Annotated in this window: 205 protein-coding genes and 2 pseudogenes (1 of these 207 running past the window's edge); 104 read left to right on the top strand and 103 right to left on the bottom strand. The window is 69.8% G+C overall.

Going from position 1 to position 219,400, the window contains the following annotated elements; all coding sequences use genetic code 11:
- From ABZX61_RS04455 to ABZX61_RS04440, 4 genes are all read right to left on the bottom strand, one after another.
- Nucleotides 1-2,772, bottom strand: a 2,772-nt coding sequence (locus tag ABZX61_RS04455; protein ID WP_355191467.1) for a LamG-like jellyroll fold domain-containing protein, incomplete at its 3' end; no start/stop codon positions are given.
- A gap of 235 nt (nucleotides 2,773-3,007) precedes the next feature.
- Nucleotides 3,008-3,712: an alpha/beta fold hydrolase gene (locus ABZX61_RS04450; protein ID WP_350730048.1), complete on the bottom strand. Its 705-nt coding sequence runs from the start codon at nucleotides 3,710-3,712 to the stop codon at nucleotides 3,008-3,010.
- Nucleotides 3,713-3,726: 14 nt separating this feature from the next.
- Nucleotides 3,727-4,017: an ATP/GTP-binding protein gene (locus tag ABZX61_RS04445; RefSeq protein WP_319720101.1), complete on the bottom strand. Its 291-nt coding sequence runs from the start codon at nucleotides 4,015-4,017 to the stop codon at nucleotides 3,727-3,729.
- Nucleotides 4,014-5,459, bottom strand: coding sequence for a 3-hydroxybutyryl-CoA dehydrogenase (locus tag ABZX61_RS04440; protein ID WP_355191426.1), 1,446 nt, complete (start codon nucleotides 5,457-5,459; stop codon nucleotides 4,014-4,016). The genes ABZX61_RS04445 and ABZX61_RS04440 overlap by 4 nt, the downstream gene beginning before the upstream one ends.
- 36 nt (nucleotides 5,460-5,495) lie before the next feature.
- Here ABZX61_RS04440 and nucS point away from each other — a divergent pair, with 36 nt between their 5' ends.
- A complete protein-coding gene (gene nucS, locus ABZX61_RS04435) occupies nucleotides 5,496-6,158 on the top strand; it encodes an endonuclease NucS (protein ID WP_350730045.1) in 663 nt (220 codons plus the stop codon).
- Between the two features lie 224 nt (nucleotides 6,159-6,382).
- On the opposite strand, the pseudogene ABZX61_RS04430 reads toward nucS, so the two are convergent.
- Nucleotides 6,383-6,532, bottom strand: a pseudogene (locus ABZX61_RS04430) (glycosyl transferase); the annotation flags it as partial.
- Between the two features lie 165 nt (nucleotides 6,533-6,697).
- Here ABZX61_RS04430 and ABZX61_RS04425 point away from each other — a divergent pair.
- Nucleotides 6,698-8,170, top strand: coding sequence for an aldehyde dehydrogenase family protein (locus ABZX61_RS04425; RefSeq protein ID WP_355191424.1), 1,473 nt, complete (start codon nucleotides 6,698-6,700; stop codon nucleotides 8,168-8,170).
- A gap of 144 nt (nucleotides 8,171-8,314) precedes the next feature.
- Entirely contained in the window at nucleotides 8,315-8,857 is a 543-nt protein-coding gene (locus tag ABZX61_RS04420; protein ID WP_350730041.1) for a TetR/AcrR family transcriptional regulator, read from the top strand.
- Between the two features lie 104 nt (nucleotides 8,858-8,961).
- On the opposite strand, the gene ABZX61_RS04415 is transcribed toward ABZX61_RS04420, so the two are convergent.
- From ABZX61_RS04415 to ABZX61_RS04400, 4 genes are all read right to left on the bottom strand, one after another.
- Nucleotides 8,962-9,279, bottom strand: a complete 318-nt coding sequence (locus ABZX61_RS04415) for an STAS domain-containing protein (RefSeq protein WP_350730039.1) — start codon at nucleotides 9,277-9,279, stop codon at nucleotides 8,962-8,964.
- A 76-nt stretch (nucleotides 9,280-9,355) separates the two neighbouring features.
- Nucleotides 9,356-10,522 (bottom strand): histidine kinase, encoded by a 1,167-nt coding sequence (locus ABZX61_RS04410; protein ID WP_355191423.1) that lies wholly within the window; start codon nucleotides 10,520-10,522, stop codon nucleotides 9,356-9,358.
- Nucleotides 10,523-11,632: an ABC transporter permease gene (locus ABZX61_RS04405; protein ID WP_350730036.1), complete on the bottom strand. Its 1,110-nt coding sequence runs from the start codon at nucleotides 11,630-11,632 to the stop codon at nucleotides 10,523-10,525.
- On the bottom strand, nucleotides 11,629-12,525 hold the full coding sequence (locus tag ABZX61_RS04400) for an ATP-binding cassette domain-containing protein (protein WP_350730034.1): 897 nt from the start codon (nucleotides 12,523-12,525) through the stop codon (nucleotides 11,629-11,631). Before ABZX61_RS04400 ends, ABZX61_RS04405 begins: the two co-directional genes overlap by 4 nt.
- Before the next feature lie 127 nt (nucleotides 12,526-12,652).
- On the opposite strand from ABZX61_RS04400, the gene ABZX61_RS04395 reads away from it, so the two are divergent.
- On the top strand, nucleotides 12,653-13,243 hold the full coding sequence (locus tag ABZX61_RS04395) for a cob(I)yrinic acid a,c-diamide adenosyltransferase (protein WP_350730032.1): 591 nt from the start codon (nucleotides 12,653-12,655) through the stop codon (nucleotides 13,241-13,243).
- Between the two features lie 25 nt (nucleotides 13,244-13,268).
- Here the strand turns inward: ABZX61_RS04395 and ABZX61_RS04390 are convergent, their stop codons facing one another.
- The 24 genes from ABZX61_RS04390 to thrC form a co-directional block, all read right to left on the bottom strand.
- Nucleotides 13,269-13,646: a DUF2550 domain-containing protein gene (locus ABZX61_RS04390; protein ID WP_355191422.1), complete on the bottom strand. Its 378-nt coding sequence runs from the start codon at nucleotides 13,644-13,646 to the stop codon at nucleotides 13,269-13,271.
- A gap of 23 nt (nucleotides 13,647-13,669) precedes the next feature.
- On the bottom strand, nucleotides 13,670-14,071 hold the full coding sequence (locus tag ABZX61_RS04385; protein WP_350730028.1) for a F0F1 ATP synthase subunit epsilon: 402 nt from the start codon (nucleotides 14,069-14,071) through the stop codon (nucleotides 13,670-13,672).
- Between the two features lie 101 nt (nucleotides 14,072-14,172).
- The gene (gene atpD / locus ABZX61_RS04380) at nucleotides 14,173-15,621 is read right to left on the bottom strand and encodes a F0F1 ATP synthase subunit beta (RefSeq protein WP_355191421.1); all 1,449 of its coding nucleotides are present in this window, start codon (nucleotides 15,619-15,621) and stop codon (nucleotides 14,173-14,175) included.
- Between the two features lies 1 nt (nucleotide 15,622).
- Complete coding sequence (locus ABZX61_RS04375; RefSeq protein WP_350730025.1) at nucleotides 15,623-16,525, bottom strand: F0F1 ATP synthase subunit gamma; 903 nt, start codon at nucleotides 16,523-16,525, stop codon at nucleotides 15,623-15,625.
- 3 nt (nucleotides 16,526-16,528) lie between these two features.
- The gene (atpA, locus tag ABZX61_RS04370) at nucleotides 16,529-18,178 is read right to left on the bottom strand and encodes a F0F1 ATP synthase subunit alpha (RefSeq protein WP_355191420.1); all 1,650 of its coding nucleotides are present in this window, start codon (nucleotides 18,176-18,178) and stop codon (nucleotides 16,529-16,531) included.
- A gap of 23 nt (nucleotides 18,179-18,201) precedes the next feature.
- A complete protein-coding gene (locus tag ABZX61_RS04365; RefSeq protein WP_355191418.1) occupies nucleotides 18,202-19,011 on the bottom strand; it encodes a F0F1 ATP synthase subunit delta in 810 nt (269 codons plus the stop codon).
- A complete protein-coding gene (locus tag ABZX61_RS04360; RefSeq protein ID WP_355191416.1) occupies nucleotides 19,011-19,559 on the bottom strand; it encodes a F0F1 ATP synthase subunit B in 549 nt (182 codons plus the stop codon). The genes ABZX61_RS04365 and ABZX61_RS04360 overlap by 1 nt, the downstream gene beginning before the upstream one ends.
- Before the next feature lie 34 nt (nucleotides 19,560-19,593).
- Entirely contained in the window at nucleotides 19,594-19,824 is a 231-nt protein-coding gene (gene atpE / locus ABZX61_RS04355) for an ATP synthase F0 subunit C (RefSeq protein ID WP_344876161.1), read from the bottom strand.
- A gap of 71 nt (nucleotides 19,825-19,895) precedes the next feature.
- Complete coding sequence (atpB, locus tag ABZX61_RS04350; RefSeq protein WP_350730018.1) at nucleotides 19,896-20,696, bottom strand: F0F1 ATP synthase subunit A; 801 nt, start codon at nucleotides 20,694-20,696, stop codon at nucleotides 19,896-19,898.
- Nucleotides 20,697-20,769: 73 nt separating this feature from the next.
- Nucleotides 20,770-20,985 (bottom strand): AtpZ/AtpI family protein, encoded by a 216-nt coding sequence (locus ABZX61_RS04345; RefSeq protein ID WP_350730017.1) that lies wholly within the window; start codon nucleotides 20,983-20,985, stop codon nucleotides 20,770-20,772.
- A 67-nt stretch (nucleotides 20,986-21,052) separates the two neighbouring features.
- Nucleotides 21,053-21,475, bottom strand: a complete 423-nt coding sequence (locus ABZX61_RS04340) for a hypothetical protein (protein ID WP_355191415.1) — start codon at nucleotides 21,473-21,475, stop codon at nucleotides 21,053-21,055.
- Between the two features lie 130 nt (nucleotides 21,476-21,605).
- Nucleotides 21,606-22,886 carry an MraY family glycosyltransferase gene (locus ABZX61_RS04335; protein WP_350730014.1) on the bottom strand — a complete coding sequence of 427 codons (1,281 nt, stop codon included), beginning with the start codon at nucleotides 22,884-22,886 and terminating at the stop codon, nucleotides 21,606-21,608.
- A 57-nt stretch (nucleotides 22,887-22,943) separates the two neighbouring features.
- Nucleotides 22,944-24,209 (bottom strand): serine hydroxymethyltransferase, encoded by a 1,266-nt coding sequence (glyA, locus tag ABZX61_RS04330; RefSeq protein ID WP_355191413.1) that lies wholly within the window; start codon nucleotides 24,207-24,209, stop codon nucleotides 22,944-22,946.
- A 473-nt stretch (nucleotides 24,210-24,682) separates the two neighbouring features.
- Complete coding sequence (locus ABZX61_RS04325) at nucleotides 24,683-25,057, bottom strand: hypothetical protein (protein ID WP_350730010.1); 375 nt, start codon at nucleotides 25,055-25,057, stop codon at nucleotides 24,683-24,685.
- The gene (locus tag ABZX61_RS04320; RefSeq protein ID WP_355191411.1) at nucleotides 25,057-27,072 is read right to left on the bottom strand and encodes a hypothetical protein; all 2,016 of its coding nucleotides are present in this window, start codon (nucleotides 27,070-27,072) and stop codon (nucleotides 25,057-25,059) included. The genes ABZX61_RS04325 and ABZX61_RS04320 overlap by 1 nt, the downstream gene beginning before the upstream one ends.
- A gap of 90 nt (nucleotides 27,073-27,162) precedes the next feature.
- Entirely contained in the window at nucleotides 27,163-27,810 is a 648-nt protein-coding gene (locus tag ABZX61_RS04315; protein WP_355191410.1) for an L-threonylcarbamoyladenylate synthase, read from the bottom strand.
- Between the two features lie 28 nt (nucleotides 27,811-27,838).
- On the bottom strand, nucleotides 27,839-28,693 hold the full coding sequence (gene prmC / locus ABZX61_RS04310) for a peptide chain release factor N(5)-glutamine methyltransferase (RefSeq protein WP_185071361.1): 855 nt from the start codon (nucleotides 28,691-28,693) through the stop codon (nucleotides 27,839-27,841).
- Entirely contained in the window at nucleotides 28,690-29,742 is a 1,053-nt protein-coding gene (gene prfA, locus ABZX61_RS04305; protein WP_350730007.1) for a peptide chain release factor 1, read from the bottom strand. The genes prmC and prfA overlap by 4 nt, the downstream gene beginning before the upstream one ends.
- An 80-nt stretch (nucleotides 29,743-29,822) precedes the next feature.
- The gene (gene rpmE / locus ABZX61_RS04300; RefSeq protein ID WP_106248153.1) at nucleotides 29,823-30,041 is read right to left on the bottom strand and encodes a 50S ribosomal protein L31; all 219 of its coding nucleotides are present in this window, start codon (nucleotides 30,039-30,041) and stop codon (nucleotides 29,823-29,825) included.
- A 122-nt stretch (nucleotides 30,042-30,163) separates the two neighbouring features.
- On the bottom strand, nucleotides 30,164-30,799 hold the full coding sequence (locus ABZX61_RS04295; RefSeq protein ID WP_185071359.1) for a response regulator transcription factor: 636 nt from the start codon (nucleotides 30,797-30,799) through the stop codon (nucleotides 30,164-30,166).
- Between the two features lie 10 nt (nucleotides 30,800-30,809).
- Entirely contained in the window at nucleotides 30,810-32,075 is a 1,266-nt protein-coding gene (locus ABZX61_RS04290; RefSeq protein WP_355191405.1) for a sensor domain-containing protein, read from the bottom strand.
- A 141-nt stretch (nucleotides 32,076-32,216) separates the two neighbouring features.
- Nucleotides 32,217-34,316 (bottom strand): transcription termination factor Rho, encoded by a 2,100-nt coding sequence (rho, locus tag ABZX61_RS04285; RefSeq protein WP_355191403.1) that lies wholly within the window; start codon nucleotides 34,314-34,316, stop codon nucleotides 32,217-32,219.
- Between the two features lie 457 nt (nucleotides 34,317-34,773).
- The gene (gene thrB, locus ABZX61_RS04280; RefSeq protein WP_355191401.1) at nucleotides 34,774-35,700 is read right to left on the bottom strand and encodes a homoserine kinase; all 927 of its coding nucleotides are present in this window, start codon (nucleotides 35,698-35,700) and stop codon (nucleotides 34,774-34,776) included.
- A gap of 12 nt (nucleotides 35,701-35,712) precedes the next feature.
- The gene (gene thrC / locus ABZX61_RS04275) at nucleotides 35,713-36,771 is read right to left on the bottom strand and encodes a threonine synthase (RefSeq protein ID WP_350730001.1); all 1,059 of its coding nucleotides are present in this window, start codon (nucleotides 36,769-36,771) and stop codon (nucleotides 35,713-35,715) included.
- A 158-nt stretch (nucleotides 36,772-36,929) separates the two neighbouring features.
- On the opposite strand from thrC, the gene ABZX61_RS04270 reads away from it, so the two are divergent.
- Nucleotides 36,930-38,426 carry a glycosyltransferase gene (locus tag ABZX61_RS04270; RefSeq protein ID WP_350729999.1) on the top strand — a complete coding sequence of 499 codons (1,497 nt, stop codon included), beginning with the start codon at nucleotides 36,930-36,932 and terminating at the stop codon, nucleotides 38,424-38,426.
- A 28-nt stretch (nucleotides 38,427-38,454) separates the two neighbouring features.
- On the opposite strand, the gene ABZX61_RS04265 is transcribed toward ABZX61_RS04270, so the two are convergent.
- Complete coding sequence (locus ABZX61_RS04265) at nucleotides 38,455-40,101, bottom strand: glycosyltransferase (RefSeq protein ID WP_355191398.1); 1,647 nt, start codon at nucleotides 40,099-40,101, stop codon at nucleotides 38,455-38,457.
- Nucleotides 40,098-41,183 (bottom strand): glycosyltransferase, encoded by a 1,086-nt coding sequence (locus tag ABZX61_RS04260; protein WP_355191396.1) that lies wholly within the window; start codon nucleotides 41,181-41,183, stop codon nucleotides 40,098-40,100. Before ABZX61_RS04260 ends, ABZX61_RS04265 begins: the two co-directional genes overlap by 4 nt.
- 223 nt (nucleotides 41,184-41,406) lie before the next feature.
- Here ABZX61_RS04260 and ABZX61_RS04255 point away from each other — a divergent pair, with 223 nt between their 5' ends.
- From ABZX61_RS04255 to ABZX61_RS04240, 4 genes are read left to right on the top strand one after another with little or no spacing between them, the layout of a single operon-like run.
- Nucleotides 41,407-41,844 (top strand): hypothetical protein, encoded by a 438-nt coding sequence (locus ABZX61_RS04255; protein ID WP_350729995.1) that lies wholly within the window; start codon nucleotides 41,407-41,409, stop codon nucleotides 41,842-41,844.
- Nucleotides 41,841-43,340, top strand: a complete 1,500-nt coding sequence (locus tag ABZX61_RS04250) for a glycosyltransferase family 2 protein (RefSeq protein WP_355191394.1) — start codon at nucleotides 41,841-41,843, stop codon at nucleotides 43,338-43,340. The genes ABZX61_RS04255 and ABZX61_RS04250 overlap by 4 nt, the downstream gene beginning before the upstream one ends.
- A complete protein-coding gene (locus ABZX61_RS04245; RefSeq protein ID WP_355191392.1) occupies nucleotides 43,337-45,352 on the top strand; it encodes a glycosyltransferase in 2,016 nt (671 codons plus the stop codon). Before ABZX61_RS04250 ends, ABZX61_RS04245 begins: the two co-directional genes overlap by 4 nt.
- Nucleotides 45,349-47,040, top strand: coding sequence for a glycosyltransferase (locus ABZX61_RS04240; RefSeq protein ID WP_355191390.1), 1,692 nt, complete (start codon nucleotides 45,349-45,351; stop codon nucleotides 47,038-47,040). The genes ABZX61_RS04245 and ABZX61_RS04240 overlap by 4 nt, the downstream gene beginning before the upstream one ends.
- On the opposite strand, the gene ABZX61_RS04235 is transcribed toward ABZX61_RS04240, so the two are convergent.
- The 4 genes from ABZX61_RS04235 to ABZX61_RS04220 all read right to left on the bottom strand — a co-directional run bounded on the left by ABZX61_RS04235 (nucleotide 47,037) and on the right by ABZX61_RS04220 (nucleotide 52,300).
- Nucleotides 47,037-48,326 carry a homoserine dehydrogenase gene (locus ABZX61_RS04235; protein ID WP_350729991.1) on the bottom strand — a complete coding sequence of 430 codons (1,290 nt, stop codon included), beginning with the start codon at nucleotides 48,324-48,326 and terminating at the stop codon, nucleotides 47,037-47,039. The two genes, ABZX61_RS04240 and ABZX61_RS04235, sit on opposite strands and share 4 nt — an antisense overlap.
- On the bottom strand, nucleotides 48,323-49,705 hold the full coding sequence (gene lysA, locus ABZX61_RS04230; protein WP_350729989.1) for a diaminopimelate decarboxylase: 1,383 nt from the start codon (nucleotides 49,703-49,705) through the stop codon (nucleotides 48,323-48,325). The genes ABZX61_RS04235 and lysA overlap by 4 nt, the downstream gene beginning before the upstream one ends.
- A gap of 124 nt (nucleotides 49,706-49,829) precedes the next feature.
- The gene (locus ABZX61_RS04225; RefSeq protein ID WP_355191388.1) at nucleotides 49,830-50,465 is read right to left on the bottom strand and encodes an anticodon-binding protein; all 636 of its coding nucleotides are present in this window, start codon (nucleotides 50,463-50,465) and stop codon (nucleotides 49,830-49,832) included.
- Between the two features lie 23 nt (nucleotides 50,466-50,488).
- Nucleotides 50,489-52,300, bottom strand: coding sequence for a hypothetical protein (locus tag ABZX61_RS04220; protein WP_355191386.1), 1,812 nt, complete (start codon nucleotides 52,298-52,300; stop codon nucleotides 50,489-50,491).
- Nucleotides 52,301-52,405: 105 nt separating this feature from the next.
- On the opposite strand from ABZX61_RS04220, the gene ABZX61_RS04215 reads away from it, so the two are divergent.
- Nucleotides 52,406-54,040 carry an asparagine synthase-related protein gene (locus ABZX61_RS04215; RefSeq protein ID WP_355191384.1) on the top strand — a complete coding sequence of 545 codons (1,635 nt, stop codon included), beginning with the start codon at nucleotides 52,406-52,408 and terminating at the stop codon, nucleotides 54,038-54,040.
- A gap of 263 nt (nucleotides 54,041-54,303) precedes the next feature.
- Nucleotides 54,304-56,019 (top strand): maltose alpha-D-glucosyltransferase, encoded by a 1,716-nt coding sequence (treS, locus tag ABZX61_RS04210; RefSeq protein WP_355191382.1) that lies wholly within the window; start codon nucleotides 54,304-54,306, stop codon nucleotides 56,017-56,019.
- On the opposite strand, the gene ABZX61_RS04205 is transcribed toward treS, so the two are convergent.
- Genes ABZX61_RS04205 through ABZX61_RS04195 form a run of 3 tightly spaced genes read right to left on the bottom strand, consistent with a single transcriptional unit; the run spans nucleotide 56,006 to nucleotide 59,501 of the window.
- A complete protein-coding gene (locus tag ABZX61_RS04205; protein ID WP_355191380.1) occupies nucleotides 56,006-58,273 on the bottom strand; it encodes an FtsX-like permease family protein in 2,268 nt (755 codons plus the stop codon). The genes treS and ABZX61_RS04205 overlap by 14 nt on opposite strands.
- The gene (locus tag ABZX61_RS04200; RefSeq protein ID WP_350729980.1) at nucleotides 58,270-58,998 is read right to left on the bottom strand and encodes an ABC transporter ATP-binding protein; all 729 of its coding nucleotides are present in this window, start codon (nucleotides 58,996-58,998) and stop codon (nucleotides 58,270-58,272) included. Before ABZX61_RS04200 ends, ABZX61_RS04205 begins: the two co-directional genes overlap by 4 nt.
- Entirely contained in the window at nucleotides 58,995-59,501 is a 507-nt protein-coding gene (locus ABZX61_RS04195) for a PadR family transcriptional regulator (protein WP_350729978.1), read from the bottom strand. Before ABZX61_RS04195 ends, ABZX61_RS04200 begins: the two co-directional genes overlap by 4 nt.
- Before the next feature lie 130 nt (nucleotides 59,502-59,631).
- Here ABZX61_RS04195 and ABZX61_RS04190 point away from each other — a divergent pair, with 130 nt between their 5' ends.
- The 10 genes from ABZX61_RS04190 (at nucleotide 59,632) to ABZX61_RS04145 (ending at nucleotide 69,948) form a co-directional block, all read left to right on the top strand.
- Complete coding sequence (locus ABZX61_RS04190) at nucleotides 59,632-60,879, top strand: ABC transporter substrate-binding protein (protein WP_355191377.1); 1,248 nt, start codon at nucleotides 59,632-59,634, stop codon at nucleotides 60,877-60,879.
- Between the two features lie 7 nt (nucleotides 60,880-60,886).
- Complete coding sequence (locus ABZX61_RS04185) at nucleotides 60,887-62,221, top strand: ABC transporter substrate-binding protein (RefSeq protein WP_350729974.1); 1,335 nt, start codon at nucleotides 60,887-60,889, stop codon at nucleotides 62,219-62,221.
- Nucleotides 62,222-62,233: 12 nt separating this feature from the next.
- Nucleotides 62,234-63,610, top strand: a complete 1,377-nt coding sequence (locus tag ABZX61_RS04180; protein WP_350729972.1) for an ABC transporter permease subunit — start codon at nucleotides 62,234-62,236, stop codon at nucleotides 63,608-63,610.
- Nucleotides 63,607-64,506: a carbohydrate ABC transporter permease gene (locus ABZX61_RS04175; RefSeq protein ID WP_350729971.1), complete on the top strand. Its 900-nt coding sequence runs from the start codon at nucleotides 63,607-63,609 to the stop codon at nucleotides 64,504-64,506. Before ABZX61_RS04180 ends, ABZX61_RS04175 begins: the two co-directional genes overlap by 4 nt.
- A gap of 106 nt (nucleotides 64,507-64,612) precedes the next feature.
- Nucleotides 64,613-65,290, top strand: a complete 678-nt coding sequence (locus tag ABZX61_RS04170) for a uracil-DNA glycosylase (RefSeq protein ID WP_350729969.1) — start codon at nucleotides 64,613-64,615, stop codon at nucleotides 65,288-65,290.
- Nucleotides 65,291-65,300: 10 nt separating this feature from the next.
- Nucleotides 65,301-65,624: a hypothetical protein gene (locus ABZX61_RS04165; protein ID WP_350729967.1), complete on the top strand. Its 324-nt coding sequence runs from the start codon at nucleotides 65,301-65,303 to the stop codon at nucleotides 65,622-65,624.
- Between the two features lie 152 nt (nucleotides 65,625-65,776).
- Complete coding sequence (locus tag ABZX61_RS04160) at nucleotides 65,777-66,070, top strand: MTH1187 family thiamine-binding protein (protein ID WP_192790536.1); 294 nt, start codon at nucleotides 65,777-65,779, stop codon at nucleotides 66,068-66,070.
- Between the two features lie 43 nt (nucleotides 66,071-66,113).
- Nucleotides 66,114-66,608, top strand: coding sequence for a SigE family RNA polymerase sigma factor (locus ABZX61_RS04155; RefSeq protein ID WP_350729965.1), 495 nt, complete (start codon nucleotides 66,114-66,116; stop codon nucleotides 66,606-66,608).
- Nucleotides 66,605-67,699, top strand: coding sequence for a hypothetical protein (locus ABZX61_RS04150; RefSeq protein WP_355191373.1), 1,095 nt, complete (start codon nucleotides 66,605-66,607; stop codon nucleotides 67,697-67,699). Before ABZX61_RS04155 ends, ABZX61_RS04150 begins: the two co-directional genes overlap by 4 nt.
- 653 nt (nucleotides 67,700-68,352) lie before the next feature.
- Nucleotides 68,353-69,948, top strand: a complete 1,596-nt coding sequence (locus ABZX61_RS04145) for an FAD-dependent monooxygenase (RefSeq protein ID WP_355191371.1) — start codon at nucleotides 68,353-68,355, stop codon at nucleotides 69,946-69,948.
- 376 nt (nucleotides 69,949-70,324) lie between these two features.
- Here ABZX61_RS04145 and ABZX61_RS04140 read toward each other — a convergent pair whose 3' ends face one another.
- The gene (locus tag ABZX61_RS04140; RefSeq protein ID WP_355191369.1) at nucleotides 70,325-70,957 is read right to left on the bottom strand and encodes a hypothetical protein; all 633 of its coding nucleotides are present in this window, start codon (nucleotides 70,955-70,957) and stop codon (nucleotides 70,325-70,327) included.
- Nucleotides 70,958-71,100: 143 nt separating this feature from the next.
- A complete protein-coding gene (locus tag ABZX61_RS04135) occupies nucleotides 71,101-72,246 on the bottom strand; it encodes a hypothetical protein (RefSeq protein WP_355191367.1) in 1,146 nt (381 codons plus the stop codon).
- Nucleotides 72,247-72,795: 549 nt separating this feature from the next.
- Between ABZX61_RS04135 and ABZX61_RS04130 the strand changes: the two genes are divergently transcribed.
- Entirely contained in the window at nucleotides 72,796-74,115 is a 1,320-nt protein-coding gene (locus ABZX61_RS04130) for a serine hydrolase (protein ID WP_355191365.1), read from the top strand.
- A gap of 311 nt (nucleotides 74,116-74,426) precedes the next feature.
- Here the strand turns inward: ABZX61_RS04130 and treZ are convergent, their stop codons facing one another.
- Genes treZ through glgX form a run of 3 tightly spaced genes read right to left on the bottom strand, consistent with a single transcriptional unit; the run spans nucleotide 74,427 to nucleotide 80,350 of the window.
- Nucleotides 74,427-76,145 carry a malto-oligosyltrehalose trehalohydrolase gene (treZ, locus tag ABZX61_RS04125; protein WP_355191363.1) on the bottom strand — a complete coding sequence of 573 codons (1,719 nt, stop codon included), beginning with the start codon at nucleotides 76,143-76,145 and terminating at the stop codon, nucleotides 74,427-74,429.
- Nucleotides 76,135-78,264: a malto-oligosyltrehalose synthase gene (gene treY / locus ABZX61_RS04120; RefSeq protein WP_355191361.1), complete on the bottom strand. Its 2,130-nt coding sequence runs from the start codon at nucleotides 78,262-78,264 to the stop codon at nucleotides 76,135-76,137. The genes treZ and treY overlap by 11 nt, the downstream gene beginning before the upstream one ends.
- Nucleotides 78,257-80,350: a glycogen debranching protein GlgX gene (glgX, locus tag ABZX61_RS04115; RefSeq protein ID WP_350729949.1), complete on the bottom strand. Its 2,094-nt coding sequence runs from the start codon at nucleotides 80,348-80,350 to the stop codon at nucleotides 78,257-78,259. The genes treY and glgX overlap by 8 nt, the downstream gene beginning before the upstream one ends.
- Nucleotides 80,351-80,543: 193 nt before the next feature.
- Here glgX and mscL point away from each other — a divergent pair, with 193 nt between their 5' ends.
- Both mscL and ABZX61_RS04105 read left to right on the top strand, forming a co-directional pair.
- On the top strand, nucleotides 80,544-80,963 hold the full coding sequence (mscL, locus tag ABZX61_RS04110; RefSeq protein ID WP_355191359.1) for a large conductance mechanosensitive channel protein MscL: 420 nt from the start codon (nucleotides 80,544-80,546) through the stop codon (nucleotides 80,961-80,963).
- Between the two features lie 75 nt (nucleotides 80,964-81,038).
- Nucleotides 81,039-81,614 (top strand): hypothetical protein, encoded by a 576-nt coding sequence (locus tag ABZX61_RS04105; RefSeq protein ID WP_355191357.1) that lies wholly within the window; start codon nucleotides 81,039-81,041, stop codon nucleotides 81,612-81,614.
- On the opposite strand, the gene ABZX61_RS04100 is transcribed toward ABZX61_RS04105, so the two are convergent.
- A complete protein-coding gene (locus ABZX61_RS04100) occupies nucleotides 81,611-82,522 on the bottom strand; it encodes a threonine/serine dehydratase (protein WP_355191355.1) in 912 nt (303 codons plus the stop codon). The two genes, ABZX61_RS04105 and ABZX61_RS04100, sit on opposite strands and share 4 nt — an antisense overlap.
- 44 nt (nucleotides 82,523-82,566) lie before the next feature.
- On the opposite strand from ABZX61_RS04100, the gene pip reads away from it, so the two are divergent.
- Complete coding sequence (gene pip, locus ABZX61_RS04095) at nucleotides 82,567-83,538, top strand: prolyl aminopeptidase (RefSeq protein WP_355191353.1); 972 nt, start codon at nucleotides 82,567-82,569, stop codon at nucleotides 83,536-83,538.
- Here the strand turns inward: pip and ABZX61_RS04090 are convergent.
- Together ABZX61_RS04090 and ABZX61_RS04085 are read right to left on the bottom strand one after the other, a co-directional pair.
- Nucleotides 83,492-84,040 (bottom strand): phosphatase PAP2 family protein, encoded by a 549-nt coding sequence (locus ABZX61_RS04090; RefSeq protein WP_350729939.1) that lies wholly within the window; start codon nucleotides 84,038-84,040, stop codon nucleotides 83,492-83,494. The genes pip and ABZX61_RS04090 overlap by 47 nt on opposite strands.
- A gap of 92 nt (nucleotides 84,041-84,132) precedes the next feature.
- Nucleotides 84,133-84,435, bottom strand: coding sequence for a hypothetical protein (locus tag ABZX61_RS04085; RefSeq protein ID WP_355191351.1), 303 nt, complete (start codon nucleotides 84,433-84,435; stop codon nucleotides 84,133-84,135).
- A gap of 78 nt (nucleotides 84,436-84,513) precedes the next feature.
- On the opposite strand from ABZX61_RS04085, the gene ABZX61_RS04080 reads away from it, so the two are divergent.
- Entirely contained in the window at nucleotides 84,514-85,308 is a 795-nt protein-coding gene (locus tag ABZX61_RS04080) for a universal stress protein (protein WP_355191349.1), read from the top strand.
- A gap of 93 nt (nucleotides 85,309-85,401) precedes the next feature.
- On the opposite strand, the gene ABZX61_RS04075 is transcribed toward ABZX61_RS04080, so the two are convergent.
- Genes ABZX61_RS04075 through ABZX61_RS04065 form a run of 3 tightly spaced genes read right to left on the bottom strand, consistent with a single transcriptional unit; the run spans nucleotide 85,402 to nucleotide 87,704 of the window.
- Complete coding sequence (locus ABZX61_RS04075) at nucleotides 85,402-86,517, bottom strand: glycosyltransferase (protein WP_350729933.1); 1,116 nt, start codon at nucleotides 86,515-86,517, stop codon at nucleotides 85,402-85,404.
- Nucleotides 86,514-87,485 carry a glucosyl-3-phosphoglycerate synthase gene (locus ABZX61_RS04070; RefSeq protein WP_350729931.1) on the bottom strand — a complete coding sequence of 324 codons (972 nt, stop codon included), beginning with the start codon at nucleotides 87,483-87,485 and terminating at the stop codon, nucleotides 86,514-86,516. Before ABZX61_RS04070 ends, ABZX61_RS04075 begins: the two co-directional genes overlap by 4 nt.
- A 42-nt stretch (nucleotides 87,486-87,527) precedes the next feature.
- Nucleotides 87,528-87,704, bottom strand: a complete 177-nt coding sequence (locus ABZX61_RS04065; protein WP_355191473.1) for a hypothetical protein — start codon at nucleotides 87,702-87,704, stop codon at nucleotides 87,528-87,530.
- Between ABZX61_RS04065 and ABZX61_RS04060 the strand changes: the two genes are divergently transcribed.
- Together ABZX61_RS04060 and ABZX61_RS04055 are read left to right on the top strand one after the other, a co-directional pair.
- The gene (locus tag ABZX61_RS04060; RefSeq protein WP_355191466.1) at nucleotides 87,651-88,535 is read left to right on the top strand and encodes a Gfo/Idh/MocA family oxidoreductase; all 885 of its coding nucleotides are present in this window, start codon (nucleotides 87,651-87,653) and stop codon (nucleotides 88,533-88,535) included. The genes ABZX61_RS04065 and ABZX61_RS04060 overlap by 54 nt on opposite strands.
- A gap of 76 nt (nucleotides 88,536-88,611) precedes the next feature.
- Nucleotides 88,612-89,643: a zinc-binding alcohol dehydrogenase gene (locus ABZX61_RS04055; RefSeq protein ID WP_355191346.1), complete on the top strand. Its 1,032-nt coding sequence runs from the start codon at nucleotides 88,612-88,614 to the stop codon at nucleotides 89,641-89,643.
- A gap of 1,184 nt (nucleotides 89,644-90,827) precedes the next feature.
- On the opposite strand, the gene ABZX61_RS04050 is transcribed toward ABZX61_RS04055, so the two are convergent.
- A complete protein-coding gene (locus tag ABZX61_RS04050) occupies nucleotides 90,828-91,613 on the bottom strand; it encodes a sugar phosphate isomerase/epimerase family protein (RefSeq protein ID WP_350729927.1) in 786 nt (261 codons plus the stop codon).
- 2 nt (nucleotides 91,614-91,615) lie between these two features.
- Complete coding sequence (locus tag ABZX61_RS04045) at nucleotides 91,616-92,644, bottom strand: zinc-binding alcohol dehydrogenase (RefSeq protein ID WP_350729925.1); 1,029 nt, start codon at nucleotides 92,642-92,644, stop codon at nucleotides 91,616-91,618.
- A 377-nt stretch (nucleotides 92,645-93,021) separates the two neighbouring features.
- Here ABZX61_RS04045 and ABZX61_RS04040 point away from each other — a divergent pair, with 377 nt between their 5' ends.
- Genes ABZX61_RS04040 through ABZX61_RS04025 form a run of 4 tightly spaced genes read left to right on the top strand, consistent with a single transcriptional unit; the run spans nucleotide 93,022 to nucleotide 97,290 of the window.
- Complete coding sequence (locus tag ABZX61_RS04040) at nucleotides 93,022-94,389, top strand: extracellular solute-binding protein (RefSeq protein ID WP_355191344.1); 1,368 nt, start codon at nucleotides 93,022-93,024, stop codon at nucleotides 94,387-94,389.
- A complete protein-coding gene (locus tag ABZX61_RS04035) occupies nucleotides 94,386-95,294 on the top strand; it encodes a sugar ABC transporter permease (protein ID WP_355191342.1) in 909 nt (302 codons plus the stop codon). Before ABZX61_RS04040 ends, ABZX61_RS04035 begins: the two co-directional genes overlap by 4 nt.
- Complete coding sequence (locus tag ABZX61_RS04030) at nucleotides 95,281-96,126, top strand: carbohydrate ABC transporter permease (RefSeq protein WP_355191340.1); 846 nt, start codon at nucleotides 95,281-95,283, stop codon at nucleotides 96,124-96,126. Before ABZX61_RS04035 ends, ABZX61_RS04030 begins: the two co-directional genes overlap by 14 nt.
- Before the next feature lie 3 nt (nucleotides 96,127-96,129).
- Nucleotides 96,130-97,290, top strand: a complete 1,161-nt coding sequence (locus tag ABZX61_RS04025; protein WP_355191338.1) for an ROK family transcriptional regulator — start codon at nucleotides 96,130-96,132, stop codon at nucleotides 97,288-97,290.
- 10 nt (nucleotides 97,291-97,300) lie between these two features.
- On the opposite strand, the gene ABZX61_RS04020 is transcribed toward ABZX61_RS04025, so the two are convergent.
- Nucleotides 97,301-98,047 carry a helical backbone metal receptor gene (locus tag ABZX61_RS04020; RefSeq protein WP_355191336.1) on the bottom strand — a complete coding sequence of 249 codons (747 nt, stop codon included), beginning with the start codon at nucleotides 98,045-98,047 and terminating at the stop codon, nucleotides 97,301-97,303.
- A 100-nt stretch (nucleotides 98,048-98,147) separates the two neighbouring features.
- On the opposite strand from ABZX61_RS04020, the gene ABZX61_RS04015 reads away from it, so the two are divergent.
- Nucleotides 98,148-98,951 carry an SAM-dependent methyltransferase gene (locus ABZX61_RS04015; protein WP_355191334.1) on the top strand — a complete coding sequence of 268 codons (804 nt, stop codon included), beginning with the start codon at nucleotides 98,148-98,150 and terminating at the stop codon, nucleotides 98,949-98,951.
- Between the two features lie 34 nt (nucleotides 98,952-98,985).
- Here ABZX61_RS04015 and tpx read toward each other — a convergent pair whose 3' ends face one another.
- Together tpx and icmF are read right to left on the bottom strand one after the other, a co-directional pair.
- Entirely contained in the window at nucleotides 98,986-99,486 is a 501-nt protein-coding gene (gene tpx / locus ABZX61_RS04010) for a thiol peroxidase (protein WP_350729912.1), read from the bottom strand.
- Nucleotides 99,487-99,569: 83 nt separating this feature from the next.
- Nucleotides 99,570-102,761, bottom strand: a complete 3,192-nt coding sequence (gene icmF, locus ABZX61_RS04005) for a fused isobutyryl-CoA mutase/GTPase IcmF (RefSeq protein WP_355191332.1) — start codon at nucleotides 102,759-102,761, stop codon at nucleotides 99,570-99,572.
- A gap of 125 nt (nucleotides 102,762-102,886) precedes the next feature.
- Here icmF and ABZX61_RS04000 point away from each other — a divergent pair, with 125 nt between their 5' ends.
- A complete protein-coding gene (locus ABZX61_RS04000; protein WP_355191330.1) occupies nucleotides 102,887-103,936 on the top strand; it encodes a glucose 1-dehydrogenase in 1,050 nt (349 codons plus the stop codon).
- A gap of 23 nt (nucleotides 103,937-103,959) precedes the next feature.
- Here ABZX61_RS04000 and ABZX61_RS03995 read toward each other — a convergent pair whose 3' ends face one another.
- Both ABZX61_RS03995 and ABZX61_RS03990 read right to left on the bottom strand, forming a co-directional pair.
- Complete coding sequence (locus ABZX61_RS03995) at nucleotides 103,960-104,832, bottom strand: CHAP domain-containing protein (protein WP_355191328.1); 873 nt, start codon at nucleotides 104,830-104,832, stop codon at nucleotides 103,960-103,962.
- Nucleotides 104,833-105,013: 181 nt separating this feature from the next.
- A complete protein-coding gene (locus tag ABZX61_RS03990; RefSeq protein ID WP_350729907.1) occupies nucleotides 105,014-105,784 on the bottom strand; it encodes a protein phosphatase 2C domain-containing protein in 771 nt (256 codons plus the stop codon).
- A 76-nt stretch (nucleotides 105,785-105,860) separates the two neighbouring features.
- Here ABZX61_RS03990 and ABZX61_RS03985 point away from each other — a divergent pair, with 76 nt between their 5' ends.
- From ABZX61_RS03985 to ABZX61_RS03950, 8 genes are all read left to right on the top strand, one after another.
- The gene (locus tag ABZX61_RS03985; RefSeq protein ID WP_355191326.1) at nucleotides 105,861-107,690 is read left to right on the top strand and encodes an N-6 DNA methylase; all 1,830 of its coding nucleotides are present in this window, start codon (nucleotides 105,861-105,863) and stop codon (nucleotides 107,688-107,690) included.
- A 62-nt stretch (nucleotides 107,691-107,752) separates the two neighbouring features.
- On the top strand, nucleotides 107,753-108,643 hold the full coding sequence (locus ABZX61_RS03980; protein WP_355191324.1) for a serine/threonine-protein kinase: 891 nt from the start codon (nucleotides 107,753-107,755) through the stop codon (nucleotides 108,641-108,643).
- Nucleotides 108,644-108,766: 123 nt separating this feature from the next.
- Nucleotides 108,767-110,065 carry an extracellular solute-binding protein gene (locus tag ABZX61_RS03975; protein WP_350729903.1) on the top strand — a complete coding sequence of 433 codons (1,299 nt, stop codon included), beginning with the start codon at nucleotides 108,767-108,769 and terminating at the stop codon, nucleotides 110,063-110,065.
- Nucleotides 110,062-111,024, top strand: a complete 963-nt coding sequence (locus ABZX61_RS03970) for a sugar ABC transporter permease (RefSeq protein ID WP_350729901.1) — start codon at nucleotides 110,062-110,064, stop codon at nucleotides 111,022-111,024. Before ABZX61_RS03975 ends, ABZX61_RS03970 begins: the two co-directional genes overlap by 4 nt.
- Entirely contained in the window at nucleotides 111,021-111,824 is an 804-nt protein-coding gene (locus tag ABZX61_RS03965) for a carbohydrate ABC transporter permease (RefSeq protein ID WP_350729899.1), read from the top strand. The genes ABZX61_RS03970 and ABZX61_RS03965 overlap by 4 nt, the downstream gene beginning before the upstream one ends.
- On the top strand, nucleotides 111,821-113,191 hold the full coding sequence (locus ABZX61_RS03960; protein ID WP_350729897.1) for a GH1 family beta-glucosidase: 1,371 nt from the start codon (nucleotides 111,821-111,823) through the stop codon (nucleotides 113,189-113,191). The genes ABZX61_RS03965 and ABZX61_RS03960 overlap by 4 nt, the downstream gene beginning before the upstream one ends.
- Nucleotides 113,192-113,223: 32 nt before the next feature.
- Nucleotides 113,224-114,219: a LacI family DNA-binding transcriptional regulator gene (locus ABZX61_RS03955; RefSeq protein WP_350729896.1), complete on the top strand. Its 996-nt coding sequence runs from the start codon at nucleotides 113,224-113,226 to the stop codon at nucleotides 114,217-114,219.
- On the top strand, nucleotides 114,220-115,077 hold the full coding sequence (locus ABZX61_RS03950) for a phosphotransferase (protein ID WP_355191321.1): 858 nt from the start codon (nucleotides 114,220-114,222) through the stop codon (nucleotides 115,075-115,077).
- Between the two features lie 11 nt (nucleotides 115,078-115,088).
- Here the strand turns inward: ABZX61_RS03950 and ABZX61_RS03945 are convergent, their stop codons facing one another.
- Nucleotides 115,089-115,847 carry an SDR family oxidoreductase gene (locus ABZX61_RS03945; protein ID WP_355191319.1) on the bottom strand — a complete coding sequence of 253 codons (759 nt, stop codon included), beginning with the start codon at nucleotides 115,845-115,847 and terminating at the stop codon, nucleotides 115,089-115,091.
- Between the two features lie 62 nt (nucleotides 115,848-115,909).
- Between ABZX61_RS03945 and ABZX61_RS03940 the strand changes: the two genes are divergently transcribed.
- Both ABZX61_RS03940 and ABZX61_RS03935 read left to right on the top strand, forming a co-directional pair.
- Nucleotides 115,910-116,782, top strand: coding sequence for a LysR family transcriptional regulator (locus tag ABZX61_RS03940; RefSeq protein ID WP_355191317.1), 873 nt, complete (start codon nucleotides 115,910-115,912; stop codon nucleotides 116,780-116,782).
- An 81-nt stretch (nucleotides 116,783-116,863) separates the two neighbouring features.
- Nucleotides 116,864-118,303 (top strand): nitrilase-related carbon-nitrogen hydrolase, encoded by a 1,440-nt coding sequence (locus tag ABZX61_RS03935; RefSeq protein ID WP_355191315.1) that lies wholly within the window; start codon nucleotides 116,864-116,866, stop codon nucleotides 118,301-118,303.
- Here ABZX61_RS03935 and ABZX61_RS03930 read toward each other — a convergent pair.
- The 5 genes from ABZX61_RS03930 to ABZX61_RS03910 all read right to left on the bottom strand — a co-directional run bounded on the left by ABZX61_RS03930 (nucleotide 118,214) and on the right by ABZX61_RS03910 (nucleotide 124,125).
- Nucleotides 118,214-119,728, bottom strand: coding sequence for an alpha-amylase family glycosyl hydrolase (locus ABZX61_RS03930; protein WP_355191314.1), 1,515 nt, complete (start codon nucleotides 119,726-119,728; stop codon nucleotides 118,214-118,216). The two genes, ABZX61_RS03935 and ABZX61_RS03930, sit on opposite strands and share 90 nt — an antisense overlap.
- Nucleotides 119,729-119,732: 4 nt before the next feature.
- Nucleotides 119,733-120,686 (bottom strand): carbohydrate ABC transporter permease, encoded by a 954-nt coding sequence (locus ABZX61_RS03925; protein WP_350729885.1) that lies wholly within the window; start codon nucleotides 120,684-120,686, stop codon nucleotides 119,733-119,735.
- Entirely contained in the window at nucleotides 120,683-121,549 is an 867-nt protein-coding gene (locus ABZX61_RS03920; protein ID WP_355191312.1) for a sugar ABC transporter permease, read from the bottom strand. Before ABZX61_RS03920 ends, ABZX61_RS03925 begins: the two co-directional genes overlap by 4 nt.
- Nucleotides 121,550-121,554: 5 nt before the next feature.
- Complete coding sequence (locus tag ABZX61_RS03915; RefSeq protein WP_355191310.1) at nucleotides 121,555-122,913, bottom strand: extracellular solute-binding protein; 1,359 nt, start codon at nucleotides 122,911-122,913, stop codon at nucleotides 121,555-121,557.
- A 216-nt stretch (nucleotides 122,914-123,129) separates the two neighbouring features.
- Nucleotides 123,130-124,125: a LacI family DNA-binding transcriptional regulator gene (locus ABZX61_RS03910; protein WP_355191308.1), complete on the bottom strand. Its 996-nt coding sequence runs from the start codon at nucleotides 124,123-124,125 to the stop codon at nucleotides 123,130-123,132.
- Nucleotides 124,126-124,363: 238 nt separating this feature from the next.
- Between ABZX61_RS03910 and ABZX61_RS03905 the strand changes: the two genes are divergently transcribed.
- Nucleotides 124,364-127,645 carry a discoidin domain-containing protein gene (locus tag ABZX61_RS03905; protein ID WP_355191306.1) on the top strand — a complete coding sequence of 1,094 codons (3,282 nt, stop codon included), beginning with the start codon at nucleotides 124,364-124,366 and terminating at the stop codon, nucleotides 127,643-127,645.
- On the opposite strand, the gene ABZX61_RS03900 is transcribed toward ABZX61_RS03905, so the two are convergent.
- Entirely contained in the window at nucleotides 127,642-128,514 is an 873-nt protein-coding gene (locus ABZX61_RS03900) for a sugar kinase (RefSeq protein ID WP_350729877.1), read from the bottom strand. The two genes, ABZX61_RS03905 and ABZX61_RS03900, sit on opposite strands and share 4 nt — an antisense overlap.
- Before the next feature lie 176 nt (nucleotides 128,515-128,690).
- Here ABZX61_RS03900 and ABZX61_RS03895 point away from each other — a divergent pair, with 176 nt between their 5' ends.
- The 4 genes from ABZX61_RS03895 (at nucleotide 128,691) to ABZX61_RS03880 (ending at nucleotide 131,242) form a co-directional block, all read left to right on the top strand.
- Nucleotides 128,691-129,425 carry a hypothetical protein gene (locus ABZX61_RS03895; RefSeq protein WP_355191304.1) on the top strand — a complete coding sequence of 245 codons (735 nt, stop codon included), beginning with the start codon at nucleotides 128,691-128,693 and terminating at the stop codon, nucleotides 129,423-129,425.
- A gap of 137 nt (nucleotides 129,426-129,562) precedes the next feature.
- Entirely contained in the window at nucleotides 129,563-130,267 is a 705-nt protein-coding gene (locus ABZX61_RS03890; RefSeq protein ID WP_355191303.1) for a DUF4344 domain-containing metallopeptidase, read from the top strand.
- Nucleotides 130,268-130,284: 17 nt separating this feature from the next.
- A complete protein-coding gene (locus ABZX61_RS03885) occupies nucleotides 130,285-130,989 on the top strand; it encodes a maleylpyruvate isomerase family mycothiol-dependent enzyme (RefSeq protein ID WP_355191301.1) in 705 nt (234 codons plus the stop codon).
- A 22-nt stretch (nucleotides 130,990-131,011) separates the two neighbouring features.
- Nucleotides 131,012-131,242, top strand: coding sequence for a DUF6343 family protein (locus tag ABZX61_RS03880; RefSeq protein ID WP_350729871.1), 231 nt, complete (start codon nucleotides 131,012-131,014; stop codon nucleotides 131,240-131,242).
- A 33-nt stretch (nucleotides 131,243-131,275) separates the two neighbouring features.
- On the opposite strand, the gene ABZX61_RS03875 is transcribed toward ABZX61_RS03880, so the two are convergent.
- The 3 genes from ABZX61_RS03875 to ABZX61_RS03865 all read right to left on the bottom strand — a co-directional run bounded on the left by ABZX61_RS03875 (nucleotide 131,276) and on the right by ABZX61_RS03865 (nucleotide 132,691).
- Nucleotides 131,276-131,512, bottom strand: a complete 237-nt coding sequence (locus tag ABZX61_RS03875) for a DUF3040 domain-containing protein (protein WP_355191299.1) — start codon at nucleotides 131,510-131,512, stop codon at nucleotides 131,276-131,278.
- A 113-nt stretch (nucleotides 131,513-131,625) separates the two neighbouring features.
- Entirely contained in the window at nucleotides 131,626-131,877 is a 252-nt protein-coding gene (locus ABZX61_RS03870; RefSeq protein WP_350729869.1) for a type B 50S ribosomal protein L31, read from the bottom strand.
- Nucleotides 131,878-131,905: 28 nt separating this feature from the next.
- The gene (locus ABZX61_RS03865) at nucleotides 131,906-132,691 is read right to left on the bottom strand and encodes an SDR family oxidoreductase (RefSeq protein ID WP_355191297.1); all 786 of its coding nucleotides are present in this window, start codon (nucleotides 132,689-132,691) and stop codon (nucleotides 131,906-131,908) included.
- 98 nt (nucleotides 132,692-132,789) lie between these two features.
- On the opposite strand from ABZX61_RS03865, the gene ABZX61_RS03860 reads away from it, so the two are divergent.
- On the top strand, nucleotides 132,790-133,986 hold the full coding sequence (locus ABZX61_RS03860; RefSeq protein WP_355191295.1) for an MFS transporter: 1,197 nt from the start codon (nucleotides 132,790-132,792) through the stop codon (nucleotides 133,984-133,986).
- Nucleotides 133,987-134,476: 490 nt separating this feature from the next.
- Entirely contained in the window at nucleotides 134,477-136,288 is a 1,812-nt protein-coding gene (gene recQ, locus ABZX61_RS03855) for a DNA helicase RecQ (protein ID WP_355191293.1), read from the top strand.
- A 295-nt stretch (nucleotides 136,289-136,583) separates the two neighbouring features.
- On the opposite strand, the gene ABZX61_RS03850 is transcribed toward recQ, so the two are convergent.
- On the bottom strand, nucleotides 136,584-136,892 hold the full coding sequence (locus ABZX61_RS03850) for a hypothetical protein (protein WP_350730364.1): 309 nt from the start codon (nucleotides 136,890-136,892) through the stop codon (nucleotides 136,584-136,586).
- 633 nt (nucleotides 136,893-137,525) lie between these two features.
- Nucleotides 137,526-137,738: pseudogene (locus ABZX61_RS03845) on the bottom strand (maleylpyruvate isomerase N-terminal domain-containing protein); the annotation flags it as partial.
- A 307-nt stretch (nucleotides 137,739-138,045) separates the two neighbouring features.
- On the opposite strand from ABZX61_RS03845, the gene ABZX61_RS03840 reads away from it, so the two are divergent.
- Nucleotides 138,046-138,465, top strand: coding sequence for a CocE/NonD family hydrolase (locus ABZX61_RS03840; protein WP_355191464.1), 420 nt, complete (start codon nucleotides 138,046-138,048; stop codon nucleotides 138,463-138,465).
- Between the two features lie 211 nt (nucleotides 138,466-138,676).
- Here the strand turns inward: ABZX61_RS03840 and ABZX61_RS03835 are convergent, their stop codons facing one another.
- A complete protein-coding gene (locus ABZX61_RS03835) occupies nucleotides 138,677-139,144 on the bottom strand; it encodes a nuclear transport factor 2 family protein (protein WP_355191291.1) in 468 nt (155 codons plus the stop codon).
- Nucleotides 139,145-139,280: 136 nt separating this feature from the next.
- Between ABZX61_RS03835 and ABZX61_RS03830 the strand changes: the two genes are divergently transcribed.
- The 3 genes from ABZX61_RS03830 (at nucleotide 139,281) to ABZX61_RS03820 (ending at nucleotide 142,096) form a co-directional block, all read left to right on the top strand.
- Nucleotides 139,281-140,351 (top strand): helix-turn-helix domain-containing protein, encoded by a 1,071-nt coding sequence (locus ABZX61_RS03830; protein ID WP_355191289.1) that lies wholly within the window; start codon nucleotides 139,281-139,283, stop codon nucleotides 140,349-140,351.
- Nucleotides 140,352-140,629: 278 nt separating this feature from the next.
- Entirely contained in the window at nucleotides 140,630-141,415 is a 786-nt protein-coding gene (thyX, locus tag ABZX61_RS03825; protein WP_355191287.1) for an FAD-dependent thymidylate synthase, read from the top strand.
- Between the two features lie 381 nt (nucleotides 141,416-141,796).
- Nucleotides 141,797-142,096, top strand: a complete 300-nt coding sequence (locus ABZX61_RS03820; RefSeq protein WP_350729856.1) for a hypothetical protein — start codon at nucleotides 141,797-141,799, stop codon at nucleotides 142,094-142,096.
- Here the strand turns inward: ABZX61_RS03820 and ABZX61_RS03815 are convergent.
- A complete protein-coding gene (locus tag ABZX61_RS03815; protein WP_355191285.1) occupies nucleotides 142,089-142,913 on the bottom strand; it encodes a lysophospholipase in 825 nt (274 codons plus the stop codon). The genes ABZX61_RS03820 and ABZX61_RS03815 overlap by 8 nt on opposite strands.
- Nucleotides 142,914-143,095: 182 nt before the next feature.
- Here ABZX61_RS03815 and ABZX61_RS03810 point away from each other — a divergent pair, with 182 nt between their 5' ends.
- Genes ABZX61_RS03810 through ABZX61_RS03795 form a run of 4 tightly spaced genes read left to right on the top strand, consistent with a single transcriptional unit; the run spans nucleotide 143,096 to nucleotide 145,174 of the window.
- A complete protein-coding gene (locus ABZX61_RS03810; RefSeq protein WP_355191283.1) occupies nucleotides 143,096-143,584 on the top strand; it encodes a methylated-DNA--[protein]-cysteine S-methyltransferase in 489 nt (162 codons plus the stop codon).
- Nucleotides 143,581-144,294, top strand: a complete 714-nt coding sequence (locus ABZX61_RS03805) for a 2OG-Fe(II) oxygenase (protein WP_350729853.1) — start codon at nucleotides 143,581-143,583, stop codon at nucleotides 144,292-144,294. The genes ABZX61_RS03810 and ABZX61_RS03805 overlap by 4 nt, the downstream gene beginning before the upstream one ends.
- The gene (locus tag ABZX61_RS03800; RefSeq protein ID WP_355191281.1) at nucleotides 144,291-144,548 is read left to right on the top strand and encodes an Ada metal-binding domain-containing protein; all 258 of its coding nucleotides are present in this window, start codon (nucleotides 144,291-144,293) and stop codon (nucleotides 144,546-144,548) included. Before ABZX61_RS03805 ends, ABZX61_RS03800 begins: the two co-directional genes overlap by 4 nt.
- On the top strand, nucleotides 144,548-145,174 hold the full coding sequence (locus ABZX61_RS03795; RefSeq protein ID WP_355191462.1) for an alpha-ketoglutarate-dependent dioxygenase AlkB: 627 nt from the start codon (nucleotides 144,548-144,550) through the stop codon (nucleotides 145,172-145,174). Before ABZX61_RS03800 ends, ABZX61_RS03795 begins: the two co-directional genes overlap by 1 nt.
- On the opposite strand, the gene ABZX61_RS03790 is transcribed toward ABZX61_RS03795, so the two are convergent.
- The 4 genes from ABZX61_RS03790 to ABZX61_RS03775 all read right to left on the bottom strand — a co-directional run bounded on the left by ABZX61_RS03790 (nucleotide 145,158) and on the right by ABZX61_RS03775 (nucleotide 148,843).
- Complete coding sequence (locus ABZX61_RS03790) at nucleotides 145,158-145,835, bottom strand: helix-turn-helix domain-containing protein (RefSeq protein WP_350729849.1); 678 nt, start codon at nucleotides 145,833-145,835, stop codon at nucleotides 145,158-145,160. The two genes, ABZX61_RS03795 and ABZX61_RS03790, sit on opposite strands and share 17 nt — an antisense overlap.
- Before the next feature lie 81 nt (nucleotides 145,836-145,916).
- On the bottom strand, nucleotides 145,917-147,512 hold the full coding sequence (locus ABZX61_RS03785; RefSeq protein ID WP_355191280.1) for a protein kinase: 1,596 nt from the start codon (nucleotides 147,510-147,512) through the stop codon (nucleotides 145,917-145,919).
- A gap of 48 nt (nucleotides 147,513-147,560) precedes the next feature.
- A complete protein-coding gene (locus ABZX61_RS03780; protein ID WP_355191278.1) occupies nucleotides 147,561-148,364 on the bottom strand; it encodes an alpha/beta hydrolase in 804 nt (267 codons plus the stop codon).
- Between the two features lie 32 nt (nucleotides 148,365-148,396).
- Nucleotides 148,397-148,843: a helix-turn-helix domain-containing protein gene (locus ABZX61_RS03775; RefSeq protein WP_355191276.1), complete on the bottom strand. Its 447-nt coding sequence runs from the start codon at nucleotides 148,841-148,843 to the stop codon at nucleotides 148,397-148,399.
- Nucleotides 148,844-148,884: 41 nt separating this feature from the next.
- On the opposite strand from ABZX61_RS03775, the gene ABZX61_RS03770 reads away from it, so the two are divergent.
- Together ABZX61_RS03770 and ABZX61_RS03765 are read left to right on the top strand one after the other, a co-directional pair.
- On the top strand, nucleotides 148,885-149,247 hold the full coding sequence (locus ABZX61_RS03770; RefSeq protein WP_350729842.1) for a nucleotide pyrophosphohydrolase: 363 nt from the start codon (nucleotides 148,885-148,887) through the stop codon (nucleotides 149,245-149,247).
- 329 nt (nucleotides 149,248-149,576) lie between these two features.
- Nucleotides 149,577-150,617 carry a hypothetical protein gene (locus ABZX61_RS03765; RefSeq protein ID WP_355191274.1) on the top strand — a complete coding sequence of 347 codons (1,041 nt, stop codon included), beginning with the start codon at nucleotides 149,577-149,579 and terminating at the stop codon, nucleotides 150,615-150,617.
- A 50-nt stretch (nucleotides 150,618-150,667) separates the two neighbouring features.
- On the opposite strand, the gene ABZX61_RS03760 is transcribed toward ABZX61_RS03765, so the two are convergent.
- Entirely contained in the window at nucleotides 150,668-151,261 is a 594-nt protein-coding gene (locus ABZX61_RS03760) for a TetR/AcrR family transcriptional regulator (protein WP_355191272.1), read from the bottom strand.
- Nucleotides 151,262-151,311: 50 nt separating this feature from the next.
- On the opposite strand from ABZX61_RS03760, the gene ABZX61_RS03755 reads away from it, so the two are divergent.
- Nucleotides 151,312-151,758 (top strand): hypothetical protein, encoded by a 447-nt coding sequence (locus ABZX61_RS03755; RefSeq protein WP_355191270.1) that lies wholly within the window; start codon nucleotides 151,312-151,314, stop codon nucleotides 151,756-151,758.
- A 16-nt stretch (nucleotides 151,759-151,774) separates the two neighbouring features.
- Here ABZX61_RS03755 and ABZX61_RS03750 read toward each other — a convergent pair whose 3' ends face one another.
- Complete coding sequence (locus ABZX61_RS03750; RefSeq protein ID WP_355191268.1) at nucleotides 151,775-153,271, bottom strand: MFS transporter; 1,497 nt, start codon at nucleotides 153,269-153,271, stop codon at nucleotides 151,775-151,777.
- An 89-nt stretch (nucleotides 153,272-153,360) separates the two neighbouring features.
- Here ABZX61_RS03750 and ABZX61_RS03745 point away from each other — a divergent pair, with 89 nt between their 5' ends.
- Complete coding sequence (locus ABZX61_RS03745) at nucleotides 153,361-156,516, top strand: BTAD domain-containing putative transcriptional regulator (protein WP_355191266.1); 3,156 nt, start codon at nucleotides 153,361-153,363, stop codon at nucleotides 156,514-156,516.
- A 3-nt stretch (nucleotides 156,517-156,519) separates the two neighbouring features.
- Here ABZX61_RS03745 and ABZX61_RS03740 read toward each other — a convergent pair whose 3' ends face one another.
- The gene (locus ABZX61_RS03740) at nucleotides 156,520-156,963 is read right to left on the bottom strand and encodes an SRPBCC domain-containing protein (protein ID WP_355191264.1); all 444 of its coding nucleotides are present in this window, start codon (nucleotides 156,961-156,963) and stop codon (nucleotides 156,520-156,522) included.
- Between the two features lie 97 nt (nucleotides 156,964-157,060).
- On the opposite strand from ABZX61_RS03740, the gene ABZX61_RS03735 reads away from it, so the two are divergent.
- Together ABZX61_RS03735 and ABZX61_RS03730 are read left to right on the top strand one after the other, a co-directional pair.
- Entirely contained in the window at nucleotides 157,061-158,275 is a 1,215-nt protein-coding gene (locus tag ABZX61_RS03735; protein ID WP_355191262.1) for an amidohydrolase family protein, read from the top strand.
- Between the two features lie 11 nt (nucleotides 158,276-158,286).
- On the top strand, nucleotides 158,287-159,315 hold the full coding sequence (locus tag ABZX61_RS03730) for an alpha/beta hydrolase-fold protein (RefSeq protein WP_355191260.1): 1,029 nt from the start codon (nucleotides 158,287-158,289) through the stop codon (nucleotides 159,313-159,315).
- Here ABZX61_RS03730 and ABZX61_RS03725 read toward each other — a convergent pair.
- Nucleotides 159,312-159,854 carry a TetR/AcrR family transcriptional regulator C-terminal domain-containing protein gene (locus ABZX61_RS03725; protein WP_355191258.1) on the bottom strand — a complete coding sequence of 181 codons (543 nt, stop codon included), beginning with the start codon at nucleotides 159,852-159,854 and terminating at the stop codon, nucleotides 159,312-159,314. The genes ABZX61_RS03730 and ABZX61_RS03725 overlap by 4 nt on opposite strands.
- A gap of 80 nt (nucleotides 159,855-159,934) precedes the next feature.
- Here ABZX61_RS03725 and ABZX61_RS03720 point away from each other — a divergent pair, with 80 nt between their 5' ends.
- The 3 genes from ABZX61_RS03720 to ABZX61_RS03710 are packed head-to-tail and all read left to right on the top strand — an operon-like array spanning nucleotide 159,935 to nucleotide 162,612.
- Nucleotides 159,935-161,089, top strand: a complete 1,155-nt coding sequence (locus tag ABZX61_RS03720) for an FAD-dependent monooxygenase (protein ID WP_355191256.1) — start codon at nucleotides 159,935-159,937, stop codon at nucleotides 161,087-161,089.
- A gap of 41 nt (nucleotides 161,090-161,130) precedes the next feature.
- The gene (locus tag ABZX61_RS03715) at nucleotides 161,131-161,757 is read left to right on the top strand and encodes a TetR family transcriptional regulator (RefSeq protein WP_350729820.1); all 627 of its coding nucleotides are present in this window, start codon (nucleotides 161,131-161,133) and stop codon (nucleotides 161,755-161,757) included.
- Nucleotides 161,758-161,772: 15 nt separating this feature from the next.
- A complete protein-coding gene (locus ABZX61_RS03710; protein WP_355191254.1) occupies nucleotides 161,773-162,612 on the top strand; it encodes an NAD(P)H-binding protein in 840 nt (279 codons plus the stop codon).
- A 21-nt stretch (nucleotides 162,613-162,633) separates the two neighbouring features.
- On the opposite strand, the gene ABZX61_RS03705 is transcribed toward ABZX61_RS03710, so the two are convergent.
- From ABZX61_RS03705 to ABZX61_RS03695, 3 genes are all read right to left on the bottom strand, one after another.
- On the bottom strand, nucleotides 162,634-163,602 hold the full coding sequence (locus tag ABZX61_RS03705; RefSeq protein WP_355191252.1) for a hypothetical protein: 969 nt from the start codon (nucleotides 163,600-163,602) through the stop codon (nucleotides 162,634-162,636).
- 190 nt (nucleotides 163,603-163,792) lie between these two features.
- Nucleotides 163,793-164,524: an alpha/beta hydrolase gene (locus tag ABZX61_RS03700; protein WP_355191250.1), complete on the bottom strand. Its 732-nt coding sequence runs from the start codon at nucleotides 164,522-164,524 to the stop codon at nucleotides 163,793-163,795.
- A gap of 525 nt (nucleotides 164,525-165,049) precedes the next feature.
- Entirely contained in the window at nucleotides 165,050-165,892 is an 843-nt protein-coding gene (locus ABZX61_RS03695; protein ID WP_355191248.1) for an SDR family NAD(P)-dependent oxidoreductase, read from the bottom strand.
- A 90-nt stretch (nucleotides 165,893-165,982) separates the two neighbouring features.
- Between ABZX61_RS03695 and ABZX61_RS03690 the strand changes: the two genes are divergently transcribed.
- On the top strand, nucleotides 165,983-166,561 hold the full coding sequence (locus ABZX61_RS03690; RefSeq protein WP_350728649.1) for a TetR family transcriptional regulator: 579 nt from the start codon (nucleotides 165,983-165,985) through the stop codon (nucleotides 166,559-166,561).
- A gap of 223 nt (nucleotides 166,562-166,784) precedes the next feature.
- Here ABZX61_RS03690 and ABZX61_RS03685 read toward each other — a convergent pair whose 3' ends face one another.
- Entirely contained in the window at nucleotides 166,785-167,183 is a 399-nt protein-coding gene (locus tag ABZX61_RS03685) for a VOC family protein (RefSeq protein ID WP_350728648.1), read from the bottom strand.
- A 92-nt stretch (nucleotides 167,184-167,275) separates the two neighbouring features.
- On the opposite strand from ABZX61_RS03685, the gene ABZX61_RS03680 reads away from it, so the two are divergent.
- Nucleotides 167,276-168,271, top strand: coding sequence for a YafY family protein (locus tag ABZX61_RS03680; RefSeq protein WP_355191246.1), 996 nt, complete (start codon nucleotides 167,276-167,278; stop codon nucleotides 168,269-168,271).
- Between the two features lie 341 nt (nucleotides 168,272-168,612).
- Here the strand turns inward: ABZX61_RS03680 and ABZX61_RS03675 are convergent, their stop codons facing one another.
- Nucleotides 168,613-169,623, bottom strand: a complete 1,011-nt coding sequence (locus ABZX61_RS03675) for a LacI family DNA-binding transcriptional regulator (protein WP_355191243.1) — start codon at nucleotides 169,621-169,623, stop codon at nucleotides 168,613-168,615.
- A 222-nt stretch (nucleotides 169,624-169,845) separates the two neighbouring features.
- Here ABZX61_RS03675 and ABZX61_RS03670 point away from each other — a divergent pair, with 222 nt between their 5' ends.
- The 8 genes from ABZX61_RS03670 (at nucleotide 169,846) to ABZX61_RS03635 (ending at nucleotide 178,920) form a co-directional block, all read left to right on the top strand.
- Nucleotides 169,846-171,132: an extracellular solute-binding protein gene (locus tag ABZX61_RS03670; RefSeq protein WP_355191241.1), complete on the top strand. Its 1,287-nt coding sequence runs from the start codon at nucleotides 169,846-169,848 to the stop codon at nucleotides 171,130-171,132.
- A complete protein-coding gene (locus tag ABZX61_RS03665; protein WP_350728644.1) occupies nucleotides 171,129-172,088 on the top strand; it encodes a sugar ABC transporter permease in 960 nt (319 codons plus the stop codon). The genes ABZX61_RS03670 and ABZX61_RS03665 overlap by 4 nt, the downstream gene beginning before the upstream one ends.
- Nucleotides 172,085-172,927 carry a carbohydrate ABC transporter permease gene (locus tag ABZX61_RS03660; protein WP_350728643.1) on the top strand — a complete coding sequence of 281 codons (843 nt, stop codon included), beginning with the start codon at nucleotides 172,085-172,087 and terminating at the stop codon, nucleotides 172,925-172,927. The genes ABZX61_RS03665 and ABZX61_RS03660 overlap by 4 nt, the downstream gene beginning before the upstream one ends.
- Before the next feature lie 137 nt (nucleotides 172,928-173,064).
- Complete coding sequence (gene efeU, locus ABZX61_RS03655; RefSeq protein ID WP_350728642.1) at nucleotides 173,065-173,898, top strand: iron uptake transporter permease EfeU; 834 nt, start codon at nucleotides 173,065-173,067, stop codon at nucleotides 173,896-173,898.
- 11 nt (nucleotides 173,899-173,909) lie between these two features.
- Nucleotides 173,910-175,055, top strand: coding sequence for an iron uptake system protein EfeO (gene efeO / locus ABZX61_RS03650; protein WP_355191238.1), 1,146 nt, complete (start codon nucleotides 173,910-173,912; stop codon nucleotides 175,053-175,055).
- Nucleotides 175,056-175,070: 15 nt separating this feature from the next.
- Nucleotides 175,071-176,324, top strand: coding sequence for an iron uptake transporter deferrochelatase/peroxidase subunit (gene efeB / locus ABZX61_RS03645; protein WP_355191236.1), 1,254 nt, complete (start codon nucleotides 175,071-175,073; stop codon nucleotides 176,322-176,324).
- Between the two features lie 524 nt (nucleotides 176,325-176,848).
- On the top strand, nucleotides 176,849-178,120 hold the full coding sequence (locus ABZX61_RS03640; protein ID WP_355191234.1) for an ATP-binding protein: 1,272 nt from the start codon (nucleotides 176,849-176,851) through the stop codon (nucleotides 178,118-178,120).
- A gap of 305 nt (nucleotides 178,121-178,425) precedes the next feature.
- Entirely contained in the window at nucleotides 178,426-178,920 is a 495-nt protein-coding gene (locus ABZX61_RS03635) for a hypothetical protein (RefSeq protein WP_355191233.1), read from the top strand.
- 997 nt (nucleotides 178,921-179,917) lie between these two features.
- Here the strand turns inward: ABZX61_RS03635 and ABZX61_RS03630 are convergent.
- A complete protein-coding gene (locus ABZX61_RS03630) occupies nucleotides 179,918-180,292 on the bottom strand; it encodes a helix-turn-helix domain-containing protein (RefSeq protein WP_355191231.1) in 375 nt (124 codons plus the stop codon).
- On the opposite strand from ABZX61_RS03630, the gene ABZX61_RS03625 reads away from it, so the two are divergent.
- Nucleotides 180,291-180,710 carry a hypothetical protein gene (locus tag ABZX61_RS03625; RefSeq protein ID WP_355191229.1) on the top strand — a complete coding sequence of 140 codons (420 nt, stop codon included), beginning with the start codon at nucleotides 180,291-180,293 and terminating at the stop codon, nucleotides 180,708-180,710. The genes ABZX61_RS03630 and ABZX61_RS03625 overlap by 2 nt on opposite strands.
- An 84-nt stretch (nucleotides 180,711-180,794) precedes the next feature.
- Complete coding sequence (locus ABZX61_RS03620) at nucleotides 180,795-181,283, top strand: DUF5946 family protein (RefSeq protein WP_355191227.1); 489 nt, start codon at nucleotides 180,795-180,797, stop codon at nucleotides 181,281-181,283.
- A 41-nt stretch (nucleotides 181,284-181,324) separates the two neighbouring features.
- Here the strand turns inward: ABZX61_RS03620 and ABZX61_RS03615 are convergent, their stop codons facing one another.
- Together ABZX61_RS03615 and ABZX61_RS03610 are read right to left on the bottom strand one after the other, a co-directional pair.
- On the bottom strand, nucleotides 181,325-181,705 hold the full coding sequence (locus ABZX61_RS03615) for a hypothetical protein (protein ID WP_355191225.1): 381 nt from the start codon (nucleotides 181,703-181,705) through the stop codon (nucleotides 181,325-181,327).
- Nucleotides 181,706-182,029: 324 nt separating this feature from the next.
- On the bottom strand, nucleotides 182,030-182,935 hold the full coding sequence (locus ABZX61_RS03610; protein ID WP_355191223.1) for a hypothetical protein: 906 nt from the start codon (nucleotides 182,933-182,935) through the stop codon (nucleotides 182,030-182,032).
- Nucleotides 182,936-183,047: 112 nt separating this feature from the next.
- On the opposite strand from ABZX61_RS03610, the gene ABZX61_RS03605 reads away from it, so the two are divergent.
- The 6 genes from ABZX61_RS03605 to ABZX61_RS03580 are packed head-to-tail and all read left to right on the top strand — an operon-like array spanning nucleotide 183,048 to nucleotide 188,891.
- The gene (locus ABZX61_RS03605) at nucleotides 183,048-184,010 is read left to right on the top strand and encodes an STM4015 family protein (RefSeq protein ID WP_355191221.1); all 963 of its coding nucleotides are present in this window, start codon (nucleotides 183,048-183,050) and stop codon (nucleotides 184,008-184,010) included.
- Entirely contained in the window at nucleotides 184,010-184,954 is a 945-nt protein-coding gene (locus tag ABZX61_RS03600; protein WP_355191219.1) for an STM4015 family protein, read from the top strand. The genes ABZX61_RS03605 and ABZX61_RS03600 overlap by 1 nt, the downstream gene beginning before the upstream one ends.
- Nucleotides 184,955-184,959: 5 nt before the next feature.
- A complete protein-coding gene (locus tag ABZX61_RS03595; RefSeq protein WP_355191217.1) occupies nucleotides 184,960-186,000 on the top strand; it encodes an STM4014 family protein in 1,041 nt (346 codons plus the stop codon).
- A gap of 23 nt (nucleotides 186,001-186,023) precedes the next feature.
- On the top strand, nucleotides 186,024-186,815 hold the full coding sequence (locus tag ABZX61_RS03590) for an STM4013/SEN3800 family hydrolase (RefSeq protein ID WP_355191460.1): 792 nt from the start codon (nucleotides 186,024-186,026) through the stop codon (nucleotides 186,813-186,815).
- Nucleotides 186,802-188,067 (top strand): STM4012 family radical SAM protein, encoded by a 1,266-nt coding sequence (locus ABZX61_RS03585; RefSeq protein WP_355191215.1) that lies wholly within the window; start codon nucleotides 186,802-186,804, stop codon nucleotides 188,065-188,067. Before ABZX61_RS03590 ends, ABZX61_RS03585 begins: the two co-directional genes overlap by 14 nt.
- On the top strand, nucleotides 188,061-188,891 hold the full coding sequence (locus tag ABZX61_RS03580; protein ID WP_355191213.1) for an STM4011 family radical SAM protein: 831 nt from the start codon (nucleotides 188,061-188,063) through the stop codon (nucleotides 188,889-188,891). Before ABZX61_RS03585 ends, ABZX61_RS03580 begins: the two co-directional genes overlap by 7 nt.
- Before the next feature lie 2 nt (nucleotides 188,892-188,893).
- On the opposite strand, the gene ABZX61_RS03575 is transcribed toward ABZX61_RS03580, so the two are convergent.
- Together ABZX61_RS03575 and ABZX61_RS03570 are read right to left on the bottom strand one after the other, a co-directional pair.
- Nucleotides 188,894-190,159, bottom strand: a complete 1,266-nt coding sequence (locus tag ABZX61_RS03575; RefSeq protein ID WP_355191211.1) for a DUF6745 domain-containing protein — start codon at nucleotides 190,157-190,159, stop codon at nucleotides 188,894-188,896.
- Nucleotides 190,159-190,455 carry a hypothetical protein gene (locus ABZX61_RS03570; protein WP_350728630.1) on the bottom strand — a complete coding sequence of 99 codons (297 nt, stop codon included), beginning with the start codon at nucleotides 190,453-190,455 and terminating at the stop codon, nucleotides 190,159-190,161. The genes ABZX61_RS03575 and ABZX61_RS03570 overlap by 1 nt, the downstream gene beginning before the upstream one ends.
- A gap of 445 nt (nucleotides 190,456-190,900) precedes the next feature.
- Between ABZX61_RS03570 and ABZX61_RS03565 the strand changes: the two genes are divergently transcribed.
- Entirely contained in the window at nucleotides 190,901-191,779 is an 879-nt protein-coding gene (locus ABZX61_RS03565; protein WP_355191209.1) for a hypothetical protein, read from the top strand.
- A gap of 311 nt (nucleotides 191,780-192,090) precedes the next feature.
- On the opposite strand, the gene ABZX61_RS03560 is transcribed toward ABZX61_RS03565, so the two are convergent.
- Entirely contained in the window at nucleotides 192,091-192,693 is a 603-nt protein-coding gene (locus tag ABZX61_RS03560) for a CGNR zinc finger domain-containing protein (protein WP_355191207.1), read from the bottom strand.
- Nucleotides 192,694-192,721: 28 nt separating this feature from the next.
- On the opposite strand from ABZX61_RS03560, the gene ABZX61_RS03555 reads away from it, so the two are divergent.
- Nucleotides 192,722-193,603 (top strand): arginase family protein, encoded by an 882-nt coding sequence (locus tag ABZX61_RS03555; protein WP_355191206.1) that lies wholly within the window; start codon nucleotides 192,722-192,724, stop codon nucleotides 193,601-193,603.
- 95 nt (nucleotides 193,604-193,698) lie between these two features.
- On the opposite strand, the gene ABZX61_RS03550 is transcribed toward ABZX61_RS03555, so the two are convergent.
- Nucleotides 193,699-195,255, bottom strand: a complete 1,557-nt coding sequence (locus ABZX61_RS03550; RefSeq protein ID WP_355191204.1) for a DUF4434 domain-containing protein — start codon at nucleotides 195,253-195,255, stop codon at nucleotides 193,699-193,701.
- A 96-nt stretch (nucleotides 195,256-195,351) separates the two neighbouring features.
- On the opposite strand from ABZX61_RS03550, the gene ABZX61_RS03545 reads away from it, so the two are divergent.
- A complete protein-coding gene (locus ABZX61_RS03545) occupies nucleotides 195,352-196,134 on the top strand; it encodes an SDR family oxidoreductase (RefSeq protein WP_355191458.1) in 783 nt (260 codons plus the stop codon).
- Between the two features lie 39 nt (nucleotides 196,135-196,173).
- Here the strand turns inward: ABZX61_RS03545 and ABZX61_RS03540 are convergent, their stop codons facing one another.
- On the bottom strand, nucleotides 196,174-196,590 hold the full coding sequence (locus ABZX61_RS03540) for a VOC family protein (protein WP_355191202.1): 417 nt from the start codon (nucleotides 196,588-196,590) through the stop codon (nucleotides 196,174-196,176).
- Nucleotides 196,591-196,634: 44 nt separating this feature from the next.
- Between ABZX61_RS03540 and ABZX61_RS03535 the strand changes: the two genes are divergently transcribed.
- From ABZX61_RS03535 to ABZX61_RS03505, 7 genes are all read left to right on the top strand, one after another.
- Complete coding sequence (locus tag ABZX61_RS03535; protein WP_355191200.1) at nucleotides 196,635-197,081, top strand: MarR family winged helix-turn-helix transcriptional regulator; 447 nt, start codon at nucleotides 196,635-196,637, stop codon at nucleotides 197,079-197,081.
- Between the two features lie 109 nt (nucleotides 197,082-197,190).
- Nucleotides 197,191-198,345 carry an ABC transporter ATP-binding protein gene (locus ABZX61_RS03530; RefSeq protein WP_355191198.1) on the top strand — a complete coding sequence of 385 codons (1,155 nt, stop codon included), beginning with the start codon at nucleotides 197,191-197,193 and terminating at the stop codon, nucleotides 198,343-198,345.
- The gene (locus tag ABZX61_RS03525; protein WP_355191196.1) at nucleotides 198,338-199,432 is read left to right on the top strand and encodes an ABC transporter ATP-binding protein; all 1,095 of its coding nucleotides are present in this window, start codon (nucleotides 198,338-198,340) and stop codon (nucleotides 199,430-199,432) included. The genes ABZX61_RS03530 and ABZX61_RS03525 overlap by 8 nt, the downstream gene beginning before the upstream one ends.
- A complete protein-coding gene (locus ABZX61_RS03520; RefSeq protein WP_355191194.1) occupies nucleotides 199,429-200,325 on the top strand; it encodes a sugar ABC transporter permease in 897 nt (298 codons plus the stop codon). Before ABZX61_RS03525 ends, ABZX61_RS03520 begins: the two co-directional genes overlap by 4 nt.
- 4 nt (nucleotides 200,326-200,329) lie before the next feature.
- Nucleotides 200,330-201,151 (top strand): carbohydrate ABC transporter permease, encoded by an 822-nt coding sequence (locus tag ABZX61_RS03515; RefSeq protein WP_192790434.1) that lies wholly within the window; start codon nucleotides 200,330-200,332, stop codon nucleotides 201,149-201,151.
- 2 nt (nucleotides 201,152-201,153) lie between these two features.
- Nucleotides 201,154-201,429 carry a DUF2160 family membrane protein gene (locus ABZX61_RS03510; RefSeq protein WP_350728620.1) on the top strand — a complete coding sequence of 92 codons (276 nt, stop codon included), beginning with the start codon at nucleotides 201,154-201,156 and terminating at the stop codon, nucleotides 201,427-201,429.
- 18 nt (nucleotides 201,430-201,447) lie between these two features.
- The gene (locus ABZX61_RS03505) at nucleotides 201,448-203,217 is read left to right on the top strand and encodes an ABC transporter substrate-binding protein (RefSeq protein WP_355191192.1); all 1,770 of its coding nucleotides are present in this window, start codon (nucleotides 201,448-201,450) and stop codon (nucleotides 203,215-203,217) included.
- Between the two features lie 116 nt (nucleotides 203,218-203,333).
- Here ABZX61_RS03505 and ABZX61_RS03500 read toward each other — a convergent pair whose 3' ends face one another.
- From ABZX61_RS03500 to ABZX61_RS03475, 6 genes are all read right to left on the bottom strand, one after another.
- Entirely contained in the window at nucleotides 203,334-204,371 is a 1,038-nt protein-coding gene (locus ABZX61_RS03500; protein WP_355191190.1) for a dienelactone hydrolase family protein, read from the bottom strand.
- A complete protein-coding gene (locus tag ABZX61_RS03495) occupies nucleotides 204,361-205,641 on the bottom strand; it encodes a Gfo/Idh/MocA family oxidoreductase (RefSeq protein WP_355191188.1) in 1,281 nt (426 codons plus the stop codon). The genes ABZX61_RS03500 and ABZX61_RS03495 overlap by 11 nt, the downstream gene beginning before the upstream one ends.
- Before the next feature lie 9 nt (nucleotides 205,642-205,650).
- On the bottom strand, nucleotides 205,651-206,934 hold the full coding sequence (locus ABZX61_RS03490; RefSeq protein ID WP_355191186.1) for an extracellular solute-binding protein: 1,284 nt from the start codon (nucleotides 206,932-206,934) through the stop codon (nucleotides 205,651-205,653).
- A gap of 46 nt (nucleotides 206,935-206,980) precedes the next feature.
- Nucleotides 206,981-207,847: a carbohydrate ABC transporter permease gene (locus ABZX61_RS03485; RefSeq protein WP_355191184.1), complete on the bottom strand. Its 867-nt coding sequence runs from the start codon at nucleotides 207,845-207,847 to the stop codon at nucleotides 206,981-206,983.
- A complete protein-coding gene (locus ABZX61_RS03480; RefSeq protein ID WP_355191182.1) occupies nucleotides 207,831-208,796 on the bottom strand; it encodes a sugar ABC transporter permease in 966 nt (321 codons plus the stop codon). The genes ABZX61_RS03485 and ABZX61_RS03480 overlap by 17 nt, the downstream gene beginning before the upstream one ends.
- 214 nt (nucleotides 208,797-209,010) lie before the next feature.
- Nucleotides 209,011-209,964 (bottom strand): LacI family DNA-binding transcriptional regulator, encoded by a 954-nt coding sequence (locus tag ABZX61_RS03475; RefSeq protein WP_355191180.1) that lies wholly within the window; start codon nucleotides 209,962-209,964, stop codon nucleotides 209,011-209,013.
- 179 nt (nucleotides 209,965-210,143) lie between these two features.
- On the opposite strand from ABZX61_RS03475, the gene ABZX61_RS03470 reads away from it, so the two are divergent.
- Genes ABZX61_RS03470 through ABZX61_RS03445 form a run of 6 tightly spaced genes read left to right on the top strand, consistent with a single transcriptional unit; the run spans nucleotide 210,144 to nucleotide 217,178 of the window.
- Nucleotides 210,144-211,034, top strand: a complete 891-nt coding sequence (locus ABZX61_RS03470) for an NAD(P)-dependent oxidoreductase (RefSeq protein ID WP_355191178.1) — start codon at nucleotides 210,144-210,146, stop codon at nucleotides 211,032-211,034.
- Entirely contained in the window at nucleotides 211,031-211,903 is an 873-nt protein-coding gene (locus tag ABZX61_RS03465; protein WP_355191176.1) for a 5-dehydro-4-deoxyglucarate dehydratase, read from the top strand. The genes ABZX61_RS03470 and ABZX61_RS03465 overlap by 4 nt, the downstream gene beginning before the upstream one ends.
- Nucleotides 211,900-212,955 (top strand): mandelate racemase/muconate lactonizing enzyme family protein, encoded by a 1,056-nt coding sequence (locus tag ABZX61_RS03460; RefSeq protein WP_355191174.1) that lies wholly within the window; start codon nucleotides 211,900-211,902, stop codon nucleotides 212,953-212,955. The genes ABZX61_RS03465 and ABZX61_RS03460 overlap by 4 nt, the downstream gene beginning before the upstream one ends.
- Nucleotides 212,952-214,886, top strand: coding sequence for a DUF6807 family protein (locus tag ABZX61_RS03455; RefSeq protein WP_355191172.1), 1,935 nt, complete (start codon nucleotides 212,952-212,954; stop codon nucleotides 214,884-214,886). Before ABZX61_RS03460 ends, ABZX61_RS03455 begins: the two co-directional genes overlap by 4 nt.
- Before the next feature lie 56 nt (nucleotides 214,887-214,942).
- The gene (locus ABZX61_RS03450; RefSeq protein WP_355191170.1) at nucleotides 214,943-215,941 is read left to right on the top strand and encodes an acyltransferase family protein; all 999 of its coding nucleotides are present in this window, start codon (nucleotides 214,943-214,945) and stop codon (nucleotides 215,939-215,941) included.
- Nucleotides 215,942-215,954: 13 nt separating this feature from the next.
- Entirely contained in the window at nucleotides 215,955-217,178 is a 1,224-nt protein-coding gene (locus ABZX61_RS03445) for an acyl-CoA dehydrogenase family protein (RefSeq protein WP_355191168.1), read from the top strand.
- Nucleotides 217,179-217,229: 51 nt separating this feature from the next.
- Here ABZX61_RS03445 and ABZX61_RS03440 read toward each other — a convergent pair whose 3' ends face one another.
- A complete protein-coding gene (locus tag ABZX61_RS03440) occupies nucleotides 217,230-217,820 on the bottom strand; it encodes a DUF6879 family protein (RefSeq protein ID WP_355191166.1) in 591 nt (196 codons plus the stop codon).
- Between the two features lie 74 nt (nucleotides 217,821-217,894).
- Between ABZX61_RS03440 and ABZX61_RS03435 the strand changes: the two genes are divergently transcribed.
- Nucleotides 217,895-218,443, top strand: coding sequence for a kinase (locus tag ABZX61_RS03435; protein WP_355191164.1), 549 nt, complete (start codon nucleotides 217,895-217,897; stop codon nucleotides 218,441-218,443).
- Between the two features lie 18 nt (nucleotides 218,444-218,461).
- Here ABZX61_RS03435 and ABZX61_RS03430 read toward each other — a convergent pair whose 3' ends face one another.
- Nucleotides 218,462-219,283 (bottom strand): helix-turn-helix domain-containing protein, encoded by an 822-nt coding sequence (locus tag ABZX61_RS03430; protein WP_355191162.1) that lies wholly within the window; start codon nucleotides 219,281-219,283, stop codon nucleotides 218,462-218,464.
- Here ABZX61_RS03430 and ABZX61_RS03425 point away from each other — a divergent pair.
- Nucleotides 219,282-219,400 carry the 5' portion of a TIGR03086 family metal-binding protein gene (locus tag ABZX61_RS03425; protein ID WP_350728603.1) on the top strand. It continues 424 nt past the right edge of the window, so only the first 119 of its 543 coding nucleotides appear in the window; the start codon lies at nucleotides 219,282-219,284; its stop codon lies beyond the right edge, outside the window. The genes ABZX61_RS03430 and ABZX61_RS03425 overlap by 2 nt on opposite strands.

Raw genomic sequence — 219,400 nt, 5'->3', positions numbered from 1 at the left:
CACGGTGAAGCTGGATCTGGTGCCGACGGCGGGGCCGGTGGTCTGGGCGTAGCCGTTGACGCCGTCGAGCGCGAGCGCGCCCTCCAGCCAGCCGGACGTCCACGTCGCGCCCCCGGCCAGCGTCGCGGCCGTGGAGCGGCCGGAGGACTCCGCGGCGGAGGTGCCCGACTCCTCGTCCAGCATCCAGTGGCCGACCAGCGTGGCAGCGCTGTTGACCAGGTCGGCGACCTCGTCGGCGAACATGGCCCGGCCGTACACGCGGACCTCGTCCACGTCGCCCGGCCAGGACTCCGCCGCGGCGCCGTTGACCTTGCCGCGGCCGATGGTGAGCGGCCCCGTGGCGTTCCACGGCTGGGTGAAGGCAACCTCGGACTCCAGCTTGCCGTTGACGTAGAGCGAGATCTGGCCCGCGGCGGAGTCGTAGACGCCGGTCAGGTGGGTCCACTCGTTCAGCCTGGGTGCGGCGGCCGACAGAGCCTTGACCGTCGCGGCGCCGTCGGCGTCGGAGCCCGCGCGGACCAGCGCCCAGCGGTCGTCGGTCTTCGAGTACTGGAGCGCGAAGCCGCCGGTCCTGGAGCCTTCCTGGGTGACGACCGTGGCGGTGGCTGCGTTGCCGGTCAGACGGGCCCAGGCGGTGACGGTGAAGTTGCGGCCGGTGTCGGTGATCGGGCCGGAGGTCTGCGCGTACGCGTTGGCCAGCTTCAGCCCCATGCCCGTCTTACCGGTCGTCCACGTGGCCCCGTACAGCGTCGCGGGGTGGGCGTTCGCGGCGTCGGCGGCCACGGTGCCCTGGCCTTCGTCCAGTTTCCAGTGGCCGCTGGGCGCGCGGCCGGAGTTGACGTTGAAGACGTAGGTGCGGATCGGGCCGAGCTGGCCCGCGCGGTCCTTGCTGCGTACCGACAGGACGTTGGGGCCGTCGTGGCGCGGGGTGAGCGCGATCGTGGCCGTGCCGTCGGCAGCGGGCGCGACCTCGGACTTCGGCGTGGTGTCGAGCCCGTAGACGTAGGCGGCCACGTCGGTGACGCCGTTGGGATCGAACGTGAAGGTGCCGGTCAGGCCGACGCCGTCGTTCCAGCCTTCCTCGGTGTACTGGGGCGAGGTCACGACCGGCTCCCTGCCGGGCGCGGTGGCGTCCACGGTGGCCTCGCACCAGGGGCTCCAGGCGCTGTTGGCCTTGCCGTCCTCGGCCCGGACGCGCCAGCGGATCAGCGCGCCGTCCGCGTACAGGCTGACCGGGATCGTCGCGTAGTAGGCGGAGCCGGACGAGCCCGTCGCGGTGACGTACTCGCCGGTCTTCGTCCCGGCGGCGTTGTACCACTCGAAGCGGCCCTTGACCGAGTTGTCGGTGTCCTTGAGCTTGGCCCACAGCTTGGGAGTGGCCGTGCTGATGACCGGCCGCCCGTCACCGGAGACGCAGGGGCCGCCCGGGTCCGACCAGGCGTCGGCGGCCACCGGGTCGGTCGGGATCGAGTTGTACTCGATGACGGCGACCGGGTTGTTCTTGAACTTCTTCCAGGCGTACAGGTCGGTCTCGCTGGTGGCATAGAGACCGATGGTCATGGTGTTCCACTTCTTGGCGGCGGCGTCGGCGGCCCACGACGTGACGTCGAACTCCACACCGCCAGGCGCGCAGGACCCCGTGCCATAGCCCTTGGCCACGTTCACCGTGGAGAGCAACCTGGTCTTCGCCGGCGGGTTCTTCCAGGTGGTGCTCTTGCTGATCGCGCCGGTCCCCCAGGCCTCCACCTTGCGGGCGCTGCAGGAGTACGACCACGTCTCATACGTGCGCAGCGTCGCCTTGATGATCTGCTTGCCGTGGATGGTCGCGCCGGTGGCCATCTGGAAGAACGAGCGGTTCGTCTGGGTGGAGCTGATGTGGCCGACGCGGGCGACGTCGCTGGAGTTGAGATAGTTGGAGGTGGGCCAGTTGCTCCAGACCGCCGTCCACGAGCCTCGCGAGGCCGAGAAGTACGGGTCCAGGTAGACGGGGAACTTGGTCTTCGGATCCGCCAGCATCTTCCTGTCCGGCTTCAGCCGCAGCTGCCTGCCCGCCAGCTCCACGCCCATCGCGGACTCGCGGGCCTCGGGGGAACGGCCTTCCCTGAGCGCCTTCAGGCCGGCAATGCCCTCGGAGTCCCACATCTTCGGCGTGGGCGCAATGAAGATCGTCCCTCCGCTCTCGTCGACGGCCTCCAGGTTGCCCGCCTCGTCCGTTTTCACCGACAGACCGTCTACGGAGAGGGGGTAGGACAGGTCGGTGAGGCCCGCCGCGGCGGCCCGGGACTTGACCACCAGGATGTGGGAGAAGCCGTCCACGTCCGCGGTGACCTGGAGGTCCACGCCGGGCATGACCTCGGGGTAGGTGGCGGTGTCGCCGTTCAGCGTGGGCGTGGGCAGGGTGCCCTGCCAGCCCAGCTCCAGGGACTTGGCGCCGCGCGCCATGCGGGCGAGCGGCCCGGTGCCGCCGCCGGAGAACGTCAGGTCGGCCGCCGTGGCGACCGTCTCGACCGCGCCGTCCGGGCGCAGGCGGAGCGTGGTGTCCACCGGGACCCAGCCGCCGGACTTGCGCACGCGCACCGGGCGGACGTACTGCTCCAGGGTGAACGTGCCGTCGGGCTTGGCCCAGACCTGGCGGGTCTCGCTGCGCTGTGTTTCCACCTCGACGGGCTTGCCGGTGCTGCGGGCGAGGGTGAGCGCGGAGTCTTCGGGTGGTTGGACGGTCTGCGGTGGTTCCACTGTCTTCGCCGCGACGGCGGGCACCGGATCAGGCACCGCCAAGATCGAGAAGGCTAACGCCGCCGCAACCAACCCACGAACTGCCCGCATACGTCCTCACCCATGGTGAGCAGGGGTTACGCGCGAGAAGGCATACCCGCCCGGCGTCTCCACGATCTTCGGTTGACGATCGGATTTTCACTCTGACAACACGAGAGGTCTAGAGTTTTGCTCATTCTGCTCAAATTTCCTTCATAAACCTGATTTGTCCGGAAATTTCCGTCATGGCACATCAGACGTCCGTGGGCAGCGGCGACGCGGCCGGGTTGACCCGCTTGACGATCTCGTTCAGCACGATGCGGACGTACGGCTCCCCCACCCACAGGTGCTTGGCCCCGTCCACCCCGATGACCTCGGCCTGCGGCACTCTCGCGAACCTCGCGCGGGCCTCCTCGGGCCGCAGATAGTCGTCGAACTCGGGCACCAGCACCGTCAGCGGCCGGCCGAACCGCGCCCAGGCGTCCAGGTCGTGGTCGGTGGCCCGGTGCAGCGGGGGCGAGAGCAGGATCGCGCCCTCCACCAGCGGGTCGTGCGCCCACTTCAGCGTCAGCTCCGTGCCGAAGGACCAGCCGACCACCCACACCTGGGGCAGGTCGTGGTACTCGGCGTACTCCAGCGCCGCCGCCACGTCGAACCGCTCGCCCTCTCCCCCGTCGAATGTCCCCTCCGAGGTGCCGCGCTCGGAGGACGTTCCCCGGGTGTTGAAGCGCAGCACGGCCAGGTCGGCGAGGGCGGGCAGCCGGTTGGCGGCCTTCTTGTAGACGTGGCTGTCCATGAACCCGCCGTGGGTGGGCAGCGGGTGCAGCGTCACCAGCGTCGCGACGGGGGGACGGTCGAGGGGCAGTGCCAGCTCGCCGACCAGGGTCAGGCCGTCGCCCGTCTCCAGCTCGATCGGCTCGCGCCGGGCGGGCAGCACGGTGGCCGCGCGAATCTCCACTTCGGGGGTTCCCTTCAATAACGGGTGCGGCCGGGGCCGCGGTCGAGTCTCTTGCGCCAGCAGGCGGTGTGCCAGTGACGGCGCTCCTCGTCGCCTCCCGGCCAGTTGGGCCAGGCGACGAGGTGCGACTGGCCGCTGCGGATCTCCTGGTCGCAGCCCGGACATCGGTAGTCCTTGGTCGAGGAGGCGCCGGTGAGCATGCGTACCTTCCACTCGCCGTCGGGCCATTCCTCCACTTTGTCCAGCCCGGTCGGGAAGCCGAAGGGACGGGAGGACTCCCTGCGGCGGGCGCGGCGTGGGCTCATGGACGCGGGAATCGGCTGACGCCGGCGGTGACGAGCTGGTCGAGCAGAGGGGCGGGCGCGAAGGCGGGCTCGCGGTATTCGGCGTAGAGGGCTCTCAGCCCGTCGCGGACCTTCGCCAGGCCCAGCGACTCCAGCATCTCGAACGGCCCGGCAGGATAGCCGCAGCCCAGGCGCATGGCCGCGTCGATGTCGTCGATCGAGGCGTACCCGGAGTCGTGCATCCGCACGGCGTCGTTGAGGTAGGGGAACAGCAGGGCGTCGACCACGAACCCCGCCCGGTCCTTGCACGGCACGGGCGTCAGCCCGGCGATCTTCACCAGATCCCTGGCGGCGCTCGCGGCCTCCTCCGAGGTCAGCACCGTGGAGGCGAGCTCGGCCACCTGGTCTCCGGCGAGGTGCACGCCGACCATCCTGGCGGGGTCGGGGAGGCGTACGGCGTGCTCGATCACGGGACGGTCGGCCAGGCGCAGCACGACATCGGGGTCCTCCGACTCCTTGAACCCGGCCGCTCGCAGCCGCTCCGCCAGCCCGTCGCCGCCGGCCCCGGCCACGCCGAACGTGCCCAGCCTCGACTTCGCCGGCTCCTCCTGCGGCGGGTCGCCGTAGAAGCCCCGGCCCGACTTGCGGCCCAGCAGCCCGGCCGTGACCAGCTCGCGCAGCAGCGGCGCGGGCGCGTGCCGCCGGTCGCGCGTCTCGTCGAACAGCACCTCCATCACCCCGTACGCGGTGTCGAGGCCGATCAGGTCGAGCAGCGTGAACGGCCCCATCGGCAGCCCCACACCCAGCTTCATCGCGGCGTCGATGTCGTCGCGCCCGGCCACGCCCAGCTCCATGAGCACCGCGGCCTGGTTGAGGTAGGGCAGGAGCAGCCGGTTGACCACGAACCCGGCCCGGTCGCCCACCGGCACGGCCGTCTTGCCCAGCCTGCCCGCCAGCGCCGCGACGTCCGCCACGAGGCCGGGCGCGGTCACCACCGTCCCCACGACCTCGACCAGCTTCATCACCGGCGCCGGGTTGAAGAAGTGCATCCCCACGACCTGCCCCGGGCGGCCGGTCGCGGCGGCGATGGCGGTGACGGACAGCGAGGAGGAGTTGGTGGCCAGGACGGTCCCGGGCTCGCAGATCCGGTCGAGGTCCTTGAACAGCGCGATCTTGTAGTCGAGGATCTCGGGGATCGCCTCCACCACCAGATCGACGTCCCGCAGGTCCTCGCGCGAGGTGGTCAGCGTGATGCGGCCGAGGATCTCGTCGCGCTGCCCGGGGGCCAGCTTGCCCTTGTCGACGGCCCTGCCGGTGGAGCGCTCGAGATGCCCGCGACCCCTGGCCAGCGCCTCGGCGTCGGCCTCGACCCCGATCACGCGCAGGCCGGCTCGCGCGAACACCTCGGCGATCCCGGCTCCCATCGTGCCGAGCCCGACCACTCCCACCCGTTCGAACGCCATGCGTCCAGTTTTCCAGAGCCGCTAAGGTGGGGCGTCATGCGGCTGGTCATCGCGCGATGCAGCGTGGATTACATCGGACGGCTCACGGCGCACCTCCCCATGGCGCCCCGACTCGTGTTGATCAAGGCGGACGGGAGCGTGAGCATTCACGCCGACGACCGCGCCTTCAAGCCGCTCAACTGGATGAACCCGCCGTGCAAGCTCAAGGAGGACGACGGCACCTGGACCGTCACCCACGGCAAGACCGGCGAGAAGCTGGTCCTGACGATGGAGGAGATCCTCCACGACTCCAGCCACGAGCTGGGCGTCGATCCCGGGCTGATCAAGGACGGCGTGGAGGCTCACCTCCAGGAGCTGCTCGCCGAGCACATCACGACGCTGGGGGACGGCTACTCGCTGATCCGGCGCGAGTACATGACGGCGATCGGGCCGGTGGACATCCTGTGCCGGGACGCCCTGGGGGCGACCGTGGCGGTGGAGATCAAGCGGCGGGGGGAGATCGACGGCGTCGAGCAGCTCACGCGCTATCTGGAGCTGCTCAACCGCGACCCGCTGCTGGCGCCCGTGCGCGGCGTCTTCGCGGCACAGGAGATCAAGCCGCAGGCGCGCGTGCTCGCCACCGACCGCGGCATCGACTGCGTCACCCTCGACTACGACGGGCTGCGCGGCATCGAGCCGGAAAATCCGACTCTGTTCTAACGCCGAACTCATCCCCTGACAAGCTGTCGGACGCCGCCGTTTTAACGGCGGCGTCTGTGACCCGTTGAGTGCCGAGGGCTATGAAATCCAGCCAATGTCGGCCGACGCTGTCACGGTCGTGGTGAGCCGCCGTGGCTGACCGCGCCGGCCTGGACCGTGCCGCTGCGGCCCGACTGCGGCGAGGCCGCGCGCGAGCCCTGGGACCTGCGCGTGGAGCCGGTCGCCGGTGAACCGGCCGACGGCCAGATGAGACCGGCTCGGGTAGTGGTGTCCACGAGCTCGGGCCGGCTCGCCACGCGCACGTCGTGGCCGGCCGTGCGCAAGGCCCATACCAACGGCTGCAGATGCGTCTTCTCCGAATAGGTCGTGAGCAGAACCTGAAATAAAGGGCTTTGGAATAGCGCCACATATTCACACGAATGAGGCCTGGCCCGCCAATTCCCCGGCGCATGTCCCGCCGCGGCGAGACAGCACTCTGCGCGATCGCCCCACTGCGGAGGCCCCTAGTAAGCGATGGCTTACCGGACTATCGTGACGTCATGACGACGCTCACGTTCGACTCGCTCAACCCGGCGACCGGTGAGGTCGTCGGCACCCATCCCCGGCAGGGCCCCGACGCCGTACACGCGGCCGTGGGCCGCGCGGCCGAGGCGGCGGCCTGGTGGGCCGGGCTCGGCCACGCCGCGCGCAGGCAGCGGCTGCTCGACTACAAGGCCGTCCTCACCCGGCACCTGAGAGAGCTGAGCGGGCTCGTGCACGAGGAGACGGGCAAGCCGGTGGGCGACGCGACGCTGGAGATCGTGCTGGCGATCACCCACCTCGACTGGGCCGCCCGCAACGCCCGCAAGGTGTTGGGCCGCCGCCGGGTGAGCACCGGCATGATCGGCCTCAACCTGGCCGCCACGCTCGAATACCTCCCTCTCGGCGTGGTCGGGGTGATCGGCCCGTGGAACTACCCGGTCTTCACCCCCATGGGCTCCATCGCCTACGCCCTCGCCGCCGGCAACGCCGTGGTGTTCAAGCCCAGCGAGCTCACCCCGGGCATCGGCGTGCGGCTGGCCGAGCTGTTCGCCGAGTCGGTGCCCGAGCATCCCGTGTTCCAGGCCGTGACCGGGCTGGGCGAGACCGGGGCCGCGCTGGCCGCCGATCCGAGGGTCGGGAAGGTGGCGTTCACCGGCTCGACCGCCACCGCCAAGCGGGTCATGGCGGCCTGCGCCGAGAACCTGACACCCATCGTGGCCGAGTGCGGCGGCAAGGACGCGTTCATCGTGGACGCCGACGCCGACCTCGCCAGGGCCGCCGACGCCTGCCTGTGGGGCGCGATGTCCAACGCCGGCCAGACCTGCGTGGGCGTCGAACGCGTCTACGTCGTCGACGCCGTCTATGAAAGTTTCATGCGCGAGCTGTCCGGCCGGGTGACAAAGGTGAGGGCCGGCGAGGACTACGGCCCGATCACGATGCCGGGCCAGGTGGACATCATCCGGCGCCACATCGACGACGCCACCAAGTCCGGAAAAATCGTGACCGGTAGCTCCGACTCTGTCCGCGCTCCCTACGTGGAGCCCGTGATCGTCGAGGACGTGCCGGAGGACTCCCCCGCGGTGCGCGAGGAGACGTTCGGCCCGACGATCACCGTCCGCCGCACCCGCGACGCCCAGGAGGCCCTGGAGCTGGCCAACGCCTCCGCGTACGGCCTGGGCGGGACGGTCTTCTCCGGGAACACGCGCAGGGCGATGGAGCTCGCCCGCAGGATGCGTACCGGGATGACCGCCATCAATTCGGTCATCTCATTCGCCGGAGTGCCTGCGCTGCCCTTCGGCGGAGTGGGAGACTCGGGGTTCGGACGGATCCACGGAGCCGACGGTCTACGCGAGTTCGCCAGGCCCAAAGCGATCTCCCGCCAGCGCTTCGCGATGCCGGGGATGAACCTGACCTCGTTCACCCGAGGGCCCTCCGAGCTTGAGCGGCTGATCAGGCTCGTGACCTTCTTGCATGGGCGACGCAAAAGATAACATTCTTACCCTTTCCCAAAACGGATCATCCGTCCATAATTGTGTGCTCTGGGGGCCACGATCATGTTGGACGGGTGGAATGTGAACCGGTCTTACCGGGGAATGTCGGCTGAGCAAAGGCTGGCAGACAGACGGGAGCGGCTGATGACGGCCGCCTACACGCTATACGCGAAGCCGGGGTTCACGGCGACGACCATCGAAAGGCTGTGCTCGGAGGCGCGGATCTCCAACCGCGCCTTCTACGAATGTTTCGGTGGGCGCGAGGAACTCCTCCAAGCGCTGCACGAGCGCTGCGTGGAAGAAAGCCTGGCCGTGGTGGCCAAAGCGGTCCAGGAGGCGCCGAAGACACTTGACGATCGAGTCAAAGCGGGGATTCGCGCCTATATCGAGTTCACCACCGCGGACTGGCGGCGAGCGCGCATCATGCATGTTGAGGTTCGCCGATCAGGAGATGTCCTGACACTGTCCCGTCAACGCGCGGTGGACGCGTTCGCGCGGCTGGTCGAGGAGGCGTCGGCCGATTTCCCCCAGGCTGCGGGGCTGAATCGGCGGCTGGTGGCACTCGGAGTAATTGGAGCGCTACAAGAGTTACTCATCGAGTGGCTGCACTCGGACGAGCAGCCGCCGATCGACGAACTCGCCGACGTGGCCGTGCACATCTTCATCCGCAGCCTCGGCACACCGTGACCATTCGCCGGCCATTCATAATGGACGGCCCGGAATCACCATTTTGCGGCACACAATAAAAGAGCGGGCAACGGCTGATCGTTGCCCGCTCTCGATATGTCACATCAGGCCACCGCGGCCGCGGGAACCTCCATGTGCAGCACCCGATTCAGCCGGGTCACCGCGAGTATCCGCATGATCCGCGGGGGCACCCCCCGAAGAACGAGGCGGCGCTGCACGCTGAGCGCGCGCCGATGCGAGCCCACCAGCACTCCGAGGCCGGTCGCGTCGATCATCTCCAGCCGGGAGAGATCCAGGATCAGGTCGCCTTCACCGGAATCGAGAGCCTCGTGCAGGCGCTCCCGCACACCGGCCGACGTGCCGGCGTCGAGTCTGGCGCCGATCCGCACCACCTGGGCACTCGGATTGCCCCGGACGCGCATGCCACCTCCTCAATCAACACGGTGTAGTCACCTCCGGACGCGGAGCGTTCAGAGAGGTGAACCCGTGTTCTCTCCCCTACCCACCCAGCGGAAGTGACACGACTGCGTTCAGGATGAACTCTCCGCCTTCCGTCGGATGGGCGTTCAGCTTCCCGCCCACGGCGGCCAGGCGCTCCCCCATGCCCGTCAGCCCGCTCCCGAGGTCGGCGGCCCGCCGCCGCTGCACCCCGTCGTTGCGGACGCTCAGCTCCGCCTCCTGCGCCGTGAAGCGGATCGAGATGTCGCAGAACGTCGCGGTGCTGTGCTTGAGCACGTTGGTCACCGCCTCGCGGACCGCGTACGCGAACACCGGCGCCACTCCGTCGGGCAACTCCCGGTAGGGCAGGTGCACCTCGCAGCGGACCCCGGCCGCTTCGAGCACGCTTTTCACGCTGTTCAGCTCGGCGGCCAGGTCAAGCTCGCGGTAGCCGCGCACGGCCTGCCGCAGCTCCCTGAGCGCCTTCCTGGTCAGCGCGTTCACCTCGGTCATCTCGGCCTTGGCCCCGTCGGCGTCCACTTCCGACAGCCGTACGGCCAGCTCGGTCTTGACGGCGATGGCGGACAGCTGGTGGCCGACCAGGTCGTGCAGGTCCCTGGCGAAGCGCAGCCGCTCCTCGGCCAGCGCCAGCCGCGTGTGCGCCTCGCGGCCCTCATGAGCCTGTACGGCGAGCGACCAGATCCACATCCACATCCGGTTGGACGGCGGCATGATCGCGCACCAGACGGCATACATGATCACGTAGAAGACCAGCGCTTGACCGACGCTCAGGCCCGTGCCCATGATGGCCGCCCCCAGTGCCACGGCCGAAACGCCGATCCCGACGCCCACCGCCCACGTGCCGACGGCCAGCAGGTAGACCGTGCGCCTGGGGACCTGGAGCGTGGCCAGGCCCAGCCAGCAGACGAGCACGAAGCCCCAGCCGAACGGCTCGCCCCCGCCCAGCGCCGCCGCGACCACCGCGAAGCCCCCCGCCAGCCCCACCTCGCGGGTGGGGTAGCGGCGGTCCAGCGCCGCGCTGATGATGCGCGGGCAGAACCAGGTGAAACAGATCAGGGCGATCACGGCGGGCACGGCACGCCACCACTGGAGTCTCCCCTCCCCGAAGGCGACCACCGAGGTCAGGATGACCAGCAGCCACACCGCGACGAAGTTCGAGAGGAGCACTTTCCAGGTGAGGCGCCGCGCCCGCTTGATCGCGTCCATCTAGCCCGCGCGCAGCACGTCGGCGAGCTTGAGCCGGGCCCCCGTCCGGAGCACGGCGCGCTCGTAGATCTTGGCGCCGAAGCCCAGGACCGCGAGCACGGCCAGCGCCATGGCCCCCATCGACAGCGCGACCTGCCACATCGGCACCTCGGTCGCCGCCATCCGCACCGGCATGATCATGGCGGAGAACGGCGGTATGTACGACAGGACCGTGGCCAGCGTGCCCGTCGGGTCGTTGGTGGCGTAGAAGGCCACGAAGTACGTGACCATGATGAGCATAGTCAGCGGCGTCATCACGCTGCTCACCTCCTCCTGGCGCGAGACCAGCGAAGCGAGGGCGGCCGCCAGCGTGGCGAAGAAGGCGTACCCGAGCACGAACCACACCAGCACGCCCACCACCAGCCCCGGGAGCCCGGGCGGGAAGTCGGAGGCGATCCCGGAGGCCGCGGACGCGGCCAGGCCGACGGCCAGGATCGTGACCAGGTTGATCAGGCCGAGCACGCCCAGGCCGATGATCTTGCCGCCGAGCAGCTGCCACGGCCGGATCGTGGAGAGCAGGATCTCCACGATCCTGCTGCCCTTCTCCTCCACCACGCCCATGGCCACCATCATGACCTGACCCATGAGCAGCATGAAGAGCACGAGGACGAGAACCACGGCGATCCCGGCGCGGGCGGACTCGTAGCGGGTGTCGGCGCCCACGGACTCCATCTTCAGCGGCGGGATCGACATGCCCGCGGCGCCCAGCTTCACCTCGCGGTTGACGCTCTGCAGGAGCACGCCGAGCTGGCTGTCGATCTCGCCGTCCGTGAGCACCCGGGTGCCGTCGACCAGCACCGCGTCCACGTCCCCGTCGAGCACGGCCTTCTTGGCGGCGGCCTCGTCGGGGAAGCTGCGCCACTCGATCTGCGCGTCCGGCGCGGCGGCCTTCAGCGGGAGCTGCTGGGAGTTGACGGTGCCGAGCGTGTACTCGTCCGGCCCGCCGAGGATCTTGGGTGCGAAGGTCACCGCCGCCACCAGCACGGCCGTGATGAGCAGGCCGATCGCGAACGCCTTGGTCCGCACCTGCGTGGTGATCTCCCGCCGGGCGACCAGCATCAGTCCGTTCACGCCACGGCCTCCTTGAAGATCTCGGTGAGGGTCGGCTGCTCGACCCCGAAGTGCTCGACGTGCCCCGCCTTCATCGCGCGGCGCAGGATCTCCTGGTCGTCGCCGTCCGTGGTGTGCAGGACGTGCCTGTCGCCGTTCACGGTGACCGTGCCCGGCAGGCCGTCTGCCCAGCCGGGGGACGGGTCGCGGACGACCACGCGCAGCGTGTCGCCCTCGGCCGCCCGCAGGTCGGACACCGTGCCGGTGGCCACCATGCGGCCGGCCGAGACGATGCCCACCGAGTCGCACAGCCGCTCGACCAGCTCCAGCTGGTGGCTGGAGAAGATCACCGGCACGCCGCCCCGGCAGCGCTCCTGCAGCGCCGTGGCCAGCGCGTCCACCGCGATCGGGTCCAGCCCCGAGAACGGTTCGTCCAGCACCAGCACCTCGGGGTCGTGCACCAGCGCCACCGCGAGCTGCACGCGCTGCTGGTTGCCCAGCGAGAGCGCCTGCACCGCGTCGCCCCTGCGCTCGGTGAGCCCGAGCCGCTCCAGCAGGTCGTCGGTGGCCTGCTTCGCGGCCGGCGCGCTCAGACCGTGCAGACGGCCGAAATACTCGATCTGCTCGGCGACCCGCATCTTCTGGTACAGCCCCCGCTCCTCCGGCATGTAGCCGAAGCGCCGCCGGTCGTCGTAGCCGAGCGGTCTGCCCTGCCAGCTCACCGAGCCCGCGTCGGCCTGAAGCACGCCCATCACGATGCGCATGGTCGTCGTCTTGCCGGCGCCGTTCGCGCCCACGAAGCCGAACATCTCGCCAGGCCGTACGGTGAAGCTGATGCCGTCCAGTGCGACCTTCCCGCCGGGGGACTCGGGGCCGCCCGCGAAGCGCTTGCGCAGCTCGCTGATCTCGAGCATCAGGTCATCTCCTTCGTCATGGGTAAATCGTGGCTTTGAAGGCGTTCGCCCTGCTAGTCGCGTAAATCACCGGCCCGACATGGATCCCGCGTCCCTTCCGGATGACATTTGTCATTAATCTGAAGCCATGACGCGCGCCGACAAGGACAAACCTGTCGTTCTCTCCCGGATCTACACCCGTGCCGGCGACGACGGCACCACCTCGCTGAGCGACATGAGCCGGGCGTCCAAGACCGATCCGCGGCTGGCCGCCTACGCAGACGTGGAGGAGGCCAACGCCCACCTGGGGCTCGCGCTCTCGTTCCGCACGCTGCCCGCGGACCTCGTCGAGGTGCTCGCCCGCGTCCAGAACGAGCTGTTCGACGTGGGGGCGGACCTGGCCACGCCGGTGGTGGAGAATCCGGAGTTCCCGCCGCTGCGGGTGGAGCAGTCGTACATCGACTGGCTGGAAGAGCAGTGCGACCGGTTCAACGCCGACCTCAAGCCCCTGCGCAGCTTCGTGCTGCCCGGCGGCGACCCCGCGACGGCCGCGCTCCACGTGGCCAGGGTCACCGTCCGCAGGGCCGAGCGGTCGACGTGGGCGGCCCTGCAGGCGCACGACGACACGAACGCGCTGACCGCGAAATACCTCAACCGCCTGTCGGACCTGCTCTTCATCGCCTGCCGGGTCGCCCACGCGGGCGAGGAGATCCTCTGGAAGCCCGGCGGCACCCGCTGAGACGCGTGGCCTGCCCTCGATCGGGCTAGGCGACGTCCAGGTAGGCGCTGGGCGGCGCGGACTCCAGCCACGCGAGGAAGCCCGTCATCGCGTCGGCGCTCATCGCGAGCGAGATCCCGCGGGTGGTGCCGCCGCAGTCGACCGCGAAAAGCCCTCCGTCGATCTCGCGACGGGCGGAAACGACGAGGCCGCGCCTCGCGATAGCGTGGCGCGGCCTCAGTCGCACACCCAGGAGCGGGATCCAGTGGAGCTCCCCGTCGGCGTAGCGGGCTACCCCGCTCTGCCAGCCCCGGTCACCCTCCCGCAGGCGACAGGGCACACTTCCCCTGGAACGGGCCAGCGTGACCCCGCGCAGGACGATGAGGGCGGCAAACAATACGAGAATCAGAACCGTCGTAGCCATGCCGCCCCCAAAAGCCTGATCTGTTAAACCTCTTCGCCTGCCGCGCGGAGCCGGGCCCTGGCACGCTTGGCCTCGATCGCCGCGTCGGCGTCTTCCTGGTCGGCCTCGATCGAGGCCTGAGCCCGATCGAGAGCGTCACGCGCAGCCGCGACGTCGACCTCGGAACCGAGCTCGGCCACCTCGGCGAGCACCGACACCTCGTCGTCGGCCACGGAGATGAAACCGCCGTGCACAGCCGCCACGAGGTCGCCTTCGCCCTCCCGCTTCACGCGAAGCACGCCGCCCTCGACGAGGACGCCGAGCACAGGTGCGTGTTGCGGCATAATACCGATCTCGCCGTCCACGGTCTTGGCAATCACCATGTCGGCCTCGCCCGACCAGATCTCACGCTCGGGTGAGACAACCCCTACGCGTAGCTTCGCCACTTGTGTAGGTTCCTTTCCGATCTGGTGGTGGTGCCCCGTTCCTACCCCAAAGCACCACCGTGGGTGCAGCGGGCCGCCGAAGACGACCCGCTGCAGGGCGATTAACTACGCTCGAGTTCCTTGGCCTTGGCCACGGCCTGCTCGATGCCACCGACCATGAAGAACGCCTGCTCGGGCAGGTGGTCGTACTCACCCGCGCACAGGCCCTTGAAGGAGGCGATGGTCTCGTCCAGCGGAACGGTCTCGCCCGGCTGGCCGGTGAAGGCCTCGGCCGCGTACATCGGGTGCGACAGGAAGCGCTCGATGCGGCGGGCCCGCTGGACGGTGACCTTGTCCTCCTCGGACAGCTCGTCGATACCGAGGATCGCGATGATGTCCTGGAGCTCGCGGTACTTCTGCAGGATCCGCTTGGTCTCCTGGGCCACCCGGTAGTGCTCCTCGCCCACGATCTGCGGGTCGAGGATCCGGGAGGTGGAGTCGAGCGGGTCCACCGCGGGGTAGATGCCCTTCTCCGAGATCGGCCGCGAGAGAACGGTCTGCGCGTCGAGGTGCGCGAACGCGTTGTGCGGGGCCGGGTCGGTGATGTCGTCCGCGGGCACGTAGATCGCCTGCATGGAGGTGATCGAGTGACCGCGCGTCGAGGTGATGCGCTCCTGGAGCACACCCATCTCGTCGGCCAGCGTGGGCTGGTAACCCACGGCGGACGGCATACGGCCGAGGAGCGTGGAGACCTCGGAACCGGCCTGCGTGAAGCGGAAGATGTTGTCGATGAAGAGCAGCACGTCCTGCTTCTGCACGTCGCGGAAGTACTCCGCCATGGTCAGCGCCGACAGGGCGACCCGCAGACGGGTGCCCGGCGGCTCGTCCATCTGACCGAAGACGAGCGCGGTGTCCTTGAGGACGTCCGCCTCCTCCATCTCCAGCCAGAGGTCGTTGCCCTCACGGGTGCGCTCGCCGACACCGGCGAAGCACGAGGTGCCACCGAAGTTACGGGCGACGCGGCGGATCATCTCCTGGATCAGAACGGTCTTGCCCACGCCGGCGCCGCCGAACAGACCGATCTTCCCACCCTGCACGTACGGGGTGAGCAGGTCGATGACCTTGATGCCCGTGACGAGCAGCTCGGTACGGGACTCGAGCTGGTCGAACGGCGGCGACGGACGGTGGATGCCCCACCGCTCCTCGATCTTGAGCGACGCGGTCGGCACGTCGAGCGTCTCGCCCAGCGCGTTCCACACGTGGCCCTTGACGACGTCGCCGACCGGCACCGAGATCGGGGCGCCGGTGTCCTGCACCGCCTGGCCGCGGACCAGGCCGTCGGTCGGCTGCATCGAGATGGTCCGGACCAGGTTGTCACCCAGGTGCTGGGCGACCTCCAGGGTCAGGGTCTTGGTGTCCTCGCCGAGGGTCACCTCGACCTTGAGCGCGTTATAGATCTCCGGCATCGCCTCGACGGGGAACTCCACGTCGACGACGGCGCCGGTGACACGTGCCACGCGGCCTGTGCCGGCCGCCGCGGCCTCTACAGTTTCAACAGCCTCTGCAGTCATTTCACTCTTTCCCCGCTGCGGCGTCAGCGAGCGCGTTGGCGCCACCGACGATCTCGCTGATTTCCTGGGTGATCTCGGCCTGGCGAGCCTGGTTCATCTGCTGGGTGAGCACCCGCATCAGCTCGTTGGCGTTGTCTGTCGCGGACTTCATCGCGCGCCGCCGCGCGGCCTCCTCGGAGGCCGCGGACTGCAGCAACGCCGTGAAGATGCGCGACTCCACGTAACGTGGCAGGAGCGACTCCAGCACGTCGGCAGCGGTCGGCTCGAACTCGAAGTACGGCGGGATCGCGGTCGTCTCCGTCGCCTCGGTCTCCTCGACCTCCAGCGGCAGAACACGCTTGACCACGACGTTCTGGGTCAGCATCGAGACGAACTCGGTCGAGACGATGTGGATCTCGTCGATCCCGTTCTCGTCCTTGAACGAGTCGATCAGCGTCTGCGCGATCCCCTTGGCGTCGGTGTAGGACGGGTTCCTGGAGAAGCCGACCCACTGCCCGCCCATGTCGCGGCCGCGGAAGGAGTGCCAGGTGACACCCTTGCGCCCGGTGACGAACGGGACCACGGTCAGGCCGCGGGTCTCCAGCAGCCCGCGCAGGGCCTCGGCCTCGCGCAGCACGTTGGCGTTGAAGCCGCCGCAGAAACCGCTGTCGCTGGTGACGATGAGGACGCCCGCCTTGGTGGGGTTCTCCTTCGCCACGGTCAGCGGATGGTCGACGCTGGCCGCGTTGCTGACGACGCCGGTGACGGCGCGAGTGATCTCACGCTCGTACGGCAGCGCCGCCTGCATCCGCAGCTGCGCCTTCACGATCCGCGAGGAGGCGATGAGCTCCTGGGCGCGCGTGATCTTCGCGGTCGACTTGACCGAGCTGATCCGCCGCCGCAGCAGCCTTAGCTGGGCACCCATGTCCTACTTCTTCTCCGCCGGACGGACGACCTTCTTGATCTTCTCCTGGCCGACCTCTTCGGCGCCCAGGGGCGCCACCGGCTCGTCCTTGACCAGCAGCTCACCCGAAGAGGTGGTGAAGCTCTTCTTGAAGTCCGTGACAGCGTCCTTCAGAGCGGTCACCGTGTCGTCGGACAGGTCCCTGGTCTCACGGATGGTGTCGAAGATGCCCTTGTGCGAGGCCTGGATGAAGTCCAGGAACTCCGACTCGAAGCGACGGACGTCCTCGATCGGCACGTCGTCCAGCTCGCCCGTGGTGCCCGCCCAGATCGAGGCCACCTCGCGCTCCAGCGAGAACGGGCTGTACTGGGGCTGCTTGAGCAGCTCGACCAGCCGCTGACCGCGCTCCAGCTGAGCCTTGGACGCGGCGTCCAGGTCGGAGGCGAAGGCCGCGAAGGCCTCCAGGTCACGGTACTGCGACAGCGACAGACGCAGCGTACCCGCGACCTTGCGCATGGCCTTGGCCTGCGCGGAGCCGCCGACTCGGGAGACCGAGACGCCGACGTTGATGGCGGGCCGCACACCGGCGTTGAACAGGTCGGTCTCGAGGAAGACCTGGCCGTCGGTGATGGAGATGACGTTGGTCGGGATGAACGCCGAGACGTCGTTGCCCTTGGTCTCGATGACCGGCAGGCCGGTCATGGAGCCGGCACCCATGTCGTCGGAGAGCTTGGCGCAGCGCTCCAGCAGACGGGAGTGGAGGTAGAAGACGTCGCCGGGGAATGCCTCACGGCCCGGCGGGCGGCGCAGCAGCAGGGAGACGGCGCGGTACGCGTCCGCCTGCTTGGTCAGGTCGTCGAAGACGATCAGGACGTGCTTGCCCTGGTACATCCAGTGCTGACCGATCGCCGAGCCGGCGTAGGGCGCGATGTACTTGTAACCAGCGGGGTCGGAGGCGGGAGCGGCGACGATGGTGGTGTACTCCATCGCGCCGGCCTCCTCCAGCCGAGCGCGCACCTGCGCGATGGTCGAGCCCTTCTGGCCGACCGCGACGTAGACGCAGCGGACCTGCTTGGTGGGGTCACCGGAGGCCCAGTTTTCGCGCTGGTTGAGGATGGTGTCGACGGCGATCGCGGTCTTGCCGGTGCCACGGTCACCGATGATCAGCTGGCGCTGACCACGGCCGATCGCGGTCATGGCGTCGATCGCCTTGATGCCGGTCGCCAGCGACTCCTTCACAGGCTGCCGCTGGACGACGGTGGGGGCCTGAAGCTCGAGGGCGCGAACGGCCTCGGCCTCGATGGCGCCCTTGCCGTCGAGCGGGATGCCCAGGGGGTCGACCACGCGGCCGAGGAAGTTGTCGCCGACGGGCACGGACAGGACCTCGCCCGTCCGGCGGACCGTCTGGCCTTCCTCGATCTTGCTGAAGTCGCCCAGGATAACGACACCGATCTCGCGGGTGTCGAGGTTAAGCGCCAGGCCGCGCGTGCCGTCCTCGAACTCGAGCAGTTCGTTCGCCATCGCCGAGGGAAGGCCGGAGACATGGGCAATGCCGTCGCCGGCGTCGACGACGGTCCCGATCTCCTCGCGCGCGGCGCCTTCCGGTTCGTACGCCTGGACGAAGCGCTCAAGCGCGTCCCGGATCTCGTCCGGCCGGATCGTAAGCTCCGCCATCTCTACTCTGTCTCCCTATTCGCCTAGCCGGCCAACCGGCGGCGGACTTCTTCGATTCGTCCCACAATGGTGGTGTCGATGATCTCGTCGCCGATGCGGACCGAGAACCCACCGAGCACTCGCTTGTCCACCTCGACGTTCAGGTGCACGTCACGGCCGTAGGAGGCGCTCAACCACGCCGTGAGGCGCTGCTTCTGCGCCTCGGTCAGCTCGACCGCGCTACGTACCACCGCCACGAGGCGCTGGCGCTGCTGGGCCACGAGCTGGATGAACTCCTCCAGGCCCGACTCCAGGCTACGCCCACGCGGATGCACTGCGACCTGCTTGAGCAGGCGCAGGCTGGTCGGAGCGACCTTCCTGCCGATCAGGTCGCCGAGCAGCTGCGCCTTGCCCGCCTCCGGCGCGGCCTGGTCGGCGAGCGCGCGACGCAGGTCGGGGTTGGCGGCGACGATGCGGCCGAAGCGGAAGAGCTCGTCCTCCACGTCGTCGAGCCTGGACTGGCTCTCCGCCTCCGCGGCCGCGGCGACGACGCCGAGCCGCTCGATCGCGTCGGCCAGGTCACCGGCCCGCGACCACCGGACCGAGACCGCGGCCTCGGTCGTGGCGATCGCGGCCTCGCTGACCTTGCCCGCGAGCAGCGCGCGCACGGTGGCCGCCTTCTGCTCGCCGGGCCTGGCCGGGTCGGACAGCGCCCGGCGCAGGCCGTGTTCGCGGTCGAGCAGATCCGCGATCGCGAACAGCTCGTCGGAGAGCGTCCCGAGGTCGGCACTGCCGGCCACCGCGTTGAACCGCTCCTCGACCTCTGCCAGCGACGTCCTGCTCAGACCTCGCATTAGCGCACCGCCTGCGGCGTGGACTCGAGCTCGTCGAGGAACCGGTCGACGATGCGGCTCTGCCGGACCTCGTCCTCGAGGGACTCGCCGACGATGCGGCCGGCCAGATCGGTCGACAGACGGCCGATCTCGGTGCGGAGCTGGGCGAAGGCCGCCTGGCGGTCCGCCTCGATCTGCGCGTGCGCGGCCTCGACGAGACGGCGGGCCTCGGCCTGCGCCTCCTCACGGAGCTCGGCCTTGATCTGCGCGGCCTGCTCGCGAGCTTCCTCGCGCAGCCGGGCCGCCTCGTGCCTGGCCTCGGCCAGCTGGTCGCGGTACTGCTGCTGCAGGGCCTGCGCCTCGGCCTGGGCCTCCTCGGCTCTCTTGATGCCACCCTCGATGGCGTCGGCGCGCTCGCCCAGCGTCTTCTGGATACGCGGGACGAGGATCTTGCCGACGACGACGAGGACGACGAGGAACGAGAAGATGCCGACGACGAGCTCGAAAGTGTGCGGAATGAGCGGGTTAGCGCCCTCTTCCGCCGCGAGGAGCGTAGCTGCCTTAGTCATGGTTGCAGCCTTTCGTCAGGGGTTTCTTCTGGCCTTAGATGTTCGCGAAGATGAACGGCGCGACCAGACCGAGCAGGGCGAGGGCCTCGGTGAGAACGAAGCCGAGGAGCATGTTCTGGCGAATCAGGCCGTAAGCCTCGGGCTGGCGCGCGATGGCCTGCACGCCCTGACCGAAGATGATGCCGACGCCGATGCCGGGGCCGATGGCGGCGAGACCGTAACCGATGGCGGTGACGTTGCCGGAGACCTCAGCGAGAACGCTCATTGCTGTATTCCTTTACTGGACGGCCGGTGAAGCGGAGTCTCACCGGTCATGGATATTCCGGTACGTGGATCTCAGTGCTCTGCGTGCAGGGAGCCGCCGATGTACATCGAGGCCAGCATCGCGAAGAGGAACGCCTGCAGGAACTGGATGAACATCTCGAAGGCCGTGAAGATGATGGTCATGACCACGCCGATCACGCCCACCCCGGCGCCGAGCGGCGTCAGCTTCTCGAACAGGAACCAGAAGCCGACCATGCTGAAGAACGCCAGCAGCATGTGACCGGCGAACATGTTCGCGAAGAGTCGGACCGCGTGCGTGAACGGCGCGATGATCAGGTTCGACAGGAACTCGATCGGCGAGAGCAGCAGGTAGATCGGCTTGGGCAGTCCCGGCGGGAACATCAGGTTCTTGAAGTAGCCGATCGGGCCCTGGTGCTTCATGCCCAGGTAGACCTTGAGCACGTAGATCGAGCCCGCGAGGACGATCGGGAACGCGATGTGCGAGGCCACCGGGAACTGGAGAATCGGGATGACGCCCATGATGTTCCAGATGAAGACCAGGAAGAACAGCGTCAGCAGCAGGCCCATCCACCGGTCGGCGTCCTTGCCCAGGAAGGGCCGGGCGACCTGGTCGCGGACGAACATGTAGCCGTACTCGGCGACGTTCTGCACACCCCTCGGGACGATCTTGGGGTTGGCGAAGGCGGCCCAGCAGAAGCCGATCACCAGGACCGCGCTGAGGATGGCGAGGAGAACCGGCTTGGTGAACCAGTCGACCCCGGGAATGATCGGGGTAAAGGAGTTGAACAGCTCGTCAGGCGTTGGGGCCCGGAACTGGTCTTCAGGAGGAGCGAGGACCGTCAGCGCAATCACGCGGCGTTCCCTTCAACGTCGTAGTGTGGATCACAAGGGTTTTCCTCAGCGAAGCGATCTACTGCCGTATGGGCTAGCGACCGAACTTCCGGTATGCCAGGTAGCCACCGAGCACCAGCCCCAGGACGATGCCTATGGGGAAGAACGCGGACATGTCCAACCACCGGTCCAGCAACCAGCCGGCGCCTCCATAGATAGCCATCCCGGCGATCAAGTAGCTCGGGACTGACCACATGGCGTCGGCGAAGTCGCGACCGTCCTTTTCGGGTCGGCGTTCCTGTGCGCTCATCGCGGCCTTGACGATAGCAGGCAAGTAGCGGACTAGTCATATCGGACCCCGCCCGTTTTACCTGCCGTCATGAATCGCCCTTCCCCGGGACCCCGGCTTCGGGGTCGACATAGAGGATCTTGGTCTTCATGAAGGCACGTACTTCGAAGCCGGTCCAGACAAGGGTGCAGACCACGACGGTCCAGGCGAACGCCTGGGTGTTCCAGGCCGTGGTGTCGCGGAACGAGGCCAGCACCACCATGATGGCGACGACCTTGACGAGGTAGCTGACCATCGCCGCGATCGCCATCATCTGGGGGGAGACGCGAGCGGCATAGGACACCGCTACCACGCTGATGCTGAAGAAAACCCCGACGAGCAAGGTGCCGATCGCGGCGCCCAGCGCTCCCTTGCCGCCAATCGTCAGGAGCGACACAGCCACGGCGACCACCCCAACCGCGAAGGTCGGAATCGCGGCGCTCTTGAGTACGCGCACGTCGTTGGCCTGCATCGGTGCTCCATCAACAAGTTATCAAGCGAGCGTTTGCTACCTCCAGAACCGGTGGGTCTGGAGTCCCTGCTCGTGAAAGATATCACAAGCTCACGGAAGACCGCTTTTACCTGCCGTTTCTAGTTCGCGATCAAGAACGGCTCGGAAAGGCAGGAATGACCGGTTTACCCTCAGCGCTCGCGCGAGCGCCGTCCGAAGGCGGCGCCTGTCTCCTGACCTGGGGGTCCTCGGGCAGGATCGGCGGCATCGGCCCCGTGGGAGGCCCGTCGTCGTCGGGGTTGTCGTCGCGTGGCGCCGCGTGCGCCCCGCCCCTGCCCCGCCAGCGCGGCAGGGCCATCAGCACCAGGACGGCCAGGGCGAGCACGATGACCGCGGGGAAGAGCAGGACGGGCACGCCGACCCTGGACATGCCGACGATGCCGAACGAGAACAGGAACGTCCAGGCGTACATGATGAGCACCGAACGCCGATGCGAGTGGCCGATGTCCATCAGCCGGTGGTGCAGGTGACCGCGGTCGGGCGCGAACGGCGACAGGCCCTGCGACGTGCGCCGCACGACGGCGGTGATCAGGTCGATGAGCGGCAGCACCAGCACCGCCGCGGGGACGAGCAGCGGCAGCAGCACGGGGAACTTGTTCATCTCCACGATGGCCGACGTGTCCACCGGCGTCACCGTGACGATGGAGGATGCGAGCACGAGCCCGATCAGCATGGCGCCCGTGTCGCCCATGAAGATTTTCGCCGGGTGGAAGTTGTGCGGCAGGAAGCCCAGGCAGGCGCCGATGAGGACGGCGGCGATGGCGGCCGTCGCGGTGATGTTGCTGCCGGTGATGTCCTGGCTGATGATGATCGAGTAGGCCCAGGTGGCCATGCCCGCGATGCACACGATCCCGGCGGCCAGGCCGTCGAGCCCGTCGACGAAGTTGACCGCGTTGATCGTCACGACCACGACCAGGATGGTGATGATCGTGCTGAGCGTGTAGTCGAGGCTGGTCGAGCCGCCCCAGCTCTCCGGCAGCGGGATCGAGGTCAGCCGCATGTCGAAGAAGACCAGCACCCCGGCCGCCGCGATCTGGCCGGCGAGCTTGATGAGGGCGTCCATCCCCCACCAGTCGTCGAGGAACCCGGTGAACGTGATGAGCCCGCCCGCGATGATCAGCGCGGGCACCGGATTGGCGCCCGTACCGGCCAGGGCCTCGCCCGAATGGGTCAGCTGACCGGCCAGCAGCAGCCCCACGACCAGGCCGCCGTACATGGCCAGGCCGCCCAGCCTGGGCGTCGGCGTGGTGTGCACGTCGCGATCGCGAATCTCCGGCATGGCGCCGATGCGGATGGCGAAGCGGCGCACCAACGGGACCAGCAGATAGGTCACCGCCGCGGCGATGAGCGCCATGAACAGGTATTCGCGCACGGACCTAGTTTCCCGGATCCTCCGGCCCACTGGGACCGGAAAACGACACAGACCAGCTTAATATTCGCTGAGATATGGCTGATGGATGGCCAGAAGCGCCGAGATTCTCTCCCGAACCTCCCCAGCGTCGGCCGGATGTCGCACCGCCCGGGTCACCAACGTCCCGACCTCCTTCAATTCCTGGGGCCCCATGCCCTGGGTGGTCACGCACGGCGTGCCGACGCGGATCCCCGACGTGATCGACGGGGGTTCGGGATCGTACGGGATCACGTTCCGGTTGAGCGTGATGCCGGCCGCCGCGCACCTGCGCTCGGCCTCGGCGCCCGACACGTTGAGATCCCGCAGGTCGATCAGCGCCAGATGGGTGTCCGTACCGCCGGACACGGGCCGCATCCCCTGCCCGGCCAGCGCCTCCGTCAGCGCCCGCGCGTTCGCGACCACCTGCCTGGTGTAATCGGCGAACTCCGGGCGCATCGCCTCCGCGAACGCCACCGCCTTGGCCGCCACCACGTGCATCAACGGCCCGCCCTGGATGAACGGGAACACCGCCCGGTCGATCTTCCCGGCCAGCTCCTCCGTGCACAGGATGGCCCCGCCGCGCGGCCCGCGCAGCGCCTTGTGAGTGGTGAACGTCACGACGTCCGCGTACGGCACCGCCGACGGGATCGCGCCGCCGGCCATCAACCCGATCGGGTGCGCCACGTCGGCCATCAGCCACGCGCCCACCTCGTCCGCGATGCCGCGGAAGACCGAGAAGTCGATCAGCCTGGGGTACGCCGTGGCGCCGCACACGATGAGCTTCGGCTGATGCCGCAGGGCCAGATCCCGGACTTCGTCGTAGTCGATGAGTTCGGTGTCACGCCGAACGCCGTACGACACGACGTCGAACCATCTTCCCGAGAAATTCACCTTGGAGCCGTGGGTGAGATGGCCGCCGTGCGAGAGCGCCATGGCCAGCATGGTGTCGCCGGGTTGCAGGAGCGCGGCGTAGGCGGCCAGGTTCGCGGAGGCGCCTGAATGGGGCTGCACGTTGGCGTGCTCCGCCCCGAACAGCTCGCGCGCCCGCTCGATCGCCAGCCGTTCGGCCCGGTCCACCACCTCGCACCCGCCGTAGTAGCGCCGTCCGGGGTAGCCCTCGGCGTACTTGTTGGTGAGGGTGGAACCGAGGGCGGCGAGGACGGCGGGCGAGGTGAAGTTCTCACTCGCGATCAGCTGAATCCCGCCGCGCACTCGCTCCAGCTCGTCAAGCAGCACCTGTGCGAGCTCCGGGTCCTGCCTCTGCAGCAACCCGAAGTCGGGACCGTAATAGGGTTCCCCACCCATTTCCCCACTGTACGACCTAATGTCCGTTTCTCCCAGACACGCCCCCTCCCCCTCCCCACCGGCAACCCGCCGAGCCGCCCCGCAAGCCGCTCCCGCAGCCCGCTCCCCTAAAGCGGCTCCCTCAGCCCGGCGCCCCAAAAGCTGCTCCCTCAGGCCGCGGCACCAAAACCTTCCTCAGCCTGCCGCCCAAGCTCTTTCCTCAGCCCGCGCCCTCAAGTCGCTCCCCCGGCCCGCGCTCGTTTGAAACGACCCCTCACGCCGCACTTTTCCCTGCTGCCCCTCAAGCGGGTTCGCGCCACTGCGCCACAAGCGGCCTTCTCCTCTGCCCCCTCGAGCAGCACTCTGAGCCGCTTCCCCCAAAGGGGACGCTCGGCCGTTCCCGCAAAGGGCACGGCGGGCCGCTTCCCCTCAAGGGACCTCCCGGGCATTTCCCGAGCCCTCCCCTCTCGAAAGGACCTCAGCCGGGCGGCGGGCTACTGGAACGCATGCGGCGCGTTGGCCGTCGTGGGGATCCACCTGGGCGTGTCCGCCGCCTCGTCGCTGATGGCGGTCAGCACGGAGTGGCGGTAGACGGCCAGCCTGGTGCGCCATTCGCGGATGTCCTGGACATAACGCTCGCCCACCGGCGCGTCCCACGTCTGAGGGCTCTTGGCCAGGCCGTACGCCTTGTCCAGCGCCGTTCTGAGCGTCTCCAGCTGGGGCAGGACGGTGTTCCAGGCCAGGACGAGGCGCTGGTAGTCGGGGTTGAACTCCCAGGCCCTCTGAGGGCTGTCCAGGGCTCCTGAGGGGGAGGCGGGCGGGGTCTCGTCGCGCTCCCTGGGCCTGGGCGCCGGCGGGTCGACGTACATCACGCGCTCCTTTCCGGCGTACCGGGGTCGATGTCGCCGGGCGGGCCGTCGGGCCGGATGTCCCTGGGCGCCCACTCGCCCTTGCCGTACTCGCCGGGCGGAACCTCTACGGAGGGCATGTCGAGGGGCTGGATCTCGCGGTGGTGCTCCATGACCGTTCGCAGGGCGTCCAGGCTGGGCGGGGAGACGTCCACGGAGACGACGTCGCTGCCGTCGTTCGCCCAAACGTTGATGTCGGATGCGGCGGGGGAAGCGGCTTCCGTCCCGTATGCGATCTGCACCTGGACCGAGGGATTGGTCGGCGGGATCGCGACGGGCGCCCCTTGGCCCCGCGTCCCCTGATCACCGGTCGCCGGGCTATCGCCTTTCCCCAGCCCTCCCTGCTCCCCCGCCCCTTGACCACCCTGGCCGCCCTGGCCGCCCTGGCCGCCCTGGCCGCCCTGGCCGTAGGTTCCCTGGTCGCCCGTTCCTCGGCTTTGGTCGCCGGTCCCTCGGTCACCCGTCGGCTGGTCACCGCCCGTCCGCTGACCCGCGTCACCGCCTGAGGGCTGATCCGGCGTCGTGTCCTTGGCGCCCGGCATCGTGTCCTTGGCGCCCGGTGTGGTGTCCGTGCCTCCAGGCGTGGTGTGCGAGCCGCCGTGCCTGTTGTCCGTGCCGCCAGGCGTCGTATCCGTGCCGCCATGCCTGGCGTCCGTGCCGCCGGGTGTGGTGTCCGTGCCACGGGGGGTGTCTGCGCCGCCGGGTGTGGTGTCCGTGCCACGGGGGGTGTCTGCGCCGCCGGGTGTGGTGTCCGTGCCACCAGAGGTGCAGGCGTCGTTCGCGCCTGCAGTGGGAGCAGTGCCGTCCGTGGCGTTGGTGCCGTCCGTAGCGTTGGTGCCGTCCGTGGGGGTGGTGTCGTACCCGGAGGTGTCCGCTAATCCCGGCATGTCCAGTGGCGGAATTTCCCGGTGGTGTCCCACCACCGTCTTCAGCGCATCCAGGTTGGGCGGATTGGTGTTGACGGAGACCACGTCGCTGCCGTCGTTCGCCCAGGCATTGACGTTCGCGGCGGTGGTGCTGTCGGCGGAAACCTTCGGCATGTCCGCCGGTTGCACCTTGTCGGCGTTCTCGAGGAGGTCTTCCAACTGCTCGGCCGTGGGCGGGTCGATGGGTATCTGCAGGACCTTTACGCCGTCCACTTCCACGATGTGCGGCTTGGTCGGGTCCTGCTGGTCCTTGGCCGGAGTGTTGACCGCACCGCCGTCCGCCTCGGCGCCGCGGTCGCGCCTGCTGCCCACATCGTCGTCCTTGGGCTGGTCTACGGGCTGATCGCCGGTCTTACCGTCGCCTCCGGTGTCCTGGCCGGTCCCAGTGTCCTTGGCACCATCGCATGTTTTCCCATCGGCATCGGAGTCCGACTTCCCGTCGGAATCCGTCTTGCCGTCAGCACCCGTCTTGCCGTCCGAGTCCGACTTCCCATCGGCACCCGTCTTTCCATCGGAATCCGACTTGCCATCGGCACCGGTCTTGCCGTCCGAGTCCGACTTCCCGTCAGCACCCGTCTTGCCGTCCGAGTCCGACTTCCCGTCAGCACCCGTCTTTCCATCGGAATCCGACTTGCCATCGGCACCAGTCTTGCCGTCCGAGTCCGACTTCCCATCGGCACCCGTCTTGCCGTCCGAATCCGACTTCGCGTCGTCGTCCTTCGACGGAGGCTCGTCGGCGCGTGGGTTGTCGTACTTGTCCCGATCCCCCCGCACCTGCTTGGGATCGTCGTCCTCAGTAGCCCCCGCCCCCATCCGGGGCGGTTCGACGCGCTTCTCCAGCACCCCGAGCCGGACGTTGACGTCCTTGACCATCCCGTCGACGGCGTCCGCGACCTGCGCCGGGCGGTGGGTGGTCTGGGCGGACAGCCCGGCGCGGCGCATGGCGGCCCTGACCTGGTCCTCGACCGTACGCATCTGCGTGGCCGCGTGTTTCACCTCGGTCAGCAGGTCACGGACCAGCTTGGGATCCATGCCGTCGAACTTGCCCATGGGCCACTCCCGGACGTAATCGCCGCTCCGGGCCTCACCGTAGTGTCGGCCGGAGCGCGATCGCAGCCGGGATAAGCAGACGGTATGGCGTCAGTCGTCGGTGGCGACGTATCCGATGATGCCGCGCAGCTTCTCCACCGGGATCGCCCCGCGCCGCAGCAGCCGGGGCACGGCGGTGGTGAGGTCGATGATGGTGGAGGGCGTGTTGTCGGTGGTCTTGCCGCCGTCGAGATAGACCTCGATCGAGTCGCCGAGCTGCTCCTGGGCCTCCTCCGCCGTGGTGGCGGCGGGGGCGCCGGAGCGGTTGGCGCTGGAGACGGCCATGGGCCCGGTCTCCTTGAGCAGGTCGAGCGCGACCGGGTGGAGCGGCATGCGGACGGCCACCGTCCCCTTGGTCTCCCCCAGGTCCCAGGAAAGGGCCCTGTTGGCCTTGCAGACGAGCGTGAGCGGCCCGGGCCAGAAGGCGTCTATCAGGTCCTGCCCGTACGGCCCGAGGTCGTCTATGAGCGCTGTGGCGGCTCTGACGGTGCCCACGAGCACGGGCGGCGGCATCTCGCGGCCCCGGCCCTTGGCGTCGAGCAGTGCCGTGACCGCCGCCGGCGTGAACGCGTCGGCGCCGATGCCGTAGACGGTGTCGGTCGGCAGCACCACGAGCTCGCCGCGCCGCACGGCGGCCGCGGCCTCCATCACGCCCACGGTCCGCTGCTCCAGGTCGGAGCAGTCAAAGCGTCTGGCCATCGGTCCTGTCACCTCGCTCGCATGGATCCTAGTCCTGGCCCAGCCGGGCCGTGACGAAGCGGTCCCTTCTGGTGAGGTCCTGGCGAAGGCGCACGTCGCGCCAGCCGTTGTCCTCGGGGAACGTCAGATAGACCGCCCTGCCCTGCTGGTCGGCGTGCTCGACGACCACCCAGCCGCCGGGCCGCAGCAGGCGGCGGGCCGTGCGTTCGACCGCGCGCACCTCGCCGAGCCCGTCCTCGCCGGAGCCGTACAGCGCCCTGGTGGGATCGTAGTCGCGCACCTCGGGGTCGCGCGGGATCGCGCCTGGCGGGATGTAGGGCGGGTTGGAGATGACCAGGTCGACCTTGCCGTTGAGCTCGGGCAGCGCCTCGGCCAGGTCTTCGGGGTGCAGGTGGGTGCGGCCCTGGCCGAGCTCGGAGATGTTGCGCTTGGCCCACGTGTACGCCCCGGGGTCGACCTCCACGGCGTGGACCTCGGCCAAGGCCACCTCCTGGGCGATCGACAGCGCGATCGCGCCCGAGCCGGTGCCGAGATCGACGACGAGCGGGGCGGTCACGTCCATCGCGCGCAGCGTCTCGATGGCCCAGCCCGCCACCACCTCGGTCTCGGGCCGCGGCACGAACACGCCGGGCCCGACCGACAGCTCGAGGTAGCGGAAGTAGGCGTGGCCGGTGATGTGCTGCAGCGGCTCGCGGGCCTCGCGCCTGGCCACGCCCTCCCAGAACAGCGCGTCGAAGTCGGAGTCCTTGACCGTGTGGAGCTCGCTCCTGCGCACGCCGTGGACGAACGCCGCGATCTCCTCAGCGTCGGTGCGCGGTGAGGGAACACCTGCCTCGGCCAGCCGGGCGGTGGCGAGGGCGATCTCGTCCAGCAGAAATGTCATGAGTGTTGTGCGAGCTTCTCCGCCAACTCGGCGTCGATGAGGGCCTGGGTGACGGCGTTGAGCTCACCGTCGAGAACCTGGTCGAGGTTATACGCCTTGAAGCCGACCCGGTGGTCGGAAATGCGGTTTTCCGGGAAGTTGTAGGTGCGTACGCGCTCGGAGCGGTCGACCGTGCGGACCTGCGACTTGCGCTCGGCCTGCGCGGCGGCCTCGGCCTGCTCCTGCGCGATGACCAGCAGCCGGGCACGCAGGATGCGCAGGGCCGACTCCTTGTTCTGGAGCTGGCTCTTCTCGTTCTGGCACGAGACGACCACGCCGGTGGGCAGGTGGGTGATGCGGACCGCCGAGTCGGTGGTGTTGACGCTCTGGCCGCCGGGGCCGCTGGAGCGGTAGACGTCGATGCGCAGGTCGTTGGGGTCGATCTGGACGTCGACGTCCTCGGCCTCGGGGTAGACGAGCACGCCCGCGGCGCTGGTGTGGATGCGGCCCTGCGACTCGGTGACGGGCACCCGCTGCACGCGGTGGACGCCGCCCTCGTACTTGAGCCTGGACCACACGCCCTCGTCGCCCTTGGCCTTGATGCCGACCGTGACGTCCTTGTAGCCGCCCAGGTCGGAGGGCTGGCTGTCGATGACCTCGGTCTTCCAGCCGAGCCGCTCGGCGTATCTCAGGTACATCCGCAGCAGGTCGCCCGCGAACAGCGCGGACTCCTCGCCGCCCTCGCCCGCCTTGATCTCCATGATGATGTCCTTGTCATCATTGGGATCGCGCGGGATGAGCAGGTGCCTGAGCTTCTCCTCGAGCTGGGGGATGCGCTCCTCCAGCTCGACCGCCTCGGCCGCGAACGCCTCGTCCTCACCGGCCAGCTCCTTGGCGGCGGTCAGGTCGTCGCGCGTCGAGTCGAGCTCGCGGTACGTCGTGACGATCGGCGTGAGCTGCGAATAACGCCTGCCGAGGGTGCGGGCCTTGTTCTGGTCAGCGTGCACGGCGGGATCGGCGAGCTGCAACTCCAGCTCGGAATACTCCTTGAGCAACTCGTCGAGGTTCACCGTGTGTCCTTAGTCTTGGGGCTTACACCAGCAACGCCGGCCCAGCGCACGGGCGTGCGTCCGGGCCGGCGTCGGTGAAGCTACTTGCCCGTGGCCTTCTTGCCGAAGCGCTTCTCGAAGCGGGCCACCCGGCCGCCGGTGTCGAGGATCTTCTGCTTGCCCGTGTAGAACGGGTGGCAGGCCGAGCACACGTCGGCGTGGATGACGCCGTTCTTGGCGGTGCTACGGGTGGTGAACGTGTTACCGCAGGAGCAGCTCACCTGCGTCACGTTGTAGTCAGGGTGGATGTCGCGCTTCATCGCTGTCCTTTCGGGGTGCGGCCGCCGGGTCGCCTTCACGCACGGCGTGAACCGGAACCGCTAAATGGTCAGCTACCAGTGTGCCAGATCGTCCAACCATCCCAGGCCATCGCGCATTCCCGTCAGCGCCCCAGATAGGTGAGTACGGCCAGCACACGGCGATGATCCTCGGGCGCTGGCCCCAGGGCCAGCTTGGCGAAGATACCGGAAATATGCTTCTCCACCGCGCCTTCCGTGACGACCAGCCGGGCGGCGATGGCGGTGTTGGAGCGGCCCTCGGCCATCAGGGCCAGCACCTCGCGCTCGCGGGGGGACAACGAGTCGAGCGGGGCGCCCCGGCGCTGGCGGCTCAGCAGCTGCACGACGACCTCGGGATCGATGACCGTGCCGCCCGCCGCCACCTGCCGCACCGTCTCCAGGAACTCGGCCACGTCCGCCACCCGCTCCTTCAGCAGGTAGCCGACGGCCCTGCCGATGAGGTCGCCGGCATAGCGCTCCTCGACGTACTGCGACAGGACCAGGATCGGGAAGTCCGGCCTGGCCACGCGCACCTGCAGCGCCGCCCGCAGGCCCTCGTCGGTGTGCGTCGGCGGCATGCGTACGTCGACGATGGCCAGGTCGGGCTCGTGCTCCAGGACCGCGGACACCAGCGCGGGCCCGTCGGAGACGGCCGCGACGGTCTCGATGCCGCCGTCGGCGAGCAGGCGCGCGAGCCCCTCGCGCAGGAGTACGGAGTCCTCGGCGATGACCACGCGCATGGCCACATGATTACCACTCGCAGGGCAGCTCCGCACGCACGAGAGTGGGCCCGCCCACGGGGCTGTGCAGGACGAGCACGCCGTCGATGGTGGCCGCCCGGTCGGCCAGCCCCGACAGGCCGCCGCCCGGGCAGACGACGGCCCCGCCGATGCCGTCGTCCCAGACGTCCACGACCACGCCTCGATGGTCCCTGAGCACCGTCACCGACGCCTCGGTGGCGCCGGAGTGCTTGGCCATGTTGGTCAGGCTCTCGGCCACGATGAAGTACGCGATGCTCTCGACCGCGGCGGGCGGCCGCTCCCGCAGCTCGACGGAGACGTCCACGCGGATGGGCGCCCGCGCGGCCAGCCCCGACAGCGCCGCGTCCAGGCCGCGGTCGCTCAGGATGGCCGGGTGGATCCCCCTGGCCAGGTTGCGCAGCTCGGCGATGGCGGCCTTGGTGCCCGCGTGGGCCTGCGCGATGAGCATCCTGGCCTCCTCGGGCTCGCTGTCGAACTTCGACTGCGCCCGCCCCAGGTCCACCGCCACCGACAGCAGCCGCTGCTGCGCGCCGTCGTGCAGGTCGCGCTCGATCCGGCGCCGCTCCGCCTCGGCCGCGTCGATCCCCCTGGCCCTGCTGGCTCTCAGCCGCTCCTCCTGGCTGCCGCCGAGCAGCACCGTCGCCAGCGTCCCGTGCAGCCAGGCCATCCCGCGTACGAGGTACGCCCCGAGCACGAACACCAGCATCCCGAAGACCATGGCGACGACGGCTCCCGGCCAGCTGTCGATGGTCAGCTCCGTGTAGACGTCCGCCACCGCCCACAGCGCCATCAGGACGGGCTGGATGATCAGCACCACCGCCGTGAACCACAGCACGACCGACACGGCGGTCTCGACCAGACCGAGCGGGAGCAGCATCAGCAGGTAACCCAGGTCCTGCCAGGTGGCCGCGTCCCCCAGCAGCCAGCGGAGATGCGCGCCCAGCCCGCGTTCGGGCCTGGCCCGGTACGGGTCGGCGATCTTCACGCCGAACGCCACGTACATCAGCCGCCTCTCCAGCATCGCCCCGCCGCGCCACATCAGCACCGTGGCCATCATCAGCGGCACGCCGACCCAGACGACGGTGAGCGTGAGCGACGTGGGCACGGCGACGGACAGCGCGACAAACCAGCCGATCCCGGTCACCCCCGTGACCAGCAGGTACGGCGCCGCCCGCCACGTCATGGGGTCCACCACGACCCCCAGCGGCCCCTTGGCCCCGAACGGCACCCGATCCTTCAACGCGGCTGATCGCATGCCTTCAGCCTGCACGCGCGAGAGGCCGCCGTGAATCCGGATGGCAACCGGCGTAGGGGTAGGGCTACCCCCACCTACCGAGCCGGCGCGCGAAAGGGGCGGCACGGGGCCGAACCCCATGCCGCCCCTCTCAGGGAGCCGCTAGTCGCGGTCGTTGCTCACCGTGGTCTTCTGGACCTGCAGGAGGAACTCCGCGTTGGACTTGGTCTCCTTCATCTTCTCCAGGAGCAGCTCGAGCGCCTGCTGCATGTCGAGCGCGTGCAGCACCCGGCGCAGCTTCCAGACGATCTGGAGCTCGTCCTTGCCCATGAGGATCTCTTCCTTACGCGTGCCGGACGCGTCCACGTCCACCGCGGGGAAGATGCGCTTGTCGGCCAGGGAGCGGTTGAGCTTGAGCTCGGCGTTGCCGGTGCCCTTGAACTCCTCGAAGATGACCTCGTCCATCTTGGACCCGGTCTCGACCAGGGCCGTGGCGAGGATCGTCAGCGAGCCGCCGTTCTCGATGTTGCGGGCGGCGCCGAAGAAGCGCTTGGGCGGGTAGAGCGCCGTGGAGTCGACACCACCCGACAGGATGCGCCCGGACGCCGGGGCCGCCAGGTTGTAGGCGCGGCCGAGGCGGGTGATCGAGTCGAGCAGGACGACCACGTCGTGGCCCAGCTCCACCAGGCGCTTGGCCCGCTCGATGGCGAGCTCGGCGACCGTGGTGTGGTCTTCGGCCGGACGGTCGAAGGTCGAGTGGATGACCTCGCCCTTGACCGACCGCTGCATGTCGGTGACCTCTTCGGGCCGCTCGTCCACGAGCACGACCATCAGGTGGCACTCGGGGTTGTTGCGGGTGATCGCGTTGGCGATGGACTGCAGCACCATCGTCTTACCGGCCTTGGGCGGCGAGACGATGAGGCCGCGCTGGCCCTTGCCGATCGGCGAGACGAGGTCGATGATCCGCGTGGTGAGGATGTTCGGCTCGGTCTCGAGGCGCAGGCGCTCCTGCGGGTAGAGCGGCGTCAGCTTGTTGAAGTCAGGCCGGTTGCGGGCCTGGTCCGGGTCCATGCCGTTGACGGTGTCGAGGCGGACCAGGGCGTTGAACTTCTCGCGCCGCTCGCCGTCGCGGGGCTGCCTGACGGCGCCGGTGATGACGTCGCCCTTGCGCAGGCCGTTGCGGCGGATCTGGGCGAGCGAGACGTAGACGTCGTTGCTGCCCGGCAGGTAGCCGCTGGTCCTGACGAACGCGTAGTTGTCGAGGATGTCGAGGATGCCGGCGATCGGGATGAGCACGTCGTCTTCACCGACGACGGGCTCGCTGCCCTCGAAGCGGTCACGGCCGCGGCCGCGGTTGCGCTCCCTGAAGCGGCCCCGGCGACCGCGCCCGCGATCGTCGTCGTCGCTGCCACCGCCGCGCTGGTCGCCACGCTGGTCGCTCCGGCCCGCGTCGGCGGCGCGCTCGCGCTGCTCGCCGCGGCCACCGTCACGTCCACCGTCACGTCCACCGTCGCGGCCGAGGTCACGACCGCTGTCGCGCCCGCCGTCACGGCCGAGGTCACGGCCACTGTCGCGCCCGCCGTCACGACCGAGGTCACGGCCACTGTCGCGCCCGCCGTCACGGCTGTCACGGCTGTCACGGCCGCCGTCGCGGCTGCTCTCGACCCGACCGCCCTCACCGCGGTCGCTGCCGGAGCGGTCGCCCCGCTCGCGGCGCTCACCGCGGCTGCGGCGCTCGCGACGGCTCTCGCCGCGCTCGGCGCGCGTCTCGCTCTGGCCGCTCTCCACGACCTGGGCCTGCGGCTCCGCGACCGGCTCGGCCGGCGCGGCGGCCGCGACGGGCTCGGGGGCCACGGCGACGGGCTCCGCCGGCTGCGCCACGGGCTGGGCCGCGGGCTCCTCGGCGGTCTTGGCGCGGGAACGTTCCCTGCGCGCACGGGTGGGCCGCTCGGCGGCCGGGGCGGCGTCAGCCGCGGCGGCGGCGGGCGCCTCGGTGGCCACTGCGGGAGCCGAGGCCGCCTCGCCGGAACCGCCACCCTGCTTCTCCTGGATGGCCGCGATCAGCTGGCTCTTCCGCATGCGCCCGGTCCCGCTGATGCCCAGCTCCGCTGCCATCTTCTGCAGCTCGGGCAGCACCTTGGCGGACAGGCCGGTGCCGGAGCGACGCGCACGGGTGGCCTTCGCCGGTGCGCGGGTGGGGGTGTCGCCGGACGCCGGCTCTGCGCCTGATGCGTCGGAGAGGAGTTCGGTGGTGTCGCTCAACTAAAAGGTCCTTCCCAGGGGTCGGGCGCCGGTTTCGTTCTGCCGGGCGTCCCGGAGGTGCTTGCGATCCGGCGGGACAGACCGGGTCGGGGTGCACGCTGTGATCTTCGGCTGTCGCTGTGGACGGCCGCCACTCTTGGGGAGAGGCTCGTCCAAGCCGCCACAGGGCCGTGGCGCGTGGCTGACACCCCCCAGATTGCTGTCGCCAACCAGATGTCGATGTGATTCGAACGCGCAGATCCCCGTCGTCGCCGCCTCGTTTCGAGCCAACCGGGTGTGGGCCAACCGGAGGCAACGGAGTCCGGGGAGACAGCCGCGCTGCTCACGCCTCGCGACGTGAAACATGATGCAGCGATGTGTGGCTGACAAGCACGCACCCACCAAGGGGGCATCTGGTGCGGCTACCAGCCTAACATCACCAGCGCACACGGCTATTCCCTGAAGGTCTAAAGAGGCATCAGCGTGTCTCGGGGAACTGAACGTTCGCACCAACCGGGTCGACGTCCATTTGCTGGATGTGCCAGTCATTACCCACTTCTGGCGCGATCAAATCCTGCGTATCCGATGTCGAAAACGCAAGGACCGTGGGACCCGCTCCCGAAACGACGGCGGGCACGCCCACTGCACGGAGACGTTCTACCAGATTCGCGGTGTCCTGCATCGCAGGCGCGCGGTAATGCTGATGGAGTCGATCTTCGGTGGCGGCGAGCAGCAGCCCGGGCTCCGGTTGCCGGGTCAGCGCCGCGATCAGCAGCGCAGCCCTGCCGGCGTTGAACGATGCGTCCTTGTGGGGCACGTCCTTCGGCAGCAGCCCTCGTGCGGTCTCCGTGGCCAGCCGGGTGACAGGAACGACCACGACCGGGCGGATCCGCTCGTCAGGAGCCAGTTTCACCATATGCGGCGTCCCGGAGTGGTCGTACCAGGCCACGGTCAGTCCGCCGGCCAGACAGGGGGCCACGTTGTCGGGATGGCCCTCGATCTCCGTGGCCAGCGCGAAAACGTCGTCGTCCGAAAATCGCCCGCGCTCAGAAAGTTGTTCGCCCTCAGCCAAAGCGCGGGCCGCCAGGATGCCCGCGCAAAGGGCGGCCGACGAGGATCCCAGCCCGCGCGCGTGCGGAATCCTGTTACGGCAGTGCAGGCGGATCCCGCTCGGCTGCGTGATCCCCATGCGGTCGAAGGTGGCCCGCATCGCCTTGACGACCAGGTGACCTTCTCCGAGATCCAGCTCACCCGCGCCCTCGCCCTCGACGGTGACGCGAACCCCGGCCTCGTCGGTGAGCGCGGCCTCGACGTCGTCGTACAGGCTCAGCGCCAGCCCGAGCGCGTCGAACCCGGGACCCAGGTTCGCCGAGGTGGCGGGCACGCGAATCTCAACGGTCCGCACATGAACTCCCTGTCAGGCGAGGTTGAGCGCCGCCGCGGCGGCGTGGACGTCGATGGGGATGACGACGGGCGCGGGCGCGCCCGAGATCGCCCAGTCGGGGTCCTTCAGCCCGTTGCCGGTGACCGTGCAGACGATGCGCCGGCCCGGGTCGACGAGCCCCTGCGAGTGGGCCTGGAGAAGCCCCGCGACGCTGGCGGCCGAGGCCAGCTCCACGAACACGCCCTCCTCCTGCGCCAGCAGCTTGTACGCCGCCGCGATCTGCCGGTCGGTCACCGCCTGGATGACGCCGCCCGACTCGTCGCGCGCCGCGGTGGCCAGCGACCAGGAGGCCGGGTTGCCGATGCGGATGGCGGTGGCGATCGTGTGCGGATGGGACACGGGTGCGCCCTGGACGATCGGCGCCGCCCCGCTGGCCTGGAAGCCGAACATGCGTGGCCGCTTGGTCGACACCCCGTCGGCCGCGTACTCCTGGTAGCCCATCCAGTACGCCGAGATGTTGCCCGCGTTGCCCACCGGGATGCAGTGGATGTCCGGGGCGTCACCCAGCGTGTCGACGATCTCGAACGCCGCCGTCTTCTGGCCCTGCAGCCGGAACGGGTTGACCGAGTTGACCAGCGCGATCGGGTAGCTGGACGACAGCTTGCGGGTCATCTCGAGACAGTCGTCGAACGACCCCTCGACCTGCAGCAGCGTGGCGCCGTGCACGAGCGCCTGGGCCAGCTTGCCCATGGCGATCTTCCCCCGTGGCACCAGCACGGCGCAGGTCAGCCCGGCGCGTACGGCGTAGGCCGCCGCCGACGCCGAGGTGTTGCCGGTGGAGGCGCAGATGACCGCCTTGGCCCCCTCCTCGACCGCCTTGCTGATGGCCATGGTCATGCCGCGGTCCTTGAAGCTGCCCGTCGGGTTGGCTCCCTCGACCTTCAGGTAGACGTCGCACCCCGTCAGCGCCGACAGACGGTTCGCGGGGACCAGCGGCGTGCCACCCTCGAGCAGCGTGATGACAGGCGTCTTCGGAGTGACAGGAAGACGCTCGCGGTATTCCTCGATGAGGCCACGCCACGACCTGCTCATGATGACTCCCTACCTGCGGTGTTGGGCACAGAGTGTACGGGGTGCGGCAGGCCGCCGCGGATCCGCGTCCACCGGCCGGACACATCCATTGGACAGGGGCACTATTCAGGAAATTCTCAGCATCTCCCGATAAGGTCTCGGGGCAGGGGGTCACCACCATGGACGCGCGTCCTGCTTTGACGCAGAACGACTATTCGCCGATCGCGGCGCCGGAGCTCGGCACCTGGTCACCCGCCCTTTCCGTGAGCGTGGTGATACCCGCTCACGGCGGGCAGGACCGGCTCGACCTGACACTCGCGGCGCTGGCGGCGCAGACGTACCCGGACCATCTCATGGAGGTCCTCGTCGTCGACGACGGCAGCGAGCCTCCCATCCTGCTGCCCGAGATCCGGCCCGCCAACACCCGCGTCGTACGGGTGCGCGACGGCTGGGGCATCTCCAACGCCGTCAACACCGGCGCCAAGGCCGCCGACGGCGAGATCATCCAGCGTCTCGACGCCGACATGGTGGCCTGCCGCGAGCACATCGAGGCCCTGGCCCGCTGGCACCACGTGACGGACTATCTCGTCACGATCGGGATGAAGAAGTTCGTGGACGCGCCGCCGGTCACGCCGCGCCAGGTCTTCAGGGCGGGGCACCTGGGAGAGCTGTTCGACCTGGCCGGGGCCGTGTCCAGCTCCACCGAGGCGACGATCGCCAAGACCGACGGGCTGCGCAAGAGCCGCAACCCGTACCACGTGTGCACGGGGCCGACCTTCGCCCTGCCCCGGGAGGTCTTCCACGCCGTGGGCGGTCTCGACCCGAACGTGGCGCGGGGCGAGGACACCGAGTTCTCCTACCGGCTGGCCATGCACGGCGTGGTGTTCGTCCCTGACATGGACGCGCAGGCCGTGCACCTGGGGCTGCCCGCGCAGCACCGCGACAGGGAACGCGCCGTGCGGGCCGTGGAGCCGTACCTGGCGCACCGGATCCCGCTGCGCAGGGACCTGCGCAAGGACCGGGGGCGGCGGTGGCTGGTGCCGTACGTGGAGATCGTGCTCGACGTCACGGACACCTCCGAGTCGGTGGTGCGTCAGGCGGTGGCGGCGGCGCTGGACGGCAAGCTGCAGGACGTGGTGGTGACGCTGGTGGGGCCGTGGTCACGGCTGAACTCCGGGCGCCGGTCCGTCCTGTCGGACCCGTGCTTCGAGCTGCGGCTGATGCGTGACCTGTTCGCGCACGACGATCGCATCCGCCTGATCGACGAGGCCGCCCCCACGCCCGCGCCCACGCCGTTCCGCTACCGGGGGCCGGTCGACGTGCCGCTGCACCGGGCGACGCTGGAGCGCATGATCGAGTCGGTGCAGAAGGACCTCACCGGCGTGCTGATCGTCGACCTGCCCGACGGGCGCACGGCCCGGCTGGAGCGCACCTCCGCCCTCGGCCGCGCCGTCCTGCTCGCCGACCCGGGGACCGCCGACGTGGACGACCTCATCGCCACCACCCACGGGGTACGCCACGAGCCGCCGGACCGTTACTGGCCCGTGCCGGCTCCCGCGCAACCCGAACCGGTCACCATCCCCGCCCCGACTTCGGCCGCCGCCCCGGTGACCGTCTCGGTGCCGCCGGAGAACACGCTGCTGCGCCGCCTCAAGTCCGCCCTCCGCCCCAGCTGACCCCCGGGCACGCGAAGGGGCGGGCGGGTCAGCCGCGCAGGCGTTTGCGCAAGGCGCGTTTCATGGTCGTCGACACCAGGACCCGCAGGCTCTGCTGGGCGCGGCCGGCCGCGGCCAGCTGGCGGCGCAGCGTGCCGACCTGGCGCCGCAGCTCCACGGTCGACTTGCGCCAGCGCCCCGCCTCGTCCCGCCACTTGGCCACCTGCGCCCGCAGCCGCTCCGCCTCCTTGGCCAGCCGGGCCGTCTCGGCCTGCGCCTCCAGGCGCGCCCGGTACGCCCCCCGCCGCCCGAGGATCGCCCCCGGCTCGGTCGTGAAGCCGTACGTCTCCGCCTCCACCCAGGTGACGCCCGACACCGAGTCCACCGCGTCGTCCAGGTCCTCCCCCGGCGTCACCACGATGCGGGCCCGGGCGAAGGCGGACGCGCGTTCCAGGCGGGCCGCGAGGACCCCCTGGGACGACTCGCGGAGCAGCACGTTCACCAGGCCGAGCCCCTCGTCGCGGGCCAGGTCGAGCAGGCGGGCGAGCGAGTCCTCGCCGGGAACCCAGCCGGCCGGCAGGCGCAGCACGAAGGGCACGGCGGGGTCGACGGAGTCCGTGGCGGACAGGCGTACCCGGCCTTCGTGGCGATAGTGGCCCTGGACCAGCGCCAGGTCGAGGTCGGGATCTTGCAGGGGGGAGCGACGGTCGCGGTCGAGGGTGTCCCAGGGCCCGAGGACGAGCACGGACAGGTCGGGTAACGTGCCGGCGAGCAGCGCGTCCACCGTCGCGCGCACCGAGTCGTAGCCCGCCGTGCCGTCCACCACCACGGTGACGTACGGCACCTTCCACTGCCGCCCGGGATGCCCACGCAACCACCGGTAGGCCGGGATGCGGTCGGCCACGAACGCGTGGCTCACCCGGTCGATCGGCTGTTTGCCGCGCATCCGCATGGTGGGCCCGAGGTGGTAGGCGCGGGCGGACGGCTCCGGCACGAAGACGGCGCCCGCCTGGCCGAGCCGGTAGCCCATCTCGGTGTCCTGGCCCAGGATCAGCTCGTCGTCCATGGGCCCGGCGGCCTCGATCAGCCGGGCGTTGACCGAGGTCGCGCCCCCGACGTGCAGGCTGAACGGACGTTGGGGGTTGTCGGTGAGGCCGTCGGTGCGCTCGACGAGATCGACGATCCAGGCGTGCGGCTCCGCGGGTTCGAAGTGCCTTTCCAGGTCGTCGGGGAGCTCGCGGGGCACCTCGGCGTCGGTGAAGCGGATGTAGCCGGTGACGACCAGGTAGGGGGCGGCGTGGTGCCAGCGCATGTGGGCCGCGATCGCGCCCGGGGTGAGCACCACGTCGGAGTCGAGCCAGTGGATCACGTCGCCGGTCGCCTCGGCCAGCCCGGCGTTGCGGGCGCTGGCCCGGCCCGGCTCCGCGCAGACGATCAGGCGCGTCCGCTCCGGGCGGACGGCGGGCAGGCGCAGCGGGGGCGCGCTGCCGTTGTCGACGACGATGACCTCGGTCAGCTCCGCCGGGTACGTCTGCCCGGCCAGCCCGGCGAGCACCAGGTCGAGCTTGTCCTGCCCGCCGTAGGCCGGGATGACCACGCTGACCGTGAGCTCCGGGGTGAGGTCTTCCTGGAGGGGTTCGAGGGTCCGGTAGTCGTTGCCGCGCACCCTGGCCGCACCGGTGACATCGGTGGTCATGCGGCTTCCATCAGCAGGCTCGGGCGGAAGCCGCGCCACTGGTTGGCGGCCACCTTGAGGAAGTGGGCGAGGGGCAGCTGCCAGGTGTGCTCGTCGCCGAGCCCCCGGCGCAGGACGTAGCCCAGACCGTGGGTACGGTAGACACGCGCTCCAGCCTTTTGCGCTGCTTTGAGAAACTCGAGATCAACTGCCCGCGATAGCCTAGGAAATCCCCCAATTTCTTGAAATTTCGCCCGGGAAATCAAGATCGTCCCTCCGGCCACATGATCGGCCCACACCTCGCTCGGATACGCCGCCCCACTCGCGAAAGTCGTCCGCCGCACCGTGGCCCGCAGCGGCTCCAGGTAGAAGAACTCGGCCGTCGTCCCCACCACGTCGGCCCCCGAGTACGCCAGCGCCATGAGCAGATCCCCCAGGTGGCGCGGCCCGTACCAGTCGTCGTCATCCCATTTCACCAGGTAGTCGCCGCGCGCCAGGGCCGCCAACCGGTTGAGCACCTCTCCGAACGGAACGTCCTGCGGGACCTCGATCCATTTCACGGGCAGCGAACACGACTCGACCGCCTCCCGCACCTCCTCGAAGCCCACCCCGTGCAGCCCGAGCAGCACCTCGACCTCGACGTCCCGCTGCCGGCCCATCTGGGCCAGCGCCGTCCCCACCATCCCCGGCCGCTTGCTCGACATGACGATGCTCACCGAAGGGCTGACCGAGGGCCTGGAGACGCGGTGCCCCAGGCGGCGCAGGCGTACGCTGTGCTCCTCCCGCCGCAGGTCGGCCAGCGAACGCGCGGTCCCGTCGGCCGCGTGGCCGAGCCAGTCGCGGTCGGTGAGCAGCGCGGCGAGGTCGCCGGGCACCCACGGCGCGGCGCGGTCGGCGGTCAGCGGGACCCCGGCGGCCGCCAGTCGCAGCAATCCCTCCAAGGGCACCTCGGCGGCGGGCCACTCGATCTCCAGACCGCGCAGCGGGCGCAGCGCGGGCACATCGGGGCGCTGGCCCTCCACCGCCCAGCCGTCATGTGCCCAGTGCAGGCGGGCCAGCCCCTTCTCCGGCGTACGAGCGAAGCCACAAGGGGTGATGGACATGGGCCTCCTTGGGACTTGGTCGGCGCCTACCTTACGCCCGTTTTACTCACTGGTAGACGCGACCTCCACATTCGGCAGGCCCTACGCCGCAGGTGGAGCGGAGGTGATTCTCAGTTTTCCTCCAGGAAGGTGTGGCACGGTAGGTGCCTGTTGTTTATTAAGGTGTCAATAATCCCGTGATGTCCTCGACGCCTCTGATGTTCCAAACGAAAGGTATGCGCGGATGCTCTCGCCCCGCCGACTGGCAGCGACCGCCGCACTCCTCGCAGCTCTCACCGCCGGCGTGCTCGCCCTGCTCGTCCTCGCCGGCCTGATCACTTTCGGCGCGGCAGCGGTCACGGTGGCCTTCCTGGTCACCCTGGCGGCCCTCGCCTTCCTCGTGCTCACCGTGCGCCGCCTCGACGGCAAGGCGCACCGCATCGATCTGCGGATCAAGAAGTACGAGGCCGAGCTGGCGAGGACCACGACCGCACTCAAGAACATCGAGACCAGGCTGGACCTGCTGGTGCAGGCCGTCGAGGACTCCGCCGGACGGCGGGCCGACGACCTCGGCGCCATCCTGGCCTCGCTCGGGGAGGACCGGGTCAACGCCATGGCGCGGGCGCGAGAGGTGGAGGAGCTGCGCGCGGAGGTTCGCGCGCTGGCCAGGGACTCCGTATGACGCGGGTCAGGCACAACGACTACGGGGCGCTGCGGCCGCCTGCGGTGGGGACGTGGGAGCCCACGCTGCGGGTTTCCGTGGTCATCCCGGCCTACGACTGCGCGGAGGCGCTGGAGCGCACGGTCCCGGCGCTGGCGCGGCAGACGTACCCGGCCGAGCTGGTCGAGGTCGTGGTCGCGGACGACGGCAGCGAGCCGCCGCTGGAGGTGGCGGGCGCGCGGGTGGTACGCGTGGCCGACGGGTGGGGACGCGGCGCGGCCCGGCAGGCCGGGCAGCTCGCGGCCACCGGGGACGTGATCCACTGGCTCGACTCCGACATGCTCCTCGCGGACGACCACATCGAGGCTCATATGCGCTGGCACCACCTGATCGACCACGCGGTGGTGATCGGGGACGTCCGGTTCGTCGAGGAGCCGGGCGAGGAGGGCGTCCAGTCCGAGTACACGAGGAAGACCTTGGAGTCGACCCGGTGGCTCAAGGACGCGGGCGCGAGCGCGTACCTGCTGCACACGGGCGCGTCCACGTCCGTACGGGCCGAGCTGCTGCGCGCGGCGGGCGGCGTGGACACCTCCCTGAACATGGCGGAGGACACCGAGCTCGGCTACCGGCTGGCGCAGGCGGGGGCGGTGTTCGTCCCCGACGCGCAGGCCAGGGCCTGGCACGTCGGCGCCTCCACCGTGATGTTGCGGGAGAAGGAGGTGCACCGGCACAACTGGTCCTTCCTGGGCGATCTCATCCCCGATCTGCGCTGGCTGCGCAGCCATCCCCGGCGTCACTGGCGGGTGCCGTACGTCCAGGTCGTTGTGACGGCGACCGCCTACGAGCAGACGCGGGCGAGCGTGGACTCGGCCCTCGCGGGCACCCTCGCCGACGCGGCCGTCACCCTCGTCGGCCCCTGGGCCAAGCTGACCGGCGAACGCCGCTCCAGCCTCGACGACCCCCTCCTCGACCTGCGCCTGCTGCACAATCTCTACGCGCACGAGCCCCGGGTCATGTTCGCGGAGAGCGTACCCGCCTCCGCCGCGCCCGCCCCCTTCCTGCTCCGCGTTCCCACCGGGTGGACGCTGGGCGCCGACACGCTTTCCAGGCTGGTGAGCCACGCGGACGGCGACCTGCTCGGCCTGGTCAGCGTCGCGCTGTCGGAGGACGCCTCCGGGGTCGCGGCCGCCCGCCTGGAGCGCACGGCCGCCTTCTCCCGCGCCGCGCTCCACGAGGGCCGGGCCGACGACCTGGTGGACGAGATGTTCGGGTCGGAGTGGGTCAGCGGGAGCGAGTACGGGTTCGCGCCGGCGGAGGAGGCCGAGCCGCTGGCCGGCGAGCCCGCGAAATGGCGGGCGCTGGCCGGGGAGCGGCAGCGGGAGGTCAAGGAGCTGCGGACGGAGGTGGAGCGGCTCGCGGCCGAGGTCGAACGGCTGTCCGCCGAGCCGCCCGCCGACGAGGCCGCGGGACGGGGCGGGCTGAGCTCGCTGATCAGGCACCTGCGGAGCGCCGGATGATCCGTCAACTGCTGGCGGAGCTGCCCGGAGCGCGGGTCTTCTTCGCCGGGATCGACGACGTCGCCCCCCTCTACGCCACACCCGCCGGGGTGGGCGCGACCGCCCGCCGGCGCTCCTCGGGAACGTCCTGCGAGGCCCGGCAGGTCGTGGACCTCGATCGGGACCTGCTGGAGCCGCCCCACGAGGCCGAGCAGGTGGGCGAGGTCCTCGTGCTCGCCAGGACACCGGCCGACCTGCGCAGGATCGCGACGCTGCACAAGCTGCTGCCACAGGCCGAGCGGGTGGTCGTGGCCGTGCTCGACACGCCCGCCGCCCACCCCGCACCGGTCCCCACCCCCACTCCCGCGCACCGGTGGCGGTCCTTGACGGATCTGCGGGTCTACCAGCCCAGGAACCGGGTCTGGGTGGTCGACGCCCGGTTCTCCTCCGTCACGCCCGCGGGCCGTACCGTGACCGCGACGGCGCGGGCGTTCGCGGGCCACCGCCTCGACGTGATCGCGGCCCCGGCGGCGGCGATCGCGGGCGTCGGGGCGGCCGACTGGCGCCCCGGCGACCCCAACGCGACCCCCGCCGAGGTGACCGGGCCGGTGCCCGAGCGGGTCGGCGCGCCGGGCAGCGACGTGGTCCTGCGCACCCTCGGCCACCCGTCGATGGAGAGTGCGAGCGCCGTTCAGGACGCCGTGGCATCGGCCGATGACGACGCCGAAACCGTGGAGTGGGCAGGGGACCAGACGCCCATCGAGCGGCCGACGTTGCGGGCGGTGACCTGGGAGCACCTCGGACGGCCGGGCATGGCCGACTCCCCGCTGGCCGATCCCGACGTGCTGGGCGAGCCCTCCATGGTCCCGCCCGTGGACGAACGCCTCGTGAACCCCCAGGGTTTCGTCACCACCCCCTCCCGCGGCCTGGCCTCCCTGGTGGAGCGGGACGGCCGATGGTCGGTGGTGCTGGACGACAAGGTCGTGACGTCGTTCGCCGAGTCCGGCGGGGTCACCGACGCCGACGTGGCCAGGCTCCGGCAGATCCGCGGCGTCGACGTGGACTGGCGGCACGCGCACAGCGGTCCCCTGGCCGCCGTACGGGTGCTGGCCGGCCTGGCCGCCGCCGGGGTGCCGCTGCGCGCGCAGGCCGTGCCGCGCTGGGCGGGCGCGCTCGGCGAGGAGATCGTCGAGCTCGTCGAGCACTGCCCGGACCTCTCGGACGACCTCCGGCGCGAGGAGCACAGCATCCGCCTGCGCCGCGCCGCGCTCCGTACGCACGGCGTCGCCGCGAGGTGGGAGCAACTCGGCGCGCCCGCTCCCGCGCCCCCACTCACCTCGGTCCTGCTGGCCACGCGCCGCACCGACATGGTGTCGTTCGCGCTCGACCAGGTCGCCCGCCAGCGCGGCGCCGAGCTCGAGGTGATCCTCGCCCTGCACGGCGTCCCGCAGGGCCACCCGGACGTGGCCAAGGCGATCGAGGCGTTCGAGGGCCAGCTGAGCGTGTTCGAGGCGGATCGCCAGGACGTGTTCGGCGAGGTGCTGAACCACGCGGCCGCCAGGGCATCGGGTTCGTTCCTGCTGAAGATGGACGACGACGACTGGTACGGCCCCGACTTCCTGTCCGACCTGCTGCTGGCGCATTCCTACTCGGGCGCCCAGGTGGTGGGCACGGTGCCGGAGTTCGTGTACCTGACCTCCATCGACGTCACCGTGCACCGCAGGCAGGTCACCGAGCAGATCACCAGCTTCGTCGCCGGCGGGACGATTTTGGTGGAGCGCTCGGCCTTCCAGGCGGTGGGCGGGTTCCGGCCGTTGCGGCGCTCGGTGGACACCCAGTTCCAGGAGGCCCTGCAGGCGGCCGGGGGCCAGATCTACCGTACGCACGGGCTCGGCTACATCCTGCGCAGGGGCCCGGCGGCCAACCACACCTGGCAGGAGCCGATCGGGACGTTCCTGCAGCGCAACAGACAGCAGTGGCGCGGCTTCCGCCCGAACGCCCTCATGGCCCTGGACGGGAGCCCTCTCCCATGACCGGCATCCCCCGCATCCGCCGCAACGACTTCGGCGTCCTCGCGCCGCCCGCTCTGGGCGCCTGGGAGCCCACGCTCACCGTCACCGTCGTCATCCCGGCCCACGACCGCCAGGAGACGCTGGACCTCACTTTGGCGGCCCTGTCCGCCCAGAGCTACCCCGAGCACCTGCTCGACGTCATCGTGGTGGACGACGGCAGCGCCACCCCGATCCACCTCCCGGAGCTCGTCCCGGCCAGGACCAAGCTGATCTCCAGCCCGCCGGGCGGCTGGGGCCGGGCGTGGGCCGTTCAGACGGGTCTGGACACGGCGACCGGCGAGGTCGTCCTCGTCCTGGACGCCGACATGGTCCCGCACCGGCGCCACGTGGAGGCCCAGCTGCGCTGGCACCACCTGGCCCCGTACGTGGTGGTGCTGGGCTGGATCGACTTCACCGCCGCGACCGACCTCCCGACGCAGGAGCGGATACGCCAGGCGCTGGAGTCGGACGAGGAGGGCGAGCTCTTCCCGCTGTCACCGCACCGCCACGACTGGGCCGAGCAGATCATCCACGACCACGACGGCCTGCGCACCGCCCCCAGCTCCCTGGCCACCCGCATCCACGTGGGCGCCACGGCGTCGTACCCGGCCGGGCTCCTGCGCTCGATCGGCGGCCTGGACACGTCCCTGGTGCTGGCCGAGGACACCGAGCTGGGCTACCGGCTCACCCAGGCGGGCGTGGTATTCGTCCCGGACCCGGAGTCCCGCGCCTGGCACGTCGGGCTGCCGACGGCGATGCGCGACTTCGCGGCGCTCAAGCGCTACAACGACCCTTTCGTCGCCGACCGGGTCCCCTACCGCCGCTATCTCCGCACGGATCCGGGCCGCCAGTGGCTGGTGCCGTACGTGGACGCGACGGTGCCGGCGGGCCCGTACGAGGACGTGCGGGCGACGGTGGACGGCCTCCTGGCCGGCACGATCCCGGACGTCAGGGTCACCGTCCCCGGCCCCTGGGAGTCCCTGACCGCCGGACGCCGCTCCCCGCTCGCCGACCCGCACCTCGACCTCCGCCTCATCCAGGCCAACTTCGCCGGCGACCCCCGCGTCCACCTGACCAGCCCCCTGGAGGGGACGGCCCCGTTCCGGCTCTCGGTGCCGCCCGGCTGGGTCCCGTCGGAGGACACGGTGGAACGCCTGGTGGACCACATGGAGCAGTACGACCTGGGCGCCCTCTGCCTGGCCCTGGACGAGACGGCGCACGGCGTCACGATGGCCAGGCTGGACCGCACGGCCGCCGAGTCGAGAGCCGCCCTGGTGGCCGCCCCTGACGACGAGTGGGACGACCTGATCGACGCCCTCTTCGGCCTGGAGTGGCTGGACGGGGAGAGCTGGGGATTCAAGCGCCGCCCCGCCGTATACCCGCCGCGCAAGAGGCCCGTCCCGGAGCTCGACCGGCTCGGCGCCGAGCACGAGAAGAAGATCGCCCTCTACCGCAAGCGCACCGCCGCCCTCCGCGCGGAGCTCGCGCAACTGCGGCGGGAGACGGGCAAGAACGCCAGGGACGCGGCGCGCTGGCGCGAGAAGGCCGAGGCCTGGCGCAGGGAGGCGGTCCGCCTCGCCCGCGCCCAGAACCGCACGGTGCTCAAGCGAGCCGTCCGCAAGGTCCGCGCCCTGGCCTTTCCCGACGACTCCCCCGCGCGCGAAGGCTAGTCGTCGCCCTCCACGCGCATCACGCCGGCGACGGCGCGGACGATGTCGAGCTCGCGCAGCCCCTCCATGGTCGCCGACAGCGCGGCGTCCGTGGCGCGGTGGGTGACGATGACGAGCTGGGCGTCGTCGCCGTGCCCCTCCTGGCGCACCGTCTGGATCGACACGTCGTGCTTGGCGAACAGCTCCGCCACCCGCGCCAGCACGCCCGGCTTGTCGGCCACGTCGAGCGCCACGTGGCAGCGCGTGACCGTGTCGCCCATGGGATGGGCCACCAGGTCCGCGTACGTCGACTCCTCCGGCCCGCGCGTGCCCGCCAGGCGGTTGCGGGCGACGGCCACCAGGTCGCCGAGGACCGCGGAGGCCGTCGGCGCCCCGCCCGCCCCCTTGCCGTAGAACATCAGCTGCCCCGCCGACTCCGCCTCCACGAAGACCGCGTTGTACGCCTCCCGCACCCCGGCCAGCGGATGCGAGCGCGGGATCATCGCGGGGTGCACCCGTACCCCGAACGAGCGGCCGTCGTCGGAGCGGGCGCAGATGGCCAGCAGCTTGATGACGTAGCCCATGGCCTTGGCCGAGGCCACGTCGGTGGCGCTGATCTCGGTGATGCCCTCGCGGTGCACCTCGGCGGCCGTGACGCGGCTGTGGAAGGCGAGCCCGGCCAGGATGGCGGCCTTGGCGGCGGCGTCGAAGCCCTCGACGTCGGCAGTCGGGTCGGCCTCCGCGTAGCCGAGCGTCTGGGCCTCCTCCAGGGCGTCGGTGAAGGACGCGCCCGTGGTGTCCATCTTGTCGAGGATGTAGTTGGTGGTGCCGTTGACGATGCCGAGCACGCGTTTGACGTGGTCGCCCGCCAGCGACTCGCGCAGGGGGCGCAGCAGCGGGATGGCGCCGGCCACGCTGGCCTCGAAGTAGAGGTCGCCGTTGCCCTGCCTGGCGGCCTCGTGCAGGGTGCCGCCGTCCTCGGCCAGCAGCGCCTTGTTGGCGGTGACCACGGACTTGCCCTTGGACAGGGCCGCGACGATCAGCGTGCGGGCGGGCTCGATGCCGCCGATGACCTCGATGACGATGTCGACGTCGTCGCGCGTGACCAGCGCCTCGGCGTCGGTGGTGAGCAGCGAGGGGTCCACCTCGACGTCGCGCTTGCGGCCGAGCCGGCGTACGGCGACCCCGGCCAGCTCCAGCGGGGCGCCGATGCGCGCGGCCAGGTCGGCGGCCTGCTCGTGCATGAGCCTGATGACCTGCGAGCCGACGACGCCGCAGCCCAGCAGCGCCACTTTCAGCGGTTTCACAGCTGCCCCCTCAACAGGTCGTCCTCGGTCTCGCCCTGCACGATCACGCGCGACTTGCCGCCGGAGACGGCGACCACGGCGGGCTTGGGCAGGTAGTTGTAGTTGCTGGCCAGCGACCGGCAGTAGGCGCCGGTGGCCGCCACCGCGATCAGGTCGCCGGGGGCGAGGTCCGCGGGCAGGTGGAAGTCGCGCACGATGATGTCGCCGCTCTCGCAGTGCTTGCCGACCAGGCGGCTGAGCATGGGCTCGGCGGTGCTCTCGCGGCTGACCAGCGCCGCGGTGTATTCGGCGCCGTAGAGGGCGGTGCGCACGTTGTCGCTCATGCCGCCGTCGATGCTCACGTACGTGCGCAGGCCCTCGACGTCCTTGACGGTGCCGACCGAGTAGAGGGTGATGCCGCCGGGCCCGACGATGGTGCGCCCCGGCTCCACGGTCAGCCTCGGCACGGGCAGGCCCGCGTCCGTGCACACCTTGGTGACGATCTCGCGCAGCCCGTCGGCCAGCTCCTTGATGTCGGGCGCCTCGTCGCCCTCGACGTAGGCGATGCCGTAGCCGCCGCCCAGGTCGAGCTCGGGCAGCACGACGCCGTGCTCTTCCTTGATCTGCACGAGCAGCGCGGTCAGGCGCCTGGCCGCCACCTCGAACCCGGCCGTGTCGACGATCTGGGAGCCGATGTGCGAGTGGAGCCCGACGAGCTCGAGCTGCGGCAGGGCGAGGATCCGGCGTACGGCCTCCGCGGCCGCCCCGGTGTTGAGCGACAGCCCGAACTTCTGGTCGTCGTGCGCCGTCGCGATGAACTCGTGCGTGTGCGCCTCGACCCCGGTGGTCACCCGGATCATCACCTTGGGCCGCTTGCCCAGCTGCTGGGCGAGGTGGCCGAGCCGGGCGATCTCCTCGTACGAGTCGACCACGACGTGGCCGACCCCGACCTCCAGCGCCCTGGTCAGCTCGGAGACGGACTTGTTGTTGCCGTGCATGGTGATGCGCTCGGGCGGGAACCCGACGCTGAGCGCCACCGCCAGCTCGCCGCCGCTGGCCACGTCGAGCCCGAGGCCCTCGTCGTCGAGCCAGCGGACGATCTCCTTGCACAGGAACGCCTTGCCCGCGTAGTGGACCTCTGAGCCGGCGAAGGCCGTGGCGTAGTCGCGCATGCGCGAGCGCACGTCGTCCTCGTCGAGGACGTAGAGCGGCGTGCCGTGCTCGCGAGCCAGCTCGCGCACGTCGACGCCGCCGACAGTGAGCGTGCCATCGGTCCGGGTCGACGTTCGCGGCCAGATCGCTGGGTTGATCCGGTTGAGGTCGGCGGGCGCCAGCGGAGGGCGCTCGTGGGGCAGCATCTCGGCGTGCCGGTCCCCGGCGGGATGGACGAATCGACTCACCTGATCGAGGCTATCGGAACCGCAACTAAGCCATGACCCTCTGCCCACGTATCGAGACGCGATCAAGCTCCGTAAGGGATATTTTTACGATTTTTCGCCGTTTGGCCGAATATTTTGCGACCCGCTACATCCGTTCCGGCCCAGGAAGCACACCCGTCACAGCCTCGGCCAGCCGCACCCGCGCCGTGTGCACCGGCCCCGGCGCCTCGTCGCCGACCGGGACGGCGGGCGCGTGCTCGTGCGCGTCGTGATAGGCCAGAGCCAGCCGCACGAGGTACGTCTCCCACCCCGGCTCCCTGCTCACCTTCCGGCCGGGCAGCTCGGCCAGCACCCGCAGCACCCGCCGGTCGTACGGGCCGTCGAGCAGCTCCCCCCTGAACCCCTCCGACGGCACCCCCAGCTCCCGCGCCCACCTGAGCACCGCGCGGGCCCGGGCGTGCCCGTACCGCACCACGAACCCCGGGTTGTCCCAGGTCCGCGGGAAGTCCGGCCACGGGGGCTCCGGGATGTCGAGCGGCTCGACGCCCGCCACCAGCTCCCCCGGCTCGCCGACCACGATCCGCAGGAACCCGTCCCGCCGGACCTCCACCAGGGACACCCCGTCCAGCTCCCGCACCCGCCCGGCGAGCGACTCGGCGGGGACCTTCCGGCGCAGCGCCGCGGCGGAGACGTAGACGGCCTCCCCCTCCCACGTCCCCTCGGGCACCGGCGGCTCCCCCAGCGCCTCGGCCAGTTCCTCGGCCAGTTCTGGGGGCGTCATGGCCGAAACCCTAGCCCCTGGGCTCAGATGAGCGCGTGCGGCTCGGCGGAGCCGTACTCGACCAGGTGGGCCGCCCCGAGCAGCCAGCGGTCCTCGTCGCGTACCCGCACGTAGCCGAACCGGTCGGCCGAGAACACCTTGATCCCGTCCGTCCGGCACTGCCGCATGAGCACCTCGTCCCACCCGTCCGTGAGGTCGGCGAAACCGATCTCACGCAGGGTGTTGCGGCGGGCCAGGAGGGTCGCCCCGGCGATCTCGGGGAGGTAGGCGTACTCGGCCTCGGGCTGCTTGAGCAGCGTGGCCTGCGGCTTGCGGAGGTGGGCGTAGAAGGCCGCCTTGCCGACGATGTCGGCGGTGCTGAAGAGGAAGGCCCGCCGCAGGTCCGACAGGTAGTGCGGGCCGTAGACGTCGCGCGGGTCCATGACCGCCACCAGGTCGGCCTCGCACAGGTCGATGCCGGCGTCGAGCATCGCGCCCTCGGTCATCGCCGGGTGCGGGCGGCGGTAGACGATCTCCACGTCCGGCAGCACGTCGCGGGCCCGCAGCTCGGACTCCGGCGGCCCGATGACGATGAGCTGGTCGACCCCCGACTGCTTGGCGACCTGCGCCAGCGCGTGCTCCATCAGGTACGGGTCCATGATCGGCAGCAGCACCGAGGTGTTGAGCGTGGCGCGGGCGCTGGGCAGGCCGATCGCGTCGAGGAGCTCGTCGACCCGCTCGGTCATCGTGCCCATCTGGTACGCCCGCCGCAGCGCCACGTGCGCCCGCCGCGTGTCGGCCTCGGTGCCGATCGGCGTGCCGCAGGCGGCGAGCTCGGCCAGCCGCCACTGGGGCGTGCCCGGCGGGCAGTCCACCGCGGCCGGCCAGCGGTAGGAGGTCAGCACGTCGGGGTACGTCAGGTGCCCGGGCAGGAGCTGGTCCAGCGTGAGGAGCCGGTCGATGCGCCCGCCGGAGAGCGGCAGCGGGTTGTGCACCCGCGGCTGCACCCCGAACTGCAACCGCGGCCAGGCCACCGTGAGATCGGTCGTGAACCGGTGCTCGAACAGCTCGGCCGCCGCCGCGTACGCGGCCACGTCGCCCCGCGTGTGCCAGAAGACCGTGCGGATGCCGCGCTCGGCACACCAGGCGAGCAGCGCCTTGAGCCCTTCGCCCGGCTCACCGGTGATCTCCTCGGCCCACGGGCCGTGCTCGACGGACTCGACCACCAGCAGGTGGGGCACCTCCAGCGGGAGCACCCTGGCGAAGTCGCGCGGCGTGAAGCCGGTCGTCTGCCGCCACTCGTACCGCAGCAGCGCCTCGGCGTGCGGGTCGGCGATGACCGCGGCCGTCAGGTGCGGCCTGGTGTTGGGTCCCGTCGGCACCCGGAAGGGCTTGAGCTTGAAGGAGGCGCCACCGAGCGTCCTGGTCGTGGTGGTGGCCTGGAACGCCGCCCCGGGGCGCTCGTCCTTGGCCTTGGCGGCCGTGGGGGGCTTGCGCTTGGGCGCGATGGGCCGCTTGACGGGCTTGGCCGCGCCCCTGAGCCCCTTGGCCAGCCTGACCGGGTTGCTCTTGCCACTCCTGATCGCGTCGCCGAGGCGGTTCCAGCGGGCGACCTTGATCGAGGACAGCTTCCAGTTGGCCACCTCGGCCTGGAAGCGCTGCTCGGCCAGCTCCCTGCGCAGCTTGTCGGCGGCCGCCTGCTCGACCTCCAGCCGATCCTCGGCCTCGCTCAGCCGCTCGGCCAGCGACCTGGCCTCCGCGGCGCTCTGCTCGGCGGCGGCCAGCTTGGCCTCGGCGGCGTCCAGCAGCCTGGCCAGCTCGGCGGCGCGCTCGGCCTGCGCGACGGCATCCCGCAACGCCCGGCGTGTGCTTTCAAGCTCAGTAGACAAATGGACCTCCGCTCCCTCAGCCCGGCAAAGGATACTCTTTTTGCCTGAAGCGTCTCGAAGGGATGAGATCCGGTGCAGTTCAACGTGCGGCCCTACGTCTGCGGCGCTCTCGGCCGGATCGACCCCGCCATACTCGGCAAACTGACCGCGGCGGGCCCGAGGCTCCTGCCCGCGCTCCAGTCGGCCGACGCGGCGCTGTTCAGCTCGGCGCCGCTGCCGCCCTACCACCGCCTGGGGCAGGCGTACGCGTTCTCCTGGGGCGAGCGCAAGCCGTCTGGCGACGACGACTGGATGACGGTCGCGGAGACGTTCGAGACTCCCGGGCTGATCGGCGACGCCGACAGTGTCACGCTCCACGCGGGCGCCCTGGGCCTCGTGGACGTCTACTACGTCCGCCTCGGCGACGCGGTCTACTTCTCGTCGCAGATCCAGCCGCTGCTCAGCCTGGTGCCGGTCGAGATCGACTGGTCGGCGTGGGCGTCGATCCTGCAGGTCACGTTCCCGCTGGGCGAGGCGACGCCGTACGCGGGTGTCAAGCGGCTGCCCGGCTCCAGCGCCCTGGTGTGGCGGCACGGCAGGATCGCGACCGAGCGCAGGCTGCCGCGCTGGCTGCGTTCCGAGCCGTACGAGCGGTGGATCAGCCCGCGCGAGATCGTCGAGTTGCTGGACGAGGTCTACCAGGACTACGCGGGACGCAAGCTGCTCGTGCCGGTCAGCGGCGGCTACGACTCGCGGCTGCTGGCGAGCGTGGCCAAGGCTCGCGGGATGGACGTCGAGTCCTGGACGACCAGCCCGGACGACGGCACCGACACCGACATCGCGTTCGCCAGGTCGATCACCAGGGAGCTGGGCATCAACCACCGGGTGATCACCCAGGACGCCGCCGACTACCCGGACGACGTCGCGGAGGTGGCCCGCAGGCTCGAATACCTGACGCCGCACCACGCCTGGTACGCGCCCTTCGCCAAGGAGGTGCACAAGGCGGGCCGGATCCTGGTCGACGGCCTGGCCGGCGGGCCGCTGCTGAAGAACTTCATGGTCAGCGGGGCCGCGCTGGAGGCCACGACACAGGCCGAGCGCTCGGCGGCCGTGCTCGGCTCGCTGTCGCTGGGGGCGCCCTCGCAGCCGTTCCTGTCCAAGGCCGCCGCCCAGTGGATGGAGGAGACCGTGCGCGAGCAGTTCCTGGCCGCCACCTCCATGCTCCACGGGCACCGCGCCGAGCTGCCGCTGTCGGTGCTGCACACCAGGACCGTGCGCGGCATCGCGCGCTCCGCGGTGAACCTGGTGGGGCCCGAGGCGTCGTTCGCGGCGCCGTTCATCGACCCGCGCTTCTTCGACGCCGCGTTGTCGGTCGGCGTGGCCCGCAAGGACAAGGGCCGTTTCTACCGCGAAGTGCTCCACGCGGCCAATCCACGGGTTGCCGCACTCCCCTCGACGAATGTGGTCAAGCAGCCGCTCCAAAGGGTGCCGCTGCGTTCGACCGCCGCCCCCGCCCGAAATTATTCGCACCGCATGCTGGAGACTGTGGTGAGAAGCGTGCCGGGGCTGCTGTCGGACGAGCTGCACGAGGTGGTCTCAGGCGGTCCCGACGCTTTGACCAGGTTCAACGGCTGGAACGATCGTTTCTGGGTGCGGGGGTTGGTGCTCTTCGGGCTGTGGCTGAGCGACTTCGAGAACGACCTCTCGGACCTCGCGCCACCTTTTTAGTGAACTCTCGGTAACAGGGCGATTACGTACGGATCTCACGGGTATTAACCCTCGTACAGCAGAAGCGGGTTCCGGAAAGCCAACGGGCTGGTAGTGTTCGGCCCGTAAGCGCCGCACAAACGGGCACCAGATCACAAATCCGGTCTCGTTCCAGGGCAGTGGAGTTCGCAGGGATGACGACTCCACGCGGCGCGGTCACCAGATAGTAACGCCGGGGTAACCGGTGACTTCGTCCTGCCCACATCTCTTCCTGTGAGCGACATATGATCAACGCATCCCCATTGCCGGAGCCGATCTCCGAGGCGTTCGTCTCGGAGGATCCTGCCTGGTACAAGCGGGCGGTGTTCTACGAGATTCTCGTCCGGGGGTTCAAGGACTCCAACGGCGACGGCACCGGCGACCTTCGCGGTCTCATCGAGAAGCTGGGCTACCTCGAGTGGCTCGGCGTGGACTGCCTGTGGTTGCTGCCGCTGTACGAGTCGCCCCTGCGCGACGGCGGATACGACATCTCGGACTACATGAAGATCCTCCCGGACTTTGGGGACCTGGGTGACTTCGTGCAGCTGATCGAGAAGGCTCACGAACGTGGCCTGCGGATCATCACCGACCTCGTGATGAACCACACCAGCGATCGCCATCCCTGGTTCCAGGCGTCCCGGCACGACCCCGAGGGTCCGTACGGCGACTTCTACGTGTGGTCGGACCACCCTGGAGGCTATCCCGACGCCCCGATCATCTTCATCGGCGCCGAGGAGTCCAACTGGACCTACGACCCGGTGCGCAAGCAGTACTACTGGCACCGTTTCTTCCACCACCAGCCGGACCTGAACTATGACAACCCGGCGGTGCAGGAGGCCATGCTGGAGGTCCTGCGGTTCTGGCTGGACCTGGGCATCGACGGTTTCCGGCTGGACGCGGTGCCGTACCTGTTCGAGCGTGAGGGCACCGCGTGCTCGGGATTGCCGGAGACGCACGCGTACCTGAAGAAGGTCCGGGCCGAGGTGGACCGCCTCTACCCCGACCGGGTGCTGCTGGCCGAGGCCAACGGCTGGCCCGAGGACGTGGTCGAATACTTCGGCGACCCCACCACCGGGGGCGACGAGTGCCACATGGCCTTCCACTTCCCGCTCATGCCGCGCATCTACATGGCGGTCAAGAAGGAGACCCGCGAGCCGATCTCCGAGATCATGTCGCGCACGCCCAAGCTGCCCGACAAGGCACAGTGGGGCATCTTCCTTCGCAACCACGACGAGCTCACGCTCGAGACGGTGAGCGAGGAAGAGCGCGACTACATGCACAAGGAGTACGCCAAGGACCCGCGCATGCGGGCCTACCTGGGCATCCGCCGGCGTCTGGCCCCGCTGCTCGAGAACGACAGGGACCGGATCGAGCTGTTCACGGCCCTGCTGCTGAGCCTGCCGGGTTCGCCGGTCATGTACTACGGCGACGAGATCGGCATGGGCGACAACATCTGGCTGGAGGACCGCGACTCGGTCCGCACGCCGATGCAGTGGAGCCCCGACCGCAACGCCGGGTTCTCCTCCGCCGACCCCGGACGGCTCTACCTGCCCGCGGTCATGGACCCGATCTACGGCTACCAGGCGGTCAACGTGGAGGCCCAGCAGCGCCATGAGGGCTCGCTGCTCCACTTCACCCGCAAGATGCTGGAGATCCGGCGCAACCACCCGGTGTTCGGCGTGGGGGCGTACACGGAAATGTGGTCGTCGAACCCCTCCGTGCTCACCTTCGTCCGCGAGGACCGCGACGACATCATGCTCTGCGTGAACAACCTGTCGAAGTTCCCGCAGCCGGTCGAGCTGGACCTGCGCAGGTTCGAGGGGATGGTCCCGGTCGAGGCGCGGGGCGGGGTGGAGTTCCCGCCGGTCGGCGAGCTGCCGTACCTGCTGACGCTGCCGGGGCACGGCTTCTACTGGTTCGCGCTGAAGAAGAAGGAAAAGGCCGCTCTCAGCGCGACGTGACCGGCACCTGGGCACGGGCCGCGCGGCGGGCGGGAATGAGCGCCACCGCGAGGGCCGTGCCCACGGCTCCCACGACGGCGACGGCCAGCGTCAGGGCGGAGGGCGCGCGCCCGATGCCCGCGCCGACGCCGCTCGTGTGGCCCTGCAGGTCGATCAGCCCCGTCACCACGGACATGCCCGCCGCGGCGCCCACGCCGACGCCGAGCACGACCAGCAGCCCGGTGCCCGTCACCAGCGTGGCCATGACCTGGCGCGGCGTCAGCCCCATGGCCTTGAGCACGGCCAGGTCGAACGCGTGGTCGCGCAGCCCGAGTGCGCTGGCGGTGAGCAGGTTGGCCAGGCCGATCAGCATCAGCACGGCGATCAGCGCCACGATCACCACCCGGATGATCGACAGCCGGTCCGCCGGGTTGACCGCGGCCTGCACGTCGAGGCTCTCGGCCGACTCCGACAGCAGCCGCCCGCGCACCTCGGCGGGGTCCGCGCCCCTCTTGAGGGCGAGCGCGTAGTACTCCGGCGGCACCGAGTCCTTGGCCGCCAGGCTGTCGAGCCCCACGGAGATCACCTCGCCGTCGAGGTCGGGCTCGACGGTCCTGCCGACGATCCTGACGATCAGCGGCGTGCCGCCCACGGTCAGCCGCACCCGGTCGCCGATCTTGATGCCCAGCAGGTCGAGCAGGCCCTGCCCGGCCACCGCCTCCCCCTGACGGCCGTACATGCGCCCCTCGACCACCGGGAACGGGTACGGCTCCGTCGAGCTGCCGATGGCCCGCACGCGGACCGAGCGGGCCATGCCGGGCGCCAGGGCGTCCACGTCGGTGCCCGGATAGACCGTCTCCACGCCCTCGTCCAGCTTGGCGACGCGCTCGGCCTCGGCCGGCTCCGCCTTGCCCGGCCTGACGTACAGGCTCGCGTGCTGGCCGACCTGCTCGGGGTGGTCGGCGAAGTTGTCGAGCGTCGCCCAGACGCCGAGCCCGATCGTGACCATCATCATCGGCACGGCCAGCCCGAACGCCGTCAGGAACGCCGGCACGCGCCTGGTGAAGGCGTCCCTGGTGCCGAGGACGAGGGCGGGCGGGAGGCGTACGAGGAGGGCCAGCCGGGCCAGCCTGGACAGGCGGCCGCGCGGCGGCAGGGCGGGCGCGTCGGGGATCGGCGGCGTGCGGCCGCCGCGCCACGCGGGCAGCCCCACGGCGGCCAGCACCACCAGGGCCGTGCCCGCGACGATGGCCAGCACGGGGATCGGCGCCACGGACGTCGCGCCGAGCATCGCCGCCATCACGCCCCAGCCGACCACCGCGCCGATCGCGACGCCGAGCAGGCCCAGCGCGCCGTGCTCGGCCAGGAGCAGCAGCGCGAGCTGGCCCCTGGTGAAGCCCATCGACTTGAGCGTGGCCAGGTCGCGGAGCTGGGCCAGCACCCGGCCGCCGGCCGCGTTGGCCAGGGCGAGCGCGGCGGCCACCAGCCCGACCACGCCGAACAGCGCCAGCAGCGTGCCCAGCAGCCGGTTGTCCAGTTCCATGGCGGCCCTGACCTCGCGCCAGGTGTAGACCCGCTGGAGCTTGTCCTCCAGCATGACGACCACGCGCTGCGAGACGACCTGCGTGGCGTCGGGGTCGGCCAGGCGCAGCCCGGTCACCCACTCGCTGCGGCCCAGCATGGGCTCGATGCGGTCGAGCATGACGGGCAGGACGTAGGCCAGGCCGGGCGTCCACTGGGGGTAGAAGCCCTGCTCGGCGGAGTCGGCGATGCCGCGTACGTACAGGGTGTGGCGCTTGCCGTCGAGCGCGATGATCGTGAAGGGGGCGCCGATCCTGAGCCGCAGCGAGGTCGCGAACGAGCGCTCGACGACCACGCCGTCGGGCTGGGAGGGATCCAGCCACCTGCCCTCGGCCAGCAGCGGGTGCGCCACCTGCGGCGGCGTGGCGGGCATCGCCCGCAGTGCCGCGGGCTCCTTCTTGCCCTCCTGCGCCACGGTCACGGGCGCCGAGCGGTACGGGCCCGCGATCTGCGTCACGCCGTCGATGCCGCTCAGGTCAGCCTGGGGGCTGTCGTCGGTGTAGAGCCAGACGTGGGCGCCGTCGGTCTGGGCGAACAGGCTGCGCCACGGGTTGGTGCCCTCCTCGAGCAGGGTCGCCGCGGTGATCAGCGCGGCCACGATCCCGGCCACGGTCAGCACCGTCAGCACCGCCTGGCCCTTCCTGGCCCGCAGGTCGGCCTTGATCCACCGGCTCCCCGCCAAAGTGGCGCTCATCTGAGGTCGATCACCTCGCCGGCCGTGCGCGTGCGGCGGCGCGCGATGCGGCCGTCGTCCACGATCTCCCCGTCGAACAGCGACACCAGCCGGTCGGCCAGGCTCGCCACGCGCGCGTCGTGGGTGACCATCACGATCGTCTGGCCCTCCTTGTGGACGTCGCTGAGCAGGCGGAGCACGTCGCGGGTGTTGCGGCTGTCGAGGTTGCCGGTGGGCTCGTCGGCCAGCAGCACGCTGGGCTGGTTGGCCAGCGCCCTGGCCAGCGCGACCCGCTGCTGCTCGCCTCCGGAGAGCTGGGCGGGCGAGGCGTCGGCGCGGTCGGTGAGGTTGAGCGCGCCGAGCAGGCTCTCCCTGCGCTCGCGGGCCACCTTGGGCGAGGCCCCGGCCAGCAGCGCGGGCAGCTCGACGTTGTCGCCCACGGTCATGTTGGCGACGAGGTTGAAGAACTGGAAGACGAACCCGACCTTCTTGCGCCGCAGCAGCGCCCAGGCGCTCTCCGAGAGCGTGTCGACGCGCTTGCCGTCGAGCCAGATCTCGCCGCTCGTCCTGGTGTCGAGCCCGCCCAGCATGTGGACGAGCGTGGACTTCCCGGAGCCGGACGGACCCATGATCGCGACGAACTCACCCGGCTCGACCTGCAGGTCCACGCCGCGTACGGCAGGCACGGGCACTGCGCCATCCTGGTAGATTTTGACCAGATTGACCGTTTTCACAACCGCGCTCATGCCAGATCCTCCTGGCAACGCTCCAGCCAGTCAAGGTCCGCCTGCAGGTGGAGCATGGCGCCCTCGATGAGGAGGATGGCCACCCGGTCGGTCGGCGCGGTGCGGGCCAGGAGGTCGTTGAGATCGCCCATGAGCGACAGGTAGTGGCGGCGCTGACGACTGATCAGCGCCATCCGGTCGGCGATGCCGGTGAGCGGGGCCAGCACGAGCTTCATGAAGAACTCGTCGCGCACCCTGGGGCCCTCGGTGGGCTCGTCCACCCAGAGCGTGAGCACGTCCCGGCCCTTGGCGGTGAGGTAGTAGACCTTCTTGTTGGGCCGGTTGGACTGCTCCACGTCCACCGCCCGGACGAGGCCGTCCTTCTCCAGCCTGCCGAGCGTGACGTAGATCTGGCCGATGTTGGGGGACGGATAGGCGCTGCCGAACGTCTGCTCCAGCGCCTGTTTGAGCTCGTACCCATGGGCCGGCTCCTTAGCCAGGAGCGCCAGCAGGTGAAGCCGCACCGCCCCACCTCCCCGCCGTGTTACGAACGCGTTACGTATCTAGCCGTTGACCTACAGATTACATGTGTGCATAACATGAATGCATCTACCTAACACGTATGTAAATCACTCTGAACGTGGAGGAAACAGAGTGCGCTCGCTCACGCTCTCCCTGGTCGTCCTCCTGGCGGCGGCCGGCTGCGCGCCCGCGAGCAATGAGGGCGGCGGCGAAACGGGCACGGGCGGCACAGGCCCCATCACGTTCGCCACCGGTCGCGACACCACGGCGTACCTGCAACCCTTGCTGGACCGCTGGAACCAGGCCCACCCGGCCGAGAAGGTGACGCTGCTGGAGCTGCCCGAGGCCGCCGACGAGCAGCGCGCTCAGATGGTGGCCAACCTCCAGGCCAAGAGCAGCCGGTACGACGTACTGGGGCTCGACGTGGTGTGGACTGCCGAGTTCGCGGAGAACGGCTGGATCATCCCCCTGGAGCGCGGGTTGTTCCCGCTCGACAGGTTCCTGCCGCCCGTCGTGGAAACGGCGGTCTACAAGAACAAGCTCTGGGCCGTCCCGTACACGAGCAACGCAGGGTTGCTCTACTACCGGACCGACCTGGTCAAGAAGCCGCCACGGACGTGGGCCGAGCTTCGCGACCAATCACGACAAATAATGAAAAAGAACGATATTGGAGGCTATGCCGGGCAGTTCCTGGCGTATGAAGGGCTCACCGTCAACTTCTCCGAGGCGCTGCAGTCCGCCGGCGGGCAGATCGTCAGCAAGGACGGCACCGAGGTGACCCTCGATCCGGCCAAGACGCGCATCGCACTCGACTTCCTGCTCCAGGGCCTGCGCGAGGGCTGGATCCCCAAGGAGTCACTGAGCTACAAGGAGGAGGAGACGCGCCTGGCCTTCCAGGAGGGCCGGCTCGCCTTCGCCCGCAACTGGCCGCACGGCTACGGCCCGGCCAGGGCGAAACTGGGCGACAAGCTGGGGGTGACCCGGCTGCCGGGGCTCAACGGCCCCGGGTCCAGCACGCTGGGCGGCGCCAACCTCGCCATCAGCGCGTACTCCAAGCATCAGCACACGGCGCAGGAGTTCATCCGCTACTTCACCAGTCTGGAGAACGAGCGCCGCGTCCTCACCGAGGGCTCCTTCCCGCCCGTGTGGACCGAGCTCTACGACGACCCCGCCCTGATCAAGCGCTTCCCCTACCTACCCGTGCTCAAGGAGAGCATCCTCGCCGCCAAGGCACGGCCGGTGAGCGCCAACTACAACCAGCTGAGCCTGGTGATCGCCAGTTCGGTCGCCAAAGCGCTCGGCAACCCCTCCACCGAGTCCGCGGACGACGCCGCGGTCTCCATGAAGTCCGAAATCGAAGAGATCATCAGAACACAGTGAGGCAGCCATGCGAAACGCCAGAGCAGCAGCAATCCTGGCCGGGCTCGCGGTAGCCGTCGCCGCCTGCGGCAACGCCCCGACGACCACCTCGCCGTCCACCGACGCTTCCGGCTCCGCGTCGGCCCCCGCCGCCGGCGCCAAGCCGCTGCAGGGCGTGAAGCTCGAGGTCGCCGCCAAGTGGACCGGCGACGAGCAGAAGAACTTCGAGCAGGTCCTCAAGGCCTTCACCGAGAAGACCGGCGCGAAGGTCACGTACGCCTCCACCGGTGAGGACACCGGCGCCTACCTCGGCCCGCGCATCCAGGGCAAGAACCCGCCGGACGTCGCGATCCTGCCGCAGCCGGGCCTGGTGCAGCAGTACGCCGACCAGAGCGCGCTCATCCCGCTGACCGACGACGTCGTCAAGGAGGTGGACACCAACTACACCCCGTACTGGAAGGAGCTCGGCTCCGCCAGCGGCAAGGTGTACGGCGTGCTCATCAAGGCGGCGCACAAGTCGCTGGTCTGGTACCGGGCGCAGGCGTACGACGACGCGGGCGTGCAGCCGGCCACCACCTGGGACGAGCTGGTCAAGAACGCGCAGACCATCGCCGACTCCGGCACCGCGCCGTTCTCGTTCTGCGGTGCCTCCGGCTGGACGCTGACCGACCTGTTCGAGAACGTCTACCTGTCCACCGCCGGGCCGGAGAACTACGACAAGCTCTCCAAGCACGAGATCCCGTGGACGGACCCGACCGTGACCACCGCGCTGGAGAAGATCGCGCAGATCGCGGGCAAGAAGGAGTTCGTGGTCGACGGCAACGCCGGCGCCCTGCAGACCGACTTCCCCGGCTGCGTGACCAAGGTCTACGGCGACAAGAAGGCCGCCATGGTGATCGAGGCCGACTTCGTGGCCGTCTCCGCGGCGCAGTCGAAGGCCAAGGTGGGCGAGGAGGCCAAGTACTTCCCGTTCCCCAAGGCCGGTGACACGGCCCCCGTCGTCCTGGGCGGCGACGTCGCGGTCGCGATGAAGGACTCCCCCGGCGCGATGGCGCTGCTGCAGTTCCTGGCCTCCAAGGAGGGTGGCGAGATCTGGGCCAAGCTGCCCGGCTACCTGTCGCCCAACAAGAACGTCTCCCCCGACAACTACCCCGACGAGCTGACCAAGCAGCTCGGCCAGACGATCGTCTCGGCCGGCGACGCCGTCCGCTACGACATGTCCGACCTGGCGCCGAGCGCGTTCGGCGCCACCGACGGCAAGGGCGAGTGGAAGGCGCTGCAGGACTTCCTGCGCAACCCGAGCGACATCAAGGGCACTCAGACCACACTGGAAGCCGAGGCCAAGAAGGCCTGGAAGAAGTAAAGAGGTAAGGCCGTGACCGAACGGTTGGACGGCCCGCAGGTCTCGTCCGCGGACACCGCGGACGAGCCCTCCACCGGACCGGCTGAAACCCCCCGTACGCAACGACGCCTCGGCCCCTCGCCGGCGGTCGCCATCGCCTTCCTCCTCCCGGCGGCGGTGCTGCTGGGCATCTGGGTGGTCTACCCGATCGTCTACTCCATCTTCCGGAGCCTGTTCGACTCGGCGGGCACCGGATTCGTGGGGCTGGGCAACTACGCCACGATCTTCACCGACTCCGGCATGCTCACCACGATCCGCAACAACCTCATCTGGGTTGTCATCGCGCCGATCGTGGTGACCACGCTGGGCCTGATCTTCGCGGTCCTGACCGAGCGGATCAGGTGGTCGACGGCGTTCAAACTGATCGTGTTCATGCCCATGGCGGTCTCCCTGATGGCGGCGGGCGTGATCTTCCGCTTCGTCTACGAGCAGGACCCCGCCAAGGGCGTGGCCAACGCCGTGCTCACCACCGTGCACGACACGTTCTCCTCCTCACAGGGCTACCCGGAGGCGCGCCCGCGCGAGGGCGAGCAGTCGCCGGTCGCCGCCGACGGCGGCGCGGTCGTCACCAAGCAGCCCGCCCAGGCGGGTCAGCCGGTGCTGATCCCGATCGTGGGCGTCAAGCCGAACGCCCTGCCAAGCAACGCCCAGGTCGCCAAGGCCCCCGCGGCCGGCGACGGCCTCTCGGGGACCGTGTGGTTCGACTTCACGCCGGGAGGCGGCGGCAAGAACGGCGAGGTGGACGCCTCGGAGAAGGGCCTGCCGGGCATGACCGTCGAGGCGGTGCAGAACGGCAAGGTCGCCGCGACCGCCACGACGGCCGACGACGGCTCGTTCCGCTTCCAGGGCCTGTCCGCCGGCTCCTATGTCGTACGACTCCCGCAGTCGAACTTCCAGGCCGCCTACAAAGGCCTGAGCTGGCTCGGCCCGACACTCATCACCCCGGCGATCATCGGCGCGTTCGTGTGGGTGTGGGCCGGTTTCGCCATGGTGCTGATCGCGGCGGGGCTCGCGGCGATCCCGCGTGACGCGCTGGAGGCGGCCCGCATCGACGGCGCCTCGGAGTGGCAGGTGTTCCGCAAGATCACCGTGCCGCTGCTGTCGCCGGTGCTGCTCGTCGTCTTCGTGACGATGATCATCAATACGCTGAAGGTGTTCGACCTTGTCTTCATCATCGCCCCGGCCTCGGTCCAGCCCCAGGCGAACGTGGTCGCGCTGGAGATGTGGCGCGTGGCGTTCGGCGGCGGGAACAACCAGGGTCTGGGCAGCGCGCTGGCCGTCTTCCTGCTCGTTCTGGTCCTCCCCTTCATGATCATGAACATTCGCCGGTTCAGGAGGGACGAATCATGACGACAGCCACGGCTACCGCCCCTTCGGGGCTGGAGACGGGCGCGCCGCGCAGGAGCGTGGTGAGCAAGATCGTGGACCGGATCGGCGGCGGCGCCGTGCAGGTGATCATGATCCTGCTGGGCCTGTTCTGGCTGGTGCCGACGCTGGGCCTGCTCGTCGTCTCGATGCGTACGACGGACGTCAACACCTCCGAGGGCTGGTGGACGATCTTCACCAAGCCTGCCGAGCTGACCCTCGCGAACTACAAGGACCTGCTGGCCAGCGGCTTCACCGCGTCCTTCTGGAACACCGTGCTGATCACGGTGCCGACGACGGTCCTGGTGATCGGCATCGCGGCCATGGCCGCCTACGCGTTCGCGTGGATGGAGTTCCCCGGGCGTGACGGGGCGTTCCTCGTCGTGGTCGGGCTGCTGATCGTGCCCATCCAGATCGCGCTGATCCCCGTCGCGTCCTTCTACGGAGGCATCGGGATCTTCGGCTCGATCCCGGGCGTGGTGCTGTTCCACACGGCGTTCGGCCTGCCGTTCGCCATCTTCCTGCTGCGCAACTTCTTCGTCGGCATCCCGTCCTCGCTGCTGGAGGCGGCGCGGATGGACGGGGCGCCGGAGTGGAAGATCTTCGTGTCGGTGGTGTTCCCGCTGGGCAAGCCCGCCATCGCCTCGCTGGGCATCTTCCAGTTCCTGTGGGTGTGGAACGACATGCTCATCGCGCTGGTCTTCGCCAACACCGACAACCAGCCGATGACCAAGGCCCTGCAGTCCCAGATGCGGCAGTTCGGATCGAACGTGGACATCCTCTCGTCCGGTGCGTTCCTGTCGCTGCTCATCCCGCTGGTCCTGTTCTTCGCCTTCCAGCGGTACTTCGTCCAGGGCATGATGGCCGGTTCCGTGAAGTGATCAAGGTGCCCGCGCGGACCGCGCGGGCACCTTGTGATCATTCTGGTACGGCTGGACCCGACGTTTCGGCAGCAAGCCGTACCAGACCTAGATAGGCTCATCGGCCATGGCCGGTCGTCCACTGAACGAAGTCGTCGAAGCCGGATGGGCCAGTGCGCTTGAGCCCGTCTCCGAGCAGATCTCCCTGATGGGCGAATTCCTGCGCAAGGAAATCGCCGATGGCAGGCAGTACCTGCCCGCGGGCACGCACGTGCTGCGTGCCTTCAACCAGCCCTTCGACGACGTCAAGGTGCTGATCGTGGGCCAGGACCCCTACCCCACGCCCGGTCACCCGGTCGGGCTGTCGTTCTCGGTGGCGCCCGAGGTGCGGCCGCTGCCCGGCAGCCTGGTCAACATCTACAAGGAGATGGAGACCGACCTCGGCCTCCCCCGCCCCGCCAACGGCGACCTGACGCCGTGGGCCGAGCAGGGCGTCCTGCTCCTCAACAGGGTCCTCACCGTGATGCCCGGCAAGCCCGCCTCCCACCGGGGCAAGGGCTGGGAGCAGGTCACCGAGCAGGCCATCCACGCCCTCGTGGCACGCAACAAGCCGATGGTGGCCATCCTCTGGGGCCGCGACGCCCGCAACCTGGCCCCGATGCTCGGCAATGTGCCCCGCATCGAGTCCGCCCACCCCTCTCCCCTCTCCGCGCGCAGCGGCTTCTTCGGCTCGCGTCCCTTCAGCCGGGCCAATGAGCTGCTGGAACAGCAAGGCGCGGCACCCGTCGAGTGGAAGCTGCCCTAGAGTCGTCGCCATGAGTGATGAACCGAAGTTCCTGCGTCTCACGGTCGAGCTGACCGTCGAGGTGCTTGACGTGGACGCTTTGCAGGCGGCGGCGCTGGCCGAGATCCGGCACCCGGACGCCGACCTCACCGCCGAGGAGCGCACCGAGCAGGCCGAGCTGGTCAGCTCCGACGAGACGGGCGCCTCGGCGCTGCAGTGGCTCATCGAGCCGGACCACGTGCTGCAGCTTGTCGACCACATCAACGAGATCGAGCCGCGCGAGGCCGTCCTCGGGGTGGAGCCCTCCGAGGGGCCCAGCGAGGACGAGGACGAAGAGGAGCACGACCACGTGTGACGCGTGGGTGAAGTACGGCGGTGGCCACGGCGTTCTGGGAGGCGTCGTGGCTCTTCGCTTCTCTCTGGCGGCTCGTCGAGACCCGGCGGCTCGTCGAGACCCGGCGGCTAGTTAGGATCGATACCCTCCGGCCCGCCGCAAGGAGGCACGCAGTGATCGTCGCATTCTCCATCACCCCGCTGGGCGTCGGCGAAGGAGTCGCCGAGCCCGTCGCCCGCGCCGTCAAGGTGGTCCGCGACAGCGGCCTGCCCAACCGTACGGACGCCATGTTCACCACGATCGAGGGCGAGTGGGACGAGGTCATGGACGTGGTGAAGCGCGCGGTGGACGCGGTGGCGGAGGTGGCGCCCCGGGTCAGCCTGGTGCTCAAGGCCGATCTCCGGCAGGGAGTCACCGACGGGATGACCAGCAAGCTCGAGTCCCTGGAACGCCACCTCTCCGAATAGCCGATTTTCCAACCTTGGACCCTTCGGCGAAGTTGTTTTATGCATGGACCGTTACGAGGGGTTCCACGAGTTCGTACGAACCCGCCAGCAATCGCTGATGCGGACGGCGTACCTGCTCACCGGGAACGCCCACCTCGCCGAGGACCTGTTGCAGACGGTCCTCACGCGCGTCGCCTCCCACTGGGCCAAGCTCGCCAAGGGTGGCAACCCCGAGGCGTACGCGCGCAAAGCCCTGGTGAACCAGACCATCTCCTGGCGCAAGCGCAAGCGGATCGAGCTCTCTGAGGCCGAACTGCCGGAGTTCGCGGCGTCCGGGCAGCCGCACGACGAGGCGACCGTACGCCGGATCGCCCTGCTCCACGCACTGGCGCGGCTCACGCCGAAGCAGCGGGCGCTGATCGTGCTGCGCTTCTACGAAGATCGCACCGAACACGAGACCGCGCAGCTCTTGGGCGTCTCGGTCGGCACCGTCAAGAGCCAGACCCACTATGCGCTGTCGAAACTGCGCGCGCTCGTCCCCCAGGAGGTGTACCGGTGAACCCGCTGCGCGAAGACCTGCACGCGCTGGCCGAACAGGCGCCCGCCGTCGATCTGGCGGCCCAGGCGGTGCGGGGCGCCCGCCGTCGGCGCGCCACCCGCCTGGCCGTGGCCATCGCCGCGGCGACCTGCCTCATCGCGGGCGGCGGCACCGTGCTCCTCCAGCAGCTACGCCCCGAGCCCCCGGTCATGCTCACCCCGCCGGAGACGACGGTCTCTCCGCTGCCCCCGGAAGGCGTCGGGCCGATCGAACAGGCGTACCGGCCGGAATGCCGCACCACCACGTGCGCGAAGAACGCCTGGCGGCTCGTGACCCGCGACGGCGACACCTACGAACTGACCGCGGCACCGGAGACCGGCCCCCTGGCGGTCACGGCGGACGGCCGCCGGCTGGCCTACTACAGCTCGAAGCAGCGCACGATCGTGGTGCGCGACCTGGCGAGCGGCAAGACCTGGAAGTCCCCGCTGAAGCAGCCCGCGGAGGACTTCTCGCGCTCGGCCGAACACACCCTGCGGCTGTCGCCCAGCGGGCTGCGGTTCATCGTGTCGAGCTGGGGCGGGCGGCGGGAGCCCAACAAGCTGGTGGACGTGGAGCGGGGCACGGTGTCCGACCTCCCGCGCGGCTGGTGGCCGGTGAGCGTGTCGGACGGATCCGGCCCCGTCGTGCTCGTCAAGCCGTACGAGAACTCCAGCCAGGTGCGGGTGCTCGGCCACGACCCGATCACCATCCCGGACTTCACGTACGACTACAGCACCCTCGCCCCCGACGGCCGCACCCTCACCCGACTGGGCCAGACCTACGACCCGAACCGCCGCCCGATGGTGCAGCTGGACGGCTCGATCGTCGTCTTCGACCCGGTGCGGGGCGGCCGCGAAACCCGAGTCCCGATCTCCGGCATCCCGGAAGGGCTCCAGCCGTCGGGACTCGGCGGCTGGCTGAACTCCACCGAGGTGACCGTGGTCGCCACCCCCGAGTCACCACGCGGACCCAAGCCGATGGTCTATGCCATGGACGTACGAACCGGCAAAACCCGAGAACTCTTCACCCTACGCAACTACGGAAAAACCCTGGTCCCAGGCCTGGTCCACTAACACCAACCCCCCATCAACCCACGGACCCGCCCACCCATGCGCGGGTCCACCCCACCCCCACAACATCGGCACCCACCACGCACACTCGCCCCACGCACCCCCAGGCCAGCCGCGCACACCCACAAGCCCCGGGGCACCAACCGGTCCGCACACACCCACAAGCCCCGGGGCACCAACCGGTCCGCACACACCCACAAGCCCCAGCACCGGCCTAACCGCACATCCCGCCCCCACCCCCTGCCAGCCGCGCACCCACACCCACAAGCCCCAGCACCGGCCGCGTCCGCACCCCCACCACCCACGCCCCCCGGCTCCGCGCCCCTCCCAGCCGCGCACACCCACACCCACAAGGCCCCCGGCGCCGACCGCTCTCACCCGCAAGTAGCCCTCGGCACTGGCCGGGCCACGCACACCCCACAGCCGCAACCCCCTCCGGCGCCGCCCAGGCCATGCGCATCCCGCACCCCGCCCCCACTCGCACCCCGGTATCCCTGCACCCCGGTATCCCCGCACCCGCAGTTCACATCCCCACCCCCAACCCAATCCGCTCCCCACCCCCCACAACGCGATATGTCTTGACCTCCTCCCCTGACGCGACATATCGTGTCCTCGACCATAGACGCGATACTACGCGTTCCCGGAGGTGGACAAGCATGGAACAAGAGCGGGTGCCCGTCCTGGTGGTGGGCGGTGGGTACGCAGGCCTGAGCACGGCAACACTCCTGGCTTGGCGCGACGTACCCGTCATGCTGGTGGAGAAGCACCCAAGCACCTCGATCCAACCCAAGGCGTTCGGTGTCGGCCCGCGAGCCATCGAGCTGCTGCGCCCCGTCCCCGGCATCGAGCAGGAGCTCCGCGAGACCTGGGCAGGCATCGGGGACAACATGCGCATAGCGATCGCCAAGAGCCTGGCCGACCCGAACCCCCACATGCTCATCAACGATGAGCAGGAGGAGATGGCCTTCCTGGCCGACATCACCCCGGCGGCGCAGGTGGGGGCGCCCCAGGCCGCGATCGAGCAGCTGCTGCGGTACACGGCAGAGGAGCTGGGCGCCGACCTGCGCTTCTCCACCGAGCTGGTCTCGCTGGAACAGGACGAGAACGGCGTGACCGCGCTGATCCGCGACGCCGACGGCGACCGCCTCGTACGGGCCGACTACGTGGTCGCCGCCGACGGCTACCGGAGCCCGCTCCGCCGCCTCCTGAACGTCCCCACCTCGGGCAAGGGCGAGCTGGGCCAGATGTGCTCGATCATGTTCGATGCGGACCTGAGCGGGCTGGTACGCGAGCGCGAGGTCACGCTCTGGTACCTGCAGAACGACCTCTTCACCGGCGTGATCGTGACCGGCACCGGCGTCGGGGCGCACGTGCTGGGCGTCAACTACTCCGACGGCCAGAGCGAAGCCGACTTCACCGAGGAGCGCTGCAGAGAGCTGGTACGCATCGCAGCCGACCAACCTGACCTGGACGTCCAGTTACTGGACAAGACGTCGTTCACTCTGGGGCACGTGGTGGCCGACACATACCGCGCCGGCCGGGTGTTCTTCGCCGGGGACGCGGCCCACACCATGCCGCCGACCGGCGGGCAGGGCGGCAGCACCGCACTCCAGGACGGCTGCGACCTCGCCTGGCGGCTCTGGCTCGTCGTCACAGGCCAGGCCGGGCCCGCCTTCCTCGACACGTACGACGCCGAACGCCGCCCGATCGGCACGCTGACGGCCGACGCCCAGCTCGCCAACCTCGGCGTACGCATGCCTCCAACCGCCCGCGTCGGCTACCCGGAGCCCCTCGAGGACTTCATGAGCGTCATCATCGGCTACCGCTACCACTCCACAGCCATCCTGGACGAACCCGGCGACGACGGCTCCATCCTGGAGGACCCACGCGTACCCACCGGCCGTCCGGGCAGCCGCGCCCCACACGTGGTGCTCGACTGGGAAGGCCAGCGCATCTCGACCATCGACCTCTTCGGCTCCGGCTTCGTACTGCTGGCCGACAGACAGGGCGGCCAGGCCTGGATGGACGCCGGACGTCTGGTCAAGGAGCGCCTCGGCGTCCAACTCACGCGCTTGGTGGTGGACGAGGAACTGAAGGACGTGGAGGGACACTTCCGGAAGCGGTACGGCGTCAGCAGGGGCGGCGCCGTCCTGGTCCGACCGGACGGCTACGTAGCCTGGCGCTCCCCCGGCCCCGTCCCAAACCCGGCCGCCACCCTCGACCAGATCATGACCCAACTCCTGAGCCGCTAGCAGCCATCCCCCAACCACTCAGAGCAGATCCCAACCCATCCCCCAACCACCCCAAACCAGATTCCGAGCCATCCCCCCGGCCACCCCAAACCAGACCCCAACCCCCTAACCACCTCGAACCAGGTCACGAGCCATCCCACCCGACCACCTCGGGCCAGACCCGAACCATCGAACCCGACCGCCTCGAACCCGACCACCTCGAACCAGGTCCCGAGGCATCCCACCCGACCACTGCAAACCAGGTCCCGAGCCATACCAGGCCGTTGCCCGTGGCTGGTGGTGAGTGCTTTCGATCACTGCACTAGCCCAACTCACTCAGTGGGCCTTAGCTGCTGGTCCAACCGATCTCGAACGGGACAGACCACGCAGGACCGGCTCAGCCGAGCAGCAACTCCTCTCGGCGAGCCCACAACCTGTCACGGAGCTGCGCCAGTTCCCGGCAACGGTCCTCGAGTTGCTCCGCGACTTGCCGGATACCGCTCATCCCCTGAACGCCGTCTTCCGCCATCAGGCCGAGTGCCTCCATCTGCCGGACGAACTCGCCCACCGTCCCCCGGCCGTGCAGGGCCGCGAGACCGGCCGCACGGGCCCGTTCCCGAGCAGGCAGCTCCACATCCAGCTCGGCGAGCAACCGCCCGATCTCCAGCAACTCGGCACCTCGGGGATCGGCCGATGCGGCCACTCGCTGCTCTTCACGTGCCAGCAACTCCTCGTAGAGCTCCCGCGCCGGACCCACCTCGGCCAGGTCCCGTTCCACCTCCGCGAGCGCTGACGTGTACGCGCCCAGCCTCGTTTCCGCGACGGCCACCTGCTCTTGATCCCACACCCCGACCGCATCGAGCTCCCGCCGGGCCTTTCTCACGAGGGCGACGACCGCCGTGTGGCGCTCGCTCAGCCCCTCCCAGCGACGCGCCCGCTGACGCGCTGTACGCAGATCTTCATCGATCATCTCAAAGGGGATCACGTCACTTGGACGGTCGAATGTCTCGATTCGGTTCAGGACGAGCATGCACTTTTATTAACAAATCCGGTCAGAACAGGCATCACTCCTGTCCTTCCCTTGCCCTCTCCTGCACGTGAGTGCCTAAGAGGAGGGTGTCCGTCAACGCCGTAGCCGGGTCGCGCCTGGGTCGCCGGAGCCCAGGGTCGGGCTCAGGCTGCTGCACGTTCGACCTCCGCGCGTGGGGGATGAGCGGGGGACGGAGCCGGTGCCATGGCCAGGATGGGGGCTGGCCTCGGCTCCGTGAGCGGAGCTTGCGGGACGGCTCGAGTTGGTTCGAGTGGGTGTTGCGGGGTCGGGGGTGTTGGAGCGAATGGGGCTGGGAGTGAGGGGGTGGGTGGGGCTGAGGGGTGGCAGTTGATCAAGGTGAGTGAGGGGTGGGCGGGCTTTTGGGTGGCGCATAGCCAGTCGTTCAGGGAGCCGGGGAAGCCGGATGGTGGGCCGACCTTCAGGCAGGTGATCTGGCCGGCACCTGGCGGTGGGCCGATCTTGAGGCGGCGGATGGTGCCTGTGCGGCCCAGTTCGCCCTGGTCCGCGTCGTAGGGCGTCAGCTGGACGCCGAAAGGGAGGCCGCCGTCCGGCTGGTCGGTGGGGCTTATCTGGAGGAAGTCGTCGATTTTGCGGTCGGTGGCCTCCTGGTGAGTGGCTACATAGGCCAGGTGGTCTGTGACGAGGCGGTGGGCCACTGTGCGGAGGAGGTTGGTCGCGCACAGGTTGTGGGCGCAGGCGGCGCCGTCGAGGGTGATCTCGGGGAGGGCGAAGCGGCGCAGGCCTCGGGATGTGACGCGCAGGCAGTCGCACACGCCCATGTCGGACGGGTCCCAGGGTGGACAGGTCGCCGCGTCGTGGATTTGGACGTCCCAGGACAGCCAGTCGTCGGTGAGGCGGAAGTCCGGGGGCTCGCCTGCGCATCTTCCGCAGGTGAGGATGTTGGTGCCTGTCAGCGGGTCGATCAGGAGGCCGTCGCACTCCCTCGCCAGGGCCCGGGCCGTCGCCCTCGCCGTCTGAATGCTGGCCGGAAGCTTGTGCGGGGGTGCGGTCGTGGACACCACCACGTGTTGGCCGGTGCGGCGTAGGCGGCGTCTTTCCTCGCTTGTGAGGTTGGTCGCGGTTGGTTTCCAGGGAGTCTGGTGGTGGGTCACCGTCAAGGAGCCGCTGCCTGCTGCGGTGATCGCGGCTCTTCTGTACGGGCCGGCTATGCGCCAGGGCACGAAGGAGTCGACGTCGAACGGCAGGTGCTCCGTGGCCACGATGAAGAGGGAGGTCAGCGTGGCGGGCAACGGCAGGATGATCTTCATGGTGTATGCACTCCGGGTTGTCTCTGGCTCGGCACGAACCGTGGTGTTGAGGGCGTTGGTGGTTTGGGCGTGTTGAGGGTGTTGGTGGTTTGGAGGCGTTGAGGGTGTTGGTGGTTTGGGGGCGTTGAGGGTCGTCGCGGGTTGGTGGGGCACTCAGGATCATCGGTGATCGCGAGGGGCTTGAGCGGGGTGGAACGGGGTTCTGTGGATAAGGCCTGGGGCTGTGCTTGCCCTTGTGGATGACGGTCCGCTCCGGCAGTTGTGGGTGGCCGGTCACCAGGCTCGTAGTCTGCATCGGTGGGCGTGAACGTGCCGGAAGAGTCGGCCGTGCGCGCGCTTGGCGCGCCGGAGGATGGCGCTGCTCGTCAACGCTCAGGCCAAGTAGTTTTGCGCCGCGCCGGCTCGCTCGCTGGCTAGAGTGGCGCGGTGAACCTCTCAAGATCCAGAAATCGAAGTCGAGGTCTCGCCGGGCTCGCAGCCGCAGCCGTACTGCTGGGCGGTTTGGTCGCGCCGCCTCCGGCTGCCGCAGCAGAGGACGACTCCGCGAGCGTGCTCGCGCATCACTTACGCCGGGCTCTCGACCAGTCGCAGTTCGAGCAGGTCCTGGACACCAATCCGCCGACCGGCGCGGCCGAGTTGAACGCGCTGCGGCAGGACAGCGTCGACAAGGAGGCCAGGAAGCCGCCGAAGAAGGCCGACCTGCTCGCGGCCGTCGCGGCGGCCGAACCGATCTCGCAGCAGCCGCAGATCGACCTGACCGTCATCGAGCTGAACCGGGCGGGCCGCCCCGTCTCCTCGGGCACCGTGCTGATGAGCCCGCAGTATCCGGACGGGAAGGTCGTGCCGGTCGACCGCAATCTGCACACCACCGACGTCCGCTGGCGCCAGTGGGACGACGCCGGCTGGTACGCCAATCACGGCCAGGGCACCATCGACGTGGTGCCGGGCCGCGAGAACGCCTCCATCGACTTCATGAGCCCGTACCCCGCGTCGGTGCTGAAGCTGATGGTGGCCTTCGGGGTGCTGCGCCTCGTGGACCAGGGGCAGATCTCGCTCGACGACACCTACAACTACGAGCCGATCGCGCCGATCAGCTCGCTGTGCGGGCCGGGCAGCAGCAACACGATCCGCGGCTACCTGGACGCCGCGCTCACCTGGTCGTCCAACAACGCTGCTTGCGCCATGGTCAAACTGCTGCACGACCGCGCAGCCGTCGACGGCCTCAACCAGACCTTCCAGGACCTGGGCCTGGAGACCCTGCAACTGAAGAACACCAACCCGAACACCGGCGGACGCTGGGGCAACCCCGTCACCATGAGCTCGCTCGACACGGCCAAGCTGCTGATGCTGGTCAACGGCGGCCTGGGCACCCTGTGGACGGCTCCCAACGGCACCGGCGTCACCGCCGCCGTCCTCAGCGACGCCTCCCGCGAGTTCTTCAAGAGCAAGCTCGGCGACCAGGGCATGAACCTCGCCCTGTCGACCACCAACTGGTGTGGCGCCGCCTACCCCGCCCCGGGCATCCCGCAGCTCACGCCCTCGCGTTGGATCGGCGCCGACGGCACCGTGACCATCCCCGGCCAGGGCATCGCGTACGGCCGCGACGTACGGCCGTGCAACGACGCGGCCGAGGTGACGTACGCCCACAAGAACGGCTGGGTGAACAACTCCGGCGCTGACGCGGGCATCGTGAAGGCCCTGCCCGGCAAGGGAGGCCGCACCTACGTCGTCACCATGTTCTCCAACCTCGGTTACCAGTACGTGGACTCCAACCGCCCGCCGACGGGCGCCGAGAACGTCTGGTTCACCGAGAAGCTCGCCAAGCTGGGCAAGGTCATCGACGACTACGAGAAGCGGCGTTATCCCTAGCGCATGAGATCTTGGCCGAGTGGGGCCTGCCCAGCCCGGGGCAGGCCCCAGTGTTGAGCAGGCCCCAGTGTTGAGCAGGCCCCAGTGCTAGACAGGCCCCAGTGCTAGGCAGGCCCCCGTTGCGCAGGCTCGCACTGGGTAGCCCGCGCTGGGCAGGTGCGGGGCAGGTGCGCGGAGAGCGTGAGAAATAGTGCAGGGCGGTCTCGGGGTGGGGCCGGTAGAGGTGCTACGGATGCCGGCCGGCGTCACCGCGTGATCGGGCAGCGCCGGAGAACCCGTCTGACGCCCTGCGCCCCCACCACGAATGGCTGTCACTGAGCCGAGTGGGGTTTGCAGATGGCCATGGATTGGGCGGGAAGGCGCAGGGAGCGGCCGTCCGCCATGACGGGGTCGTCCGAGGCCAGCAGCACCGTTCCAGAGGGCACCGGCACCCTGGCCGACTCCTGGGCGAAGTTCACCGCCACCGCCAGCGACCCCCGCCACATCACCAGCCACTTCCCCAGCGGATCCACCTCCACCCTGACCCGGTCCATGCGCGGGTCGGACAGCTCGGGCAGGGCTTTGCGCAGGGCGATCAGGTCGCGGTACCAGCACAGCAGCGACCAGTGCTCCTCCTCCTTCACCTCGCTCCAGTCCAGTTTCGAGCGCAGAAACGTGTCCTCGTCCGACGGGTCGGGCGCGTCCCAGACGTACCCGAACCCCTCGAACTCACGCTCCCGGCGCGCCGCCTCGCTCTCCCGCAGCGCGGTCTCCAGGTGATCGGAGAAGAACAGGAACGGCGTGCGCGCCCCCCACTCCTCTCCCATGAAGAGCATGGGGGTGAACGGCGAGGTCAGCAGCAGGCCCGCGCCCAGCTTGAGCGCGGGGACGGGCAGGCGGTCGCCGCCGGGGCGGTTGCCGATCTGGTCGTGGTTCTGGAGGCAGGCGACCAGCCGGTGGCCGGGTACACCCGTGAAGGGACGGCCGTGGGAGCGGCCGCGGAAGGAGGAGTAGGTGCCGTCGTGGAGCAGTCCCGAGGTCAGCACCTTGGCCAGCGCCGACAGGGAGGCGAAGTCGGCGTAGTAGCCGTGGGACTCCCCGCTCACCGCGCAGTGCAGGGCGTGGTGGATGTCGTCGCACCACTGGGCGGTCATGCCCAGGCCGCCGGCGTCGAGCGAGCGCACCATGCGCGGGTCGTTCAGGTCGGACTCGGCGATCAGGGACAGCGGGCGGCCGAGCGAGCAGGCCAGCGCGTCCACCTCCCCCGACAGCTCCGCCAGCAGGTGTTCGGCGCGGCGGTCGTGCAGCGCGTGTACGGCGTCCAGCCGCAGCCCGTCGATGTGGTAGTCGCGCAGCCACTGCACCGCGTTGCCGATGAAGTACCGCCGCACCTCGTCGGAGCCCGGCCCGTCCAAATTGACCGCATCGCCCCAATAACTGCCCTTAAATCCGGAAAAATAGGGGGCGAAGGGGTGCAGGAAGTTCCCCGACGGGCCGAGATGGTTGTAGACGACGTCCAGGATGACCCCGATCCCCGCCTGATGGCACGCGTCCACGAACGACTTGAGCCCGTCAGGCCCCCCGTACGTCTCGTTGACGGCGTACAGATCCACCCCGTCATAGCCCCAGTTCCGCCCCCCGGGCACGGGGGCGACCGGCATGACCTCGACGAAGTCGACCGACAACTCCACCAGGTGCGGCAGCTTCTCGATGGCCGCCGAGAACGTCCCCTCCGACGTGAACGTCCCCACGTGCAGCTCGTAGATCACCGCCCCCCGCAGGTCGCGGCCCTTCCACTCGTGGTCGGACCACGTGAAGCGAGCGTGCTCGTACACGGCGCTCTGCCCGAAGACCCCCTCCGGCTGCCGCCGCGACCGCGGATCCGGGTACGGCCCTTCGCCGTCCACCTGGTACGCGTACCGCGTGCCGTGCGAGGCCCCCGCCACCTCGACCGACCACCAGCCCCCTTCCCCACGCGACATCGCGTGAGGTCCGCCCGCGGCGAACAGTTCGACAGCCGTGGCCTTCGGTGCCCAGACCTCAAAGATCATGTCGCTCCAGCAGTGAGACCGGATACTGACCGAGCAGGTGCGCGAGCGGGATCCGCCCCGTGTAGACGCCGCCGGTGAGCAGGTCCCGCCAGATCCCGCCGGGCAACGTCAGGGACGTGGTGCCCCATCCGCACCGGGCCAGACGCGCGGGAAGCCGGGTGGCGACCGCGACGGCCTGCGGCCGCTCCCCGCGGGCGAAGGCGATCACGTGCGACGCCGCCGGCCCCTCCGCCCACAGCGGCCGGTACGGCGCCGCTCCCCCGAGACGGCGGCGCAGCCGCAGCGCCTGCGCCGTCACCAGCAGCTTGGCCGCGTCCCACGCGGTCTCGGGTTTGCGGGGGTACGTCACCGGCCGCCGGTTGTCCGGATCGACCAGCGAGAAGTCGGTCGTCTCGTTGCCCTGGTACACATCGGGCACCCCGGGCATCATGAGCTGCACGAGCTTGGCCCCGAGCGAGTTGGACATGGCGTAGGGCTCGATCCGCGCGGTGAACTCACCGACGGGTTGCCGCACCGCCGCAGCCGCAAACTCCCGCAACCCGCGCTCATAGGACGGATCCGGATTTATCCAGGAAATGGCGGTCTTGGCCTCCCGCGCCGCCTTGAGCAGGTAATCCGTGAACCGCTCGACCGAGATCGGCCAGGCCGCCATGAGGTTCTGCCAGCCCAGATAGTCCAGATGGGGGTCGAAGCGCACCGAGGCCGACCACGACGCCACCGCCGCGGCCCACTCCTCGGGCAGCTCCGACAACACCGACAGCCGCGCCCGCACGTCCTCCGACCGCTTCGTGTCGTGCGTGGACAGCGTGGTCATCGTGTACGGCCGCAGCTCGGCGCAGAAGTCGTGGAAGTCCTCCACCGCCACCCCGAACGCGTCCGGCTCCCCGCCCACCTCGTTGAGGCACGCCAGCGGATACCACCGGTAGAGCGCCGTGTCCTCCACACCCTTGGCCATGACGGGCCCGCACGCCTGCTGGAACCGTACGACCGCCTCGTCCGGGCCGTACAGGACCTCGCGGGCCAGCGGCAGCACGGCGGGCGAGCACGCCTCGGCGGCCAGCTCGACGATCTCGACGGACTCGGGCGGCGGCGGCTCGCCGGGCACCACGTACGCGCGATAGACCGGCATCGCGGCGAGCAGCTCGCGCACGGCGGCGGGGTCCTGCGCGGCGGCCCTGGCCAGGCGCGCGACCTCGGCGCCGAAGAACAGGTCGATCACCTCCCGCTTGGCCTGCGCCATCACGGGCCGGTACTCGGAAGGTTGCCCGGTTATATCGGCAAAAAGCTGGACGAGTGGGGCTTTGCCGTTGGGATCGACGAAGAGCCCGTTCACCCGGTTGAGCACGTCGTAGCCGCTGGTGCCGTCGCAGGCCCAGTCGCCCGGCAGCCGCTCGGGCCCGATGAGGATCTTCTCGACCACGGTCCAGGTCTCGCCCGTCCTGGCGCGCAGCCGTTCCAGGTAGCCCCGCGGGTCGGCCAGCCCGTCGGGATGGTCGACCCGCAGCCCGTCCACCAGCCCCTCGTCGAGCAGCCAGAAGATCACCTCGTGCGTGGCGAACAGCACCGACGGGTCCTCCACCCGCAGGCCGATTAAGGAGGACACGTCGAAGAAGCGCCGGTAGCCGGGCCCCTCGCGCCAGTCGACCAGCCGGTAGTGGCCGGGATAGGGGTAGGTGTGCCCGTGGTAACGCACCACGTCGCCGTGCACGTACGGCTCCGTGTCGTCGCCGAGCACGGGCAGCGCGACCTTCCCGTCCTGCCAGTCGATGTCGAACCAGCTCGCGTACGGCGAGGCGGGCCCGTCCTTCAGCACGGACCAGAACTGCGCGTTGACCGTGTTCATGTGGTTGGGCACGATGTCCACCACGATGCCCAGGTCATGGGCGGCGAGCTGCTGCGCCATCTCCCTGAACCCCGTCGCCCCGCCGAACTCCTCCCTGATCCTGGAGTGGTCGGTGACGTCGTAGCCGTGCCGCGACTCCGGCGTGGACTGCAGGATCGGCGACAGGTAGACGTGGCTCACGCCGAGGTCGCGCAGGTAGCCGGCGATCTCGGCCACCTGGGCGAAGCCGAAGTCGGGGGTCAGCTGCACCCGGTAGGTGGAGGCCGGCCTAGACACGGCGCAACACCCGCACACTGCGTCCGGGCACCTCGATGGCCTCCCCGCCGCGGCACATCGGCGCGTCGAGCATGATCGGCATGGCGGTGTCGATCTCCGTGTGCCACATTTCGCCGTAGTCCTTGGGGATCGTGAACTTGATCATGTCGTAGTGCGCGTTGAACAGCAGCAGGAACGAGTCATCCCTGATCGGGCGGCCCCGCCGGTCGGGCTCGGTGATGGCGTCGCCGTTGAGGAACACGGCGAGCGACTTCGCGTATCCGACGTTCCAGTCGCCGTCCGTCATCTCCTCCCCGGACGGCGTGAGCCAGGCGATGTCGTTGAGCCCGCGTACCGGCTTGCCGTAGAAGAAGCGCCTGCGGCGGAAGACCGGATGCCGCTTGCGCAGCGCGGCCAGGCTCTGCGTGAACTCCAGCAGCAGCCAGTTCTCCCGCACGTCGGACCAGTCGACCCAGGTCAGCTCGTTGTCCTGGCAGTAGCCGTTGTTGTTGCCCTTCTGCGTGCGGCCGAGCTCGTCGCCGTGGGAGAGCATCGGCACGCCCTGCGACAGGAAGAGCGTGGTGAGGAAGTTGCGTTTCTGCTGCTCGCGCAGCGCCTCGACGAGGTCGCCCGCCGGGCCCTCCTCGCCGCAGTTCCAGGACCGGTTGTCGTCGGTGCCGTCGCGGTTGCCCTCCTTGTTGGCCTCGTTGTGCTTGCCGTTGTACGAGACGAGGTCCTGCAGGGTGAAGCCGTCGTGGCAGGTGACGAAGTTGATCGAGGCAGCGGGGCGGCGGCTGTCGTCCTGGTAGAGGTCGCTCGACCCGGTGAACCTGGACCCGAACTCGGGCAGCGTGGCCGGCTGCCCGCGCCACAGGTCGCGGATCGTGTCGCGGTAGCGGCCGTTCCACTCCGTCCACCGCGACGGGAAGTTCCCGACCTGGTAGCCGCCCGGCCCCACGTCCCACGGCTCGGCGATCAGCTTGACCTGCGACAGCACCGGGTCCTGCTGCACCAGGTCGAAGAACGAGCTCAGCCGGTCGACCTCGTGCAGCTCCCGGGCCAGCGTCGAGGCGAGGTCGAAGCGGAACCCGTCGACGTGCATCTCGATGACCCAGTAGCGCAGCGAGTCCATGATCATCTGCAGGACGTGCGGCGAGCGCATGAGCAGGCTGTTGCCCGTGCCCGTGGTGTCCATGTAGTAGCGCGGGTCGTTGTCGACCAGCCGGTAGTAGTCGGGGTTGCCGATCCCCTTGAGCCCCAGCGTGGGCCCGAGGTGGTTGCCCTCGCCGGTGTGGTTGTAGACCACGTCGAGGATGACCTCGATGCCCGCCTCGTGCAGCGCCCTGACCATGGCCTTGAACTCCAGCACCTGCCCGCCGCGCTGCCCCTGGCTGGAGTAGCGGTTGTGGGGCGCGAAGAACCCGATCGAGTTGTAGCCCCAGTAGTTGGACAGGCCGCGCTGCTCCAGGATGTGGTCGGTCACGAACTGGTGCACCGGCATGAGCTCCAGTGCCGTGACGCCGAGCTTGGTGAGGTGGTCGAGGATCTCGGGGTGGCCGAGCGCCGCGTACGTGCCGCGCAGGTGCTTGGGGATCTTGGGGTGGCTGACCGTCAGCCCCCGCACGTGGGCCTCGTAGATCACGGTGTCGTGGTACGGCGTCGCGGGCGGCCGGTCGTGCCCCCACCCGAAGAACGGGTTGATCACGATGGACCGCGGCACGTACGGGGCCGAGTCGGCGTCGTTGCGCGTGTCGGGCTGGCCGAACCGGTAGCCGTAGACCGCCTCGTTCCAGGCCACGCCGCCCTCGATGGCCATGGCGTACGGGTCGAGCAGCAGCTTGGCCGGGTTGCAGCGCAGCCCGCGCGCCGGCTCGTACGGGCCGTGGACGCGGTAGCCGTAGCGCTGGCCCGGCCCGATCCCCGGCAGGTAGCCGTGCCAGATGAACCCGTCGACCTCGGTCAGCGGCACCCGCGACTCGACGTTGTCCTCGTCGAACAGGCACAGCTCGACGGCGTCCGCGACCTCGGTGTAGAGCGAGAAGTTCGTGCCCGCGCCGTCGTAGGTCGCCCCGAGCGGATAGGGGTCTCCCGGCCAGATCTCGATCATCGAGGCTCCCTTGCGGTCTCTCCCCATGTTCCGTTCCCCCGCTCACCCGGACAAGCCGCTTTGTTCCTTCCCATCCTCACCAGGTCGTTATGCCAGTTGAACGAGGTGAGCCGTCCCCGACGGCGCGGCATCAGAGGCGGCCGACGCTCGAAGCATGGTTTGCCGGCGCCGATCCCGGCAACGTGGTGGTGCCATGGGCGGCTTCAAGAGCTTCTTACTTCGCGGCAACATCGTCGAACTGGCCGTGGCGGTGATCGTCGGCGCCACCTTCAGCGGCCTGGTGCAGGCGCTCGTCTCCGACCTGATCACTCCGCTGATCGGCGCCATCACCGGCGGCAGGCAGCCGAACTTCGCCGACTACTCCTTCACCGTCAACGGCAGCCGGTTCAAGTACGGCGACTTCCTCAACCACCTCGTCACCTTCCTGATGGTCTCCGCCGTCGTGTACTGGCTGATCGTGGCCCCGATGACCCGGCTGATCAGCCTGCTCGACCGGAACAAGGACGCCACGACCAAGCAGTGCCCCGAATGCCTCACCGACATCCCCGCCGAGGCCCGGCGATGCGCCGCCTGCACGGTCGAGCTGGTGCCGGATTCGGAGAAGCCCGCCTAACTTTGTCCGGCACGGCTTTCCGGTACATGGGTGCCGTGTCGCGCGAGTACGGTGCTTGTCCGTCAAGATGGACCGATGAGCGTTGAGTTGATGGTGTGGGACGAGCCGGTGCCCATCAGCAGGGACCAGGCCCGCGCCACCTATCTGGCGGTCAAGCGGGACTCCCCTGGGACCGGGGAGGCACCCGACGTCGCCAAGGAGATGCCCGGGGAGGTCACGATCTACCCGGGCCATGTGCTGGTGACGATGGACCTGGACACGATGGACGAGATGTCCGCGCAGGTGTTCACGATCGCGCGGGCGCACGGGCTGGTCTGCTACGACCCTCAGCGCGACCTGGTGCACAACGTGGCGCCTCTGGGGGTCTACGAGGGCATGCAGCTCCACACGGGCGACGGCATGCTCGTCCACGACCCGGACCTCGGCCTGATCCACGACGTCCTCGCCACGCTGACGGCGCAGAACCCGTTCGTGGCCCTGGTCAACTTCGGGCGGCACTTCTTGCAGGTGTCACCCGGCTACGAGCTGGAGTACAAGGAGGGCACGCTCATCCGGACCATGGTGCCGGAGCTGGCGGAGGTGCAGACCGCCTTCAACGAGTACGCCACGGGCGACCGCTCGTTCCTGACGCGCCACGAGTGGGCCTCCTAGATCACCTGCCTGAACAGCTCGGGGTCCACGTTCCCCCCGGACAGCACGACCACCGTGCGCCCGGTCGCGACCCGGCCGGACAGCAGCGCCGCCGTGGTGACCGCCCCGCTCGGCTCGGCCACCAGCCGGGCCGAGCGCGCCAGGTGCCCCATGGCGGCCTTGATCTCGTCCTCCGACACGGTGACGATCTCGTCGACCCGGCGGCTGATGTGCGCGAAGGTCAACTCGGACAGCGCCGTACGCAGCCCGTCGGCGACGGTCCGGAACGTCCGGGCCGTCCCCCACTCCACGGGGTGGCCCGCGGCCAGGCTCTCGGCGGCGTCGGCGGCCAGCTCCGGCTCGACCCCGATCACCCGGACGTCGGGCCGCAGCGCCTTGACGGCCGTGCCGACCCCGGACGCGAGCCCTCCGCCGCCCACCGGCACCAGCACCACCTCGACGTCGGGCAGATCCTCGACGATCTCCAGCCCGACGGTGCCCTGCCCCGCGATCACCGCCCGGTGGTCGTAGGGCGGCACCAGCGTCAGCCCCCGCTCCGCCGCCAGCTTCTCGGCCACGACCTCCCGCTGCTCGGGCGGCACGACGACGACCTCGGCACCCCACCCTTCGATGGCCGCCGTCTTCACCCGGGGCGTCCCCTCGGGCACGACGACCACGCACGGCACCCCGAACTCCCTGGCCGCGAAGGCGAGGGCCTGCCCGTGGTTGCCGGACGAGTGCGTGACCACACCGTCGGGCCGCAGCGAGGCCACGGCGTTGTACGCGCCCCGGAGCTTGAACGCCCCTACGGGCTGCAGGCTCTCGGGCTTCACCCACGCCTCGCCCATCCGCACGAGCGGCGTCCGCACTGCCACTCCCTTGATCCGCCCGGCCGCCGTCCGAATGTCGTCGATCGTCACCAGCTCCATGCGATCACCCTACGGGCCGCCGGGATGAGGCAGGATCGGAGACTATGAGAACGCTGTACCCGCCCATCGAACCCTACGAGTCTGGCCTGCTCGACGTGGGAGACGGCAACCAGATCTACTGGGAGGTCTGCGGCAATCCCGAGGGAAAGCCCGCTGTCATGCTGCACGGCGGCCCCGGCGGCGGGTGCTCGGCCAAGCACCGGCGCCAGTGGGACCCGGAGCGCTACCGGATCGTCCTGTTCGACCAGCGCAACTGCGGCCGTAGCCTGCCCCACGCCAGCGACCCCGCCACCGACCTCGCCGCCAACACCACCTGGCACCTCGTGGCCGACATGGAGAAGCTGCGCGAGCACCTCGGCATCGACAGGTGGCAGGTCTTCGGCGGCTCGTGGGGCAGCGCGCTGGCCCTGGCGTACGCGCAGCGCCACCCCGACCGCACGACCGAGCTGATCCTGCGGGGGATCTTCACGCTGCGGCCCCACGAGCTGCACTGGTTCTACCAGGACGGCGCCTCCTACCTGTTCCCCGACCGGTGGGAGTCGTTCCTCGCGCCCATCCCCGCCGAGGAGCACGGCGATCTCATGGCCGCCTTCCGCAGGCGGCTCGAAGGGCAGGACGGGGAGGCCAGGCTGGCGGCGGCCAAGGCGTGGGCGCAGTGGGAGGCGGGCGCGATCACGCTGCTGCCCGACCCCGAGCTCGTCGCGTCGTTCGGCGAGGACAAGCTGGCCGTCTGCTTCGCCCGCATCGAGAACCACTACTTCTACCACAGCGGCTGGTTCGAGCCCGAGCAGCTCATCAGGGACGTCGACAAGATCCGGCACATCCCCGCCGTGATCGTGCAGGGCCGTTACGACGCCTGCACGCCCGCGGCCACCGCCTGGGACCTGCACAAGGCCTGGCCCGAGGCCGACTTCCACATGATCCACGACGCCGGGCACGCCTTCAGCGAGCCGGGCATCCTGGACCGGCTCATTGAGGCGACAGACGGGTTCTCGCAAGTCGCACTGCGGGGGTGACGGCCCCCACCGACAGCAGCGCGAACAGCGGCGCCAGCGCCAGGCCGAGCAGGAACCCCGCGGCCACGTCGTGCGGATAGTGCACGCCCACGAAGACGCGGGAGAAGGCCATGACCGCGGCCAGCGGCAGCACCACCCACGCGAGCGCCCGCCAGGCGAGCACGAGGGTGGCGGCGGCCCCGGCCGCGATCACCGAGTGGTTGCTGGGGAAGGACCAGTCGCCCGAGGGCGGGCAGGCGGAGATCGTCGTGACCCCGCCCCGGCACGGCCGGTCCTCCCTGATGACGGTCTTGACGACCTCGCTCACCACGTACGCGAACACCACGCCGGCCGGACCCGCGATCACCAGTGCCAGGTCGCGGGCCGGAGCCCGCCACGCCCGGAACGCGGCCGCCGCGTACAGCGCCACGAACAGGAATAACCCGGCATCCGTCCCGACTTCGGCGAGGGTGTGCAGCCACCCGGGCGTGGTCAGGGCGAAGTCGACGATGTCGCGGTACACGTGTGTCCAATCCGTGAATGGGCAATGGACACGACCTTACGAACTCCCGCGGTCAAACGCCTCGACCATAAGGCCGAAAGTCGGGAAATGTCCTAAGAAAGAAGTTTGCGCGCGAGGGCGGCGTGCTGCATCTCCAGTTCGGTCCTGGTGATGAGTCCCCGGTCGAACGCCTCGGAGGTGGCGTCCCGCTCGGCGACGTAGTAGGCGGCCATGATCTCGCTGCGGAGCGGCGTGAACCCGCGCTCGACGCAGGCGGAGAAGATGGTCACTTTCTGCTCCACGGTGTCTGCTGCCACCGTGCAGGCCAGATCCCGCTCTTTGAGCTGTTGAACCGCTTCACGGAGAGTGACCGGACCGAGGGTCCCGTTGAAACTGATGTCGAGGGTGATCTTCACTTCTTTGCCCTTCCGATGGTTTACAACGTTCCGATCAAGGCCGCGTATTCCCAGCTCAGAGCGGGTAGGAGGGCTCTCGTGATCGGAGAGCACGTGATCGTCGGCTACACGAACGACCCGGGCGGGCGCGACGCCCTGGCCCAGGCCGCCGCGATCACCCGGGTCACCGGCGGCGAGCTCACGGTCGCCACGATCTACCCGCCGGGCAGCCCGGGGCTGGCGGTGGAGGCGCAGGCCAACCTGGCGCACGCCGCGGAGGAGCTCGGTCCGATCCCCGCCGGCTACCTCACGTACGAGAGCAGGGGCACCGGACGCGGGCTGTCGGTGCTGGCCAGCCGCATCAGGGCCGACCTGATCGTGGTCGGCTCGGCCGACGGCGGCCGGCACGGCCGCATCACCATCGGCGCCACCTCCAACCACCTGCTCCACCTGTCGTCCGAGGCGGTCATGCTGGTGCCCGCCCGGTACGTCCCGGACGACGGGCCCGAGCGCCTGACGCTGGCGTACGTGCACCGGCCGCAGTGCGACGAGGCGGTGGAACGGATGGCGCAGGCGGCGCTGCGGCTGGGCATCCCGCTCCGGCTGATCACCCTCGACCTGCGCACGGAGGATCCGGGCAAGCTCAGGGACGACCTCGCGCTGGCCGTGCGGCTGGCCTGGGAGACCACCGGCATCGAGGCGGAGTCGGAGGTGGCCGAGGGCCACGACGTGACCGCCGCGCTGGCGGACGTGGAGTGGCTGCCGGGCGAGCTGCTGATCTGCGCGGCCAGCGAGGACGCGCAGCCGCACCGGGTGTTCCTGGGCGAGCTGGCCATGAAGGCGCTGCGGGCCGCGCCCTGCCCGGTCATCGTGCTCCCCCGCGGCTTCGCCTGACACCGCGACTGACACCGCGACCGACACTGGCGCGCCGAGGCGCCCGAGCCGGCTCTCCAACCGGCTCGGGCGCCTCTTCAGCGCGGCACGAGGTCAGCGGGCCGTGGCGGCCTCGTACAGCTCCAGGTAGCGCTCCGCCATGACGGACGGCGAGAACCGGCGGCGGGCCTCTCTGCGGCACTCCTCCGGGTCGATCTCGTCCACCCGCAGCACCCACTCCGCCAGCTCCGCCTCGGAGTCGGCCAGGAAGCCGGTGCGGCCGTGGTCGATGATCTCGGGCAGGCAGCCGCGGCGCAGCCCGACCGGCGGCACCCCGAGCGCGAGTGCCTCGACGACGGCCGTGCCGCCGGGCTCGTCCCACTGGATGGGGAAGAGCGCGGCCCTGGCCTTCGCGTAGAGCTGGTCCCTGGCCTCGCCGCCCACGGCGCCGACCCACCTGACCAGCTCCCCGTCGAGGTACTGGGACACCTGGTCGAGGTGGTAGCGGACGTCGGGATGGCTGTGCAGGGGGTGGTACGGGTTCTGGACCACGTCGTCCAGCTCGGCGGGGGTGTTCCGGCCGCTGACCGGCCCCGCCAGGATCAGCGGGAGCCCCAGCTTCTGGCAGATCCTGGCCGCCACGTGCTGGCCCTTGAGCCCGCAGATCCGGCCCATGACCAGCATGTACTCGCCCCGATCGACCCGCAGGTCGCGGTCGGCGAGCGGGCTGGCCAGGTAGACGGCCCCGAGCGAGGCCGCCCGCAGGGCGTCGGGGGCGCGGGCGAGCTGCGACTCCGAGACGCCGTTGACCGCGATCGACGGCGGGAACGCGCCGTAGAACGCGGGATGCTTGCGCAGGTCCCAGTGCAGGGTGTGCAGGACGGGAGGCCCGCCGAACGCCGACAGGACCGCCGGCCCGACCACCTCGACGTGGTCGTGGACGAGGTCGATGTCGCCGCGGGCGCGCAGCTCGGCCGCCACCCTGGCCTGGTGGGCGTGCGCGATGCCCATGACCTGGTTGTACGGCTTCTGCAACTCGGTGAACTGGCCGTCGTCGTACACGCTGATCAGCTCGTCCACCTCGAGCGTGCTGGACCCGACGGAGGCCAGGACGACCTCCACGCCGCGCTCGCGCAGCGCGGGCACCAGCGTGGCCACGACGTTCTCGATCCCGCCGTAGCCGGGGGGCGGGACCGCGAGCCACGGCCCCGCGTTGACCAGGACTTTCATGCCACATCCTCCTCTTGTACGAGGGAGGCGAGCGGAGGTCGCTCCGCCACGGCCACGTCCACCAGGTCCGCCCCGTCGATCCCGAACTGCAGCATCGTGTGCGCGGGGCGCTGAGCCGCCAGTACGCGCCCCTGGCGCTCCAGGCGGGACCAGGCGGTGAGCATGATCTGCCCGGCCATCCGGCCGAGCGCGCTCATCGACTGGTGCGTGTGCGTACGGCTGCCCAGGTCCACCTGGGCCATCGCGTCCAGGCCGACGAGCTGGAGCAGGTCGACGAGGAGGCCGAACTCCACCCCGTACTCGGTGACGAAGGGCACCTGCTCCAGGACCTCGCGCCTGGCCGCGTACTCTCCGCCGAGCGGCTGGGCGAACCCGGCCAGCTCCGGCCAGAACATATTGATCAAGGGTCGGGCGACCAGCTCGGTCACCCGGCCACCCGCAGCGCGGCGAACCACGCCGTCCTCGCCCGTGAACGGACGTTCGTAGGTCGCCTTGACGAAGCTGATGTCACTGTCCACCAGCAGCGGCCCCACCAGGCCGGACACGAAGTGGGCGCCGAAGTTGAGCAGATCGGCGTCCACGAACACGACGATGTCGCCCCTTGAGGCGGCCAGCCCCTTCCACAGCGCCTCCCCCTTGCCCGTCAAGGGCGGCAGGTGGGAGAGCACCTGGTTCTGCGCCACCACGCGGGCGCCCGCCTCGCGGGCGCGTTCGGCGGTGGCGTCGATCGAGTTGGAGTCGACGACGAGGATCTCGTCGACGAGCGGAACCCGTTCGACGAGGTCGCGGCGGATCACACGGACGATGTCACCCACTGTGCGCTCTTCGTCACGAGCAGGCAGGATGACACTTACCGTGGTGGATCCCTTGGCCAGCATCAAGGCGTCGACCGGCCACTCGGCTGCCGTGCTCGAGTGCGGACCGTACCATTCCTGGATTCTGGCCAAGGCTCGCAGGTTTCTCTCCATGCAGTAAGCCCCGATCTCACGAGGTCACGACTTCTGCCCGATCTATGCGCCTTTGAACCTCTTTGTTTGATGGCGATCAGATGTGGCATATGCCGGAATGTGTCCCCAATGACCCGCGTCGGCATCATCGGTGCCGGAAATGTCGCCGCTCGCCACGCAGATGTACTGTCCGGCTTCCCAGATGTCTCGATCGCGGGAATCGCCGACATTGATCTCCACAGGGCCGAGGCTTTGGCCTCCCAGCACGGCGCCCCCGCCTATGGTGACCATGCCGACCTACTCAGCGCCGGCGGTCTCGATGCTGTTTACGTCTGTGTGCCTCCTTTCGCGCACGGCACCCCCGAACATGATGTTCTGGCGTGTAATCTACCGTTTTTTGTGGAAAAACCCCTTTCGCTCAACCTCCAAACCGCAGAAAACATCGCGTCCGAAATCGAACGGAGATCGCTGCCGACCGCGGTCGGCCATCACTGGCGTTATCTCGACATCATCGAACACGCCCGTGACCTGCTCGCGGAGCGCCCCGTACGGCTCGCCCTGGGCCACTGGCTGGACAAGGTGCCGCCGGTCGCCTGGTGGCTGAATCCGAACATGTCCGGCGGCCAGATCGTCGAGCAGGCCGTCCACGTGCTCGACCTCGCCAGGGTCCTGGTGGGCGAGGTGTCGATGGTGCACGCCGTCCCCGCCGCCAACCACAGCGACGGCGAGGTGGACCGGGCCACGGCGGCGGTCCTGCGCTTCGCCGACGGCGCGGCCGGGCTGCTGGCCACCTCCTGCCTGCTCACCCAGAAGCACCGGGTGGGGCTGGAGGTGTGCGCCGACGGCCTCGCGCTGGAGCTCAGCGAGACGCGGCTGCTGGTGGACGGCAGACGGGTGATCGAGGACGACGGCCAGGCGAAGACGCGCGTGGACCGGGAGTTCATCAACGCGGTGCAGGGTAAGGACGCCGACGTACGCGTACCGTACGGGGAGGCGCTGCGGACGCACCGCCTGGCGCTGGCCCTCGCACAGTCCGCGGCGGAACGGAGGCCGGTGGTGCTGGATGGGTAGTGTCCTGAGTATTGAGGCACCGGGGGAAGTTCGCCTGGTGGAGGAGGAGTTGCTCGGAATTCCCCAGGGTGGGTTCATGCTGGCCACCACCCACAGCGGGGTCTCGGCCGGGACCGAGCTGACCTACGTCAAGGGCACCAACCCGTACCTGTCCTCGACCTGGGACCCGGCGCTCGGGCTGTTTGCCGAGGGCACGCCGTCGATCGCCTACCCGGTGCGCGGCATCGGCTACATGCAGGTCGGTCTGGTGGTCGAGACGCGTACACGGGCCGTGAGCGAGGGTGCGCTGGTCGCGATGTGTTACGGACATCGCACGGCGTACGTGGCGGACCCGATGGCCGACCGGTTCGTGGAGCTGCCGGACGACCTCGACCCCATGCTCGGCGTCTACGTCGCCCACATGGGCCCGATCTGCGCCAACGGCCTCCTGCACGCCGCGCACGACCTGCACGGCCCGGCCGTGCAACGGCTCGGTGACGGCGTGCGCGGGCGGCGGGTCGCGGTCGTGGGAGCGGGCGTGGTGGGGCTGCTGACGGCGTGCTTCGCCATGGCCTGCGACGCGGCCGAGGTCGTGGTCGTGGACGAGACCCCGGCCAGGCTGGCGATCGCCGCGGCGCTCGGCGCGAACGTCCTTGCCGCCGACGTGGATGCCGACGAGGATCCCGCCGTGGACCTGAAGCGCCGCTGGCGGCACGGCCGCGACGACCGGGGCGCCGACGTGGTGTTCCAGTGCCGCGGCCAGACCAGGGCGCTGGCCCTCGGGCTCAGGATGCTCCGCCCTCAGGGCACGCTGGTGGACCTCGCCTTCTACACCCAGGGCGCGCAGGAGGTGCGGCTGGGCGAGGAGTTCCACCACAACGGGCTGACGCTGCGCTGCGCCCAGATCGGCCGGGTGCCGCGCGGCCTGGCGCACTCCTGGGACAGGGAGCGGCTCTCGCACGAGACGATCGCCCTGCTCAGGCGGTACGGAGGGCGGCTACGCGAGCACGTGATCACCGATGTCGTCGGGTTCGCCGAGGCTCCCCAGTTCCTGTCCGACCTCGCGGCCAGACGCCGGCAGACCATCCAGGCCGTGCTCAGCGACCACGTCGAGGAGGAGGGCGGCTGACCAGCTGAAGTCGTGGCTGCCGTGGCCGTGCAGGCTGATGGGGTCGAAGTACTCGCGGAAGCCCGATCGCGCGACCGCGTTGACCATCCCTTCGGCGACCAGGGCGCCGAGGTCGGGGCGGCGGTCCTTGAGCCCCTGCCAGACGAGCCAGGTGAGGTTGACCCAGCTCGGGCCGCGCCAGTAGCGGGCCGGGTCGAACTCGAGCGCCGCGGGAGAGTAGCTGGGCAGCGCCCCGTCCTTGAAAGCGAACCGGTCGAGCGTGGTGCCGATCAGCGCCTCGGCGACCTCGTCCGGCAGGTGCGGGAGCATGAGCGGGGTCAGCCCGGCGGTGCTGGCGGAGTGGAGCAGCCGGCCCGTGCGCACGTCGCGGGCCTGGAAGAGGCCGCCGTCGAAGAGGTGCTCGACCATGGCGTCGGTGATGGCGGCCGCCTCGCGCTCGTGCGGCTCGGGGTCGAGGCCGCACACCTCCGCGATCCGGGCCAGCGTCGACTCGGCGACGCCGTACGCGGCGTTGAACAGGGGGCACTCGACCTGGAACTCCCCCGGACTGCGGTAGGCGGAGTCGCGGTAGGCGCGGGCGAGCGAGACGTAGCGCTCGTAGTCGCGGTCGGTGGGCCGCTCGTCGGCGCTGACCGTGGCGAGGTCCCGGCGGACGAAGCCCACGGTGTCGGGCCGTACGGCCCGCAGCGGCAGGTCCCAGGCCGGGCTGTTGTCCATGCCCGACTCCCAGGGGTGCACGATCGAGATCAGCCCCTCAGGGGAGCGCCTGGCCGCGCGCAGGAACTCCTGCTGGGCCACGAGCCGGGGGTAGATCCGGCGCAGGAACGCCGGGTCGGGCTCGGCCAGGTGCGTCTTCCACGCGGCCAGCGCGTGGACCGGCGGCTGGACGATGCCGGAGGTCGCGGAGCCCGACGGTGCGTGCGCCTGCCAGAACTCGGGCCCGGGGAAGTAGGCCCCTTCGGGCACCGCGGGGTTGAAGACGATGTGCGGCACCCTGCCGTCGCGCCACTGCGCGCCGAACAGGGAGAGCAGCTCGATCCTGGCCCTTCGCGGCGACCACTGGGCGTTGCCGATCGCGATGAAGGCGGAGTCCCAGCTCCACTGGTGCGGGTACAGGCGCCGGGAGGGGACCGTGTAGCTGCCGTCCCAGTTGGTCACCAGGACGCGCACGGCGTCGCGAAGGGTCATAGGTATTTCCTGACGAAGGCCGCGGTCTGGGGGAGGACGATCTCGGGTTCGCCCCGCAGGCGGCATTCCAGGGCGAGGTAGCCGTCGTAGCCGACGGCGTCGAGCGTGGCCAGCTGCGCGCCCCAGTCGATGTGACCGGTGCCCGGCTGGTTGCGGTTGGACTCGCTGATCTGCATGTGCGCGAGGTAGGGGGCGGCCTCGACCAGCGAGCGGCAGGGGTCGTCCTCCTCGATGTTCATGTGGTACGTGTCGCCGACGATCCTGATCGAGTCCATCGAGCAGTAGGAGACGGCCTCGGCCAGGGTGTTGACCATGTGGTTCTCGTACCGGTTGAGAGGTTCGAGCATGATCAGCACGCCGTTGCGCTGCGCGTGCTCGCCCAGGACGCCCAGCGCCTCGGTCAGCACCTCGCGGTCCTCCGCCGCGCTGCGCGGCGGCTCGAACGGCGGCAGGCGGAGCGAGAACTGCCCCCAGGAGGCGGGCGTCATGACGCCGATGCCGCCCAGCTCGGCGATCACCGTGAGCTGCGACCTGAGCTGCTGGATGGCGTCCTTGCGCTTGGCCGGGTCGAAGTCGCCGATGAAGTGCGGCATGTCCACGCACACCGTCGGCATGACGACGCCGTCGGCCCGCGCCCGCTTGAGCTCCGTCAGGCGGCCCGCGAAGTGGAAATCGCCCTTGCCGCGCAGCTCGATGGCGTCGAACCCGGCATCGAGCGCGAACGCGAACTTCTCCTGCAGCGTGCGGCCGGGCAGAAGCTGCTCCTGTACGGCGAGCTTCACTGTCACTCCTCGAAGGTGAAGACGAGCTGGAGCACCTCGGACTGGTGCTTGTCGATCAGGTCGAAGGCCTCCTCGGCCCTCTCGACGGGGACCACGTGGCTGATCAGGTCGCCGACCTCGACCTGGCCCTCGTGCACGAGCGCCATGAACGTGCGCTGCAGCCGCTCGACGTCCCACCGGTGCGCCAGCCACGAGGCCACGCCGCCGATCTGGGAGGAGACGAGCTGGACCTGGTTGTGGTGGAACTCCTCGCCCAGCCGCAGCCCGACGCCGTCGCCCTGGTAGAAGCCGGCGGCCACGACCCTGCCGCCCTTGCGCACGGTCCTGATGGCCTCGTGCAGGCCCTGGTGGGTGCCGCTCAGCTCGATGACGGTGTCGGCGCCCTCGACGCGCTTGCGCATGAACTCGGCCACCGACCCGGAGCGCACGTCGAACACCTCGGCCGCGCCGAACCTCCTGGCCAGCTCCAGCCGGTCGGGGATGGCGTCGGCCGCGACCACCCGGGCGCCGCTCAGCACGGCCAGGCGGGTGGCGAGCAGCCCGATGACGCCCTGCCCGAAGATCGCGATCTGGTCGCCGAGGTGCACGTCGGAGGCGTGCACCGCGTTGAGCGCGATGGCCCCGACCCGGGCGAACACGCCGGTCAGCGGGTCGGCGCCGGGCGGCATCACATGCCCCACCAGCTTCTCCGCCGGCACGACGGCCTCCGCGCGGTGGCCCCAGATGCCCCACACGATGCTGCCCACCGGCGGGTCGGCGACGTCGGGCGCGGCCTCGACGACCTCGCCGACCTCCTGGTAGCCCCAGCCGGTCAGCGGGTACGCGTGCGTCTGGCCGTCGACGAAGAGGCGGCGCTCGGTGTCCCAATGACGGTTGAGATATGGATTTGTGCCGCGATAGGCGGTGAGCTCCGTGCCTGCCGAAACGCCGGAGTAGATCGTACGGACTCGTACGGATCCCGGCGCCAGGTCGGCTGGCGATTCCAGGCTGACGCGGACACGGCCTGGCTGCTCGAACGTGATGACGCGCATTCTCCACACTTACGCTTAATGATCAAACAAAAGTCAAAGCTTTAGTACTTGTTTGCATACGATAGTTGCGCTCGTAACACTCTTAAGTCTACGACTTCCGCCGGGGGCGGCTGGTGAAATTGGGGTTTCTGCCAGCGTGTCTTCCGGAAAGTGACCTTACCGACATCGCCTGCCAGGCCGCACACCTGGGCTTTCTAGCTAGTGCGGTGACCTCCGGATGACCGAAATACCCCAAAGTAGATCTTTTGCGACAAAGATCCAATTATGGCCGTGTAGGCACGGAGTGAGTACAGACCGGTCTCGTTATCGACTACCGAACGTTGCCGAGGTCATGGCGAGGGTAAGGGCGGCATATCCCCGAATCGGAGGAGCGTGCCATGCCGAAGAAGGTAACCGCCGTCCTCTCCGTCGCGCTGCTGGCCGCCGCCTCGCTGGCGGCGTGCGGCGACGGTGGCGAGTCGTCCGCCGGCAACCAGATCACCGTCTGGACCGAAGAGAACCTCAACGACCGGATGGCCGTACAGAACCAGATCGCCGCCGACTTCACCAAGAGGACCGGGATCCAGGTCAAGCTGGTCGCCATGGCCGAGGACCAGTTCAGCCAGGCCGTGACGGCCGCCGCCGCGGCCGGCGACCTGCCGGACGTGATCGGCGCGCTGCCGCTGGCGGCGGTGCGCGAGCTGGAGGCCAACGACCTGCTCGACACCGAGACCCCCGGCAAGGTCGTCGACCAGCTCGGCCGGGACTCCTTCTCGCCGCGGGCCCTGGAGCTCGACAGCTCGGGCGGGAAGCTGCTCGCGGTGCCGAGCGACGGGTGGGCGCAGCTGATCCTCTACCGCAAGGACCTGTTCGACAAGGCCGGGCTGCAGCCGCCCGACACGTACGAGCGGCTGGAGGCGGCGGCCGCGAAGCTCAACACGGGAGGGGTCGCGGGCATCACGCTGGCGATCGCGCCGAAGGACTCGTTCACCGCGCAGAGCTTCGAGCACGTCGCGCTCGCGAACGGGTGCCAGCTCGTCGACAATTCCGGAAATGTCACCCTTGATTCGCCGCAGTGCGTGAAGGCGTTCGCGTTCTACGGCAAGCTCGCCAAGGACTACTCGGTCAAGGGCAAGCAGGACGTCGACTCCACCCGGGCCACCTACTTCTCCGGCAAGGCGGCCATGACGATCTGGTCGTCGTTCATCCTCGACGAGCTGGCCGGGCTCCGTAAGGACGCGCTGCCGAGCTGCCAGGAGTGCCGCGCCGACCCCGAGTGGCTGGCCAAGAACACCGGCGTGGTCACGGCGCTGAAGGGGCCCGACGGGAGCGCGCCCGCGCAGTACGGCGAGATCGTCTCGTGGGCGGTCACCCGTGACGCCGCCAAGGACCCCGCGGCGAAGTTCGTCGCCTACATGATGAACGAGGGCTACGAGCGCTGGATCGGCATGGCGCCCGAGGGCAAGTTCCCGACCCGCAAGGGCTTCGAGGACAAGTGGAACAAGCTGCCCGCCGGGGTCGACTCCAAGAAGCCGCTGGCCGACATCTACCCGGCCGATGTGCTGGACGCCCTGCGCAAGAGCCCGGACACCTTCGCCCGCTGGGGGATCCCGCAGGGGCAGGGCAAGCTGATCGGCGCCACCATGGGCGAACTGCCCGTGCCCAAGGCGCTCAGCGCGGTCGTGGACGGCTCCCTGACCCCGCAGGCCGCCGCCGCCCAGGCCAAGACCGACGTGGAGACGATCAAGCGCGGGATCCGCCAGTGACCCGCACGCTGCGGCAGCAGGAGGGGAAGGCCGGGCTGGCGCTCATCTCGCCGACGCTCGTCATCACGCTGGTCGTGGTGGTGCTGCCACTGCTGTGGGCGATCATGCTGGCGTTCCAGGACGTCCGGCTGATCAACATCCGCCGGGCCGGCGTCTTCGGCCACTACACGCTGGAGAACTTCTCGTACGTGGTCTCCGAGCCCGGCTTCTGGTCGTCCCTGGTCAACACGCTCGTCTACACCGTCGCGGGCACCGCGCTGTCGATCGCGATCGGGCTGGTGGCGGCGCTGGCGCTGCGCGACAGGTTCAGGGGGCGGACCCTGGTCAGGGCCTCCATCCTGATCCCGTACGTGGCGCCGGTCGTGGCCGTGGCGTTCCTGTGGGAGACGATGCTCAACCCCCAGTACGGCATCGTCAACACCTGGCTCCACGAGCCGATCGCGTTCCTCACCCAGGCCAGGGGCGAGCTCCTGGGTGTGCGGGTGCCGGTGGCGCTGTTCACGGTGATCGCGTTCGAGGCGTGGCGGTACTTCCCGTTCGCGTTCCTGTTCATCCTGGCCAGGCTGCAGGCGCTGCCCGCGGAGCTGGACGAGGCCGCGGTCGTGGACGGGGCCACGCCGACCCAGCGGTTCCGATACGTGATCATGCCGCAGCTCTGGCGGATCATCGCGCTGCTGTCGGTGCTGCGGTTCGTGTTCACGTTCACCAAGTTCGACGACGTCTACCTGCTGACCGGCGGCGGAGCCGGGACCGAGGTGGTCAGCGTGCGGGTCTACAACTTCCTGACCGCCCGCGACGACATCGGCGCCTCGGCCGCGCAGGCGATCGTGCTGGCGGTCTTCCTGGTCGCGTTCCTGGCCGTCTACCTGCGGTTCTTCGGCGGGGGTGAAGGTGAGCAGAGATAGGTTCGAGCGGGGCCTCTTCCGGGTGCTGAAACCGCTGGTCATCGCGGTGCTCTTCCTGATGACCGCGTTCCCGTTCCTCTACATGGTGATGCTGTCCGTACGCGACATCCAGGAGCTGATCCTGGAGCCGGGCTCGCTCTGGCCGCGCGGCTTCACCCTGGACACGTACGTGGACGTGCTGACCCGGCAGGGCTTCCTGAGCTTCCTGAGGAACAGCGCGATCGTCGCGCTCGCCTCGGTGGCGGTCACGCTGCTGATCTCGATCCCGGGCGCGTACGCGGTCGCGCGGCTGCGCTTCTTCGGGCGGCGGCAGGTGCACTTCCTCTTCCTGGCGGTGTACCTGTTTCCGGCGATCGTGCTGGCCATCCCCCTCTTCGTGCTCTTCACGATGCTGGGGCTGCGCGGATCGCTTTTCGGACTGATCCTCGTGTATATCGCGCAAACCGTGCCCGTCACGGTATACATGCTCCGCAACTACTTCGAGACCGTGCCGCAAAGCGTGGAGGAAGCGGCCGCGATCGACGGGTGCACGAGGCTTTCGACCATCTGGCGCGTGGTGCTGCCGCTGTCCAAGCCCGCGCTGATGGCGACTGGTCTCTACGCGTTCATGATCGCGTGGAACGAGTTCCTGTTCGCCCTGCTCTTCCTCGTGGAGAAGCGGGAGAGCTGGACGGTGTCCCTGGGCCTCTCGCAGCTGGCGGGGAGCATAGAGATCCCCACGACGGTCCTGATGGCAGGTTCGGTGGTGCTCACGCTGCCCATCGTGATCGTGTTCTTCGCCAGTGAGCGACTGCTGACGGAGGGCCTCACGGCAGGAGCAGAGAAGGGATAGACCATGCTGACGGCAGGGCAGATCCTCCAGCTCATCCGCCATGGCACCTGCCGTACGCGCAAGGAACTGATCGAGTACACCGGCCTGTCCCGGTCGACGATCACCGACCGGGTCGACCGGCTCATCGACGCCGGATACATCCACGAGTCCGGCGTCGCGGCCTCCGGGGGCGGGCGACCGCCCTCGGTGCTCGACGTGGACGCCGGCCGGCGCCTGATGCTGGTGGCCGACCTGGGCGCCTCGCACGCCGGCGTGGCGCTCACCGACCTGGCCGCCAACACCCTGACCGAGGAGCGCACCGAGATGCGCATCGAGCTCGGCCCGGAGGCGGTCCTGTCGTGGGTGCGGGAGGCGTTCCAGCGGCTGCTCGACCGGGCCGGGCGGCCGGCGAGCGACGTGTGCGGCATCGGGCTCGACCTGCCCGGCTCCGTGGACCACACCACCGGGCGGATGATCAGGTCGTTCCTGATGCCCGGGTGGGACGGCTATCCGGTGGGCGAGGCGATCGGCGAGACCTACGACGTGCCCGTCCTGGTCGAGAACGACGCCAACGCGATGGCGCTGGGCGAGTGGTGGTCGTCGTGGCGCGACACGGACTCGCTCATCCTCATCAAGGTGTCGACCGGGATCGGCACCGGGATCGTGATCGACGGGCAGATCTACCGGGGCGTCGAGGAGGCCGCCGGGAACATCGGGCACGTGCGGCTGAACGAGCACGACGACCGGGTCTGCACGTGCGGCTCGCGCGGCTGCGTGGCCTCGCTGGCCAGCGGCCACGCCCTGGCCACCGACCTGGGCCAGGGCTCCAGCCGCGACGTCGTACGCCTCGTGCAGGCGGGCGATCCGGCGGCCATCGCCCGCACCCAGGAGGCGGGGCGCACGCTGGGCCTCGTGCTGGCCACCGCGGTCAGCCTGCTCAATCCGGGCGTGCTGGTGCTGGCCGGGGACATGGCGGAGACCAGGGAGCACTATCTGACGGGGATCAGGGAGGTCGTCTATCGGCACAGCCTGCCGTACACGACCAGGCACCTGGAGATCGTCCCCACCTCGCTCGAGGACCGGGCCGGGATCGTGGGGATGGCGGTGATCGTCATGGAGCACGTGCTCTCCGCCGCCTCCGTGGACGCCGCCCTGGGCATCACCGGACGCGTACGGGTGCGCTGAGCCCGCCCGATCAGGCGAGGGCGCTCCGCAGCAGGGCGGGCGCCTCCACGAGCGAGGGGCCGTACCAGGTGAGCAACCGCCCGCTGACCAGCGCGCAGGCGAGCCCGGGGAAGCACTCGGGCCCGTCCGTCTCCGAGAACGCGTACGGCTCGTCCGGCAGCACCACCAGGCCGGGCCGCCGCCCGACCAGCTCGGACAGCGGGATCTTGGGGTAACGCTCCTCGTGACCGGCGTAGAGGTTGTCCACGCCGAGGCGCCTGAGCACGTCTCCGGTGAACGTGTCGCGCCCCACCACCATCCACGGCCGCCGCCAGATCGGGACGACGGCCGTGCGCCGCGCCCCTTCCGCGGGCGCGCGCCACGCCTGCTCCGCCGCGTCCAGCCACCCGGGACGGCCGGTACGGCACGCCTCCCGGAACATGCGCTCCAGCGACACGAAAGCCTGATCCAGCGTCTCGATCTTCGTCACCCAGACCGCGATGCCCGATGCGCGCAGAGCCTCGATGTCGGGCGCGCGGTTCTCCTCGGCGTTGGCGAGGACCACGTCGGGCCGGAGCTTCCTGATCGCGTCGAGGTCGGGGTTCTTGGTGCCCCTGACCCTGGTCACGTCCAGGTCGGCCGGGTGCGAGCACCAGTCGGTCGCCCCGATCAGCGCCTCCGGCACGGTCGCCGCCACCGACTCGGTCAGCGACGGCACCAGGGACACGATCCGCCGCACGGTGGCGGGAATCTTCACGGGTACGCCGGTGTCGTCCACAACATCAGCCTAGATCCGACGGGTATTCGGCAGTGAATGTCGGTATAGATCCGTAGAATCCAGGTCGAAGATCGTTAACTCTTGATCGGGGGAATGACGGTTGGAACGAGAGTCGCCAGCCTTCGATCCGCACACTCCCAACGTCGCCCGGCTCTACGACTACCTCCTGGGTGGCAAGGACCACTTCCCTGCCGATCGGGCGGCGGCGGAGAAGCTGCTCGAGGCGGCTCCGGAGTTACGGGCGGCGGTCCGGGCGAATCGCGCGTTCCTGGGGCGCGCCGTTCGGTACCTCGCCGAGTCCGGCATCACGCAGTTCCTGGACATCGGCACCGGACTGCCCGGCCAGGACAACGTGCACGAGGTCGCCAGGAAGATCACCCCGGGGGCCAGGGTGGTCTACGTGGACCGGGATCCGGTGGTGCTGGTGCACGCCAGGGCGCTGCTGGCCGGGCAGGGTGACACGACGGCGGTGGAGGGTGACCTGCGCAAGCCCGAGGGCATCCTGCGCAATCCCGAGGTGATGGCGGCGATCGACTTCAGCCGCCCGGTCGGCGTGCTGCTGACGGCGACCATGCACTACATCGCCGACTCCGACCACCCACGGGAGATCGTGGCGAGCCTGCGTGACGCCATGGCCCCCGGCAGCTGTCTGGTCATGTCCCACTGCACCGGCGACGCCCGGGCCGCGGCCGTGGAGGCGATCACCCAGGCCTACCGGGGCACCAACGCTCCGCTCACGTTCAGGAGCCGGACGCGGATCGCGGCGCTGTTCGAGGGGTTCGAGCTGGTCGACCCGGGTCTCGTGTGGCTGCCGGAGTGGCGTCCCGACCAGGCCGACATGATCGACTTCGTCGACGGACCCGAGTCGTCGCTGATCCTGTGCGGCGTGGCCAGGAGGAACTGAGATCGGGGGTCCACGTCGTGGACCCCCGGCTCACTTACTTGAGCGCCGTCAGCGCGGCGTCGTAGTCGGGCTCCTGGGTGATCTCCGGCACCAGCTCGGAGTAGACCACCTGGTTGTCACCGTCGAGCACGACCACCGCGCGCGCGGTCAGCCCCGCCAGCGGCCCCGACTCCTGCGCCACGCCGTAGTCGGTCAGGAACTCACGGCCCCGCATGAGCGAGAGCGTGACCACGTTGTCGAGCCCCTCGGCGCCGCAGAACCGCTTCTGCGCGAAGGGCAGGTCGGCGGAGATGCAGAGCACGGCCACCTCGGGGTGCTCGGCGGCCACCTCGTTGAAGCGCCGCACCGAGGCCGCGCAGACGCCGGTGTCGAGGCTCGGGAAGATGTTGAGCACCTTGGTCTTCTGGCCGTACTCCTCCAGCGAGTGCTCGGCCAGGTCGCCGCCCACCAGCTTGAACGCGGGCGCGCTGTCGCCGGGCTTCGGGAAGGTGCCGCCCACGGCGACGGGCGTGCCCTTGAAAGTGACGTCGGACATGAAAGCCTCCTGGATAGCGATGTTCCCCGACCCGTGATCCTATCCGCGCGGCTCCCGCGCCCCCTCATCACCCACGCACGTGGTCAGACGTTGCGGCGGTACTGGCCGCCCGCCTCGAACAGCGCCTCCGTGATCTGGCCGAGCGAGCAGACGCGGGCCGCGTCCATCAGCACCTCGAACGCGTTCGCGTCCGACATCGCCACCTCGCGCAGCCGGGCGAGCTGCGCCGGGGCCTCCGAGCGGTTGCGCTCGTGGAAGGCGCGCAGCCGGTCGAGCTGCGAGCGCTTCTCGTCCTCGGTGCCCCTGGCCAGCTCCAGCTTGTGCGCCGGCGGCTCGTCCGTGCCGTTGCGGAACGTGTTCACCCCGACGATCGGCAGCGAGCCGTCGTGCTTGCGCATCTCGTACAGCATGGACTCGTCCTGGATCTTGCCGCGCTGGTAGCCGGTCTCCATCGCGCCCAGCACGCCGCCCCGGTCGGACAGCCGCTCGAACTCGGCGAGCACGGCCTCCTCCACCAGGTCCGTCAGCTCCTCGACGATGAACGAGCCCTGCAGCGGGTTCTCGTTCCTGGCCAGGCCCCACTCGCGGTTGATGATGAGCTGGATGGCCATGGCCCTGCGCACCGAGTCGGCCGACGGGGTGGTCACCGCCTCGTCGAAGGCGTTGGTGTGCAGGCTGTTGCAGTTGTCGTAGACGGCGATCAGGGCCTGGAGGGTGGTGCGGATGTCGTTGAAGTTCATCTCCTGGGCGTGCAGCGACCGGCCCGAGGTCTGGATGTGGTACTTCAGCTTCTGCGACCGGTCCCCGGCGCCGTAGCGCTCCCGCATGGCCACCGCCCAGATGCGGCGGGCCACCCGCCCGAGCACGCTGTACTCGGGGTCCATGCCGTTGGAGAAGAAGAACGACAGGTTAGGGGCGAAGTCGTCGATCTTCATGCCCCTGGCCAGGTACGCCTCCACGTACGTGAAGCCGTTGGCCAGCGTGAAGGCGAGCTGGCTGATCGGGTTGGCCCCGGCCTCGGCGATGTGGTAGCCGGAGATCGAGACCGAGTAGAAGTTGCGCACGCCGTTCTTGATGAACCACTCCTGGATGTCGGCCATCATCCGCAGCGAGAACTCGGTGGAGAAGATGCAGGTGTTCTGGCCCTGGTCCTCCTTGAGGATGTCGGCCTGCACGGTGCCCCTGACCGTGGCCAGCGTACGGGCGCGCAGGGCGGCGGCCTCCTCGGCCGACGGCGGGCGCCCCTGCTCGGCCTGGAAGCGGTCGAGAGCCTGGTCGACGGCGGTGTTGAGGTAGTAGGCCAGGATCGTGGGCGCGGGGCCGTTGATCGTCATGGACACGGACGTGTTCGGCGCCGCCAGGTCGAACCCGTCATAGAGCACCTTCATGTCGTCCAGCGTCGCGATCGAGACGCCCGAGGTGCCGACCTTGCCGTAGATGTCGGGCCGCAGGTCCGGGTCGTGGCCGTAGAGCGTCACCGAGTCGAACGCCGTGGACAGCCGCGTCGCGGGCTGGCCCTCGGACAGCAGCTTGAAGCGCCTGTTGGTGCGGAACGGGTCGCCCTCACCGGCGAACATCCTGGTCGGGTCCTCGTCGTCACGCTTGAACGGGAACACGCCGGCGGTGAAGGGGAACGATCCGGGCAGGTTCTCGCCGCGCAGGAACCTCAGCAGGTCGCCGTGGTCGCTGTAGCGCGGCAGGGCCACGCGCGGGATCCGGTTGCCGGACAGGGTCTCGCGCCAGAGCGGGGTGTGGATCTCGCGGTCGCGCACCTTCACCACCAGCTCGTCGGCGGTGTAGCGCTCCTTGACGGCGGGCCAGGCATCCAGCAGGGCCCGGCTCTCCTCGCTCAGCTCCCGCTCCGCCTGCGCCTCCAGCTCCTCCAGGCGGGAGTCCTCCAGGAGGGAGCGCACGGCGGCCAGTTGCTGGCGGCGGCGGGCGACCTCGGCCTGCGCGAGCGTCTCGGCGTGGTACGAGCGCACGGTCTCGGCGATGTCGGCCAGGTAGCGGACCCGGGCCGGCGGCACGATGGCGGCCGACGCCTGCGAGGTGCGCCCGGACACCATCGGCAGCAGCCCCGGCCCCGGCTCGCCCAGCAGGAGGGGCTTGAGGTGCTGGTAGAGGGCCGTGACCCCGGCGTCGTTGTAGCGGGCCGCGATGGTGCCGAAGACCGGCATGTCCTCCGGCCGGACGCCGAACGCCTCGCGGTTGCGTACGAGCTGGCGGCGCACGTCGCGCAGGGCGTCCTCCGCGCCGCGCCGCTCGTACTTGTTGATCACCACGGCCTCGGCGAAGTCCAGCATGTCGATCTTCTCGAGCTGGGAGGCCGCCCCGAACTCGGGCGTCATCACGTAAATCGGCACGTCCACGTGGGGGACGATCCCGGCGTCGCCCTGGCCGATGCCGGGCGTCTCCACGATCACCAGGTCGTGGCCCGCTGCCCGGCAGGCGGTGATGACCTCGTCGAGGCAGGCGGGCACCTCGTTGGCGGCGCCCCTGGTGGCCAGGGAGCGGAAGTAGGTCTGGGGGCTCAGGCTGTTCATCCTGATGCGGTCGCCGAGCAGCGCGCCGCCGCCGCGACGGCGGGTGGGGTCGATGGCGATGACCGCGATGCGCAGCTTGTCGTCGTTGTCCACGCGGAACCTGCGGACCAGCTCGTCGGTGAGCGAGGACTTGCCGGAGCCGCCCGTACCGGTGATGCCGAGCACGGGGACGCGCTTGTCCGTCGCGGCGGCCTTCAGGCCCTCGACCAACCCCTCCGGGGCGCGGCCCGACTCGATGAGCGTGATCGCGCGGGCCAGCGCCGCCTGGTCGCCCGAGACCACGGCCTCGACCGACGGGGTGCCGTCCAGCTCGACGTCGCAGTCCTCGATGAGCCGGTTGATCATCCCGGGCAGCCCGTACCGCTGGCCGTCCTCGGGCGAGAAGATGCGGGTGACGCCGCGCGAGTGCAGCAGCTCGATCTCCTCGGGGACGATCACTCCCCCGCCGCCGCCGTACACCTTGACGTGCCCGGCCCCGCGCTCGCGCAGCAGCTCCACGAGGTAGGTGAAGAACTCCACGTGGCCGCCCTGGTACGAGCTGATCGCCACGCCCTGGACGTCCTCCTGGAGGGCGGCCGTGACGATCTCGTCCACCGAGCGGTTGTGCCCGAGATGGATGACCTCGGCCCCCTGTGACTGGAGGATGCGCCGCATGATGTTGATCGCCGCGTCATGGCCGTCGAACAAGGCCGCGGCGGTCACGAAACGGACTGGGTGTACCGGGACGTGCACGCCTGTTCACTCCTTCGTGAGGGCTCTCCCTTCCGAAGATACTAGGACGTCCTACTAATAGACACTAGGACGTCCTACTATTTCCTTCCGCCATCCGGGTAGGGGGCCCGAGGGGGTGACGTCGCATGCGCGCACTGACGTTCGCACCGGGCAAGAAGGGGACGCTCGCCGTCGAGCAGGTCCCCGATCCCGCACCGGAGAAGGGTGAACTGCTGGTCCAGGGGCTGGCGCTGGGGGTCTGCGGGACGGACAGGGAGTTGATCACCGCCGATTACGGCTGGCCGCCGCCCGGCAAGGAGCGCATGGTGCTCGGGCACGAATCGCTGGGCCGGGTGCTGGAGGTGCCCGAGGGGTCCGCGTACTCGCCCGGCGACCTGGTGGTCGGGGTGGTACGGCGGCCCGACCCCGTGCCGTGCGGGGCCTGCAAGCGCGGCGAGTTCGACATGTGCCGCAACGGCGAGTACACCGAGCGGGGCATCAAGCAGATCGACGGGTACGCCTCCGAACGCTGGACGGTCGAGGCCGGCTACGCCGTGCGCCTGGATCCGTCGCTGGAGAGCGTCGGCATGCTGGTCGAGCCCGCGTCGGTGGTCGCCAAGGCGTGGGAGCAGATCGAGCGGATCGGGTCGCGGGCCTGGTTCGATCCCCAGACGCTGCTGGTCACGGGGGCCGGGCCCGTCGGGCTGCTGGCGGCGCTGATGGGGCGGCAGCGGGGGCTGGAGGTGCACGTGCTCGACCGCTCGACCGCCGGGCTCAAGTCGCGGCTCGTGGAGGATCTGGACGGGACCTACCATTCCGGCTCGTCGCTGAAGGAGCTCACCACGGTCAGGCCCGACATCATCATCGAGTGCACGGGGGCCGGGTCGCTCGTCATCGACGCCATGGTCGGCACGGCCGCCGCGGGGATCGTCTGCCTGGCCGGGCTCTCGCCGGGAGGGCGTGAGCACCGGGTGGACGCGGGGCTCATCAACCGGGACATCGTCCTGGAGAACGACGTGGTCTTCGGCTCCGTGAACGCGAACCTGCGGCACTACAGGGACGCCGCCGACGCGCTGGCCAAGGCCGACACCGGGTGGCTCGAACGGCTGATCACGCGGCGGGTCCCGCTGTCGCGCGCCCTGGACGCCTTCGAGCGCGACCGCGACGTCAAGGTGGTCATCGACCTCACGTCCTAGCACTTCGCGGGCTGGAACGCGGGCTAGTCGGGCTCGTAGGGCTTGCGTCTCGTCGAGGTCGAGTGCCTGGTGGCGGCGGCCGTGACGCGCGTCCTGGCCGGGCGGGCGGCCGGCGCCGGGGCGGGACGGGGCTTGGCCTGCACGTGCTCCGCGGGCTTGGTTGAGGCGGGCTTGGCAGGGGCGGGCTTGGCAGGGACCGTCACCCGTTCGCGAGCGGGAACGCCGTCCCGAGCCGGAGCCGCTGCACGCTCGGTGGTTGGTGCGTTCCAGGGCAAGGCGAGGCGGCGGTGGGTGCCGCGGCGGCGGCCGGTGATGCGGAGGGACAGGACGACGGTCATGAGCACCATCGCGGTCAGCAGCGCGGGCGGCGTGCCCAGGACGTCCAAGGGTGATCCCCGCCCGGTCTCCACGCGCGGCGCCGGCACGAAGGGCCGCTCGGTCGAGCGGATCTCCCCGAGTTTGTCGGCACTGGCCTTGACCAGGCGCGGAATTCCGTAGCCGACGACTTTGTCCGTCTCCCGCGTCTTGCGCTTGAGCCAGATCCGGTCCACGTTCGCCTCGATCGTGTGGATCTTCTTGCCGCTGACTTTCTCCACGATCCCCACGTGGTCGATGCCCTTGTAGCTTTTGCCGCCCTTCCAGTCGAAGAAGACGAGCGCACCCGGCTCGGGCTTCTGCGTCCACGCCCCCTGTTTCATGAACCAGGCGGCATGGGAGGGCGTCCAGGCGAACTCGCCCACAAACTGGCTGAGGTCGGCCTTGTCCGCGGCCCAGGCAATGAACATGTCGCACCAGGGCCCGTTGCGGTACTGGGTGTCTTGGACGCGATCCGCATACCACTGGCCGAACTTGGTGAACTGGCCGTTCTTCTCCTTGTAACCGAGTTCCTGCCGCACCGTCTTCAGCAGCTCGTCCGCGATCGGGTCCAGGGTGACTCCTCCCAGAAAACCGATAAATCACGATGGACTGTAGTAGCGCCATCGGGAAATTGCGCGAATCACTCGGAAAGTGTCGTGCTATTAACCAATATTTCGGTTTTGTGACTGGTGAGGCAGGTGAGACTGATGACCACTCCCGTCAGGCGCCGGCCCCCACGCGATAGACGGCCACCTCGCCCGAGCCCGGCGCGACCACGTCGGCCACGATCACGGTCACGTTGTCCGGCGAGCCGCCCTCGTTGGCCAGATCGATCAACCGCTGGACGGCCGCGCCCGGGTCTGCCACCGTGGTCAGGACCTCGTGCAGAACCTCGGGACCGAGTACGGTCGTGAGGCCGTCGGAGCAGAGGAGGTAGCGGTCATCAGGCTCGGATTCGCGCAGCGCCATGTCAGGCTCCGCCCTGCCCTCGCTGCCCAGCACCCGCAGCACCATCGAACGCCGGGGGTGCACGGCGGCCTGGTCCTCGGTTATCCGTCCTTCGTCCACCATCGACTGCACAAGTGTGTGATCCTTGGTCATCTGGTAGAGCGCACCATCGCGAAGCAAATATCCGCGGGAGTCACCGAGATGAGCCAGGGCGAACCGGTAGCCGTCCCACAGCATGGCGGTCACCGTGGTCCCCATCCCCCTGCGCGCGGGGTCGATGTCGGCCAGCTCGACCAGCCTGCGTGCCGCCTCGTGCACGGCGCCCTCCAGGGCCGCCTCGAGGTCCGAGCCCGTCTCGGGAAGCGTGGCATCCAGCTCGCGCATGACGGCGATCGCCGCCGAGCTCGCCAGCTCGCCGGCCGCGTGCCCACCCATCCCGTCGGCCACCACGAGCAGCCGGCCACTCGCATAGCCGGAATCCTCGTTCTGCTCCCTGCGGCGGCCCACGTCTGATCCGGCGGCATAGCGGATGTTGTGCTTCATACCCAGCAGTAAATCATTGGTTGAAAGACTTCACAAGCAGATGCGCTGAAGACTCTTGTGAACTACTCTGGGCACCATGAGCCACGACCCGACCGTCAACGCCGGGGACATCGCCCGGCTCGCCGGTGTCGGGCGTGCCGCGGTGAGCAACTGGCGCCGTCGCCACGACGACTTCCCCGATCCCATCGGCGGCACGGCCAACCAGCCGCTCTTCTCGCTCCGGCAGGTCGAGTCCTGGCTACGTCGCTATGGGAAGTCCTACCAGGTCTCGCTGGGAGATCGGGTGTGGCAACGCCTGAAAGCCGCGGGCGATTTGCGCCTGGGCGAGCTGGTGGCCCAGGCCGGCGCCCTGCTGACCCGCCCGGCCACCCCGGGTGAGCCGAGTCCCGAATCGCCGGTGAAGGGCGGGTTGGAGCCGGAGCTGGCGGAGCTCTTGCTGGAGCTCGCCGAGCAACTCGGCGCGCTGACCGCGTACGAGTTCCTCTGCGAGCGCTATCTCGAGGCGCACTCGCGGCAGCTCTCCGTGACCCGCGAGGACGTGGCCGGGCTCATGGTCAGCCTCGTACGGCCGGGCGGCTCGACGATCCTCGACCCGGCCTGCGGCGTCGGCACGCTGCTCCTCGCCCCCACCCACGACCAGCATGCCCAGGCGGAGCCGGGGGCGGCCAGGATGCTCGGGCAGGAGCTCAGCGAGACCTCGGCGGCCATCACCGCCTCCCGGCTCCGGCTGCGCGGCATCGAGGCCGAGGTCGTGGCCGGCGACTCGATGCGCGACGACGGTTTCGCCGGCGAGCGGGCCGACGCCGTGGTGTGCGACCCGCCGTTCAACGAGCGGGCCTGGGGCTACGAGGAGCTGACCGGCGACCCGCGCTGGGAGTACGGCCTGCCGCCGCGCGGCGAGCCGGAGCTGGCCTGGGTGCAGCACTGCCTCACCCACGTCAAGCCGCGCGGCCTGGTCGCCATCCTCATGCCCCCGGCCGCCGCCAGCCGCAAGGCGGGCCGCCGCATCCGGGCCAACCTGCTGCGCGCGGGCGCCCTGCGGGCCGTCATCGCGCTGCCGGGGTCGGACCTCTGGCTGCTGCGCCGGCCGGCGGCGGGCGAGCGGCCGCCGTCCGAGGTGCTGATCCTCGACGCCACGGCCGACCTGGCGAGCGTCGAGCCGGCCTGGGAGGCGTATCTGGAGGACCGTTCCGACCAGACCGTACGCATCATCGACCTGCTGGCCGACGAGGTCGACATGACCCCGGCCCGCCACCAGCGGCGCGACGACGTCGGCAAGGCGTACGCCGAGGCCCGCGACCGCTTCATGGCCGCCGCCTCGGCCCCGCCCGACCTGAAGGTCCTGGAGCAGCCGCTCGACCAGCCCGCGACCACGCTGGGCGACCTGATCAAGGAAGGTCTGGTGGCCACGTCGCAGGCTCCGCCCAAGATGGCCGCGGACGGCGGCGAGGTGCCCGTGCTGACCTCCGACGACGTGCTCAACGGCACGCCGCCGTCCGGCTCCACCACCATGCAGCAGGGCCTGATCGCGATCCGCCCGGGTGACGTGGTGGCCTCCTACTCCAGCGTTCGCGTGATGGCCGGCGGCGGCGCGGTGCTGGGGCCCCATCTGACGCTCTACCGGGTGGACGCGCGCCGGCTCGACCCCGACTTCCTGGCGGGCTTCCTGCGGGCCGCCGGCGGCCGGGCGACCACCGGCTCCAGCAGGTTCGACGTGCGCCGCACCCGGCTGCCGCGCCTGTCGCTGAAGGAGCAGAAGGCGTACGGCGACGCCTTCCGGCAGCTCGCCGTGCTCGAAGACGCCATCCGCGAGACCTCGACGCTGGGGCAGGCGCTGATCAGGCTGGGCCTCGACGGCCTCGCCGACGGCCACCTGCATCCCCCGGTCCATGGCCTCAACCCGTGAGCCGACGGCACTCCGTCGCGTGACGGTGTAGTTTTTTCCCGGAAGGCTGCGGGGAGGGGCGAATGGTCATCGGCGACCGCTATGTGCTCGACGACCTCCCTCTCGGGCAAGGCGGCATGGGTGCCGTCTACGCGGGCCACGACCGCCACCTGGACCGCCGGGTGGCGGTGAAGCTGCTCAGGCTGCCCAGCGGGCACGATCACGAGCTGGAGCGCAGGTTCATCCGCGAGGCCCGCATCCTGGCCCGGCTCGAGCATCCGGGCGCGCCGGTGCTCTACGACTTCGGCACCCACGAGCAGCGGCTCTACCAGGTGATGCAGTTCATCGAGGGCGTCACGGTGGCCGACGTGGTCAGCGAGCATGGCCCGCTGCCCGTCTGCTGGGCCGCCGCGATCGCGGCCCAAGCGTGTGCCGTGCTGTCGGCGGCCCACGCCCTGGCGATCTGCCACCGCGACCTCAAGCCCACGAACCTCATGCTCTGCCCCGACGGCAGCGTGAAGGTGCTCGACTTCGGGCTGGCCATGCTCCGGGACGCCGAGGTCACCACGTTCACGAGGATCGGGCAGATCCTCGGCACGCCGGCGTACATGGCTCCCGAGCAGATCAAGCACGGCGTCGCCGAGCCGCGCAGCGACCTCTACTCGCTCGGCTGCGTGCTGCACGAGATGCTGACCGGGCAGCAGCTGTTCACCGGGCCCACCGACTACATGGTCTTCGAGAAGCAGGTCAAGGAGCGCCCGCCGGCCATCCCCGGGCTGCCCCCCGAGCTGGACGCGCTGCTGTCGCAGCTGCTGGAGAAGCTGCCGGACGACCGGCCCGCCGACGCGAACGAGCTGTACGAGCGGCTCGACCCGTTCGTCGTCGAGCTGCCCGTACTGCCCGGCTTCCTCACCGAGGCCCCGAGCCCCGGCCGCATGTACGCCCGCATGGCCGGCCGCGCGCTCAACGCGTGAACGCGCTCTCTCGCTAAGCCGGATCGTTATTTAGCCCCCGTTGACAGGCCGGTGTTATCGCCGCGAATCTCTTGAGAGAGCGCTCTCTCACATACCTCGCAAGCACCGACCCAGGAGGGTTCCATGACCCCTCGCGTCCGGCGATTCGCCATGCCCTTGATCACCGCGTCCCTGCTCGCCCTGGCGACGGCCTGCGGCGGCGGAGGCGGCGGCGGGAGCACCGCCACGGAGAGCGCCAAGCCGGGAGAGAAGATCAAGCTCACCGTCGGCCTCTTCGGCGACTTCGGCTTCAAACCGCTCTACGAGGAGTACAAGAAGACCCACCCCGACATCGAGATCGTCGAGAACGTCACGCAGTTCAACGACCACCACAGCAACCTCGTCAAGCGGCTGGCCACGAACGCCGGCGCGGGTGACATCGAGGCGGTCGAGGTCGGCTACATCAGCACGTTCACCGCCCAGCCGGGCAAGTTCGTCGATCTCAAGCAGTACGGGCTGGACAAGCGGCAGCCCGACTACCTCGACTGGAAGTGGCAACAGGGCCTGAGCAAGGACGGCACGCAGGTGCTCGGCCTCGGCACCGACGTGGGCGGCCTGGCCATGTGCTACCGCAAGGACCTGTTCAAGAAGGCCGGGCTGCCGACCGACCGGACCGAGGTGGCCGCCCTCTGGCCGACGTGGGAGCAGTACATCGCGACCGGCAAGAAGTTCGGCGCGGCGAACGTGGCGGGCGCCAAGTTCGTCGACTCCCCCGGCGAGATCTTCCGCGCGATGGTCAACCAGGCGCCCACCGGCCTGTACGACGCCCAGGACAACATCATCGTGGCCTCGAACCCCGACGTGAAGAAGGCCTGGGACCTGTCCAACCAGCTCACCCAGGAGGGCCTGACCGCCAAGCTGGCGGCCTTCACGCCGCCGTGGAACACCGGCTTCGCCAAGGGCTCGTTCGCCACGATCATCTGCCCGGCCTGGATGACCGGCTTCATCCAGGAGCAGGCCAAGGACTCGGCCGGCAAGTGGGACATCGCGACCGTGCCCGGCGGCTCCGGCAACAGCGGCGGCTCGCACCTCATGGTGCCCAAGCAGAGCAAGCACCCGAAGGAGGCGGCCGAGCTGATCGACTTCCTGACCTCCAAGGACAACCAGGCCAAGGTGTTCAAGGAGGAGGGGACGTTCCCGTCGATCCCGGCCCTCTACGACGACCCGTCGATCCAGAACTTCACCAAGCCGTTCTTCGGCGACGCCCCCATCGGCAAGATCTACTCTGACGCCGCCAAAGCGCTCAAGCCGCAGCACCTCGGCCCCAAGGAGGCCGACGTGCGCACGGCCGTCGGCAACGGCCTCGGCCGCGTGGAGCAGGGCAAGCAGTCGCCCGACGAGGCGTGGACCCAGGTGCTCGAGGACGTCAAGAAGATCAAATGAGCTCCCTTCCCCTCGCGGTCTCGCGACGGCGTAGGCGCAGCGTGCGGCACACCCTCGACCTGAGGGTGTCGCCGTACGCCTACGTGGCGCCGTTCTTCCTGCTCTTCTGCGCCTTCGGGCTGTTCCCGCTGGTCTACACGGCCTGGGTGAGCCTGCACGAGTGGTCGCTGCTGTCGGAGACCCAGACGTTCATCGGGCTGGACAACTACTCGACGCTGCTCAGTGACGGGTACTTCTGGAACGCCACGTTCAACACCCTGTCCATCGGCGTGCTCTCGACCGTGCCGCAGCTCATGCTGGCCATCTGGCTGGCGCACCTGCTCAACCGGCGGCTGCGGTTCCAGACGCTGTTCCGGGTCGCGCTGCTGCTGCCGAACGTCACGAGCGTGGTGGCCGTCGTGGTCATCTTCAGCCAGCTCTTCGGCCGGGACTTCGGGCTGATCAACTGGGTGCTCTCGTGGTTCGGGGTCGGCAGCATCGACTGGGCGGCCGGCACCGCGACCTCGCACCTCGCGCTCTCCGTGATGATCATGTGGCGCTGGACCGGCTACAACGCGCTGATCTTCCTGGCCGCCATGCAGGCCGTGCCGCGCGAGCTGTACGAGGCCGCCACCATCGACGGCGCCAGCGGCTTCACCCAGCTCCGCAGGATCACGATCCCGATGATCAGGCCGACGATCGTCTTCGTGGTCATCGTCTCGACGATCGGCGCCATGCAGATCATCGCCGAGCCCCTGCTGTTCGGGCAGAGCAGCGGCGGCGGGGGCGGCATCGCCACCGGCGGGCCCGACCGGCAGTTCCAGACCCTGGCGCTGTTCGTCTACGAGCAGGGCTTCGCGAACTCGACGTTCGACTTCGGCTACGCCTCGGCCGCGTCCTGGCTGATGTTCCTGGCCGTGGTGATCGTCGCGCTGGTCAACTTCCTGATCACCCGCAGGGTGAGAGGGGGCCTGATATGAGGCTGCGTTATCTGACCCTGACCGCGGTGGCCTTCTTCTCGGCCTTCCCGCTCTACTACAGCGTCGTGGTGGCCTCCCGGCACAACTCGGCGCTGGGCCAGGTGCCGCCGCCGCTGATCCCCGGCGGCAACTTCTTCGCCAACGTCTCCCGGGTCTTCGACACCGTTCCCTTCGGGCTCGCGCTGCTCAACTCCGTCATCGTGGCGGGGTCGATCTCGATCGCGGTGATGTTCTTCTCGACGCTGGCCGGGTTCGCCTTCGCCAAGCTGAAGTTCAGGGGCAGGAACGTCATGCTCGTGATCACCGTGGCCACCATGATGGTCCCGGCGCAGCTCGGCATCATCCCGCTCTACATGCTCATGGTGAAGCTGGAGTGGACCGGCACCACCTACGCGCTGATCGTCCCGGCGCTGGTCAACGCGTTCGGCGTGTTCTTCATGACCCAGTACCTGTCGCGGGCCCTGCCCACCGAACTGCTGGAGGCGGGCCGGGTGGACGGGTGCTCGACGTGGGGACTGTTCTGGCACGTCGTGCTGCCCGCCGCCCGTCCGGCGGCGGCGGTGCTCGGCATGCTGACGTTCATGTCGGCCTGGAACGACTACTTCTGGCCGCTGGTCGTGCTCAACCCGGACAACCCGACGGTCCAGGTGGCGCTGTCCACGCTGGCCAGCGGGTACGTCAACGACTACGTGCTCGGGCTGGCCGGGACGGCGATCGGCACGCTCCCGCTCGTGGCCGTCTTCGCCCTGTTCGGCAGGCAAATCATCGGTGGAATCATGCAAGGAGCTGTTAAGGGATGATCTTTCCCGAGGAGTTCGTCTGGGGTGCCGCGACGGCCTCGTACCAGATCGAGGGGGCGGTCAAGGAGGACGGGCGGGGCCAGTCGATCTGGGACACCTTCTCCCACACCCCCGGGAACGTGGCGGACGACGACACCGGCGACGTGGCCTGCGACCACTACCACCGCTACCGCGAGGACGTCGGGCTGATGCGCGAGCTGCGGCTGGGGGCCTACCGGTTCTCGGTCGCGTGGCCGCGCGTCCAGCCGGACGGCGCGGGTCCGGTCAACCCGCGCGGGCTGGCGTTCTATGACCGGCTCGTGGACGAGCTACTCGCCGCCGAAATTTCGCCTTATGTCACGCTTTATCACTGGGATCTTCCCCAAGCCCTCGAAGACCGTGGTGGGTGGACAAATCGCGATACGGCGTACCGGTTCGCCGACTACGCCCAGGCCGTCCACGACCGGCTCGGCGACCGGGTGGGCGACTGGACCACGATCAACGAGCCATGGGTGTCGGCCTTCCTCGGCTACGGCAACGGCGTGCACGCGCCGGGCCGCCGCGACCCGGCCGACGCCCTGCGCTCGGCGCACCACCTGCTGCTCGGCCACGGGCTGGCCGCGCGGCGGCTGCGCGAGTCCGGCGCGCGCAGCCTCATGCTGGTGGTCAACTCCTCCCCGGTGCTCACCCCCGCCCAGGTCAACGACCCTTCGGCGGTGGCCGGCGAGGCGGACGCGGCCGTCGCCGACCGCGTCCACGCGCTGCTGACCAGGCAGTTCCTCGACCCGGCGGTGCACGGCACGTACCCGCCGGAGATCCTGGAGGCGGCGGCGCGCAACGGCGGGACGGAGCACATCCTGGACGGCGACCTCGCGCTCATCAACGCGCCGATCGACCTGGTCGGCGTCAACTACTACAACCCGTGCGTGGTCGAGTCGGGCCCGGGGCTGCCGGCCGACGCGGCGTGGCCGGGCTCGGAGGACGTCAGGTTCGCGGCGGCGGACGCGCCGACGACCGCGATGGGCTGGCCGATCGTGCCGGACGGCCTGTCCCGGCTCCTCGTACGGCTCTCGCAGGACTATCCGCAGGTCGGCCTCATGGTCACGGAGAACGGCGCGGCCTTCGACGACGTCGTGGCGGACGGCCGGGTGCACGACGACGAGCGGGTGGCGTACCTGGAAGGTCACCTGCGCGAGGTGCACCGGGCCATCGGGGCGGGCGCGGACCTGCGCGGATATCTGGTCTGGTCGCTGCTCGACAACTTCGAGTGGGCCGAGGGCTACCGGCGCCGGTTCGGCATCGTGCACGTCGACTACGCGACCCAGGCCAGGATCCTCAAGGACAGCGCTCTCTGGTACAGAGACGTCATCACCAGGAACGGCCTGTAGATTTTTTCCGTGCTCTCCCACTTGGTGCAGTCATGAGACGCCCGACCCTCGAGGCGGTCGCCGCCCGGGCGGGGGTCTCGCGCGCCACCGCCTCCCGGGTCGTCAACGGCCAGACGACGGTGGCGCCCCATATCCGCGACGCCGTGCAGCGCGCGATCGACGAGCTGGGCTACGTGCCCAACTCGGCCGCGCGCAGCCTGGTCACCCAGCGCACCGACTCGATCGCCCTGGTCGTCAGCGAGCCGGGCACCCGGGTCTTCTCCGAGGACCCGATGTTCTCCACGGCGATCAGGTCGGCGTCCGTGGCGCTCGAAGCGGTGAACAAGCAGGTCGTGCTCATGCTGGCCTCCTCCGCCAAGAGCCACGCCCGGGTAGAGCGTTACATCGCGGGCGGGCACGTCGACGGGGTCATGCTGATCTCCATGCACGGCGCCGACCCGCTGCCGGCCGCGCTGTCGCGCCTGCGCGTCCCCGTGGTCTCCTACGGGCGGCCCGCCGTTCCCGTGGACATCCCGTACGTCGACAACGACAACGTCGGCGGAGCGGAGATCGGGGTCCGGCACCTGGTGGAGACGGGACGGCGCAGGATCGCCACGATCGCGGGCCCGCAGGACATGATCGGCGGCCAGGACCGCCTGGCCGGCTACCGCAACGTGCTGCGCGACTCCGACCTCAGGTCGATCGTGGCGATCGGCGACTTCACGCGGGAGTCGGGCGCGGTCGCGATGCGGCAGCTCCTGCGCGACGACCCCGACCTGGACGCCGTGTTCGTGGCCAACGACCTGATGGCCGTCGGCGCCCTGCAGTCACTCCGCCAGTCCGGGCGCCGGGTGCCCGACGACGTGGCGGTGGTGGGCTTCGACGACATCGAGGCGGCGAAATACACCGAACCGCCGCTGACCACGCTCAGGCACCCGGTGGCCGAGCAGGCGGCGGCCATGGTCGGGCTTCTGCTCGGGCTGTTCGAGGGCGGACCGGCCGAGCCGGTGATCATGCCCACGGAGCTGGTGATCAGGGAGTCCGCTTAGATGATCCCCGCCGTGGCCACCGCCGTCTCCCTGGCCGAGGAGCACGGCATCCGGGTGGCGGATCCGGTGGTCCTCAACGACTCGTTCAACCTCCGGGTCCACCTGCGCCCGGCGCCGATCGTGGCGCGGGTGCCGACGGTTACCGCGCTGGGGCGGGCGCGGCCCGCCGACGCGTTGCGGCGGGAGCTGGACGTCGTGTCCTACCTGCACGGGCAGGGCGTGCCGGTCGTGCCGCCGAGCGACCTGCTGCCTGCCGGGCCGCATCTGCGTGACGGGGTCGCGGTCTCCTTCTGGAAGCACGTCGAGCACGATCCCGGCCATCGGACGGGCCCGGAGACGGCCGGGCGGGCGCTCGCTGAGCTGCACGAGGCGCTGCGGGGCTTTCCCGGCGAGCTGCCCTATCTCGGGCCGGTGCTCGACGAGCCGGTGCGGCTGCTGGAACTGCTCGACGGGGAGGTCCCGCCTGACGTGCTGGCACGGCTGCGGGACGCGCACGCGGGCCTGGCCGAACGGCTGGCGGGCCGCACGGCGCAGGCCGTCCACGGCGACGCGCATCCCGGCAACCTCCTCGCCACCCCCGCCGGGCTGCTCTGGAACGACTTCGAGGAGAGCATGGCCGCGCCCGTCGAGTGGGACCTGGCCTGCCTGCTGCGCACGCAGCGGCTCGACGGCCGGGCGGCCGTCCGGGCCTATGGGCACGATCCCGACGATCCCGGGCTGCGGGAGTTCCTGGCGGCGCGGGCCCTGCAGGGGACGCTGTGGATGCTCCTCAGGGGGCTGCGGCTGCCCACCGGGGCCGCCGACGCCCGCGCGACGCTGGAGGCGTGGCTCCGGGACCCCAGCGGCGCCACCCGCTAGAGCGCTCCCCGCTAGACCGGGATCACGCCGCCGCGCGGGCCGAGGAAGTAGCCGCCGGTGACGTCCAGGACGTGACCGGTGATCCACCGGGACTCCTCGCTCGCGAGCAGCGCCACGGCGTCCGCGATGTCCTGCGGGCGGCCGATGCGGCCCAGCGCGGTCACCTCGGTGACCGCGCGCTCGGCGGTGCCGTCGTCCGCGCGGAGCCAGGCGTTCATGTCCGTCTCCGTGACGCCCGGGGAGACGGTGTTCACGGTGATGTTCCGGTCGCCGAGGAGGGGCGCCAGGCTGAAGCCCAGCGTGTCCAGGGCTCCCTTGGTCATCGAGTAGACGAGGTCCGGGAGGGCGATGCGGACGACGGCCGAGGAGATGTTGATGATCCGGCCGCCGTCGTTCAGGAGCGGGAGGGCGCGTTCGATGATGAAGTACGGCGCCCGTACGTTCACCGCGAAGACCCGGTCGAACTGCTCCTCGCTCACCGTGCCCAGCACCCCGGCGAGGATGGCGGCGTTGTTGACCAGGATGTCCAGCCGCTCCCCCCGGAGGCCCTCGAACAACGCGTCCACGCCGTCCTCGAACGCCGCCTTCACCGCGTACGCCTGCCCACCCACGCCCTCGATCGCGGCCACCGTCTCCTTGGCCAGGTCGTCGTTGCTGGCGTAATGGACGATCACCCGGGCCCCGTCGGCGGCCAGGCGCTCGGCGATGGCCCGCCCGATCCCGCGCGAAGCTCCGGTTACCAATGCCGTTTTTCCCGACAAATCTCTCATGCGCTCCATCGTGGGTCTCGGCTCCCTCACTCGTCCAAGACCGGCTGTTATAGCTTTTTGCTATGGATGCCCATATTCGGGATCTCAGGTATTTCGTGGCGGTCGCCGAAGAGCTCAGCTTCACCCGGGCGGCGGCCGAGCGGCTCTTCATCTCGCAGCCCTCGCTGAGCAGGCAGATCAGGCAGCTGGAGCTGTCGCTGCGGGCCAAGCTGTTCGAGCGCGACCGCCGTACCGTGGCGTTGACGGCGGCGGGGGCGGCGCTGCTGCCCGAGGCCCGGCGGATCATCGAGCAGTGGGAGGGCGCGCAGCGGGCGGTGGTGGCGGCGCGCGCGGAGCGGACGCTGGTCGTGGGGTTCCAGACGCGGATCGGGCGCGGGCTCGTGCCGTCCATCTCCTCCGCGCTGCCCGGCTGGGACCTGCGCTTCCGGCAGGTGCCGTGGAGCGACCCCACCGTGGGGCTGGGCGACGGCCAGGTCGACGTGGCCGTCGCGTGGCTGCCCGTGCCCGGCCACGACTACGACTGGACGGTGGTCAGCACGGAGGAGCGCTGGGTGGCGCTGCCCGCCGCCCATCCGCTGGCCGCCCGCCCCGAGGTCACGCTCGCCGACCTGGCCGGGGAGGCGTTCGTGGCGATGCCGGTCTCCGCCGGGCCCATGCGGGCCTTCTGGCTGGCCGACGACCAACGGGCGGCGCCCGCCGTGGTGGGGGCGGAGGCGGAGACGGCCGAGGAGGCGCTTGAGCTGGTCGCGTCGGGGCGGGCCGTGGTGCTGGTCTCGGCCGGGAACGCCGAGCTCTACCGGCGCGACGACGTGGTCAGCAGGCCCGTGGCGGGGCTGCCGCCGAGCAGGCTGGCCGTCGTCTGGCGGCGTGACGACCGGCGGCAGGCCGTACGGACGCTGGTGGACGTGTTCGTCACGTGCATGTGCGTCACCTGATCGTCTTTTGTTGACACCGTATACCTTGCTGTTTACGGTGTATACATGATGCTCAGAGCAGCCGCTCCGCTTTTATCCGCGGTGCTTTTCTATTTCGGTACGGGTTTCGCGCCGACCCCCGCGCTGACCTGGCTCGCGCCGCTGCCGATGCTGCTCCTGGCGTCACGGGCGAGCGGCCGGGCGACGTTCATCCTCGCGTTCCTGGCCTTCCTGGCGGGAATGACGAACCAGCTCGACTTCTTCCTGCGCACCCCGTCGGTGCCGCAGCCCATCGGGATCGGCATCATCGTCGGCTGCTCGCTGCTGTTCGGGCTGGTGGTCTGGCTCTTCAGGGCGCTCGCCCGGCGCGGGCTGACCATGCTCGCCGCCACCGCGCCGCCCGCCGTGTGGGTGGCGTTCATGTACCTGACCGTGCTGGCCAACCCGACGGGCATCATCTGGCCGCTTGCCACGTCCGTGGCCGACGTGCCCGTGGTGACCCAGATCGCCTCGGTGACCGGCGCCTGGGGCGTGGAGTACGTGGTGCTGCTGGCGCCGACCACGTTGGCGGCGATGCTGTGGCCGGGGGTGGCCGCGGCGGCGTGGCTGCGTACCGGCGTGCTCGGGGCGGCGGCGTGCCTGCTCGTGCTCGTCTTCGGGGCCGTGCGGCTGGCCGGCGCGGACTCTACCGCCTGGCGGCAGGTGGCGGTGCTGTCGGCCACCCGCTACCAGTGGGCGCCCGACGCGGCGAGCCCGGCGGGCAAGGCCCTGGTCGGCGAGTACGTCAAAGAGATCGCCGAGCTGCCCGCGGGGACCAGCACGGTAGTCCTCCCCGAGGGCACGCTGGGCACGGACGAGGCGAGCCTGGGCCCGGCGCTCGCGCCGCTGCGCGAGATCGCCCGCGATCGGAACATCGACGTGGTGATCGGGGTCGTCCACACGACCCCGGAGATCAAGTACAACTACTCGGTGGACCTCCCGGCAGGCGGACTCGCGCCGGTCTACTACACGAAGTGGCACTTCGCGCCCGGGGAGCCGTTCCGGCGCGGGGACCAGCTCGTCTTCGCGCGTGACCACGTCGGGCTGGCCAACTGCATGGACCTCAACTTCCCCGCGCCGATCCGCGACTACGCCCGCGCCGGGGCGCGGCTGATGGCGGTGCCGGCCGCCGACGAGTTCGGCAACGGCTGGCAACACAGCCGGATGGGGCTGCTGCGCGGCGTGGAGACCGGACTCTCGGTGGCCTGGGCGGCGCAGTGGGGCACGCCGATGATCTCGGACCCCTGGGGCCGGGTGCTGGCCGAGCGGGACACCGAGGGCACGCGGCAGCCGTTCGTCACGGCCTTCGCCGACGTGCCCCCGGGCCCGGGCCCCACCGTGTACGCCCGGTTCGGCGACTGGTTCGCGTGGCTGTGCCTCGCGCTGGCCGCCGCCGGGCTGGTGGCGCTGCGGTCAGTCCCGCGTGAGCCAGGCCGTGGTGTCGGCGGGCAGGGCGCCGTCCTCCAGGGCGCCGCTGGCCAGGAGGAGCCGGCCCGCGGGTAGCGGCACCGGGTCGGGGCCCAGGTTGGTGACGCTCGTCAGGCCCGAGTCCCTGGTGAAGGCCAGGACCTCGCCGCCTGTCGGGAGCCAGGTCAACGTGCCGTCCCCCAGCAGGTCGCGGCGCAGGCCCAGGGCCGTCTGGTAGAGGTTGTGCATCGAGCCCAGGTCCGTGCGCTGGGCCTCGGCGGTCAGCTTGCGCCAGCCCTCCGGCTGCGGCAGCCACGGCGTTCCCGCGCCGAAGCCGAACGGGGGCTCCTCGCCCGACCACGGCAGGGGGACGCGGCAGCCGTCCCTGCCCGGGTTCGTGCCACCCGACCTGGCGTACATCGGGTCCTGGCGGAGCCCGTCCGCGAGATCCTCGACCTCGGGGAGGCCCAGCTCCTCGCCCTGGTAGACGTACACGGAGCCGGGGAGCGCCATGGCCAGCAGGGCCGCCGCCCTGGCCCGCCGGTAGCCCAGCTCCAGGTCGGACGGGGTGCCGTGGAGGCGGCCCCCGTGCGCGAACGTGGTGTCGGCGCGGCCGTACCGGGTGACCGGGCGCGTCACGTCGTGGTTCGACAGCACCCACGTCGGCGGGGCGCCGATGGGGGTGTGGGTGGCGAGGGTCAGGTCGATGACCCTGCGCAGTTCGGCCGGGTCCCACGGGCAGGACAGGAAGTCGAAGTTGAAGGCCGTGTGGAGCTCGTCGGGCCGCAGGTAGCGTGCGAAACGCTCCTGGTCGGGGAGCCAGACCTCCCCGATCAGGATGCGCTCGCCGTACTCGTCGGCCACCTCGCGCCACCGACGGTAGACGTCGTGGACCTCGTCGAGGTCTTCGTACTTCGTGTCCGACTTGATCAGCAGGGCGGCGGAGTCGATGCGCACGCCGTCCACGCCGCGGTCGAACCAGAACCGCAACACGTCCTCGAACTCCTGGTGGACCTCGGGATTGGTCCAGTTGAAGTCCGGCTGCTCCGGGGCGAACAGGTGGAGGTACCACTGGCCGTCGGGGACCTGGGTCCAGGCCGCGCCGCCGAAGATGGACTGCCAGTCGTTCAGCGGCTCGTCGGCGAACCAGAAGCGGTCCCGCGCCGCGGGGTTCTCCAGCGCCTCCTTGAACCAGGCGCTCTCCGTGGAGCTGTGGTTCGGCACCACGTCGATGATGACCTTGATGTCGAGCTCGTGCGCCTCCTCGATGAACCGCTCGGCCTCGGACAGCGTGCCGAAGACCGGCTCGATGTCGCGGTAGTCGGCCACGTCGTAGCCCCCGTCGGCCATCGGCGACGGGTACCACGGGTTCAGCCAGATGGCGTCGATCCCGAGATCCTTCAGATACGGCAGGCGGGAGCGCAGGCCGGCCAGATCGCCGATCCCGTCACCGTTCCCGTCGGCGAAACTACGCAGGTAGACCTGGTAGATCGCGGCCCCCCGCCACCACGTTTGCGACATGCGCTTATCCCTTGATGCTTCCGGCGGTGAGCCCCGCCATGATGTGTCGTTGGAAGACGAAGAAGACGATGATCATGGGGATACTGGCGATGACCAGGCCGCCCATGATCTGGTTCTGGGTCACCGCGCCCGCCGTCTGCGACAGGCCCACGCTGATCGTCATCTTCTCGCTGTCGGTCATGACCAGCAGCGGCAGGACGAAGTCCTTGAACGCGGTGACGATCGTGAAGATGGAGACCACTCCCAGGATCGGCCTGGAGACCGGCAGCACGACCGACCACAGCACCCGCAGCGGGCCCGCGCCGTCGATCTGCGCCGCCTCGATCAGCTCCCGCGGGATCGAGTCGAAGAACCGCTTGAGCAGGAAGATGTTGAAGCCGTTCGCCGCCGCCGGGAACCACAGCCCCCAGGCGTTGTTGAGCAGCCCCAGGTCCACGATCGTGACGTAGAGCGGGATGAGGATGACCATGGGTGGGATCATCAGCGTGGCCAGCATCGCGCCGAGGATCACGTTGCCGAACATCGGGCGCAGCTTCGACAGCGCGTACGCCGCCGAGACGTCCACCGCCATGGAGAACAGCCACGCGCCCAGCGAGTAGTACGCGGTGTTCGCCAGCAGCGTGCCGATGTCGAACAAGTCCCAGGCCTCGAAGAACGCCTCCAGCGACGGGTCGGCCGGGACGAGCGACGGCGGCATCTGGGCGATCTCCTCCGGCGTCTTCATGGCGCCGGTGATCATCCAGTAGAGCGGGAAGACGAAGGCCAGCGTGAAGACCACGATGACGGCGATCAGCACCAGCCAGTAGATCCGCCGGCCCCACCTGCTGTTGAGCTGGTGCGGCGAGACGATCGTGCGGAACTGCACCTGGATCGGTTTCGGCGGCCTTCGCCGGCGCTTCGGCCTGGCGCCGCCGGGCGGCTCGGACACCGGGGCCCGCCTGTGTTCGGTCGCCGTCATGCCCTGTCCTCACGGGTCGTCCTGAGCTGGAAGGCCGCGAAGACGAGGAGCGCGAGCATGAGCAGCATGCCGAGCGCGCCTGCCTGGCCGTAGTTCATCTGCGAGAACGCGAACTGGTACATGAGGTACGCGACGCTCACGGTCGCGTTCTCCGGGCCGCCGCCGGTCAGCATGTACGGCTCGATGAACACCTGCATGGTCGCCACGATCTGCAGCATCAGCATGAGCAGCAGGATCAGCCGGGTCTGCGGGATCGTGACGTGCCTGATCCGCTTGAAGATCCCGGCCCCGTCGAGCTCGGCGGCCTCGTACAGCTCGGGCGGGATGTTCTGCAGCGCCGCCAGGTAGATCAGCGTCGCGCTGCCCATGTTCATCCAGGTCGAGACGAGGACCAGGGAGATCAGGGCGGTCGACGACGAGTCCAGCCAGGCCAGCGGCGGCAGGTGGAAGAAGTCCAGGACCTGGTTGAACAGCCCGGGCCCCGGATCGTAGAACCACCTGAACAGCAGCACCGCCACGATCGGCGGCAGCATGACCGGCAGGTAGACCACGAACCGCAGGTAGGCCCGGGCGTGGCGCAGCTCGTTGAGGACGAGCGCGACGACGAACGGCACGGCGTAGCCGCACAGCAGCGCGAGCAGCGTGAACTCCACGGTGTTCAGCCAGGCCTCGCCGAAGGCCGGGTCCTGGACCGCCGCCTTGAAGTTGTCCAGCCCCACCCAGGTGGGCGGGTTGATCAGGTCGGTCTTCTGGAAGCTCAGAATGAACTCCCTGACCATCGGATACCAGGCGAACACCGTGAAACAGATCAGGGCCGCGCAGAGGAACCCGTAGGCCGTCAGGTTGCGCCGCAAGATTCCCATCAAGGTCAGCCCTTGGCCGCCAGCATGGAGTTCGCCTTGGTCTCGGCGTCCGACAGGAGCTGGTCGACGCCGGCGTCCTTACGGCTCAGCACGCCCGACATGACCACGTCGAGGATGGCGTACAGCTCCTGCGCGTGCACCGGCTCGGCCTTCGGCGGGATCGTCGCGGCGGCCTGCACGTACGGCGCGTAGTTCGTGACCGGCAGCGAGGCGTTCTTCTCGCGGTCGGCCTGGATGGCCTTGCCCGTCGCCGAGTCGCCGTAGACGGCGTTGTCGGGCACGCCGACCGGGTTGCCGATGGCCTTGCCGCGGGCGAAGTCGAAGCGGCCCTTGCCGACGGTGTTGTAGCGGAAGTCGACCCACTCCAGGCCCGCCTTGGCCTCCTCGGGGGTGGCCTTCGGGTTGATCATGAACGCTTCGCCGCCGCTCAGCGACGCCTTGGCCTCGGGGAAGCCGGTGATGCCGTAGTCGGCGACGTTGCCCTTGAACTTGGTGACCACGTCGGTGACGACGTCGGGCGCGCCCAGCATCATGCCGACCTTGCCGCTGCCCATGGCCATCATGAGCGACTCCCAGCCGACCAGGAGCTTGTTGCCCATGCTGTTGTCCACCCAGCGCATGTCGTGCAGGTTCTGCAGGACGGCCTTGCCCTCGGGCGAGTTGAACGCGGCCTTCTTGTTGTCGGGGGTCAGGATGCTGCCGCCGCGGCCGTAGATGGCCTGGGTGAAGTGCCAGCCGCCGGTGTTGCCACCCGAGTACTCGCCGTAGCCGACGTAGCCGGTGCCGAGCGCACCGATCTTCTTGGCCGCCTCGCGGACCTCGGCCCACGTCTTGGGCGGGGTGTCGGGGTCGAGTCCGGCCTTGGTGAACAGGGCGCGGTTGTAGACCAGGCCGACGCCGTAGTGGACGTTCGGCACGCCGTACACCTTGCCGTCCTTGGTCACCATCTCCCGCACGTCGGGGCGCAGGTCGTTCCAGTTCTTGATGGTGCTGGTGTACTGCGTGATGTCGAGCGCCTGGCCCTGGCCGATGACGTCGTTGTAGTTCGTCACCGGGACCACGAAGACGGTCTCCATCTGGCCGCCCGCCAGCTTGGGGCCGAACGTCTTGGGGTCGAAGCAGGGCTGCTGGTCCGTGCTCTTGACCGTCACGCCCGGGTGCGCCTTCATGAACGTGGCCACGTCGTCGTCCCAGGCCTGGCGTTCCTTCGGCGCGGACTTGGCGGGCTGGCAGGCCACCGTGATCGTCACGGCCTTGGCGCCGCCGCCGGCGCCGGCTGACGGGGTGGCGGGGTTGCTGGAGCCGCAGGCTGTGGCTGAGAGGCCGAGCACGGACACGAGCAAGAGCCCAGTGGATCTCCGCATGGTCTGACCCTTCTGATGCGAGGTGCCCACACCATAGGATCGGGGACGGATGTTCGCAATATTTCGACTGCATATTGCAAGATAACGACTGGATTACGCCTGCGTAGCGACGCCTCTCACCCACCGCACGGGCTGAGGTCCCTTGGGGAGGAGAGGGGGCACCGGCCGAGGCCCCCTGGGAGGAGGGGAAGAGGGGGAACGGGCTGGGCTAGGCCTCTAGACCGCCGCGCGGGGGCGGGCGGTGGAGGCGCGGACCACGAGCTCGGGCTCGAACAGCAGCTCGTCCGCCGGCACCACCGCCTTGTCGATCTGCGCGACCAGCAGGTCCACGGCGGCCCGGCCCATGGCGTCGATCGGCTGGCGGACCGTGGTCAGCGGCGGGTCGGTGCAGTTCATCAGGGCCGAGTCGTCGAAGCCGATGACCGAGATGTCCCCCGGCACGGTGAGCCCCGCCCGGCGGGCCGCCCTGATCGTGCCCAGCGCGAGCAGGTCGCTGGCGCAGATCACGCCGGTCACCCCGCGCTTGACCAGCCGGGCGGCGGCCGCGTGCCCGCCCTCCAGCGAGAACATCGTGTGCTCGACCAGCCCGGGGTCCCCGCCCTCCGCCTGGAACGTCTCCAGCTTGCGCCGCGACGGCATGTGGTCCTTCGGCCCGAGCACCATCCCGACCCGCTCGTGGCCGAGCGCGCGCAGGTGGGCCAGGGCCATCTCGGCGGCCACCGTGTCGTCGCACGACACCTGCGGGAAGTCGAGGTGCTGGACGGCCGCGTTCACCAGCACGGTCGGCAGCTTGCGCTCGTGCAGCAGCTCGTAGTGCCCGTGCGCGGCGTCGGCCTGGGCGTAGAAGCCGCCGGCGAAGACGACGCCGCTGACCTGCTGCTGGAGCAGCAGGTCCACGTAGTCGGCCTCGGAGACGCCGCCGACCGTGCGGGTGCACAGCACGGAGGTGAACCCCTGCTGGGCCAGCGCGCCTCCGACCACCTCCGCGAAGGCGGGGAAGATCGGATTCTGCAGCTCGGGGAGCACGAGGCCGACCAGCCGGGCCCGGTCACCGCGCAGCTGGGTGGGGCGCTCGTAGCCGAGCACGTCGAGGGCGGTGAGCACGGCCTCGCGGGTCGCGTCGGAGACCCCGGGCTTGCCGTTGAGCACCCGGCTCACCGTCGCCTCGCTGACTCCGACTTTCTTGGCCACCTCTGCGAGTCGTCGCGTCATGCGCAAACTATACGGCCTTCAGCGCAAGCGCTTGCAACGGCTTACGTCGATCCGACGTAGGGCTTTGCACCGCCCCACAGCCGTCTCCACAGCCCGGGCGACTTCCTGACCAGCGAGGAAAGACCGCACACAGTGATTCTTGTCAGTCAACTGTTTGCGAAATCTCGTCGAAATATTGCGGCTATCTGCTCGACATCCTATGGTTCGGCCATCCGCCTTACCCGGAAGGGCCACCCCCATGAGAGCACTCTTAGCCGCCCTTACGTTAGCCCTCGGATTCCTGGTAGCCATCGAATTCCGTGCCGCACCCGCCTACGCGGCGGCCGACACCAACCTCGCCGCGGGCAGAACCGCCACCGCGAGCAGCTTCACCGAGGTCTACGCCGCTCCCAACGTGACCGACGGCAACCAGGCCACCTACTGGGAATCGGCCAACAACGCGTTTCCGCAATGGGTCCAGGTCGACCTCGGCGTCAGCGCGAGCGTCAACAAGCTCGTGCTGAAGCTGCCGTCCGGCTGGCCCGGCCGTACCCAGACGCTGACCGTCCAGGGCAGCACGAACGGCTCCGCCTTCAGCACGATCGTCGCCTCGGCGACGTACACCTTCAACCCGACCGCGACGATCACCTTCGCCGCCGCGACCGCCCGCTACGTCCGGCTGCAGATCACCGCGAACACCGGCTGGCCCGCGGGCCAGCTCTCCGAGTTCGAGGTGTGGGGCAGCGCGCCGGACAACCCGCCGCCGAGCGGCGCCAACCTGGCGCTCGGCAAGGCGATCACCGAGTCCTCGCACACCCACACGTACGTGGCCGCCAACGCCAACGACGACAACCTCCAGACGTACTGGGAGGGCGCGGCCTACCCCAGCACGCTGACCGTGCAACTCGGCGCCAACGCCGACCTGACCTCGATCACCCTCAAGCTCAACCCCGACCCCGTCTGGGCCAGGCGGACCCAGACCATCCAGGTCCTGGGCCGGGAGCAGAGCGCCGCCGGCTTCACCAGCCTCGTCTCCTCGGCCACGTACACCTTCGACCCGGCCACGGGGAACTCGGTGACCATCCCGGTGACCGGCAAGGCCGCCGACGTCCGGCTGCAGATCACCGCCAACTCGGGCGCGCCGGGCGGGCAAGTGGCCGAGTTCCAGATCTTCGGCACGCCGTCGGCCAATCCCGACCTGACCGTGAGCGACCTCTCGTCCTCCCCGGCCGCGCCGGTGGAGACCGACGCGGTCACGCTGTCGGCCACGGTCAGGAACGCGGGCACCGCGGCCGCCGCCGCGACCTCCGTGAACTTCTACGCGGGCGCGACCAAGGTCGGCAGCGCGAGCGTGGGCGCGCTGGCCGCGGGGGCGTCGACCACCGTGTCCGCGAACATCGGCGCCAGGGACGCCGGCACCTACCAGCTCTCCGCAAAGGTGGACGAGGACGGCAAGGTCGTCGAGCTGAACGAGGCCAACAACACCGCCACCGGCACCCTGACCGTGAAGCCGGTCGACACGGCCGACCTGGTCGCCTCCCCCGTCGCCTGGACGCCGGGGAACCCGGCCGCGGGCAACACGGTGACGTTCTCGGTGGCGATCAAGAACCAGGGCACGGTGGCCTCCAGCGGCGCCTCCCACGGCATCACGCTCACCGTCACGAACGACTCCGGCACCGTCGTCAAGACCCTGACGGGCTCGACCGGCGGCGCCATCGCGGCGGGCGCGACCACGAGCCCGGTGAGCCTGGGCACGTGGACCGCGGCCAACGGCAAGTACACGGTCAGGACGGTGCTCGCCGACGACGCCAACGAGCTGCCCGTCAAGCGCGCCAACAACACCAGCGAGCTGCCGCTGTTCGTGGGCCGCGGCGCGAACATGCCGTACGACACGTACGAGGCCGAGGACGCCGTGATCGGCGGCGGGGCCACGCGCGTGGGCCCGAGCAGGGACATCGGCACGATCGCCGGCGAGGCCTCCGGGCGGCGCGCGGTGACGCTCAACCAGACCGGCGCGTACGTCGAGTTCACCACCAGGGCGGACACGAACACCCTGGTCACCCGCTTCTCCATGCCCGACGCGGCGGGCGGCGGCGGGCTCAGCTCGACCCTGAACGTCTACGTCAACGGCTCGTTCCTCAAGGCCGTCAACCTGACCTCCCGCTACGCCTGGCTCTACGGCGCCGAGGCCAGCCCGAGCAACTCCCCCGGCTCGGGGCCGCCCAGGCACATCTACGACGAGGCGAACGTGCTCCTCGGCGCCACCGTGCCCAAGGGCAGCACGATCAGGCTGCAGAAGGACTCGGCCAACACCCAGACGTACGCGATCGACTTCGTGGACTTCGAGCAGGCGACCCCGGTCGCGAACCCGGACCCGGCGAAGTACGCCGTACCGACCGGTTTCACCCACCAGGACGTGCAGAACGCGCTCGACAAGGCCCGCATGGACGCCAACCTGACCGGCGTGTACCTGCCGCAGGGCGACTACCAGACGTCGAGCAAGTTCCAGGTGTACGGCAAGTCCGTCAAGATCGTCGGCGCGGGCCCCTGGTTCACCAGGTTCTCCTCCCCCGCCGGGCAGGACAACACCGACGTGGGCTTCCGCACCGAGGCCTCGGCCAACGGCTCGACGTTCGCGAACTTCGCCTACTTCGGCAACTACACCTCGCGCATCGACGGCCCCGGCAAGGTGTTCGACTTCTCGAACGTGGCGAACATGACGATCGACAACGTCTGGGCCGAGCACCAGATCTGCCTCTACTGGGGCACGAACACGGACAACATCACGATCAAGAATTCACGGATCCGCAACCTGTTCGCCGACGGCCTGAACATGACCAACGGCAGCACCGGCAACCACGTCACCAACGTCGAGGCCAGGGCCACGGGCGACGACAGCTTCGCGCTGTTCTCGGCCACCGACAACAACCCCGGCGAGCAGACCGGCAACGTCTTCGAGAACCTGACCTCGCTGCTCACCTGGCGGGCCGCGGGCGTGGCCGTGTACGGCGGCTACGACAACACGTTCAGGAACATCTACGTCGCGGACACGCTGACCTACCCGGGCGTCACGATCAGCTCGCTGGACTTCGGGATCCCGATGAACGGGTTCGGCGCCAGCCCGCCCACGACGTTCGACAACATCTCGCTGGTCCGGGCCGGCGGGCACTTCTGGGGGCAGCAGACGTTCCCGGCGCTGTGGCTGTTCTCCTCGTCCAAGGTGTTCCAGGGCATCCGCGTCAACAACCTGGACATCGTGGACCCGACGTACAGCGGGATCATGTTCCAGACCGGCTACTCCGGCAGCGCGCCGCTGAACCCGGTCAAGGACACGATCCTCACGAACGTGTCGATCAGCGGGGCGCAGAAGAGCGGCGACGCCTTCGACGCCAAGTCCGGGTTCGGCATCTGGGTGAACGAGCTGCCCGAGCCCGGTCAGGGCCCGGCCGTCGGGTCGGCCACGATCAACAACCTGAGGTTCGCGAACAACTTCCAGAACGTCAAGAACACGACCTCGACCTTCACCCTGACCACGAACTAGAGCTCTGACCTGGTGGGCAACCCCTGCCAGTCACTGACGCTCGTCACCGCGGCGGCGCTCAACAGCGCCCCGCGGTGCAGGCGTTCCTGGGGGATGAGGCCGTCGAGCGCGGCGCTGATGTAACCGGCCGCGAACGCCTCCCCCGCGCCGGCCGTGTCCACGATGGGGACCTGCCAGCCCTGCACGTCGTAGCGCATCCGGTCGGCGCGCACGCTCGCGCCCTTGGCGCCGCGGTCCACCACGACCTCGCGCTCCGCCGTGAGCGCGGGCTTGACCAGATCGAGCTCGTCCTGGCGGAGGAAGAGCAGGTGCGAGTCGCAGGCCAGCTCGCCGAGCACCTCCTCGGCCTCGCGTACCGACGGCCACAGCTCGGGCACGTAGTCGACGGAGAAGGAGACCATCACCCCGGCGTTCTTCGCGGCGCTCACGGCGGTGCGCACCGCGTCGAGCGCGTCCCGGCCGAGGCCCGCCGTGAGACCGGTCACGTGGAGCATCTTCGACGCCGCGATCCGGTCGATCGGCACGTTGCCCGGAGTGAGCCGCGAGCCCGCCGAGCCCGCGCGATACTGCGTCACTCTCTGTGAGCGGCCGACACGGGTCTCTCTGAGGATCAGGCCCGTGCGCAACCCCTCGGACACGCGCATGTCCGCGACGTCCACACCCTCGCCCCTGAGCGCGGTGAGCACCCTCGCGCCCAGCTCGTCATCTCCCACCTTGCCCAGGTAAGCGGTGCGGTGCCCGAGCCTGGCCAGCGCGATCGCCAGGGTGAACTCGGGCCCGCACACGTCCAGCCGGGCTTCGCTCTCGTGGCGAACCCGGCCGCTGGAGACGATCCCCAAGGGCTCGCCGAGCGTGTAGACGTCGGTCATGCGCCAGACTGTAGCCGGTCAAGTACTTTTCCCGCATAACCCCTGGTTGCCAGGTTGATCAAATATTTTCTGTAACATTAGCCAACCTTTTCCCCTTCTCGTGGCTCAAAGTAGTAAAGGGGTCGGCCACCCCGAGCCGGCTCCAAGTCAATACGGGGAGAGGAATCAGCACCCTCATGAGAAAGATCGCACTTGGTATCGTTTCCGCCCTTGTGGGCGGGGCCATGCTGATGTCGGGCGCGAGCACTGCTTCGGCGGCCACCAAGGTGGACACCCAGCTCAAGATCCGCGACATCGACCCTAATCCGGTCGTGGTGGAGCCCGGCTCCGAGACGACCGCGTACTTCGACATCGGGGCCAGCTCCGACGTCAAGAAGGTCGAGCTCAGCGTTGCGCCCGAGGGCGCCCGCACGCTCCGCGCCAAGGACGTCAAGGACCTCGAGGGCTGGCGCTTCGCCGTCGGCTTCACCGAGGGGGACCCCCAGGGCAAGTGGCAGGCCACCGCTGTAGCCTTCGACTCCGCAGGCAAGGAGATCGCGAAGGACACGGCGTTCTTCTCGGTCGAGCTCGAGAAGAGCAAGTCCGAGACGCGTATCTCGCGCTTCTCCGCCGACCCGTACAAGATCCGCAAGGGTCGTACGATCGAGTTCTCCGGCCGTCTCCAGGTGGATGACGACGGCTGGGAGGGCGTCCGCGGCGAGAAGGTGGACGTCTACTTCCGCGCCAACGGCTCCAGCGGCTGGAAGTGGGTCGCCTCCGCCAAGACCAAGTGGGGCGGCAAGTTCTACGCCGAGACCCGCGCCTACAAGAGCGGTACCTTCCGCGCCGTGTTCAACGGCAACGACGAGCTCGACGGCTCCAAGAGCCGCACGGACTACGTGCGGGTCTACGGCAGCTGGTGGCGTCGTTAATCCATAAGACGGAGGCCCGGTCCCTTCCCAGGGGCCGGGCCTTCCGGCTTTTCGGGGGCCCTCAGGTTTAGGGATCACGCTTTGCGTGCATGGACAGTCGCATTGCGTGGATCTACCGACCCCCGAAGGAGCCTCGTATGCCGCATCCCCTCATCGCCCTCGTCCTGAGCATGACGAGCACGCTGGGGGCGGCGCCTTCGTCCGATCTGTCCGTACGCTACGAGCAGCCGGGCTCGCCGGGCGCCGAACAGGCCAGAAAGCTCCTCAAGGACGGCGACACGCTCAAGACCCGGATCCGGCTGCCCGCGTCGGTCAAGGTCGTCGCCCGTGACTGCGACGCGCCGGAGTCCACCTGGGACCTCGAGGAGCGCCGGATCACCATCTGCTACCAGCTGGTGGACAAGGTGCGCCACGTGATGGACGGCATCTCCGAGACCGAGGAGACCGACGCCCGTACCAGGTCCGCCCGCATGGACGGCGCGCTGGCCGTGCTCTTCCACCACCAGCTCGGCCACGCCCTGACCACGCTGAACGGCCTGGCCGACAGCGAGGAGCAGGCCGACCAGTTCGCGGCGCTGACGCTCGCGTCCGACGCGCCCAAGCGCGTGGTGGCCGCCGCCGAGGCCCGCCACCTGCTCGCCGGCCACTCCGGCATCGACCACCTGTCGGGGCCGGCCGAGTCGGCCACGTTCTCCTGCCTCCTGTACGGCGCCGACCCCGGCAAATACGACCGGATCGCCCAGGGCGGCTGGGTCCCGCCCGAGCGGGCGCCCACCTGCGCCGACGAGTACGACCGGGTCAGGTCCGCCGTCGGATCGATGGCCGTGAAAGCGGGCACGTAGCGGGTAGCGTCCGGAGTATGGCCGACGAGCTGCTCAAACACTTCAATCCGTTCGACATCTTCGACGCGGAGGCCGCCCGGCTCGACCGGTTCTTCAGCGGGCTCGACGAGGCCGGCTGGCAGCGGCCGTCCCGGTGCGAGGGATGGTCGGTGCGCGACGTGCTGGGCCATCTGGCGGGCGAGGAGCTGTACAACCACGCCTGCCTCGACGGGACCGTGCAGGACCTGCTGACCCGGCTCTCCAAGGCCGGCGTGTCCGGCTACAACGACTTCAACGAGTGGTCGGTGCGGCAGCGGCGCCAACTGCCCGTGGCGGAAGTGCTGGAGGAGTGGCGGGACCAGAACGGCGAGACGCGCCGCCGCATGCGCGAGCTCGGCCCCGGCGGGCTGATCGACACCATGGCCGGGCCCTACCCGTGCGGCCGGCAGGTCTTCCACTACGACTCCGAGTACGCCACCCACGCCGACGACGTCGGCGCGCCCGTCCCCGACGCCGAGGTCGACGACCGGACGCTGTGGCGGGTGGCGGTGGGGCGGTTCGTGCTGGCCGAACAGGAGGCCAAGGTGCAGGTGGAGCAGACGGCCGACGAGATCTGGGCCGCCGTGAACGGGGTCACGGCCTCGCTGTCGTACCCCGAGTTCGTGGAGGCCACGGTGGGGCGGCTGCCCGCGTCGCACGGGATCGACCCGCGCGTCGTCGCGGCCCTGAGGTGCCTCGCCTGACCGTTCGGAAGGGGGATCGACCATGTGGCTGCGTAACCGGGCGGGCACGGAGCCACTGAGCGCGCGCAGCCCGCTGCGCACCCGGCGGATCCTGTCCCTGGTCGCGCTGGTGCTGGGGATGGCGGCGGCGGTGTTCTTCGCGGTGCTTGCCGCGAGCACGGGGGCGGAGGTCTGGCGCTGGGAGGCCGCGATCGCGGCCGCGGTGGCCGTCGTGGCCGCCGCCGACCTGGCACTGTTGCGCCGGCGGCGCTGACTGTGCTGTCAGGTGGTCAGTACGACTGTGCTGTCAGGTGGTCAGTACGGCGAGCAGGAGCAGGACGATCACGAGCGCGCCGGCCGTGAAGATCATCCAGACGTGCGCCAGCACCCACCTGCGCAGGCGATCACCATACGCGTGGGGGAAGTCCCCGTCTGATTCGATCTTGTTGATCGCCGCGACGCGCCTGGCCAGCTCGGGGTCCTCTCGCTCAAGGGCCTGCTCGATCTCAGCGAGAATGCGGCGTTCCTTTCCAGAGAGACTCATGGCCATCACCACTGCTCCGATGCCGGTGACCACCTTTTACCCAGCAGTAGCGCAGGCATGCCCCCTCCGGCCGATCCCCCGCAGGCGCGTACATGCCTGCGGGGGGCCGCCCGTCACTTGCGGCGGTTCGCGTAGCGCTGATTGAAGCGCTCGACGCGGCCCGCGGTGTCGAGGATGCGGCCGCGGCCGGTGTAGAAGGGGTGGCTGGCGGACGACACGTCCACGTCGACGACCGGGTACGTCTTACCGTCCTCCCACTCGACCGTCCTGTCGCTGGTGAGGGTCGAGCGGGTGAGGAACGCGAACCCGACGCTCGGGTCACGGAAGACGACGGGGCCGTACGCGGGGTGCAGGTTCTTCTTCATGGCCTGCACAACCAGGTGACAACGGTTTTCATTCCCGAGCTTCCGGATCGAGTCCCAGCACCGTGCGGCCGCCGTCCACGGGGATGGTGGCGCCGTTCACGAACGCCGCCTCGTCCGAGAGGAGGTGCGCCACGACGGAGGCCACCTCGGCGGGGGTCGCGACCCGGCCGAGCGGGTGCAGCATGGCCAGTTGCTCCTCGACGGCCTGCCGCGCCTGCGGGGTCTGCGACTCCAGGAACGCCTCATACCGTTCGGTGGCCACCGAGCCCGGGGCCACGGCGTTGACCCTGATGCCGTGCCTGCCGTACTCCACGGCCAGCGCCCTGGTCAGGCCCTCCGTGGCGGCCTTGGCGGTCGAGTAGGGGAGGCTGCCGGGCACCGCCCTGGTGGCCTGGTGGGAGGTGACGTTGACGATGGCGCCGGGCGTACCGGCCGCGAGGAAGTGGCGTACGGCGGTGGCACAGCCCACCACGGCGAGGTCGAGATTGGCCGCGATCAGAGCTCTGACCTCGGCGATCGGGGACGTGTGGACGGAGGCGTCGCGGAACACGGCGGCGTTGTTGACCCAGCCGCGCAGGATGCCGGCCTCCTGGGCCAGGTCGGCGGCCCAGGCGGCGACCTCCTCGTCGGCCGCGTCGCCGATCAGCGGGATGACTCGGGGGCCGGCCCAGGCGAGGGCGTCGGGGTCGCGTTCGACGGCCACCACGGTGTTCTTCTCGCCGCCCTTCTCACCGTCCTTCTCGCCGAGGAGCCGTTCGACCACCGCCTTTCCGATGCCACGCCCGCCGCCGGTCACCACATAGGAAAAGGTCATGACTCGACGCTATTACGCTTTTACCGTGCGCTATTCCTGACGCGGCGAAGTGACATTTATCACCGTATTTCTGACCGGTGAACGGGAACGATCCTGGAGTGATCGACGCCACCGTGCCGAAGTCCCCCATGTGGATGATCGGCGCTCTCTCGATCACGCAAACCGCCGGATATGGCGTGCTCTATTACGCGTTCTCGGTGTTCATCCCACCGATGTCCCGCGACCTCCACGCCGGGGTCGCACAGCTGACCGGAGCGATCACCCTGGCCGTCCTGGTGTCGGGGGTCGCGGCGCCACTCATCGGCCGCTGGCTCGACCGGCACGGCGGGCGCGGGCTCATGACCCTCGGGTCGGTGCTGGGCGGGCTGGCGGTGCTGGCGTGGTCCCAGGTGCGCTCTGTGGCGCAGTTGTACCTGGTCTGCGGGGTGCTGGGCGTGGCGTCGGCGATGGTGCTGTACGAGGCGGCCTTCGCCGTGATCGTGGCCTGGTTCGACGCGACCAGGCGGGCGCGGGCGTTACTCGCGGTGACCGTCGTGGCGGGCTTCGCGTCCAGCATCTTCCTGCCGCTGACGGGCTTTCTCGTGGACCTGTACGGGTGGCGCCAGGCCCTGGTCATCCTGGCCGCCGGATACGCCCTGACCTCGGTGCCGCTGCACGCCCTGGCCGTCCGGAGCCGGGCCGCTCCCCCGCACGTGAACCGGCGCGAGATCGTCGGGGCGGCCCTGCGCGAACGTCCATTCTGGCTGCTGGCGGCGGCCTTCCTGACCCAGACCGGCGCGGTGTCGGTCATGGGGGTCCTGCTGGTCACGTACCTGATCGCCCTCGGCCACACCCCCCTCTTCGCCGCCGGGGTCGCGGGCCTGCTCGGGGTGCTGTCGGTCACGGGCCGGCTCGTCACCACCGGCCTGCAGGACCGCTGGTCGGTGGCGTTGATCACGGCGGTGATGTTCGGGGTGCAGGGGCTGGCGGCGGTGCTGCTGCCGCTGGTCGGCAGGAGCGCGGCGGGGGCGGTGGCGGGGGTGGTGCTGTTCGGGCTGGGGTTCGGCGTGGGCACGATCGCCCGGCCTGCTCTTCTGGCCGATCGGTACGGCACGGGAGCGTACGCGTCACTGAGCGGGGCACTCGCGCTGCCCATCACGGTCGCCAAGGCCGTCGCGCCGCTGCTGGCGGCTGGAATCGCGCAGTTCGCCGGGTATCCGGCGGTGATGGGAGCGGTGGCAGCGGCCTGCGCCCTGGGAGCCCTCTCCCTGATCGCCTACCACCGCAACGCCCACCCCACCCCCGCCACCGCCTAACCCACCTCCACTCCTTCACCCCACCCACGCTCCGCCCTCACCCCAGCCACGCCCAATCCCGCTCTGCTCCTCCCACCCCCAGCCATGCCCAACCGGCAAACCCCGGCCCACCCCCAACCCCGCCACGCTCAACCGACGTTCCGCCCTCCCAACAGCACCCACGTCCAACCCGCGACCCACCACCAACCCCCCGCGCCCAAGCCACACTCCACCCTCAATCCGCGACCCCGCCCTGACTGCGCCCCCCACTCGCGCGAAGGACCCCATCCGCTCCTCCCCCTCGGGAGACCTCCGCCCTCACCCACAATGGGGCTCCTAAAGACACTGGGCCGAAGCGCGGCCGACTGGGCTCGAAGGGCGCCTTATGGGCTGGCTCACGGACCGATCACCGTCGGGCAGACTGGGGATGCCAAGGCGAGCGCGTTGGAGCCCCCGATCGCCGTCGGCGGAACTCACGAAACGCTCACCCGCGAACACGTAAGGTAGCCACATGGATACCCCCACCGACGTTCTGCACCGCGTATTCGGCTACGACTCGTTCAGGGCGGGGCAGCAGGAGATCATCGACCACGTCGTGACCGGCGGCGACGCGCTCGTGCTCATGCCCACCGGCGGCGGCAAATCGCTCTGCTACCAGATCCCCGCCCTGGTGCGCCGCGGCGTGGGGGTCGTCATCTCACCCCTGATCGCGTTGATGCAGGACCAGGTCGACGCGCTGCGGGCGCTCGGCGTACGCGCGGGGTTCCTCAACTCGACGCAGGACTTCGACGAGCGGCAGCTGGTCGAGTCGGAGTTCCTGGCCGGCGAGCTCGACCTCCTCTACCTCGCCCCCGAGCGGTTGCGCGTGGACGCCACGCTGCGGCTGCTGGCCAAGGGCGAGATCTCGGTGTTCGCCATCGACGAGGCCCACTGCGTGGCGCAGTGGGGGCACGACTTCCGGCCCGACTACCTCGAGCTGTCCACGCTGCACGAGCGCTGGCCCGATGTGCCGCGCATCGCGCTGACCGCCACGGCCACCCCGGCCACGCACGCCGAGATCTCCTCCAGGCTCGGCCTGAGCGAGGCCCGCCACTTCGTCGCCAGCTTCGACCGGCCCAACATCCACTACCGCATCACGCCCAAGAGCGAGCCCAAGCGGCAGCTGCTGGAGTTCCTGCGCACCGAGCATCCGGGCGATTCCGGCATCATCTACTGCCTGTCGCGCTCCTCGGTCGAGAAGATCGCCGAGTTCCTGGTCGACAACGGCATCGCCGCCGTGCCGTACCACGCGGGCCTCGACGCCCGCACCCGCGCCACCCACCAGTCCCGCTTCCTGCGCGAAGACGGGCTGATCGTGGTGGCCACGATCGCGTTCGGCATGGGCATCGACAAGCCCGACGTACGCTTCGTCGCCCATCTCGACCTGCCCAAGTCGGTCGAGGGCTACTACCAGGAGACCGGGCGCGCGGGCCGCGACGGCCTCCCGGCCACGGTGTGGATGGCGTACGGCCTCCAGGACGTCGTCCAGCACCGGCGGATGGCCATGGAGGGCGACGAGGCCCACCGCCGCCGCCAGGTGGTCCACCTCGACTCCATGCTGGCGCTGTGCGAGACCGTCGGGTGCCGCCGGGTGATGCTGCTCGACTACTTCGGCCAGAAGGGCGCCGAACCCTGCGGAAACTGCGACACCTGCCAGAATCCGCCCGAATCCTGGGACGGCACCGTCCCCGCTCAGAAGGTCCTGTCGGCGGTGTTGCGGCTGGCGCGGGAGCGGCGGCAGAAGTTCGGGGTGGGGCAGGTGGTCGACATCCTGCTCGGCAAGAAGACCGCCAAGGTGCTGCAGCACGGCCACGAGACGCTCACCGTGTTCGGAGTGGGCACTGACCTGGGCAACGCGGAGTGGCACGGGGTGGTGCGGCAACTGCTGGCGCAGGGACTGCTGGCGGTCGAGTCCGACTACGGAGCGCTGGTGCTCACGGACGACAGCGCTTCGGTGCTCCGGGGACAACGCGAGGTCCTGCTGCGCCGCGACGCTCTGCGCCCCGCCCGGGCCAAGGTAGCCTCCTCGTCGAAAGCCCAGGCGGTGACCGAGCTATCCGCCGAAGCGGCCCCGCTCTTCGAGCGGCTCCGATCCTGGCGGGGCGCCACCGCGAAGGAGCAGGGGGTGCCCGCGTACGTCATCTTCCACGACGCGACCCTGAGAGAGATCGCCGCCGCCCGACCGTCCTCACTGTCGGAGCTGAGCAACATCAACGGCGTCGGCGAAAACAAACTGGCGAAGTACGGCGAACTCCTCCTGGAGGTCCTCCAGGAGGACACCTGACCTCCACCACCCCGGCTCCTGCCGCCCGCCTCAGGCGTGCGTTCATCTTGTGCATGAAGGGCGAGGCGTGGTGGTGGCGACGGCCGCACGAAGAACGGTCGTCGCCACCACGTTGGTCGGCCGGGTCACGGCGATCGGGTGTCGCCGCCCCGCTGACGACCGGCCGGACGTGTGCTGGGCTCTGTGGTCGGTGTCCCCGACGTGGTTGCGGTACAGGATGATCGTACGGCGTGTGAGCGGGAAATGCTGGATGGGCTGGATTGTTCTATCTTTGAGGTTGGGGTCGTTGAGCTGGTCAGAGGGCTGTTGGCCAGTTCGGGTCACGGCCGAGATAGGCCAGAAGGTAGTCCTGGGCCGAGGCGCGCGGGGGCAGGGTCCTCGGCGGGGCGAACCTGTGCGGCCGGTCAACGTCCGTGACGAACAGATGGGCCAGGTCCAGCAGTTCCTCTGCCATGAGGTCCGGGATCGGGTGCTGTTCACCGCAGGCCCTGGCCACGTCCCAGCCGTGCACGGCAATCTCGATCGCACCCGCGGCGGCCACCATGGGCGCGGTCAAATGGCGATCGCCTATGGAGACCATCCCGGGATGGGTGACCGCGCCCACCCACACACCCAGCACCTCTGTGGCGCGGTCCCTGAGAAGGAGCGCCGGGTTGGCCCCGCATCCCTGCCTTTGCGGCGCAGAGCCACTGAAGCACAAAGCGGCGCTGTCTCCCTCTCCGGTTGCGGACGCAGCCACCCCGCGGACGCCAGAGCCCGAAGAGGCGCTGTCTCCTCCCCCGGGCGCGGATGCGTTCGACCCGCGAAAGCCGGTTCCCGATGAGGCGCCGTCCCCTCCACCCAACGCGGGTGTGTCCGAACCGCGAAAGCCCGTGCCTGATGAGGCGCCGCCTCCTCCATCGGATGCGGACGCGTCCGACCCGCGAAGGCCCGTACCCGGTGAGGCGCCGCACTCTCCACCCGACGTGGACGCAGCCGAACCACGAAGGCCCGTGCCCGATGAGGCGTCGCACTCTCCGCCTGACGCAGATGCAGCCGAGCCGCGGATGCCGGAGCGCAATGAGGCGGTGTCTGCACGGCCGGACGTGGGTGCTGTCGGCCTTCGAAGGCTGCGCTGTGGAGGAGTGCCGATGCCGTCGCCTGGTGCGGGGGTGGTCGGCCTTTGGGGGGCCGGGGTGGGCGGCATGCGTGGGTTGGGGGGTCTTGGCGTTGGGACAGGGGTGACGGGTATACGTGGCGGTGCTGGGGGGATGTGGCCGCAGGCGGCGTCGTTCAGGGTTCGGAGTGAGTCGGCCATGTGGTCGAGCAGGTGCTGGAGGTTCCAGTCCGCGCAGGGAGTGGGACGGCAGAGGGCGGCCGGGGTGACTACGCGGAGGCTGCCCAGCGCGTAGTCGATCGCCCGTTCCAGCAGCGCAACCCCCGCGGCCAGTGCCTTTTCTTGATCGCACATATCGCCTCCTCTCTCACATGCAGACCCGCGTGCCCGGGAAAAATCATCGGCCCCGCATACGCTTGGGAGCCGGAGCCGGAGCCGGAGCCGGAGCCGGAGCCGGAGCCGGAGCCGGAGCCGGAGCCGGAGCCGGAGCCGGAGCCGCGGGGGAGATCTGTCACCGACTCGCCGAACGTCGGCGTGATCGCAGCCGGAGCCGGAGGGGAGCTTCTGCTTTGGGCCTGCTCAGCGGACTGCTCGACCGTTTGCTCGGATTGCCCGAGGCCACGACGCCCGACATCGAGGTCACCCACGGGTGAGCGTTCCGATGCCCGATGGCGTGGTGCTGTTCGTCGGCCGCTATCGACTGCGCGGTGCGGGACCGCTGCGTGTGGTTCTCGTACGGACTCCGTACGGCAAGCACGAGCTCAACGCCAAGGGCACCGCTTGCGTGCCGGGCAGGCGCGGCATGCGGGTCGTCGTGCAGAACGTACGCGGCGCGTTCGGATCCGGTGGCCGGTTCGCGGCCTTCCAGCAGGAGAGGGAGGAAGGGCTGTCCGCGGGTGCCTGGTTGCCGCGAGCAGGCGGGGTGCGACGGGCGGCTGGCGACGGCGGGGGCCAGTTACCTGGATACACGCACGCGGTGGGCGGTCGGACCGTACTTCGATCCGCAGCTGGAGGCGATGTGCCTGAGGTTACGGCCGTCGGCCCTCAGCCTGGAGGTTATAGCTGCCAGCCCTCGGCCTGAGGTTGCGGCCATCGCCCAATCTGGGGTTACGACCATCGCCCTCGGCCTGGGGCATCGCGCCCCGGCCTGGAGGTTCCGCCATCGCCCCCAGCCTGGGGTTGCCGCCGTCGCGCCCCGTCCTGGGGGTTGCGGCCATCGCATCCCGGCCTGAGGTCGCGGCCGTCGCGCCCCAGCCTGGGTTATGACCGCCGCCCCAGCCGGGGCTTTCGGGCTAGTGATGGGTGGTGGTCGCTTCGGGTTGATCCTGCTGGTCCGACGTCGTGGGTGAGCGGAACCATGCCGCGCCGCGTTGTGTGTCCATGTATTCGCGGACCCGCTTGACCCGGCCGGACTCCAGTTCGAAGATGAAGCAGTATTCGTTGTCGTAGTGGCCACCGTGGGCAAGGGTGGCCTGCAGTCGCATCTCTACGACCACGGTGTCCCCGTCGGCGTAGAAGCCGCCGAACTCGATGGACACGTTGTCGACGAAGACCGTGGAGAATTCCTCGGTCAGGAAGCGCACGATGCGGTCCCGGCCGATGAGATGGTGGGTTCCATCGATGGCGCGGGAGGTCGCGTTGTCGGCAGGGGCGAGCCACTCCGCGTCAGGGGCGAAGACGTCGCGGACCTGGTCGGCATCACGCGTGGCGAAGACCCGCCAGGCGTCGATGATGAGTTGCTTGTTCGATGCGGCGCTCATGAAATGTCCTTAAGGAGATGGGTGAGCCCGAATTCTCGCGGGGCCCTGATCAGCAGGTCTGGTCACATTCGGCCAGGACTGGCAGCCTGTCCGGATCCGTCCGATCCGGTGAGCCGGTGGATGCCATGCTGGAAGCGTGAACGCAGTCGGCGCCGTCCTGACCACCGGTATCTACTGCCGAGACGACTGCCCGGGCCGCCCCCTTCCGGTGAACACCACCCGCTACCCTTCCGCGGCCGCGGCGGAGGCAGCCGGGTACCGCGCCTGCCACCGGTGCCGCCCGTACCGGCAGGAACCGGCCACCGTCGCGGACATGCCCGAACTGGTGTGCCGCGGGGTCGAACTCATCGCCGGCGGAGCCCTGGACGACACGACGGAGAGCAGTCTCGCCGGTCGGCTCGGCGTGTCCCCACGCCACCTGCGGCGCATGTTTCTTCAGCATGCCGGGGTCACGCCCGACCAGCTCGCCCGCTCCAGGCGCGCGCACTTCGCCCGCCGACTGCTCGACGACACTGACCTTCGGATAGCCGACATCGCCTTCGCCGCGGGCTTCGGCAGCGTTCGGCAGCTCAACCGAGTCCTCATGGGCACCTTCCACGGCGCCCCACGTGAGCTGCGGGCTCGACGGCGGGTCACCGACCGCCTCCAGGCCGATGGCGGACTGGCCCTCCGGCTCGCTCACGACAAGTCACTCGATTTCGCGGCCGCCCTGCGCCACCTGGCCGCACGCGCGACACCGACCGTCGAAGCGGTCTCGTGCACCTCTTATCGGCGCACCATCCTGATCGATCACGACCCCGGCATGATCGAGATCACCCAGCGATCCCCGACCGAACTCCTGCTCGTCGCCCATCTCCCCCGGCTCAACGGACTCATCCACCACGTCCACCGGGTCCGGAGCATCTTCGCCCTCGACGACTCTGCGAGGACGTGCGGTTCGTGGGATCCGTTCGAAGCCGGTGTGCATGACATCGTGCGTGCCGAGGTTCCGGACGCCACACGGGCACGGGCGATCCTGGGTGACCTCGCCGGCCGGTACGGCGCGGTCGTGCCCGGCCTGGCCCCAGTCGGCCTCACCAGGATGTTTCCGCGACCCGACGTCCTCGCTCGGGCCGATCTCGATGCGTTGCCCATCCCCGATGCCACCGTCCACGCCTTACGATCGTTCGCGCAGGCGGCCGCGGACGGCTCGGCGACCCATCGATAGAAGCCGGAGCCCGCCGCGTTTCGCTCCGGCGGGCTCGAGACCTTCAACGGTCGCGAGATCGGGGAGGCCGAAGCTGCAAGCCGTGGCGCCTGCTGACCGTCGAAGCCGCAAGCCACGGCGCCTGCCGACCTTGGACGTGGAATGCCCGCGAGGAGCGTCCAGAGGCGGTCGAACTCTCGCCGAGCGAGGAGCGTCGAGGGGCGGTCGACTCGCGCCGGGTGGCAGGAGCTGGTTGGCTTGGGGCCGTCGAAAGCGGTCGATCCGAGCGGGGGCTCTCCATGCGCAGTGTCGAACCCGAGGTCTTCATCGTCTCCCGTCCGTCGCTGGACTACGACGAGCTGGCCCGCTACCTGGCCGAGGTCGGCGGCGAGAGCTGGCTGGAGCGGCTCGATCGCGGCGACCTCGACGCGCAGAACCTCGCCGAGTTCGCCGGTCGGCTCTGCTACCGCTCCTTCGAGCCCGGCCTCAATCCCAACGTGGTCAGGATCAGGGAGAACCAGGACGATTACCTGCGCAACATCCTGGCCAGCGCACACGGCTCGGTCCTCGAGCACGTCAGCTTCAGCTTCGTGCTCCACAACGTCAGCCGGGTGCTGACCCACGAGCTGGTGCGGCACCGCCCGGGTGTGGCCGTCTCGCAGGAGTCGCTGCGTTTCGTCCGGCTGGACGAGCTGCCGTTCTGGTTCCCGGAGTGGGCACGGAAAGACGACGAGCTGATGAAGCGGGCCACGGCGGTGCTGGAGCAGCTCGAGCAGTTCCAGCTGTGGATGGCCGAGCATTTCGGGCTCGATGAGGAGGGCGTGCCGTTCTCGGAGAAGAAGCACCGCACGTCGTTCATGCGCCGGTTCGCCCCGGAGGGTGTGGCGACCGGGCTGGTGTGGACCGCTAACGTGCGCACGCTGCGGCACACGATCGAGGCCCGCACCGCCGCCGGCGCGGAGGAGGAGATTCGCCTGCTGTTCCAGCGCATCGGCGAGCTCATGCGCCAGGAAGCCCCCGCTCTGTTCGGCGACTACGTCGTCGAGGAGGGCGGGGCCTGGGTGCCAGGATGGCGCAAGGTCTGAGCGGTCGCGTCAGGCTCCAGGCTGTTGGCGCTCATGCTTCCGGCGAGTCCGGGTCGCTAGCCGGAACCTCCCGGTATCGCCCGGAGTACAGGTTGCATGAAGTGGTTGATGATGGTGACGCTGTTGGTGGTCGCGGCGGGGTGTTCGGCCGAGGTGCCCGCGCCCGTGGCTGGGTCGGCCGTCCCGGGTCCCGAAAGCCCCAGCGCGGTAGGCCCAAGCGCCGTAAGCCCGAGTCCCATAAGCCCGAGCGCCGTCAGTCCAAGCACCGTAAGCCCGAGCGCCGTAGGCCCGAGCTCCGTAAGCCCCAGCCCGACGGCTACCAGGGCCGCGTGTAACGGGACCTCGGTGCTTCTCGGCGGAGGGTTTCCCGAGGTGCGGGGGGTGGGGCGGGATGCGGAGCTGTGGGGGCTGTTGTTCGTGGCGGGTCCGCCACTGGCGCGCGGTGAAGAGATCAAGATCGTGTGGCGGATGACGGGTGAAGGGCCGCTGCGGGTCAAGGCGACGCTTCCCGACGGTACGCCCGCCAAGCTCGCCTGGGGGCCCGAGGAGCATGGCGGGTCGAGCTGGCACAAACCCGGCGAGGAGTGGGGTACGGGGTTCGTCTTCCCGAAGCGGGGCTGCTGGAAGATCGAGCTCACCCGTACGCGGGGCTCCGGGTACGTATGGCTGCCGGTCAAATAGCCCGGTCGATGAAGGCCGTCACGTCGTCCAGGACCTCGGCCTTGTTGGTCTCGTTGAAGACCTCGTGCCTGGCGCCCTCGTAGATCCGTTCGGTCAGGTCCGTACCCTTGATCGCCTCGACCCCCGGACGGCTCCCGTTCAGCGGGACGAGCTCGTCGTCGGCCCCGTGCACCCACAGCGTGGGCAGGGGCCCGAGCCTGCCGCCCTTGGCGATCGTGGCGAGCGTCGTGGCGAACGCCTCCAGCGTGGCGCGCTTGAACGGGCCGTGCCACACCAGGGGGTCGGCGGCGTAGGCGGCGCCCACCGAGAGGTCGCGGGAGAGGGTGGCCGGGTCGATCGGGACGTCCGGGGGCTCCTCGTAGGCCAGGAGGGTCGGGACGACCGCCCATTCGCCGATCACCGGGCCTGACAGCACGAGCGCCGCCAGGCCGTCGCCGTAGCGCTGGGCGTAGCGGGCCGCGATCATGCCGCCCATCGAGTGGCCGATCACCACGACCGGGACGCCGGGGTGGTCGTCCCTGGCCTGCTCCTCGACGGAGTAGACGTCGGTGACCACGTCCTCGAAGTCCGCGATGTGCACCCGGTCGCCGGCCGACTTGCCGTGGCCCGTGTGGTCGAGGCCGTAGACGGCGGCGCCATGGTGGACGAGCCGATCCGCCACGTACTCGTAGCGGCCGATGTGCTCGCCGTACCCGTGGATCAGGACGGCCACGTAGCGCGGCCGGCCATGGGGCCATACGCGGACCGTGTTGAGGCCCGTGGTGCCGGTGAAGGTGTGCTCGCGCGACTCGGCCATGGTCACCGAGCGTACGCCCATGATCGCGCGATCGTCCACTGACTGGGACGCGGCTTGAGGTGCGCGGGTGGCGGGGACGGCCGGAGGCGGGAGCCGGTGGCGACGGGGGAAACCGAGGAGGGGGCCGAGGAGGGGAGATGAGGAGGGGGCTGTGATGTCCGAAAACCGCTGACTTTTGAGGGCCTGGCGGTGTTGAAGAAGGTATGGACATCCACAGCATCATCGAAAGCCCGTTGGGCCCGATCCTGCTCGTCGGTGACGGCTCCGCGCTGACGCGCGTGTCGTTCGATGTGGGCGGAAGGGCTGGTCTGCGGTGGGAGCCGGCCGCGTTCGAGGAGGTCGAGCGGCAGTTCGCCGAGTACTTCGCGGGCGAGCGGGTCGCGTTCGACCTGCCGCTCGCCACCCGCGGCACCCCGTTCCAGGAGCAGGTGTGGGCGGCCCTGGATGAGCTGCCGTACGGGACCACGACGAGCTACGGCGCGCTCGCCGCGCGGGTGGGCGCGCCACGTGACCGGATCCGCGCGGTCGGCGCGGCCGTCGGCGCGAACCCGCTGCTCGTCGTCCGCCCCTGCCACCGCGTCGTCGGGGCGGACGGCTCGCTGACCGGGTACGCGGGCGGCCTCGAGCGCAAGCACGAGCTGCTCACGCTGGAAGGCGCCCTGCAGCCGCAGCTCTGGAGCGTCGTCGGATGAACTCGGCGAAGCTGACGGAGGAGACCAAGATGGACTGGGCGAAACTGACGGAAGAGGTCAACTCGTACGGGTGCGCGCTGACGCCGCCGGTGCTCACCCCCGAGGAGTGCAAGGAGATCGCCGGCCTGTACGACGAGATCGGGCTGTTCCGGTCCACGATCGACATGGAGCGGCACCGGTTCGGCGCCGGGCAGTACCGCTACTTCAGCCGGCCGTTCCCGCCGCTGGTGGAGAAGTTGCGGGCGGAGTTCTACCCGCGGCTGCTGCCGATCGCCCGCGACTGGGCGGCCAGGCTGGGCCAGCCGGCGCCGTGGCCGGACGACCTCGACGAGTGGCTGGACATGTGCCACAGAGCGGGGCAGACCAGGCCGACGCCCATCCTGCTGCGGTACGGACGGGACGACTGGAACGCGCTGCACCGCGACCTCTACGGCGACCTGGTGTTCCCGTTGCAGGTCGTGATCGGGCTGGACCGGCCGGGCGAGGACTACACCGGCGGCGAGTTCCTGCTGGTGGAGCAGCGGCCGCGGGCCCAGTCGCGGGGGACGGTGACGCTGTTGCCGCAGGGGCACGGGCTGATCTTCACCACGCGCGACCGGCCCGTGCGCTCCTCGCGGGGCTGGTCGGCCTCCCCCGTGCGGCACGGGGTGAGCACCGTCCGGTCGGGGCTGCGGCATACGCTGGGGCTCGTCTTTCACGACGCGAAATGACGTACACGCTGGTGGGGGCCGACGGCCGCCCGTATGCGAGCCCGGTGCCCGGCACGCTGGGCGGGCATCGAGGGGCCCGGCTGTACGGGCGGTTGGACTGCCCCTCGGCGCTGCGCTCGATCGCTCGCGGGGGATATGTCCGGCATCGTGTGTTCTTCGCGGACGCCGGTGACGCGGTGGCGGCCGGGTACCGGCCGTGTTCGAGGTGCTTGCCGGAGGCGTACCAGGCATGGAAGGGCCGGGAGACAGCGTGATGCGGGAGATCGCGCCGGGGGCGGTACACGTGCCCGGCTGGCTGACGCTGGACGAGCAGCGCCACCTGGTCGAGGCGTGCCGCGGATGGGCCATGGGGCCGGTGCCGATCCGGCACACCGTGCTGCCCCGGGGCGGCGTGATGTCGGTCCGGACGGTGTGCGTGGGGTGGCACTGGCAGCCGTACCGGTACACGCGCATCGCCCACGACGTGAACGGCCGGCAGGTGGCCGAGTTCCCCGCGTGGCTCGGCGAGCTGGGGCGGCGCGCCCTGGCCGACGCGTACGGACGCCCCGGCGACACGTACGAACCCGACACCGCCCTGATCAACTTCTACGACGGCCAGGCCAGGATGGGCATGCACCAGGACAAGGACGAGAAGTCCGACGCCCCGGTGGTGTCGCTGAGCATCGGTGACCGGTGCCTGTTCCGCTTCGGCAACACCGAGACGCGCGGCCGGCCGTACACGGACGTCGAGCTCGCCTCAGGCGATCTGTTCGTGTTCGGCGGGCCGTCGCGCTTCGCCTACCACGGCGTGCCGAAGGTCCATCCGGGCACCGGCGATCCCGCCACCGGCCTGGCCTCCGGCCGCCTCAACATCACGATGCGCGTCACCGGCCTCCGGTGACGTAGTCGAAGTCCTCGTCGGAGAGCGTGCGCCGCAGCGTCCGCAGCACCTTCGCCGGGTCGTCGTCCGGCCCCTGCGCGTAGAAGGGCCTGCCGTCACGGCCGAACGTGATCGCCGCGTCCCCCTCCCACTTGCCCAGCACGTCGGCCGCCGGAGCGAAGTCCTCCGTCGGCTCGAACCCGAGCGTCCGCGCGTAGTCGACGGACCCGAACACCAGGTGCCGGGCCAGCTCGATCGGCGCCTCCTGGAAGCCCGCGTACTCGCCGAAGAAGTACTGGCGGAAGCGCCGCAGGTCGCGGTCGTCGAGCACGTCGGGGCCGATCGCGTTCTTCGCCCCGAGGCAGTAGACGTCGGCGAGGTAGCCGGCCACCGTCATCCGGTCCCAGGTGTGCCGCCGCGCGACCAGCACGCACACCAGGCCGCCCAGGCCCGCGTCGGGGCCCTCGTCCACCCATCCGCGAGCCGGGTCGACGGTGAGCCCCTCGCTCCAGCCGATGTTGACCCAGCACCCGACCACCTCGGGCTCGGCGGTGGGGGCCTCCGAGGCGATGGCCCGCACCAGCGGCGCCACGACGGACGGCGACACCTTCAGCGCCTTGGCGATCTCCTTCGGGGAGCGGCCCTCGGCGCGCAGCTCGCGTACCCGATCCTTCAAGTCCATTCGGGCAGCCTAGCCGTCCTGACCACCGCCGGCCGCGCCACCATGACAGTCAGGGCGGCGTGGCGAGAACGATGGACACCGTCAAGCTCCCCGGTGGAAGTAGGACCGGCGCGGCTCCTGACTGGTCAGGCGGCCGATGCAGCGCAGGAAGCGCGTGCCGGTCTCGAACTGCGCCTGCGACGGCGGCATCACGTCCGCCATCCAGCCGGCCGCGCCGGTGCTCCTGGCCGTGCCGACCCTGCTGGCCAGGAGCACCGCCCGGCTGCAGATCCGCTTGATCGTGGGGTGCTTGGCGAGGTCCTGCTGCACGTACGTGTCGGCGTCCGACGGGATCGGGGCGACCGCGAACGTCTCCCACGAGTGCAGCTCCTCGCACCCGACCCGCCTGGCCTTCGTGTCGCCGGAGATGATGACCAGGCCGCCCCAGCACTCCGACTCCTGCACGCACGCCGCCTCACCGCCGCGCACCTTGCTCGCCGGGCAGTTCTCCGTGTACGTCTTCAGCCCCTTGAACACGGTCTTCGCCTCTTCCGTGGCGCTCGTGGAGGCCGAAGCGCTGGGAGACGACGCCTGGTTGCCGCCCGGCTCCCTGGTGACGTACGTGTAGACGACCACGCCGACGCCTATCGAGATCACCAGGGCCAGAGCGGCGGCGATCGAGACCAGCGCCCTCGAGGCGCCGCGCCGGGCGGGTGGCACGGTGTCCACGTGGCCGCCCGGCGGCGGGCCGGTGACCGGCGAACCCATCATCGGCTGCGGCCCCGGGTGACTCGCGTGCTGCCCCATCGGCGGCGGCCCCGGCTGGCTCAGGTGCTGCCCCATCGGCTGGGAGGGGGTCGGCGGCGCGGTGTGCCGGCCCCCGGAGGGGGCCGGGGCGGGCCCGAGCGGGACGGCGGCGAGGGCGTCGCGGAACGCCTCCGCGGTGGGCGTGCGCTCGCGCGGGTCGCTGGCCAGCGCCTGGCGCAGCACGGCGGTCAGCTGGGGCGGCACGCCAGGAATGTCCGGAACGGGCAGGCGGTGCAGGGCCAGGATCATCGCCAGGTTCGGCACGCCGCTCTCGGGGAAGCGCGGCGGGCGGCCGTTCAGCAGCGCGTAGACGGTGGCGGCCAGCGCGTACACGTCGCCGGCCGGGGTCGGCTCGGCCAGCTCGAACGCCTCGGGCGGCGCGTACGACGGCGTCAGGGACTCGCGCGTCACCGACGCCTCGGGCCCGGACGCGGGCATGGTGGCCAGCCCGAAGTCGGACAGCGCCACCTGGCCGTACCGGTTGACCAGGATGTTGCCCGGCTTCACGTCCCGGTGCAGCACCCCCTGCGTGTGCGCGGCGGCCAGCGCGTCGGCGATCCGTACGCCCACGTCACGCGCCTCGACCGGCGAGAGCCTCCGTCCGGACAGCGACCCGCCCGGGCACAGCTCAAGCACCATGTACGGCCGCCCGTCGGGCAGCAGCCCCGCGTCATAGACGGCCACGACATGCGGGTGACCGGACAGGGCCCCGGCGGCCGTGACCTCGCGCATGAACCGGCGCCGGTCGCGGTCGGACAGCAGCACCCGGTTGTCGACCTTGAGCGCGACCTCGCGACCCACGGCCGACTGCACGGCGAGGTACACGACACCGAAGCCGCCCTGGCCGAGAACACCCTTGATCTCATAGCCAGAAACCGATAATTCGGACACGCGCGGAAGCGTACAGGTTCGGGGCGACACCCACTGGAGCGAGGTGATTCAGCCGACGGTCTGGAGGACCTCGCGGAGCCGGGCCGCGTACGCCCGGGGATGGCTGGTGTTGCCGTTGTGCCCGCCCGGGAACTCCACCAGCTCCGTGCCCAGCAGCTCCGCCAGCTCGACCGCGCACCGGCGGTCGAAGACGTGCTGCGGGGTGGTGTGCCCGGCCGCGGGCACGATGCGGGTGCGGCACCCGCTCAGGTCGAGCTCGTCCTCGACGACGGCGGTGAAGTCGTGGCGGATGAAGAAGTCGAAGTTCGCCTGCCGTTGCGGCGTGATGGGCTGCGGGGTCAGGTCGGCCTCGGCGTCCTCGGTGATGCCGAGCACCCGCTTCACCTGGCCGATCGCCGCGGGCAGGCCGCCTTCGCGGTAGAGCGACTGGAGCTCGGCCAGCTCCTTGCGGTGCTCGGCCCGTTCGGACTCGGGCAGCAGCCACGGCGAGACGGGCTCGTGCGCGATGAGCAGGCTGAGCTGTTCGGGGTGCTCGACGGCCAGGTGCAGCCCGATGGAGGCGCCCAGGCTCTGACCCAGCATGATCACGGGCTGGTCGGTGAGGTGGGCGAGCAGCCGGTGCACGTCGTCGGCGTGCTCGCGCACGCTCACGCCGGTGCCGGGGACCGTGCTGCGGCTGAGCCCGCGCCGGTCGTACGTGATCACCGTGTACGCGTCCACCAGCCGATCGACCAGGTCAACGGTGCGACCGGCGTCACCCTCGCCGCTCTGCGAGATCAGCAGGAGCGGGCCGCTGCCGCGCACCTCGTAGTAGAGGTCGACGCCTGGGATGCGCAAGATGTCTGCGTTCATGACCTCAAAGATAATCCATCAAATCTGATACATCAAGTTCGATGCATTATTCCGGGGATCAGTTTGGCGGCCAGTTCCTCCAGGACCGCCACGGTCTCCGCCACGCGCCGCGGGTCCTCCGTGCCCAGCGCGATCCCCAGCGCGGCGTCGATCGGGGTGTCCCTGACCTGCGTCACCCGTTCGGACACCCCAGGCGCCTCACGGATGATCGTGCGCCGCCGATCCGCGGGATCCGTCTCGGCGATCACCGCGCCCACGGAGCGCAGCCGCGCGATGGCCGCCGACACGGCGCTCTGCGGCAGCCCGGTACGGGCGGCGATCTCACCCACGGTGGTGTCGGGATGTCCGCGCAGATCGCTCACCACGATCAGCACCGTGCGCACGCTCGTGGAGTGCTCACCGATGCCCTCGGTCGGCATGGCCTCCTCGCCGATCTTCATCAGCGTCCGGCCCAACAGAAACAGCTCGACCCCATTCACGAGCAGCAACATACCGGCGGCGATGGGTAGGGTCGTGCGACGTGACGACGGACTTGGAACGCCTTGCCGAACGCCTGCGCGAGTTCGCCAGGGCCAGGGACTGGGAGCAGTTCCACACCCCCAAGAACCTGGCGATGGCGCTGGCGGGCGAGGTCGGGGAGCTGGTGGCGGAGTTCCAGTGGCTCACGGCCGACGAGTCCGCGCAGCCCGATCCCGATGCGCTCGCCCGGATACGTACCGAACTGGGCGACGTCACCCTCTACCTGGTCCGGCTGGCCGACGTGCTGGGCGTGGACCTGGTGGAGGCGGCCCAGGCCAAGCTGGACGACAACGACCGCCGCTACGACGCCGACCGCTACCGCGGCTCGGCCAGGAAGGCCCCGCCCTCCTCGCACTCCGGCTGAAGCCCGGCAGCACTCACGACCTTACAGACTGCGTCCTTTGCTGTAAGTTCGCTGGGAATCGGATCAAGGACGCGATGCCGAGCCGTCGCGGCGACCTGGACCTTTCACTCCGCGTGACCACCGAGCCACATCGGCCGGAACTCCGCCCTGGAGTGGATCTTCGCAGCACGAGAGCCGACCACACCCCGTTCGACATTGTGTTCGATTCTTGAGCGCGTCACTTTCTGTGCTTCTTGACCGAAAGTGCCATTTTGTGGCGTGATGCGGATGTTTTGGATCGAGAGATTTTTAGATCCTCCTTATCTGCAACAAGAACGGAAAGATCAACTATGAGACGCACACTGACCGCGTTAGGCATCGGCCTGAGCCTGCTGGGATCCACCGCCATCTCCACCCCGGCGCAGGCCGAGGGCGAGATAACGGTGGCCCCTCTCGCCACTGTGTCGGCCGCTCAGGAGATCGCGCGGTTCTGGCTCGCCGACGGAGCCGCCAACCTGAAGAACGCCACACCCTATGCCGTACAGACCGAGGTCCAGGGGGAACGCGTGTCCACCCCCGTCTCCCCGGACACCAAGCCCGGCTCGGTCGCGCCGGTGGCGGGCCCGGCCGAGCCGAAGGGCAAAACGCCCACGAGCACGGGCAAGGTGTTCTTCATCGGTGGTGACGGGCAGCCGCACTGGTGCACGGGCACCGCACTGCAGTCGCAGTACCGCAACCTCGTCGCCACGGCCGGTCACTGCGTGTACGACATCGAGCGCTCCGACACCACACTCGGCAAGTGGGTCTTCGTCCCCGGCTACACCGCCGGCACCACCCCGTGGGGCCTGTACGTCGGGAAGCAGGCCTTCGCCCACTACGACTTCTCCACGTACCAGAACTACGACCGCGACTTCGCCTTCGTGAACGTCTACAACGGCGTGGTCTCGCCCTCCCCCGACGTGCTGACCAACACCGGGAGGCTGGTCGACAACGCCGGCGGGCAGGGCTTCGCCTGGAACCAGCCGACGGACTCCATGATGGACGTCTTCGGCTACCCCGCCGGACCCAACCCTGACGGACGGCGGCCCTACACGGGCGAGAACCTGGAATGGTCCACCGGGCCGATCTCCACCATGACGCTGTCCGGCCTCCCCGACGACCTGTTCCTCGGCGTCGAGTCGCCGTTCACCGGTGAAGGCTCCCTCGGCTCTTCCTGGCTGTACAACTACAGCAGCGACTACCGTGCCGGCTACCTCAACGGCATCACGATCAGCGTTGCCGACACCGACGGCGACGGCCGCTACGACACCGGCGTCTCGCCGTACTTCGACGGCGCGGTGAACGTCATCTACAAGGCCGCCGCAGCGGCCTGGACCGGCTCGATCGCGTAGAACAGCTACCGCGGCCGCTGCGCCTGCCCGGACAGGCGCAGCGGCCGCTGTCACGGACCGTCGCCCTCTCCGGTCAGAAGGCGGGCCACGTCGGAGGCCAGCGTGTTCGCCAGGGTGTCCAGCCGGGCGGGGTCTTCGAGCAGGAGGAAGAGCCAGGCGAAGATCGATCCCAGGAGCATGGCGTGGACGCGCGCGGGATCCGGCCGGCAGGGCAGTTCGCCGCGCGCCACCGCCCGGTCCAGCACCTCGGTCACGCACTCCCGCTCGGCCCTGACGAACGTTCCCGCGAACGCGGCGGCCATCCCCTCGTCCGCGTGCACGTCCGCCAGCAGTCCCGGCACGACTCCGGGTGGCGGCGTGCTCAGGGTGGTGGCGATGACGTGGGTGACGGCGGCCAGGTCGGTGGTCAGGGAGCCGGTGTCGGGGGGCGTCTCCAGTTCCAGGTCGTGCATGACAGCCGCGAAGATCATGGCCTGCTTGGTGGGGTGGCGGCGGTAGATGGCGGCCTTTCCGACGCCTGCCCGCGCCGCCACCGCGTCCACGGTGAGCTGTGCGTATCCCTGCTCGGCCAGCAGTTCGCGGGCCGCCGCGGCGATGGCCCCGTCCACGCGTCCGTCCCTTGGGCGGCCCACCGGCTGTCTCATGTGCGCCAGCTTATTACGGAACCGACGGATCCGTAATACGATTCGGAACCATGAGTTCCGATACTTCCGTTCTCGTAAGGCGGGCGGGCGGGATGCTGGTGTTCCTGGGCTGCCTGCACCTGGTCGCCACCGCCGTGCTGAGCGCCGGGCACATTCCGGGCTGGTTCGGCGGGAGCATGTGGTTCTTCCCGCCGGGGCCGGAGGACCTGTCGCGGCTCGCGCCCGGCGTGGGGGCGTTCTGGCTGGTCTGGGGGAGCTTCGCGGTGCCGCTGGGGCTGGTCGGGGCGCTGGTGGTGGGGTTCGGGCGGCGGGGGCAGGTGCCGCCGGCCTATCTCGGGATCGGGGTAGGGGTGTGGGCGCTGGGTGGCGCCGCGCTGTTCGAGCCGTCGCCGTTCGTGCTCGCGGTGGTGCCGGCCGTGCTGCTCCTGGTCGCCCATCGCCGGGAAACCGTGGAACGCGACGACGCCGGACGGGCCTCGGAGGCCGGTCCGGCGTGAGTCGCTGTACAGGAGGTCATGCCGCGTGGCGCCTGAGGATGGCGAGCGTGAGGGCGGCCAGGCCGATGAAGGTGATCGCGCTGACCAGCGCCACCGTGTTGAGCCCCGTGGTGAACGCGGCCCGCGCCAGGTCCAGCAGGTCGGGCTGGTCCTTGGCGGCGATCGCCGCGGCGGTGATGCTCTCGCGGACCGCCTCCACCGGCAGGTGCTCGGGGAGCTGCCCGCGGTAGACGGCGCTGCCGAGGCTGCCCAGCGCGGCCACTCCCACCGCGACGCCGAACTCGCCGCCCGTCTCCGACAGCGAGGCCGCGGAGCCGGCCTTCTCCGCCGGTGCGGCCGTCATGATGACGCCGTTGCCCACGCCCATCGGCAGCGCGATGCCCGCGGAGGCCAGGACGAGCCCGGTCACGACCAGCCCGGTGCCGCCGGCGCTCGGCACCTGCGTGTGCAGGAACAGCCCGACCGCGCCCACGGCGAATCCGCCGGCCATCACGTACGCGGTGCCGACGCGGCGGGCGAGGGCGGGGGCCAGCGTCAGAGCGACGATCATGGCGAGGTTCTGAGGCACGAGCCAGAGACCCGCCTCCAGCGGGGACATGGCCTCGACGGTCTGCAGGTACTGGGTGGTCATCAGCGTCGTCCCGGCCATCACGACGCCGCCGAGCAGCATGGTCCCGAGCGTGGTCGCGAAGGCCCGGTTGCCGAACAGGCGCAGGTCGAGCAGGGGGTCGGCGAGCCGGCGCTGCCGCCGTACGAACACCACGGCGAACGCCGCCCCGGCCACGACCGCCGCCACGGGCACCGGGTGCCAGCCACTCCTCGCGATCTCCTTGAGCCCGTACACGACCGGCAGGATGGTCGCGAGCGACAGCGCGACGCTGGCGAGGTCGAGCCGGCCCGCGTTCGGGTCGCGGTACTCGGGCAGCAGCGTCCGCCCGGCCACCAGCAGCGCCACCATGAACGGCACCCCCATCAGGAAGGCCGCCCCCCACCAGAAGTGCTCGAGCAGCAGTCCGCCCACGATCGGCCCGGCCGCCATGCCCAGCATGAAGCAGCTGAACCAGAGCCCGATCGCGGTCCCCATCTGCTTGGCGTCCTGGAACATGTTCCTGATCAGCGCCATCGACGACGGCATCAGCGTCGCCCCCGCGATGCCGAGCAGCGCCCGGGCCACGATCAGCATCTCGGCGCTCACCGAGTACGCGGCCACCACCGAGGCCGCGCCGAACGCCGTCGCGCCGATCATCAGCAGCCGGCGCCGCCCGATCCGGTCGCCCAGCGTCCCCATGGTGACCAGGAACCCGGCCAGCATGAAGCTGTAGATGTCCATGATCCAGAGCTGCTGCGGAGCGCTCGCCCCGAGGTCGGTGCTGAGATGCGGCAGCGCCAGGTAGAGCACGCTGACGTCGACCGAGAGCAGCAGGGCCACGGAGGCCAGGACGGCCAGCCCGGTCCATTCCCGGCGGCCCGCGCGGGTGCCGGGAAGTGTGCCCTCGAGTGTGGTGCTGTTCATCTCGTTCCCCTTTCAGTTGTCTTCACAGTGCTGTAAGGGGCTTCCGATGTTCTTTTCGTGGACTTAAGGCCGCGCATAAGGTGACGGTCATGCGTTTTGGGGTGCTGGGTCCGCTGGCCGTGTGGACGGATGCCGGCGAGAGCGTCACGGTTCCCGGGCTCAAGGTACGGGCGCTGCTTGTCGACCTGCTCGTGCACGAGGGCCATCCCGTGTCCGTGGACCGGCTGGTCGACGACCTGTGGGGCGCGGAGCCGCCGGGCAATACGGCCGGGGCGCTGCAGGTGCGTGTCTCGCAGCTGCGCAAGGCGTTCGAGGACGCCGAGCCCGGCGGCAAGAACCTCGTCGTCTCCCGCGCCCCCGGCTACCTGCTGCGCCACGAGGCCGGGGCCGTGGACGCGGCGCGCTTCGCCGGCCTGCTGGCCCGGGCGGAGGCCACCGACAGCCCGCGGACCAGGGCGGGGCTGCTGGCCGACGCGCTGGCGCTGTGGCGGGGGCCGGCGTACGCCGACTTCGCCGACGAGGAGTACACCAGGTCGGCCATCCTGCGCCTGGAGGAGCAGCGGCTGTCCGCGCTGGAGCAGCACGCCGAGGCGCGGCTGGAGCTGGGCGAGCACGGCCTGCTGGTGGGCGAGCTGGGCGATCTGGTGGCCAGGCACCCGCTCAGGGAACGCCTGCGCGCCGTCCACATGCGGGCCCTCTACCGCGCGGGACGCCAGAGCGAGGCGCTGGCCTCGTACGGCGAGCTGCGGGACCGGCTGGCCGACGAGCTCGGCCTGGACCCGGGACCCGAGCTGGTAGCCCTGCACCAGGCGATACTCGGGCAGGACCCGGCCCTGAGCGTGCCCGCCGACCGCCCCGTCACGAACCTGCCCGCCTCCGTCAGCAAGCTCATCGGCCGGGACGAGGCGCTGGCCGAGGTGTGCGCGCTGGTGGGCGACGAACGGCTGGTGACGCTCACCGGCAGCGGCGGGGTCGGCAAGACCCGGCTGGCGCTGGAGGCCGCGAACCGGCTGGTGGACGGGTTCGCGGACGGGGCCTGGCTGGTCGCGCTCGACCAGGCGTCCCGCTCCCCCGCCGAGGCCGTGCTGGCCGCCCTGGACATCCGCGAGGACGCCGGCGCGCCCGCAGGGGAGCCGGCCTCCCAGGGGGACCGGGCGCTGGAGCGGCAGCTCGGCGCGGCGCTCAGGGCCAGGCGGATGCTGCTGGTCCTGGACAACTGCGAGCACGTGGTCGAGCAGGTCGCCGAGCTGGCCGAGGCGCTTCTGCGGGCCTGCCCCGACCTGCGGATCCTGGCCACGAGCAGGGAGCCGCTGGCCGTGGCCGGCGAGGTGCTATGGAGCGTGCCGCCGCTCGACGTGCCGGGCAGCGCCGATCTGGCGGTCATGGCGCGCTCGGACGCGGTCAGGCTGTTCGTGACCAGGGCCGCGGCCTCCGCCCGCGGGTTCGCGCTCGACGCGCGCAACGCGGCGGCCGTGGCGCAGCTCTGCCTGCGGCTCGACGGCATCCCGCTGGCGCTGGAGCTGGCCGCGACCCGGGTGCGGGCGCTGGGCGTCCAGGGCGTGGTGGCCAGGCTGGACGACCGGTTCAAGCTGCTGGCCTCGGGGCAGCGGGGCGCGCCGGCCCGCCAGCAGACGCTCACCGCGGTGATCGACTGGAGCTGGGACCTGCTGTCCGAGGACGAGCGCCGCGTCCTGCGCCGCCTCGCCGTGCACGCCGACGGCTGCACGCTGGAGGCCGCCGAATCCGTCTGCGACGCCGCCGAGCTCGACGTGCTCGACCTGCTGGCGCGCCTGGTCGACCGCTCGCTCGTGGTCGTCGTCGAGGCCCCCGCCGGCGTCCGGTACCGGCTGCTGGAGTCGGTGTCGGAGTACTGCCGGGCCAAGCTGTCCGACACGGGCGAGCTCGACCGGGTACGCCTCGCGCACCTGCGCCACTACCTGGCGCTGGCCGTACAGGCCGAGCCGGAGCTGTACGGGCACGACCAGCGGGACTGGCTGCTGCGCCTCGACGCGGAGGCCGCCAACCTGCGGGCGGCGCTCGACGCGGCGGTCGCCGGCAAGGACGCCGACAGCGCGGCCCGGCTGGTGAACGCGCTGGCCTGGTACTGGTTCCTGCGCGGCCGGCTGGCCGAGGGCCGGCGGTCGCTGGCGGCGGCCCTGTCCGTCGATGGGGCCGCCTCCCCGGTCCGGGCGCGGGCGGCGGCCTGGGAGGCCGGGTTCGCGCTCATGCTGGGCGAGGAGGTCGACTGGGAGCCCGTGCTGGCGGCGGTCGAGGACCCGGGCGAACGGGCCAGGGCCGAGCTGTTCGTGGGCATGCACGTCAAGGACATGCCGACGGGGCAGGAGCTGGTGGGCCGGGCGCTGCCCACGTTCAGGGAGACCGGCGACCGGTGGGGCGTCGCGGCGGCGCTCGCCAGGCAGGCCAGGGACGCGTTCACGACGCGGGACATCGAGACGCTCGAAAGGACCGGCGAGGAGAGCGCGCGGCTGTTCACCGAGCTGGGCGACCGGTGGGGGCTGCTGCAGGCCACGGCCTGGCTGGCGTCGCTGGCCGAGATGGCGACCGACGCGGAGCGGGCCACCCGGCTGTTCGGCGAAGGGCTGCGGATGGCCGAGGACCTGGGGCTGTGGCCGGAGGTCTCCACGCGCATCGCCTGGCTGGGCTGGATCGCGATGCAGACCGGCGACTACGACCGCGCCATGGAGTTCTGCGAGCGGGCCATGAAGCTGGCGCAGAGCCAGGGCTACGTGGAGGGCACGATCATGGGTGAGATGGGCCTCGCCTTCGCCGCGCGCCGGGCCGGGCGGCTGGACCTGGCCGAGACGCATCTGCGCCGGCTGCTCGAAGGGGTGCCGCGCGGCGCGGACGTCGAGCCCCCCTTGTACGTGCCGGACACGCTGATCGAGCTGGGCTACCTCACGGAGCTGCGCGGGGACCCGGCCGCGGCCATGGAGCTGCACGTGGAGGCATTGGCCGCGGCCCGCAGGATGGGCGACGTCAGGACGATGGCGTTCGCCGTGGAGGGCGCGGCCTCGGCCGCCGGGCCGACCGAGAAGGCGGCCGTGCTGCTGGGGCTGGCGGCCGCGGCCAGGGAGCGGAACCAGACCCCGGCGGGGGCGGCCGAACGGGCCGACGCCGAGCGGGCGGCGGCGCGGGTACGCGAGGCGCTCGGCGAGGAGGCCTTCGCGGCCGCGTACCGGGAGGGCGCCACCCGCAAGCTCGACGAGGCGGCCGACCTGCTCTGAGGGCTAGGCAAGGTACTCGGCCAGGCGGTCGAAGAACTCGATCCAGCCCGCTTTGGCCTGCTCGGCGTGCGCGGGGTCGGTGTTGACGCCGTACTGGTGGAAGCGCATCCCCGTCTTGCCGTCCGCCTCGGTGAAGTCGATCGTGACGACCGACGCCGGCCCCTCGCCCGGGTTGTCCGGGTCGCCCGTGGTGAACACCAGCCGCTCCGGCTCAGTCACCTCGCGGTAGGTCCCGTCCAGCGTCGCCTCGAACCCCTCCTCGCCCACCAGCGTGGCCCGCCAGACGCCACCGGGGCGGGTGTCCAGGGTGATCCGGCCGACCGGGGTGCTGAGCATCCGCGGCCCGAACCACTGCGAGAAGCGCTCCGGCTCGGTCCAGGCGGCCCACACCAGCTCGCGGGAGGCGTCGAAGAGGCGGTTGATCTCGTATTCGGCGGTCTGGGTCATTGTCGTGTCCTTTCCGGTTCGTTCGATGGCTCAAAGGTCGCAGGCCGCGCTTCAGATCTTCTTCTCGTTGCCTTAAGGCGCGTGGCAGGCTGGCGGTATGAGGATCATTCGCGCCGCCAGAGTGCTCACCGGCCGGCCCGGAGAGGTGATCGCCGACGGCGAGGTCCTCGTCGACGGCGACCGGATCGTCTCCGTGGGGCCGCGCGGCAGCGGGGGCGAGGCCGCCGAGGTCCTCGACCTGCCGGGCCACACGGTGCTGCCCGGGCTGATCGACGCGCACGTCCACCTGGGGTTCGACGCGAAGGTGGACCCGGTGACCCGGCGCAGCTCCGAGAGCGACCACCACCTGCTGTTACGCATGGCCGAGAACGCGCGCAAGCTCGTCTCCGCCGGCGTCACCACCGCCCGCGACCTGGGCTCGCGCGGCTTCCTCGACCTGGCCCTGCGCGACGCGATCGAGGAGGGCCTCACGGTCGGCCCGCACATCGTGGCCGCCACCAGGCCCATCACGATCACCGGCGGCCACTGCTGGTACATGGGCGGCGAGGCCGACGACGAGCCCGCCATCCGCCGCGTCGCCAGGGAGAACCTCAGGGCGGGCGCCGACTGCCTGAAGGTGATGGCCTCCGGCGGCCTGATGACGCCGGGCGCGCCGCCGAGCTGGGTCCCGCAGTACGGCACCGAGCAGCTCAGGGTCGTCGTGGAGGAGGCCGCGTCGCGCGGCAAGGGCGTCGCCGCCCACGCCCACGCGCACGCCTCCATCCGCAGCTCCATCGAGGCGGGCGTCACGACGCTGGAGCACTGCACGTTCTTCGGCCCGTCGGGACACGACTACGACGCCGAGCTGGCCGACCTCGTCGCGACGAGCGGCACGTACGTGTGCCCCACCGTGCACGGCGTGTTCTGGCGGATGCGCGAGGCTTACGGGCCCGAGATGATCGACGCCTGGCTGAACGCGGTGGCCGCCATGCGGGAGGCCGGGATCCGGCTCGTCGCGGGCACCGACGCCGGGTTCACCAACGGCGGCATCGCCAACGAGACCGACGGGTACGTCGCCGGCCTGGAGGTGTTCGCGGAGGCCGGGTTCGGCCACGCGGAGATCATCGAGATGGCCACCGTGCGCGCCGCCGACGCCTGCGGGGTGGGCGGGGTGACCGGCAGCCTGGAGGCGGGCAAGCGGGCCGACCTGATCGCGGTCAAGGGCGATCCGCTCGAACGCCTGGCCGACCTGCGCAAGCTCACACTCGTCCTGATCTCCGGTCGTTCCGTCACGCAGACGGGCATCGACACGGTGACCTCGTCCGTCGGCTGAGAGGATTCTTCATGCTGCCCTGGTCCGCCGAGCTGGCCGGCCGTCTCGACCACGCCGTCATCGACAGCGCCCTGCTGCGCGGCAACCCCCTGGGGGATCCGCACGAGCGCCCGATCATGGTGTACGTCCCGCCCGGGTACGATGACGATCCCTCCCGTCGCTACCCCTCGATCTACGTGCTGCTCGGCTACACCGGCCACGTCGCCATGTGGCTCAACCGGGCTCCGTTCCGCCAGCCGTACCCGGAGCTCGCGGACGCCGCCTTCGCCTCAGGGGAGGCCCTGCCCGCGATCGTCGTGTACGTGGACGCGTGGACCTCGCTCGGCGGCAGCCAGTTCCTCGACTCCCCCGGCACCGGGCGCTACCACTCCTACCTGCGGGACGAGGTCGTGCCGTGGGTGGACGCCCGCTACCGCACGATCGCCGACCGCGACCACCGGGCGGTCACCGGCAAGTCGAGCGGCGGCTACGGGGCCATGGTCACCGCGATGCTGGCGCCCGACGTGTTCGGCGCGCTGGCCACGCACGCCGGTGACGCGTTGTTCGAGGTGTGCTCGCGCGGGTCGTTCCCCGAGGTGGCGCGCAGGCTGCGGGACATGTACGACGGCTCGTACGACACGTTCCTCGCCGACTTCCGCGGCCGCCTGGCCGGGACCAAGGAGGGGGACCTGGAGCTGCTGGAGATGTACGCGTACGCGGCCGCCTACTCCGCGGACCCCGACGGGACCGTACGCCTGCCCTTCGACGACACCGGCGCCGTCGTGCCGGAGGTGTGGGAGCGCTGGCTGTCCTGGGATCCCGTGCTGATGGCCCCGCGGCACGCCGAGGCCCTGCGCTCGATGCGGGCGATCTGGGTGGACGCCGGGAACAAGGACGAGTACTTCCTGGACTTCGGGGCGGTGGCGTTCCGGCGGGCGCTGGAGGCGGCGGGCGTCAAGGACGAGAACGTCTATTTCGAGCTCTTCGACGCCGGCCACGGCGCCATCGAGTACCGCTACCCGCTCGCCCTCGCCTGGTTGTCCCGCCATCTGACCCCCTAGGTCCGCAGGCTGCGCACGCCGGCGAGGATCAGCTCCAGCCCGGCGCGGAAGGCCGCGTCGCGCTGCTCCCGGGGCCAGGTCTCGGCCTTCCTGGCCTGCTCCTCGACCGTGTAGCCGTTCACGTAGGCCATGACGGTGTCCACGGCCACGGCGGCCCTGTCCGCGGGGATGCCCGCCGCGGCCAGGGCCGCGATGAGCGCGTGGAAGCCGGCCACGGCCTCGTCCCCCGCGTGCTGGAACGTCGCCATGAGGCGGGCCCCGTCCCGGTGGGCCAGCATGAGCTCGCGGATGCCGATCGCGACGATCCGCAGCTGCTCGTCCCAGGGGCCGTCGAGCGGCGGTGCGGGGCCGTCCTGCGGGGTGACCAGGTGCGCGACCATCGCGTCCAGTAGCGCCTGTTTGCTGGGGTAATGCCGGTACAGCGCCCCGGCCTGCACCCCGAGCCGGCCGGCCAGGCGGCGCATGGTCAGCCCGTCCAGGCCGACCTCGTCGAGCAGCTCGATCGCCGCCCGCAGGACCTGGTCGCGCCGCTCCCCCATGAGACCTCCTTGACAGTACGGCTCCGCTTACGTGAACAATGTACACGTGAACGTTGTTCACGTCGGACAGGGAGGACGGCATGAGCGGACAACGGGTTCTGGTGATCGGTGCGGGCCTCGGCGGGCTGGCCCTGGCGCACGCGCTGGTGCGCGCGGGCATCGACGTACACGTGTACGAGGCCGACGACGGCAGCGGCGATCGTTTCCAGGGCTACCGGATCGGGCTGGCGCCGCTCGGGTGGGCGGAGCTGCGCGCCTGCCTGCCGGAGCGGCTGTACGCGCTGGCGGAGGCGACCAGCGGCGACCTGGACGGCCCCGGGCTGCTGTTCGACGAGCGGCTCACGCTGCTCAGCAGCGACCTGCCGGGACCGCCGGACGAGACCCGGGCGGTCGATCGTCAGGTGCTGCGGCGGATCCTGCTCGGCGGTCTCGGCGACCGCGTCACGCACGGCAAACGCCTGACCGGGGTCGCCGAGACCGGCGAAACGGTGACGGCCCGCTTCGCCGACGGCACCCAGGCCACGGGCGACGTGCTGGTCGGCGCCGACGGCGGCAACTCGGTGGTCCGCCGCCACGTGGCCCCCGAGGTGGGCCACGTCGACGCCGGACTGTGCGGCGCGATGGGCCGCACGCCGATCACCGAACGCTTCGCGGAGCTGGTGCCGGGCCGGGGCACCATGGTCAAGGGCCCGGGGATCACGCTGATGCTGGGCCGCATGCGGTTCGCCAGGGAGCCCTCGGAGGCCGCCGCCGAGCTCGTACCCGGTCTGGACCTGCCGCACCGGGACAGCTACGTGCGGTGGGTGCTGCTCGTGCCCCCGGAGCACCCGGCGTCGCGGCAGGCCCTGGTGGACGCCCGCGAGCTCGTCCTGGAGCTCATCGACGGCTGGCACCCCGACCTGCGGGAGCTCGTGCGCTCGGCGGACATGAGCGCCGCGGGCCCCGCCAAGGTCTACGACCGCCCCGTGCCCGCGTGGCCGGCGGGCCGGATCACGCTCCTCGGCGACGCCGCCCACCTGACGCTGGCCAGCGGCGGCAACGGCGCGAACACCGCCATCCAGGACGCCCGGCGGCTGGGCGACCGGCTGGCCGAGGTCCATCGGGGCGAGCGGGACCTCCGGTCGGCGCTGACCGAATACCAGGCCGACCTGCTGGAACGCGGGAACGCGGCGGTGGAGCACGGCAAGGCGGCCATGAAGCGGTTCGTCCCTACGGACTCTCAATCATCCAGGTGACACTTGTCAACCAAACGATTGATGCTCTACCGTCCTTGCACATGGCGGCACGGAGGGCGCCGCGCCCTGAGGAGCGCGGCAAGGCGGCGGAGCTGACGCGGGAGCGGATCCTGCGGGCCGCCGTGAGCGAGTTCGGCGAGAAGGGATATTCCGGCGCGCGCACTGCCGGGATCGCCGCCCGCGCCGGCGTCAACCAGCAGCTGATCTCCTACTACTTCGGCGGCAAGCAGGGGCTGCTGGAGGAGCTGCGGCGGCGCCGGCAGGCGGACGAGGCCGCGTCCGACGCCTCGTCCGCCTCGTTCGCGGAGTCGGTCGGGGCCCAGCTGGAGCGCACGCTCGACGACCCGGAATGGGCGCGGCTGGTGGTGTGGCAGGCGCTGGGCGACTGCCCGTTCGCCGACGCCGAGGAGGGACAGCGGTTCGCGCAGGCGCAACGCGCCCGGATGGCCGAGTCGCTGGAGCGGATGCGCGGGCGGCAGGAGGCCGGGGAGGTCACCGATCGGGTCGATCCGGCGTTCGCGCTGCTGGTCGCCTATGCGGTGGTGTTCGCGCCGATCACGATGCCGCAGTTCGTCCGGGACATCTTCGGCGACGATCCGCTCTCGCCCGAGGTGCGCCGCCGCCTGCACGGTGAGCTGGTCAGGCTTCTCGGCCAGGCCGAGGATTAGGGAGGTTCTGCGGAGATGGTGATGGTGGTCTTCGGGGCTCGGGGCAGTGTGGGGCGCCATGTCGCCGCCGGTCTGCTGGCGGCCGGCGAACAGGTGCGGGTGACGAGCAGGGACCCGGAAAAGGGCGGCCTGCCCGCTTCCGCGGAGGTCGTGGCGGCCGATCTGGACCTTCCCGAGACGTTGCCCGCCGCGCTGGATGGCGCCACGAAGGTGTTCGTGTACGCCAAACCGGACGGTGTCGCGGGCTTCGTCGAGGCGGCCAGGGCGGCCGGGGTGCGGCAGGTGGTGCTGCTGTCGTCGGCGGCGGTCGTGATCGAGGGCTCCGAACACAATCCGATCGCCGTGCACCACCAGGTCGTCGAGACGGCCGTGGAGGGCTCAAGGCTGGACTGGACGTTCATCCGGCCGGGGATGTTCGCGACGAACACGCTGTGGTGGTGGCAGGCGGCGATCCGGGGCGGGGGCGCGGTGCGGCTGCCGTACCCGGAGGCCGAGACCGCCCCCATCCACGAGAAGGACCTGGCGGCGCTCGCGGTGACGGCGTTGACCGAGCCCGGGCACGAGCGGCGGGCGTACACCGTGTACGGGGTGGAGTCGCTCACGTTGCGGCGGCAGGTCGAGCACATCGGGGAGGCGATCGGGCGTCCGATCGCGGTCGAGGTGGTGTCGGAAGCGCAGGCGCGGGAGGAGATGGGCCGGACGACGCCGGCGGTCGGCGTCGAGGTGATCATGAAGCAGTGGGCGGCCCGCGACGGCATACCCGCGCAGACCTCGACGGCGGTGGAGAAGGTGACCGGCCGCCCGGCGCGCACGTTCGCCGAATGGGCCGTCGACCACGCGGACGACTTCCGCTGAGCGTGGGTGCGGCCGGCGTCTTCACCTGTTCTGCGGGGGTGTCTTCTTCCTGCGGCCGCGGCGGGGGCTCGATCCGCGCGGGTTCTGCGGCGGCCCGGGCCTGGGCTCGACTCCCGGCGCGTACCCGGGTGAGCGATACAGGGGCCGGCCTCCGTACCAGCCCCACATGAGGCAGATCAGCCCCACGAGCAGGGCCAGGACCGGCACCAGGTAGAGCAGCGCGTCGAGCCGGAGCAGCCCGGCGGCGGTCACCCCCGTGATCGACGCGACCAGCACCCAGCCCGGCCCGTGCCAGTACGGTTTCCCCAACGGCCTGTCGGACTTCTCCCAGCCCCGGGGCGTGCGCCGCCGGAGCCGCCCCGCCGGCCACAGCCGCGTGCCGTCCCCGGTGATCACGACCGCTCGCCTGAACGGCCCTCCCCCGATCCGCACCTGTGCCTTCAGTCCCTCCGCCCGCTCGTCGACGGCGGGATCCCAGTGGACCCGCTGGTAGTACGGCCTCGCCCCGCGCTCGGGGACGAGCTTCAGGTACGGGCTGAACCAGCGGACCCCCTTCGTCCTGTACTCCAGGATCAGCGGCCGGACCTGCCACCGCACCTCGGCCGCCGCCGCCGCGTGCCGGTTGAGCAGGAACCGGGCCAGCACCAGGACGAGCCCGAGCCCGTAGACCCCCGCGACGACGAACGGGGCCCGCCTGAGCATGTCCCCGGGAGGGGGCACGTCCTCATGCCCGGCGGGGAACACCAGACCGCCGGGCTCGGCCGGGTCGTAGCGGATGGGCAGCACCGAGCCCCGCACGAAATGTTCGGAGTCGGCCTGGATCATCGTCTGATGGCTGTTCCTGCCGTCGGACCAGTCCAGGTAGAACATCTCCGGATTGCCCTGGTCGTCGAAGTCGATGTACCGGACTGTGGCCGAGGCCCGCGCCGTGGCGCGAGACTCCGCGTCGGCGACGCCGGCGGCCTGGACCGCGAGTACGCCGAACGCCACCAACGCTCCCAGCGTGAAACCCCCGAGCGACACCAACGCGATACGCGATATCGGCCGTAAGCCATGCACCCACACAGTTTGGCGGGAGGGTCTTTCGCCACGCTTTCATCAGTCTGTCGCCGTTCTCCGCGCCTTCCGTCCGTGGTCGGCTGACGTGCCGACCGGCGCGTCAGCCGACTACGGACGGGTGTCAGCCCAGCTGCCGGGCGAAGAACCGCAGCGAGCTGTCCGTCTCGAACCGCGGCAGATCCCCGTGCTTGCCGGGATTGGCGTGCAGCGTCTTCTCGGCCGAAGCGAAGGCGTCGAACAACGCCAGGCCCTCGGCCCGCGGCACCCGCTCGTCGTCCCACTGGAGCAGGAACTGCACCGGCACGGTGATCCGCGCCGCACTCTCGGCCAGCGTGGTCGCCCCGAGCAGGCCCAGCACCGCGGCGCCGACCCGGGGTTCCGCGGCGACGAACGGGACACCGAGCCCACAGCCCATCGACACACCCCAGTAACCCACCGGACCTGCGCCGACGTGGTCGAGCTGCTGGAGCGCGGTCAGGACCGCCTGCCATTCCGCGACGGCCTGACTGGCCAGAAGACTGTGCATGGCGAGGACCTGCGCGGTCGCGTCCTCGCCGGCGGCCGCACGGGCCCGCATCTCGGTCGCGATCCGGCCGAACTCCTCGCCCTTCGGCCGCTCGCCGTGGTTGGGCGCGTCGATCGCGGCGACCGCGAACCCGCCCTCGGTGACGAAGTCGTGCGCGCGGGCCAGGATGCCGGGCGCCTTCTTGTGCTGCCCGCCGCCGTGTCCCATCAGGATCAGGGGACGAGTGCTCGGGGCGGCTTCCGGCGTCCACAGCACGCCGGGGATCTCGCCGAGGGTGAAGAGCTGTTCGGTGACGCCGTCCGACGACGTCCGGGAGATGAAGCGCATGGCGTTTCAAGCCTTTCGGGAGGCCTTCTGCGGGCGCTCCCTAGACCATGCGTGGGAGGGAGCCCCGACCTGTCACAGCGTTGATCGGTCTCACCTCCTCGAGTTCGCGGCGATGCACGGCGCCGCCGAAGCTATCACAACACGTGGAGGGAGTACGCTCGAGCTGGCGTTGCGGGACGCGCGGGCGAGCTCCGCGCACTCGCGACGGTCGGCGGATGGTGTCCGGGAGCGCCGTCAAAACTGCGGTTGGCCGATGCGCAACTGGTGGTCGCCCGCAAGTACGGCTTCACCAGCTGGCCCCAGTTGCGGGCACACCTGGCGATGCTGGGCAGGTTCGCGCGCCGGCCGCACGAGGTGGGCCCCTCGGCCGACCCCGCGACCGAGTTCCCGCGGCTGTCCGGCCTGGCCTACCACGATCATGCGAGGGGATCGGGAGCAGGCCGGGCACCTGCTCAGCGCCGATCCCGGACTGGCCGGGCAACTCCTGACACGGCCTTGCGCTTGCTGCGGGACCGCTGCGGTGCGTTACCGAGTTGCGGCGATCTGTCCGAGCAGGTCCGTCGTCACACGGTCGAGGCGGGCCGCGGCGTCCGGGTCGAAATCCTTGCCGGTCAGCGGCAACGGCTTGCCGCGCATGTAGGCGGTGACGGCGGATCCGGGCGCGGCGTCCAGCAGTGCGGCGATCGGCACGATCGCCTTGCCGACCGGCATCGCGAAGAAGCGGGCGAGCACCTTGGTGACGGCACGCCTGGGCTGCGGCAGCGGGTCGGCCATGCTCGTGTTCACGAAGCCGGGGTTGTAGAGGACATAACGCGTACGGGCGGCAGGGTAGCGAGCGGGAAAGCCGGCTCCCAGCAGGTCGTTGCAGCGCGAGGACTGCATCGCCGCGCGCATCCCCGTGTAACCGTCGCGCCATTGGAGGTCGTCCCAGTTGACGCGGCCCGGCAGGCCGCCGGGTCCGGCGATGTTCATCACGCCGGGCGCCTGCGCGCGTTCCAGCTGCTCCAGCAGGCCGTGGCCGATGACGAACCGGCTCAGGTAGGCGAGCGCGAAGGTGAACTCCAGCCCGTCCGCCGTCTCCTCGCGCTTGGGCCGGAACCGCTGGGCCGCGAACACCAGCCCGTCCACGGCCTCGGTGGTCGCCTTGACCTCCTCGACCACCTGCCGCATGCCCGCGACGGTGCTCAGATCGGCCCGGAGAAACACGGCCCTGCCCTCGGCGCCGAGCCGGTGCGCCTCGGCGAGGAAGGCACGCCCCTTGTCCTCCCCGCTGGCCACGGCGATCACGCTGTCCCCGCGCCGCAGGAAATGCAGCCCGAGGCCCTTGCCCATGCCGTCCGTGCCGCCGGTGATCACGTATGTACGCATTCCCGAGCCCTCTCAAGTCATCGATCGGTGACAAGAATGCTAGGCCTGGTGGATGGTTAAGTCAACGTACGATGACTTAGGATGATTTGCATGGACCAGCCGAAACGCCGCGACAAGGCCGCCACCCGCGCCAAGCTGCTCGACGCCGCCCGCCTGCGCTTCGCCCGCCAGGGCTACGACGGCACCGGCGTACGTGAGATCGCGGCCGACGTGGGCGTCGATCCGGCTCTGGTCTTCCGCTACTTCGGCTCGAAGGAGCAACTCCACGAGGAGGCCGTACGCGTGGAGATCCCGGCCGGCCTCACGGACGATCCGGCGCGTCCGCTCACCCACATCACCGACACGCTGCTGCACGATGTCGTCTTCGCCGACTGGGAGCAGTTCGCCGGCGAGCACCCGCTCCTGGTGATGCTGCGCTCCGCGGGACGCCCGGCCATCCGCGAACAGTTGCGTACGCAGATCTGCGAGGGCTACCTGCCCGACTTCGCCGAGCGGATGGGAGGCGAGAACCCCGCCCTGCGGGCCGAGATGGTGGGCGCGCTGCTGCTCGGCATGGGCGTGATGCGCTCGCTCCTCGGCAGCCCCGCCCTGAGCGACGCCTCCTTCGAGGAGACGCGCGCGCTGGTCGCCCGCCTGGTCACCGCCTTGAGCGATCAACCCCCTCGATAACCCCAGTTATGCGCCTTTTGTCGCGGAGCGCCGATCCAGCGTGCGGCTGACCCGAGTCACCCGCTCAACATCGCCACGATCGTCCGGGAGATGCAGGGTACGCCGCGTGTGCACGAGTGGTGCGAGAAGACGGAGAAGGGCGAGGTCATCGGGAACCGCATGATCGACGGCTGCCCCTCGGTTCTCGTGGGCAGGGGGCGTTCGTGCTCGGCGGTGCGTGGCGTCAACCTGCGAACTTCTCGACAGCCGCCGGGGTGACGGGGGTGAAGAAGTTGACGAGGTTGCCGTCGGGGTCGCGGAACAGCAGCGACCGGTTGCCCCAGGGCATCGTGGTGGGCTCGTTGACGAAGTCGGTCACGAAGCCGGTCAGGTTCTGGTGAACGCGATCCACGTCGTCGACGCGGAACTCGGTGATCACGCTGTGGTTGTCCGCCGGGCGGGCAGAGCCCGGGGCGAACAGCGGGACGGTGCGAGTGCCGGCGATCGCGAGGGTGGCCTTGGGGGTCTTGAGTTCGGCGAAGTCCTCGGTGGCCCACATCGCACGCACCCCTGTGGCTCGTTCATAGAACTCGACGAGGCGCGCGACGTCGCTGGTGATGATCCGGATCGAGACGAAGTCCATGGGAAGCTCCTTGGCTGTGCTGGCGTCGTGCGCTACGCAGACTAGGACAAATAGGGGACAGAATCGGTCCTGTATTCGCATAGGCTGCGAACATGTCTCGACCCACCGGGCGCGTGCTGACACTCCTGGAGCTGTTGCAGTCGGGCGGCATCCGGACCGTGGCCGAACTCGCCGACCGGCTCGGCGTCGAAGGACGTACCGTGCGGCGGTATGTGGACCAGCTGATCGATCTCGACGTGCCCGTGGAGTCGGTGCGCGGCCGCTACGGCGGGTACCGGCTCGCTCCCGGCTATCGCCTGCCGCCGCTCATGCTCAGCGACGACGAGGCACTGGCCGTGCTGCTCGGCCTGGTCGCCGGACGCCGAGCAGGGTTGATGACGACGCAGCACACGGCGAGCGAGACGGCATCGGCCAAGATCCGGCGGGTGCTGCCCAAGCACATCGCCCGCCGGCTCGACACACTCCTGGAGTCTCTCGCCTTCACGGATCAGCCCGGCGAGTTCGCCGCCCCGGACGCCGGGGTCCTGCTCACCATCGCCGACGCGGTACGCCACCGCCGACCGGTCTCGATCCGATACACCGACCGCGACGGGCGGCTCAGCGAACGCACGCTGCACGCGTACGGGATCGTCGCCCATTCGGGCCGGTGGTACGTCACCGGCAACGACGCCCGGATCGGCGAGGACCGAACCTTCCGGCTCGATCGCATCGCGGACGCGAGGGCCCTGCCCGGCTCATTCGACGCGCCCGAAGGTCCGGGTCCGGCACAGCGCGTGTTGTCGGGGTTCGCCACGGCTGAGTACCAGCATGAGGTGACCTTGCGGATCCACGGGACAGTTGAGCAGATTCGCGCCCACCTTCCCGCCAGCGTCGCGAGCCTGGAGGAGCACGAGCCCGCGGCCTCGGCCGGCGAGGACCGGGCGAGCGAGCGCTGGCTGCGCGTCGAGCTACGGGTGGAGCGGCTCGACTGGTTGCCTCCGATACTCGCCGCACTCAACCGGCCGTTCGTCATCGAGCGCCCCGACGAACTGCGCGACCGCGTCATCGCGCTCGCCGATCACCTCGCGTCCCACGCCCGCCAAGCCTGACGGCGAGGAACCGATGTCATGAGGTGGCACACCTGGTCGTCGTCCAGCAGGGGCCGGTCGCCGGACGTGACCAGGCCCAGGGCGAGGACCGGACGGTCAGCGCCGGCACCACCGTGGTGCGCACCACCAGCACGCAAACCGCACCGGCTTTCCCGAAACCAGCTCCTGTCGCACACCGAGTTACCGGCTCTGGCCCCAACTCGGGGGTGTCTGCGGGTGTCTCGCCTGTTCAGGGATATCGGCAGGCCCACGGGGGGGCCTTTGGCGGGCGGGGTGGGCTCCAGCAGGCGCACCACCCGGATGGGCAACGGGTGGTGGGCCTGGCCCACCTACCCGGATGCCTACTCGTGGCGGGCCGTGCTGTCTCGGACGATGAGTTCTGTCGCCAGTTCGACCCGCTTGGTCTCCGGGACCTCGCCGCGGCCCATGGCCAGGACCGTGCGGGTGGCGAGGGCGGCCATCTCCTGCAGCGGCTGGCGTACCGTGGTCAGGGGTGGCCAGGCCGACTTGGACAGGGGCAGGTCGTCGAAGCCCACCACGCTCAGGTCCTCGGGGACGCGAAGGCCGCGCTGGCGGGCCGCCTCGAACACGCCGAAGGCCATCAGGTCGCTCCCGGCGAAGATCGCCGTCGGGGGCGAGTCCAGGGAGAGCAGCGCGTGGCCCTCGTCGTGGCCCGACTCCACCAGGAACGTGCCGCGGCGGATCAGCTCCGGCTCGATCGGCGCCCCGGCCGTCTCCAGGGCCGCGCGGTAGCCGTCCACGCGGGCCTGGCTGCACAGCATGTCCGTGGGGCCGCTGATCATGCCGATGCGCCGGTGGCCGAGTTCGAGCAGGTGGCGGGTGGCGGCCAGGCCGCCGTTCCAGTTGGTGGCCCCGACCGAGACGACGCCGGGGGCGGGCTCGCCCTCCGGGTCGACCACGGCGAACGGGAGCGAGCGCGCGCTGAGCTGGGCCTGGATGCCGGTGGACAGGCGCGAGGCGACAATGACCACGCCGTCGGTACGGCGGGCGGCCAGGCGTTCGAGCCAGTCGCGGCCCGGTCCGGCATGGGTGTGCAGGACGGAGATGACCACGCTGGCCCCGGCCTCGTGGGCCGCCCCCTCCGCGCCGCGCACGATCTCCATGGCCCACGGCGACTCGATCTCGGCGAAGACCAGGTCGACCAGGCCGGCCGGGGTGTCGTCCTGGCTGATGCGCCGCTGGTAGCCGTGTTCCTGCAGGAGTCGTTCGACTCGATGGCGGGTCGCCGGAGCGACCTCTGGACGTCCGTTGATGACCTTGGACACCGTCGGAATGGAGACCCCGGCCTCTTCCGCGATCAGTGCGATCGTCACCCGCCGCTTCGCTGACACGTTCGGGAGTGTATCCGAAAGTTTCGGTTTGGGATCGCTCCCACCCGAGGTGTTGACGCTTTACGCAGCGTTTACCTACGATCCAGGCAGCGAAACTATCGGGGAGATAACGAAATTTTCGCACGGTGCGCCGCATTGTGCCCCATGAGTCACGCTGAGTCCCGCGAATCACGTGCAGGGGTCCGTACGGCAGGCCGAGCCAGTCTGAGGGAAGGACCCCTGATGAAACGCAGTCTGGTGTTGATCGCGACCGCAGTGCTCATAACCGGCTGCGGCGGTGGGGGCGGTGGGGGCAGCAGCACGGCCCCTCAGCAGAGCGGCTCGGCCGCCAAGGTCACTCTTGAATGGTGGCACCTGTCGACCACGGAGCCGCTCAAGTCCCTCTGGGCGCAGCGGGCCAAGGAATTCGAGGCCAAGAATCCCAACGTCACCATCAAGGCGACCGTCCTGGAGAACGACGCGTACAAGGCCAAGCTGACCACGATCACGCAGTCGGGCAAGGCCCCCGACCTGTTCGCCACGTGGGGCGGCGGCGTGCTCAAGCAGCAGGTCGACGCCGGGCTGGTCAAGGACATCTCCTCCGACGTCGCCGACGTCCTGCCCAACTTCACGCCGGCCGCGCTGGGCGCGTACCAGATCGACGGCAAGACCTACGGGCTCCCGACCGACATCGGCCTGGTCGGCTTCTGGTACAACAAGAAACTCTTCGCCAAGGCCGGCGTCACGCAGCCGCCCGCCACGTGGTCGGCGTTCCTCGAGGACGTCAAGAAGCTCAAGGCGGCGGGCGTCACCCCGATCGCCCTGGCCGGCAAGGAGAAGTGGCCGGGCCACTACTACTGGGCCTACCTCGCCATGCGCATCGCCGGCCTCGACGCACTCAAGCAGGCGGGCGTCGACCACGACTTCACCAAGCCCGACTTCGTGGCCGCCGGACAGCAGGTCAAGGCGCTGGCGGACCTGCAGCCGTTCCAGAAGGGCTTCCTCGGCGCGGGGTACGGCACCCCGGACGGCCAGGCGGCCACCGTGGCGAACGGCAAGGCCGCCATGGAGCTGATGGGCCAGTGGGCGCCCGCCGTGCAGAAGGACGCCGGCAAGGGCCTCGGCGACGACCTGGGCTTCTTCCCCTTCCCCGCGGTCGAGGGCGGCAAGGGCTCGATCTCCGACGCGTTCGGCGGTGGCGGCGGCCTGGCCGTGGGCGCGGACGCCCCCGCGGAGGCCGTGCAGTTCGTGAAGTTCATGACCGAGATGGACAACCACTCCAAGGCCGTGGCGGCCGGCGGCGTGCTGCCGGTGCTCAAGGGCGAGGAGAGCGCGGTCACGGACCCCAACCTCAAGCAGGTGGCGACCCAGCTGGCCGCGGCCGGCGGCTACCAGCTCTACCTCGACCAGGCCTACCCGCCCGCCGTCGGCCAGCAGGTCAACGACAGCGTCGCCGAACTCATCGCCGGTACGAAGACGCCGGAGGAAGTCGGCAAGGCCATCACCGAAGTGGCCAAGAGCGAAGGATGACGACCCTCGTCAAGGGGCCGGAGGCGGTCACGCGTCCGGCCCCCTCCCCTGCCGCCAGGCGGCGCGGCCGCTGGGTGACCATCGCCCTGTTCCTGCTCCCCGCCCTGGTCCTCTTCCTGCTGCTGGTCGTCGCACCCATCCTCGTGGCGTTCTACGCCAGCGTGTTCAGGTGGAACGGCTTCGGCGGCCTGCCGACCAACTTCATCGGGCTCGACAACTTCACCCGGCTCTTCGGCACCGAAATTTTCGGCCAGGACCTGTGGCACCTCCTGGTCCTCGTGCTGCTGTCGGTCTGCGTCCAGCTCCCGTTCTCGCTGGCCATCGCGATGCTGCTGAACCAGCGCATCCGCGGGCGGGCGCTGTACCGGGTGGTGTTCTTCGCGCCGTACGTGCTCTCCGAGGTCATCACCGGCGTGCTGTTCTCGCTGATCCTCTCGCCCGAGTCCGGCATGGCGAACCAGTTCCTGTCGGTGTTCGGGCTCGACTCGGAGTGGCTGGCCGACCCCGACACCGTGATGCCGTCGCTCTTCCTGGTCATGATGTGGAAATATTTCGGCTTCCACATGATGATCTATCTCGCCGGGCGGCAGGCCATCCCGAACGAGCTCATCGAGGCCGCCCAGATCGACGGGGCCACGAGCTGGAAGACGTTCCGGCACATCACCCTGCCGCTGCTCGGGCCGACGATCCGGATCAGCGTCTTCCTGTCCGTCATCTACACGATCCAGCTCTTCGACCTGGTGTGGATCCTCACCCAGGGCGGGCCGTCGCACTCGTCCGAGACGATGGCCGTCACGATGATGGACTGGGGCTTCAAGCGCTCCCAGGTCGGCTACGCCAGCGCGATCAGCGTCGTGATGTTCGCGCTCAGCCTCGTCTTCGCCCTCGTCTACCAGCGGTTCGTGATGCGCCGCGACCTGGAGGGCGCGGCCACCTCGATGGGAGAGCGCCGATGATCCATCGCAAGAAGTCCTCGCCGCGGCGCAACACCCTGCCGCTGCATCTGATCGCGTGGGTCGTCGGCCTGTTCATCATCATCCCGGTGGTGTACGCGCTGATCGGCGGCTTCAAGTCCACCAGCGAGCTGTCCACCAACCCGCTCGGGCTACCCAACACCTGGGCCACAGAGAACTACACCGACGTGATCGGCTCCGGCTCGTTCTGGCTGCAGCTGTGGAACAGCACGTTCATCGCGGTCGTGACGACCGTGCTGACCGTCGGGGTGTCGGCGCTGGCGGGGTTCGTCTTCGCCAGGTTCGCCTTCCGCGGCAGGGAGCTGTACTTCACGCTGTTCACGGCCGGGCTGATGTTCCCGTTCGCGGTGGCCATCCTGCCGATCTTCGTGCTGCTGCGCACGTTCGGGCTGCTGGGCAACCCGCTCGGCGTGATCCTGACGCAGGCGGCCTTCGGCCTGCCGCTGACGATCATCATTCTGCGCGGCTTCTTCCGCGGCATCCCGGGCGAGATCGAGGAGGCGGCCATCATCGACGGCTGCAGCCCGTTCGGCTTCTTCTGGCGGATCCTGCTGCCGATGGCCAGGCCCGCCATCGCCACCGTCTCGGTGCTGGCCATCGTGGGGAGCTGGAACAACTTCATGCTGCCGCTCGTGGTCTTCAACGAGGAGTCGAGCTGGACACTGCCGCTGGGCATCCAGCAGTTCCAGGGCCAGTACGCCTCCGACACCGCCCGCATCCTCGCCTATCTCGTCCTGGCCATGGTGCCCGCGCTCGGGTTCTACGCCGTCGCGGAACGTCACCTGGTCGGCGGTCTCACCGCGGGCGCGACGAAGGGGTGATCACCTTCCACCTGCGAACGTGACTCGCCGCACACTGTCGCTTCCAGCTCTTGCGCTAGGTATGCTTCGCCTGCCCTAATTTAGGTAAGCCTTTCCTCAGGGAATGCCAAGCAAAACCTCAGCAAACGGGAGTGACGGTGCTCGCCAGTTACCTCATCGGACTGCGCGAAGGTCTCGAGGCGGCACTCGTCGTCTCAGTCCTGGTCGCCTTCCTGGTCAAAAGTGACCGTAAGGACAAGCTCCCGCAAGTGTGGACGGGAGTCGGCGCGGCCGTCGCGCTGTCCGTGGGGTTCGGGGCGCTGCTGACGTTCACCGCCGCCCATCTGGGACACACCGGGCAGGAGCTGTTCGACGCGATCACCTCGCTGCTCGCCGTCGTGTTCGTCACCTGGATGATCTTCTGGATGCGGCGGGCGGCCCGCGCGCTCTCCGGCGAGCTGCGGGGCAAACTCTCCGACGCGCTGGAGCTCGGCTCGATCGCGGTGGTCGTGATGGCGTTCCTCGCCGTCGCCCGCGAGGGGCTGGAGACGGCGATCTTGTTCTTCGCCTCCGTGCAGGGCGCCGTCACCACGCCGGAGCCGCTCATCGGCATCAGCCTGGGGCTGCTCACCTCCGTACTCATCGGCTGGGGCCTCTACCGCAGCGCCGTGAAGATCAACCTCACCAAGTTCTTCACCTGGACGGGGCTGCTGCTGATCCTCGTGGCCGCGGGCATCTTCAAGTACGGCGTACACGACCTGCAGGAGGCCAACATCCTGCCCGGCCTGAGCACGTACGCCTTCGACATCAGCAGCGTCATCCCCGCCGACTCCTGGTACGGCACCCTGCTGTCGGGCATGTTGAACATCACGCCCCAGCCCAGCGTCGCCGAGGTCATCGCCTGGGCCTGCTACCTCGTCCCCACCCTTTTCTTCTTCCTGCGCAACACGCGGGTGAAGTCCACGCCGTCGCCCGCTTCCTCCGCGGCCTGAACAGGAGCATCATGCGCACCCCCATCCGCCTGTCCGTCGGGGCGCTCGCCCTGGCGACGCTGGCCGCCTGCGGCTCGGGCAACACCCCCGCCGCCTCCCCCGCCTCCGGCTCCGCCCCCGCCAAGCCGGGCAAGGTCACCGTGGCGGCGTCCGACACGGAGTGCAAGGTCGGCGCGTCCGAGGTCGCGGCGGGCACCACGACGTTCACGATCACGAACGGCGGCAGCAAGGTGACCGAGTTCTACGTGTTCGCCCCCGGTGACCGGGTCATGGCCGAGGTCGAGAACATCGTGCCCGGGCTGACCAGAGAGCTCATCGCCGAGCTGCCGGCGGGTGCGTACGAGACCGCGTGCAAGCCCGGCATGGTCGGCAAGGGCATCCGCAACGCGTTCAAGGTGACCGGCGAGCACAAGGCGCTCACCGAGGACGCCAAGCTCGCCGACGCGGTCGCCAGCTACAAGCGCTACATCAAGTCGCAGAGCGACACGCTGCTGGTCAAGACGCAGGAGTTCGTGGACGCGGTCAAGGGCGGGAAGATCGACCAGGCCAAGGAGCTGTTCCCGGTCGCCCGTACGTACTGGGAGCGCATCGAGCCGGTGGCCGAGATCTTCGGCGACCTCGACCCGGCCATCGACGCCCGCGAGGCGGACCTGGCCGACGGCGAGGAGTGGACCGGCTTCCACAGGATCGAGAAGGACCTGTGGATCAAGAAGGACATCAGCAAGGACGGCGCCATCGCGGACAAGCTGATCGCCGACGTCAAGACGATCGTGGGCAAGTCGAACGCCGCCGAGCTGACTCCCCTGAACCTGGCCAACGGCGCCAAGGAACTGCTCGACGAGGTGGCCACCGGCAAGATCACCGGCGAGGAGGACATCTGGTCGCACACCGACCTGTGGGACTTCGACGCCAACCTCGAAGGCTCCAAGGCGGCCGTGCAGTCGCTCAGGCCGGTGCTGGAGGATCGGGCTCCCGACCTGGTCAAGACGCTGGACGAGAAGTTCACGGCGGCCGAGGCGGCGCTGGACGCGCACCAGAAGGGCGACGGCTGGCAGCTGCACAACGAGCTGTCCAAGGCTGAGCTGAAGACCTTGTCGGACGCGATCAACGCGCTGGCCGAGCCGATCAGCAAGATCGCGCCGGTCATCACCAAGTAGCGGGAGGTGACGGCAATGAGCCAGCGGGTGAGCCGCAGGGGGCTGTTCGGGCTGGGAGCCGCGGGCGCCGCCGTGGTCGGGGCCGGTGTCGTGGCCGCGAACACACTCTTCGAGGAGCCGCCGGTCGCGCACGCCTCCTCGACCTCCGACCCGTTCCCCTTCTATGGCGAGCACCAGTCGGGCATCGTCACTCCGGCGCAGGACCGGCTGCACTTCGTGGCGTTCGACGTCACCACGGACAAGCGCGCCGAGCTGGTCGAGCTGCTGCAGGAGTGGACGGCGGCGGCCGCGCGGCTCACGCAGGGCAAGGAGGCGGGGTCATACGGTGCGGTGGGCGGCGCGCCGGAGGCCGCGCCCGACGACACGGGCGAGGCGCTGGGGCTGCCCGCGTCGGGGCTGACGCTGACGATCGGGTTCGGGGCGTCGCTGTTCGACGAGCGCTTCGGGCTGAAGGGCAAGCGGCCGGCCGCTCTCGCCGACTTGCCGAAATTTCCGGGAGAGCAGCTCATTCCGGAAATTTCCGGTGGGGACATCTGCGTGCAGGCGTGCGCCCACGACCCCCAGGTCGCCGTGCACGCCATCCGCAACCTGGCCAGAATCGGCTTCGGCAAGGTCTCCGTACGCTGGTCGCAGCTCGGCTTCGGCCGTACGTCGTCCACGTCCCGCTCCCAGACGACCCCCCGCAACCTGATGGGCTTCAAGGACGGCACCAACAACCTCAAGCTGGAGGACGCCGCCCTGCTCCGCGACCAGCTGTGGGCCGCCGCACAGGACGGCAGCGACTGGATGGCGGGCGGCTCGTACATGGTGACCAGGAAGATCCGGATGGCGATCGAGACCTGGGACCGCACGTCGCTCGTGGAGCAGGAGCAGATCTTCGGCCGGGACAAGGGCGAGGGGGCTCCCCTGGGCAAGAAGGCCGAGTTCGACCTGGTGAACTTCGCATCCAAGGGGGCCGACGGGCAGCCGCACATCAAGGACGACGCCCACGTACGGCTCGCCCACCCGACCTCCAACGGCAACGCGCACCTGCTGCGCCGCGGCTACAACTTCGTGGACGGCTCCGACGGCCTCGGCCGCCTGGACGCGGGCCTGTTCTTCATCGCCTACCAGCGCGACCCGCGCAAGCAGTTCGTACCGGTACAGATGAACCTGGCCAAGCACGACGCCCTCAACGAGTACATCAAACACGTCTCCAGCGGCCTGTTCGCCTGCCCACCCGGGGTCCGCGACGCCGGCGACTACTGGGGCCGCACCCTCTTCGGATAGTCACCCGTTGCCCTATTACCAGGTGGGCCTGCTGGAGCCCACCCCGAGCGGTCCTCGCTGCCGCTCGGTCGCCTTCCTGGGGCGCGCTTGGCGGCGCGCATGGTCTTCGCAAGGGGGCGCTTCGCGCACGGGGCTCGGGCGATGCTTCCAGTCGGGCCAAGCCCCGACCCCTGTAGGGCTTCGCTTCGCTCAGACGCCCTCGTCAAGGCGCAGGCTTCGCCTGCGTGTTCCGGTTGTCGAAGAGTGGCAGCGTCGGCCAATGCGGGCGTGAATAGCACGTCCGGCTCCTGAACTCCTGGACTGATCCGGAACCGACGACAGCGCCCCGACCGCTTTGAGGGCCGCAGTAGGCGGGTGGCCTGAACACTTCGCTGGGGCGCTCTTCGGCAAAGCGCCCACACAGGCATCGGCAGAACGCCCACGCATCGTGCGGCAGAACGTCCACGTAATGTCCGGCAGAACGCCCACATAGCTAGCGGCAAACTGCCCACACAACCGGTTGACCTCCGGTAATCTCCGTCAGTGTGACACAGCCAGCTCTGTTCTCTCGCCGCGCCCAAGCCATGACCCTGGAAGCACTGGCGGACACGCGGGTGGTCGTCGTCAACGGCGCTCGGCAAGTTGGAAAGAGCACGCTGGCGAGCTTGATCGCCAGCCAGGTGGACAACGCCCGCCAGCTCTACCTGGATGACCCTGCGATCCTGGCCGCAGCCGAAGAGGATCCCGTCGGCTTCGTCCGGCACGACGCACTTCTGCTGATCGATGAGATCCAGCGTGCCCCGCAACTACTCCTGCCGATCAAGCACGAGGTTGATCGGGATCCGCGAGCAGGCCGTTATCTCCTCACCGGTTCCGCACGCCTACTGGACCTACGCGATCTGCCAGACGCCCTGCCGGGCAGGACGGAGACCATTGAGTTGTGGCCACTGTCCCAGGGGGAGATCGACAGCGCTCCGGACGGCTTCGTGGATTACGTCTTCACACATGGCGCCGACGTTTCCATGCATCCCTGCTCGCTGCGTAAGCCTGACTACGTGGACAGGGCGCTGCGCGGCGGCTACCCGGAGGCGGTCCGGCGGGACCCGGGACGCAGGCGCAACAGGTTCTTCGACTCCTACATAACCGATCTGATCACCAGAGACGTCCGCCAGATCTCCGACATCGAGCGTCCGGCAGAGATGCGCAGGCTTCTCAGCGTCATAGCGGCCCGGATGGGAGGACTGGCGGTGGTCCAGTCGATCGCCGGCGACGTGGGTCTTCCTCGGGTGACGCTCTCCCGCTATTTGGACCTCCTGGAACTGGTCTTCGTGATCAAACGCATACCTGCCTGGTCGTCGAATCTCACTCGCCGCGCCATCTCCACGCCCAAGCTGCTCGTCACGGACAGCGGACTCGGCGGCCAGCTCATCGGCATGTCACCCGAACGCGCTAGAGACGTCACCGCCCCCGTTGGCCCACTGCTCGAGAATTTCGCGATCGGTGAGGTGGCACGTCAGCTCACCTGGGCCAACGAACCCGTCCAGCTGTTCCACTACCGAGACCGCGACAAAGTGGAGGTGGACATCGTTCTGGAGCACGCATCCGGCGAAGTGATCGGCATTGAGATCAAAGCCGCCGAAACCGTCCGAGGCGACGACTTCCGTGGACTGCGTCACCTGGCCGACCGGCTCGGAGCAAGATTTCGCGCTGGGTTCGTCCTCTATACCGGCGAACAGGTCCTGCCTTTCGGCGAGAGGCTGCGCGCGCTCCCCATGGCATCCTTGTGGACGCTCGGCAACACGACCGAGAAGGAATAGCCGGGTCAGCGCGCCAAAGCACGTTTCCCTATGCGGGGCGGGCGGATCTAGGGTCGAACCAGTGGCCCTGGATCGTAGATCTACAACGCCCAGGATCGCGACCATACCGGGAAGGCGGCCAAGAAGATCACGTACGAAATGGGGGAACTGCTCGCGAATCACGGCTCACCCGCCGAGCACAGAATCCACCCGCGCACCACGATCTGCCTGAGCCGCTGGTGTGCGATCCCCGCCCCCACCCCGTCGAAAGGCCTGACACCACCGCTCCGTTAATGGTTGTACGTCCTGGGAACCAGCCTGGAACCATGACGGCCATGAAACGAGTCGTGATCCTGGGGCGTGGCGGTTCAGGAAAGTCGACCCTCGCAGCCCGCCTGGGCACAATCACCGGACTCCCCGTCATCGAGCTGGACAAGCACTTCTGGCGACCAGATCTTGAAGCGACCCCTCCCGACCAGTGGGCTGCCATCCAAGGTGAACTCGTCCGGGCCGAGACTTGGATCATGGACGGCGACCTCGGTCCCTACGACGTCTTGGACGTCCGGCTCCGAGCGGCGGACACCGTCATCCTGCTGGACTTCTCGTTCTGGCGCTGCGCCTGGCGGGCGATCCGACGCTCTCGGGAACGCGCCGACTTCTGGTTGTGGGTATGGGCCTACCGGCGCCGGAGCCGACCGCTTCACCTCACGGCGATCGCGACTCACGCCGGTGATGCGGAGCTGCACGTGATCAGGAATCCGCACGCGCTGAGACGCTTCATAGCCCAGGTCACGGCCGATCAGGTCTCGGGCCGACCGTGAATACATCCATGGCAGCCGAGCACCAGCGCCACACCCACTTGCCCGCTGCGCCGGGGCGTGTGGCCAAAGCATTTCTGGCCAGAAGCGTGAGAACCTTGGACGCGGATTTCGAGACTGACGTCGCGGTAGCCCGCAAGGCGATCAATGACGAAGACGGTTCCCTTAGCGTCCCCAAATAAGAATTGGGCCAACTGGGATCGCTCAGATCGCCGTAGAAGACGCGGACCCGAGTCCGGAGGCGTGGTCAACGTCTTTGGTCGGTCTGCTTTGGGTGTCCTGTCCCAGCACGCGTGATCCACAAGGTGCGTTCCTCGTCGTCGATCGCGTACCACAGCCGACCGCCGGACGTGGCTTCGTACTGCCACTGTTCGAGTGCTGCACCGGCCACTTTCACAATGCCGAGCGCACCTTTGAGCGGGTGCCGGCGGCAGTCCACACGTCGAGGATCGATGGTGATAGTCCCATGCCCGGTCCAGGTTTTCCGGAGCCTGGGCGAGCAGATCTGTCCACCCCTCGGCGAATCGCACGTGCCATGGATTGGGACGCGGAACTTCGCCTCCCCAGGCTGCCGCCAGGAATCGTCTTTCGGGCGTGTGGCCTCAGGCCCGTCGCCGGGGAAGGGTCCCTGCAACTCGCCGGCAAGGCGCGGATCGCTCCAGATCACCGCGGTGGAGCGCCATGAGGTCAACGACCTCCCGAACGGAGCGTCACTGTGGCCGAGTTGCTCGTCGGTGTCGAGATGGCCGACGCGGCCCGACGGCCCAAATCGGCAGGCCTTCGTGGATGAGATCCATACGTTGATCCCCGTTGAGAAGTACACGACGAACGTCGCTAGGCTCCATACCCGTCTTGGCCTTGGGGGTTCATGCTCGTGATCCTGATGAGCGGCTGACATGCGCTCACCGTGACCAGCTGTATTGGCCCGCGGAAAGGTGCGGGCCTCCTCCGCCTCCGGACACCGAGCTCCCCGTAGAGGCCGAGGGCCGGCCACCCGCGCTCAGGGATGCGAGTCGGCCGAGCCGTCGTAGGCTCGGCGGGCTGCGGTGATGGCAGGGGCGGCGAGACGGGCCCACGCCGTGAGTGCTTCCAGCGGCACGCGTATGTCTTCGATCAACGGAGTGGTGGCGTACTCGACTCGCGGTGGGGAATCCGGGTACACGGTCCGGGTGACGAGCCCGTTGCGCTCGAGGTCGCGCAAGCTCACCGTCAGCATCCGGCGGCTGATGCCGATGATCGCGCGCTCCAGCTGGGTAAACCGGCGGGGACCTTTGCCCAGTGCGACCAGCACCTGAGCGCTCCACTTACCGCCGATCAAGGCCAGGACCTCGGGTAGCGGGCAATCGTCGAGGTCGGGTCCCGCCGTCTCGGGCATGAGCCGCTTGACCTGCCTGGTGGCAGGCGGTTTCGATCCGATCGACGGTTTCCGCTCCGCGGTCGGCCCCACGCTGCGCCTGCTCAGCCTGCCCGCCGACGCCTACCACCTAATGAAGCAGGGTGCCGCCGCCGATCCCTATCAGGCCGCCCTGATCGAAGCGGGTGATCCTTCCGCTTTCCGGGCCAACTACGAGGCGTTCTCCCGCGAGCCCGGACTGCAGCGGGAACTCGCCGGCTCCGGCGTGCCGCTGCTGCTGTACGCGGGCACGGCCGACCCCTGGCACGAGCCGATGCGGGCCTTCGCCGAGCACTCAGGCGCGAGCTTCTGGTCCGTCTCCGACGCGGATCACAAGGGCTGCTGGGACAGATCGGCCGAGGTGCTGCCGTTCCTGGCCGCCAACGCTGGTACGCCGTGAGCAAGGCACCCCGGCCCGGCAGTGCATGAGGCGGCGCTGGAATCCCGTCGACAAGGTTGTCGCCGGCCACCTATGGTGCAGCACATGGCAGATGATCGCGTCACGCGTCGGTGCGACTGCGGTGCGCCGGCCGGCCCACTGGGCGTGTGCGCGGACTACTACTACCGAATCCTGGCCGAAGAGCAGGCCGATCCTCAGATGTACCGGTGGCACGCGCCTGTGGTTTGCGTCTATCTCCTCCAGCATCCTGCCGGAGCTCATCAGAAGTCCCTCGACGGTCAGTTCCGCCTGCTGCAGCTCTACCTGGACAAGGGCCTTGACGCGCTGCTGCGCGTGGCCGCTCATCAGGTGGCGCGGAACAATCACAGGGCGCGGTCGGGCTACGACATGAGGCCGTTGGCGCCGTACGCGCCGCTGCCGTTGGGTGGGCCTCCGCAGCGCTTCCGCGCCACGTTCTGCGGGTTGCCGTTCGAGAGCGACAGCTTCGTCTCCGATGGGCATGCGGCGTACGGGAACCGTATCGAAACGATCGCCGAAGCGACGGCAGAGGCTTGGAGAACCGTCCAGGCCTGATGCGGAACGTCCAGCGGGTTACGGGGGCGGGCGGCAACCGGCTATGAGCGGCAGGAGCCGCCGGTCCCCCTGATGTCGGCCTGATTCACCCAGGAACGATAGTCACCCACCACCGTCGTCGTCTTCACGACCACAATGCTGCCGTGCCTGCGGGTCTCCCCCTGGTAAATGCTGAGTGTGCTGCCACTCCGGAAATAATTGTGCCAGGCGAACGTATTGTTCGCCTGCAGGTACCAGCGCGGGGTCTGCCTGACGACTTTCATCGGGCAGATGGCCAGTGCGCTCGCCTGGCCCGCTTTCACCACCGCCGTCCCGGACGTGCTCGCCGCGGCGGCGGGAGTCGTCAGGGCCAGTGAGCCGACGAATGCGAGCGCGACCGCGCCCAGGGTGGCCGTGCGGGCTTTCCATACCGACTGCTGCATGAACCGCTCCTCGGAAGTATCGATGACCTGGGCGATTCTTCACGGATACTCGTCGCGGTGTCGTTGGCAGGCCGTCCACGCTTCTTGACCGTGGATCCACGGATGCGCGGCCTGGACTGCCGCACCGCGCATCGCGCCGAACTCGGGTCGCCGCACTGCTCCTGTCTCGCCAGGCTCATTCCGTCACGTAGCCCGACGCCCAGCAGTTTGACGTCGTCCCCTAAATCCTCACGAGCCGAGAATTCGCCATTGTCGAAGTGCGGAACGTTTCCGGCTTCCTCTACCGCGACGTGGTGGACATGCCACAGGACGTACACCTTCACGCTACTCATTCCCGTCGAGGTCGAAGGCGACGTCGGCGAGCCGGACCGTCCGCACCTCCGAGTCGTCCAGGAGCTTGCGCACGTCGGCGAGTTTCCAGCGGTCTACGACGAGCCCATATACGAGGCCCTCCTTGGCCGCCCCGTCGAGCCACCCGTAGTCCAGCATGAACGCGCTGAGATCGTACCCCTCGTCGAGCTGCCCGACCCACTTGCGGAACTCCGCCAGCGCCGGCTCGGGCTCGGTCTCGCACTGATAGGTGAGTTCGCCCTGGATGAGGTCCTCCGTCATGTCGCGGTTCCAGACGACCGCGTTCAACGGGGGATCGTTGCTGGAGTCGTCGTACTGGAACCAGGACGGGGCGTAGACGTAGGAGACGTCCCGTCCTCCACAGATCTTGTGCCTGCGGTTGAAGGCGATGAGCCGCTCGCTGGTCATCGCCTTCGCGAACTGCACGACCGCGACCGCGTCGAGCGTCTGGGGAAGCGCGTCGATGTTCTTCCGAACGTCTGCCGGGACGACTTCGGGGTCCGTCTCCAGGACGGAGATCGCGTAGGAGAATCTGCCGGACGGCCCGTCGAGGGAGGGGGCCCGGACGGTGCCGAACCAGTTCGGGACGATCTCGTACTCTTTCCCCCCACCGCTGGGACCGGCCAGGCGTGGCTCGCCCTGCAGGGTGTAGGTGGTGTTCAGCAGCCATCCGGCGTCGCCGTGACCGTCCGACAGGCGTTTGTCCGGGTTCGCGACGCGGGCGGCCGTGCCGTACACCAAGGCCGTCCGTTCGTCGTCGACGAACAACCACAGAACCCGGTCGATCGCGCTCAAGGCCAGGTACAGCGCCGTGGTGACGGCCAGGACCTTGACGAGGGACCGGGCCACGTACGCCCAGTCGGGCTCCCTCACGTTCATCGGCGAGCTCCTAGATCAAATCGGGTACGGCGCACCATAGCCGGTGGGACGGAAGTGTCGGCAGGTTCTGGTAGGACAGGACGCGTCAGGCCCCCCGACCCGAGGATCATCCGTGACCGACGACGACAATCCGAGCTGCTCGGACCGCTACACCGGCACCTACGCCGGCCTGCCCGTGGCCGAGGTGCCCGGGGACGAGGACGGGCCGTGGCCCGACGCCGGTTCCGTGGCGTGGCGGCTCAGCGCCGGCTGGGACGGCAGCCGCATCGCCGAGTGCCTCGACCGGTTCTTCGCGCACGTCGACACCGCGAAGGTCACGGCCGTCGTGATCGGCGCGTGGGAAGACTGCTACAGCGACAGCAGCGCGTCCATCGTCCGCCGCCTGGCCGACGAGGCCGGCAGGCTGCCCGAGCTGCGCTCGCTCTTCCTCGGCGCGATCTCGTCGGAGGAGTCCGAGATCTCCTGGATCCAGCAGTCGGACATCACGCCGCTGCTGGAGGCGTACCCGAAGCTTGAACGGCTGGAGGTGCGCGGCGGCTCCGGGCTCCGGATGCGGCCGGTGCGGCACGAGGCGCTGAAGAAGCTTCGGTTCGAGTCGGGCGGCCTGGACGGCTCGCTGGTCCGCGCCGTGGCCGCCAGTGACCTGCCCGCGCTGGAGCACCTGGAGCTCTGGCTGGGCGTCCCCGAGTACGGCGGCGACAGCAACGTCCCCGACGTCGACCCCATCCTCAGGGGTGAGCGGCTGCCCGCGCTGCGTCATCTGGGGCTGCAGGACAGCGAGATCCAGGACGAGCTCGCCGCCGCCGTGGCCACCGCGCCGATCGTGGCCAGGCTCGAGACGCTGCGCCTGTCGATGGGCGTGCTCACCGACGCCGGGGCGGAGGCGCTGCTCAGCGGCCAGCCGCTGACCCATCTGCGCGTGCTCGACCTGCACCACCACTACATGTCCGACGAGATGATGCGGCGGGTGACCGAGGCCCTGCCCGGGGTGGAGGTCGACGTGTCCGAGAACGAGGAGCCGGACGTGGACGAAGAGGACGGCGAGACGTGGCGTTACGTGGCGGTGGACGAGTGATGCGGGAGTTCGACGAGCAGCCCAGCCACTACAACCGCTACGACCAGAGCTACGTCGGTCTGCCGGTGGCCGAGGTGCCGTGGCAGGGCGACGACAAGCCGCCCGAGGCCGGGTCCGCGGCCTGGCGGCTCAGCGCCGACACCTACGACGACGACCTCCCCGACCACATCGCCGAGTGCTTCGACTGGTTCTTCGAGCACGTCGACACCTCGCAGGTCACCGCCGTCGTGATCGGCGGGTGGGAGGAGCCCTACGACACCGACAGCAGCGAAATCGTCAGCCGCCTGGCCGGCGAGGCCGGCCGGCTGCCCGAGCTGCGCTCGCTCTTCCTCGGCGCGATTTCGCCGGAGGACTGCGAGATCTCCTGGATCACGCAGTCGGACATCACGCCGCTGCTGGAGGCGTACCCGAAGCTGGAGCGGCTGGAGGTGCGCGGCGGCACCGGTCTGCGGTTCTCGCCGGTGCGGCACGAAGCGCTGAAGGTGCTGCGGTTCGAGACGGGAGGGCTGCTGGGCGAGGCGGTTCGCGGCGTCGGCGCGTGCGACCTGCCCGCGCTGGAGCACCTCGACATGTGGTTCGGGGTCGACACGTACGGCGGTGACGCCACGGTCGGCGACGTCGCCGGGATCCTGGGCGGGGAGCGGTTGCCCCGGCTGCGCCACCTGGGGCTGCAGAACAGCCAGATCCAGGACGAGCTCGCCGCCGCCATGGCGTCCGCGCCGATCGTGGCCGGGCTCGAGACGCTGAGCCTGGCGATGGGCGGGCTCACCGACGCCGGGGCGGAGGCGCTGCTCAGCGGCCAGCCACTCACCCACCTGCGCCGGCTGGACCTCTCTCACCACGACATCGGCCTCGAGATGAGGGCCCGCCTGACCGCGGCGCTGCCGGGCGTCGACGTCGACCTGTCCGGCCCGGGCACGGGCTACGTGGCCGTGACGGAGTGAGTGGCGTGCGGTTCGCCGTGGTCGGGACGCCCGGGGATCGGCGGGTGACGATGTTCCGGGACGCCGTGGTGGCCGCCGGGCTGGCGGAGCCCCACGTGATCCCGTGGCGGGACGTGCTGGCCGGGCGGGGGATCGGCGCGCCCGAGGGTTCGTTGCTGCGCGTGGACTCACCGGGCGAGGACGCCGGGGCCGACGAGCTGCTGCGCGGGCCCGGGGATCCCGCGCGGGTCGGTGGTGGGGCGGCCTGGTTCAAGGCGTTCACGGCGGGGCTGTCGCGGGTGGCCGCCATCCCGGGTGTGCGGCTGCTCGGCGACGTCGAGGAGATCGCGGTGATGTTCGACAAGCGGCGCTGCCACGCCGTGCTGGCCGGGGCGGGGGTGCCGGTGCCGCCCGCGTTCGAGGCCGGTTCGTACGACGGGCTGCGGGCGGAGATGGAGCGCCGGGGCTGGTCCCGGGTGTTCGTCAAGCCCGCGCACGGTTCGTCGGCGTCCGGGGTGATCGCGTTCCAGGCGCACGGCGACCGGGTGCGGGCCGTCACGTCGGCGGCCTGGGTCGACGGGGTGCTGTGCAACTCGCTGCGGGTGCGCACGTACACCTCCGCCGGTGACGTGCGGCGGATCGTCGACTTCCTCGCCGGTGACGGGCTGCACGTCGAGCGGTGGTTTCCGAAGGCGTCCACCGGCGGGAGGGTGTTCGACCTGCGGGTGGTGACCGTGGCCGGCGTCCCGACGCACGCGGTGCTGCGGGCCGGCCGCAGCCCGATGACCAACCTGCACCTCGGCGGGTCGCGGGGTGATCTGGACGCCGTACGGTCGCGGCCGGACCTGTGGGAGCGGGTGCTGGAGGCGTGCTCGCGGGCGGCGGCCTGCTTTCCCCGGAGCCTCAGCACGGGGGTGGACGTCATGGTGGGAGCGGATTGGCGGTCGGTGGCGGTGGCCGAGGTGAACGCGTTCGGGGATCTGCTGCCGGGGTTGGGGGATCTCGCGGGGAACGGGCGGGATACGTACGCCGAGCAGGTACGCGCGGTCCGGGCGGGGGCGCGGTGAGCACAGGCGAGCCGGCGTTCGATATGAACGGGATCGTGGGGAGCCACGACATCCTCCTCGTCACGCTCGACACGCTCCGCCACGACGTCGCGGTCGCGCTCGAGGCCGCCGGGCTGCTGCCGAACCTCCTGCCGCCCGGCGCGTCCTGGGAGCGGCGGCACAGCCCGGGCAGCTTCACGTACGCCGCCCACGCCGCCATGTTCGCCGGGTTCCTGCCCACTCCGGTGACCCCGGGGCCGCATCCCCGGCTGTTCGCGGCCACGTTCCCGGGCAGCGAGACCACCGGGGGCCGTACGTGGGTGTTCGACGCGCCCGACCTGCCCGCCGGCCTCGCGCGAACCGGTTACCACACGGTGTGCGTCGGCGGCGTCGGCTTCTTCAACAAGCTGACCCCGCTCGGGTCCACGCTGCCGAGCCTGTTCGCCGAGAGCCACTGGGAGCCGGCCTTCGGCGTGACGAACCCGTCGTCGCTGGAGCGCCAGATCGACCGCGCCGAGGAGGTGCTGGCCGACCGGCGCGAACCGGTCTTCCTGTTCGTCAACGTGTCGGCCCTGCACCAGCCGAACCACTTCTACCTGCCGGGAGCCGCCGGAGACTCGCTGGAGAGCCACGCGGCGGCGCTGCGGTACGTCGATCGGCACATCGGACGCCTCTACGCGCTGATGCGCCGCCGCCGTCCCTGCCTGGTGATCGTCTGTTCCGACCACGGCACGGCGTACGGCGAGGACGGCCACGTCGGCCACCGGATCGGCCACGAGGTGGTCTGGACGGTCCCCTACACCGAGTTCGTTCTGGAGAGCAATGCGGCCTTATGAGGGTTACGTCTACGCCTATCCGCACAAGACCGCCTACCGGCCGCTCGATCCGCGACCACGGCTCAAAGAGGTGTGGGCCGGGGAACGGCCGGGCGCGTTGTACGTACACATCCCGTTCTGCGAGATGCGCTGCGGCTTCTGCAACCTTTTCACCCGCACCGGCGCCCCGGAGGAGCTGGTCGCGGCCTACCTCGACGCGCTGGAGCGGCAGGCCGTCCAGGTACGGGACGCGCTGGAGGAGACCGCGTTCACCACGGCCGCGTTCGGTGGCGGGACGCCGACGTACCTCAGTGCTTTCGAGCTGACCCGGCTGTTCGACCTGACCGAGCGCACGATGGGCGTGGATCTCGCCCGGATCCCGCTTTCGGTGGAGACCTCCCCCGCCACCGCGACCCCCGACCGCCTGTCCGTCCTGGCCGAGCGCGGCACGTCCCGCGTCTCGATCGGCGTGCAGAGCTTCGTCGACGCCGAGGCCCGCTCCGCCGTACGCCCGCAGAAGCGGGCCGAGGTGGACGCGGCCCTCAACGCGATCAGGGCCTCGGGCGTGCCGGTGCTCAACATCGACCTGATCTACGGCATCGACGGGCAGACGCCGGAGTCGTGGCTGTACTCGCTGGACACCGCGCTCGGGTGGCGGCCCGAGGAGCTGTACCTGTACCCGCTCTACGTCCGGCCGCTGACGGGGCTCGGCAAGCAGGGCCGGGCATGGGACGACCAGCGGCTCGAACTGTACTGGGCCGGGCGCGAGCACCTGCTGGCCGCCGGGTACGAGCAGGTTTCGATGCGGATGTTCCGGCTGCCCGGCACGGGTTCGACCACCGGCTACTGCTGCCAGATCGACGGGATGGTAGGGCTGGGGTGCGGGGCGCGCTCGTACACGAGCGAGCTCCACTACTCGTTCGAGTACGCCGTGGGGGCGCGGCACGTGCGCTCGATCATCGACGACTACGTGCGGCAGGACGAGTTCGACGTGGCCAACGTGGGCTTCTCCCTGTCGCTCGAGGAGCGCAAGCGGCGCCACCTCATCCAGTCGCTGCTGCAGGGCGACGGGCTCTCGCGGCGGCTGTACGCGGAGCGGTTCGGCGGAGACGTGCTGGCCGACTTCGCCCTGGACGAGTTCGGCGAGTGGCTGCTGGCGGACCCGGCGACGGTCCGGCTGACGCCGGAGGGGCTGGCCTACTCCGACGCGATCGGGCCCGCCCTCTTCTCGCCCGAGGTCAGGAGGCTCATGGAGGGGTACGCGGCGTGCTGACCATCCTCTACCGCGGGCCCCTCGCGAGCTGCGACTACGACTGCGCCTACTGCCCGTTCGCCAAGCGGCGCGACAGCCCCGAGCAGTTGCGGGCCGACCGGGAGGCGCTGGAGCGGTTCGCGGGCTGGGTGGGCGAGCAGCCGTTCGAGGTGTCGGTGCTGTTCACGCCGTGGGGTGAGGGCCTGGTCAGATCGTGGTACCGCCGGGCCCTCGTGGAGCTCTCCTGGCTGCCCAACGTCGCCAAGGTCGCCATCCAGACGAACCTGAGCTGCCGTACCGACTGGCTCGCCGAGGCGTCGGACCGGGCCGCGCTGTGGGTGACGTATCACCCGACGCAGGTCGCGTACGACCGCTTCCTGGCCAAGCTCCGCTCGCTGCCGGTGCGCCACAGCGTCGGCATCGTCGGCGACCCCGCGCACCTGCCGGACGCGCGGCGGCTGCGGTCGGACCTGCCCGCGCAGACGTACCTGTGGGTGAACGCCGAGGAGGGCCGCCTCTACACCGACGAGGAGGCGGCCGAATGGTCGGCGATCGACCCGCTCTTCCACGTCAGCCGCTTCCCGCACCGGAGCGCCGGGCTGCCGTGCCGGACGGGCGACAGCGTGATCTCGGTGAACGGCGACGGCACCGTGCGCCGCTGCCACTTCATCCCGGAGACGCTGGGCAACCTGTACGACGGCTCCTACCGCGCGGCGCTGCGGCCCCGGCCCTGCCCCGCCGCGGCCTGCGACTGCCACATCGGCTACGTGCATCTGGAGCCGCTCGGCCTCTACGACGTCTTCACCGGCGGCATCCTCGAACGCATCCCGGCGGTCTGGCCCTGACCTCAGGTCTCGCGCTCGGGCCGGTAGTCCTCCTCAGTGACCCCGAACGTCCACGCGACGCCCTCCCGCGCCCGCTCCACCCACGGCGGCACCCGCAGGAAGTAGGTGCGGCTGGTGCCGTCGGGCTCGGGCGTGGAGTTGACGACCTCCACCATGGCCAGCGGTTCGTCGTCGGAGAGCTCCACCCGCCACAGGACGCCTGTCTCGTCGGAGTGCACCGGCTTGGCCCCCGACTCGGCCAGGTAGCGGTCGAGGCCGAAGTGCTCCAGCATGGCCCGGCGCAGCTCGGCGTTCTCCTCTTCGCGGATCCGCTCGACGGCCAGCTCGCGCATCGCGGCGCCGAAGTCGGCGGGAACGGGCATGCCGTGCCAGGCGTGCAACGCGAACCCGTCGGAGTAGGACAGGGCCGGGCCGACCGCCCGATGCAGCCGCCCCACCTCGTCGAGGTGCAGCTCGGCGGGGCGCTCCGTGACGATCGCCAGCCGCTCGAACGGCCACCACCAACCGGTGCGCTCGGCCGTCCGCTTGAGCCCGTCGAGCCCGTCGAACGCCGACAGCCAGGGGGCGTCGTGCTGCCCCAGCACCGCGTCGAGCGTCACCCGGCGCAACGCCACACCGACCTGACCAGCCTCGCCGCCCCCGCCGAGCTCGGCGATGCCCCGGCGGATGTCGTTGACCAGCCGGTTGACCTGCGGCCAGAGCCGTCCGCCGGTCTCGTCCCACAAGGCCGCCCAGCCGACGGGGCCCAGCTCGGCGTGGGCGGCCGCCCTGGCCCGCTCCCACGGCACCGTACGGACCGCGTCCCGCACCGACCGGCCGGGATCCCCGTACGACTCCCACGACCTGAGCGCCTCACCCACCGTCCGGCGCAGCCCTGGCAGGCCCTGGTCACCGGGCTCCTGCTCGTCGGAACTGCTCTCGCCGCGCGGATCGCGCATCACGGCGCGGCCATCCCCACTCGGTGACCTGGTTGACGAGCCACCGTCGCCCGCCGACCCGGTGGATGAGCCGTCCCCGCTCGGCGAGCCGCCGTCGCTGGGTGAGCGGTGCGGCAGGGCTCCCAGCCCGGCCTCCTCCAGGGCGCGGCGCACCGCGTCGCCGCCCGTCAGCCAGGCCGCCGCGACGGCACCGGCCGCGGGTGAGGGCAGCACGAGCACGTGTTCGGGCTCGGCCAGCCCGGCCTCGCGGTACGCCTGCCGGACGGCCGCCTCCGGATCCTCGCCCGGCCCGGTGGCCACGGCCACCTGCTCCCACGTCAAGGTCGTCATCAGTCGGCCACCACCCGGTAGGAGCCGGGCACGTATTCACGCTGCCTGATCACCCTGTACCAGCCCTTGGGCAGCGAGATCGCGGCGTGCTCCTCGTGCACGAGCCGCCCTCCTTCGGGCAGGTGCAGGAAGCCGCCGGCCAGGGTGCCGGGGCCGGGGATCGCGTGGCAGTGTCCGGTGGCCTCGCCATAGGCCAGCACCAGCCGCCCGCGAGCGTCCCGCGGCTCCGGCCGCAGCGTGCGCGGGGCAGACTCCTCCGGCACGGGCATGATCAGGATGTCGCCCTGTCGATACATCGACCAACCTCCATCGTCGGGGGGATGATCGAAAGCTATCTACCCTGACCGACAATTCCCGGTGCCCGGACGCCGCCGCAGGGGGCGCGGGGGCAGCGGCCTTCGGGAGCAGGGGGGCAGCACCGGTAGCGGGGCGGCTCAGCGGCGGCGGGCGCGGGACGCCGCGCGCCCACGCCCGCATGCGACCGGATCCCACGTCGACAACACACCACGCGATCCGCAACCACCGGACGAAGACAGGGCACCGAACTGGGGCGATGGCGAGCCAACGGCGGAAGCGAGCCGACGGCGGCACCCGGCCACGCCCTGGTCACCGGGCTCCTGCGAGGCGGACCCGCCTTCGTGGCGCGGTTCGCGCAACACCGGGCCGCCCTCGCCCAGGCAAACCGTGCGCGCTTCGAACATCTGCCTGAACTTAGAGTCATCGAGTGATAACGTTCCGCGCATGCCCTCCTCCCAGCATGAGGCACTCCATCGCATTTTCCGCGACAAACCAGAGCTGTTCGCTCATGCCTTCAAGATGCTCAACATCGACTTCCCGACCCCTTCCGAGGTCGCTGTGGTCGATACCGATATGACGGAAATAGTGCCAATTGAGCGGCGCGCTGACACGGTGATGATGTTCACCTCCCGATGGGGGTCCAAGACCGTGGTGATCATCGAGTCACAACTACGCGTAGACGACGACAAGGCGTCCGCGTGGGCCTACTACCTCAGCCACGCGCACATCAAGTTTGACTGTCCCGTCATGCTCCTCGTGACCTGCCAGGACGAGGTCACAGCCACATGGGCCCGCGAGCCGAAACGGATCGGCCTGCCCGGCTTCCCATGCTTGATCGTCTACCCCGTAGCGCTCGGCCCTGACAACGTGCCTCAGATCATCGACCCGGCCGAAGCGTGCGAAGACGCGGTGCTCGCCATGTTCTCGGCACTCACACATGCGCGTTCACCCAAGGTCAATGCGATACTGGAGGCCCTGGACGTCGCGCTGACCGCGGTCGACACCGACACCGCCGCATACCTCGCCGAACAAACGGAAATAGGCCTCGGAAACACTAAAGCCCGGCAGATCTGGAGATCTCTGATGGTCATGCAGAACTATCGATTCAAGTCCGAGTTCGCGGAGATGCTCCGGGCCGAAGGACGGGCTGAAGGACGGGCCGAAGGTGAGGCGAAGTCCGTGCTGAAGATCCTGGAGCAGCGCAACATACCTGTCTCGGACTCCATCCGGGAGAGACTCCTGGCATGCACCGACCTCGCCCTCCTTGAGAGCTGGCTCGTCCGATCACTCAAGGCCACCACCGCCGAAGAGCTCTTCGATTAAGATCCGGCTCAGCTGAAGCCCGACCGCCCACAGCTGGGATACCTGAACCCCCTCCATCACGCCCTGCATGAAACTGGCACCGCGTCAGCCCAGTCACCTACGCCAACGGCACCCCTGCACATCCGGCGACGCGCCATGACAACGCGATGAGCGGGCGGCGCGACCAGACGACCTTCTCCAGCGGACCTCATGGAGGCGTTCGCGCCCGACATCATCCCGCTCCCCCGTAGAAGATCCAGCGCAAGATCGGCCAGATCTCCGCCGGACCGGTACACGTGCCGGTCGCCTGGATATCGCCGTACGCCCGAGGCTCAGCGGCGGCGGGCGCGGGAGGCGGCGGCGTGGGCGCGGTTGGCGCAGCGGGTCGAGCAGAACTGGCGCTTGCCCGGGCGGCTGTGGTCCACGAAGGCGTCCTTGCAGGGGTCGGCCGCGCAGAGGCGCAGGCGTTCCCAGTCGCCTGTGGCGGCGAGGTCGAGTAGCTCGGCGACGGATCGTACGGCGAGCTGTTCGGCCAGGTCGGCTCCCTCCGGGGTGGTGAGGCGCTGTCGGGGTGCACCGTCCGAGTCCTCCACCGCCACCCGGATCGGCAGCTCGCCCGCCCACCGCGCCAGGGCGCGCGTCCGATCGGGAGGGTCGCAGGACAGCACGGCACGCAGCCGCTCCCGGACCGCCCGCACCGCCCGCAGGTCCCCCGCGTCCGGCCCGCCGGTTCCCGCCGAGTCCTCGCTCGGCGCACCACTGAGCGGCTCCCCCACCGACGGCACCCTCGCCCGCGCCTCCGGCGAAAGGTGCAGTTCGTGGCAGAAGCGGTGCAGGGCCGCCGTGTCGGGCAGGCGCTCCGGGTCGTCCAGGTACTCGTCCCACGTGTTGGCCAGATCCAGTGCCACAAGACCCGTTTCAGCGAACTGGCGCATCCATCCTCCCCCTGCTACCGTCACGACTATGAACATAATAACCCCTGACAGACACCTGACGATCCTCGACGCCCCGTCCAATCTCGGCCTGCGCCCGCTCGCCCCCGACACCATCCCCGGCTGCTACAAAGCCCCCTGGGCGCTGCGGAACGCGGGCCTCGTGCGGCGGCTCGGCGCCGCCGACGCGGGGACGTTGGTCCCGCCCCGCTATGTCGCCACATGGGAGCCCGGGAGCGGCGTGCGCAACGGCCCAGCCATCGCCTCGTACGCCCGCAGGCTCGCCGACAAGGTGACCGGCATCCGGGCGGCGGGAGGGTTCCCGGTGCTGCTCGGCGGGGACTGCTCGATCCTGCTCGGCCCCGCCCTCGCCCTGCGCAGGAGCGGGCGGTACGGAGTGGCGTACCTGGACGCGCACGCCGACTTCCGGCACCTGGGCAACAGCCCGCACGTCGGGGCGGCGGCCGGGGAGGACCTGGCGCTGATCACCGGGCGCGGTGACGACTACCTGGCGGACATCGACGGGCTGCGGCCGTACGTCAGGGACGAGGACGTGATCGTGATCGGGGTCCGGGACGAAGAGGACCTGCGGGACATCGCGGACAGCGGCATCGCGCACCTCCCGGGCACCGACATCTCCCTCGACGACGCGAGCAAGGTGTTGGTGCGTGACGAGCTCGACGGGTTCTGGATCCACGTGGACGCCGACGTCCTCGACCCGTCCGTGCTGCCCGCCGTGGACTCCCCCACCCCGGGCGGGCTCGACGCCGCGCAGCTCACCGAGCTGATCCGCGGCCTGGCGCAGCTGCCGGGAGCCGCCGGCCTGGAGGTGACGATCCTCGATCCCGACCTGGACGAGGACGGCAGCCAGGCCGCCCTGCTGGCGGACATCCTCGTGTCGGCGCTGACCTAAGGGGCTGACCTAAGGGGCTGACCCAAGGAGCTGACCCAAGGAGCTGACCCAAGGAGCTGACCCAAGGAGCTGACCCAAGGAGCTGACCCAAGGGCCTAACGGATCGTGTAGCCGCTCGTGCTGGAGTGGCCGGTCTCGTTCGTGGCGGTGATCGAGGTCCAGGGGCCCGTGGGTACGTACGGGACCCACGCCGACTCCAGCCGCCCCCGCCCGTACCACTCCTGCCTGACCACCGCCCCCTGCGGGTCGAAGCGGAGCGTCCCGCCGCGCAGGTTGTAGCCCTCGACGAGGATGCCCTGCCGCCCGTTCATCTCCTTGCGGGTGGCGCCGACGATGATCGGCTGCCGCCAGCCGTTCACGATGTCGTCGGCCAGCGAGGGTGTGTCGTAGCGGGCCTGGCAGGTGAAGAACGGTTCCCACCCATAAGAGATGATTTTTTCGGCGTAGGTCCCCGCCGCCATCACCTGCGTATCGATCCGGCCCTTCGTGGTACGCCCGCGCAACGGCAGCGGATCCACCCGCCCGCACTCCCCGTCCACCGGCGTCGGCTCGAACCCCTCCACATTCACCCACAGCTCCACCCCGGACGGCACCCGCCGCGCCGCGGCCTCGATGTAGTCGCGCGTGGACCCGTAGTACGCCCGGACATTGCTCACATCCCCGACCACCGGCACCAATCGCGGAGCGACGTGCGCCTCCTCCTCATGAACCCCGTACACCGGCACCTTCCCCGTCCCCCGCCCGTCCTGCACGGCGACGGCCATGGGCGCCCCGGCCCGGGTCGCGGCGATGTCCGCCAGCCCCTTCTCCACCTGCCCGGGCGGGAACCCGCGCCCCCTCCGGGCGTCGATGTACGGGCTGACCACGATCTTCTTCCCGGGCAGGGCCGCGGCGACGTCCGCGTGCTGGGCCGCGTACAGCTCGATGATCGGATCCTTCGGCCCCCGCCCCCGCATGGCCAGCTCGAACGACTGGTAGACCCCGCCGAACGCCGCCGACCTCCCGAACCGCTCCCGGTAGTCGGCCAGCACCCGCGCGGTGAAGGCGCTCAGCGCGGGGGTGTGCGCGCTGTCGGGTTCCCACGGCTTGCCCTCCTGCTGCGGCGCGGCGGGCAGCCCGGGGAACACCGTCATCCCGTACGCGGCCGCCTCGGTCATCAGGTTGCCGAGCCCGTCGCCGTCCGTGGAGACGAGCACGAGATCCTGGACGGGGTCCGCGCAGGACCCGGCCAGCGAGACCCGGTAGAAGATCCGGCCCCGGCTCTCGATCCGCCGGTCCAGCCCCGGGCAGCGCAGCAGCCCCTTCCCGAACTCCTCGCTGGTCACGTACGTGTAGACGTGACGGACCCCGGGCACCTCGGCGCACGGCCGCCCGTCCACGAGACAGTCGGCGAAGACGGGATCCTCGCGGGCGCTGAACCTCGGCCCGAACGTGATGACCGTGTCACCGCCGATCGCGTGGACGGCCTCGACCATGCGCCGCGTCACGCACGGATCGGCGCGGGGGATGACCCAGTAACCGGTGACGGCGTACGGGGCGACGACCCGGGTGTCGCGCGACTGGCACTCCTCCACCCCGGAGGAGTCGCCGGGCACGACCAGACTCGCCACGAAGGCGCCCGCCACGACCAGCCACAGGATGATCCGGTGCACCCACGCCCCTTCCACGCCACCCCCAGCCTACGCATCCGGCGCGCCGTGCACGTGTCCCGGCGTGACCTGCGGCACCTGATCACGGACAATGACATGGTGCGCATCGATCTCAGCGGCAAGACCGCGCTGGTCACCGGCTCGACCCAGGGCATCGGGGCGGCCATCGCCGAAGGGCTGGTGATGGCGGGGGCCCGCGTCGGGATCAACGGCCGCACCGCGAACTCCGTCGCGATGGCGATGGAGCAGATCGGCGTCGGCGACCTGATCGAGGCGCCCGGCGACGTGACCACGGACGAGGGCTGCGCGGCGGTGCTGGACGCGCTGCCGCGGGTGGACATCCTGGTCAACAACCTGGGGATCTTCGGGGCCAGGCCCGCGCTCGAGATCGACGACGCCGAGTGGCGGCGCTATTTCGAGGTCAACGTGCTGGCCGCGGTCCGGCTCACCCGTACGTACCTGCCGGGCATGATCGAACGCGACTGGGGCCGGATCCAGTACATCGCCAGCGACTCCGCCGTGGCCATCCCCGTCGAGATGATCCACTACGGCATGACGAAGACCGCGCTGCTGGGGGTCTCCCGGGGCTTCGCCAAGGCGGCGGCGGGCACGGGGGTGACGGTCAACTCGGTGCTCGCCGGGCCGACGCACACGGGGGGCGTGGAGGAGTTCGTCTACCAGCTCGTGGACAAGGACCTGCCGTGGGAGGAGGCGCAGCGGACGTTCATGCGGGAGCACCGGCCGCAGTCGCTGCTGCAGCGCCTGATCGAGCCCGAGGAGATCGCGAACATGGTCGTCTACCTCAGCTCGCCCTTCGCCTCCGCGACCACGGGCGGCGCGGTGCGGGTGGACGGCGGCTACGTGGACTCGATCCTCCCGTGAAGACCTCCTCCGAAGATCTCCCCTGAAGATCTTCCATGATCAGTACGACTGGAGCTCGATGAGGTTGCCCTCCGGGTCGCGCAGGTGCGCGGTCCGCAGGGTGGGCGCCCAGTCGGGACGGTCCTGGGGCGGGGCGACGACCGTGGCGCCGTGGCGGGTCAGGCAGGCGGCGGCCTCGTCGACGTCGTCCACCTTCATGACCAGCATGGCCGTGTCCTGAGCCGTGTTCTGAGCCGTGTCCTGAGCAGCCTGGGGCAGGTCCGCGGTGCCGACGGCGGCCGCGAGCCGGTCCCGGCCGAACAGGACCAGCCCGGCCTGCCCCTCGATGTCCCAGTTGGCGTATCCGGGCAGGACCTTCACCGGCTCGACGCCGAGCAGCTCGCGCAGCACGGCCTGGTAGAAGGCGGCGCTGGCCGGGAAGTCACGCACCAGCAGGCGGGGGTAGAGCGCGTCCATCGGAGGGCCTCCAGCGAGAAATAGTGGGTAACTACCAATTATTGGTGACAACCTACACTAGGGGCATGGACCTGCCGCCCACCCTGCTCGCGATCACGACCTTCGTCCTGCACAAGGTCGGGGTGGCGAGCCGCCGCGCCGTGGCGGCCCGGCTGGCGGACGAGGCCGGGCTGAGCCTGTGGCAGTTCGCCGTGCTGGCCACGCTGGCCGACTCCGGACCCGCCGCCCAGCGCGAGATCGGCGGCCGGCTGGGGCTCGATCCGAGCGACATGGTGCGCCTGATGGACGAGCTGATCGGCGCGGGGCTGGCCGAACGCGACCGCGACCCGGCCGACCGGCGGCGCTACCGGGTCTCGCTGACGCCCGCGGGCCGCGACGCGCTGGAGCGGGGGCGGGCGCTGGTGGAGCGCGTGGAACGGGAGACGCTGGCACCGCTGACGGCGGACGAGCGGGAGCGACTCCACGAGCTGATCACGAAAATCTTCAGATAACGGCGATGAGCAGGGAAAAAGCCGCCGGAGTGATAGGCCCGGCCGTTCACGGCCGTCCCGACATCGAATCGTGATTACCCATCCGTAACATTCTGCACAGCAACACCACATGCCCTCTTTGCACACAGTTACAGATCATGTTAGATGGAGGCGAGCAGAGAGGACCGGCACAGTGACGCTGATTCTCGATGGCGTCTTCGTACGGCAGCGCGGGGAGACCTGGCTTGACGACGTTCGCCTGGAATTATCCAACGGAATGACCACCCTCGTCGGCCCGATGACCGCGGGAAAAACGACATTGATGCGCGTCGCCGCCGGGCTGTTACCGCCGGATTCGGGCCGCGTCGTGGTCGACGGAAAAGATGTCACCGCGATTTCGGTGCGGAAACGCTCGGTCGCCTTCGTCTATCAGCAATTCATCAATTACCCGTCCCTGACCGTCCACGAGAACATCGCCTCTCCCCTCCGCCTCGACCCGAAGTTCCGGGGCGCGGGGATCGACCGCCGGGTGCGCGAGGTCGCCGAGCTCATGGGCATCGCGGGGCTCCTCGACCGCCGCCCCGCCGAGCTGTCGGGCGGCCAGCAGCAGCGCACCGCCATCGCCCGCGCGCTGGCCCGCCCCGTTGACCTGCTGCTGCTCGACGAGCCGCTGGCCAACCTGGACTTCAAGCTCCGCGAGCAGTTACGCGCCGACCTGAAGACCATGTTCGCCGACTCCCCCGGCGTGGTCCTCTACTCCACGGCCGACCCGAACGAGGCGCTGACGTTCGCCGCCCCGACCGTGGTCCTGGGCGAGGGCAGGATCCAGCACGTCGGCGACGTGGCCGAGATGTACGCGCACCCGCCGACGCTGGCCGTGGCCGCCACGCTCAGCGATCCCCCGCTCAACCTGCTGCCCGGCGTCGTACGCGACGGCCGGATCGAGGTCCTGGGCACGTCGTTCCCCGCGCCCCGCGCGCACGCGTCGGGCCGCGAGGTCATGCTCGGCATCCGTCCCCACCAGGTGAGCATCGAGCGCGCCGGCCCCGGGGCGCTGGAGCTGCCCGCCGAGATCAGGCTGGCCGAGGTGACCGGCAGCGCGACGTTCGTGCACCTCCTCCTACAGGGGAGCGTGCACCTGGTCGCGCACCTGACGGGCACCCGGCTGTTCACGCCCGGCGAGTCCGCGGTCGCGTACGTGGACCCGGCCCACGTCTTCGTCTTCGACGAGGACGGCGGGCGCCTGCTCGCCACCAGCGCCGCGGAGGTCGACCTGCATGGCTGACATCCGCCTGGAAGGCGTGGGCCACAGCTACGACGGCGGCGAGACCTGGGCGCTCAAGCCCATGACCTGGACCTGGCAGAGCTCCCGGGCGTACGCGCTGCTCGGCCCGAGCGGCTGCGGCAAGACCACACTCCTGAACATCATCTCCGGCCTGCTCACCCCCACGGTGGGCCGGATCTTCTTCGACGACCGCGACGTCACCGACGTGCCCACCTCGGGCCGCAACATCGCGCAGGTCTTCCAGTTCCCGGTCCTGTACGAGGAGATGTCGGTCTACGACAACCTCGCCTTCCCCCTCCGGAACCGGAAATATCCGAAGAAGGAGATCGACGAGCGGGTCCGCCAGGTCTCCCGGCTCCTCGGCCTCGACCACCTCCTCGGCCGCAGGTCGCGCCGCCTGGACGCGGGCCGCCAGCAGATCGTCAGCCTGGGCCGCGGCCTGGTGCGCTCCCAGGTGGCGGCGGTGCTGCTGGACGAACCGCTCACCGTGGTCGACCCGGCGCTGAAGTGGACGCTGCGCAGCAAGCTCAAGGAGATCCACCGCGACACCGGCCACACGCTCGTCTACGTCACGCACGACCAGACGGAGGCGCTGACGTTCGCCGACGAGGTCGTGGTGCTCAACGACGGGGCGATCGTGCAGGCGGGCGAGCCGGCCGAGCTGTTCCTGTCGCCGGCGCACGAGTTCGTGGGGCACTTCATCGGCTCGCCCGGCATGAACATGCTCCCGGCCGAGATCGTCGGCGACGTCGTACGCGTCGGCCAGGCGGACGTCGGCCAGGTCTCCGGTGAGCTGCCTCCCGGGCCGGTCAGGATCGGGGTGCGCCCCGAGTTCGTCGAGATCACCGGCGCGGGCCGGTCGCCGGGCGTGCCGGCCACGGTGACCGGGATCGACCGGATGGGCGCGTACGACCTGGTCCACGCCAGGGTCGGCGAGCACCCGATGATCGCCAGAACCGAGGCGGGCTCGCCGTACCGGCCCGACTCGGTCGAGTTCCTCCACTTCCCCGCGGACCGGACGTTCCTGTTCCGGGACGAGGTCAGGTGCGGCTCTCTCGCGCCCTTGAACGGAAGGGGTACGGCGTGACCGAGGTCCAGGAGGAGCCGCGGGCCGCGGACCTGAAGCGGAAGGACAACCGGGCCTGGTTGCTGGTGCTGCCGGTCGTCGTGTCGGTGGCGTTCACCGCCGTGATCCCGCTGATGACCGTGGTCAACTTCTCCGTGCAGGACGTCTTCAACCCCAATGACCGGATCTTCGTGGGCCTGGACTGGTTCCGCTCGATCTCGCGCGACCCGGAGGTGCGCTCGGCGTTCGTGCGGACGCTGCTGTTCTCGGCGCAGGTGCTGCTGCTGGAGATCCCGCTCGGGGTCGCGCTCGCGGTGGTGATGCCGCGCCGCGGCTTCTGGGTGTCGGTGGCGCTGGTGCTGATCGCGCTGCCGCTGCTCATCCCGTGGAACGTGGTGGGCACGATCTGGCAGATCTTCGCCCGCGGCGACATCGGGCTGGGCGGCTGGACGATCAACAACGTCCTCGGGATCAACTTCAACTACACGCTGGACTCCACGGACGCCTGGATCACGGTCCTGGTCATGGACATCTGGCACTGGACGCCGCTGGTGGCGCTGCTGGCTTACGCGGGCCTGCGCTCGATCCCGGAGCCGTACTTCCAGGCCGCGCAGATCGACGGCGCGTCGGCGTGGGCCACGTTCCGGCACATCCAGCTGCCCAGGCTGCGCGGGGTGCTGACGATCGCGATCCTGCTCAGGTTCATGGACAGCTTCATGATCTACACCGAGCCGTTCGTGGTGACGGGCGGCGGCCCGGGAAACGCCACGTCGTTCCTCAGCATCCTGCTGTCGAAGATCGCGGTCGGGCAGTTCGACCTGGGCCCGGCGGGCGCGTTCTCGCTGCTCTACTTCCTGATCGTGCAGATCCTCTGCTACGTCTTCTTCACCGTGCTGACCAGGTCGGGGAGGTGACCCGATGGCCAGACGCACCGAGCGGCGACTGCCCTGGGCACGGACGGTCTTCTGGCTGTACGTGGCCACGCTGATGCTGCCGCTGCTGTGGATGTTCGGCATGTCGATCCGGCCGAACGAGGACATCCTCGGCAGTTTCTCGCTCATCCCGCAGCGCGTGACGTTCGACAACTACGCCACTTTCTTCTCCGACTCCTCCTGGTATTCGAGCTACCTGAACTCCATCATCTACACCTCGATGAACGCGGTGATGTCGCTCGTCGTGGCGCTGCCGGCGGCGTACGCGTTCTCGCGGTTCCGTTTCGCCGGGGACAAGCATCTGTTCTTCTGGCTCCTGACGAACCGCATGGCGCCGCCGGCGGTGTTCCTGCTGCCGTTCTTCCAGATTTACCAGAGTGTCGGGCTCTTCGACACGCACCTCGGCGTCGCCATCGCGCACATGCTCTTCAACGTGCCGCTCGCCGTGTGGATACTCGAGGGCTTCATGTCGGGAATTCCCCGGGAAATAGACGAGACCGCGGCGATCGACGGCTATTCGCTGCCGCGTTTCTTCATTCGTATATTCCTGCCGATGATCCGGTCCGCGATCGGCGTGACGCTGTTCTTCTGCTTCATGTTCAGCTGGGTCGAGCTGCTGATCGCCAGGACGATCACCTCGGTGAACGCCAAACCGATCGCCGCCACGATGACGCGGACGGTGAGCGCGGCAGGCGTGGACTGGGCGCTGCTGGCGACGGCGGGCGTGCTCACCATCGTCCCCGGCGCGATCGTCATCTGGTTCGTCCGCAACTACATAGCCAAGGGATTCACCATGGGGAGGGTCTAGGGATGCTGGAGTGGATGGTCTGGACCGTCCCGACGGCCCTGGTGTTCGCCGGGCTCGCCCTGCTGCTGGTCGTCATGGCGGTCTGGGCCCGCGTCTCCCCTCCCGTGGCCAGGCGCGGCTTCCTGCGCATCGAGACCGACCGTGGCGACCGGCTCTACATCGGCCTGATCAGCGCGGCCGTCGTGCTGGCCGGCTGGATAGCTGTCACCGACCTGTCCATGTGGCTCGCACTCGGTTGCGCGCTGCTGGTGGCGGTCGTGATCGGGATATGGGGCTAACAGAGGAGGAGCCGAGCGATGAGGCATCGGGCAGGCAGGTCCGCGGCGGTAGGTCTGGCCGCGCTCGTCCTGGTAGTGGCCGGCTGCACGCAGGGCGCGAAGAAGCCCACGAGTGATTTCAAGGAGTCCGACGGCAAGGCCGCGGCGCAGCGGTGGGTGACGGAGGAGTTCACTCCGAGCACCCTGTCCAAGGACCAGCAGCTGGCGGAGATGGACTGGTTCATCAAGGCCGCGGCGCCGTACCGGGGCATGCAGATCAACGTGGTCTCCGAGACGATCACCACCCACGAGTACGAGTCTCAGACACTGGCCAAGGCGTTCACCGAGATCACCGGGATCAAGATCAAGCACGATCTGATCCAGGAGGGTGACGTCATCGAGAAGCTGCAGACCCAGATCCAGGGCAACCAGAACATCTACGACGCGTACGTCAACGACTCCGACCTCATCGGCACCCACTCGCGCGGCGACTACGTCTTCCCGCTGTCCGACTACATGGCGGGCGAGGGCAAGAACGTCACCTCACCCACGCTCGACCTGGACGACTTCATCGGCATCAGCTTCACCACCGGCCCCGACAAGAAGATCTACCAGCTCCCCGACCAGCAGTTCGCGAACCTGTACTGGTTCCGCTACGACTGGTTCACCGACCCGGAGATCAAGAAGCAGTTCAAGGCCGCGTACGGCTACGACCTGGGCGTCCCGGTCAACTGGGCGGCCTACGAGGACATCGCCGACTTCTTCACCAACAAGATCAACGGCAACGGGACCATCGACGGCAAGAAGGTCTACGGCCACATGGACTACGGCAGGAAGGACCCGTCGCTGGGCTGGCGCTTCACCGACGCCTGGCTGTCCATGGCGGGCAACGGCGACCCCGGCATCCCCAACGGCCTGCCGGTGGACGAATGGGGCATCAGAGTCGAGAACTGCCGCCCGGTCGGCTCGTCGGTCACCCGTGGCGGCGACGTCAACGGCCCCGCGGCGGTCTACGCGCTCACCAAGTACGTGGACTGGCTGAAGAAGTACGCGCCCCGGGAGGCCGCGGGCATGAACTTCAGCGAGGCGGGCCCGGTCCCGGCGCAGGGCAACATCGCCCAGCAGGTCTTCTGGTACACCTCGTTCACGGCCGACATGACCAAGCCGGGCCTGCCGGTCGTCAACAGCGACGGCACACCCAAGTGGCGCATCGCGCCGAGCCCGCACGGCGCCTACTGGAAGCAGGGCAACAAGCTCGGCTACCAGGACGCCGGCTCGTGGACGCTGCTCAAGAACACGCCGCAGGACCGCCGGGCCGCGGCCTGGCTGTACGCGCAGTTCGTCACGTCGAAGTCGGTGTCGCTGAAGAAGTCGATCAAGGGCCTGACGTTCATCCGCGACTCCGACATCCGCAGCGACTTCTTCTCCGAGAACTCCAAGAAGTACGGCGGGCTCATCGAGTTCTACGCCTCGCCGGCCCGCAAGCAGTGGACCCCGACCGGGACGAACGTTCCCGACTATCCCAAGCTCGCCCAGCTCTGGTGGCAGAACGTGGCCACCGCGGTGACCGGTGAGACGACCGCCCAGCAGTCGATGGACAACCTGGCCAAGCAGCAGGACGACATCCTGGCCCGGCTGGAGCGGCGCGGCTACGGCGGCAACTGCGCGCCGAAGCTGAACCCGGAGCGGCCCGCCCAGTACTGGTACGACCAGCCGGGCGCGCCCGCGCCGAAGCTGGCCGACGAGCGGGGCAAGCCGGAGACGCTCGACTACGACAAGCTCATCGCCACCTGGAAGTCGGGGAACTAACCGCTGAGATGGATCCGCAGCGAAGCGAGGACATCCATCTCAGACCGCCGAGCCGGCTCGGCCAATGAACGCAGAGCGCCGCCGCCCGGGGGCAGGTCCCGGGCGGCGGCATTCTCCTAGGCCTTCAACCGCTGAGCCAGCCAGTCGAAGGCCTGCTCCTGCCTGGTCACGTCGAAGCTGTGGGGCACGTCTGCCCACACCGCCTCGTAGGCGTCAGGAGCCTCGCGATAACGTTCCTCGATCATGGTGTGCGCCCGGCGCATGCCCGGCTCGGGGAAGAGCTCGTCGCGCAGGGCGTACTGGACCATGAGCGGCTCGGGCGCGCGGGCGGCCACCAGGTCGGGCCAGTCGCCCAGGCGCGGCAGCCCCGGCGGCCAGAGCATCCAGGTGTGCTTCTCGACGTACCCGTCGATCATGTCGCGGTAGGAGGAGACCATCGCGGCGACCACGACGGCCCTCATGTCAGGGTCGAACGCGCCGAGCAGCGCGGCCCGCAGGCCGCCTCCGGAGAGCCCGACACATCCGACGGTGCCCACGTCGGGCCTCGATCGGAGGTACGCCGCCGCGGCCAGGTCCTCGCCCGCCGTCACGCCCGCGAAGGACGTGCCGAGCGCGGCACAGTACTTGGCGACCACGTGCTCGTGATCCCTGGCCGCCGCGTCGTAAGGGCCGGGCTCGTCGACGCCGAGCGGGAAGCGGCGGCTGCCCCAGGTGAGCACGTCGGGGGCCAGCACCACGAACCCGCGCCGGGCCAGCTCGTTCGCGTACGCGCGACCGCCGTACAGCCGCTCGCGGACCCGCTGGACCTCGAGGGATGGCCCAGGGGAAGGCACGGAGGGACCGTCGGCGATCTTCTCCTTGCCCACCCACTTCATCCCGCCGTGGCAGTGCAGCGCCACGACGCCGGGCAGCGGCCCGGCCGCGTCCCTGGGACGCAGGAGGTAGGCGTGGGTGCGCGGCCCGAACCCCACCGACCAGGAGAGCTCCTCCCCGGCGAGGTCACCGTCCGTCCACGAGCGCTCGACCCGCACGTCACCGGCGGCCAGGTCGAGCACCCCCATCGCGGCACGCGCAGCCCGCCGCAGCTCGGGCCCCGGAAGAGACGGGTACGGCCCGAGCTGCGCGGCGGCGACCTCGGCCAGCTCAGCGAACACGCGTGCCGTCGTCCACCAGGTGCACCGGCTCGCCGGTCGCGGCCGACACGTTGGCCGAGTGGCCGGTCAGCACGCTGCGGATCCCGTCGCGGTAGCCGGCCTGCCGGGCCAGCGGGTCGTCGCCGGGGCCGCGGAAGACGTCGTTCAGCAGCAGCCGGTCGCCGCCGCCGTGGCCGCCGGCGCCGCTCTCGATCGGCACCTCCTCCGCCTCGCTCCAGTGGCGGTGCAGGGTGAGCTTCTCCCAGGAGTCGGTCTTGTGCTTCTTGGAGGCGGAGCTCGGGTCGATGGCCGCGTGCGGCGGGGTCCACGCCCGCTCGACGACCTCCAGCTCCAGCCGCCCGCCCGTGCCGTTGAACGCCACCCGGTAGCCCTCGGCGGGCGCGTAGGCGTTCAGCGCGTAGGTGAGCACGGCGCCGTTGGTGTAGCGGACCATCACCGACATGGTGTCGTCGATGGTGATCCCGTCGCCGAAGACGTCCTGGTCGCGGAGGTAGCCGTCCTCGTGCTCGGCGTCCAGGTAGAGCCGCTTGAGCCGGGGGTCCTTGGAGATGTCCAGGATGAACGGGTCCGTGCCGAGACCCGGGGCGCCCTGGCCCCGCACCGGACGGTCGGTGACGCCGCGCTCGCGGGCGTTCTCCGAGCCGTAGAAGCGCAGGTCGGCCTGGGCGAAGACGGTCTGCGGGGCGGCGGCCAGCCACCAGTTGACCAGGTCGAAGTGGTGGGTGGACTTGTGGACGAGCAGCCCGCCCGAGTTGATCCGCTCGCGGTGCCAGCGGCGGAAGTAGTCGGCGCCGTGGATGGTGTCGAGCGTCCACTCGAAGTGCACGGATGTCACCCGGCCGATCGCGCCCTCCTGCAGCAGGCGGCGCACGGCCGAGTTACGCGGCGAGTAGCGGTAGTTGAACGTGACGATCAGCTTGCCCCTGCTGCGCTCGGCCGCCTCGGCGATGGCCGCGCAGCCCTCGGCGTCGACGGTCAGCGGCTTCTCCACGATGACGTCGCGCCCGGCGTCGAGCGCCGCGCACACGTACCGGGCGTGCGTGGCGTCGACGGTGGTGACAATGACCGCGTCGGCGAGCTCGAGCACCTTGTCGAACTCATCGGGCGCGAAGCGCGGCACCTCGTGACCGATCCGCTCGACGTAGTAGTCCATGCGGGTCCGGTTCGTGTCGCACAGGGCGACGATGGTGCCGGCGTCGCGCCACTCCCCGAGCAGCGCGTCGACATACATCTGCGCACGGTGCCCGAGCCCGACGAACGCGTACTTCATGTCTCTCCTTTAGCCTGCGATCGAGGCGTTGGCCTCGGTGATGAACTTCTGCGCGGCGTCGTCGGGGGTCATCCTGCCGAACAGGACCTCCTCGGAGTAGCGCGTGAGGATGTCTTCCATGGCGCTGGCGCCCTTCGGCGGAGCGGCCGGCGGGTCGGCCAGCTCACCCTTGACCTTGTCGAGGAACTCCAGCGTCTTCTTGTCCGTGGGCGGCAGCTTGTCCTTCACCGCCGCCAGCACCTTGGAGCTGGCCGGCAGGCCGCGGTCGCTGAGGATGATCCCGCCCGCCTCAGGGTCGTTGATCATGAAGTCGATGAACTTGGCGGCCTCGGCCGCGTGCTCGGACTTCGACGAGGCGGTGTAGAACATCGCGGGCTGCAGGAACATGCCGCCGGTGGTGGCGCCCGGCAGCTTCGGCATCCGGAGCAGGTCCACGTCCTTGCCGGACTTCTTGGCGATGCCGCCGAGCTGGTTGCTCCACCACATGCCCATCGCGCCGGTGCCGGTGGCCAGCAGCGACTGGTCCACGCTCTGGGCGCCGATCTCGGCGGTCTTGGCGGCGTCGGGCGAGCCCTTGGTCTTGATCAGGTTCTGGTGGGTGGCCCACCAGGCCTTGATCGTCTCGGGCGAGACGCCGATCTTGTTGCCGTTGTAGAAGGGCTCGCCCTTCTGCGCGGCGAAGATCTGGAGGTAGGCCGGGTTGAAGCTCTGCTGCGTGCCGTAGATCTTCCCGGCGCTCTTCTCGCTGACCTTCGACGCCAGGTTGACGTAGTCGTCCCACGTCCACTTGGTGTCGTCGGGGAGCTTCTGCCCCGCGGCCTCCAGCTCGGTCGGGCTGACGACCAGGGAGAAGGCGTTGACGCCGGTGGGGATGGCGAACTGCTTGCCGTCGATGGCGCCGGTGGCCAGCACCTTGGGGTCGATGTCGCCGGTGTTGACCGAGCTGGCCAGGTCGGCCAGCGTGCCGCGGTCGGCGTACTCGCGCAGGCCGCGGATCTCGAGGGTGATGACGTCCGGCGCGTCACTGGCCGCCACCTTCGTGGACAGCGACTCGTAGTATGCCGCGAAGTCGGAGAACTCGCCCTCGACGTCGATGGTCGGGTTCTTGGCCTCGAACTTCTTGATCGCCTCTTCGGTCATCTGCTGCCGCGCGGCGCTCCCCCAGTAGGAGAAGCGCAGCTTGACCTTGCCATCGGCGCTTTCGCCGCCGCTGCCGCTGCCGCAGGCCGCGGTGACCGCCAGCATCGCGGTGGCGAGCAATGCCGCCGACCACACCTTCTTGCCAGAGCTCACGGCTCTACCTCCTAGGGGTTTTCCTCTTGTTGGGGGGTGGACGGAACTACTTCAGCCCCGTCGTGGCCACGCCACGGATCAGGTACTTCTGGCCGGCCAGGAAGAAGCCGAAGATGGGACCGAGCGCGATGATCGACATGGCGAACATGGGTCCCCATTGCGAGTCGCTGCTGGCGTCCAGGAACGTGCGCAGCGCGACCGGGACGGTGAAGTTGTCCGGGTTGTTGAGGTAAAGGAGCTGGCTGAGGAAGTCGTTCCACGTCCAGATGAACGTGAAGATCGCGGTCGTGGCCAGCGCGGGCAGGCAGAGCGGCATGACCACTCTGATGAAGATGCGCCAATAGCCCGCTCCGTCGATCTCGGCCGCCTCGTCCAGCTCCCTCGGCAGCGTACGGATGAACTGCACCATGAGGAAGACGAAGAACGCGTCCGTCGCCAGCACCTTGGGCATCACCAGCGGCCAGATCGTGTTGATCAGGTCGAGCTTCGAGAACATGATGTACTGCGGCACGATCACGACGTGGTGGGGCAGCATGATCGTGCCCAGCATGATGGCGAACCAGAGCTTCTTCAGCGGGAAGTTCAGCCGGGCGAAGGCGTAGGCCGCCAGCGAGCAGGCCACCAGGTTGGCCACCACGGACAGCGCGGTGACGACCGCGGAGTTCCACAGGTAGTAGCCGAAGGGGTGCTTCAGCGCCGTCCAGCCCTCGGTGTAGTTGTCGAAGGTGACCTGGCTGGGCCACAGCCCCGGCTCCCGGAAGATCAGCTCCTCCGGCTTGAGCGAGCTGGAGATCATCCAGAGCAGCGGATAGAGCATGACCAGGCCGAAGCCGATCAGCAGGATGTGCTTGACCACCGGCCCGCCCTTGAGGGGGCGGAACAGCACCGGGAGCGGCCTACTTGGTGTCGCCATAGAAGACCCAATACTTAGACGCGAGGAAGTTCACTCCGGTCAGGGCGGCGATGATGAGCAGCAGGATCCACGCCATCGCCGCGGCGTAGCCCATGTCGTAGCTCTTGAACCCCTTCAGATAGAGGTAGAGCGTGTAGAAGAGGGTGGAGTCGGCCGGGCCGCCCTTGCCGTTGCTGACGATGAACGCCTGCGTGAACGACTGGAACGACTTGATCACCTCGAGCACGAGGTTGAAGAAGATGATCGGCGTCAGCAGCGGCAGCGTGATCGAGCGGAACTGGCGCAGCGTCCCGGCGCCGTCCACCGCCGCCGCCTCGTAGTAGCTGCTGGGGATCTGGCGCAACCCGGCGAGGAAGATGATCATCGGGGCGCCGAACGTCCACACGTGCAGGAGGATCAGCGTGCCCAGCGCCGTGTCGGGGTCGCCGACCCAGCCGGGCCCCTGGATGCCGAAGATCGACAGCGCCGCGTTGACCAGGCCGTCGGCGCCGAAGACCTTGCGCCACAGGATCGCGATCGCGACGCTGCCGCCCAGCAGCGAGGGCAGGTAGAAGATCGAGCGGTAGAACGACAGCCCGCGCAGCCCCCGGTCGAGCACCAGGGCCAGCCCCAGTGCGAAGGCCAGCTGCAGCGGGACCGACACGACCACGTAGATCGTGGTCACCTTCAGCGAGGACATGAACCTTTCGTCCTCGGTGAACATCTTGATGTAGTTGTCCAGCCCGACCCACTTGGCCTCCTTGAGGAGGCTGTAGTCGGTGAAGGACAGGTAGAGCGAGGCGATGATCGGGCCGACCGTGATGACAAGCAGGCCGACGAACCAGGGCGCCAGGAACAGGTAGGCGGCCCTGGCCTCGCGGCGGGCGCGTAGGGAGCGGGGTCCGCCTCCGCCGGCCTGCGTGGCCGGTTCGCGCGGGGCTTGGGTCTTCACCGCCACCGTGTCAGCCATGACGGAACTCATTCGTCATTCACGGACCTTCCGGCGAGATGTGAATGGATAGCGCTTTCCTATAGCTGGCGGGAAAGTTACGTCAACCCTTTGCAGACGTTACATAGCCGTTACCGATATATCGTTACGACGTTTTCCCTGGTAGAGAGCCTGCCCGTCCGAGAAGTCAGATGAATTCGCTGCTCAGTTAGTACAACCGTTTGCAGCCGACCCGCTACCGTGGCGGAGCGGTGGAGTCCCTGATCACCAGGCGCGTCTCCAGCGAGGTGGTGGCCGTGACCTCCTGGATGAGCAGATCCACGGCGAGCCGGCCGGCCGCGGCGGTGGGCATGGCGACAGTGGTGAGCTTGGGGCGGTTCAGCCGTCCGGAGACGATGTCGTCGATCCCGACCACGCTGACGTCCCGCGGCACGCTCAGCCCCAGGTCGCCGAGCCCCTCGATGAGCCCGATCGCCACCAGGTCGTTGTAGGCGAGCACGCCGGTCGCCCCGGAGTCCCGCACCCGCCGCGCGGCGGCGAGCCCGCCCCGCTCGGTGGGCGCGTTGGGGCCGATGACGACCAGCTCGACGCCCTCCACCTGTTCGGCGGCCGTACGGATCTCCGCGCTGGTCCACGAGCCGGCCGGGCCCGACACGAGCGCCACGCGGCGGTGCCCGAGCCCGGTCAGGTGCTCGACCGCCAGCCTGGCCCCGTGGCCGACGTCCATCAGGACCGTGGCGGCGCCGCGCAGCCGCCGGTTGATCACCACGAACGGCACCCGCGCGGCCAGCCGTTCCAGCGCCTTGTTGGACGAGCGCGGGCTGCACAGCACCAGGCCGTCCACCTGTTTGGAGAACGCCTGCACCAGCTCCTCCTCGGTGGCCGCCTCCTCGTCGGTGTCGGCCACGAACAGGTGGTAGTCGCGCTGCCGGGCCGCCGAGTGGGCCGCCTTGATCAGCGGGGGGAAGAACGGATTGGCGATGTCGGCCACAATCAGGCCGAGGTTGTGGGTGCGGCCCGTCGTGAGCGCCCTGGCCGCCCGGTTGGGGCGGTATCCCAGCTCCTCGGCCACCGCGAGCACCCTGGTACGGGTGGCCGTGTTCACCATGTGCGGTGCGGAGAACGTCCGCGACACGGTCGATACATGGACACCGGAAGCCCGGGCCACATCACGAATCGTCACTGTCACAGTCGCCCACCCTAACGCAACCGCTTGCAGAATCCCTGAGTACCATGAAAGCGCTTGCCGCGCTCCTGCCTCAGAAAACCCCTGTTCCAGCGCGGGGGGCGAAATCACCTCTTGACGACCTCGCCTCGAGGACACAAAGGTTTAGTGCAACTGTTTGCAGTCTTGAAGGAGCCCCCACGGTGAGCAGAGTCCTCGTCACCGGAAGCGCAGGACGCCTCGGCCGTAGCGTGGTCACCACGCTCGCGGCGGCCGGGCACGAGGTCATCGGCGTCGACCGAACGCCCGGCACGCCATCCGAGGCCGCGATGGCCTTACCGGCCGATCTCACGGACACGGGCGAGACCTTCGAGGTCATCGCCAGGTTCCGGCCCGAGACCGTGATCCATCTGGCCGCGATCGCGACCCCGTTCAGCCTCCCGGAATCGGTGATCTTCAAGGTCAACACCCAGCTCGCGTTCAACGTCTGCGAGGCGTCCGTCGCGCTGGGGGTGCCGGGCGTGGTGGTGGCCAGCAGCCCCACCGTCATCGGGTACGGCGCCCCCGGCGGCTGGGCGCCCGCGTACCTGCCGATCGACGAGGACCACCCGGTGCGCCCGTGGAACGCGTACAACCTGTCCAAGGTCACGGCAGAGCAGACCATGAAGGCGTTCGCGCTGGCCGGGACGACCAAGATGGCCGCGATCAGGCCGTGCTTCGTCATCCCGCCCGAGGAGTGGGCGGGCGCGCCCACCCAGTCGGGCCACACGGTGCGTGAGCGCCTCGACCGGCCGGAGCTGGGCGGGGTCTCGCTGTTCAACTACATCGACGCCCGCGACTGCGCCGACATGATCACGGTGCTGGCCGGGGCCCTGCCCGAGCTGCCCAACGGCGAGGTGTTCTTCGCCGGGGCCGCGGACGCGCTGGCCCGCAAGCCGCTCGCCGACCTGCTGCCCCAGGTCGTGCCCGGCACCGAACCGTTCGCCGCCGGCCTCACCGGCACCACCCCCGCCTTCTCGATCACCAAGGCAGAGCGCCTGCTCGGCTGGCAGCCCAAGCGGAGCTGGCGTACCGAACTGAAGGAAGCTGAATGAACCTGAGCGGTGTGCTGTTCTTCCCCGTGACCCCCTTCGACGCCGACGGCCGGCTCGCCGAGGAGGTGCTGGCCGAGCACATCCGGCAGGGCATGGAGCACGGCCCCGGCGGCGTGTTCGTGGCGTGCGGCACCGGCGAGTTCTCGGCGCTGTCGGAGGCCGAGCACGCGCGGGCGGTGCGGGTGGCGGCCGAGGTCGTGGGCGGGCGGGTGCCGGTGTTCGCGGGCGCGGGCGGCCCGCTCGGCACGGCGCTGAACCAGGCGCGGGCGGCTCGCGAGGCGGGCGCCGACGGGCTGCTGCTCATGCCGCCGTACCTGGCCCAGGGGCCGGGGCACGGCTTCGCCGCCTACGTGGCCGCGGTGGCCGCGGAGCTGCCGGCGATCGTCTACCAGCGGGGCTCCGTGGTGCTGGAGCCGGAGGCCGTGGTGGAGCTGGCCGGGATCCCCGGGGTGATCGGGCTCAAGGACGGCGTCGGCGACATCGACCGGATGCAGCGGATCGTGCTGGCGGTGCGGGAGGCGTACCCGGACTTCCTGTTCTTCAACGGGCTGCCGACGGCCGAGCTGACTATGCCCGCCTACCGGGGCATCGGCGTGGAGCTGTACTCCAGCGCGGTGTTCGCGTTCGCGCCGGAGATCGCGCTGGCCTATCTGAACGGTGACGAGCGGCTGCTCACCGGGTTCTACGCCCCGCTCGTACGGCTGCGCGGCAAGGTCCCCGGCTACCCGGTCGCCCTGGTCAAGGCCGGGGTACGGCTGCGCGGCCTGGACGTGGGCGCCGTCCGCCCGCCGCTGGTCGAGCCGACCGACGAGCACCTGGAGGAGCTGGAGGCGCTGATCAAGACGGGGCTGGAGCTGGCCGCGTCATGACGATCGCCGACCTGCGCACCTCGCTGCGGACGGCCCCGCTGCCGCGGCCCTGGGGCGCGGACGTGCCGGCCAACCACGTGGTCGTGTGCGAGGTCACGCTGGAGGACGGGCGGACCGGCACCGGGTTCTCGTGGACGCCGCAGATCGGGGCGCACGCCGTGCGGGCGCTGCTCGACCACGACCTGCGGGAGGCGCTGATCGGGCTGCCCGCGCACCCCGAGGTGGTGTGGGACCGGCTGTGGCGGCACCTGCGCGAGGCGGGGCCCGGCGGGATCACCACGATCGCGCTGGCCGGGATCGACCTGGCGTTGTGGGACCTGCGCTGCGGTGACAGCGGCCTGACCGACGTGCTGGGCCGCCGGCGTGACGAGGTCCCGGTCTACGGCAGCGGCGTCAACCTGCACTACCCGCTGGAGGAGCTGGTGGAGCAGGCGCGGCGCTGGGTGGCGGCCGGGTACCGGGGGGTCAAGATCAAGGTGGGCCGGCCCGAGCTGGCGGAGGACGTGGCCAGGGTGGCCGCCGTGCGCGAGGTGATCGGGCCCGACCGGCTGCTGATGATCGACGCCAACCAGCGGTGGGACCTGCACCGGGCCAGGCGGGCTCTTTCCGCGTTGCGGGAGTTCGGGCTGCACTGGATCGAGGAGCCGCTGCCCGCCGACGACGTGGCCGCGCACGTGGAGCTGCGGCGCTCCATCGACGTGCCGGTGGCAGTCGGGGAGAACGTCTACACCACCTACGGCTTCCGTGACCTGCTCGCGGCCGGGGCGTGCGACATCGTCCAGCCGAACGTGGTGCGGGTCGGCGGGATCACGCCGTTCCTGCGGATCGTGGAGCTGGCCAGGACGTACGACGTGCCGGTCTATCCGCATCTGCTGAGCGAGGTGTCCGGGCAGCTCGCGCTGGCCCTGCCGCTGCCGGTCATGGCGGAGGACGTGGAGGACGCCTCGTTCGCGGCCCTCGGGCTGCTGGCGGAGCCGTACCCGGTGCAGATTTCCGACGGGGTCCTGCGGGCGGGCGCGCACGCGGGGCTCGGACTGAGGTGGTCGCGATGAAGGTGGTACTCGCTGGTGCGCACGGCCATGGGCGGCACCATCTGGGCAATCTGCGCAGGCTGGCCGACCAGGGGCTGATCGAGCTGGCCGGGATCTGCGACGTGGTGCCCGTCGAAGTGGACTTCGGCTCGCCGCTGCAGTCGCCCGACCTGGGCGAGCTGCTCGCGAAGACCGGCGCGGAGATCACGGTCATCTGCACGCCGATCCACACGCACGCCGACCTCGCGGTGACCGCTCTGCACGCGGGATCCCACGTGCTGCTGGAGAAGCCGCCCGCGGCGAGCCCTTCCGCGCACGCCCGGATCGCCGCGGCGGTGGCGGAGACGGGGCTGGCCTGCCAGGTCGGCTTCCAGTCGCTGGGCTCGGCGGCGGTCCCCGCGCTGCGCTCGCTGATCGCCGACGGCACCATCGGGCGCGTGCGCGGCATCGGCGGCGCGGGCGCCTGGGAGCGGCCCTCGTCCTACTTCACCAGGTCGGCCTGGTCGGGCAAGCGCCGGCTCGACGGCGTGGACGTGGTGGACGGCGCGCTGACGAACCCGTTCGCGCACGCCGTCGCGACCGCGCTCGCCCTGGTGGACGGCCCTGTCGCGGAGATCGAGGCCGAGCTCTACCACGCCCATCCGATCGAGTCGGACGACACGTCCTGCCTGCGGATCCGTCTCGACGACGGCTTCGTGATCACGATCGCGGTGACGCTCTGCGCGACCGGCCGGAGCGAGCCGTACCTGGTCGTGCACGGCGACGCGGGCCGCGCCACGCTCGTCTACACGCAGGACCGGCTCAAGGTCGAGCTGCCGGACGGCACGGTCACGACGACCGCGTACGAGCGCACCGACCTGCTGGAGAACCTCATCGACCATGTCCGCACGGGCGCCGAGCTGATGGTGCCGCTGTCCGCCACGGAGACGTTCACGCAGGTGCTGGACGCGGTGCGGCTGGCTCCCGAGCCGCTGCCGATCCCGGAGCGCTACCAGGACGTCAAGCGGGACGCCGCGTCGGGCGAGGTCACGCACCGGTTCCTGCCGGGTGTCGCCGACCTGACGGCCCGCAGCGCCGAGACGCTGTCGCTCTACTCGGAGCTGGACGTCCCGTGGACCCGGGTGGAGCTGCTGGCCTCCGGGCGGGCGGTGGCCTCGTACGAGCTGCGGCCCGACCTGCCGTCCACCGACTCCCCGCGGCCCTACCTCCACGGGGTGCGGACGCTGGGCGGCGTCGAGGTCACCGAGGTGCGTCCCGAGGACCACGTGCACCACCTCGGGGTCGGGGTGGCGATCTCCGACCTGGGCGGGGCGAACTTCTGGGGCGGCCGCACGTACGTCAAGGACCAGGGGCCCGCCTGGCTGGACGATCACGGCAGGCAGCGGCACCTGTCGTTCTCCCGGCTCGACGACTCCGGCTTCGTCGAGCACCTGGAGTGGGCGGGGCCTGGCGGGCGGCTGGTGGCGCGCGAGGAGCGGACCGTGACGGCCCGGCCGTTCGGGGACTTCTGGGCGCTGGACTTCGCGTTCACGCTCACCAACCTCACCGGCGCGCCGCTGGAGGTCCGGAGCTCGGCCACCAAGGGGCGCGTGGGCGCGGGGTACGGCGGCTTCTTCTGGCGCGCCCCCGGCACCTCCACCGCCCGGATCGCGCTCCCCGGGGACGAGGAGGCCGTGCACGGCAGCCGCGACCCCTGGGTCGCCCTGTCCGGCACCACGCCGGAGGGGCGGGATTGGACGCTCGTCTTCGTGCAGTCGGACGGCGACCCGTGGTTCGTGCGGGTCGAGCACTATCCGGGGGTCGGGCAGGCGCTGGCCTGGGACCGGCCGCTCGTCGTCGAGGACACGCTGACCAGGCGGGTCGTGACGGCGGTAGTGGACGGCAGGCTCGACGCCGCCGCCGCGTCCGCGCTGGCGGACACGGTACGCGAAGCGACACCGGCCCTTCGGTAAGCCCTCACTCGGCGTTTCCTGGCGGTTACGCGTTCGGTGGCTAGGGTGCGTGATCTGTGACCTCTCCCGCCACTGTGGACACCCGGTCCGTGACCGCCAGGGACCCGTTCTTCGACAACGCCAAATACCTGGCCATCCTGCTCGTGGTGTGCGGTCACCTCATCGAGGACCAGCGGGACCACCCCATCGCCCACGCGCTCTACTTCTACGTCTACGTCTTCCACATGCCGCTGTTTATCGTGCTGAGCGGCTATCTGTCGCGCCGGTTCACGTTCTCGGCGGGGAAGGCGCGCAAGCTCATCTCCACGCTGGCGGTGCCGTATCTGATCTTCGAGGTGGCGTACTCGCTGCCGCGGCTGATCCTGTACGGGAAGTTCGAGCTGACCCTGCTGGATCCGTACTACCTGACCTGGTTCCTGCTGTCGTTGTTCCTGTGGCGGCTGTCGACGCCGGTGTGGCAGCAGCTCAGGTGGCCGCTGGCGGTCGCGGTCGTGCTGTCGCTGCTCACCGGGATGAGCGCGCTGCCCGACGAGCTGGCCATGAACCGGACGTTCGCGCTGCTGCCGTTCTACGTGCTCGGGCTGATGCTCAAGCCGGAGCACTTCGCGTGGCTGCGCAGGCCGTACATGCGGCTGACCGGCTTCCTGACGCTCGGGCTGGGGCTGGCGGCGGCGCTGCTCGTGCACGACCAGGTGCCGACGGAGTGGATCCGATGGCGGCTGTCCAACTCGGCGCTGCACGTGGACGACCTCACCGGCACGGCCGTGCGGCTGGGGTTGCTGGTGGCCGGGGCGGTGCTGGTGGCGGCGTTCCTGGCGGTGACCCCGGCGCGGCACACGTGGTTCAGCGATCTGGGCTCGGCCACCATGTACGCGTACCTGCTCCACGGATTCGTGGTCAAGTTCGCCGAGCGGTTCGAGCTGGGCGTGCCTTTGTCGATCCTGCTCGGCGTGGCCGCCGCCACCCTGCTCTGCACGCCGCCGGTGCGCAAGCTCTTCCACTGGGCAGTGGAGCCGCGCATGTCCTGGGCCTTCACGCCGCTCCGCCGGCCGTGACACGGTGGCGGGTATGGCCATCGACTTCACCCTCGCTCCCGAGCACGAGGAGATCCGCAAGCGGGTCCGCGCCTTCATCCAGGGGACCGTCATTCCCGCCATGGAGGAGGTGAAGGAGGCCGACCGGGACGCCTACCTGCGTACGATCTTCCGGCTCCGCTCCCAGGCCAAGGCCGAGGGGCTGTGGCTGCCGCACATGCCGAAGGAGTGGGGCGGCATGGGGCTGGGCCACGTCGAGCTGGCCATGGTGCAGTCGGAGGCGGCCAAGACCCGCGTCGGGCCGTGGGTGCTCAACTGCATGGCCCCGGACGAGGGCAACATGCACACCCTCCTGCACTGGGCGACGGACGAGCAGAAGGAGAAGTACCTGCGGCCGCTGCTGGAGGGCACGCAGATGTCCTGCTTCGCCATGACGGAGCCGGAGGTGGCGGGCTCCGACCCCACCCTGATCCGCACCACGGCCGTCCGGGACGGGGACGAGTGGCTGATCAACGGCCACAAATGGTTCATCTCCAACGCGCGCCGGGCCAACTTCGCGATCCTCATCGCGCGGACGGAGCCGGACGTGCCCGAGGGCTCGCGCGGCGCGAACACCGCCTTCCTCGTCGACCTCCCCGACCCAGGCTGGAACGACGTGCGCGAGGTCGAGACGATGCACGGCTCCACGGGCCACAGCGAGATCGTCATCACCGATCTCCGCGTGCCCGACAGCCAGATCCTGGGCGGTCGCGGCAACGGCCACCGCCTCGGCCAGTACCGCCTGGGCCCGGCCCGGCTCGCCCACTGCATGCGCTGGATCTCCCAGGCGGAGACGGCCCTGGACATGATGGTCGAGCGCGCGCTCAACCGCTACAGCCACGGCTCGCTGCTGGCCGAGAAGCAGGGCATCCAGTGGATGATCGCCGACTCGGCCATGGAGCTGTACCAGTGCAAGCTGATGGTGCTGCACGCCGCGTCCAAGATCGACAAGGGTGAGGATTTCCGTACGGAGGTGTCGATGGCCAAGCACTTCGTGGCCAACAGCCTCAACCGGATCGTGGACCGGGCGATCCAGGTGCACGGCGCGCTCGGCTACTCGACGGACACGCCGCTGGCCGGCATGTTCCAGCACGCCCGCTGGGCCCGCTTCGCCGACGGCGCCGACGAGATCCACCAGATGCGCATCGCCGAACGCACCATCGCCGCCTACCGGACCACCGGCTCCACCAACTCCGCCACCGGCGGCCTCCCCCTGTGACGGACGGTCGTCACCCGGGGCGGCTTCAGACGGTCGTCACCCGGGGCAGCTTCAGACGGTCGTCACCCGGGGAGCCGGCATCGTCACGATCTCCCGCTCGTAATAGGCCCGGAAGTCCTCCCCGGCCGCGAACAGCTTGTCGAGCTCGCCCCGGCACGCCGCGATCACATCAGGGTCGTCGATCCGCCTCGCGCCGCTGTGGGTCCCGCAGGCGTCGTACGTCACCTCGTACATGACGGACGACCCCAGCACGACGAGCTCCGGCAGGCGCCGGTCGATCTCGAGGTCGGACACCTCCGCCGCGTCGAGCACCCGCACCTGCTCGGCCGCCCCCACCCGCAGCGCCAGCACGTGCATCTCCCACTGCAGGTACGGCGTGACGGGTTGCTCGACGATCCGGATCCGCCGGCAGGGGTAGGCCCTGCCCCGGCCCTCGTCGCCCGTGTCGTCGACCAGCTTGAGCGAGCGTTCCCAGTCGCAGTCCATCATCGCGAGCCAGCTCGGCTCCCCGGCCTCGAAGCGCTGAATACGCTGGAGTTTCCAGAACACGTCATCAATGTTCCGGAAATTCGGCCAGAAATCGTCAAGATATCCGTCCGCACTTAGCAAGACTCCCGATATCTCGTGAATGCGCTCAAGCATATGACGACCGTACCCATCAGATTCGCGGCACGAACCCGTGAGCAGCGGCTACGCTGGCCGGGATGCTCACACAATTGATCGTCCTGCGCGGCAATTCCGGCTCGGGCAAGACGAGCGTCGCCCGAGCCTTCCGCAAGGCGTACGGCAGGCGCGGCCTTGCGGTGGTGAGCCAGGACGTGCTGCGCCGCGACATCCTCCGCGAACGCGACGTCCCGGACGGCGTCAACATCGGCCTCATCGACACCGTCACCCGCTACGCGCTCGACCACGGCCACCACGTCATCCTCGAGGGCATCCTCACGGCCGGCAGGTACGCCCCGATGCTCCGGTCCCTGCGCGAGGACTTCCCCGGCCGTGGCCGCTTCTTCTACCTCGACATCCCCTTCGAGGAAACGCTCCGCCGCCACGCCACCCGCCCGCAGAGCGCGGAATTCGGCCCGGACATGATGCGCGAATGGTACATCGAGCGGGACCTGCTGCCCGGCGGCTACGAAACCGTCATCGATCAGAACAGCTCGCTCGATGAAACGGTACGACGGCTGCTATCCGAAACACTCGAATACGCAGAAACCAGCAATTACCAGAAATCCACCCGAACCCCAGCAAATCACCTCATCGACTAATCGCTTATACGCTCGCGCCTATCCTCTGAGGCGGGCGTAGGCCGCGGGTGGCATCCCGACCGCGGCGGTGAAGTCGCGGGTCAAGTGAGCCTGGTCCGTATAGCCGAGTTCGACGGCCAACGTCGCGAGGTCCAGCCCTTCGTAGACCCGCTCCGCCGCCTCGTGCAGGCGGAAGCGGCGGATCACCCATTTGGGGCCGATGCCGACATAGTCCCGGAACAGCCGCTGCAACGAGCGCACCGACCGCCCCGATCTGGCGGCCAGCTCATCGACCCTGGTCAGGGAGACCTCGTTCTCGGCCATCTCCACCAGCGCGGCGACCTCTTCGGCCAGCGGATCCCGCTCCGGCCCCAGACTCAGCAGGAACCTCTCGACCAGCCCGATGGCGGCCCGGGCATCGGACTCGGCCAGAACCTGCTCGACCAGCGAGGCGCCCGCCGAGCCGTACATCTCGCCGATCTCCACGAAACGGTCGGTCAACTGCGACACCGGACCGCCGAGAAACGGCCGGAAGCCGCCCGGACGGAAGCGCGTGCCGAGCACGCGGCCGCCGCCCCGCATCGTGTACGAGAACCCGCCCTTGATCACTCCCGCGAACTGATGGAAGTCCGTGGTGATCGTCATGTTCACGGTGGGGTGCGAGACGATGCGCTGTTCGTACGGCTCGGCGAGGTCGGTCCACGTGACGACCCAGAAGTGCTCCACAAACGTCGCAATCTCCGCTGATGGCGCCTGTCTGAAGAAATCGAAGGCGTCGAGCCCCGCGTACGGGTCGACCCAGCCGCGCTGTCGCGTTTCTACAAGCCGCGCCTGGGTCAGGCGGGGCATCATGGCTGCCATGGACGACATGATGCCGCTGATGACGCGCGCCACCGAACGGACCGCGGGATTGGTCCGCGCGGTGCGGCCCGAGCAGTTCGGTTCCTCGACGCCGTGCGCGAAGTTCGACGTCAAGGA

Origin of the sequence: Nonomuraea sp. NPDC003709 (assembly GCF_040610775.1) — a bacterium.
Lineage (GTDB): Bacteria > Actinomycetota > Actinomycetes > Streptosporangiales > Streptosporangiaceae > Nonomuraea > Nonomuraea angiospora_A.
The sequence above is the reverse complement of the archived record's forward strand: the minus strand, read 5'-3'. Positions and strand labels throughout refer to the sequence as shown.

Excerpts from the sequence above, each read along its gene's own strand:
- ABZX61_RS03720 (WP_355191256.1), top strand. The coding sequence starts at position 159,935 with ATGAGCGGACAACGGGTTCTGGTGATCGGTGCGGGCCTCGGCGGGCTG.
- atpE (WP_344876161.1), bottom strand. The coding sequence starts at position 19,824 with ATGAGCGTTCTCGCTGAGGTCTCCGGCAACGTCACCGCCATCGGTTAC.
- ABZX61_RS03870 (WP_350729869.1), bottom strand. The coding sequence starts at position 131,877 with ATGAAGAAGAACCTGCACCCCGCGTACGGCCCCGTCGTCTTCCGTGAC.
- ABZX61_RS03560 (WP_355191207.1), bottom strand. The coding sequence starts at position 192,693 with ATGCGCCAGTTCGCTGAAACGGGTCTTGTGGCACTGGATCTGGCCAAC.
- ABZX61_RS03620 (WP_355191227.1), top strand. The coding sequence starts at position 180,795 with ATGGCAGATGATCGCGTCACGCGTCGGTGCGACTGCGGTGCGCCGGCC.
- ABZX61_RS03885 (WP_355191301.1), top strand. The coding sequence starts at position 130,285 with ATGGCCGACGAGCTGCTCAAACACTTCAATCCGTTCGACATCTTCGAC.
- ABZX61_RS03615 (WP_355191225.1), bottom strand. The coding sequence starts at position 181,705 with ATGCAGCAGTCGGTATGGAAAGCCCGCACGGCCACCCTGGGCGCGGTC.
- ABZX61_RS04340 (WP_355191415.1), bottom strand. The coding sequence starts at position 21,475 with ATGCAGGCCAACGACGTGCGCGTACTCAAGAGCGCCGCGATTCCGACC.
- ABZX61_RS04415 (WP_350730039.1), bottom strand. The coding sequence starts at position 9,279 with ATGCGCGTCCGGGGCAATCCGAGTGCCCAGGTGGTGCGGATCGGCGCC.
- ABZX61_RS03610 (WP_355191223.1), bottom strand. The coding sequence starts at position 182,935 with ATGAACGTGAGGGAGCCCGACTGGGCGTACGTGGCCCGGTCCCTCGTC.
- ABZX61_RS03760 (WP_355191272.1), bottom strand. The coding sequence starts at position 151,261 with ATGAGACAGCCGGTGGGCCGCCCAAGGGACGGACGCGTGGACGGGGCC.
- ABZX61_RS04240 (WP_355191390.1), top strand. The coding sequence starts at position 45,349 with ATGACCGGCATCCCCCGCATCCGCCGCAACGACTTCGGCGTCCTCGCG.
- atpA (WP_355191420.1), bottom strand. The coding sequence starts at position 18,178 with ATGGCGGAGCTTACGATCCGGCCGGACGAGATCCGGGACGCGCTTGAG.
- ABZX61_RS04315 (WP_355191410.1), bottom strand. The coding sequence starts at position 27,810 with ATGGCCAGACGCTTTGACTGCTCCGACCTGGAGCAGCGGACCGTGGGC.
- ABZX61_RS04075 (WP_350729933.1), bottom strand. The coding sequence starts at position 86,517 with ATGAAAGTCCTGGTCAACGCGGGGCCGTGGCTCGCGGTCCCGCCCCCC.
- ABZX61_RS04055 (WP_355191346.1), top strand. The coding sequence starts at position 88,612 with ATGCTGGCCACCACCCACAGCGGGGTCTCGGCCGGGACCGAGCTGACC.
- ABZX61_RS04395 (WP_350730032.1), top strand. The coding sequence starts at position 12,653 with ATGACGCGCGCCGACAAGGACAAACCTGTCGTTCTCTCCCGGATCTAC.
- ABZX61_RS03715 (WP_350729820.1), top strand. The coding sequence starts at position 161,131 with ATGGCGGCACGGAGGGCGCCGCGCCCTGAGGAGCGCGGCAAGGCGGCG.
- ABZX61_RS03880 (WP_350729871.1), top strand. The coding sequence starts at position 131,012 with ATGTGGCTGCGTAACCGGGCGGGCACGGAGCCACTGAGCGCGCGCAGC.
- ABZX61_RS03680 (WP_355191246.1), top strand. The coding sequence starts at position 167,276 with ATGTCTCGACCCACCGGGCGCGTGCTGACACTCCTGGAGCTGTTGCAG.
- ABZX61_RS04325 (WP_350730010.1), bottom strand. The coding sequence starts at position 25,057 with ATGTACGTCGACCCGCCGGCGCCCAGGCCCAGGGAGCGCGACGAGACC.
- ABZX61_RS03525 (WP_355191196.1), top strand. The coding sequence starts at position 198,338 with ATGGCTGACATCCGCCTGGAAGGCGTGGGCCACAGCTACGACGGCGGC.
- ABZX61_RS03510 (WP_350728620.1), top strand. The coding sequence starts at position 201,154 with ATGCTGGAGTGGATGGTCTGGACCGTCCCGACGGCCCTGGTGTTCGCC.
- efeO (WP_355191238.1), top strand. The coding sequence starts at position 173,910 with ATGCGCACCCCCATCCGCCTGTCCGTCGGGGCGCTCGCCCTGGCGACG.
- treS (WP_355191382.1), top strand. The coding sequence starts at position 54,304 with ATGATCAACGCATCCCCATTGCCGGAGCCGATCTCCGAGGCGTTCGTC.
- ABZX61_RS03910 (WP_355191308.1), bottom strand. The coding sequence starts at position 124,125 with ATGACGCGACGACTCGCAGAGGTGGCCAAGAAAGTCGGAGTCAGCGAG.
- ABZX61_RS04260 (WP_355191396.1), bottom strand. The coding sequence starts at position 41,183 with ATGTCCATCACCCCTTGTGGCTTCGCTCGTACGCCGGAGAAGGGGCTG.
- ABZX61_RS04000 (WP_355191330.1), top strand. The coding sequence starts at position 102,887 with ATGCGCGCACTGACGTTCGCACCGGGCAAGAAGGGGACGCTCGCCGTC.
- ABZX61_RS03985 (WP_355191326.1), top strand. The coding sequence starts at position 105,861 with ATGAGCCACGACCCGACCGTCAACGCCGGGGACATCGCCCGGCTCGCC.
- ABZX61_RS03660 (WP_350728643.1), top strand. The coding sequence starts at position 172,085 with ATGATCCATCGCAAGAAGTCCTCGCCGCGGCGCAACACCCTGCCGCTG.
- ABZX61_RS04400 (WP_350730034.1), bottom strand. The coding sequence starts at position 12,525 with ATGCTCGAGATCAGCGAGCTGCGCAAGCGCTTCGCGGGCGGCCCCGAG.
- ABZX61_RS03945 (WP_355191319.1), bottom strand. The coding sequence starts at position 115,847 with ATGAGAGATTTGTCGGGAAAAACGGCATTGGTAACCGGAGCTTCGCGC.
- ABZX61_RS04250 (WP_355191394.1), top strand. The coding sequence starts at position 41,841 with ATGACGCGGGTCAGGCACAACGACTACGGGGCGCTGCGGCCGCCTGCG.
- efeB (WP_355191236.1), top strand. The coding sequence starts at position 175,071 with ATGAGCCAGCGGGTGAGCCGCAGGGGGCTGTTCGGGCTGGGAGCCGCG.
- ABZX61_RS04100 (WP_355191355.1), bottom strand. The coding sequence starts at position 82,522 with ATGGAGCTGGTGACGATCGACGACATTCGGACGGCGGCCGGGCGGATC.
- ABZX61_RS03835 (WP_355191291.1), bottom strand. The coding sequence starts at position 139,144 with ATGAGCGCCGCATCGAACAAGCAACTCATCATCGACGCCTGGCGGGTC.
- ABZX61_RS03570 (WP_350728630.1), bottom strand. The coding sequence starts at position 190,455 with ATGTATCGACAGGGCGACATCCTGATCATGCCCGTGCCGGAGGAGTCT.
- ABZX61_RS04205 (WP_355191380.1), bottom strand. The coding sequence starts at position 58,273 with ATGAGCGCCACTTTGGCGGGGAGCCGGTGGATCAAGGCCGACCTGCGG.
- ABZX61_RS03445 (WP_355191168.1), top strand. The coding sequence starts at position 215,955 with ATGGCCATCGACTTCACCCTCGCTCCCGAGCACGAGGAGATCCGCAAG.
- ABZX61_RS03695 (WP_355191248.1), bottom strand. The coding sequence starts at position 165,892 with ATGCGTACATACGTGATCACCGGCGGCACGGACGGCATGGGCAAGGGC.
- ABZX61_RS03495 (WP_355191188.1), bottom strand. The coding sequence starts at position 205,641 with ATGAAGTACGCGTTCGTCGGGCTCGGGCACCGTGCGCAGATGTATGTC.
- ABZX61_RS04270 (WP_350729999.1), top strand. The coding sequence starts at position 36,930 with ATGGACGCGCGTCCTGCTTTGACGCAGAACGACTATTCGCCGATCGCG.
- ABZX61_RS03670 (WP_355191241.1), top strand. The coding sequence starts at position 169,846 with ATGAAACGCAGTCTGGTGTTGATCGCGACCGCAGTGCTCATAACCGGC.
- ABZX61_RS03970 (WP_350729901.1), top strand. The coding sequence starts at position 110,062 with ATGAGCTCCCTTCCCCTCGCGGTCTCGCGACGGCGTAGGCGCAGCGTG.
- ABZX61_RS04070 (WP_350729931.1), bottom strand. The coding sequence starts at position 87,485 with ATGGAGAGAAACCTGCGAGCCTTGGCCAGAATCCAGGAATGGTACGGT.
- ABZX61_RS03815 (WP_355191285.1), bottom strand. The coding sequence starts at position 142,913 with ATGGGCGTACGCTCGGTGACCATGGCCGAGTCGCGCGAGCACACCTTC.
- ABZX61_RS03630 (WP_355191231.1), bottom strand. The coding sequence starts at position 180,292 with ATGCCCGAGACGGCGGGACCCGACCTCGACGATTGCCCGCTACCCGAG.
- ABZX61_RS03440 (WP_355191166.1), bottom strand. The coding sequence starts at position 217,820 with ATGCTTGAGCGCATTCACGAGATATCGGGAGTCTTGCTAAGTGCGGAC.
- ABZX61_RS03865 (WP_355191297.1), bottom strand. The coding sequence starts at position 132,691 with ATGACCTTTTCCTATGTGGTGACCGGCGGCGGGCGTGGCATCGGAAAG.
- ABZX61_RS03840 (WP_355191464.1), top strand. The coding sequence starts at position 138,046 with ATGCCCGATGGCGTGGTGCTGTTCGTCGGCCGCTATCGACTGCGCGGT.
- ABZX61_RS03665 (WP_350728644.1), top strand. The coding sequence starts at position 171,129 with ATGACGACCCTCGTCAAGGGGCCGGAGGCGGTCACGCGTCCGGCCCCC.
- ABZX61_RS03590 (WP_355191460.1), top strand. The coding sequence starts at position 186,024 with ATGAACGGGATCGTGGGGAGCCACGACATCCTCCTCGTCACGCTCGAC.
- ABZX61_RS03950 (WP_355191321.1), top strand. The coding sequence starts at position 114,220 with ATGATCCCCGCCGTGGCCACCGCCGTCTCCCTGGCCGAGGAGCACGGC.
- ABZX61_RS04025 (WP_355191338.1), top strand. The coding sequence starts at position 96,130 with ATGCTGACGGCAGGGCAGATCCTCCAGCTCATCCGCCATGGCACCTGC.
- ABZX61_RS03920 (WP_355191312.1), bottom strand. The coding sequence starts at position 121,549 with ATGGGAATCTTGCGGCGCAACCTGACGGCCTACGGGTTCCTCTGCGCG.
- ABZX61_RS03930 (WP_355191314.1), bottom strand. The coding sequence starts at position 119,728 with ATGTCGCAAACGTGGTGGCGGGGGGCCGCGATCTACCAGGTCTACCTG.
- ABZX61_RS04135 (WP_355191367.1), bottom strand. The coding sequence starts at position 72,246 with ATGAAGATCATCCTGCCGTTGCCCGCCACGCTGACCTCCCTCTTCATC.
- ABZX61_RS04225 (WP_355191388.1), bottom strand. The coding sequence starts at position 50,465 with ATGACGCCCCCAGAACTGGCCGAGGAACTGGCCGAGGCGCTGGGGGAG.
- ABZX61_RS04445 (WP_319720101.1), bottom strand. The coding sequence starts at position 4,017 with ATGAGCCCACGCCGCGCCCGCCGCAGGGAGTCCTCCCGTCCCTTCGGC.
- thyX (WP_355191287.1), top strand. The coding sequence starts at position 140,630 with ATGCGCAGTGTCGAACCCGAGGTCTTCATCGTCTCCCGTCCGTCGCTG.
- ABZX61_RS03730 (WP_355191260.1), top strand. The coding sequence starts at position 158,287 with ATGCTGCCCTGGTCCGCCGAGCTGGCCGGCCGTCTCGACCACGCCGTC.
- nucS (WP_350730045.1), top strand. The coding sequence starts at position 5,496 with ATGCGGCTGGTCATCGCGCGATGCAGCGTGGATTACATCGGACGGCTC.
- ABZX61_RS03790 (WP_350729849.1), bottom strand. The coding sequence starts at position 145,835 with ATGGACTTGAAGGATCGGGTACGCGAGCTGCGCGCCGAGGGCCGCTCC.
- ABZX61_RS03585 (WP_355191215.1), top strand. The coding sequence starts at position 186,802 with ATGCGGCCTTATGAGGGTTACGTCTACGCCTATCCGCACAAGACCGCC.
- treZ (WP_355191363.1), bottom strand. The coding sequence starts at position 76,145 with ATGATCTTTGAGGTCTGGGCACCGAAGGCCACGGCTGTCGAACTGTTC.
- ABZX61_RS04265 (WP_355191398.1), bottom strand. The coding sequence starts at position 40,101 with ATGACCACCGATGTCACCGGTGCGGCCAGGGTGCGCGGCAACGACTAC.
- ABZX61_RS03540 (WP_355191202.1), bottom strand. The coding sequence starts at position 196,590 with ATGGACGCGCTCTACCCCCGCCTGCTGGTGCGTGACTTCCCGGCCAGC.
- ABZX61_RS03805 (WP_350729853.1), top strand. The coding sequence starts at position 143,581 with ATGAACTCGGCGAAGCTGACGGAGGAGACCAAGATGGACTGGGCGAAA.
- ABZX61_RS04390 (WP_355191422.1), bottom strand. The coding sequence starts at position 13,646 with ATGGCTACGACGGTTCTGATTCTCGTATTGTTTGCCGCCCTCATCGTC.
- ABZX61_RS03460 (WP_355191174.1), top strand. The coding sequence starts at position 211,900 with ATGACGATCGCCGACCTGCGCACCTCGCTGCGGACGGCCCCGCTGCCG.
- ABZX61_RS03530 (WP_355191198.1), top strand. The coding sequence starts at position 197,191 with ATGCCCTCTTTGCACACAGTTACAGATCATGTTAGATGGAGGCGAGCA.
- ABZX61_RS03795 (WP_355191462.1), top strand. The coding sequence starts at position 144,548 with ATGCGGGAGATCGCGCCGGGGGCGGTACACGTGCCCGGCTGGCTGACG.
- ABZX61_RS03455 (WP_355191172.1), top strand. The coding sequence starts at position 212,952 with ATGAAGGTGGTACTCGCTGGTGCGCACGGCCATGGGCGGCACCATCTG.
- thrC (WP_350730001.1), bottom strand. The coding sequence starts at position 36,771 with ATGAGCAGGTCGTGGCGTGGCCTCATCGAGGAATACCGCGAGCGTCTT.
- ABZX61_RS03800 (WP_355191281.1), top strand. The coding sequence starts at position 144,291 with ATGACGTACACGCTGGTGGGGGCCGACGGCCGCCCGTATGCGAGCCCG.
- ABZX61_RS03485 (WP_355191184.1), bottom strand. The coding sequence starts at position 207,847 with ATGGCGACACCAAGTAGGCCGCTCCCGGTGCTGTTCCGCCCCCTCAAG.
- ABZX61_RS03635 (WP_355191233.1), top strand. The coding sequence starts at position 178,426 with ATGACGGCCATGAAACGAGTCGTGATCCTGGGGCGTGGCGGTTCAGGA.
- ABZX61_RS03810 (WP_355191283.1), top strand. The coding sequence starts at position 143,096 with ATGGACATCCACAGCATCATCGAAAGCCCGTTGGGCCCGATCCTGCTC.
- glgX (WP_350729949.1), bottom strand. The coding sequence starts at position 80,350 with ATGATCGAGATCTGGCCGGGAGACCCCTATCCGCTCGGGGCGACCTAC.
- ABZX61_RS04365 (WP_355191418.1), bottom strand. The coding sequence starts at position 19,011 with ATGCGAGGTCTGAGCAGGACGTCGCTGGCAGAGGTCGAGGAGCGGTTC.
- ABZX61_RS03890 (WP_355191303.1), top strand. The coding sequence starts at position 129,563 with ATGCCGCATCCCCTCATCGCCCTCGTCCTGAGCATGACGAGCACGCTG.
- mscL (WP_355191359.1), top strand. The coding sequence starts at position 80,544 with ATGGGCGGCTTCAAGAGCTTCTTACTTCGCGGCAACATCGTCGAACTG.
- ABZX61_RS03735 (WP_355191262.1), top strand. The coding sequence starts at position 157,061 with ATGAGGATCATTCGCGCCGCCAGAGTGCTCACCGGCCGGCCCGGAGAG.
- rpmE (WP_106248153.1), bottom strand. The coding sequence starts at position 30,041 with ATGAAGCGCGACATCCACCCTGACTACAACGTGACGCAGGTGAGCTGC.
- ABZX61_RS03700 (WP_355191250.1), bottom strand. The coding sequence starts at position 164,524 with ATGCGCTTCATCTCCCGGACGTCGTCGGACGGCGTCACCGAACAGCTC.
- ABZX61_RS04155 (WP_350729965.1), top strand. The coding sequence starts at position 66,114 with ATGGACCGTTACGAGGGGTTCCACGAGTTCGTACGAACCCGCCAGCAA.
- ABZX61_RS04375 (WP_350730025.1), bottom strand. The coding sequence starts at position 16,525 with ATGGGTGCCCAGCTAAGGCTGCTGCGGCGGCGGATCAGCTCGGTCAAG.
- ABZX61_RS03915 (WP_355191310.1), bottom strand. The coding sequence starts at position 122,913 with ATGCGGAGATCCACTGGGCTCTTGCTCGTGTCCGTGCTCGGCCTCTCA.
- ABZX61_RS03515 (WP_192790434.1), top strand. The coding sequence starts at position 200,330 with ATGGCCAGACGCACCGAGCGGCGACTGCCCTGGGCACGGACGGTCTTC.
- ABZX61_RS04425 (WP_355191424.1), top strand. The coding sequence starts at position 6,698 with ATGACGACGCTCACGTTCGACTCGCTCAACCCGGCGACCGGTGAGGTC.
- ABZX61_RS04245 (WP_355191392.1), top strand. The coding sequence starts at position 43,337 with ATGATCCGTCAACTGCTGGCGGAGCTGCCCGGAGCGCGGGTCTTCTTC.
- ABZX61_RS04440 (WP_355191426.1), bottom strand. The coding sequence starts at position 5,459 with ATGGCGTTCGAACGGGTGGGAGTGGTCGGGCTCGGCACGATGGGAGCC.
- ABZX61_RS03690 (WP_350728649.1), top strand. The coding sequence starts at position 165,983 with ATGGACCAGCCGAAACGCCGCGACAAGGCCGCCACCCGCGCCAAGCTG.
- prmC (WP_185071361.1), bottom strand. The coding sequence starts at position 28,693 with ATGACATTTCTGCTGGACGAGATCGCCCTCGCCACCGCCCGGCTGGCC.
- ABZX61_RS03430 (WP_355191162.1), bottom strand. The coding sequence starts at position 219,283 with ATGGCAGCCATGATGCCCCGCCTGACCCAGGCGCGGCTTGTAGAAACG.
- ABZX61_RS03725 (WP_355191258.1), bottom strand. The coding sequence starts at position 159,854 with ATGGGGGAGCGGCGCGACCAGGTCCTGCGGGCGGCGATCGAGCTGCTC.
- ABZX61_RS03555 (WP_355191206.1), top strand. The coding sequence starts at position 192,722 with ATGAACATAATAACCCCTGACAGACACCTGACGATCCTCGACGCCCCG.
- ABZX61_RS03710 (WP_355191254.1), top strand. The coding sequence starts at position 161,773 with ATGGTGATGGTGGTCTTCGGGGCTCGGGGCAGTGTGGGGCGCCATGTC.
- ABZX61_RS03765 (WP_355191274.1), top strand. The coding sequence starts at position 149,577 with ATGAGACGCACACTGACCGCGTTAGGCATCGGCCTGAGCCTGCTGGGA.
- ABZX61_RS04145 (WP_355191371.1), top strand. The coding sequence starts at position 68,353 with ATGGAACAAGAGCGGGTGCCCGTCCTGGTGGTGGGCGGTGGGTACGCA.
- tpx (WP_350729912.1), bottom strand. The coding sequence starts at position 99,486 with ATGTCCGACGTCACTTTCAAGGGCACGCCCGTCGCCGTGGGCGGCACC.
- ABZX61_RS03480 (WP_355191182.1), bottom strand. The coding sequence starts at position 208,796 with ATGGCTGACACGGTGGCGGTGAAGACCCAAGCCCCGCGCGAACCGGCC.
- glyA (WP_355191413.1), bottom strand. The coding sequence starts at position 24,209 with ATGGGTGGGGAACCCTATTACGGTCCCGACTTCGGGTTGCTGCAGAGG.
- ABZX61_RS04345 (WP_350730017.1), bottom strand. The coding sequence starts at position 20,985 with ATGAGCGCACAGGAACGCCGACCCGAAAAGGACGGTCGCGACTTCGCC.
- ABZX61_RS03900 (WP_350729877.1), bottom strand. The coding sequence starts at position 128,514 with ATGACCGACGTCTACACGCTCGGCGAGCCCTTGGGGATCGTCTCCAGC.
- ABZX61_RS03745 (WP_355191266.1), top strand. The coding sequence starts at position 153,361 with ATGCGTTTTGGGGTGCTGGGTCCGCTGGCCGTGTGGACGGATGCCGGC.
- ABZX61_RS04040 (WP_355191344.1), top strand. The coding sequence starts at position 93,022 with ATGCCGAAGAAGGTAACCGCCGTCCTCTCCGTCGCGCTGCTGGCCGCC.
- ABZX61_RS03740 (WP_355191264.1), bottom strand. The coding sequence starts at position 156,963 with ATGACCCAGACCGCCGAATACGAGATCAACCGCCTCTTCGACGCCTCC.
- ABZX61_RS03565 (WP_355191209.1), top strand. The coding sequence starts at position 190,901 with ATGCCCTCCTCCCAGCATGAGGCACTCCATCGCATTTTCCGCGACAAA.
- ABZX61_RS03780 (WP_355191278.1), bottom strand. The coding sequence starts at position 148,364 with ATGAACGCAGACATCTTGCGCATCCCAGGCGTCGACCTCTACTACGAG.
- ABZX61_RS03875 (WP_355191299.1), bottom strand. The coding sequence starts at position 131,512 with ATGAGTCTCTCTGGAAAGGAACGCCGCATTCTCGCTGAGATCGAGCAG.
- ABZX61_RS04295 (WP_185071359.1), bottom strand. The coding sequence starts at position 30,799 with ATGCGCGTGGTCATCGCCGAGGACTCCGTACTCCTGCGCGAGGGGCTC.
- ABZX61_RS04045 (WP_350729925.1), bottom strand. The coding sequence starts at position 92,644 with ATGCGCGTCATCACGTTCGAGCAGCCAGGCCGTGTCCGCGTCAGCCTG.
- ABZX61_RS03505 (WP_355191192.1), top strand. The coding sequence starts at position 201,448 with ATGAGGCATCGGGCAGGCAGGTCCGCGGCGGTAGGTCTGGCCGCGCTC.
- ABZX61_RS03980 (WP_355191324.1), top strand. The coding sequence starts at position 107,753 with ATGGTCATCGGCGACCGCTATGTGCTCGACGACCTCCCTCTCGGGCAA.
- ABZX61_RS04175 (WP_350729971.1), top strand. The coding sequence starts at position 63,607 with ATGACGACAGCCACGGCTACCGCCCCTTCGGGGCTGGAGACGGGCGCG.
- ABZX61_RS03975 (WP_350729903.1), top strand. The coding sequence starts at position 108,767 with ATGACCCCTCGCGTCCGGCGATTCGCCATGCCCTTGATCACCGCGTCC.
- ABZX61_RS04170 (WP_350729969.1), top strand. The coding sequence starts at position 64,613 with ATGGCCGGTCGTCCACTGAACGAAGTCGTCGAAGCCGGATGGGCCAGT.
- ABZX61_RS04410 (WP_355191423.1), bottom strand. The coding sequence starts at position 10,522 with ATGGACGCGATCAAGCGGGCGCGGCGCCTCACCTGGAAAGTGCTCCTC.
- ABZX61_RS04200 (WP_350729980.1), bottom strand. The coding sequence starts at position 58,998 with ATGAGCGCGGTTGTGAAAACGGTCAATCTGGTCAAAATCTACCAGGAT.
- ABZX61_RS04185 (WP_350729974.1), top strand. The coding sequence starts at position 60,887 with ATGCGAAACGCCAGAGCAGCAGCAATCCTGGCCGGGCTCGCGGTAGCC.
- ABZX61_RS03750 (WP_355191268.1), bottom strand. The coding sequence starts at position 153,271 with ATGAACAGCACCACACTCGAGGGCACACTTCCCGGCACCCGCGCGGGC.
- ABZX61_RS04420 (WP_350730041.1), top strand. The coding sequence starts at position 8,315 with ATGACGGCCGCCTACACGCTATACGCGAAGCCGGGGTTCACGGCGACG.
- ABZX61_RS03925 (WP_350729885.1), bottom strand. The coding sequence starts at position 120,686 with ATGACGGCGACCGAACACAGGCGGGCCCCGGTGTCCGAGCCGCCCGGC.
- ABZX61_RS03960 (WP_350729897.1), top strand. The coding sequence starts at position 111,821 with ATGATCTTTCCCGAGGAGTTCGTCTGGGGTGCCGCGACGGCCTCGTAC.
- recQ (WP_355191293.1), top strand. The coding sequence starts at position 134,477 with ATGGATACCCCCACCGACGTTCTGCACCGCGTATTCGGCTACGACTCG.
- ABZX61_RS04105 (WP_355191357.1), top strand. The coding sequence starts at position 81,039 with ATGAGCGTTGAGTTGATGGTGTGGGACGAGCCGGTGCCCATCAGCAGG.
- ABZX61_RS03965 (WP_350729899.1), top strand. The coding sequence starts at position 111,021 with ATGAGGCTGCGTTATCTGACCCTGACCGCGGTGGCCTTCTTCTCGGCC.
- ABZX61_RS04255 (WP_350729995.1), top strand. The coding sequence starts at position 41,407 with ATGCTCTCGCCCCGCCGACTGGCAGCGACCGCCGCACTCCTCGCAGCT.
- ABZX61_RS04165 (WP_350729967.1), top strand. The coding sequence starts at position 65,301 with ATGAGTGATGAACCGAAGTTCCTGCGTCTCACGGTCGAGCTGACCGTC.
- ABZX61_RS03895 (WP_355191304.1), top strand. The coding sequence starts at position 128,691 with ATGAGAAAGATCGCACTTGGTATCGTTTCCGCCCTTGTGGGCGGGGCC.
- atpD (WP_355191421.1), bottom strand. The coding sequence starts at position 15,621 with ATGACTGCAGAGGCTGTTGAAACTGTAGAGGCCGCGGCGGCCGGCACA.
- ABZX61_RS04140 (WP_355191369.1), bottom strand. The coding sequence starts at position 70,957 with ATGCTCGTCCTGAACCGAATCGAGACATTCGACCGTCCAAGTGACGTG.
- ABZX61_RS03600 (WP_355191219.1), top strand. The coding sequence starts at position 184,010 with ATGCGGGAGTTCGACGAGCAGCCCAGCCACTACAACCGCTACGACCAG.
- ABZX61_RS03465 (WP_355191176.1), top strand. The coding sequence starts at position 211,031 with ATGAACCTGAGCGGTGTGCTGTTCTTCCCCGTGACCCCCTTCGACGCC.
- ABZX61_RS03955 (WP_350729896.1), top strand. The coding sequence starts at position 113,224 with ATGAGACGCCCGACCCTCGAGGCGGTCGCCGCCCGGGCGGGGGTCTCG.
- ABZX61_RS03940 (WP_355191317.1), top strand. The coding sequence starts at position 115,910 with ATGGATGCCCATATTCGGGATCTCAGGTATTTCGTGGCGGTCGCCGAA.
- ABZX61_RS03755 (WP_355191270.1), top strand. The coding sequence starts at position 151,312 with ATGAGTTCCGATACTTCCGTTCTCGTAAGGCGGGCGGGCGGGATGCTG.
- ABZX61_RS04360 (WP_355191416.1), bottom strand. The coding sequence starts at position 19,559 with ATGACTAAGGCAGCTACGCTCCTCGCGGCGGAAGAGGGCGCTAACCCG.
- ABZX61_RS03685 (WP_350728648.1), bottom strand. The coding sequence starts at position 167,183 with ATGGACTTCGTCTCGATCCGGATCATCACCAGCGACGTCGCGCGCCTC.
- ABZX61_RS03575 (WP_355191211.1), bottom strand. The coding sequence starts at position 190,159 with ATGACGACCTTGACGTGGGAGCAGGTGGCCGTGGCCACCGGGCCGGGC.
- ABZX61_RS03905 (WP_355191306.1), top strand. The coding sequence starts at position 124,364 with ATGAGAGCACTCTTAGCCGCCCTTACGTTAGCCCTCGGATTCCTGGTA.
- ABZX61_RS03990 (WP_350729907.1), bottom strand. The coding sequence starts at position 105,784 with ATGAAGCACAACATCCGCTATGCCGCCGGATCAGACGTGGGCCGCCGC.
- ABZX61_RS04290 (WP_355191405.1), bottom strand. The coding sequence starts at position 32,075 with ATGCGATCAGCCGCGTTGAAGGATCGGGTGCCGTTCGGGGCCAAGGGG.
- ABZX61_RS04320 (WP_355191411.1), bottom strand. The coding sequence starts at position 27,072 with ATGGGCAAGTTCGACGGCATGGATCCCAAGCTGGTCCGTGACCTGCTG.
- ABZX61_RS03625 (WP_355191229.1), top strand. The coding sequence starts at position 180,291 with ATGAGCCGCTTGACCTGCCTGGTGGCAGGCGGTTTCGATCCGATCGAC.
- pip (WP_355191353.1), top strand. The coding sequence starts at position 82,567 with ATGAGAACGCTGTACCCGCCCATCGAACCCTACGAGTCTGGCCTGCTC.